This is a genomic window from Methanobrevibacter sp., assembly GCF_051877095.1.
In the GTDB taxonomy this organism is placed as follows: domain Archaea; phylum Methanobacteriota; class Methanobacteria; order Methanobacteriales; family Methanobacteriaceae; genus Methanocatella.
Window position 1 is genome coordinate 1 of the sequence record NZ_JBJEIO010000001.1, and the last position, 225,748, is coordinate 225,748.

222 protein-coding genes, 9 tRNA genes, 1 other RNA gene and 3 pseudogenes are annotated in these 225,748 nt (G+C 30.0%); 88 read left to right on the forward strand and 147 right to left on the reverse strand.

Annotated elements, in window-relative coordinates; genetic code table 11:
- The first annotated feature begins 135 nt into the window (after positions 1 to 135).
- Both ACI389_RS00005 and ACI389_RS00010 read left to right on the forward strand, forming a co-directional pair.
- Positions 136 to 450, forward strand: coding sequence for a hypothetical protein (locus ACI389_RS00005; RefSeq protein WP_439779517.1), 315 nt, complete (start codon positions 136 to 138; stop codon positions 448 to 450).
- 104 nt (positions 451 to 554) lie between these two features.
- A complete protein-coding gene (locus tag ACI389_RS00010) occupies positions 555 to 10,874 on the forward strand; it encodes an isopeptide-forming domain-containing fimbrial protein (protein WP_439779518.1) in 10,320 nt (3,439 codons plus the stop codon).
- A 316-nt stretch (positions 10,875 to 11,190) separates the two neighbouring features.
- Here ACI389_RS00010 and ACI389_RS00015 read toward each other — a convergent pair whose 3' ends face one another.
- Together ACI389_RS00015 and ACI389_RS00020 are read right to left on the reverse strand one after the other, a co-directional pair.
- Positions 11,191 to 11,322, reverse strand: a complete 132-nt coding sequence (locus ACI389_RS00015; RefSeq protein ID WP_439779519.1) for a transposase — start codon at positions 11,320 to 11,322, stop codon at positions 11,191 to 11,193.
- Positions 11,323 to 11,961: 639 nt separating this feature from the next.
- On the reverse strand, positions 11,962 to 12,528 hold the full coding sequence (locus tag ACI389_RS00020; protein WP_439779520.1) for a transposase: 567 nt from the start codon (positions 12,526 to 12,528) through the stop codon (positions 11,962 to 11,964).
- A gap of 267 nt (positions 12,529 to 12,795) precedes the next feature.
- Between ACI389_RS00020 and ACI389_RS00025 the strand changes: the two genes are divergently transcribed.
- Positions 12,796 to 13,122, forward strand: a complete 327-nt coding sequence (locus tag ACI389_RS00025) for a hypothetical protein (protein WP_439779521.1) — start codon at positions 12,796 to 12,798, stop codon at positions 13,120 to 13,122.
- Positions 13,123 to 13,290: 168 nt separating this feature from the next.
- Here ACI389_RS00025 and ACI389_RS00030 read toward each other — a convergent pair whose 3' ends face one another.
- Complete coding sequence (locus tag ACI389_RS00030; protein WP_439779522.1) at positions 13,291 to 14,238, reverse strand: linear amide C-N hydrolase; 948 nt, start codon at positions 14,236 to 14,238, stop codon at positions 13,291 to 13,293.
- A gap of 563 nt (positions 14,239 to 14,801) precedes the next feature.
- Between ACI389_RS00030 and ACI389_RS00035 the strand changes: the two are divergent.
- From ACI389_RS00035 to ACI389_RS00055, 5 genes and pseudogenes are all read left to right on the forward strand, one after another.
- Positions 14,802 to 15,608, forward strand: a pseudogene (locus ACI389_RS00035) (MATE family efflux transporter).
- Positions 15,586 to 15,783 (forward strand): MATE family efflux transporter, encoded by a 198-nt coding sequence (locus ACI389_RS00040; protein ID WP_439779523.1) that lies wholly within the window; start codon positions 15,586 to 15,588, stop codon positions 15,781 to 15,783. The pseudogene ACI389_RS00035 and the gene ACI389_RS00040 overlap by 23 nt, the downstream one beginning before the upstream one ends.
- Positions 15,784 to 15,868: 85 nt before the next feature.
- Positions 15,869 to 16,015, forward strand: coding sequence for a hypothetical protein (locus ACI389_RS00045; RefSeq protein WP_439779524.1), 147 nt, complete (start codon positions 15,869 to 15,871; stop codon positions 16,013 to 16,015).
- Positions 16,016 to 16,254: 239 nt separating this feature from the next.
- A pseudogene (locus ACI389_RS00050) lies at positions 16,255 to 16,386 on the forward strand (MarR family transcriptional regulator); the annotation flags it as partial.
- Positions 16,387 to 17,310: 924 nt separating this feature from the next.
- Positions 17,311 to 18,708: a B12-binding domain-containing radical SAM protein gene (locus tag ACI389_RS00055; RefSeq protein WP_439779525.1), complete on the forward strand. Its 1,398-nt coding sequence runs from the start codon at positions 17,311 to 17,313 to the stop codon at positions 18,706 to 18,708.
- Between the two features lie 564 nt (positions 18,709 to 19,272).
- On the opposite strand, the gene ACI389_RS00060 is transcribed toward ACI389_RS00055, so the two are convergent.
- From ACI389_RS00060 to ACI389_RS00080, 5 genes are all read right to left on the reverse strand, one after another.
- The gene (locus ACI389_RS00060) at positions 19,273 to 19,860 is read right to left on the reverse strand and encodes a hypothetical protein (protein ID WP_439779526.1); all 588 of its coding nucleotides are present in this window, start codon (positions 19,858 to 19,860) and stop codon (positions 19,273 to 19,275) included.
- A gap of 150 nt (positions 19,861 to 20,010) precedes the next feature.
- Complete coding sequence (locus ACI389_RS00065; RefSeq protein WP_439779527.1) at positions 20,011 to 20,244, reverse strand: hypothetical protein; 234 nt, start codon at positions 20,242 to 20,244, stop codon at positions 20,011 to 20,013.
- A gap of 6 nt (positions 20,245 to 20,250) precedes the next feature.
- Positions 20,251 to 20,772 (reverse strand): hypothetical protein, encoded by a 522-nt coding sequence (locus ACI389_RS00070; protein WP_439779528.1) that lies wholly within the window; start codon positions 20,770 to 20,772, stop codon positions 20,251 to 20,253.
- Positions 20,754 to 20,897, reverse strand: coding sequence for a hypothetical protein (locus ACI389_RS00075; RefSeq protein ID WP_439779529.1), 144 nt, complete (start codon positions 20,895 to 20,897; stop codon positions 20,754 to 20,756). Before ACI389_RS00075 ends, ACI389_RS00070 begins: the two co-directional genes overlap by 19 nt.
- Positions 20,897 to 21,106 carry a hypothetical protein gene (locus ACI389_RS00080; protein WP_439779530.1) on the reverse strand — a complete coding sequence of 70 codons (210 nt, stop codon included), beginning with the start codon at positions 21,104 to 21,106 and terminating at the stop codon, positions 20,897 to 20,899. The genes ACI389_RS00075 and ACI389_RS00080 overlap by 1 nt, the downstream gene beginning before the upstream one ends.
- 544 nt (positions 21,107 to 21,650) lie before the next feature.
- Between ACI389_RS00080 and ACI389_RS00085 the strand changes: the two genes are divergently transcribed.
- On the forward strand, positions 21,651 to 23,468 hold the full coding sequence (locus tag ACI389_RS00085; RefSeq protein ID WP_439779531.1) for a DUF2070 family protein: 1,818 nt from the start codon (positions 21,651 to 21,653) through the stop codon (positions 23,466 to 23,468).
- Here ACI389_RS00085 and ACI389_RS00090 read toward each other — a convergent pair.
- The gene (locus tag ACI389_RS00090) at positions 23,463 to 23,735 is read right to left on the reverse strand and encodes a hypothetical protein (RefSeq protein WP_294005469.1); all 273 of its coding nucleotides are present in this window, start codon (positions 23,733 to 23,735) and stop codon (positions 23,463 to 23,465) included. The genes ACI389_RS00085 and ACI389_RS00090 overlap by 6 nt on opposite strands.
- Positions 23,736 to 23,819: 84 nt before the next feature.
- On the opposite strand from ACI389_RS00090, the gene rqcH reads away from it, so the two are divergent.
- Complete coding sequence (gene rqcH / locus ACI389_RS00095; RefSeq protein WP_439779532.1) at positions 23,820 to 25,826, forward strand: ribosome rescue protein RqcH; 2,007 nt, start codon at positions 23,820 to 23,822, stop codon at positions 25,824 to 25,826.
- On the opposite strand, the gene ACI389_RS00100 is transcribed toward rqcH, so the two are convergent.
- Together ACI389_RS00100 and ACI389_RS00105 are read right to left on the reverse strand one after the other, a co-directional pair.
- Positions 25,823 to 26,542, reverse strand: coding sequence for a metal-dependent hydrolase (locus ACI389_RS00100; protein WP_439779533.1), 720 nt, complete (start codon positions 26,540 to 26,542; stop codon positions 25,823 to 25,825). The two genes, rqcH and ACI389_RS00100, sit on opposite strands and share 4 nt — an antisense overlap.
- Positions 26,542 to 27,690: a hypothetical protein gene (locus tag ACI389_RS00105; RefSeq protein WP_439779534.1), complete on the reverse strand. Its 1,149-nt coding sequence runs from the start codon at positions 27,688 to 27,690 to the stop codon at positions 26,542 to 26,544. The genes ACI389_RS00100 and ACI389_RS00105 overlap by 1 nt, the downstream gene beginning before the upstream one ends.
- A gap of 194 nt (positions 27,691 to 27,884) precedes the next feature.
- Between ACI389_RS00105 and ACI389_RS00110 the strand changes: the two genes are divergently transcribed.
- Positions 27,885 to 28,091 carry a class III signal peptide-containing protein gene (locus tag ACI389_RS00110; protein ID WP_439779535.1) on the forward strand — a complete coding sequence of 69 codons (207 nt, stop codon included), beginning with the start codon at positions 27,885 to 27,887 and terminating at the stop codon, positions 28,089 to 28,091.
- A complete protein-coding gene (locus ACI389_RS00115) occupies positions 28,051 to 28,266 on the forward strand; it encodes a class III signal peptide-containing protein (RefSeq protein WP_439779536.1) in 216 nt (71 codons plus the stop codon). Before ACI389_RS00110 ends, ACI389_RS00115 begins: the two co-directional genes overlap by 41 nt.
- A gap of 17 nt (positions 28,267 to 28,283) precedes the next feature.
- Here ACI389_RS00115 and fwdF read toward each other — a convergent pair whose 3' ends face one another.
- The 4 genes from fwdF to ACI389_RS00135 form a co-directional block, all read right to left on the reverse strand.
- On the reverse strand, positions 28,284 to 29,291 hold the full coding sequence (fwdF, locus tag ACI389_RS00120; protein WP_439779537.1) for a tungsten-dependent formylmethanofuran dehydrogenase subunit FwdF: 1,008 nt from the start codon (positions 29,289 to 29,291) through the stop codon (positions 28,284 to 28,286).
- A gap of 8 nt (positions 29,292 to 29,299) precedes the next feature.
- A complete protein-coding gene (locus tag ACI389_RS00125) occupies positions 29,300 to 29,491 on the reverse strand; it encodes a ferredoxin (protein ID WP_432644923.1) in 192 nt (63 codons plus the stop codon).
- 87 nt (positions 29,492 to 29,578) lie between these two features.
- Positions 29,579 to 30,037: a phosphopantetheine adenylyltransferase gene (locus tag ACI389_RS00130; protein WP_439779538.1), complete on the reverse strand. Its 459-nt coding sequence runs from the start codon at positions 30,035 to 30,037 to the stop codon at positions 29,579 to 29,581.
- A gap of 104 nt (positions 30,038 to 30,141) precedes the next feature.
- Positions 30,142 to 33,021, reverse strand: a complete 2,880-nt coding sequence (locus ACI389_RS00135; protein WP_439779539.1) for an Ig-like domain repeat protein — start codon at positions 33,019 to 33,021, stop codon at positions 30,142 to 30,144.
- Positions 33,022 to 33,528: 507 nt separating this feature from the next.
- Between ACI389_RS00135 and ACI389_RS00140 the strand changes: the two genes are divergently transcribed.
- Genes ACI389_RS00140 through ACI389_RS00150 form a run of 3 tightly spaced genes read left to right on the forward strand, consistent with a single transcriptional unit; the run spans position 33,529 to position 37,162 of the window.
- On the forward strand, positions 33,529 to 35,079 hold the full coding sequence (locus tag ACI389_RS00140; protein WP_439779540.1) for a radical SAM protein: 1,551 nt from the start codon (positions 33,529 to 33,531) through the stop codon (positions 35,077 to 35,079).
- A 60-nt stretch (positions 35,080 to 35,139) separates the two neighbouring features.
- Complete coding sequence (locus tag ACI389_RS00145; RefSeq protein ID WP_439779541.1) at positions 35,140 to 36,261, forward strand: pyridoxal phosphate-dependent aminotransferase; 1,122 nt, start codon at positions 35,140 to 35,142, stop codon at positions 36,259 to 36,261.
- A complete protein-coding gene (locus ACI389_RS00150) occupies positions 36,254 to 37,162 on the forward strand; it encodes a cation diffusion facilitator family transporter (RefSeq protein WP_439779542.1) in 909 nt (302 codons plus the stop codon). Before ACI389_RS00145 ends, ACI389_RS00150 begins: the two co-directional genes overlap by 8 nt.
- 6 nt (positions 37,163 to 37,168) lie before the next feature.
- On the opposite strand, the gene ACI389_RS00155 is transcribed toward ACI389_RS00150, so the two are convergent.
- The 9 genes from ACI389_RS00155 to hdrC form a co-directional block, all read right to left on the reverse strand.
- Positions 37,169 to 37,252, reverse strand: a tRNA-Ser gene (locus tag ACI389_RS00155).
- Between the two features lie 69 nt (positions 37,253 to 37,321).
- Positions 37,322 to 37,637, reverse strand: an RNA gene (ffs, locus tag ACI389_RS00160) — signal recognition particle sRNA.
- Between the two features lie 131 nt (positions 37,638 to 37,768).
- A complete protein-coding gene (locus tag ACI389_RS00165) occupies positions 37,769 to 38,158 on the reverse strand; it encodes a CBS domain-containing protein (RefSeq protein WP_439779543.1) in 390 nt (129 codons plus the stop codon).
- On the reverse strand, positions 38,145 to 39,047 hold the full coding sequence (locus tag ACI389_RS00170; RefSeq protein ID WP_439779544.1) for a 2-phosphoglycerate kinase: 903 nt from the start codon (positions 39,045 to 39,047) through the stop codon (positions 38,145 to 38,147). The genes ACI389_RS00165 and ACI389_RS00170 overlap by 14 nt, the downstream gene beginning before the upstream one ends.
- Before the next feature lie 127 nt (positions 39,048 to 39,174).
- The gene (locus ACI389_RS00175; protein WP_439779545.1) at positions 39,175 to 39,864 is read right to left on the reverse strand and encodes a metallophosphoesterase family protein; all 690 of its coding nucleotides are present in this window, start codon (positions 39,862 to 39,864) and stop codon (positions 39,175 to 39,177) included.
- Positions 39,865 to 39,873: 9 nt separating this feature from the next.
- On the reverse strand, positions 39,874 to 40,404 hold the full coding sequence (locus tag ACI389_RS00180) for a DUF2096 domain-containing protein (RefSeq protein ID WP_439779546.1): 531 nt from the start codon (positions 40,402 to 40,404) through the stop codon (positions 39,874 to 39,876).
- Positions 40,401 to 40,667 (reverse strand): DUF749 domain-containing protein, encoded by a 267-nt coding sequence (locus ACI389_RS00185; protein ID WP_439779547.1) that lies wholly within the window; start codon positions 40,665 to 40,667, stop codon positions 40,401 to 40,403. Before ACI389_RS00185 ends, ACI389_RS00180 begins: the two co-directional genes overlap by 4 nt.
- Positions 40,668 to 40,859: 192 nt before the next feature.
- Positions 40,860 to 41,747 carry a CoB--CoM heterodisulfide reductase subunit B gene (gene hdrB / locus ACI389_RS00190; protein WP_439779548.1) on the reverse strand — a complete coding sequence of 296 codons (888 nt, stop codon included), beginning with the start codon at positions 41,745 to 41,747 and terminating at the stop codon, positions 40,860 to 40,862.
- Between the two features lie 21 nt (positions 41,748 to 41,768).
- A complete protein-coding gene (hdrC, locus tag ACI389_RS00195) occupies positions 41,769 to 42,698 on the reverse strand; it encodes a CoB--CoM heterodisulfide reductase subunit C (protein WP_439779549.1) in 930 nt (309 codons plus the stop codon).
- A 184-nt stretch (positions 42,699 to 42,882) separates the two neighbouring features.
- On the opposite strand from hdrC, the gene ACI389_RS00200 reads away from it, so the two are divergent.
- The gene (locus ACI389_RS00200) at positions 42,883 to 43,626 is read left to right on the forward strand and encodes an archaeosine tRNA-ribosyltransferase (RefSeq protein WP_439779550.1); all 744 of its coding nucleotides are present in this window, start codon (positions 42,883 to 42,885) and stop codon (positions 43,624 to 43,626) included.
- Here ACI389_RS00200 and ACI389_RS00205 read toward each other — a convergent pair.
- From ACI389_RS00205 to dph5, 4 genes are all read right to left on the reverse strand, one after another.
- Positions 43,623 to 44,039 (reverse strand): hypothetical protein, encoded by a 417-nt coding sequence (locus tag ACI389_RS00205; RefSeq protein WP_439779551.1) that lies wholly within the window; start codon positions 44,037 to 44,039, stop codon positions 43,623 to 43,625. The genes ACI389_RS00200 and ACI389_RS00205 overlap by 4 nt on opposite strands.
- A gap of 3 nt (positions 44,040 to 44,042) precedes the next feature.
- Positions 44,043 to 44,957 (reverse strand): coiled-coil domain-containing protein, encoded by a 915-nt coding sequence (locus ACI389_RS00210; protein WP_439779552.1) that lies wholly within the window; start codon positions 44,955 to 44,957, stop codon positions 44,043 to 44,045.
- 80 nt (positions 44,958 to 45,037) lie between these two features.
- A complete protein-coding gene (locus tag ACI389_RS00215; protein WP_432644837.1) occupies positions 45,038 to 45,196 on the reverse strand; it encodes a hypothetical protein in 159 nt (52 codons plus the stop codon).
- A 788-nt stretch (positions 45,197 to 45,984) separates the two neighbouring features.
- On the reverse strand, positions 45,985 to 46,776 hold the full coding sequence (dph5, locus tag ACI389_RS00220; protein ID WP_439779553.1) for a diphthine synthase: 792 nt from the start codon (positions 46,774 to 46,776) through the stop codon (positions 45,985 to 45,987).
- A 36-nt stretch (positions 46,777 to 46,812) separates the two neighbouring features.
- Here dph5 and ACI389_RS00225 point away from each other — a divergent pair, with 36 nt between their 5' ends.
- On the forward strand, positions 46,813 to 47,811 hold the full coding sequence (locus tag ACI389_RS00225) for a class I SAM-dependent methyltransferase (RefSeq protein WP_439779554.1): 999 nt from the start codon (positions 46,813 to 46,815) through the stop codon (positions 47,809 to 47,811).
- A 32-nt stretch (positions 47,812 to 47,843) separates the two neighbouring features.
- On the opposite strand, the gene mtnA is transcribed toward ACI389_RS00225, so the two are convergent.
- The 8 genes from mtnA to mmp3 form a co-directional block, all read right to left on the reverse strand.
- Positions 47,844 to 48,773, reverse strand: a complete 930-nt coding sequence (gene mtnA, locus ACI389_RS00230; RefSeq protein ID WP_439779555.1) for an S-methyl-5-thioribose-1-phosphate isomerase — start codon at positions 48,771 to 48,773, stop codon at positions 47,844 to 47,846.
- Between the two features lie 92 nt (positions 48,774 to 48,865).
- The gene (locus ACI389_RS00235; RefSeq protein WP_439779556.1) at positions 48,866 to 49,786 is read right to left on the reverse strand and encodes a manganese-dependent inorganic pyrophosphatase; all 921 of its coding nucleotides are present in this window, start codon (positions 49,784 to 49,786) and stop codon (positions 48,866 to 48,868) included.
- Between the two features lie 114 nt (positions 49,787 to 49,900).
- Entirely contained in the window at positions 49,901 to 50,767 is an 867-nt protein-coding gene (locus ACI389_RS00240) for a radical SAM protein (protein WP_439779557.1), read from the reverse strand.
- Between the two features lie 66 nt (positions 50,768 to 50,833).
- A complete protein-coding gene (locus ACI389_RS00245; RefSeq protein ID WP_439779558.1) occupies positions 50,834 to 51,394 on the reverse strand; it encodes a methanogenesis marker 17 protein in 561 nt (186 codons plus the stop codon).
- 18 nt (positions 51,395 to 51,412) lie between these two features.
- Positions 51,413 to 52,654 (reverse strand): methanogenesis marker 15 protein, encoded by a 1,242-nt coding sequence (locus ACI389_RS00250; protein ID WP_439779559.1) that lies wholly within the window; start codon positions 52,652 to 52,654, stop codon positions 51,413 to 51,415.
- A gap of 2 nt (positions 52,655 to 52,656) precedes the next feature.
- Entirely contained in the window at positions 52,657 to 53,112 is a 456-nt protein-coding gene (locus ACI389_RS00255) for a methanogenesis marker 5 protein (protein WP_439779560.1), read from the reverse strand.
- Between the two features lie 8 nt (positions 53,113 to 53,120).
- Positions 53,121 to 53,591 carry a methanogenesis marker 6 protein gene (locus tag ACI389_RS00260; protein ID WP_439779561.1) on the reverse strand — a complete coding sequence of 157 codons (471 nt, stop codon included), beginning with the start codon at positions 53,589 to 53,591 and terminating at the stop codon, positions 53,121 to 53,123.
- Positions 53,563 to 55,110, reverse strand: a complete 1,548-nt coding sequence (gene mmp3, locus ACI389_RS00265) for a methyl-coenzyme M reductase-associated protein Mmp3 (RefSeq protein WP_439779562.1) — start codon at positions 55,108 to 55,110, stop codon at positions 53,563 to 53,565. Before mmp3 ends, ACI389_RS00260 begins: the two co-directional genes overlap by 29 nt.
- 600 nt (positions 55,111 to 55,710) lie before the next feature.
- Between mmp3 and ACI389_RS00270 the strand changes: the two genes are divergently transcribed.
- A complete protein-coding gene (locus tag ACI389_RS00270; RefSeq protein ID WP_439779563.1) occupies positions 55,711 to 56,457 on the forward strand; it encodes a thermonuclease family protein in 747 nt (248 codons plus the stop codon).
- A 62-nt stretch (positions 56,458 to 56,519) separates the two neighbouring features.
- On the opposite strand, the gene ACI389_RS00275 is transcribed toward ACI389_RS00270, so the two are convergent.
- Genes ACI389_RS00275 through ACI389_RS00285 form a run of 3 tightly spaced genes read right to left on the reverse strand, consistent with a single transcriptional unit; the run spans position 56,520 to position 59,129 of the window.
- Entirely contained in the window at positions 56,520 to 57,494 is a 975-nt protein-coding gene (locus tag ACI389_RS00275; protein ID WP_439779564.1) for a methanogenesis marker 2 protein, read from the reverse strand.
- 16 nt (positions 57,495 to 57,510) lie between these two features.
- Positions 57,511 to 58,626 carry a DUF2117 domain-containing protein gene (locus ACI389_RS00280; protein WP_439779565.1) on the reverse strand — a complete coding sequence of 372 codons (1,116 nt, stop codon included), beginning with the start codon at positions 58,624 to 58,626 and terminating at the stop codon, positions 57,511 to 57,513.
- A complete protein-coding gene (locus ACI389_RS00285; protein WP_439779566.1) occupies positions 58,623 to 59,129 on the reverse strand; it encodes a ribonuclease VapC in 507 nt (168 codons plus the stop codon). Before ACI389_RS00285 ends, ACI389_RS00280 begins: the two co-directional genes overlap by 4 nt.
- A 228-nt stretch (positions 59,130 to 59,357) precedes the next feature.
- On the opposite strand from ACI389_RS00285, the gene ACI389_RS00290 reads away from it, so the two are divergent.
- From ACI389_RS00290 to ACI389_RS00305, 4 genes are read left to right on the forward strand one after another with little or no spacing between them, the layout of a single operon-like run.
- Complete coding sequence (locus ACI389_RS00290; RefSeq protein WP_439779567.1) at positions 59,358 to 60,149, forward strand: helix-turn-helix transcriptional regulator; 792 nt, start codon at positions 59,358 to 59,360, stop codon at positions 60,147 to 60,149.
- Positions 60,146 to 60,940 carry a helix-turn-helix transcriptional regulator gene (locus ACI389_RS00295; protein ID WP_439779568.1) on the forward strand — a complete coding sequence of 265 codons (795 nt, stop codon included), beginning with the start codon at positions 60,146 to 60,148 and terminating at the stop codon, positions 60,938 to 60,940. The genes ACI389_RS00290 and ACI389_RS00295 overlap by 4 nt, the downstream gene beginning before the upstream one ends.
- 25 nt (positions 60,941 to 60,965) lie before the next feature.
- Positions 60,966 to 61,283: a winged helix-turn-helix domain-containing protein gene (locus tag ACI389_RS00300; RefSeq protein WP_439779569.1), complete on the forward strand. Its 318-nt coding sequence runs from the start codon at positions 60,966 to 60,968 to the stop codon at positions 61,281 to 61,283.
- A 13-nt stretch (positions 61,284 to 61,296) separates the two neighbouring features.
- Positions 61,297 to 61,803 (forward strand): MogA/MoaB family molybdenum cofactor biosynthesis protein, encoded by a 507-nt coding sequence (locus ACI389_RS00305; protein WP_439779570.1) that lies wholly within the window; start codon positions 61,297 to 61,299, stop codon positions 61,801 to 61,803.
- A gap of 31 nt (positions 61,804 to 61,834) precedes the next feature.
- On the opposite strand, the gene pyrE is transcribed toward ACI389_RS00305, so the two are convergent.
- Positions 61,835 to 62,362 carry an orotate phosphoribosyltransferase gene (gene pyrE, locus ACI389_RS00310; RefSeq protein ID WP_439779571.1) on the reverse strand — a complete coding sequence of 176 codons (528 nt, stop codon included), beginning with the start codon at positions 62,360 to 62,362 and terminating at the stop codon, positions 61,835 to 61,837.
- 9 nt (positions 62,363 to 62,371) lie between these two features.
- The gene (locus tag ACI389_RS00315) at positions 62,372 to 62,602 is read right to left on the reverse strand and encodes a PRC-barrel domain-containing protein (RefSeq protein ID WP_439779572.1); all 231 of its coding nucleotides are present in this window, start codon (positions 62,600 to 62,602) and stop codon (positions 62,372 to 62,374) included.
- Between the two features lie 128 nt (positions 62,603 to 62,730).
- Between ACI389_RS00315 and xseA the strand changes: the two genes are divergently transcribed.
- Positions 62,731 to 63,987: an exodeoxyribonuclease VII large subunit gene (xseA, locus tag ACI389_RS00320; protein WP_439779573.1), complete on the forward strand. Its 1,257-nt coding sequence runs from the start codon at positions 62,731 to 62,733 to the stop codon at positions 63,985 to 63,987.
- Entirely contained in the window at positions 63,987 to 64,205 is a 219-nt protein-coding gene (gene xseB / locus ACI389_RS00325; protein ID WP_439779574.1) for an exodeoxyribonuclease VII small subunit, read from the forward strand. Before xseA ends, xseB begins: the two co-directional genes overlap by 1 nt.
- Positions 64,206 to 64,719: 514 nt before the next feature.
- On the opposite strand, the gene thsA is transcribed toward xseB, so the two are convergent.
- The 14 genes from thsA to ACI389_RS00395 all read right to left on the reverse strand — a co-directional run bounded on the left by thsA (position 64,720) and on the right by ACI389_RS00395 (position 79,838).
- Complete coding sequence (gene thsA, locus ACI389_RS00330; protein WP_439779575.1) at positions 64,720 to 66,330, reverse strand: thermosome subunit alpha; 1,611 nt, start codon at positions 66,328 to 66,330, stop codon at positions 64,720 to 64,722.
- Positions 66,331 to 66,649: 319 nt separating this feature from the next.
- Positions 66,650 to 67,798 carry a hypothetical protein gene (locus tag ACI389_RS00335; RefSeq protein ID WP_439779576.1) on the reverse strand — a complete coding sequence of 383 codons (1,149 nt, stop codon included), beginning with the start codon at positions 67,796 to 67,798 and terminating at the stop codon, positions 66,650 to 66,652.
- A gap of 230 nt (positions 67,799 to 68,028) precedes the next feature.
- Positions 68,029 to 69,078, reverse strand: coding sequence for an aspartate-semialdehyde dehydrogenase (gene asd, locus ACI389_RS00340; RefSeq protein WP_439779577.1), 1,050 nt, complete (start codon positions 69,076 to 69,078; stop codon positions 68,029 to 68,031).
- Positions 69,079 to 69,087: 9 nt separating this feature from the next.
- Positions 69,088 to 69,909, reverse strand: a complete 822-nt coding sequence (gene dapB / locus ACI389_RS00345) for a 4-hydroxy-tetrahydrodipicolinate reductase (RefSeq protein ID WP_439779578.1) — start codon at positions 69,907 to 69,909, stop codon at positions 69,088 to 69,090.
- Between the two features lie 12 nt (positions 69,910 to 69,921).
- Complete coding sequence (gene dapA / locus ACI389_RS00350; RefSeq protein WP_439779579.1) at positions 69,922 to 70,815, reverse strand: 4-hydroxy-tetrahydrodipicolinate synthase; 894 nt, start codon at positions 70,813 to 70,815, stop codon at positions 69,922 to 69,924.
- Positions 70,812 to 72,032, reverse strand: a complete 1,221-nt coding sequence (locus tag ACI389_RS00355) for an aspartate kinase (protein ID WP_439779580.1) — start codon at positions 72,030 to 72,032, stop codon at positions 70,812 to 70,814. The genes dapA and ACI389_RS00355 overlap by 4 nt, the downstream gene beginning before the upstream one ends.
- A gap of 183 nt (positions 72,033 to 72,215) precedes the next feature.
- Positions 72,216 to 72,413 carry a 30S ribosomal protein S17e gene (locus ACI389_RS00360; RefSeq protein ID WP_439779581.1) on the reverse strand — a complete coding sequence of 66 codons (198 nt, stop codon included), beginning with the start codon at positions 72,411 to 72,413 and terminating at the stop codon, positions 72,216 to 72,218.
- Positions 72,400 to 72,741 carry a chorismate mutase gene (locus ACI389_RS00365; protein ID WP_439779582.1) on the reverse strand — a complete coding sequence of 114 codons (342 nt, stop codon included), beginning with the start codon at positions 72,739 to 72,741 and terminating at the stop codon, positions 72,400 to 72,402. The genes ACI389_RS00360 and ACI389_RS00365 overlap by 14 nt, the downstream gene beginning before the upstream one ends.
- A gap of 277 nt (positions 72,742 to 73,018) precedes the next feature.
- A complete protein-coding gene (locus tag ACI389_RS00370; protein ID WP_439779583.1) occupies positions 73,019 to 74,293 on the reverse strand; it encodes a succinylglutamate desuccinylase/aspartoacylase family protein in 1,275 nt (424 codons plus the stop codon).
- Positions 74,290 to 75,156 carry a shikimate kinase gene (locus tag ACI389_RS00375; protein WP_439779584.1) on the reverse strand — a complete coding sequence of 289 codons (867 nt, stop codon included), beginning with the start codon at positions 75,154 to 75,156 and terminating at the stop codon, positions 74,290 to 74,292. The genes ACI389_RS00370 and ACI389_RS00375 overlap by 4 nt, the downstream gene beginning before the upstream one ends.
- Positions 75,156 to 76,238 carry a glycosyltransferase family 4 protein gene (locus tag ACI389_RS00380; RefSeq protein WP_439779585.1) on the reverse strand — a complete coding sequence of 361 codons (1,083 nt, stop codon included), beginning with the start codon at positions 76,236 to 76,238 and terminating at the stop codon, positions 75,156 to 75,158. The genes ACI389_RS00375 and ACI389_RS00380 overlap by 1 nt, the downstream gene beginning before the upstream one ends.
- Before the next feature lie 140 nt (positions 76,239 to 76,378).
- A complete protein-coding gene (locus ACI389_RS00385; protein WP_439779586.1) occupies positions 76,379 to 78,061 on the reverse strand; it encodes a double zinc ribbon domain-containing protein in 1,683 nt (560 codons plus the stop codon).
- Positions 78,062 to 78,453: 392 nt separating this feature from the next.
- On the reverse strand, positions 78,454 to 79,539 hold the full coding sequence (gene cbiD, locus ACI389_RS00390) for a cobalt-precorrin-5B (C(1))-methyltransferase CbiD (RefSeq protein ID WP_439779587.1): 1,086 nt from the start codon (positions 79,537 to 79,539) through the stop codon (positions 78,454 to 78,456).
- A gap of 35 nt (positions 79,540 to 79,574) precedes the next feature.
- Positions 79,575 to 79,838 (reverse strand): thioredoxin family protein, encoded by a 264-nt coding sequence (locus ACI389_RS00395; protein WP_439779588.1) that lies wholly within the window; start codon positions 79,836 to 79,838, stop codon positions 79,575 to 79,577.
- Between the two features lie 125 nt (positions 79,839 to 79,963).
- Between ACI389_RS00395 and ACI389_RS00400 the strand changes: the two genes are divergently transcribed.
- Entirely contained in the window at positions 79,964 to 82,042 is a 2,079-nt protein-coding gene (locus tag ACI389_RS00400; protein WP_439779726.1) for a DEAD/DEAH box helicase, read from the forward strand.
- Between the two features lie 10 nt (positions 82,043 to 82,052).
- Here ACI389_RS00400 and ACI389_RS00405 read toward each other — a convergent pair whose 3' ends face one another.
- Both ACI389_RS00405 and ACI389_RS00410 read right to left on the reverse strand, forming a co-directional pair.
- Positions 82,053 to 82,346 carry a DUF2098 domain-containing protein gene (locus ACI389_RS00405; RefSeq protein ID WP_439779589.1) on the reverse strand — a complete coding sequence of 98 codons (294 nt, stop codon included), beginning with the start codon at positions 82,344 to 82,346 and terminating at the stop codon, positions 82,053 to 82,055.
- A 16-nt stretch (positions 82,347 to 82,362) separates the two neighbouring features.
- Complete coding sequence (locus ACI389_RS00410; protein WP_439779590.1) at positions 82,363 to 82,644, reverse strand: PRC-barrel domain-containing protein; 282 nt, start codon at positions 82,642 to 82,644, stop codon at positions 82,363 to 82,365.
- Positions 82,645 to 82,736: 92 nt separating this feature from the next.
- On the opposite strand from ACI389_RS00410, the gene ACI389_RS00415 reads away from it, so the two are divergent.
- Together ACI389_RS00415 and deoC are read left to right on the forward strand one after the other, a co-directional pair.
- Positions 82,737 to 84,401 carry a tRNA uridine(34) 5-carboxymethylaminomethyl modification radical SAM/GNAT enzyme Elp3 gene (locus ACI389_RS00415; protein WP_439779591.1) on the forward strand — a complete coding sequence of 555 codons (1,665 nt, stop codon included), beginning with the start codon at positions 82,737 to 82,739 and terminating at the stop codon, positions 84,399 to 84,401.
- A gap of 53 nt (positions 84,402 to 84,454) precedes the next feature.
- Positions 84,455 to 85,177, forward strand: a complete 723-nt coding sequence (gene deoC / locus ACI389_RS00420; RefSeq protein ID WP_439779592.1) for a deoxyribose-phosphate aldolase — start codon at positions 84,455 to 84,457, stop codon at positions 85,175 to 85,177.
- A 119-nt stretch (positions 85,178 to 85,296) separates the two neighbouring features.
- On the opposite strand, the gene ACI389_RS00425 is transcribed toward deoC, so the two are convergent.
- The 7 genes from ACI389_RS00425 to tes all read right to left on the reverse strand — a co-directional run bounded on the left by ACI389_RS00425 (position 85,297) and on the right by tes (position 90,016).
- Positions 85,297 to 85,369 (reverse strand) — tRNA-Phe (locus tag ACI389_RS00425).
- A 3-nt stretch (positions 85,370 to 85,372) separates the two neighbouring features.
- Positions 85,373 to 85,444, reverse strand: a tRNA-Val gene (locus ACI389_RS00430).
- A gap of 156 nt (positions 85,445 to 85,600) precedes the next feature.
- On the reverse strand, positions 85,601 to 85,801 hold the full coding sequence (locus ACI389_RS00435) for a histone family protein (RefSeq protein ID WP_042691314.1): 201 nt from the start codon (positions 85,799 to 85,801) through the stop codon (positions 85,601 to 85,603).
- A gap of 202 nt (positions 85,802 to 86,003) precedes the next feature.
- A complete protein-coding gene (locus ACI389_RS00440) occupies positions 86,004 to 87,278 on the reverse strand; it encodes a tRNA (N(6)-L-threonylcarbamoyladenosine(37)-C(2))-methylthiotransferase (RefSeq protein ID WP_439779593.1) in 1,275 nt (424 codons plus the stop codon).
- A 12-nt stretch (positions 87,279 to 87,290) separates the two neighbouring features.
- Positions 87,291 to 87,920 carry an HVO_0476 family zinc finger protein gene (locus tag ACI389_RS00445; protein ID WP_439779594.1) on the reverse strand — a complete coding sequence of 210 codons (630 nt, stop codon included), beginning with the start codon at positions 87,918 to 87,920 and terminating at the stop codon, positions 87,291 to 87,293.
- A 12-nt stretch (positions 87,921 to 87,932) separates the two neighbouring features.
- A complete protein-coding gene (hacB, locus tag ACI389_RS00450) occupies positions 87,933 to 88,418 on the reverse strand; it encodes a homoaconitase small subunit (protein WP_439779595.1) in 486 nt (161 codons plus the stop codon).
- Positions 88,419 to 88,507: 89 nt separating this feature from the next.
- Entirely contained in the window at positions 88,508 to 90,016 is a 1,509-nt protein-coding gene (tes, locus tag ACI389_RS00455; RefSeq protein WP_439779596.1) for a tetraether lipid synthase Tes, read from the reverse strand.
- A gap of 134 nt (positions 90,017 to 90,150) precedes the next feature.
- Here tes and ACI389_RS00460 point away from each other — a divergent pair, with 134 nt between their 5' ends.
- Complete coding sequence (locus tag ACI389_RS00460; protein ID WP_439779597.1) at positions 90,151 to 90,717, forward strand: CDP-2,3-bis-(O-geranylgeranyl)-sn-glycerol synthase; 567 nt, start codon at positions 90,151 to 90,153, stop codon at positions 90,715 to 90,717.
- A gap of 30 nt (positions 90,718 to 90,747) precedes the next feature.
- On the opposite strand, the gene ACI389_RS00465 is transcribed toward ACI389_RS00460, so the two are convergent.
- From ACI389_RS00465 to ACI389_RS00485, 5 genes are all read right to left on the reverse strand, one after another.
- Positions 90,748 to 91,770: a hydantoinase/oxoprolinase family protein gene (locus ACI389_RS00465; protein WP_439779598.1), complete on the reverse strand. Its 1,023-nt coding sequence runs from the start codon at positions 91,768 to 91,770 to the stop codon at positions 90,748 to 90,750.
- A 1-nt stretch (position 91,771) separates the two neighbouring features.
- Positions 91,772 to 92,860: an ATP-grasp domain-containing protein gene (locus ACI389_RS00470; RefSeq protein WP_439779599.1), complete on the reverse strand. Its 1,089-nt coding sequence runs from the start codon at positions 92,858 to 92,860 to the stop codon at positions 91,772 to 91,774.
- Positions 92,844 to 94,166 (reverse strand): non-hydrolyzing UDP-N-acetylglucosamine 2-epimerase, encoded by a 1,323-nt coding sequence (gene wecB / locus ACI389_RS00475; protein ID WP_439779600.1) that lies wholly within the window; start codon positions 94,164 to 94,166, stop codon positions 92,844 to 92,846. Before wecB ends, ACI389_RS00470 begins: the two co-directional genes overlap by 17 nt.
- Before the next feature lie 92 nt (positions 94,167 to 94,258).
- Positions 94,259 to 95,128 (reverse strand): tRNA pseudouridine(38-40) synthase TruA, encoded by an 870-nt coding sequence (gene truA, locus ACI389_RS00480; protein ID WP_439779601.1) that lies wholly within the window; start codon positions 95,126 to 95,128, stop codon positions 94,259 to 94,261.
- 62 nt (positions 95,129 to 95,190) lie between these two features.
- Positions 95,191 to 95,751 carry a GNAT family N-acetyltransferase gene (locus tag ACI389_RS00485; RefSeq protein ID WP_439779602.1) on the reverse strand — a complete coding sequence of 187 codons (561 nt, stop codon included), beginning with the start codon at positions 95,749 to 95,751 and terminating at the stop codon, positions 95,191 to 95,193.
- 403 nt (positions 95,752 to 96,154) lie between these two features.
- On the opposite strand from ACI389_RS00485, the gene ACI389_RS00490 reads away from it, so the two are divergent.
- The 5 genes from ACI389_RS00490 to ACI389_RS00510 all read left to right on the forward strand — a co-directional run bounded on the left by ACI389_RS00490 (position 96,155) and on the right by ACI389_RS00510 (position 101,255).
- The gene (locus ACI389_RS00490) at positions 96,155 to 97,774 is read left to right on the forward strand and encodes an ABC transporter substrate-binding protein (protein ID WP_439779603.1); all 1,620 of its coding nucleotides are present in this window, start codon (positions 96,155 to 96,157) and stop codon (positions 97,772 to 97,774) included.
- Positions 97,775 to 97,839: 65 nt separating this feature from the next.
- On the forward strand, positions 97,840 to 98,832 hold the full coding sequence (locus tag ACI389_RS00495) for an ABC transporter permease (RefSeq protein ID WP_439779604.1): 993 nt from the start codon (positions 97,840 to 97,842) through the stop codon (positions 98,830 to 98,832).
- Entirely contained in the window at positions 98,825 to 99,682 is an 858-nt protein-coding gene (locus tag ACI389_RS00500) for an ABC transporter permease (protein ID WP_439779605.1), read from the forward strand. The genes ACI389_RS00495 and ACI389_RS00500 overlap by 8 nt, the downstream gene beginning before the upstream one ends.
- Positions 99,683 to 99,691: 9 nt before the next feature.
- Positions 99,692 to 100,651: an oligopeptide/dipeptide ABC transporter ATP-binding protein gene (locus ACI389_RS00505; RefSeq protein ID WP_439779606.1), complete on the forward strand. Its 960-nt coding sequence runs from the start codon at positions 99,692 to 99,694 to the stop codon at positions 100,649 to 100,651.
- Entirely contained in the window at positions 100,641 to 101,255 is a 615-nt protein-coding gene (locus tag ACI389_RS00510) for an ABC transporter ATP-binding protein (RefSeq protein WP_439779607.1), read from the forward strand. Before ACI389_RS00505 ends, ACI389_RS00510 begins: the two co-directional genes overlap by 11 nt.
- On the opposite strand, the gene ACI389_RS00515 is transcribed toward ACI389_RS00510, so the two are convergent.
- The 3 genes from ACI389_RS00515 to ACI389_RS00525 form a co-directional block, all read right to left on the reverse strand.
- The gene (locus ACI389_RS00515) at positions 101,252 to 102,586 is read right to left on the reverse strand and encodes an MATE family efflux transporter (RefSeq protein ID WP_439779608.1); all 1,335 of its coding nucleotides are present in this window, start codon (positions 102,584 to 102,586) and stop codon (positions 101,252 to 101,254) included. The genes ACI389_RS00510 and ACI389_RS00515 overlap by 4 nt on opposite strands.
- A gap of 156 nt (positions 102,587 to 102,742) precedes the next feature.
- Complete coding sequence (locus ACI389_RS00520) at positions 102,743 to 105,007, reverse strand: heavy metal translocating P-type ATPase (RefSeq protein ID WP_439779609.1); 2,265 nt, start codon at positions 105,005 to 105,007, stop codon at positions 102,743 to 102,745.
- 18 nt (positions 105,008 to 105,025) lie between these two features.
- Positions 105,026 to 105,397, reverse strand: coding sequence for an ArsR/SmtB family transcription factor (locus ACI389_RS00525; RefSeq protein WP_439779610.1), 372 nt, complete (start codon positions 105,395 to 105,397; stop codon positions 105,026 to 105,028).
- Between the two features lie 242 nt (positions 105,398 to 105,639).
- Between ACI389_RS00525 and ACI389_RS00530 the strand changes: the two genes are divergently transcribed.
- Entirely contained in the window at positions 105,640 to 106,356 is a 717-nt protein-coding gene (locus tag ACI389_RS00530) for a DUF4012 domain-containing protein (protein ID WP_439779611.1), read from the forward strand.
- 37 nt (positions 106,357 to 106,393) lie between these two features.
- Here ACI389_RS00530 and ACI389_RS00535 read toward each other — a convergent pair whose 3' ends face one another.
- On the reverse strand, positions 106,394 to 108,652 hold the full coding sequence (locus tag ACI389_RS00535; RefSeq protein WP_439779612.1) for an ABC transporter permease: 2,259 nt from the start codon (positions 108,650 to 108,652) through the stop codon (positions 106,394 to 106,396).
- Between the two features lie 174 nt (positions 108,653 to 108,826).
- A complete protein-coding gene (locus ACI389_RS00540; RefSeq protein WP_439779613.1) occupies positions 108,827 to 109,531 on the reverse strand; it encodes an ABC transporter ATP-binding protein in 705 nt (234 codons plus the stop codon).
- Positions 109,532 to 109,653: 122 nt separating this feature from the next.
- On the opposite strand from ACI389_RS00540, the gene hisA reads away from it, so the two are divergent.
- From hisA to pyrI, 5 genes are read left to right on the forward strand one after another with little or no spacing between them, the layout of a single operon-like run.
- Positions 109,654 to 110,397 carry a 1-(5-phosphoribosyl)-5-[(5-phosphoribosylamino)methylideneamino]imidazole-4-carboxamide isomerase gene (hisA, locus tag ACI389_RS00545; RefSeq protein WP_439779614.1) on the forward strand — a complete coding sequence of 248 codons (744 nt, stop codon included), beginning with the start codon at positions 109,654 to 109,656 and terminating at the stop codon, positions 110,395 to 110,397.
- Between the two features lie 8 nt (positions 110,398 to 110,405).
- Positions 110,406 to 110,846: an adenylyltransferase/cytidyltransferase family protein gene (locus ACI389_RS00550; RefSeq protein ID WP_439779727.1), complete on the forward strand. Its 441-nt coding sequence runs from the start codon at positions 110,406 to 110,408 to the stop codon at positions 110,844 to 110,846.
- An 18-nt stretch (positions 110,847 to 110,864) separates the two neighbouring features.
- On the forward strand, positions 110,865 to 111,887 hold the full coding sequence (gene argC, locus ACI389_RS00555; RefSeq protein WP_439779615.1) for an N-acetyl-gamma-glutamyl-phosphate reductase: 1,023 nt from the start codon (positions 110,865 to 110,867) through the stop codon (positions 111,885 to 111,887).
- Between the two features lie 21 nt (positions 111,888 to 111,908).
- Entirely contained in the window at positions 111,909 to 112,403 is a 495-nt protein-coding gene (locus tag ACI389_RS00560) for a flavodoxin family protein (RefSeq protein ID WP_439779616.1), read from the forward strand.
- A gap of 5 nt (positions 112,404 to 112,408) precedes the next feature.
- The gene (gene pyrI / locus ACI389_RS00565) at positions 112,409 to 112,885 is read left to right on the forward strand and encodes an aspartate carbamoyltransferase regulatory subunit (RefSeq protein WP_439779617.1); all 477 of its coding nucleotides are present in this window, start codon (positions 112,409 to 112,411) and stop codon (positions 112,883 to 112,885) included.
- 4 nt (positions 112,886 to 112,889) lie between these two features.
- Here the strand turns inward: pyrI and ACI389_RS00570 are convergent, their stop codons facing one another.
- Entirely contained in the window at positions 112,890 to 114,095 is a 1,206-nt protein-coding gene (locus ACI389_RS00570; RefSeq protein WP_439779618.1) for a GMC family oxidoreductase N-terminal domain-containing protein, read from the reverse strand.
- A gap of 130 nt (positions 114,096 to 114,225) precedes the next feature.
- Here ACI389_RS00570 and ACI389_RS00575 point away from each other — a divergent pair, with 130 nt between their 5' ends.
- The 4 genes from ACI389_RS00575 (at position 114,226) to ACI389_RS00590 (ending at position 117,861) form a co-directional block, all read left to right on the forward strand.
- Positions 114,226 to 115,596: a TldD/PmbA family protein gene (locus ACI389_RS00575; RefSeq protein WP_439779619.1), complete on the forward strand. Its 1,371-nt coding sequence runs from the start codon at positions 114,226 to 114,228 to the stop codon at positions 115,594 to 115,596.
- On the forward strand, positions 115,596 to 116,153 hold the full coding sequence (locus ACI389_RS00580; protein WP_439779620.1) for a TIGR00296 family protein: 558 nt from the start codon (positions 115,596 to 115,598) through the stop codon (positions 116,151 to 116,153). Before ACI389_RS00575 ends, ACI389_RS00580 begins: the two co-directional genes overlap by 1 nt.
- A gap of 8 nt (positions 116,154 to 116,161) precedes the next feature.
- Positions 116,162 to 117,193 (forward strand): NOG1 family protein, encoded by a 1,032-nt coding sequence (locus ACI389_RS00585; RefSeq protein ID WP_439779621.1) that lies wholly within the window; start codon positions 116,162 to 116,164, stop codon positions 117,191 to 117,193.
- A gap of 107 nt (positions 117,194 to 117,300) precedes the next feature.
- Entirely contained in the window at positions 117,301 to 117,861 is a 561-nt protein-coding gene (locus tag ACI389_RS00590; RefSeq protein ID WP_439779622.1) for an Hsp20/alpha crystallin family protein, read from the forward strand.
- Between the two features lie 36 nt (positions 117,862 to 117,897).
- Here the strand turns inward: ACI389_RS00590 and ACI389_RS00595 are convergent, their stop codons facing one another.
- Positions 117,898 to 118,908 carry an SIS domain-containing protein gene (locus ACI389_RS00595; RefSeq protein WP_439779623.1) on the reverse strand — a complete coding sequence of 337 codons (1,011 nt, stop codon included), beginning with the start codon at positions 118,906 to 118,908 and terminating at the stop codon, positions 117,898 to 117,900.
- Between the two features lie 88 nt (positions 118,909 to 118,996).
- Between ACI389_RS00595 and ACI389_RS00600 the strand changes: the two genes are divergently transcribed.
- Positions 118,997 to 119,623 (forward strand): DUF447 domain-containing protein, encoded by a 627-nt coding sequence (locus ACI389_RS00600; protein WP_439779624.1) that lies wholly within the window; start codon positions 118,997 to 118,999, stop codon positions 119,621 to 119,623.
- Here the strand turns inward: ACI389_RS00600 and ade are convergent.
- The 5 genes from ade to ACI389_RS00625 all read right to left on the reverse strand — a co-directional run bounded on the left by ade (position 119,620) and on the right by ACI389_RS00625 (position 124,870).
- Entirely contained in the window at positions 119,620 to 121,335 is a 1,716-nt protein-coding gene (gene ade / locus ACI389_RS00605) for an adenine deaminase (RefSeq protein ID WP_439779625.1), read from the reverse strand. The two genes, ACI389_RS00600 and ade, sit on opposite strands and share 4 nt — an antisense overlap.
- A 4-nt stretch (positions 121,336 to 121,339) precedes the next feature.
- Positions 121,340 to 122,560, reverse strand: a complete 1,221-nt coding sequence (locus ACI389_RS00610; protein ID WP_439779626.1) for an ornithine cyclodeaminase — start codon at positions 122,558 to 122,560, stop codon at positions 121,340 to 121,342.
- 93 nt (positions 122,561 to 122,653) lie between these two features.
- Positions 122,654 to 123,379 (reverse strand): zinc ribbon domain-containing protein, encoded by a 726-nt coding sequence (locus ACI389_RS00615; protein ID WP_439779627.1) that lies wholly within the window; start codon positions 123,377 to 123,379, stop codon positions 122,654 to 122,656.
- A gap of 6 nt (positions 123,380 to 123,385) precedes the next feature.
- The gene (locus ACI389_RS00620; protein WP_439779628.1) at positions 123,386 to 124,312 is read right to left on the reverse strand and encodes a double zinc ribbon domain-containing protein; all 927 of its coding nucleotides are present in this window, start codon (positions 124,310 to 124,312) and stop codon (positions 123,386 to 123,388) included.
- A gap of 3 nt (positions 124,313 to 124,315) precedes the next feature.
- Positions 124,316 to 124,870, reverse strand: coding sequence for a hypothetical protein (locus ACI389_RS00625; RefSeq protein ID WP_439779629.1), 555 nt, complete (start codon positions 124,868 to 124,870; stop codon positions 124,316 to 124,318).
- A gap of 230 nt (positions 124,871 to 125,100) precedes the next feature.
- On the opposite strand from ACI389_RS00625, the gene ACI389_RS00630 reads away from it, so the two are divergent.
- Positions 125,101 to 125,379, forward strand: coding sequence for a winged helix DNA-binding protein (locus ACI389_RS00630; protein ID WP_439779630.1), 279 nt, complete (start codon positions 125,101 to 125,103; stop codon positions 125,377 to 125,379).
- 9 nt (positions 125,380 to 125,388) lie between these two features.
- Here the strand turns inward: ACI389_RS00630 and speB are convergent, their stop codons facing one another.
- From speB to ACI389_RS00645, 3 genes are all read right to left on the reverse strand, one after another.
- Positions 125,389 to 126,255, reverse strand: a complete 867-nt coding sequence (gene speB, locus ACI389_RS00635) for an agmatinase (RefSeq protein ID WP_439779631.1) — start codon at positions 126,253 to 126,255, stop codon at positions 125,389 to 125,391.
- Between the two features lie 40 nt (positions 126,256 to 126,295).
- Positions 126,296 to 126,694 (reverse strand): translation initiation factor IF-5A, encoded by a 399-nt coding sequence (locus tag ACI389_RS00640; RefSeq protein ID WP_439779632.1) that lies wholly within the window; start codon positions 126,692 to 126,694, stop codon positions 126,296 to 126,298.
- 146 nt (positions 126,695 to 126,840) lie between these two features.
- Positions 126,841 to 127,194: a hypothetical protein gene (locus tag ACI389_RS00645; protein ID WP_439779633.1), complete on the reverse strand. Its 354-nt coding sequence runs from the start codon at positions 127,192 to 127,194 to the stop codon at positions 126,841 to 126,843.
- Positions 127,195 to 127,277: 83 nt separating this feature from the next.
- Between ACI389_RS00645 and ACI389_RS00650 the strand changes: the two genes are divergently transcribed.
- The 6 genes from ACI389_RS00650 (at position 127,278) to ACI389_RS00675 (ending at position 133,584) form a co-directional block, all read left to right on the forward strand.
- The gene (locus ACI389_RS00650) at positions 127,278 to 127,736 is read left to right on the forward strand and encodes a pyruvoyl-dependent arginine decarboxylase (RefSeq protein ID WP_439779634.1); all 459 of its coding nucleotides are present in this window, start codon (positions 127,278 to 127,280) and stop codon (positions 127,734 to 127,736) included.
- 5 nt (positions 127,737 to 127,741) lie between these two features.
- Positions 127,742 to 129,595, forward strand: coding sequence for a bifunctional NADP phosphatase/NAD kinase (locus tag ACI389_RS00655; protein ID WP_439779635.1), 1,854 nt, complete (start codon positions 127,742 to 127,744; stop codon positions 129,593 to 129,595).
- Positions 129,595 to 131,013, forward strand: coding sequence for a coenzyme F430 synthase (gene cfbE, locus ACI389_RS00660; protein ID WP_439779636.1), 1,419 nt, complete (start codon positions 129,595 to 129,597; stop codon positions 131,011 to 131,013). The genes ACI389_RS00655 and cfbE overlap by 1 nt, the downstream gene beginning before the upstream one ends.
- 112 nt (positions 131,014 to 131,125) lie before the next feature.
- Complete coding sequence (gene hemC, locus ACI389_RS00665; RefSeq protein WP_439779637.1) at positions 131,126 to 131,995, forward strand: hydroxymethylbilane synthase; 870 nt, start codon at positions 131,126 to 131,128, stop codon at positions 131,993 to 131,995.
- Positions 131,996 to 132,009: 14 nt separating this feature from the next.
- Positions 132,010 to 132,963, forward strand: coding sequence for a Gfo/Idh/MocA family oxidoreductase (locus ACI389_RS00670; RefSeq protein WP_439779638.1), 954 nt, complete (start codon positions 132,010 to 132,012; stop codon positions 132,961 to 132,963).
- A gap of 12 nt (positions 132,964 to 132,975) precedes the next feature.
- The gene (locus tag ACI389_RS00675) at positions 132,976 to 133,584 is read left to right on the forward strand and encodes an orotate phosphoribosyltransferase-like protein (protein ID WP_439779639.1); all 609 of its coding nucleotides are present in this window, start codon (positions 132,976 to 132,978) and stop codon (positions 133,582 to 133,584) included.
- Positions 133,585 to 133,849: 265 nt separating this feature from the next.
- On the opposite strand, the gene ACI389_RS00680 is transcribed toward ACI389_RS00675, so the two are convergent.
- The 3 genes from ACI389_RS00680 to ACI389_RS00690 form a co-directional block, all read right to left on the reverse strand.
- Positions 133,850 to 134,194, reverse strand: a complete 345-nt coding sequence (locus tag ACI389_RS00680; RefSeq protein WP_439779640.1) for a hypothetical protein — start codon at positions 134,192 to 134,194, stop codon at positions 133,850 to 133,852.
- Positions 134,195 to 134,444: 250 nt separating this feature from the next.
- Positions 134,445 to 134,735: a hypothetical protein gene (locus ACI389_RS00685; protein WP_439779641.1), complete on the reverse strand. Its 291-nt coding sequence runs from the start codon at positions 134,733 to 134,735 to the stop codon at positions 134,445 to 134,447.
- Between the two features lie 93 nt (positions 134,736 to 134,828).
- On the reverse strand, positions 134,829 to 135,347 hold the full coding sequence (locus tag ACI389_RS00690; RefSeq protein WP_439779642.1) for a nitroreductase family protein: 519 nt from the start codon (positions 135,345 to 135,347) through the stop codon (positions 134,829 to 134,831).
- 165 nt (positions 135,348 to 135,512) lie between these two features.
- On the opposite strand from ACI389_RS00690, the gene ACI389_RS00695 reads away from it, so the two are divergent.
- Positions 135,513 to 136,706, forward strand: a complete 1,194-nt coding sequence (locus ACI389_RS00695; RefSeq protein WP_439779643.1) for an aspartate kinase — start codon at positions 135,513 to 135,515, stop codon at positions 136,704 to 136,706.
- Positions 136,707 to 137,045: 339 nt separating this feature from the next.
- On the opposite strand, the gene ACI389_RS00700 is transcribed toward ACI389_RS00695, so the two are convergent.
- Complete coding sequence (locus ACI389_RS00700) at positions 137,046 to 137,456, reverse strand: PaaI family thioesterase (protein WP_439779644.1); 411 nt, start codon at positions 137,454 to 137,456, stop codon at positions 137,046 to 137,048.
- 170 nt (positions 137,457 to 137,626) lie between these two features.
- Between ACI389_RS00700 and ACI389_RS00705 the strand changes: the two genes are divergently transcribed.
- Positions 137,627 to 138,103 (forward strand): GNAT family N-acetyltransferase, encoded by a 477-nt coding sequence (locus ACI389_RS00705; RefSeq protein WP_439779645.1) that lies wholly within the window; start codon positions 137,627 to 137,629, stop codon positions 138,101 to 138,103.
- Between the two features lie 40 nt (positions 138,104 to 138,143).
- Here the strand turns inward: ACI389_RS00705 and gdhA are convergent, their stop codons facing one another.
- On the reverse strand, positions 138,144 to 139,478 hold the full coding sequence (gene gdhA, locus ACI389_RS00710; RefSeq protein WP_439779646.1) for an NADP-specific glutamate dehydrogenase: 1,335 nt from the start codon (positions 139,476 to 139,478) through the stop codon (positions 138,144 to 138,146).
- Positions 139,479 to 140,051: 573 nt separating this feature from the next.
- Between gdhA and ACI389_RS00715 the strand changes: the two genes are divergently transcribed.
- Entirely contained in the window at positions 140,052 to 140,231 is a 180-nt protein-coding gene (locus ACI389_RS00715; RefSeq protein WP_439779647.1) for a hypothetical protein, read from the forward strand.
- On the opposite strand, the gene prf1 is transcribed toward ACI389_RS00715, so the two are convergent.
- A complete protein-coding gene (prf1, locus tag ACI389_RS00720; protein WP_439779648.1) occupies positions 140,228 to 141,472 on the reverse strand; it encodes a peptide chain release factor aRF-1 in 1,245 nt (414 codons plus the stop codon). The two genes, ACI389_RS00715 and prf1, sit on opposite strands and share 4 nt — an antisense overlap.
- Positions 141,473 to 141,607: 135 nt before the next feature.
- Between prf1 and dusB the strand changes: the two genes are divergently transcribed.
- Positions 141,608 to 142,615, forward strand: coding sequence for a tRNA dihydrouridine synthase DusB (gene dusB, locus ACI389_RS00725; RefSeq protein WP_439779649.1), 1,008 nt, complete (start codon positions 141,608 to 141,610; stop codon positions 142,613 to 142,615).
- On the opposite strand, the gene ACI389_RS00730 is transcribed toward dusB, so the two are convergent.
- The 8 genes from ACI389_RS00730 to ACI389_RS00765 all read right to left on the reverse strand — a co-directional run bounded on the left by ACI389_RS00730 (position 142,574) and on the right by ACI389_RS00765 (position 148,855).
- Positions 142,574 to 143,542, reverse strand: a complete 969-nt coding sequence (locus tag ACI389_RS00730) for a hypothetical protein (protein WP_439779650.1) — start codon at positions 143,540 to 143,542, stop codon at positions 142,574 to 142,576. The genes dusB and ACI389_RS00730 overlap by 42 nt on opposite strands.
- A gap of 70 nt (positions 143,543 to 143,612) precedes the next feature.
- Positions 143,613 to 143,951, reverse strand: a complete 339-nt coding sequence (locus ACI389_RS00735; RefSeq protein ID WP_439779651.1) for a DUF2149 domain-containing protein — start codon at positions 143,949 to 143,951, stop codon at positions 143,613 to 143,615.
- A 3-nt stretch (positions 143,952 to 143,954) separates the two neighbouring features.
- A complete protein-coding gene (locus ACI389_RS00740; protein WP_439779652.1) occupies positions 143,955 to 144,602 on the reverse strand; it encodes a MotA/TolQ/ExbB proton channel family protein in 648 nt (215 codons plus the stop codon).
- A gap of 36 nt (positions 144,603 to 144,638) precedes the next feature.
- On the reverse strand, positions 144,639 to 144,896 hold the full coding sequence (locus tag ACI389_RS00745) for a hypothetical protein (RefSeq protein ID WP_439779653.1): 258 nt from the start codon (positions 144,894 to 144,896) through the stop codon (positions 144,639 to 144,641).
- Positions 144,897 to 145,021: 125 nt separating this feature from the next.
- Positions 145,022 to 145,321 carry a DUF2162 family putative transporter gene (locus ACI389_RS00750; protein WP_439779654.1) on the reverse strand — a complete coding sequence of 100 codons (300 nt, stop codon included), beginning with the start codon at positions 145,319 to 145,321 and terminating at the stop codon, positions 145,022 to 145,024.
- A gap of 11 nt (positions 145,322 to 145,332) precedes the next feature.
- Positions 145,333 to 145,668, reverse strand: a complete 336-nt coding sequence (locus ACI389_RS00755) for a hypothetical protein (RefSeq protein WP_439779655.1) — start codon at positions 145,666 to 145,668, stop codon at positions 145,333 to 145,335.
- Entirely contained in the window at positions 145,643 to 145,873 is a 231-nt protein-coding gene (locus ACI389_RS00760; protein ID WP_439779656.1) for a hypothetical protein, read from the reverse strand. Before ACI389_RS00760 ends, ACI389_RS00755 begins: the two co-directional genes overlap by 26 nt.
- 48 nt (positions 145,874 to 145,921) lie before the next feature.
- Positions 145,922 to 148,855: an FmdE family protein gene (locus ACI389_RS00765; RefSeq protein WP_439779657.1), complete on the reverse strand. Its 2,934-nt coding sequence runs from the start codon at positions 148,853 to 148,855 to the stop codon at positions 145,922 to 145,924.
- A 638-nt stretch (positions 148,856 to 149,493) separates the two neighbouring features.
- Here ACI389_RS00765 and ACI389_RS00770 point away from each other — a divergent pair.
- From ACI389_RS00770 to ACI389_RS00780, 3 genes are all read left to right on the forward strand, one after another.
- A complete protein-coding gene (locus tag ACI389_RS00770; protein WP_439779658.1) occupies positions 149,494 to 150,117 on the forward strand; it encodes an energy-coupling factor ABC transporter permease in 624 nt (207 codons plus the stop codon).
- Between the two features lie 10 nt (positions 150,118 to 150,127).
- Positions 150,128 to 150,616: a hypothetical protein gene (locus tag ACI389_RS00775; RefSeq protein WP_439779659.1), complete on the forward strand. Its 489-nt coding sequence runs from the start codon at positions 150,128 to 150,130 to the stop codon at positions 150,614 to 150,616.
- A gap of 90 nt (positions 150,617 to 150,706) precedes the next feature.
- Positions 150,707 to 151,210 carry a zinc-ribbon domain-containing protein gene (locus ACI389_RS00780; protein ID WP_439779660.1) on the forward strand — a complete coding sequence of 168 codons (504 nt, stop codon included), beginning with the start codon at positions 150,707 to 150,709 and terminating at the stop codon, positions 151,208 to 151,210.
- Here ACI389_RS00780 and rimI read toward each other — a convergent pair.
- Positions 151,181 to 151,636 carry a ribosomal protein S18-alanine N-acetyltransferase gene (rimI, locus tag ACI389_RS00785; RefSeq protein WP_432644602.1) on the reverse strand — a complete coding sequence of 152 codons (456 nt, stop codon included), beginning with the start codon at positions 151,634 to 151,636 and terminating at the stop codon, positions 151,181 to 151,183. The genes ACI389_RS00780 and rimI overlap by 30 nt on opposite strands.
- A 68-nt stretch (positions 151,637 to 151,704) precedes the next feature.
- Between rimI and ACI389_RS00790 the strand changes: the two genes are divergently transcribed.
- The 3 genes from ACI389_RS00790 to cobK are packed head-to-tail and all read left to right on the forward strand — an operon-like array spanning position 151,705 to position 155,313.
- Positions 151,705 to 152,094 carry a UPF0146 family protein gene (locus tag ACI389_RS00790; protein WP_439779661.1) on the forward strand — a complete coding sequence of 130 codons (390 nt, stop codon included), beginning with the start codon at positions 151,705 to 151,707 and terminating at the stop codon, positions 152,092 to 152,094.
- A gap of 4 nt (positions 152,095 to 152,098) precedes the next feature.
- Positions 152,099 to 154,531, forward strand: a complete 2,433-nt coding sequence (locus tag ACI389_RS00795; protein ID WP_439779662.1) for a calcium-translocating P-type ATPase, PMCA-type — start codon at positions 152,099 to 152,101, stop codon at positions 154,529 to 154,531.
- Positions 154,528 to 155,313: a precorrin-6A reductase gene (cobK, locus tag ACI389_RS00800; RefSeq protein WP_439779663.1), complete on the forward strand. Its 786-nt coding sequence runs from the start codon at positions 154,528 to 154,530 to the stop codon at positions 155,311 to 155,313. The genes ACI389_RS00795 and cobK overlap by 4 nt, the downstream gene beginning before the upstream one ends.
- Before the next feature lie 23 nt (positions 155,314 to 155,336).
- On the opposite strand, the gene ACI389_RS00805 is transcribed toward cobK, so the two are convergent.
- From ACI389_RS00805 to ACI389_RS00890, 18 genes are all read right to left on the reverse strand, one after another.
- A tRNA-Ser gene (locus ACI389_RS00805) sits at positions 155,337 to 155,419 on the reverse strand.
- Between the two features lie 35 nt (positions 155,420 to 155,454).
- Positions 155,455 to 155,763: a 30S ribosomal protein S10 gene (gene rpsJ, locus ACI389_RS00810; protein ID WP_432644606.1), complete on the reverse strand. Its 309-nt coding sequence runs from the start codon at positions 155,761 to 155,763 to the stop codon at positions 155,455 to 155,457.
- A gap of 68 nt (positions 155,764 to 155,831) precedes the next feature.
- On the reverse strand, positions 155,832 to 157,073 hold the full coding sequence (gene tuf, locus ACI389_RS00815; protein WP_439779664.1) for a translation elongation factor EF-1 subunit alpha: 1,242 nt from the start codon (positions 157,071 to 157,073) through the stop codon (positions 155,832 to 155,834).
- A 146-nt stretch (positions 157,074 to 157,219) separates the two neighbouring features.
- The gene (locus ACI389_RS00820; protein ID WP_439779665.1) at positions 157,220 to 159,421 is read right to left on the reverse strand and encodes an elongation factor EF-2; all 2,202 of its coding nucleotides are present in this window, start codon (positions 159,419 to 159,421) and stop codon (positions 157,220 to 157,222) included.
- Positions 159,422 to 159,443: 22 nt separating this feature from the next.
- The gene (locus ACI389_RS00825; protein WP_439779666.1) at positions 159,444 to 160,004 is read right to left on the reverse strand and encodes a 30S ribosomal protein S7; all 561 of its coding nucleotides are present in this window, start codon (positions 160,002 to 160,004) and stop codon (positions 159,444 to 159,446) included.
- A gap of 13 nt (positions 160,005 to 160,017) precedes the next feature.
- The gene (locus ACI389_RS00830; protein WP_067044341.1) at positions 160,018 to 160,443 is read right to left on the reverse strand and encodes a 30S ribosomal protein S12; all 426 of its coding nucleotides are present in this window, start codon (positions 160,441 to 160,443) and stop codon (positions 160,018 to 160,020) included.
- A 323-nt stretch (positions 160,444 to 160,766) separates the two neighbouring features.
- On the reverse strand, positions 160,767 to 161,198 hold the full coding sequence (locus ACI389_RS00835) for a NusA-like transcription termination signal-binding factor (protein ID WP_439779667.1): 432 nt from the start codon (positions 161,196 to 161,198) through the stop codon (positions 160,767 to 160,769).
- A 6-nt stretch (positions 161,199 to 161,204) separates the two neighbouring features.
- The gene (locus tag ACI389_RS00840; RefSeq protein ID WP_439779668.1) at positions 161,205 to 161,504 is read right to left on the reverse strand and encodes a 50S ribosomal protein L30e; all 300 of its coding nucleotides are present in this window, start codon (positions 161,502 to 161,504) and stop codon (positions 161,205 to 161,207) included.
- Between the two features lie 8 nt (positions 161,505 to 161,512).
- A complete protein-coding gene (rpoA2, locus tag ACI389_RS00845) occupies positions 161,513 to 162,661 on the reverse strand; it encodes a DNA-directed RNA polymerase subunit A'' (protein ID WP_439779728.1) in 1,149 nt (382 codons plus the stop codon).
- A 38-nt stretch (positions 162,662 to 162,699) separates the two neighbouring features.
- Positions 162,700 to 165,705 carry a DNA-directed RNA polymerase subunit A' gene (locus tag ACI389_RS00850; protein ID WP_439779669.1) on the reverse strand — a complete coding sequence of 1,002 codons (3,006 nt, stop codon included), beginning with the start codon at positions 165,703 to 165,705 and terminating at the stop codon, positions 162,700 to 162,702.
- 25 nt (positions 165,706 to 165,730) lie between these two features.
- Positions 165,731 to 167,953, reverse strand: a complete 2,223-nt coding sequence (gene rpoB, locus ACI389_RS00855) for a DNA-directed RNA polymerase subunit B (protein ID WP_439779670.1) — start codon at positions 167,951 to 167,953, stop codon at positions 165,731 to 165,733.
- Between the two features lie 9 nt (positions 167,954 to 167,962).
- Positions 167,963 to 169,513: a DNA-directed RNA polymerase subunit B'' gene (locus ACI389_RS00860; protein WP_439779671.1), complete on the reverse strand. Its 1,551-nt coding sequence runs from the start codon at positions 169,511 to 169,513 to the stop codon at positions 167,963 to 167,965.
- Between the two features lie 230 nt (positions 169,514 to 169,743).
- Positions 169,744 to 169,983, reverse strand: a complete 240-nt coding sequence (locus ACI389_RS00865) for a DNA-directed RNA polymerase subunit H (RefSeq protein WP_439779672.1) — start codon at positions 169,981 to 169,983, stop codon at positions 169,744 to 169,746.
- Between the two features lie 44 nt (positions 169,984 to 170,027).
- A tRNA-Lys gene (locus ACI389_RS00870) sits at positions 170,028 to 170,101 on the reverse strand.
- Between the two features lie 30 nt (positions 170,102 to 170,131).
- A tRNA-Asp gene (locus ACI389_RS00875) sits at positions 170,132 to 170,203 on the reverse strand.
- 126 nt (positions 170,204 to 170,329) lie between these two features.
- Positions 170,330 to 170,403: transfer RNA gene (locus ACI389_RS00880), tRNA-Tyr, on the reverse strand.
- Positions 170,404 to 170,407: 4 nt separating this feature from the next.
- Positions 170,408 to 170,482 (reverse strand) — tRNA-Pro (locus ACI389_RS00885).
- 116 nt (positions 170,483 to 170,598) lie between these two features.
- Positions 170,599 to 170,672: transfer RNA gene (locus tag ACI389_RS00890), tRNA-Thr, on the reverse strand.
- Between the two features lie 115 nt (positions 170,673 to 170,787).
- Between ACI389_RS00890 and thiM the strand changes: the two genes are divergently transcribed.
- Together thiM and thiE are read left to right on the forward strand one after the other, a co-directional pair.
- Positions 170,788 to 171,654, forward strand: a complete 867-nt coding sequence (thiM, locus tag ACI389_RS00895; RefSeq protein ID WP_439779673.1) for a hydroxyethylthiazole kinase — start codon at positions 170,788 to 170,790, stop codon at positions 171,652 to 171,654.
- A complete protein-coding gene (thiE, locus tag ACI389_RS00900; protein ID WP_439779674.1) occupies positions 171,651 to 172,274 on the forward strand; it encodes a thiamine phosphate synthase in 624 nt (207 codons plus the stop codon). Before thiM ends, thiE begins: the two co-directional genes overlap by 4 nt.
- Before the next feature lie 11 nt (positions 172,275 to 172,285).
- On the opposite strand, the gene ACI389_RS00905 is transcribed toward thiE, so the two are convergent.
- The 3 genes from ACI389_RS00905 to ACI389_RS00915 all read right to left on the reverse strand — a co-directional run bounded on the left by ACI389_RS00905 (position 172,286) and on the right by ACI389_RS00915 (position 175,394).
- Complete coding sequence (locus tag ACI389_RS00905; protein WP_439779675.1) at positions 172,286 to 173,500, reverse strand: phosphoglycerate kinase; 1,215 nt, start codon at positions 173,498 to 173,500, stop codon at positions 172,286 to 172,288.
- Between the two features lie 9 nt (positions 173,501 to 173,509).
- A complete protein-coding gene (gene tpiA / locus ACI389_RS00910) occupies positions 173,510 to 174,178 on the reverse strand; it encodes a triose-phosphate isomerase (protein WP_439779676.1) in 669 nt (222 codons plus the stop codon).
- A gap of 346 nt (positions 174,179 to 174,524) precedes the next feature.
- Complete coding sequence (locus ACI389_RS00915; RefSeq protein ID WP_439779677.1) at positions 174,525 to 175,394, reverse strand: hypothetical protein; 870 nt, start codon at positions 175,392 to 175,394, stop codon at positions 174,525 to 174,527.
- Positions 175,395 to 175,522: 128 nt separating this feature from the next.
- On the opposite strand from ACI389_RS00915, the gene twy1 reads away from it, so the two are divergent.
- A complete protein-coding gene (twy1, locus tag ACI389_RS00920) occupies positions 175,523 to 176,440 on the forward strand; it encodes a 4-demethylwyosine synthase TYW1 (protein WP_439779678.1) in 918 nt (305 codons plus the stop codon).
- A 53-nt stretch (positions 176,441 to 176,493) separates the two neighbouring features.
- Here the strand turns inward: twy1 and sucC are convergent, their stop codons facing one another.
- The 5 genes and pseudogenes from sucC to ACI389_RS00945 all read right to left on the reverse strand — a co-directional run.
- Positions 176,494 to 177,612, reverse strand: a complete 1,119-nt coding sequence (gene sucC / locus ACI389_RS00925; RefSeq protein ID WP_439779679.1) for an ADP-forming succinate--CoA ligase subunit beta — start codon at positions 177,610 to 177,612, stop codon at positions 176,494 to 176,496.
- Positions 177,613 to 177,620: 8 nt separating this feature from the next.
- Positions 177,621 to 178,169, reverse strand: coding sequence for a 2-oxoacid:ferredoxin oxidoreductase subunit gamma (locus ACI389_RS00930; RefSeq protein ID WP_439779680.1), 549 nt, complete (start codon positions 178,167 to 178,169; stop codon positions 177,621 to 177,623).
- A 9-nt stretch (positions 178,170 to 178,178) separates the two neighbouring features.
- Positions 178,179 to 179,042, reverse strand: coding sequence for a 2-oxoacid:ferredoxin oxidoreductase subunit beta (locus tag ACI389_RS00935; RefSeq protein WP_439779681.1), 864 nt, complete (start codon positions 179,040 to 179,042; stop codon positions 178,179 to 178,181).
- The gene (locus ACI389_RS00940; protein WP_439779682.1) at positions 179,043 to 180,161 is read right to left on the reverse strand and encodes a 2-oxoacid:acceptor oxidoreductase subunit alpha; all 1,119 of its coding nucleotides are present in this window, start codon (positions 180,159 to 180,161) and stop codon (positions 179,043 to 179,045) included.
- 79 nt (positions 180,162 to 180,240) lie between these two features.
- Positions 180,241 to 180,432, reverse strand: a pseudogene (locus ACI389_RS00945) (4Fe-4S dicluster domain-containing protein); the annotation flags it as partial.
- Positions 180,433 to 180,571: 139 nt separating this feature from the next.
- On the opposite strand from ACI389_RS00945, the gene ACI389_RS00950 reads away from it, so the two are divergent.
- Positions 180,572 to 181,066 carry a fumarate hydratase C-terminal domain-containing protein gene (locus ACI389_RS00950; protein WP_439779683.1) on the forward strand — a complete coding sequence of 165 codons (495 nt, stop codon included), beginning with the start codon at positions 180,572 to 180,574 and terminating at the stop codon, positions 181,064 to 181,066.
- A gap of 25 nt (positions 181,067 to 181,091) precedes the next feature.
- Here the strand turns inward: ACI389_RS00950 and ACI389_RS00955 are convergent, their stop codons facing one another.
- The 4 genes from ACI389_RS00955 to ACI389_RS00970 all read right to left on the reverse strand — a co-directional run bounded on the left by ACI389_RS00955 (position 181,092) and on the right by ACI389_RS00970 (position 184,339).
- Complete coding sequence (locus ACI389_RS00955) at positions 181,092 to 181,823, reverse strand: peptidylprolyl isomerase (RefSeq protein WP_439779684.1); 732 nt, start codon at positions 181,821 to 181,823, stop codon at positions 181,092 to 181,094.
- 334 nt (positions 181,824 to 182,157) lie between these two features.
- A complete protein-coding gene (locus tag ACI389_RS00960) occupies positions 182,158 to 182,673 on the reverse strand; it encodes a pyridoxamine 5'-phosphate oxidase family protein (protein ID WP_439779685.1) in 516 nt (171 codons plus the stop codon).
- Positions 182,655 to 183,506 (reverse strand): SIR2 family NAD-dependent protein deacylase, encoded by an 852-nt coding sequence (locus ACI389_RS00965; protein WP_439779686.1) that lies wholly within the window; start codon positions 183,504 to 183,506, stop codon positions 182,655 to 182,657. Before ACI389_RS00965 ends, ACI389_RS00960 begins: the two co-directional genes overlap by 19 nt.
- Before the next feature lie 86 nt (positions 183,507 to 183,592).
- Positions 183,593 to 184,339: a protein-ADP-ribose hydrolase gene (locus tag ACI389_RS00970; protein WP_439779687.1), complete on the reverse strand. Its 747-nt coding sequence runs from the start codon at positions 184,337 to 184,339 to the stop codon at positions 183,593 to 183,595.
- Between the two features lie 90 nt (positions 184,340 to 184,429).
- Between ACI389_RS00970 and ACI389_RS00975 the strand changes: the two genes are divergently transcribed.
- Both ACI389_RS00975 and ACI389_RS00980 read left to right on the forward strand, forming a co-directional pair.
- Entirely contained in the window at positions 184,430 to 184,813 is a 384-nt protein-coding gene (locus tag ACI389_RS00975) for a winged helix-turn-helix transcriptional regulator (protein ID WP_439779688.1), read from the forward strand.
- A gap of 83 nt (positions 184,814 to 184,896) precedes the next feature.
- On the forward strand, positions 184,897 to 185,991 hold the full coding sequence (locus ACI389_RS00980) for a DUF763 domain-containing protein (RefSeq protein ID WP_439779689.1): 1,095 nt from the start codon (positions 184,897 to 184,899) through the stop codon (positions 185,989 to 185,991).
- Here the strand turns inward: ACI389_RS00980 and ACI389_RS00985 are convergent.
- The 3 genes from ACI389_RS00985 to ACI389_RS00995 form a co-directional block, all read right to left on the reverse strand.
- Positions 185,988 to 186,530 (reverse strand): tRNA (cytidine(56)-2'-O)-methyltransferase, encoded by a 543-nt coding sequence (locus tag ACI389_RS00985; RefSeq protein WP_439779729.1) that lies wholly within the window; start codon positions 186,528 to 186,530, stop codon positions 185,988 to 185,990. The genes ACI389_RS00980 and ACI389_RS00985 overlap by 4 nt on opposite strands.
- 245 nt (positions 186,531 to 186,775) lie before the next feature.
- Positions 186,776 to 187,558, reverse strand: a complete 783-nt coding sequence (cobS, locus tag ACI389_RS00990; RefSeq protein WP_439779690.1) for an adenosylcobinamide-GDP ribazoletransferase — start codon at positions 187,556 to 187,558, stop codon at positions 186,776 to 186,778.
- A gap of 2 nt (positions 187,559 to 187,560) precedes the next feature.
- Positions 187,561 to 188,631, reverse strand: coding sequence for a phosphatidylglycerophosphatase A (locus tag ACI389_RS00995; protein ID WP_439779691.1), 1,071 nt, complete (start codon positions 188,629 to 188,631; stop codon positions 187,561 to 187,563).
- Between the two features lie 63 nt (positions 188,632 to 188,694).
- Here ACI389_RS00995 and larC point away from each other — a divergent pair, with 63 nt between their 5' ends.
- Together larC and queC are read left to right on the forward strand one after the other, a co-directional pair.
- Positions 188,695 to 189,864, forward strand: a complete 1,170-nt coding sequence (gene larC, locus ACI389_RS01000; RefSeq protein ID WP_439779692.1) for a nickel pincer cofactor biosynthesis protein LarC — start codon at positions 188,695 to 188,697, stop codon at positions 189,862 to 189,864.
- A complete protein-coding gene (queC, locus tag ACI389_RS01005; RefSeq protein ID WP_439779693.1) occupies positions 189,861 to 190,523 on the forward strand; it encodes a 7-cyano-7-deazaguanine synthase QueC in 663 nt (220 codons plus the stop codon). The genes larC and queC overlap by 4 nt, the downstream gene beginning before the upstream one ends.
- A gap of 52 nt (positions 190,524 to 190,575) precedes the next feature.
- Here queC and ACI389_RS01010 read toward each other — a convergent pair whose 3' ends face one another.
- From ACI389_RS01010 to ACI389_RS01025, 4 genes are all read right to left on the reverse strand, one after another.
- Complete coding sequence (locus tag ACI389_RS01010; protein WP_439779694.1) at positions 190,576 to 191,565, reverse strand: M48 family metallopeptidase; 990 nt, start codon at positions 191,563 to 191,565, stop codon at positions 190,576 to 190,578.
- 70 nt (positions 191,566 to 191,635) lie between these two features.
- Positions 191,636 to 192,634 (reverse strand): tRNA-dihydrouridine synthase, encoded by a 999-nt coding sequence (locus ACI389_RS01015; protein ID WP_439779695.1) that lies wholly within the window; start codon positions 192,632 to 192,634, stop codon positions 191,636 to 191,638.
- A 103-nt stretch (positions 192,635 to 192,737) separates the two neighbouring features.
- Positions 192,738 to 194,450, reverse strand: coding sequence for a sodium-extruding oxaloacetate decarboxylase subunit alpha (gene oadA, locus ACI389_RS01020; protein ID WP_439779696.1), 1,713 nt, complete (start codon positions 194,448 to 194,450; stop codon positions 192,738 to 192,740).
- A gap of 158 nt (positions 194,451 to 194,608) precedes the next feature.
- Positions 194,609 to 195,703 carry an inositol-3-phosphate synthase gene (locus tag ACI389_RS01025; RefSeq protein ID WP_439779697.1) on the reverse strand — a complete coding sequence of 365 codons (1,095 nt, stop codon included), beginning with the start codon at positions 195,701 to 195,703 and terminating at the stop codon, positions 194,609 to 194,611.
- Between the two features lie 102 nt (positions 195,704 to 195,805).
- Between ACI389_RS01025 and ACI389_RS01030 the strand changes: the two genes are divergently transcribed.
- From ACI389_RS01030 to ACI389_RS01045, 4 genes are all read left to right on the forward strand, one after another.
- A complete protein-coding gene (locus tag ACI389_RS01030) occupies positions 195,806 to 196,651 on the forward strand; it encodes a UbiA family prenyltransferase (RefSeq protein WP_439779698.1) in 846 nt (281 codons plus the stop codon).
- Positions 196,652 to 196,844: 193 nt separating this feature from the next.
- A complete protein-coding gene (locus ACI389_RS01035; RefSeq protein ID WP_439779699.1) occupies positions 196,845 to 198,425 on the forward strand; it encodes a glycosyltransferase family 39 protein in 1,581 nt (526 codons plus the stop codon).
- A 14-nt stretch (positions 198,426 to 198,439) separates the two neighbouring features.
- Positions 198,440 to 200,014: a glycosyltransferase family 39 protein gene (locus tag ACI389_RS01040; RefSeq protein ID WP_439779700.1), complete on the forward strand. Its 1,575-nt coding sequence runs from the start codon at positions 198,440 to 198,442 to the stop codon at positions 200,012 to 200,014.
- 102 nt (positions 200,015 to 200,116) lie between these two features.
- Positions 200,117 to 201,646 carry an NERD domain-containing protein gene (locus tag ACI389_RS01045; RefSeq protein ID WP_439779701.1) on the forward strand — a complete coding sequence of 510 codons (1,530 nt, stop codon included), beginning with the start codon at positions 200,117 to 200,119 and terminating at the stop codon, positions 201,644 to 201,646.
- 186 nt (positions 201,647 to 201,832) lie between these two features.
- Here ACI389_RS01045 and ACI389_RS01050 read toward each other — a convergent pair whose 3' ends face one another.
- Entirely contained in the window at positions 201,833 to 202,843 is a 1,011-nt protein-coding gene (locus tag ACI389_RS01050; protein WP_439779702.1) for an N-acetylneuraminate synthase family protein, read from the reverse strand.
- Positions 202,830 to 204,530, reverse strand: a complete 1,701-nt coding sequence (locus ACI389_RS01055) for a cytidylyltransferase domain-containing protein (protein WP_439779703.1) — start codon at positions 204,528 to 204,530, stop codon at positions 202,830 to 202,832. Before ACI389_RS01055 ends, ACI389_RS01050 begins: the two co-directional genes overlap by 14 nt.
- Before the next feature lie 67 nt (positions 204,531 to 204,597).
- Here ACI389_RS01055 and hypD point away from each other — a divergent pair, with 67 nt between their 5' ends.
- Genes hypD through ACI389_RS01070 form a run of 3 tightly spaced genes read left to right on the forward strand, consistent with a single transcriptional unit; the run spans position 204,598 to position 207,670 of the window.
- Positions 204,598 to 205,644 (forward strand): hydrogenase formation protein HypD, encoded by a 1,047-nt coding sequence (gene hypD / locus ACI389_RS01060; protein WP_439779730.1) that lies wholly within the window; start codon positions 204,598 to 204,600, stop codon positions 205,642 to 205,644.
- 3 nt (positions 205,645 to 205,647) lie between these two features.
- Positions 205,648 to 206,352, forward strand: coding sequence for a phosphoglycolate phosphatase (locus ACI389_RS01065; RefSeq protein ID WP_439779704.1), 705 nt, complete (start codon positions 205,648 to 205,650; stop codon positions 206,350 to 206,352).
- Positions 206,353 to 206,359: 7 nt separating this feature from the next.
- Positions 206,360 to 207,670 (forward strand): TldD/PmbA family protein, encoded by a 1,311-nt coding sequence (locus ACI389_RS01070; RefSeq protein ID WP_439779705.1) that lies wholly within the window; start codon positions 206,360 to 206,362, stop codon positions 207,668 to 207,670.
- Between the two features lie 12 nt (positions 207,671 to 207,682).
- On the opposite strand, the gene ACI389_RS01075 is transcribed toward ACI389_RS01070, so the two are convergent.
- The 3 genes from ACI389_RS01075 to ACI389_RS01085 are packed head-to-tail and all read right to left on the reverse strand — an operon-like array spanning position 207,683 to position 209,654.
- On the reverse strand, positions 207,683 to 207,934 hold the full coding sequence (locus ACI389_RS01075) for a hypothetical protein (protein ID WP_439779706.1): 252 nt from the start codon (positions 207,932 to 207,934) through the stop codon (positions 207,683 to 207,685).
- Positions 207,935 to 207,942: 8 nt separating this feature from the next.
- Positions 207,943 to 208,404, reverse strand: a complete 462-nt coding sequence (locus tag ACI389_RS01080; protein ID WP_439779707.1) for a GyrI-like domain-containing protein — start codon at positions 208,402 to 208,404, stop codon at positions 207,943 to 207,945.
- Between the two features lie 26 nt (positions 208,405 to 208,430).
- A complete protein-coding gene (locus ACI389_RS01085) occupies positions 208,431 to 209,654 on the reverse strand; it encodes a molybdenum cofactor synthesis domain-containing protein (protein ID WP_439779708.1) in 1,224 nt (407 codons plus the stop codon).
- Between the two features lie 92 nt (positions 209,655 to 209,746).
- On the opposite strand from ACI389_RS01085, the gene eif1A reads away from it, so the two are divergent.
- The 10 genes from eif1A to ACI389_RS01135 all read left to right on the forward strand — a co-directional run bounded on the left by eif1A (position 209,747) and on the right by ACI389_RS01135 (position 219,330).
- The gene (gene eif1A, locus ACI389_RS01090) at positions 209,747 to 210,052 is read left to right on the forward strand and encodes a translation initiation factor eIF-1A (RefSeq protein ID WP_432644372.1); all 306 of its coding nucleotides are present in this window, start codon (positions 209,747 to 209,749) and stop codon (positions 210,050 to 210,052) included.
- Between the two features lie 27 nt (positions 210,053 to 210,079).
- Positions 210,080 to 210,853: a serine protein kinase RIO gene (locus ACI389_RS01095; protein WP_439779709.1), complete on the forward strand. Its 774-nt coding sequence runs from the start codon at positions 210,080 to 210,082 to the stop codon at positions 210,851 to 210,853.
- Positions 210,854 to 210,905: 52 nt separating this feature from the next.
- Positions 210,906 to 211,526, forward strand: a complete 621-nt coding sequence (locus ACI389_RS01100) for a KH domain-containing protein (protein ID WP_439779710.1) — start codon at positions 210,906 to 210,908, stop codon at positions 211,524 to 211,526.
- Positions 211,527 to 211,821: 295 nt separating this feature from the next.
- A complete protein-coding gene (top6B, locus tag ACI389_RS01105) occupies positions 211,822 to 213,528 on the forward strand; it encodes a DNA topoisomerase VI subunit B (RefSeq protein ID WP_439779711.1) in 1,707 nt (568 codons plus the stop codon).
- Positions 213,529 to 213,537: 9 nt separating this feature from the next.
- Positions 213,538 to 214,632: a DNA topoisomerase IV subunit A gene (locus ACI389_RS01110; RefSeq protein WP_439779712.1), complete on the forward strand. Its 1,095-nt coding sequence runs from the start codon at positions 213,538 to 213,540 to the stop codon at positions 214,630 to 214,632.
- Positions 214,633 to 214,785: 153 nt separating this feature from the next.
- Entirely contained in the window at positions 214,786 to 215,058 is a 273-nt protein-coding gene (locus tag ACI389_RS01115) for a metal-sensing transcriptional repressor (protein WP_439779713.1), read from the forward strand.
- A gap of 59 nt (positions 215,059 to 215,117) precedes the next feature.
- Positions 215,118 to 216,956, forward strand: coding sequence for a heavy metal translocating P-type ATPase (locus ACI389_RS01120; protein ID WP_439779714.1), 1,839 nt, complete (start codon positions 215,118 to 215,120; stop codon positions 216,954 to 216,956).
- 60 nt (positions 216,957 to 217,016) lie between these two features.
- On the forward strand, positions 217,017 to 217,220 hold the full coding sequence (locus tag ACI389_RS01125; protein WP_439779715.1) for a heavy-metal-associated domain-containing protein: 204 nt from the start codon (positions 217,017 to 217,019) through the stop codon (positions 217,218 to 217,220).
- Positions 217,221 to 217,442: 222 nt separating this feature from the next.
- Positions 217,443 to 218,459, forward strand: coding sequence for a phosphorylating glyceraldehyde-3-phosphate dehydrogenase (locus ACI389_RS01130; protein WP_439779716.1), 1,017 nt, complete (start codon positions 217,443 to 217,445; stop codon positions 218,457 to 218,459).
- Between the two features lie 34 nt (positions 218,460 to 218,493).
- Positions 218,494 to 219,330, forward strand: coding sequence for a TIM barrel protein (locus ACI389_RS01135; protein ID WP_439779717.1), 837 nt, complete (start codon positions 218,494 to 218,496; stop codon positions 219,328 to 219,330).
- Here ACI389_RS01135 and ACI389_RS01140 read toward each other — a convergent pair.
- Together ACI389_RS01140 and ACI389_RS01145 are read right to left on the reverse strand one after the other, a co-directional pair.
- A complete protein-coding gene (locus ACI389_RS01140) occupies positions 219,327 to 219,839 on the reverse strand; it encodes a zinc ribbon domain-containing protein (RefSeq protein ID WP_439779718.1) in 513 nt (170 codons plus the stop codon). The genes ACI389_RS01135 and ACI389_RS01140 overlap by 4 nt on opposite strands.
- A gap of 32 nt (positions 219,840 to 219,871) precedes the next feature.
- Positions 219,872 to 220,834, reverse strand: coding sequence for a metallophosphoesterase (locus ACI389_RS01145; protein ID WP_439779719.1), 963 nt, complete (start codon positions 220,832 to 220,834; stop codon positions 219,872 to 219,874).
- A gap of 194 nt (positions 220,835 to 221,028) precedes the next feature.
- Between ACI389_RS01145 and ACI389_RS01150 the strand changes: the two genes are divergently transcribed.
- Complete coding sequence (locus ACI389_RS01150) at positions 221,029 to 222,153, forward strand: AAA family ATPase (RefSeq protein ID WP_439779720.1); 1,125 nt, start codon at positions 221,029 to 221,031, stop codon at positions 222,151 to 222,153.
- A gap of 14 nt (positions 222,154 to 222,167) precedes the next feature.
- On the opposite strand, the gene hemA is transcribed toward ACI389_RS01150, so the two are convergent.
- The 3 genes from hemA to ACI389_RS01165 are packed head-to-tail and all read right to left on the reverse strand — an operon-like array spanning position 222,168 to position 224,462.
- Complete coding sequence (gene hemA, locus ACI389_RS01155; protein ID WP_439779721.1) at positions 222,168 to 223,361, reverse strand: glutamyl-tRNA reductase; 1,194 nt, start codon at positions 223,359 to 223,361, stop codon at positions 222,168 to 222,170.
- On the reverse strand, positions 223,358 to 223,978 hold the full coding sequence (locus tag ACI389_RS01160; RefSeq protein ID WP_439779722.1) for a precorrin-2 dehydrogenase/sirohydrochlorin ferrochelatase family protein: 621 nt from the start codon (positions 223,976 to 223,978) through the stop codon (positions 223,358 to 223,360). Before ACI389_RS01160 ends, hemA begins: the two co-directional genes overlap by 4 nt.
- Before the next feature lies 1 nt (position 223,979).
- The gene (locus ACI389_RS01165) at positions 223,980 to 224,462 is read right to left on the reverse strand and encodes a methanogenesis marker 9 domain-containing protein (protein ID WP_439779723.1); all 483 of its coding nucleotides are present in this window, start codon (positions 224,460 to 224,462) and stop codon (positions 223,980 to 223,982) included.
- A gap of 154 nt (positions 224,463 to 224,616) precedes the next feature.
- Between ACI389_RS01165 and ACI389_RS01170 the strand changes: the two genes are divergently transcribed.
- A complete protein-coding gene (locus ACI389_RS01170; protein WP_439779724.1) occupies positions 224,617 to 225,300 on the forward strand; it encodes a M48 family metallopeptidase in 684 nt (227 codons plus the stop codon).
- A 6-nt stretch (positions 225,301 to 225,306) separates the two neighbouring features.
- Here ACI389_RS01170 and ACI389_RS01175 read toward each other — a convergent pair.
- A partial coding sequence (locus tag ACI389_RS01175) for an ATP-binding cassette domain-containing protein (RefSeq protein ID WP_439779725.1) occupies positions 225,307 to 225,748 on the reverse strand: 442 nt, incomplete at its 5' end.

Below are 225,748 nucleotides of genomic sequence, written 5' to 3' on the forward strand. Positions count from 1 at the left end.
TCGTTTATCTTTTAAGTGATGAATGAAGTTTTTATATCTTGGAGTAATTGATTTTCTAATTATTTTGTAAATTACGTTCTGAATATTACTTAAGATAATATTCGTTTTAAACTAAAACAGGACATTTATAAAATATTGGATGCAAAAGATTTAAATACTGCTAAAGAACTTAGAAACGAATTAATAAACAAAAAATATACAAAAAACAAGTTCACAAACAAAATTCTTTGGAAATTTGTCATTTTTTACTTCAAAAAATTAACGACACACCTGGAAAACACGAACATCCCATCAACAAACAATAAAATCGAAAATATCTTCCAAAAAGTATTCTCAAAACACATAAAAAGAACAATGAAAATAGAACAAGGACTTCTAGCCAGATTCATGCTAAAACTAAATTATTGGAATTTAAACAATGAAAAAGAAAAAAATCACACAAGTTTTTGAAAGAGCCTAAAGTATATAATATATATATCCTTAAAAATGTAATATAAAATTATACAATTGTTAATTGTACATGTCGAGGTTTTTATATGAAATATGGCGTAAATATGAATTATTTTAAAGTATTAACGATACTTAGTTTATTGTTTATATTTTGTGGTTCAGTTTATGGTGCTTGTGATGCCGATTCGCTTGACATTTCTGGTGTTAAGATTGATGAAGGTTCAGCTATTAGCGATACAACCGCGGTTGAAAATGTTAATGGACCTTCAGGTCTAACCACAAGTAATAATGGTGAGGAAGTTATTGAAGATGCTTCTGTAGATGATATGGGAGATTCTAAAAATGACCCTACGTCTATTCCAGATATTAGTTTAAAAGACGAAAATAACAAAGACATGTCTTCAACTAATCCTGCAGACGTATTTATCAATGAATCATTTAACTTCCAAATGATATTTAATAATTTGGGTGATGCTACTGGATTTCAACCTTATATCCAGTTAATAACTCCCAATGAATTAACACAATTCACAGCTTCATATTCTGATAGAAACATTGTTCCAATAAAAGTTGGAGTCTTTGATAAGAGTACTTATAATCCTAAAACTGGTTTATATACCTTAATTGATCCATTCACTAACAAAGAAGTTCATGGTTCACTAAACAGTACATTTTATATTCTTCAGTATCCATTAGGTAGTTTTACAGTTGATGCACCTAGTGCGATTTTAGATATTACTACAAGCATTGGAGCTTTAGAAATAGGAAAATTACTTAATTTTACTGTTACTCCGGTATTCAGGTATGGAAATAGTCCTCTTGATGACCCGGTGAATTATCCTCCAATTTATGGAAAAACCGTCACTGGATGGGTAAATCCAGTTGTTGTTAAAATAGATAAAGATTCAAACCTTCATGAAGATGAAACTGCTACAGGTTCAAATTTCCCATTTGAGTATAATATTAATATTAACATAGCTAATGGTGCAAAAATTGAAAATATTACAATTACTGATGTGCTTCCATCTACTATAATGTATTTGGGCAGTCCAGTTTTATATGACTCTAAAGGAAGGATTATAGACCCTAGTTTATATACTATTGAAGAACCCGACGGTAAGAAAACCGGCGGAAAAATAATTTTAAAATTAAAAAAGGCTATTGGAGATTTAAATAGTGTAAGTCTTAGTTTGAAATATAAAGCATATGCTCCGGAATTTGATAATAGTACATCTAATAACATTACAATTATTGATTCTGAAACTGGCATAGGCACTACTGCTACAAATACTGCAAGAATAGATTATACTTATGCAAATAATACTTATGATGCTTCAGATAGCTATAATGTATTTTTAAAATCATTAGCTACACAAAAATATGCAGAAATTTTAAATACTGATGCATTTTCTGTTGTTCCTTATAATTTAATTACTTATACAATTGATTTTGAGATTTCTGATTATTTTGCTTTTGATAATTTAGTGATTAAAGATAAATTTGATACTCATAAAGTAGGTTCAGCTCAAAAATTCTTAACTGATAATAAACCTGTTTTATCTATTTATGGAAAAACATATGAATTAAATGAAGATTATTATAGTATCGTTTCTTTAGAAAATGTTGATAAATCAGTTACATTTTATATTTCAAAATTCTTAAAGGATAACAATATTGGTACAAGCCTAATTGGAGGATACTATACAAATAGAAGTGTTAATGAAGGTGCAATGGTAGGATCTTTAAAATTTGTTACAAAAGTTATTATTCGTTATTCAAATGGATCTTCTGTTGTATCAAACGATTTGGTTATTAATACCATTGAAACATCAGCTACTTTATTAAATACAGCCAATAAGGTTTCTGATAACAGCCGTACAGACTTAATAGTCCCGAGCGTTTCACTTAGGAAGGATATTATTGCAGTTGATGGGGAGGTTATAAATTCCGCTGATTTTTATAAAGTTTATCCTGGTCAGAACATAACTTTCGTATTGGATATTCATTTCCCTACAGGTTCTGTAAATGATTTTATTGTCACTGACTTTTTACCAATACCATTATTTAATATAAACGGATTCAATCCTGTTAATTCCACTACAGGAATACTTCCTAAAGTCGGATATTGGTCTTATGCAAACAATAGTGGATTTTTATACCATGAAAAAACCGGTAAAGTCATTATTCCTAAAATTAATGTGGATACTGCAAATAATGCAATTTCATTTGATTTTGGAGACACATTAGATAACCTTGCTAATCCGGTAGATATAAGATTATGGTTTACAGTTCAGGTATCCTCAGAACCTATGGCAGACCAGCTTAATCTGGTTAATCTTGCTGAAATGAAATTTAAAGATTCTGTTGAAGAGGTATATGTAGGTTCAAATATTGTATTAATGCTTACTAATGAACCGGAATTAAAAATTACAAAAAATGTAAATGATACAAAAATTTTAGAAAATATTGAAAATGCAACTGATGTTAAATATAATATAACTATAACTAATATAGGACATTCTGATGCTTACAATATACTTGTAGCAGATGATTTTGTCAATTCAACAACATCTGGCAGAATTACAAAAGCGGATGTTAAATCTGTTAGTTTAGTTTACTCAAATGGAACTGTTGTTGATATTACTGACTTTAAAGATGAATTATTCACAAAAGGATATATGATAGCTCAATTAGCTAAAAACACATCTTGCAGCATTGTATATACTGCTAGATTTAATGAATATCTGATTCCAAAAGAAAGTATTATTAACAATGTATGGATTACAAACTTTGCAGCATTTCCTAAAGGTACAAACTTTGTAACAAACAGGGAAAAGTACAGGGACAATGCAACAATCATGGCTAAAGGATTAGAAATTACAAAAGAATTTATCGGATCCAATGTTACTGACAATAAGAATGTATTATTTGTTGGCGAAATTGGAATTTATGAAATCACAGTTAACTTGCCGGATTTAAGAGTTCCAAACTTAGTTATCAAAGATAACTCATACGGAATCAAGTATACAAACTTTACAATAACTACCAGTGATGGTCTTGTTGTTCCTGAATATGAATATGCAGTAACCTACACTCCAAGTACCACTCACCCTGAAAGAAGTTATTTAACCATTAACTTTAATGGAGATATTGTACCTGCATATGCTAAGAATAACCAATTAATCATTAAGGCATATTATGCTGTTGTCAATAATGAAGATATTATTCCTGCCACTGCAACCAGTGCAACAACCAGCAACCATGCAAGTATTAGCTGGACTGATAATACAGTAACTTCAAATACTGTCAATGTTGATGTATATCAACCCAAAATAGACATAAATAAGATATTCGAACCTAATACTGTTCAAGGCGGAGACGGATCCAGTTTCACAATCACCATTAATAACAATGGTAAAGGTACTGCTTACAATACTACCATTACAGATGATTTAACAGAATTTATCAAAACCTTTGTAAATAGTAGAAATGATATTGAGGCAACTGTACTTGAAGGTAATGAAAGCGGTAAAATCATTTTCAACTGGAATAAAGACGTGGCCAGATTTAATGTTGGCGAACTTTTAGCCGGCAAAAGAGTTATTGTCAAATTCACATTCAATGTAAAAAATGATGTTGTTATCGGTAAAGAATTTAAAAATATGGCCAAAGTAGAATATTATTCTATTTTCAATGAAACCAAATTCGATGAAAAAAGAAATTATTCTAACCAAGCAACCAGTACTTTATATACTTATGATGCAAAGGTAAATAAAACAGTATTTAACACAACTATTGCAAACGGTAAGGATAAGGTAACTATTGGCGAAAATGTAACTTACAATATAACTGCGATATTGCCTGTTGGAAAATACAATACTTTGGAAGTTAAAGACATTCTTCCGGAAGGTTTTAAATACAATGGCGGCACAATTGCAGTTTACAAAGGAAATAGTCAGAATAAAGCAATTGAAGGCGGAGATTATACAGTAACTGTAAATGAAAACATAATAAAACTGACATTCACTTCTGAATTTGCATATGAAATTATTAAAGAATATGGTGGCAAATTCCAAGTATTTTTAAATGCTACAGTATTAAATGTTAACAATAACAAAGCAGGTGCTGTTAAAACTAATAAAGCATCACTTACTTGGAATGGACATGAATCAGTATCTGATGCCTCAGTCACCGTTGTTGAACCTAAAGTGGATATCACTAAAAAATTTAATGTAGAGACAGTTGTTGGTGGGGATGAAATATACTTTGACATTACCATAACCAACAATGGCAAATCCCCATTATTCAACATAACAATCAGCGATGATTTAAGTGATTTAATTAATAAGTTTGTCAATGGTAGTATTGATGTTACCTCAAATGAAATTATTGTAACTCCAACATGGAACAACAATACTGCAAGCATAAATATTGCAGAACTTGATATGGGCAAATCATTAACTTACAGATTTACCTTTAAAATAAGGGAAGATGTAGTTATAGGTAGCACTTATATTAACGTAGCTAATGTAATAGGTTATTCTGCACTATCTGAAGGTAGAAATTATACTAATGCGGCAAGAGATAGTTTCACTACCGAACTTCCTGCTGTTGCCAAATGGGTTATTGACACATCTATTGGTCACAATAAGGATTATGTAACTATTGGTGAAAATATAACTTACGGCATTAATGTAACTTTGCCGACAGGTAATTATACAAAATTAGTAATTAAGGATACTTTACCTCAAGGATTTGAATACATTGTTGGAAGTGCATTTTATGCAAATGGCACCAAATTAGTAAATGGTAGTGACTGGACAATAAATGTGACTAATAACATTATAACTATTACAATTAGCAATGTTCACTCCAGTGACTTTGCAGATGGCATTTTATCCATTAATTTAACTGCCAGGGCTACAATATTTGACCAAACAAATATAGCAGGAGCCATAAAAGTTAATAATGCAGATTTATTCCTAAATGATAAAAACATTGATAAATCCAGTGCAAAAGTCATAATTGTTGAGCCTACAACTGACATTACTAAAAAATTCAATGTAACTGAAGTTGAAGGTCAAGACCATGTTTCATTTGACGTAGTTGTCAAAAACAACGGCAAATCCTCATTATTTAATGTAACTATCATTGATGAGTTAGATGGGCTTGATTTATTTATTGGTCAAATACCAAGTGCCGATAATGTAGATATCAAAGTAACTGATGCAAATGGCGAACCGGTTGATGCTAAAATCAAATGGATATGGCCTCATGTTGAAATTGATGTAGCCAAAATAAATCCTGGAAATGCAATTCATGTAAAATATTCATTTATTGTAAGATCAGACATTCAAATCGGAAGCCAATATGTAAATACTGCTGAGGTTGTTGGATTTTCAGCACCTGACCATGGTAGAAATTATTATAATTATAGTGAAGATACATTAAAAACTAAAATGCCTACTATTACTAAACTGGTAATTGAAACTACACTGGACAATAATGACGGCGACAAGTTTACACCGACCATCGGTGAAAATGTAACATACCAAATTACAGTAGTGCTGCCTAAAGGTAACTACACTAATTTACAAGTTAAAGACATCCTTCCAACAGGATTCGAATACCTTGAAGATTCAGTCATTTTATCAAACGGCACAGTAATTAGTGGTGTTGAGGTAGATGGAAACATTCTAACTATAAACTTCGGTAACACTTCATCTTTAAAACATCCGAACAATATTATATTTAATTTATCTGCTGTAGTCTTAAATGATTCATCCAACAAAGCACAGGCATTTAAAAACAATCATGCTGAATTATATTTAAACAATACAAAAGTAGGCAGTGCTGATGCTGATGTTAAAATAGTTGAGCCTGAAATAAAAATTTCCAAAACTTCAGATAAGACAATCTATGAATACTATGAAAATGCAACTTATACAATTACTATTAGAAACATTGGATCAGGAGCAGCTTACAGCATCAGTATTCGTGATGTATTGCCGTCTGGTTTAAAATACACAGGTATTAATTCAAGTTCCAAATCAGAAGGTTGGGTTGTTGAATTTGATGAAGAGTCAGGAAACTTCATTATTGATGGTCTTAACTTAACTGCAGGCGATGAATTTACTTTTAAATTTGTTGTTTCATTTGTTAATTATACACAAGGAGGAATTATAGAATCTCCAATAGGCAAATCATTTAAAAATACGGCCAATATTGTGTATTATTCAATCAATGAATCAAATAATAGAACTTATAGCGATTCTGCATCCACCAGCATTCGTGTTACTGAAGCTGAACTTAGTGTAAGCAAAACTACTGAAATTGAAGCAATAGCTGGAAATGACATTGTTTACACAATTATTGTTGCAAATAACGGACTGGATAAAGCTCAAAACGTCAAATTAAATGAATATTATTATTCAGATTATTTAACTAATTTAGAATACTCCTTTGATGGTGAAATTTGGAATGTTTACAATAATCCTATTGATTTAGGCAGCATTAATTCCGGAGAGTCTAAAACCGTATATATTAGAGGACACTTAGACGCCGGTGCTGCTGACGGTGAAATATTAAACAACACAGTTAGAGTCAACACCACTACCGGTGAATTGGACTTAAGTGATAATGAAGCTACAAACATTAAAAATGTTATTGCATTGACCGAATTATATGTTGCTAAAATTAACACAACTTCAGCTATTGCCGGTTCAAATATTATGTATGAAGTAGTAATTACTAATAATGGACCGTCATATGCACGTGAAGTATTTTTAAAAGATGAATTCAATGCCACTGAATTAACTGATATGAAATATTCATTTGATGGTCAAGTATGGCATGATTATAATGAGGCTATAAACATTGGTCTTCTAACTGATGGTGAAAGTAAAACAATATACTTCAGAGGAGTAATTCCGGCTGATAAACGTGGAAATATCTTAAATAATGCAGTTATCAACTCAACTACTAAATTAACAGAAAATAGTAAATTGGAAGATGATGTTACTGTTGAAGTAAAATATGACACTACTCTGGTTGTAGTTAAAGATGCTGAAACAAAAGAGTTAAATCCTGGCGATACAGCCCATTTCATTATAACTGTTACTGCCGGAGGATTGTCTGACTCATTAGAGGTATACTTGAGAGATATTTTGGATAATAAATTATTGGACATAAATTCAGCTAAATACTCCATAAATGGAGGTAATTTAAATGATTTTAATGGCAATGTTTATTTAGGAAAAATTTCTACAGGAACAAGTGTTGTTGTTGATATTTGGGTTAAAGTTTTAAGCACAGCCGATAAGGACATTTTCAACTTGGCCAGCGTTACCAGTGATGAACATCCGGAAGGCATTGAATCACATACTATCATTCATGTAAGAATTGTTGATTTAAGTGTAAGCAAGGATTCAAATAATGCCAATCCAAAATATTTGGAAAATATTGAATACACAATTACTGTAACAAATGACGGTCCTGACATGTCATTCAATGTTACTGTTCGTGATTTGCTGCCTGTTGGAGTGAAATTCATCAGCACTGATGGTGAATATGATTATGATACTGGTGTTTGGTTTATCGGTGATTTAAACAGTAAAGAAAGTGCAACTTTAAAAATCATTGCTCAAATTATTGATGTAGGCAAGATTACAAATAATGTCAATGTTACTGGAACCGGACATGACACAAACTTAACCAACAATAATGATTCTGCAACAGTAAATGTTCAGGAATGTGTTATTTTAGATGTTGCCAAGATAGCCAATTCCAATGAAATTGTTGCTGGTGAAAGTGTTGCATATACTGTTACTGTTACTAATAAGGGTCCTTCACTAGCTAAAGATGTTGTTCTAAAAGACATTTACAATCCTAAGGATTTAATTGGATTGCAATATTCATTAAACGGCAACGACTGGTTGGATTATACTGGGGCTATTAATCTGGGAGATATTGGTGCAAATGATTATATGACTTTGTACTTTAAATCAAAAGTCAATGCTTCTGCCCGTGGAGATGTTTTAAATACAGTGAATATTGCCACCAGTGTTGAGGATGCAAGAGGTAAATTCAGTGATGATGAAACAGTTAATGTAATTGCCGATACTACATTAACAGTAGTCAAATATGCTGAAATCAAAGAGTTAAATCCTGGCGATACAGCACACTTCATTATTACCGTAACTGCTGAGGGGTCATCTGATTCATTAAATGTAAACTTAAAAGATATTTTAAATAATGAATTGCTTGATGTTAATGAAGCCCATTATTCCATTAATGGTGTAGATAACGGTATGTGGACTGGAAGTTTTGATTTAGGAAATATGCCTACAGGTACAACACTAACTGTGGACATTTGGGTTAAAGTTTTAAGTACTGCCGATAAGGACATTTTCAACTTAGCTAATGTTACCAGTGATGAGCATCCTGAAGGCAGTACCTCCAGCACTACCATTCATGTAAGAATCGTTGATTTAAGCGTTGAGAAGACTTCAAACAACACCAATCCTAAGTATCTGGAAAACATTGAATACACAATTACTGTAATCAACAAGGGCCCTGACATGTCATTTAATGTTGCTGTCCGTGATTTGTTGCCTGACGGTGTGAAATTCATTAGAACTGACGGCAATTATGATCCAGTTACAGGTGCCTGGTTTATTGGTGATTTGAACAGCCAAGAAAGTGCTACTTTAAAAATCACTGTACAGGTTATTAAAATAGGAAACATTACAAATAATGTCAATGTTACTGGAACCGGACATGACAACAACTCAACCAACAATAATGATTCTGCTACCGTAACCGTTCCTGAATCAGTATTGATGAACATAGCAAAAGTCGCAAACCAAACAGTTATTGTGGCTGGTGAAAATGTAGGTTACACAGTTGTTGTAACAAATTATGGTCCTTCCGATGCATCTGATGTAATATTAAAAGACATATTCAACACCAAGGAATTACTTAATGTCAAATATTCCTTAAATGGTGAAGATTGGTTTGACTACAGTGAAGCTATTAACCTGGGAACTATCAACTCCGGAACTGACATGACAGTCCATTTCAAAGCTAAAGTTAACGGATCTGCTCGTGGGGATATTTTAAATACAGTTACTATTACCACCAGTGTTGACGATGCCAGAGGCAACTTTAGCGATGATGAAACAGTTAATGCAATAGCTGATACTACTTTGATTGTAGTTAAAGATGCTGAAATTAAAGCACTTAACCCTGGAGATACAGCACATTTCATCATAACTGTAACTGCCGGTGGGTCTTCAGATTCATTAAATGTCAAACTGGAGGACATTTTAGATGCTAATTTGTTAGATGTTGATTCTGCAACATATAGAATTAATGGCGGCGATTTAACTAACTACGCCCAAATCATCTCTCTGGGAAATATGCTTACAGGCAATCAGGCAATTGTAGATATTTATGCTCCAATCCTAAATACAACAGGCCAAGACATTTTCAACTCTGTAACTGTTGCTAGTGATGAACATCCTGAAGGAAACACTTCAAATACTTCAATACATGTAAACATTGCAGATATTGAAATTATTAAAACAGTAAACAACACCTCTCCGAATTATGGAGATAAAATAACTTACACAATAACTGTAAGAAACAATGGTCCTGATAACTCAACAAACATCAGGGTATCTGAAGTATTGGCAGACAATCTCAAATTCATTTCAGCTGATGCTTCTAAAGGACATTACGATTTAACAAACAGTATTTGGGCAGTAGGTAACTTAACCAACAATGAAACAGCCAGACTGGTTATTACTGTAAAAATAGTTAAAACAGGATTCATCCAAAACAATGTAAGTGTAAACGGAACCGGTTATGACCCTAACTTAACCAACAACAATGCAACTGTAAATATTACTGTTCCTCAAACAGCAGATTTATCTGTTGTAAAAATAGTAAATGTCAAAACAGTGACTGTTGGAGATAAGATAATTTACACCATAATTGTTAAAAACAATGGTCCGGATACAGCATTAGGTGTTTATGCAGTTGATAAATTATCCGATGCTCTTAAATTTGTTTCATATAAATCAAGTGTAGGAACATATAATCCAACAACAGGTATTTGGAAAATTGGCAATTTAACTAATGGAAGCACTGCTACATTAGAAATTACTTCTATTGTTTTAAAAACTGGGGCAATATCTAATGAAGTATTTGTAAATGGAAGTACAGTTGACTTAAATATGTCCAATAATTATAATAATATTTCAATTACTGTAAATCCTATTCCATCTCCGGTTCCTGATCCTGCAGGTCAAGGTACACCTGGTGCTGAAACAATGCCAAAAGCAGGAAATCCAATATTTGCATTGTTAGTTGTTTTAGTCTTTGCAATTTTCGGATTTGGTGTTTCTAGAAAGAGAAAATAAATTCAAAGGATTTTTTTATAAAATCCTTATTTTTTTTATTTATTTTTTAGCTGAACTAGTTTCATCTATTAATTTTTACTTTTTTCATTCTTTAAGTTTTAAATATTGAATATGCATTCGATTTTTTTGGTTGCTTTAACACATATGCTGGTAAATTATCGGACGGTATTCAAATCTATTTAATTCCATCATGATTGGAATTTCAGCAGCAAATTCCTTGCTTCGAGATTCATATTCTATTCTTTAAAATTGAAGATGGGACGCAAAATTTAACTAATTTCTATTTTTAGAAAAATTTTGTTTGTTTCTTATTTTTTTAGTTATTTTTCATGTTTATTTCATTATAGATTCTTTTTAGGTTATGTCCGATTGCATATAGTTTGAATTCAGCATTTACTTGTTTTAATCCTGTTGTTGTGAATTTTGTTAAGTGCATGTTTTGTTTCATGTTTGCAAATGGCAATTCTGCTGTTTTTGATCTTATTTGTAGATTTCTTGCGCTTCAGAAGTTTCCATTTTCCGTTGCATTCTTATTTTGGAGGGATTTCCATAATCGCTAATCGTTTTATATCGTTGACTTTTTACGCAATGCTCTTGTACTGAACATGACTTACATTCTTTTGTCCAATAAGTAATTCTTGGCTTGTTTTTGTATTCATATTCTTTCACACAGTATAATGGTTGTCCTAATGGACAAATATATGTCTTGATTTCGTTATCGTAATTAAAATTATCTTTGGAAAATGGTTTTTCGGTTAAATTGTATTTCTTTTCTTTTCTTGAGAATTTTCGTGAAGATATGTAACCATCTAAACCTTCTTGTTCGAGATATTCAGTGTTGATGTCTGTGGAATATCCATTATCAGCACTTACTTGGAAATTAGACAGTATTTCGTTGTATATTTCGCTTAAATTTGATTTTACTTCTTCTATTTCTGGAATAAGTTCGTGATGATCGCTTGGATTATTGGTAATGTGTGATGCGATTATTATTCATTTGTGTTCGTCTACTGCGATTTGTGCATTGTAATCAAATTCCCATCGTCCTTTTTTATTCTTCATAAACCTTGCATCAGGGTCATTTATGCTAATAACGTCTTTTTTTAGATTCATTGAGTTTTTCTTCAAGCGTTTCGACCTTTTTGAGAATTTTTTCTGGGTTTTCTTCTGCTTGTTTTAAGAGCTTTTTACTGGAAGCTCTTAATTTATCTTTGTTTCTATCATCTTTGGAAGATTTATTGACTTTTTCAAAGACTTCTTTGAATTTTTCTTCATTAGTTGATGTTTCTGGAACAGAATTCCCGGATTCTTCACCTAATTCTTCATCTTCTTCTTCGTCTAGTTTAATGCTTTTTTCAAGATGTTGTTTCATTATTTTTAATTGCTGTTCGTTTGTCAATTTGTTAATTGATGTTTTTGCTTTTATTTTAGTCCCATCAACACTTACATGATGAATTTTAACTAATTCTTCTTCGGTTGCAATTTTTATAGTCATTTTAAAAGCTTCATCAATCAGATCAGAATAATCACACTTAAATCTCAAAATTGTACGATAACTAGGATGCTGCATGCCTGCTAAATACATATAACCAACATCTGTTTGAGTTCTTCGCTCAATCTCACGTGATAATAATCTTCCATCAAAAACACTCATCAAAACTAGCCTAAGCAATAATTCACGAAGATAAGCAAATTCTCCAGCGTATCAGCAAACTCACGGTTTGCTTTGGAACAATCAATATGATCAGCCACATTTTTAATAAAATAACATGGATGGTCTTTTGGAATCAATTTCCTCAAGTCCATAGGCACCAACATGGTCTGATTAAGTTCTGAATATTACTTAAGATAATATTCGTTTTAAACGTATGAGTACGAAAAATTATTATTCAAACCTATAAATCCAGTTCCTGAAATTGATATGGACTCATTCTTTTTAGATAATCAAAATATTAGAGGAGCACGTACAATCGCAGGAACTATATTGGAGAAAAAACAAATAAAAATACAGGGAAAAATTATTCTAAATTGGGAAGAATTGCATGCTGTAAAAACATATAGTGGACATTTCCATAAACAAATTAATGGATATGTCCGAAAAAATAGTGATTGGGAGAAATATTTCGAGAACCAATTAAATAAAGAATTCACAGAAGATGAGATTATAAAAGAAATTGAAGATTTGATTGAAGACCCTGATTCAGCAATGAAGAAAACACCAAGTTTAACTCAGAGTATGACCAAATGAAATAAAGTTAAGGTTTTTATTGCTTCAGTCGTTTCATTGGGTTTAAATCAAATTATCTTAAGTAATATCCAGAACTCACTTGAAAATTAATTTAACACTATTCATTTAATTTAAACCTTAATATATCATCCCAATGCCTTCTTAATACAATTTCACATTCTAGTTTGTCTAAATCATATGCAATAGACCATTGAGTATTACTTGCAATATCTTCAGGTTTGGGTCTTGTGCTGATGCTTTTAATGCTTTCCATACATCAGTTATTCCATTTCCACCATTATTTATTACATCCATTATGGAGTCATACCTTTCTTTTCCTTTTCCATATATTCCATTTACTCTATTTGGTTTTACTTTATCAATATACATTCCATAGAAATTTGTTGCAGCTTTAAATTTAGTAACAACCATTGGTCTTTCTTCTTTTTCAGGATCAAATTCCACTACTCTACCATCCCCAGTCTTATCTGTTATATAGAAATGATAATCCCTCCCACTCGTAGATAAAATATCATATTGTTTGATTAATTTTATCGCTTCTTCTGTTGTTTTAGCTTTATCTAAAATTAATCTAATTAATACAGTCGTTAATAAAATAGGTTTCCCAGTTTTTTGAATTGTTGGTTTGCTTGTTTGTGTCAATACAGCTATTCCAAGCCCCTTTTCATTAATCCCATCTAAACAGATATATGGTGAAATTAAACATAATGCTTTTGTTCCCATGCTTATTTCGGGATCATTATTATAAATATGATTTAATGCTGCAAATCCTATTGATTTATATCCATTTTTAGGATTACATCTTACAAGTAGTGCTGATGAATCAAAAGAGAAATCATAGTTCCTTCCAAATAAAAATTTTTCATCATTTGGCATTGTAAATGCTGAACATCCATAATTAGGAATTTCCAATTCCAATTCTACTCCCGGAAGAGCATCTGCGAAGGTTAATTCCATCATTTGTTGATCACTTATCTCTCCTTCGACAATTGGAGTTACCTTATCGATATTATAATCATATTTTATTTCTATAGAATAAAGATTATAATCATTATATTCAGTAAGTTTTTTAATGCTTTTAATTGATTCCATTCTATCTTCTGATAATTCTAACATTCTTTCATCCTATTAATATTTTTTTTATATTTATAAAAAAAAGTTCAATGAATACTGACTAATTTTAAATATTTCACCATTCCATATTTAAAGTTTATGGAAAATTACCCCTCACCCTAATTTAAAACGAATATAATATAAGAAATCAAGTCTGAAGGGTACTTAGAGGATATTAAGTTTAAAACGAATATTACCTCAAATAATATTTAAAACTGAAAGATTAATGAGAATACAGTAAAACCATAAAAGTTGATAATAGCATATTTATATGGTTGAGTTATTACCTACCCATTCTTCAGAAATCATAAAATTATATAACTCTTTAATTTTTTCGCTTATGAATTGATTATCCTCATCAAAAACCTGAATCAAAACAGGGACGCCATACACTTTTCAGTTTGAATAAAATTACCAGTTTCATTACTTAAAAAAATATATAGAATATACTATTCTCATTTAAAATTTCAAAAAATAAAGTTTTAGGAACTCTACCCCACGCCTTTGATTAAGTAATTTACTTTTGCGAATTTTAATAATGTTTTTCCATTCTTTTTTTATATCCAATGACCCTTTCAATGGTTTCTATTTCTTTATATAATATAATAGACACCCTATTCGTAGCAGGGATCAATGCAAATGCATTAACAGCAATTGGAATATTTCCTCCAGTTTATATGCTGATTATATCAATCGGACAAGGTTTAAGTACAGGAATGATAAGCATAATGTCAATTACATAGGAGCAAATGAAAAAGAAAAAGCAAATAATGTCTTTTGGCATGGGATTTTAATATCCCTTATAATTTCAATAATCTGTTGTATTTGCATTTTTTGGTCTTAAAGAACTATTAATTATCATGGGAGCAGAATATGTAATAGATCTTACTATGGATTATGCTCAAACAGTATTTGCAGGAAGTATTATAATAATTTTAAATACTGTAACAATTTCATCTTTAAGAGCAGAAGGAGATATGAAAAAAGCATCAAATATTACCATTTTTGGATTTGTTTTGAATATAATTCTTGATTACTTCTTAATATATTTCCTTAATTTTGGAATTTGGAGAGCTGGTGCTGCAACAATACTATCCACATTAATTGGAACAATTGTTGTTATATACTGGCTATTTGTTAAGAAAGATACATACCTACAAACTAAATGGTCTCATTTTAAATTTAATATGAAATATATAAAAAATATACTATCTTTAAGTATTCCAGCTATTTTAGAAGGGTTTGTAATGAGTTTTCTATTTATATTTGTTAATATGATGTTAATAGTAGCTGGTGGAGACATCCATGTTGCAGCATTTACAGGATCTTGGAAAAATACTATCCTTAGGAATGATACCTGCAATAGGAGTTGAAGCAGCTATTTTAACTATTTCCGGATATTATTTTGGAGCTGGAAATTATAAGAGAATTAAAAGCATATATAAATATTCAATTATATTTTCCACAACCATCTCAATCATAAGCTATTATCCTATTCATTTTTGCAAACCAAATTTCATACTTATTCACATTATTAAATGGAGATAAATCATTAGGTTACTTAATAACAAATATCATAAGATTATTTGGAATTTATATAATATTTGTTCCACTTGGTCTTTCATCAACCGCAATGTTTCAATCAGCACAAAAAGGATTTACTTCTTTATCTTTAGTTATTCTAAGAGATCTTTTATTATCAACAATTTTTGCGTATATATTGGGAATTCTATTAAACTTCGGAGTTTATGGAATTTATGTAGGAATCATACTTGGATGATTGTATCTTCCATATTTAGTTATTTCTACTTTAATTGGTATTTAGATAAACTTAAAAATAATTAAACACTAGATTTAATATTATGAAACCACAGTTTAATAAAGAGATGTTAAATAATAATTCATTAGATTCTTTAATATCTATAATCGATAGAAGCTTTAAAATCGCTTGTTTAGATAAATTTGATGAATTAAATTTAACTTTTCATAATTATATGACTTTAGAATTTATATAATCATGAAAATGTAATTCAAAAAGATTTAGCTAGGCTATTCCATAGAAATCAAAGTACAATAACCAGATATATTGATAAATTGGAAAATAAAGGATTTGTCGAAAGAATTCATGATGATAATAATAAAAAAAAATAATATTATCATATTAACTACTAAAGGCCAAAAAGCTGTAGAGGAAATAAATAGTTTTAAAAAAGACTTGGAAAAGGATTTAGTTTATAATTTCACAGAAAATGAAAGAGAAATATTCAAGAAACTATTAAATAGGTTAATTCATAATTTTAATAGTTATATTTTCAAATAATCCCACAATTTATATTTTCTAAAATTTTATTATAATAACAGTACTAAAAAAAATATTTATTTTATATGTATTGGTGGATTTTCTTCTTGTTTTTCATGTGACTGTTTAGCTAGTAATTTTAACCATGCATTATCAATTTCAATAAGCAAGTAATTTCAACATCTAAATAATCTTACTTCTGTTGTTGAATATCACTAAAGCATATGATTAAAACTAGAATTAAGTATTATATAAAAAGAAAAGTAGATAATTATTTCATCTAGTGTTTTTGGAAACATTTCTTCAGATATTTCTTGTCTTCGTTACTCATTCCAATAGCTTCTGCGATTTTTAGAACACAAAAATCTATCATTCATACATATTAACTTCGCTGATAAACTCCCCATCTTGGTATCAATATTTACAATAGTCATGGCTTTTAGATAATCATTTTTCAGTTCAAAATCATTACCACTCATTGACCTTGTACCTAATTGAGAAAATTTCATATTTTCAAAATTCATAATAAAACCACTTGTTGTGCGCAAGCCATATATAACTTTTCACTAATCATTTACCAACTTAAAAAAAAAAACATCTAATTATTCGCCCTTTTTTAAAATGTTTTGAATATAACATTTAAAACAAAAATTAGCTTGTAAACAGGAACATAACAATCATAGACAGATGAGTTTGAGTTTATGTAAAAACTAAAATTTAACATATTTATATTTTGAAATCAAAAATTAACATATTATAATTATGGATGTTTTATTATGAAAGTGACTTTAGTTAATCCACCACAAACTGCATCTAAATATAAATTCATGGGTGTTATTGCACCACCTTTAGGTATTGGTTATATAGCAGCAGTTTTGCGAGATAATGGAATTGATGTTAATATTCTTGATGCTTCTGCAGAGGATATGGATTTTAAGGAATTTTCAGAAGAAATCAAAAATAGAAGTCCTGACATCATTTCAATATCTGCACTTACACCAACAATAAATAAAGCTTTAGAAACAGCTAAAACAGCGAAAGAAGTGCTTCCTAATTCAATTATTGTAATGGGAGGATATCATCCAACTTTTGATTTTGAAGAAACATTGAAAAATGACTTTGTTGATATTGTTATTCGTGGCGAAGGAGAATATGTTCTTAGGGATTTAGTTGAAACTATTGGAAATAATGGCAATTTAAGGGAAGTTAGAGGAATTGTCTTTAAAGAAGATGACAACATTGTTTTAAATCCAGATGCTGATTTGATTTATGATTTAGATGCTCTTCCATTCCCTGCTTTCGATTTAATGCCTATGGACAAATATAAACTTTTAGACATGGATACTCACATGGCAACTATGATTACAACAAGAGGATGTCCTATGAAATGCTCCTTCTGTTCTTCTGCTGCAATGCATGGTAGAAAAATGAGACAACGTAGTGTTGATAATATTTTAGCTGAAATTGATTTTTTACGTGAAAAATATGATATTGATACTATTGCATTCATGGATGATACATTCACATTAAAAAAATCAAGATTAATGGAATTTTGTGATAAACTTAAGCAGAAAGATTATGAGATTATGTGGGGCTGTACTGCTCGTGTTGATACTTTAGATGAAGAAGTACTTAAAAACATGAAGGAATCTGGATGTATTACTGTCTTTATGGGTGTAGAATCTGTAGATCAAAACCAGCTTGATTCAATGGATAAAGGAATTACAGTTCCAAAAATTGAAAATGCATTTAAAATGTCAAGAAAATTAGGAATTAGAACAATAGCTTCTGTTGCCTTAGGCATGCCTGGTGACACTAAAAAGATTATGAATAAAACAATTAAATTTGTCCATAAACTTAAACCGAATTATGCTATTTACAGTTTATCTACACCATATCCTGGAACAAGATTTTATAAAGAATCCTTTGAGAAAAATTTAATTAAAGTAAAAGATTGGTCTAAATACACATTAATTAGCCCAATTTTAGAGACCGCAGACTGTTCTTTAAAGGATCTGAGGAAAATGCAGACTAAAGCATTTATAAAATTTTATTTAAGACCACATTATCTTTTAAGTCAATTTAGACAAGATGGAGCGTATTTCATTAAAACAATATTTGGTGTAATTAAAACAGCATTAACTAAGAATAATGATAAGAACTCTGGAAAATAACATGAACTTAATGTAAAGTTTAATTTCATCATGCAGCATATCGATGAAGACCTTTGACTTTCCTAAATTAAAAAGTGGAATTGAATATTCCACTTATATTTTATTTTTACTTTTCAAATGAGTTCTCACTTTTCTGTAAATATAATATTAACATTAATGGTGCATGACAATGATACGAAAAAAACAATAAAGACTTATTGAATTAGATTTATAATTATGTATTATATTTCACTGATGAAAATGACACTTCAACATTGACATGGAATAGCACACAAAAAGATGCATGGAGATTCCTGCAGTCTATTCCACAAAAGGAAAGGGTTCAGAAATACGGATTCTTTTCCAGCCGTTCACACTTTTTTTGTGGTATCCTTTGATGATGTTAAGCAAGTCTTGGAAAGAGGTTTATCTCTGAGTTAACATGCAGCAAAAAAAATCTACAGGCAAAACTCAAAAATCAATCGTGAAAATTAGAACATGACTGATGTTAGAGGAGTATATCCTGATGCTACATTGGATGATACAACTGAAGAAAAGTTTCTGTCTAACATGATGTTTAGATTATTAAATACAGGTTTTCTTGCATAATAAATCATCAGGTTTTATTATTCCAAAACAATTAATGCAACGGTTGGGAGAGGCAATTTTCCATCTTGAACCTATTTCAGATAGATTCTCATCTATTTTAAAATTCTTTAATTTGAGACTATATACATCATCATCCATAGTGATAATATCTGACTTGGAATTGACTGCGACACCCTTATTATGACGTTTATTCATGGACGTATTGCGTAACGCATTAGGCAACACTACCTTAAAAAAACGCCCCTCAAAAGTGCGTTGGGGATATTTGTAGTCAAATACATATGAAGTCCAAAGCTTTTTGCCACAGGAAGTGCAGAATCTGTTTGCATACGAGTTTTTTGCATTGCATTCATGACATTTTATATCTCTGAATAGATACCTGCATTTGCATTTAATCTGACCCTTTTTATATGCTCTTCCACAGTTAAGGCAATATGGTTCGCAATTGTCATTCATCTGTTTAATCATATCATCATCAACAGGCAACTTTTTGCCGCAGTAAACACAGAATTTATGAACATCATTCATCTTATGACAGTTAGGACACATTATTTTATCTGACATTTATCTACCCATATTCTTGTTTTAATTCTAATAATTGATTATATTCATTTTCAGCAATTTTTAAATCTGTTTCTCCACCAATTCATTCATCAGTATATTTTCCTCTATTACATTTTTACATAAAGTTTGTAAATTATCAATATCATTTGTTCACCCATTTGCTACGGGAACAATATGATCAATCTCTAAAGTGGCACCTTCATCTCTACTAGCTCCACATTCTCTACATCGATATCCATCTCTTTTGAAAACTTCATGTCTTACTCTATCAGGAATTGGTTGTTTACCTTCCCTTTCACTTAATTGTTCTCCACAATAAGGACAACGTGGAAAATCTACATCCCCTAATACTCTACCACAAGAAGTACAATATTTTTCCATCATATCACCTTAGTTATATTCTTTAACAGAATTAATCAAATTATCCATATCCTCAATTACATCTTCAATATTAGTTTCTTCAGATAATATTAATTCATTAGTTAAATCATCAATTTTACTAATTAATTGTTTAATTAATTTCTTCCTAGAATCTATTTCATGTTTAGTTTTTTCAGTTGGAGTTAAAATATTTAATACTTCAATTTGAGATTCAACAATATCTCTGCAATTATCTAAAACATCATTAAATTTAGAATTAGTTAATTGTGGTGCAGGGAATTTTTTCTCAATCATTTCCCTAGCTATTTTTTCTTTACTTTCAAACAATAAGAATAGTTCATCATCATTGGATAATTTTTCTTCATTGATATGCTTTTCTTCTTTTTCAATAGTTTGTTGATATCTTGGATCAGCATAATTTTTAATATACATAACATAAATATAAGATCCAACTATACTGAGTATGATTAATAAAAAGAACAATATTCCAATTAAATTATCAATAATTAAAGCTAAAATATCAAAAAACAATAAAAAAAACTGCTACACCAAAGCACATTAATTAAATCTCCATTTACAGTTGTTTTATCTGATTGAGTTCCAATACCTCTTTTTAACCTAATTCTAGAAGATTCTTTTGATTCAGGAGCATACATTAAAATTTCATCATCGGAAAGTATTCCGGTTTAGGCTCTAAAACAAATCTATTACGAAAGCCCCTAATCATAGGAACAGGGTTTCCTTCACAGTCTTTAGCTCCTACCACCCTCAATGAAAAGTTACCAATTTTTGGATAAGATATAGGAGTTGTTAGCCGAGTAATTTCTTTTTCTTTTATTTCTTGAAAACGCTCGTCATCATTCATATATATAAGATTATTAATCTTTTTATATAAAGGTGTGACTATTTTATTATCAAATAAGAAATAAGTAAATACTCTTTGTAATCAGTTAACTGACATTTATTTTTCCTATAAACATTTTCACTTGGAATAAATTTGGAATAAGTTTGGGATATCTTAGGAAGAGGGATTTAAGTATTAAATCCAAGGATATTCTTATTCCTGGCAGTTCTAGTAATCAAAGTTTTAAAAGAAATTATTGAAAATGTACCTGAAGATTATGAAGTTCACTTCACTAATGGAAAGAATGTTTTTACAGTTAATGATAAATTTGAAATTGATGTAAGTCAGAAGAAAATCACATTCCAAAAATATTAAACGTTATTTGTCTGACAATCTGCAATCAATACTTACTTTAATATAGTCTCATTACCAAAACATTATATATTAAATCATCATATGCTCTACTTGATTGGTGGAAACTTACTCACATTTGACAAATTTAATATATTCGTTTTGACCAATTTTTATATGAGCATTTTATACAAAAAGTGTCGGGTAAACAAATATGTCAAGTATGAGTAGTGTTGCAGGATTATCTAAATATATTAAAACCTTACCAAAAGCTAAGTTCTCAATAATGGGAATGCTCATTATCAGTTTTATCATTGGAAGTACATATTATCTAATAGATTTAAATTCAATGGGTATTTTAGAAAATATTATTGCAGGAGGACTATTTGGCTTAATTGTATTTGGGATTTCATCCATCATGAGTGGGGCATTGAATCAACAAACAATTAGTGTTGTTCATGGAATTAACTTAAAAATCAAACATTCAATGTTTTTATCTGCTCTTTCAATGACCATACTTGGAATAATTATAATTATCACAGGCGTAATCTCTCAGATATTACAAGTAAACCTCTTTTTAAACTCAATGTTATTTGGTTGTGTTTTAATCTATGGATTTAACACATTAGTGTTCTGGGCTACATCTAAGGTTAGGTTCATGACCGCTGCAGTTACTGGTTTAATCCAGCCATTACTCATACTTGCAATGTACACTTTAATCACATTTTTATTCGTTGATACAAGCTTTTTAGGTCCTATCATTTTACAGATCACTATAAAAGCAATAATTGCAGCAATAATATTTGTTATGGCGATATATGCATTTATTAAGGTTATTGCATCTCCATTTAAGAAAAATTTAGGAATAGGTGTTTTAGATTTATTAAGTCTATTTATTGCTCATATGAATGAAGGATCAAATTCTCTTGAAGGATTATTTGAAAATATGAGTGAAGCTATTGATACCATTGTTACCTTTGTTAGTTTTAAAACTGAAAATGGGATAAAAGCATTATTCATATCACCTTCTGTTCATCCAGGACCTTTAGGAGATCTTGGAGGTTCAAATATGCCGACTATTTTAGCAAACAAATTTGATCATTTTACAATGGTTGCTCATGGACCATCTACACATGATTTTAATCCAATTGCAGTATCTGAAATTGATAAAATTGAAAAATCCGTGAAAGAAGGATTAGAAAAAGTAGAATACGCCCCAAATGCAAGTAAATTTGTGAGGTATACTTCTCAAAAAGCGAAAATTGGTGTTCAATTATTTAATGAGGGTATGGTTATTTTATCAACTTTTGCTCCAGATGCAGTTGATGATATTGAATTTGGTGTGGGATTAACAATGATGACTCAAAGTAGAAGCCATTGTAATGTTAAAGATTCCATAATTGTAGATTGTCATAATTCATTTACTCCTGAAAGTGGAGAAATTTTACCTGGAAATTCAGAAGTTTTCCAAATAATTGAGGTTATTGATACAATCGATCCAAATCAAGAAAAACACGAAGTAAAAGTAGGCTGCTATGAAGATAAAATGGAAACACTAGATAAACATGAAGGTGTCGGAGATAGTGGTATAAAAACAATGATTATTGAAGTTGATAATCAAAGAACAGCATATGTGCTTTTTGACTCAAATAATATGGAAATGGGATTCAGACAAGAAATCATTGATGCAGTTAGTGATTTAGAAATAGATGAAATCGAAGTAATGACAACTGATACACATACAGTAAATACACTTTCAAGAGGATATAATCCTGTTGGAATTTCAAAAAGACCAGAAATCATAGAGTATGTTAGAATAAGTATAAAAGAAGCAATAAAAGATTTAGAAAAAGTAGAAGTTGGAACTGGAACTGAAAAAATTAAAAATCTTAACACATTCGGACCAAAAAATTCAACTGAATTAATTTCAACAATTAGTTCAGTAGTTGCCGTGAGTAAAATTATAGCTCCAGTATTATTGATTACAGCATTATTAATCGCATTTATATGGATATTCTTTGGTGGTTTATAAATAAACTGTAAAAAGAGTATATGCTATAACCCATACAAAATAGAATGGTGCGATTCCATCCCATAACCATTGGGAAAATCCTGAAATCTCATCACCAGCCATTTTTTGACAAGCTTGGCCAATGAAATACAATACGATTAGTGCAATGAAGAATGCAAAAACATCATTCTTAAATCCGAACCAACCTAATGATAAAGCGGCAGAAATAAGAGAAGCAAATAAAGCTGCGACAACATGAATACTTGTGATTTTAATAGTTGTGTCCATTGATATCCTCCGTTAAATTAAATATATTAATATAATTTTAGTGAGTTATAATATATTAAGGTATTGATAAAAAAGGTGTTAATAATGAAATCTATGTCCAATGTAGACATTTATACAATAAGTGATGAATTAAATAATTTATTAAGTGGTGCTAGAGTAGATAAATCATTCCAACCTACAAGTGATATTGTAGTAATGAGATTCCATGTTCCTGGAACTGGTAGAATCGATTTAGTAATGCAATGCGGTTCTAGAATACACACTAGCCAATATCCTCTTGAAAATCCAACTACACCACCGTCATTTCCAATGCTTTTAAGAAAAAGAATTAAAGGAGCACATGTTGAAAGCATTAAACAACATAATTTTGATCGTGTAATTGAAATTAAAGTTAAAAAGGATAAATATTACACAATAATTGTTGAATTATTTGATAAAGGAAATATAATTCTTTTAGATGATGAAAATAATATTATCCAACCATTAAAAAGAAAGCAATTAAGTGCAAGAGATATTAGTTCTAAAAAAGAATACAAATTCCCCGAAGAGCGAGGAATGAATCCTATCACAGTTACTGAAGAAGAATTAAAGGAATTATTTGAAAATACTGAAAGTGATGTTGTAAGAACACTTGCAATGAATGGACTTGGAAGCTTATATGCTGAGGAAATTATTCAAAGAGCTAATAATATCATTGATATAGATAAAAATACACCAACATCACAATTAAGTGATACTCAAGTTAAAGAAATCCATAGGAGTCTCAAGGAATTATTTGATAATCTTAAAAACGGATTAATTAAACCACAAATTGTGAAAAAAGATTCAAAAGAAGATGTTGTTCCATTAAATCTTGTTAAATATGCTGATTTTGAAAAAACTTCATATAATACTTTCAATGAAGCTTGTGATGAATTTTATTCTAAAAAAGTAAATAGTAGTATAAAAAATGTAAAAGAGGCAGCATGGAATAAAAAAGTAAGGAAGTTTGAAAAAAGATTAAATTTACAGCAAGAAACACTTGATAATTTTACAAAAACTATCGAAGAAAGTCAACATAAAGGAGAAGTAATCTATTCTAATTACTCCACAATTGAAAATATCATAAATGTTGTAAACACTGCATGGAGTAACAACTACTCATTCAAGGAAATTGGCAAAACACTTAAAAAAGCTAAAAAAGATGGAATGGCGGAAGCTCAAATTTATGAATCAATTGATAAAATGGGTGTTTTAATATTAAATATTGCTGATACAACATTAAATATAAATCCTAAATTAACAATTCCAGAAAATGCTGAAATATACTATGAAAAAGCTAAAAAAGCAAAAAGAAAAACAAAAGGTGCTCTAATAGCTATTGAAAATACTAAAAAACAACTTGAAGACATCAAGTCTAAAAAGGATATTGCAATGGAGCGTGTTGCAGTACCTAAAAAAAGAGTTAAAAAGAATTTGAAATGGTATGAAAAGCTTAGATGGTTTATTAGCTCTGATAATATATTAGTCATTGGTGGACGTGATGCTAACAGTAATGAAATGGTTGTTAAAAAATATTTAGAACCAAATGATATTTATCTACATGCAGATATACATGGTGCAAGTTCAACTGCAATAAAATTAAATGGCAATGAATTAAATGAAAATACCATTAAAGAATCTGGAGAGTTTGCAGCATCATTTTCATCTGCTTGGTCAATGGGATTCACAACACAAGACGTATATTGGGTTCATCCAGACCAAGTTACAAAAACACCAGAAGCAGGAGAATTTTTACCAAAAGGATCATTTGTAATAAGAGGCCATCGTAATTATATCAGAGGTGCAAGGGTAAAGTTAGCTATTGGAATTGTTGATTATGAAGGTAAAAGAATAATGGCAGGTCCAGTTGAATCACTTGAAGCACACTGTGATAATTATGTTGTATTAAAACCAGGATTTACAAAAAAAGAAGCAATAGCTAAAAAAATATTAAATAAAATTAATGAAGATGACTTATTAACACTTGACGATATTATACGAGTATTACCATCTGGAAAATGCGATATCGATGAAGAATATCATCTGAGAAAAAAATATGAGAAAAATTAATCCTGATAATCTTCAGGATCATATTCAAAATATTCATTAGGATTCATAACCACAACATCAATATTAGGATTAAATTGACTTACAAAATTAGCAAAAATTGCTGGATCTTGTTCTATTGGTGGAAATGTATTATAATGCATTGGAATAACCACTTTCGGATTCATCCACATAGAAGCTAATGCTGCTTCAAAAGGACCCATAGTAAATTTATCACCAATAGGCGCCATTACCACATCAGGTTTATATATTGAACCTATAATATCTTTCATATCACCAAATAATCCAGTATCACCACAATGATATATTTTAGTACCATCTTCAAAGGTTATTAAAAAGCTTGCAGCAGTTCCACCAGGAACTGTTTCCTCAACAATATCAATATCAGAAGAATGTTTAGCCTCAAGCATGGTGAATTTAATATTTCTATATATGAAAGAACCACCAATATTAACACTAATGTTTCTAATTCCTTGTTTAGCTAAGAAAAGTGAAATTTCATGAATACATGCAATAGGTGCATTAGTAGTATTTGAAATTTCTAAAGCATCACCAAAATGATCAGAATGCCCATGAGTGAGCAAAATAATATCCGGATTTAATTCTTCTACAGGAACTTGACAAGCAGGATTATTACTAATAAACGGATCTATTAAAATCCTAACATTATCATCACTAATTATTTCAAAGGCTGAATGACCTAACCATCTTATTTCCATTAATTAGACACCCCATTAGAACCTATAATAATATTTTCATCTAAATTAGATGCAATATTCCAAGTTTTTTCAAAACTAGCACGAATATTTGAAATAGAACTTCTATCGTCATATATTGCACCATATTCCATATCTCTTTGACCTTCAGAAATAATCATAGCATAAGAATCATCAGCGATTAAATTAGTTGTATGAACTTTAGGAACAGTCTTAATATGAACACCTTGTTTTAAAAGAGATGAAATTAAGAACATGTAAGATAAATCAGATGTATCAAATTCATCAATGATTACTCTTGAATAGCTTGTAGGAACATGAGATAAGAATCTATCAGACAATACTCTTAAAGAAGGAATTTCCAACATGATTTCTTTATTAACATGAACTGCTAATTGATCAAAAGCTTCCTGTGATGTTATTACATGATCATCATAGAGTATATGACTATTAAGTGATTTTGGTATAGGTAAACTTTCAGGGTCATTAATATCAATTTTAATATCTCTAGGTGGATTAACTTCGCGGGAAAATGCAGGAACAGTATCTTCTTTTTCAATTGGAGTTGGTTCTTCTAAAGCACGTTCAATTTCAGCAGATTTATCATTCTCAGCAATAAATGAAGGTGTTTCTTGTTCGAAATAATCAGATTGACGTTTTTTAGGAGCCCTAGTAACTTTTAATGGCCTTTCATAATTTGGAGTAAAAACTAATTTATCACCCAAATCCAATTCTTTTTCTTCCCTTGGAACTACTTTTAATACTTCATTAGAATTATCTTTAAAAGAACCATTATAATAATCTCTAGGAGTAGAATCAATATAATCTTCAATAACTAAATCTTCATATTCCCCATCATCAAAATCATTATAATCTTGACGAATTTTTAAAGGTCCTTCATTAGTGGAACTTTTCTTCTTAGAACCTGAATTCCTTTCTCCAGACTCTAAAAACTCTTTAATATTATTTACTGTCTTATTAGCATTAGATTCGACAAAAGAGTTGACAATTATAAATGCTCCAATGATTGCAATAAGTATACCAATAATTAATAAAATATCTAATAAATTATAGACCGTTGTCTCGTAAGCCAAAAGAACACCAATCACTAATAAAATAAAACCTGAAACTAATTTTAGTGTATTTCCCACGTTTTCACCCTTATAAATTTTTAATCACTCTATTTTTAACTATTATTATAATATCTAAATAACTATTTATAAATCTAATGGAAAAAAACACGAAAATAAATAGAAAACGACTAAAAAAAGAAATAAGTATTACTTTTTTATAATATAGTAATATTAATATAGTAAAAAATCTAATTTAATACTGGTGAAAAAACATGAAAAATATAAAACAACTCATCAAAGAAAATTCTGGACAAGGTGCAGCAGAATATATATTGCTTTTTGGAGGCGTACTTGTAATCGCACTACTTGCACTGACAATATATAGATCATATATGGAAACAAGTGATGTCAGCTTAAAAGCTAAAGATGATATACTCGATGTTAGAAACACCATACTCGACAACCGGACCCATGTTTAGAAAAAAAATTGACAACAGAGGACAAGGGAGTGCAGAATTACTATTAATCACAGGTGGTTTAATTGTTATTGTACTCCTTGTAGGAAGTTATATATCCAATATAACTGAAAAAACACAAACAAATATTCAAAATTTGTTAAAAACAGAAAGAGATTTTCTAATAAATAAAATATAAATAGAGAGTAAACCTCTCTATTTTCCAACTAAAGTTGAATTTAAGATTTCATTCCAAGATTCAGAATGGACATTTTCTAAATTCAAATTAGTTCTTGTTAAAATTCTAATATTCTGTGGACATGCTTTTACACAAGCCCCACATAAATTACAGAAAGATAAATCAGTTACAGATTTTCCATCAACAATTGAAACTGCATTACATGGACAAACATCCATACAAGCATGACAAGAATCACCTTTACAGATTTTTTCTTCACTTTCAACCAATTTTAATTTACCATCAAATGGTTTAGTTATATCAATTGCATCAACTGGACAAACTTCAGAACACCATGAGCAATATACACATGAATTATCCAAAATAATTACGTTTCCAGTAATTTCTGGAACTTTAATTTCATCTCTTAACATACAAGTAGAACAAATTTGCTTAATAGCATTTTCAGGGCAAACTCTTTTACAAACCCCACAGAAAATACATTTAGAAGTATCTACTTCAATAGAACTATTTAATTTACCATCAGAAGACGGAAGATTTTTGATTGTAATTGCCTCAACAGGACACATATCTGCACAAAAAGAACAATATATACAATCATCCTTATTTATATCAATTTCCCCTCTAACTAAATCTGTAGGACTTGGGAGGTTCCTTTCAAAAATTATTGCATCACTAGGACATGCATTGTGACATTTACCACAGTATATACATTCCTCATCATCAACAATAGTTCCCTTATTCCAGTCAGGATAAGAATCAAAGTTCTTAATATCCTCACCATCAATAAACAAATGTAATGCATCAAACGGACAAGCAACTGAACATAATCCACAGAACACACATGAATCTTCTTTAACAGAAACTAAATCCATTTCAATTAATCCACGAGCCACTGGAACTACAGGCCCTAATCTTAAAGAAGAAGTTGGACAAACATCTGCACAAATTCCACAACCAACACAATAATCATCCTTATATGATAAATTACGGTGTTCCTCACCATTTCTTTCTATATTAAACATTTTATCACTCATGCTTTAGATATAGCTTGATTTGGACAGTTTTGAATACAAAGATCACAATCATCACAATTTTCAGGGACAATACATACATCACCATCTTTTTCTATGATTGCACCTTGCTCACAAAGCTTAATACACAATCCTTGTACAGGACAATCTTGAATATGTCCACATAAATCAGAATCAATTTTTACTGCCATATAATCACCTCAAAAATATACATAAAATAATTTATGTAATTAATTATTTATCGAATTGTATTAATAAACATATCGATATTTTCTGGATTATTCAACAACATTTCCCTCTTGATTAATCTCCCCCCGCCTAATTCGTGTGGAAGATATGGGAATTCCATCATAAGCTAGCACAAAACTTACTATGACAATATCGAGAGGCTTCATACCTTTAGAAACTCTAATTTCATTAATTTCAACTGCAGTAGGCTCAGTCTCCTCACTAACAATAATAGCTTCAAAATCATCATCATATATTGTAGTCCCATATGGATCATTTAACGGAATTACAACAAAATCTGATTTATCGGAAAAAAAAGCCTTAAGATTATTCATTCTCACTTTACAAGAATCAATATCTCCTTTTAATCCACCAAAAGCATCAGAAGTAACGCCAATCTCCACATGGTTACCTAATTCAAAAGCAGTCAATAATAATTTTTTGTGCCCATCATGAAATTTATCAAAAGTTCCACCAACAGCCACTTTACTATATTTCTTAGATTTCATAATATTGTCCTAATAGTTTGCTAAATAACTATTTATTAAAACTATTATAAAAATAATAGTAATACAAAAAAAGAAATTTTAAAAAAAAAATAAAAAAAAGTTAATTAGAATGGGAGACTAGAATAGTATCCATTAAGTCTATAAGACTTAGTATTCCAATTAGCTATTTTTCCTAACGAGTTTCTAGAACTTGTTGCATCCGCAACTGTCCAAACACCATTAATTAATACTTGAGTCCAAACATGCCCATAAGTACTTCCACTAGTAAATGTACATGATCCATGAACATATCTAGCTTCAATATTTGCAGTTCTAAACATAGCTACAAGTAAATGGGAATGATCAACACAATTTCCAGACTTAGCACTTAATGTGCCGACAGCACCATGTTTTGTATCATAATAGAAAGCATATGAAATTGTATCTCTTACATAGTTGAAAATTGCAGTTGCTTTAGCCTTTGTAGTTTTTAATCCTTTAGTCAATGAATCAACTATTTTTTTAATTTTAGAATTATCAACTTGACAATTAGCTGATGCAGCTAAGTAAGCTTTTAAGTTTGAAATAGTATTCTTAGAATTCAAACCACTATCTGAACTAGTTGAACTAATTGATTTTATTTCCACATATGAGGGTAATCTATTATCATCACCATAAAATGAAACAACACGAGCAAAAGCATAAACTAAACTTTTATAACCAATAGTTCCAACTTTAGAACTAACAGTATTAGGAACACTACCTTTAGAGTCAGCAGTTTTCACTACACTTTTTGCAACAGAAAGATAATCATATAAATTACCATTAGCATATGTTGATGAAGGACTACTTGGACCACCAACATTTTTAATAGGTATTGCAGATTTAATATTAGATTTTAAATTTACAATAGCCTTTGAAGCTAAATACAAATATTGATTAGTTGAATAAGTAATTCCTCCAATGTTAACTGTAGCAGGTAATCTATGGTTTTTCTGAATAAAGTTCTGTACATTTTCAGATGATTTAATAATTTGACTAAGAGTTACTGCATCAATAACAGATATTTTAGATGAACCTGAATAAGATCCATGTGAATATTTAATAGTGTGAGTACCTTTAGATAAAACACCTAAATTTACTTTAGCAATACCAGATGAACTAGTTGTTGCTGTGTATTTTTTACCATCTAAAGTAAAACTAACCTTAGTATTCTTAATTGGATTATTCTTGTAATCCAATAATTTTAGTGAATAAGATACCTTCTCACCAACTGGAATATTAAGATTTTCACCTACAAATTTAGTTCCTTTAACTGATATATATTTAGATATAGTACTATGTTTATAATAACTATTGGAAATACTTGTTTTAACTGAATAATAACCAATACTCAATCCAATTGCTTGCTTAGCTACTCCTTTTGAATCAGTAGTATGAGTATAAGTTTTTCCGTTGATTAAGAAATTAACTTTAACATTTTTAAGAGCTTTACCGAATTTGTCTTTTACAACAACTGTATAATCAGAACCATCTTTATAATTCATTACTAAATTCCCTGCTGATACTGTAGCAGTTTGTTTAGAAATAACAATTTTATTTGATCCAGAACAATAATCGAAAGAACTCGGAGTTAAATACTGATATTTAATTGTATAAGTACCCGGTTTTACTGTAGGAACAGTTAAATAAGCCATACCTTTTGAATTAGTTTTTACAGTATAAGTTTTTCCATTAAATGTTAATTTTACGTTTTTATTAGTTAAAACTTTACCATTATTTGTTAATTTAACCGCAAATTTAGATCCATCATTATATTGCATATTCAATTTTGAAGATGTAATTTTTGTAGTAGGATTTTTAACATATAACTTTCCAGATTCAGATGATCCTGAATAATATTTATCTCCTGCAAATGAATAACTAATAGAATAAGTACCTTTAGAAAGAGCAGGAAGAGACAAAGTAGCTTTCCCCTCTGAATTAGTCTTAACTGTTACTTTTTTATTATTATATTTGAATATTATATTCTTATTTTCAATTAAAATACCATTTTTGGATTTTAAAGTTACAGTAAATGAATATTTTTTATTAGGAACAATATATGTAGCGGTTGATCCATGAGTTAAAGTTGTACCATCTTTTAAGGAAATACAATTATTAGACAATTTTTCACCAGAATATGGATTAATTGTAGTAATAACATATTTTCCAGGTGCTAAATTAACTGGTAACTTAGCAATTCCATTTTTATCAGTAGTTTTAGTATAGGTTATCCCATTAACTTTAAATGATACTTTTGTATTTGCTAATGCATCATAATTTTTCCAAAATTTTACTGAATATTGGACAACAGGCCCATAATATTTAGTAATATCACTTCCACTTACAGATGATAATACTTTGACTTTCTTTGAAAGAGATACATCTGCATAATTAGAATTACCAGAATATTTGATTGCAGCAGTGTATGATCCTATAGCCAAAGCCTTAGTTTTAACTGATGCAATACCATATTTATCGGTAATAGCAGTGTAAGTCACTCCATTAACTTTAAAAGAAATTTTTTGATTACTTATAGGATTACCATTAGCATCCTTCAGAATTACTTTAAAATATGTAGCGGATTTTGAATAATGAGTATCAACTACATCAATTTTGGTAGATACTTTTTTAGGATTAGCAGATAATTTATCACCTTTAAAAACAGGTGCAACCTTACTATAAGTAACATTATTATCATCTATCTCACTGTAATTAGAAGACTGAACATTTCCAGAATTATTCTCATAGCTACTTAAAACATCACTATTAGAATAATTGTTCAAATTATCATCATGAGAATTAACTAAATTAGTCTTTGAGATAGAATCCTCGTTAGAAACTTCTAATTTATTTTCAACAGATAATGAATTCACATTATCAGTCACTAAATTTGAATCTTCTGTATTTGAAGCATTATCTAATTCTGTTGCACTAACTGCTCCTAAAAATAAAAAGAACATTAACACAATAGATATAAATAAAGCTCTATTTTTTATCGATATTTTTCCACCTCTTGGTTCTCATTACGAAAATTTTATACTAAAAAATGAGTATACTAAATTATATAGTATTTCATAATGAGTAGATAAACATATATAATTTAATATTATATAAATGTTTTTAAAACTTTAAAAACTTAAAAACTCATTTAAATCGTGTAAATTAACTAAAATAAACTAAAAATATCTATAAATTTAAAATAAAAGAATAAATAAACGTAAATGAAGAAATATAAGATTAAATATCTTAAATTTAATTTAAATTTTTAACAATTAGATGAAAAATAAAATTTAAATTTAGGAGAGCATTATATTAAAAATAAGAAAAAATTAATATATTTTGATTATCTTTAAGGATTTATAGTCCTAATTAAAAAAAATTAATCAATCATTAATTGTCAAATTAAAAATAAAGAATTTTCCTAATAAAAAGAGAATTCTTCAAAAAATAAAAAAATAGATGATTGTATGTTATATGAAAAAAATATCTTTCAAAAAAATATCAAAAACATAGATATTCACATGGGATTAGCTTATCCAAATATTTACAAAACCGCAATGTCTTCATTAGGATATAATATTTTATACAATCAAATTAATGAACGTGAGGATACTTGGTGTGAACGAATAATCTTTCCAAACACTAAATCAATAGAATCAAATACTGATAGTAAGTATTTTGATATTATAAGCTTTACTATCCAATTTGAAGAAGATTATTTTAATGTATTAAAGATGCTTCAAGATGCTGAAATACCATTAAAAAGAAAAGATAGAGATAAAAGTTATCCTTTAATAATTGCAGGTGGACCCTGTGTAACTGCAAACCCCATGCCATTATCAGATTACATTGATCTTTTTGTAATTGGTGAGGGTGAATTTATTATTGACAAGATTATAGACACCTATCAAGAACATGGAAAAAATTTAGAAAAATATCTTGACTTACCAGGAGTTTATATTCCAAAATATAACAACAAAACAAAAATAAATATTATACCAAATATGGATGATATTTATCACATTATAAAACCTATTGTAAGTAAAAGTGATTATGAAGATTACCAAACAGTTTTTAATAATTCCATAATGTTAAATGTTTCACGAGGATGTACAAGAGGATGTAGATTTTGTATGTCTGGATATTTATATCGACCTACTAGGCAAACCGATTATCAAAAGTTAATTGACATTGCAATTAAAAATCGTGACTATACTGGATTGAATAAAATTACATTAATTGGAGCTGCAGTTTCAGATTATAATAATCTAGAAAATTTAATTAGTGGTTTAGAAAAAGAGGGTTTCCAAATTTCAACACCTTCATTAAGAATTGAGTCAGTAACAAAAGAAACATTAAAATCCTTAAAAAAAAGTGGCTTAAAAACTATTACTCTTGCACCAGAATCAACTGAAAAATTAAGAAAAGTGATAAATAAAGAAATCTTAGAAGAAAAGATTTTTACAGTAATAAAAAATGCAATTGAACTTGACTTTAAAATTAAGTTATATTTCTTAATTGGAATACCTGGAGAAACTATGGATGACATTAAGGAACTTTGCAATTATATGAAAAAAATTGCAGACATGCATAAAAGTGTTAAAAATGTAAAATTTAGCATAAATCCACTTATTCCAAAATCACACACTCCCCTACAATGGGAACCTTATGATTTTAAGGATATTAAAAAGAAAACTAGATATATTAATAAAGAAATGAGAAGATATAATGTTAATTGCGAAAGTCCTAAAAAAGGACTAGTTCAATATATATTGTCTTGTGGAAATAGAGACATTGGTGCAATTATTGAAAAATCTTTAACAAAGCAACCTACATTAAAAGAATGGAAAGAACTACTACCAAAATATGATATTAACGATGAATTACCTTGGGATAATATTGATGTTGGAGTAGATAAAAGATTTTTAAAAATAGAAAACAAACGATTGAAAAATCTAAAGCAAACCCCCTGGTGTGAAACAAGTCCATGCTATAATTGTGGAGCTTGCGAAAAATAATTCTTAGAAAAAAATTAATTTACTATAAATAATATATTTAATAAAAAAGAGGTAAAAATTATGATTAATCCGGCAGATAGAACCAAATCAATTGAATTATCATTAATAAGAAAAATGTTTGAAGTAACAAATCCTAATGCAATAAACTTAGGAATTGGAGAACCAGATTTTGATGTCCCAGAAAATATCAAAAATGCAATGAAAAAATCAATTGATGAAAATGACACTCATTACACACCAAATAAAGGATATATTGAATTAAGAGAAGAAATTTCTAAAAAATTTAAAAAAGATAACGACATAAACACTAACCCTGAAGACATTATTGTTACAGTAGGAGCTAGTGAAGGTTTATACATGTGTACACAGGCTTTTATTGAAAAAGGAGATGAAGTAATAGTTCCAAATCCAAGTTTTCTTTCTTATGAAGCATGTGTGAAATTAGCTGAAGGAAATGTAACACCAGTTGACTGTAAAATGGAAAATGAATTTAAATTAAAAGCAGAAGATGTTCAAGAAAAAATAACTAATAAAACAAAAGCAATAATTTTAAATTCACCCTCAAATCCAACAGGTGCAGTAATGAATAAAGAAGATATAAAATCAATTGCAGATTTATCCATGGATAAAAACTTCTTAATAATCTCTGATGAAATATATGAAAAAATTATTTATGGCAAAAAAAATTATTCACCTGCAAAATACAGTGATAATGTAATTACCTTAAATGGATTTTCAAAAACATATGCAATGACAGGTCTTAGAATAGGTTATTTAGCTACTACTAACGAGAATTATACTGAACAATTGCTTAAAATACACCAATATAACATTGCATGTGCCAATACAACAGCCCAAAGAGGAGCATACGAAGCACTAAAAGGTCCACAAGATGAAGTTAAAAAAATGGTTAGTGAATTCCAAAAAAGACGTGATTTAATTGTTAGCCGTCTAAATGAAATGGGATATGAAACTGCGAATGTAGATGGTGCATTTTATGTATTCCCAAAAATTGAAGATAAAAATTTTGTCATGAAAGCTGCTGAAGCAGGAGTAATAACTGTCCCTGGAATTGCATTTGGATCAAACGGTAATAACCATGTGCGTATGTCTTATGCAAATTCATATGAAAACATTGAAAAAGCAATGAACATTTTAGAAGAGCGTGTAATAAATGGATGAATTTCGAGACAAATATGGTAAAAAAGCAGCTGCAATAGGAATAATTGCAAATGTCATTTTAACCATTTTTAATCTCATTGTAGGAATAATATCTGGAAGTTATGCTTTAATCTCAGAAGGAGGGCATACTTTATCTGATATTGCAACATCAATAATCGCATTTATTGGGTTTAAAATTGGCCAAAAACCAGCAGATAAAGAACACCCGCTTGGTCATGGACGTGCCGAAGCAATAAGTGGATTAGTAATCATGTTATTTTTAGCTATGGTTGCTTATGAAATTATGAGTGGAGCTATTGAAAAAATATTCCATCCTTCAGGAATTACCTCCCCAGATATTTATGCAGCTGGAATGGCTGTTTTTGGAATATTTATTAATTATATTATAAGTGAATACATAATCAAACTAGGTAAACAGATTAACAGTCCCGCAATCATAGCTGATGGACAACACCAAAGAACAGATATATTCTCATCAGTTGCAATATTAATAGGAATAATTGTATCAAACTTAGGTTACCCGATATTAGATCCAATTATTGGTTTATTTATTGGATTTTTAATTTTAAAAACAGCATATAATATTGGTAAAGAAAACATTGACAACATCATGGGGAAAATTCCATCAGAAAAATTTGTTAATAAAATTAAGAAAGTAGCAAATGAAAGTAATGAATATGCTAACAACGCACATGATATAAAAGTAGATTATTTAGGTTCCTATGCAACAGTAACATTACATATTGAGATTGATGGAAACATGACTCTAAGCGAATCTCATAAAATTGTACATGAAGTTCAAAATAATATTATTAAAAAAATCCCCACTATAAAATATATAACTGTTCATGCATGTCCTTCAGGATTAAATTATAATCATAACCAAGAAATAGATGAATAATAAAAACGCCGGGACCGGGATTTGAACCCGGGTGGTCATAAGACCATCGGATTAGCAGTCCGACGCCGTACCAGGCTGGGCCATCCCGACAATAATAACAAAACAAATATAATAAATTATATGTTTAAACTTATTTATAAAGTTAATTATTTTTTATTAAAAAAGGCATGTCTAAGAGTGGACTAATCTCAAAAATATAAGTGATCTAAAAAATCCAACTCCGCCCCGGGATTCTACAAGCATTGTATGTTAACAGTAAAGCTGCTCCCTTCCGGGCCTGACCCATTTCCATATCAAAAATGACTAATTTTTACCCTCCAGTAAAAATTTCATCACCACCAATCCTGTAGGACGAGGTTTCTGCGTTGTTTTTAATAGGCTCATATTCTCTTAAAAAGCCGCCTCTTAGACTTCAACTGCACCAAAGGGGGTATGTGCTTACAGAGGACCCCTAACCCTCCAGTCTAGCCATATAAATATATGATTTTAATATTATATAAATGTTAGTAAAAAAATTGAAAATTAAAAAATATTTAATAAAAAAATTACTTTAACAAAGCCCAAAAAAATAGATGAATTTAAAAAAAATAAAATAAATAGATTGAATTAGAATATTTCTTGAATGATATCCCCATCAGAAATAATACCCACCAATTTCCCATCTTCAACAACAGGAAGCTGATTTAATATTCCTGAAGAAACATTATCCTTCATTATCTTAACTGCCTCTTCAATAGTACTATCTGGAGAAACAGTGACAACAGGAGAAATCATTATTTCTTTAACACTAGTACCTAATTCATATTTATCTAAAATTAAATTATGACCTACATCAGTTGCTGTGATAATTCCAATTAATTCACCATTCTCAACAACTGGAAGAGAACTAATTTTATTTTCCATTAACTTTTCAAATGCAAAGACTACATCAACATCCGAAGTAATACTTAATACCTCAGATGTCATTATTTCACTAACTTTCTTATTTAACATCATTAACACCTACAAATTTCTCTAAAATATCAGATACCATGATATTAATTGTTTCATTAATATCAAGATTATTAATTATATGGGAATCATAAAATTCTGCTTGTTCAAGTAAAAAATCTTGAATTTTCCTAATTGAATCAAAATTATCCATATAATCCTCAAGAGATCGTTTTACCCAAGGCTGACTACATCTCAAATAAAAACGTTGCTTATGTAACTCTTCATCATCAACAGATAATGAAAACATGATAATATTATTATTTTCCATCAAATCTTCATTAATAAATCCTGGAATAATATGCACTCCTTCGATAATAATACTAATACCTTCTTTAATAGATCTCTCAATAATTGCTTCTACTCCTAAATTAACAACTTCAGCTTGAGTAATAAAACCTTCAATAATTTTATCCATTTTAACAGAATGAATTTTTATACTTTTATAAGCATCATAACTAGACTTATGAATTACTGGACTTAATTCATTAGAAACAATTTTACGCATTACTTCACGAATCATATCAGTACTTATAATATTCTTCAATCTTAATCTACTTGCTAATTCAAATGCCATTGAAGAAGTACCTACTCCCGATGCTCCACCAATAAGAATAATTAATGGTTTTTTAGAGTTCCTAAGTAATCTCAGATTCTTATATTTTTCTGCAATTTTTGGATTAACTCTATTCAAGTGATCTAATACAATATCTGCTAATTCATCACGAGAAATCATAACTAACCCCTTTTTGATTAATTCATCCTCTATTTCACTAGCTAACTCATATGCTCTTTGAGGTCCAATATATGAAATATTGAGTGAACGAGAGATGATGCCCTTAGAAAAAGGTTCTCTGTATTCTTCACCATCAACATAACTAGTAACCCAAATCATAAAAATCACATTATAGTTATTAGATTAATGTTAAATAAAAGTTTTTATTTGAATTTCTAAGAAAAAAATGAAATTACAGTAACTACATAAAAACATGTAAAAAATAAAAAAAGAGAGAATAAGTAAATTATTCATCTAAAGAAATAATACTTATGTCATAATTTGAACCATCTTTAATATCAATTAAGACAGCCCCATTATCTTTAAGCATACCTGGATTTGCTACATCAGTAATTGTTCCAATTTTACTAAGTGATTTAGCTTCATGTATATGACCACAAAGATTGATTTCAGGTTCAAATTCATGAATAGATTTTAAAATTCCAGAACTACCAACATGTTCACCATTAGCAACTCTGTCAGCTTCAGTATTAAATGGTGGTGCATGAGTAGCTAAAATTTTAATCTTAGGAACTTCAGAATTGTATACATAATCATAATTTGCTAATAAATCATAAACTGATCTATAAATATGATCATCATCTGTCTCACCAGGAGTGTCAAATGGAGTTGGGTTAGAACCTCCATAACCAAATAATATTGCATCACCATATGCAACAATATTATTGTGAAGACAAAATGCTACATTATTAATAGAATTACATATTCCATTTGGATCACAATTACCTGGAATAGCAATTACATCAACATCATACTCATATATTTTATTAATAAATGTTTCTACAAAATCTAAAGGACCAAAATCAGTAATATCTCCAAGAATTAAAACTAAATCAATATCATTATTACTTAAATAAGTATATAAATTTTCATTTTCTTCGCCGTGAATATCACTTATTGCTAAAATTTTTGTCATTAAACTCACCTAATCATTTAAAAAGAAATATCCTACTTCTTTTAAACCAGCTTTGAGGTCTTCTTGATCTCCATGTAATTGAATAGTTACATCATCATCAAATTCAATGATTAAACCATTCCATTCTGCAATTTCTTGAACTCTTTCTTCTGCTAAAGGAACTTTTAAATTGACTCTACCAGTAGTTAAACCAGGAGGAGTATTTACTAAGAATTTTGACCTAGATTTAGCAAATTCAAATACTTTTTCACCTTTCATAGCTCTTTTTAATAAATCAAGCCAATAATCAACATATTCCTCATCATTTTCTTCTTCAGCAATACTTAAAAGAGTTCCTTGAATCTTATTTAAAGTCATTTCCGCTTTAGCTAAACCATTGATCAATTCAGGATGGGAAGGATCTCTTTTATATGAACTAATTGAAGATCTAATTAATCCCATCCCAGGGTTAATTCCTTTAGGTATTTCATAACCTTTTTTTGTTAAATCTATTATAAGATGTTGAAGAACTAACCAATTTTGTTCAGATGGTAAACTCATAAATGTCCACCTATAATTTTTAGAGTAGTATGATTAATTTTAGCATCTGCTTCCTTTAATTCAGCTTCAATTTCTGAAATATTTGAATAAGCATCTAAAAATAAAACATGATGAGTAGAAGTACCAGCAATATTTAAAATAGCCATTTCATCACTAGGTTTAAGTTCTCTTTTATCGATAGTTGCTTTAAATTGAACATAAGGTTCATATTCTTCTGGAAGGTCAGAATATTTGAATATTCCATCTAATGTTGCTACAAACATAATTTCACCTCTTATTTTATATAACATTTATTCATTTCTATATACTAATATATAAATATACTTACGAATTATTCGCAAAAATACAAACAAAAAAATAAAATAAAAAAAAGATTATCAAAACTGATAATAACATCCAAAATGTGTTTTTAATGTCTAAAAAAAATAAAATAAAAGGATTAAAAATCCTTAAATTTATTCACCTAATGCTTTTTTGATAGCAGGAGTTGCATCAATTTTTTGAGCATCAAAGGTTAATTCATCAGCTGATAATCCCATAGCTAATCCATATAATTGAGCTAAGTGGAATACAGGAATAGCAAAGTCAGTCCCGTATTTTTCATTTACTTCAACTTGACCTTGGTCAAATTGCATGTGACAGAAAGGACATACGTTAACAATTGCATCTACACCAGCTGCAGACATATTGTCGAGTTTTTCTTTAGTGAAGCTTGTAGTTACATCAATATCTCTAGCTCTTAAACCTCCACCTGCACCACAACACATCATTTTGTCTTTGTAGTCTACAGATTTAGCACCAGTAATTTCAACAAGATCATCTAAAATAGATGGGTTTTCAGCTTGGTCTTCAATACCAATAGTAGCAGTAGGTTTTAAGAAGTGACATCCATAATGAACAGCAACATTTAAATCTAAAGGTTTTTCAATGAGAGAAGCTAATTTTTCAAATCCAACATCGTCTCTTAAAATTTGAGCGAAGTGTTTTACATTAATAGTTCCTTTGAATTCTCTTCCAATTTCAGCTAAGTTTTCATTAATTTTAGCTTTTTTAGCTTCATCTTCCTGTAATATATGATTACATTCAAATAATGAACCGAAACAACCATTACATTCGGTCATAATGTCTGCACCCATATCTTCAGCAAGAGTTAAGTTACGAGCTGCGATAGTAGCCCAAGTTTCTTCATCAAAAGAACCGAATACACCAGGAGCAGGACAACAAGAAGCTCCTTCCATATCTTTTAATTCAATATCTAATGCTTCAAATAATTTTCTGGTAGCTTTTTCAACACCAGGATAACGGTTGTTCATAATACAACCTAAGAAGTATGCAATTTCCATATTATAACTCTCCTCATAAATCTATTCTTTTAATCCGCCGGTTGCTTCATCGAAACCAATTAATTCATCGAAAGCGGTAATTTTACATAATTTTTGTACTTCAGCTAATGCTTCAGGATAAGCATGAGTTGTAGGTGGTACTTCAGAAAGACCAATTTTTGCTCTTAAAGCTTTTACATTATCATTAATAGGTACTGCGTGACCAGTATTTAATACAAATACACCAGTCATTTTGTGAGCTTTAGCCATGTATCCTGCATGTGCAGCGATGTTACGTGCTTTTTTGATAATTTCTACAATTTTAACACTTCTTAAACATCTTTCTTGGCAAGTGTAACAAGTAGTACACATCCATAAAGCGTCATCAGAAATAACTTCTTCTTTTAAACCTAATAAACATTTTCTGACAATTTGTCTTACTTTATAAGGGGTTCTTCTTCCAGATGGGCAACTACCACTACAGGTACCACATTGGAAACAGTGTTTTACAGTTTCAATTCCAGAATCAATGAATTCAGCAGTGAAATCTGGATCACGATTACTATCATTTAACAATTCTTTATCAGTTAATAAAGTCATAGTATCTCTCTTTTTATCTTTATCATTTGAATTTTCTTCAACTTCCTCAACAACATCTTCGTCAGTTGTTTCTTCTTCATCTTCAATAGTTTCAACTTCCTCAACAACAACTTCTGTTTCTTCTTCAGTTGTTCCTTCACTAGTTTCAACTTCTTCCACAATTTCTTCAGATGAATCTTCTACAATTTCGATGTCTTTTTTGAAAGTTAAATCTTTTTTACTGTCTTCCATTTCGGAGGAGACAGTATCTTTCATTTGTGAAGATGTAACTTTGACATCATTAGATGTGTTTGATACATCATTATTGATGTCTGTTTCTTCATTATCTATGTTTCCTTTAAATAAGGATTTAAGACGATTTATTATAGACATTAAAAACACACCTCGGATAATCATTGGAGTATTTCCTCAAATCCTTAATTATATTCTTTAAAAAAGAATATATAAAGGTTACTAAATTTTTTGATAGTGTAATCTAAAAGATTACAACTAATGAAAAATTTTTATAAACCTAAAGATACAATAATAAAATAAAAAGTAAATAGGAAAGAAATAAATGATAAAAAGATTCGAAATTAAATCACATGATGGACCTGGAAGAGTCGGAAAAGTTGACGACAATATTACACCAAAAATATTTTTTAAAGATGAATTGAAAATAGCACCTAACCAAGGATCTGCACATAATATAGACCGTGAAATTGCAGAATTTAATGTAAAAGAAACATTAAAACTTGCACAAGAAAATGTTGATGATTGTGATATTGTAGTAATTCAAGGTTCAAAATATATTGATTTAAGAATTGAATGTCTAAAAAAACTAGAAGAAATTGGGTATAATGGATTTATAATAGCTAATGGTGATGCATTACTAACTAATCCAAGGGAACTTGTTGATCTCATCATATCCCTTAAAAAAGAAGCAAGAAAAACAAGTTATTTTATATTTCCATTTACAGAATTATCATTTATGCCCATTTTGACATACATGGGGATTGATGGATTTCTTGCAGACTCTGCAAATTACTATAGTTACCTAAAGGTCCTACAAACTCCAACTAAATCATATGACTTAAATAGTTACCCCATTTATGAAAATATTTCACAAAAAGATTTAGAAAAAAAGAATTTAGAAAATATGGAATTTGTAATAAAAGAAATCCATGCACACATGAAAAATAGATCTTTAAGAAATCTTGTAGAAGAACGCTCAGGCACAACCCCACAAAACATCTCAACTTTAAAAATACTTGATAAAAATTACATGGATTATCTATTAGAATATACACAAATATTCTAAAATTTTAATGAAGAAATAATGTTTTTGAACTCACGCTCTGACTCACCAGAAATATCAAGTGTCCTTAGTTCAAAAATATAAATCTCCTTTTTTTCAATAAAAACGTAAGTATAAATGTCAAAATTAATTTCAGGAGTATCCATATTTGCATGAACTTTAATAGCATCTTTACCTGCAATCTGAATAAAATCAGAAGATATAATAACCCCACCATCATCAGAGATTACATCTTCCATAAAAATTTTATAATCATCAAGATTTGTGGCAGTTGGAAATACTACTGCATTAAATAAATTATTCTCTCCTTTAGATAATGTTGCAATACAATCTGGATTAGATAATATATCTGCTTTTTCAACTTCCCAGCTATCTGGATATTCAAAAGTAATTTTACCTGTGTTAAATGTTCTCATGAATTATTCCTCTTTTTTTGATGAAACTTCAATGGTTTCCGGCTCTTCTTCAATAGTATCAATATATTTGGAAAATGGTTCTGGGAGTTTAGGCATTACTTCTTTTAAAATCTCAGCAGCATCAAGTTCTAAAACCTGTCCTGAAAGCAATTGTTCAACATCAAAGTCAAAATCAAATGGTTTGAGTAAATCATCTGTAGAAACCTTTAAATTAATCCTTTTTTTGTTTAATATCATTTTAAAAGTACTAGTGTTTCTAATTTGCTCGTTCATATCCTCAACAGTACTTTTTATTTCATATGCTATAGCTTTATTCTTCTCATTCACATCATGTTTAGACTTTTCAATAGATTTTTCTAAGTCTTCAACAAGCTGAGCATTTCTTCTATTGATATTATCTCTTGCCTCATCAATAACAACATTAATAGCATTTAAAATAGATTTATTTAACTCAACATTATAAGCCAAAATCATTTTATTTTTATAATCCAATTCTTTAAAAATAGCTACTCTTTCATCATCAATCCTAGTAATCTTTTTATTTAACTCATGAATTTCATCTTTTGCCATTAAAAGTTCATCTTTATATGATAATTGTTCTTTAAGAGAATCAACATCATCAAAAAAAGACTCCTTAAGAGTTTGAATTTGATTATTCAAATTTTCAATTTCAGCATCTTTTGCTTCAATCCTATGATAAAATTCATCGAGTTTTGAATCAGAAAATTGATTATCAAGTAATGATTCATATTCACTTTGTGCTAATACTTTTACTAAATCATTATCTTCAAAAGGATCTTCTTTTTTAAGACTCACTTGTTTTTGCTGGGATTCTTTTTCAACAGGGTTTCCATCTTTATCTTTACTAGTATATTTTTTAGTATAAACTCTAACAGTTCTAAATTCCTCATTATCCATTAATGACACCCACTCTATAATAATAAATAGATTAGTTTAATTTAAATAGTTAATGCTTAAAAAAAGAAAAAAAGAAAAAATTAGTTGACCTTTTCTTTTTCAATCCATAATAACATTGCTTCTTCGATAGCTTTTGAATACCATCCAGTTTTAAATAACATCTTACTGGAGGCAATTTTGCGAAAATCCAAGTCAATGTCATTATTGATGCTGATTGTAACACGCCTGTTTCGAGTCATGAAAATAGATAGTGTATACAAGTTAATAAATGTTTTAGTCTTATATTAAAGCAGTTTGATATATTAATTTTAATACTGATATGATCAATGATTAAATAACAAATCATTTGATTTACTATTATTAACATTAAACACTAATAATGTTGCTCTTCAATTGTTCCCTCCACTAGTAGCTTGTGGGCCTGCACTACATTAAACACAAAATTGTTCACCAATTTCTTCACCACAAAACGGATAGTAAAAATGATTTATCATCTTCACCTAATTCTAAACACAATCTACACAAAAAACCATAAACTACACCTACACTTTTTTAGAAGTTATTTACATATTTTATTACAATAAAATACATATCTTATATATAATAAACACAATGTTTTAATATAAAAATCATAGCACCCCAAAATCAAATAACAATATTTAAATAACATTAAAATATAAGTATTATACGATATGAATTAAATTTCATGTCAGATAATGAAAAAACATCAATCATTTTACAATCTCCAAAATGTTAGAATATATTTCATTAGGGAAGTAGAAATGAATACTACTTCCCCTCCCCCCTGTTTTTTTTAAAATTAACAAAAATACATTTTTGGCAAACATCACTATATAAAATAAAAAGATTTAAATAATTGTAAAACAAAAATAATAATCGATATGATGTAATATTCATATCAATTTGAACATCAGTCAATCTCTTTTATTAGTGAAAATGCCAATAAATAAAATCTAAAAAAGGAGTAGGAAAAACAGTACTACTCCCAATCTCCTATTTTTAAAAATTAAATATCTTCAAGAATTTTAGGGCTTGCTCCTGCAATTTCAACAAGATATTCTGCCTCAACAATGTGAAGTTTTGATGGTATTACAATACAATGAAGAGGACCTCCAAAATCAAAATCAATCAGTTCTTTGATTGTTCCGGCCTTAACACACACATCTTTTGATCCAACACGTGCAATACCCATAGCCAATGTATTTTCATCAACCAACCCATCATAATCCAAAGTATCATGAATATTCATCAAATATTCCAAACCCTGGTTAATAGTCATGTAACGGTCATTATGAGCTTGAATATCAAGCAAAACCAATGTATGCAAATCCATCTTTAAATTCTCCTCAATAGCCTCATAAGGAGATTTCGGATAAAAATTATAATCAGGGAAAGGAATTGTTGTTACTTTACCAAACTTATAACCTTGAAGACCAGAAATAGCTGGTGCTGAAGATAAAATAGAAGAACCATGAATCACCTCATAATCAATTCCTTTTTTAGAACATTGGACTAAAAAATCACTATGAGTAGTTGCAATTAAAGGATCTCCCCCAGTAATTAAAGCAACATTTTTTGTTTTAGCTTCTTCTATGAATTTACTTTCCTCTTCAACTTCTCCTCTAACTAAAACCTCAATTTTTTGGCCAACCAAATCCTCTATTGCCTCAAAGCTTGAACCAAATAATCTAGAAGTAAAAAACTCAGCATAAATTTTATCAACATTTCTCAAACATTCTAATCCTTTTAGAGATATATCTTTTTCATCAAATAATCCTAAACCCACTAAATAAAACATATATATTATATAATAATTTAAACATAAAAATACTTTATGAAATGTGTAAAAGTTCCATTAAGACAATTAAATGATACTCGTATAAAATTAATGGAAAATGGATTAATGAATATGGAATATAGAATAAAAGCAGATAGTGAATTTGGATATATTCCAATAAATGAAAATATTAATAATTATGAAATCATTGATATTGAATTAGAACCAATGAAAAAAGTTCCACACAATTTTGCTGAATTACTGAAAGATGAATTAACTTCCGAAGAAATTGAGAATTTAAGAACTTCTTTTGATACAATAGGAGACATTGTAATTTTAGAAATTCCTGAAAATTTACAAGACAAAAAACAAATCATTGGGGATGCTGCACTTAAATTTACAAAAAGAAAATCAATTTACATGAAAAGAAGTGCAATTAAAGGAACAACACGTGTTCGCGATTTAGAATTTTTATCTGGAGTAGATGATTCAGTTACAATCCACAAAGAGCATGGTGCTAGACTAAAATTAGATGTTCGCAAAGTTTATTTCTCACCAAGACTTGCAACTGAGAGAAAACGAGTAATGCAAAGTGTTAGTGATGGTGAAAAAATATTAGACATGTTTTGTGGAATTGGGCCATTTCCTATTGTAATAGCGCGCAATAAACATGTAGATATTACTGCTGTTGATATTAATGAATCTGCAATTAAATATTTAGATGAAAATATCCGATTAAATAAATTAAAAGGCAATATCAAAACTTGTTGCAGTGATGTGAGACAAGTCAAAGACAGCTTTAACTCCAAGTTTGACAGAATAATCATGAACTTACCAGGTCTTGCATATACTTTTCTTGATGTTGCAGTTGATTTAATTGAAGACAATGGAATAATCAATTATTATGAATTTTCTGATTCATATGAACAAGGAATAAAACGATTGACTGATACCTGTAATGCAGCTGGAAAAGAAGTGGAAATAATTAATTGTCGCAAAGTTAAATCCACATCACCTGGAGAATGGCATGTATCTATTGATGGAAAAATAATTTGAATAAATTAAAAAAATAGTATTAGGATTATTGCTTAAATTGGATCAATAATTCCTTTTTCAGTGATAATACCAGTAATTAATTCTTTTGGAGTTATATCAAATGCAGGATTAATTACTTCAGTACATTCAGGACAAATTCTTGCCCCACCATAATATCTGACTTCATCACCATTTCTTTCTTCAATAACAGTGTCAAAAATTGAAATTTCATTATCAAAAGTAGAATATGGAGCTGCTACATAAAATGGTATGTTATGATGTTTAGCAGCAAGAGCCACCATAAATGATCCTACTTTATTCACAACACCTCCACGTGCTATTCTATCTGCACCAATAACCACTTTATCTATTTTTCCTTGTGACATTAAAAATCCTGATGCAACATCTGGAATTAATTTAACTGGAATGTTTTCTTGTTGCATTTCCCATACGCTTAAACTTGCTCCTTGTCCACGAGGACGAGTTTCATCACATATTACATTAATATTTTTACCTTGTTCATGTGCAGCCCTAAATACTCCAAGTGCAGTTCCATAATCAACACATGCAAGAGCACCAGCATTACAATGAGTTAAAACAGTGTCTCCATCATCAATAACTTCAGCACCAAATTTTCCAATTGCCCTATTTGTTGCCATGTCCTCTTCATACATTTTTAATGCTTCTGTTAGTGCATCTTCACTATTTAAGACCCTATCTACTGCCCAAAACAAGTTTACAGCAGTTGGCCTTGCGGCTTTGATTTCAAGAGCTGCTTTATTTAAATCAGCACCCTCAATATCAGCAAGAGCCATTCCAAAAGCAGCTGATACTCCAATAGCTGGAGCTCCACGAACAATCATATCTTTAATTGCTACAATAACATCCTGATAATTATTACAATAAACATAAGTCAATTCATCAGGGAGTTTTGTTTGATCAATGAGTTTTAATTTATTATCTTCCCATTCTAGTGTTTTCATATTAACACCTAATTTTAAAAAAATATCATTAAAAGAAAACATTATATATTATGCTTCTTTTAATCCAAAATAGATTATTATAAAAACTTAAATCAAGCATTTTCAGTCATTATTGGTACAACTTGTTTTTTACGTGAAACTACACCTTCAAGTAAAACCATATTGTCTTCTAATTTAACACCATATGCTTTTTCAACAAGATCTGCATTTTTTCCAAGAGCAATAACTTGTGAATTGCTGTTTACAATATCAGTTATTAAAAGCATGAATAAATCTAAGTTTTCTTCTTCTATAATTTTATTTATACCTGCTTCTAATTCTTCTTTCATTTCTAAAACATCAGGGATACTAGCAGTATTTACTTGGTTAACAATAGATTTTACATCTTTAAAATCAATTTGCTTTGCATCTAATGCTAAAATTTCTTCAATTGAAAAACTACTTAAGTCTGTACCTGCTTTAAGCATTTCTAAACCATATTCTTCTGCATCAATTCCTGCAATTTTAGAAAGTTTCTCAACAGCTTTTTTATCATCTTCAGTTGTAGTTGGAGATTTTAAAAGTAAAGTATCGGAAATAATAGCAGATAACATTAAAGTTGCCATTTCTTTTGTAATTTCAACATTATTTTCTTCATATAACTTACATAAAATAGTTTCAGTACATCCAAGAGGTTCAAATCTTAAAAATAAAGGATAAGAAGTATTTAAAGCTAATTTATGATGATCAACAACTTTTAAAATGTTTGCATTTTCTAAATTATCAACAGATTCTGATGGAGAATTATGATCTACTAAAATTACATTAGCTCCATCTTCAACACTTTCTAAAAGTTCAGGTGCATCAATACCAATATAATCTAAAATAAATTCAGTTTCTTTATTAATATTGCCTAATCTATAAGCTTGAGCTTCAACATTACCTAATTCTTTTTCTAGGTTAGCCATTACTAAACTTGAAGTAATTGAATCACTATCTGGACTTTTATGTCCAAAAACATAAATTTTAACCATATTATCTTTCCTCAATTAAAATAAATAAAAAGTATATCAATTAATACTATCTGTTTCATCCATATTTAATATTATAGATGAATTTAAAAAAAATAATGAAATAAAAAAAAGTATTTAGTAATGACTTTGTGGAGTCATTCCTAAATGATGATCTTCTTTTTTATTACCTGGAATTCCATAAGCATCTGCTCTACATTGAGTACATGCTCTAAATACAGGTATAATTTCTTCAACTTCTTCTCTAACTTTTTCCATCATAGAACAGTCGGGTCTGGTTAAATGTTTCATTTTTCCTAATGGAATTAAAGGTAAAACATTCATTAAAGCTGCACCACGTTTTTCAACTTCACGAGCAATTTCAACAATATGTTCATCATTTACCCCAGGAATCAAAACAGAATTAACTTTAACTACTAAACCCTTAGCAGCTGCTTTTTCAACCCCTTCTAATTGATTTTTAATTAGAATTTCAACAGCTTCACGACCTTTGTAGACTTTTCCTTCATATTTAATAAATGAATAAATTTCCATAGCAACATCTGGATTAATTGCATTTATGGTAACAGTAACAGAATTTACTCCAAGTTCTACGAGTTTATCAACATACTTTGGAAGTAAAAGTCCATTTGTACTCATACATTTGATTAAATCAGGTTGTTCTTTTACTAATTTTTCAAAAAATTCAAATGTTTCTTCATTAGCAAGTGAATCTCCAGGTCCAGCAACCCCTACAACTGCAATTGGACCATCTGCAGTAACATCATTAATATGAGTGATTGCATCATCAGGTTTCATAATACAACTTGTTACACCTGGCCTATCTTCTTCATTATTAATATCTCTTGTACAGAAATTACAAAAGATATTACATTTTGGTGCAACGGGTACATGTGCTCTTCCAACTTTATCATGCATTTTTTCATTGAAACATGGATGTGCTCTTGTAATATGTGCAAATCTTGAACCATTATGTTCATTCATAATACCACTACTCCTTATAATATAACTTTTGTTATTTTGTATTGTTACGAACAAATATATATTTTTCTAAATGCCTTTGTTTAACTCATCAATATATTCATGTGCTCTTTCAATCCACGCATCTTTAATTAACTCATCAGTAGCCACAACAGTTATAATATTCCCAGTAGATAAATCTTTAATGATTTTAAATCCTTCAGGCAATATTCTAAATACTGCATCATAAATACGTCTTTGTAAATTAGAATGAGGATCATCCACAACCATATCTTTTAAATCAGTGTTGTCTCCACTAATTTCAAGTTGATATCTATTTGGCTGATAAATTTCATCTCTTGAAAATCTTTTCCATAATTCTTTAAGGATATTTGGAAGATAATTTTCATTATCAATCAAAATTGTTGTAACATCCTTTTGTTTATTATATATTAAATTAGCAACATCATCAAACTTGATAACATTAGAAGTTTTTCTCATTTTAATAGCTAAAATAAATACAGGGTCATCAGGATTTACATAAGCCTTTAAATCATCAACAGAAGAACCAAGAACTAAATCTTGAAAAATTTGTTTAATGATGATTTCATAAACTTCTGCACCCTTTTCATCATAACACTCAACTAACATCAAATCAACCCCTTATATTTATCTATTATCTTGTCTGTGTCCCATACCAGATACTAAAAGTGCACAACCTACAGCACCAATATGTTGAGAATATTCAGGTACAATAACATCAATTCCTCCTAAAGTTTCACTTACTGCTTCAACAAGACCTGAAATTAAACTTGTTCCTCCTACTTGGATTAAAGGTTCACGAATATCAATTTCTTGAAGTTGTTGTTCATAAACTTGCTCTGCTACAGAGTGACATGATGCGGCTGCAACATCAGCTTTAGAACCACCAGCTGCTAATGTAGTAACAAGGTCCTGAATACCGAATACGATACAATATGAATTTAACATAGCATTTTTCCAATTACCTTGCACTGCAAGAGGACCTAATTCAGTGATGTCCACGTCTAATCTACGAGAAGTCATATCTAAGAACCTTCCAGATGCTCCTGCACAAATACCACCCATAGTAAAGTTATCAGGAATACCATTGTTTACTGTAATTACTTTGTTATCCATACCACCTATATCCAATACAGTAGCTTCTCCTTTTTGACAATCTGCTAAGTATACTGCACCTTTAGCATTAACAGATAATTCTTCTTGGACAAGTTCAGCTTTGAACTTTTCACCCATTGTGAATCTACCATAACCAGTAGTTCCAAGACCATCAATATCATCAAAAGTATAACCTGTACCTTCAAATGCTTCAGCAGCTGCAATATTCGCAGATTCAATGATATCTTTAGTAGATGTCCAACCAGTCCCAATAACTTTATTGTTTTCCATGAGTACTGCTTTTGTAGTTGTTGAACCTGAATCCAAACCAAGAGTAAGACCTTCTTGTTTTTCACGAGCGAGAATATTCCTACGAGTAACAGTAGTGGCTAATGCTTCCATACGGATGAATAATTCATCTGCTTTTGTCCTTTCAGTAAATGAATAGGTAACTACTGGAATACGTGTATTATTTTGTATGAATCTTCTTACTTCATTTCTTACTAATGCTCCTTCAGCACATCTAAAACAAGTTGCAATAAACACTGCATCAGGTTTACATCTACCTTCTACAATAGCCATTGCTCTTGCAATCATCAACTTTAAACTTGAACTTTGAGCTGAAAATCCAAATTTTACATAAGATTCATCAATATAATCTAAATCAATTTCGGGAAGAATAATTTCTGCACCAAATTTATTTGCCGCCTTTTCAATTTCTTTTTGAATTCCACTATATTCTGTTCCACATGAAACTAAAGCAATTTTTACCATTATTATTCCCCCTCATCATTATTTTCAAGTGAATCCACAAATTCATTAATTGCATTCATCATAACATAAGTTTCATCTTGATTATCAGGATATTTTAATTCTAAAACTGGAATACCTTTGTTTCTAAGTAAAAATATTGATAATTCATTAGTCCTTGCACACCCAATACAACCAAAACCATATGGAGCCCCATCAACTATAATAGCTGCTTCAGCTTCATCTATAAGTGGCCCAATAATGGACATTCTTCCACGTACACCTGAAGGAACTTCAATAGCTGCGTATTTAAGCCCTGCGAGTGGATCTTCTTCTGTAATATTCATTGGTGGAGAATCAATTTCTGGATCTTTAATTTTTTGTCTAATTTGTTTTTGAAGAACTAAAGGAGTGTGACCTTTTCTTTCTAATAAATCTGCTAATATTAATGAATTTGGAGGATAAATAGCAATTTTAACCATAATTTCACCTATTCTTTTTTGTCTAAACATTCATTCATGATTTCTTTAAATTTATCAACATCAATTGGTTTTTTCTCTTCAATTTCAACTTCTTTAGGATTTTCTAAAGCTTCTGAAACAAAACCAAGTATTCTATACTCTTTTTCCATTTGGTGGAAACCTTCCCTTGGACCAAACCTATGACCCCTACACCTTCTAGGGTCACCAGGAGCAAATCCTCTTTCTTTTGTAAAAATATGATTAGGATCAAGCTTTCTAATTTCTTTAATGGCTTTATAAACATCTTCACTTTTTCCACTAATCATAGCCCCATAACAAGTGTTTTTAATAGTAAGTGGCAAATCAAGCATGTGAAACTCATTAACAATTTGCTGTTCACTTACATTAGCACCAGGCCCAATAAAAATCATACGAGTAATTACATCTGGATCCCAATCTTCTGTACCTAAATCAGGACACATTGTTAGATTCGGCAACATACACCACAACTCCTTCTTTTAATTTTTCAATACGATCATAATCAGAAGTAACATCACCAATTATATTTGTTGCTTCAAAATTTTCAGCAGTCGGTCCAAAATCAGAATTGTCTTCAAACCTAATACCTATTAAACCAGCATTTTTTGAAGCCATATTAGTAATTCCAATTTGACCTCTTATATTTTTACCAACAGGATTATTCTCGGGGACTAGACCTTTAGCTGCTTTTCTATCTCCTTCAAAAATTACAATATGCATTCCAGGTACTGCAAAATGAATTTTAAGTTGACCAATTGGATTTTCTAAAAGACCAGATAATAATTTAAAGTACCTTACAGATCTTGGAGCATTATCAACAAAATTAATTGTGCATAAATCCTCTCTTTTAATAGCTTTAGTAATAACTCTACCACTTTTTAGAATATCAATTGTATGTTGAGGATTTTGTTCAACAATAATTGCATCATCATCAATAAGTCCATCAATTATGTGCTCAACACCAACAGCAGACAGTAATTCACTAGCTTCTGCTTGACTTTTGTTTAACAACATTAATCTGTTTTGTTTAGATTTGATTGTGATAAATTCATTTTCTTTTGCAACATCAATAAGCTCCATACCCTCGACTACTTTTCCAACAGTAGTGTGATTTGGGGATAAAACTCTATTTTCACGATAAATGAAAAGTTTTCCAACACCTACACCTTCATTTCTAACAGTGATTGTCCCTCTATTTCTTTTAGTTATGTGTTCTTTAGGTTTTTTAAGGCTAGCCAATTCATAAAAACCTAAAAAAGTTTCACTTTCATATGAAACCTGCATTTTACCATCTTTAATAAGTGAAAATAAATGCTCCACACAAACAGGAGACTCTTCATCAATATCAAAAGACATATAAGTATATAATTCATTACCTTCTTCTAAAACAGTACTTAAATCAGACACAGATACAATATCCGTTGTTGTACTTCTCTCAATAATTGGTTCAATACCAATTATTGAATCATCATCGGTTAAATTATCTAAAGTTTTTTTACCACCAACTACATGAGCAAAAATACCTTTATTAAATGGAGGTACACTATAAACATTAGTAGTATTATCTTTAAGCAATATTAAATGAGTAGACTCATTACTAAAACTAGATAAACTTAAAACCACATCCCCTTCATAATATTTATATTCATCAGATGTTGGTTCCAAATCAGTTACAATAGGACCAATAGCTACTTCAGTTGTAGTAGACCATCTGATGTTTAAATTAACAAATTCATTATATTGATTTTTCCAAACATCAACAAGTGGTTTAGCCTCATCAGATTCATCTAATTGGATAACGATGAAACCTTTATTAGTTTTAAGCTTATACTTACTAATATTCTTTTCAAGTTCCTTTTTACCCTTAATTAAACAAACAATACAACCCGGAGTATATGGAGCATTAGTTTCCTCAATCACATCTCGAATTGTGGAATCCTCTGCTACATCCATTTCTTCTCCATTAATTTTTATTAACATACGATCTCCTAACCTAAATGTTTAAAACAACATATTTTTCAATTCCCTTTTATTATACTAAAGAAATTTTAGGTTTTTATAAAATAATATAATATAATATATTTTATATAATATAAAAATTTTAAGAAAAAACCACATAACTCTGAAAAAATAATTAAACTGAGATAATAAAAAAGAATTGTATAAAAAATCTAAAATTAGTATCCTATAAACTATAAAATCATGACTATTTTTTCATTACTTATTATTAACTCTCATTAAGCATGAAAAAAAATTTCAGGAAAAAATATGATAATAAGTTTGTGTTTATCCTAAATACATAAAATTACTAACACTACAAATATTACTGGATTCTTAATCAAAAAAATACTTGTATTACATTTACAACACATGCCATTATAATACTCTTCTTTTAATTTTTTAACTAATCTTAATTCCATTAATGAATTTGAAATCCCAATATAATTTTTTAAATTCAATGAATAAATCTTTAAATCAGAATTTTGTAATTGGTTTATATATTTTATTTTTATATATTCACTAAATATAAAAAAAATTATATTAGAACAAAATAATAACAATAGAACAAGGAGACAAAAAATGAGAATCACTAAAAGACATATTTTTTCAATATTAGTTATTCTGATAATATCACTTGGAGTTGTTTCAGTAGCTAGTGCATATACCGGAACAGGTTTTTCACATGACATTCCAACTTCAAAATATAGTGGTCTTTCAGATTCAGATATTTTAAACAAATACAACAAAACAGATTGTCATGTAGAAGAAAGTGCTATTTGTACTAAAGTTGTTGATGGAGACACTATTTATTTAGACAATGGTGAAAAAATACGCTTTGTTGGAGTTAATACACCTGAAAGAGGTGTTGATGGTTATGATACTTCTAAGAATTTCGTTAAACAATTATGTTTGAATAAAGAAGTAGGTATTGATATCGATGATTCAAAACACAATGATCGTTATGGTAGGACATTAGCAGTTGTTATTGTTGATGGGAAAAATGTTAATGAAATGCTTTTAAAAGAAGGTCTAGCTGAAATCATGTACATGCCACCTAGCGAATTTAACCCATTTGATTGGGGAACTGCTAGCACACATGTAGATACCACTCATAGCTCATCTTCAACAACTAGCAGCCCATCAAGTGCAGAATCCACAACTTCATCAGATTCAGCTCAATACATCGGTAATGCAAATTCAGGAAAATTCCATTCTAGTGGTTGCAGTGCTGCTAACAAAATGTCTGATAGCAATAAAGTATTTTTCTCAAGTAGAGACGATGCAATAAATCAAGGATATACACCATGTAAAAGGTGCAATCCTTAATTTTTCTTTTTTTAATAAAAAAAATAGCAAATATGAGGAAATTAATATCCTCAAAGCAAATTTTATCTAAAAATAAAAACAGGATTTGTTTTTTGATTAAAAACTTCTGCTTGTTCATCATCATAATTTAAATATAAACAATCAGAATCAGTTATTTCACCAACAACTGCTGCTTCAATTGAATATTTAGCAAGATACTCTTTAATATATTCACATTTATCTTCACTTGCAGTAAACACAAAACCAGAACCTGGATATGACCTAAGCCAATCTATCCAAGAAACTGACTCATTTCTTGGAATATCTTCTAAGTTAACAACAGCTCCTTTTCTAGAAGTTTCTAAAAGCATTTCTAATGTTCCTAAAATTCCAGGATTTGATATGTCCTTTCCAGATTTTATATAATCATGTTCTGCTAAGTATTGAACAGCAGTAATTTGATCTCTAACAATTTGTGCATCTTTATCATAAGTTGTATCCCAATTCAAGCTAAACATCTCATGAGGTTTTCCATCAAGATCAATTGCTACAATTACTTTGTCTCCAACTTCTGCTCCAAAACTTGTTATAATCTTGTCTTTTTGAGCTATTCCAACAATAGCTACTCCTAATGAGTCAACTTCACCATCAGGATGCAAATGTCCACCAACCATTGGGACACCAAATTTTAAACATCCATCTTTAATTCCTTTTAGTAATTCTTCATAAATATCATCATCAGATATGGACATTATATTAACCATAGCCAATGGTTTTCCACCCATTGCAGCAATATCATTCACATTCACCAAAACAGAACAATATCCTGCCCAATAAGGACTTATATTCATAATGTCTCCCCAAATACCATCAGCTGCAATAAGTATTACCTGATTATTTCCAATGTCAATAGCTGAAGCATCATCACCAATGTCAATTACAACATTACCTGAAACATTATATGACTCTTCTAAAAGAGAAATTACATTATTAATAGAACTTTTACGAGATACTCCCCTAAACTCTTGAATTTCTTTAACAAGATTTTTAAAATCCAAAGATTACACTTCCTAACTATTTAATATAACTTATTTTATATTTACAATTAATATTATTTATTATTTCAATTATTTTGTCTCGAACTTCATCAATGCTTGAATAATCAAATGATTCCTGATCGCCGTCAAACATTATCTTCTTAATATATTTACCAACGATATCATCAAAACCACTTTCAACTTCAAAAATAATTGAATTTTTAACCTTAAATCCATCTTCTACAACTTTATCCAAATCCCCATCAGTTATTCCAATTATAGGTATATCAAATCTATAAAGTATATCAGAAGATATTAAAGTAGTGTCATCACCTACACAAATTACCATAGAAGAACCAATGAATTTATATACATCTTCACCAGCATGGTCTAAAAATGAAACTTTAAAATTATTAAGTTTATTTGTTGAAATTACTCTTGGTGTAACTTTTGCATGTCTTAAAAGACCTGTTTTTATAACTGCAGATTCTAAATCAACTTCACCTAATTTTTCAAGACCATGTTGTTTAAGTTCACCACCCACTATATCAACAATATGATTATCACGAGCTATTAATATGAGTTTATCAGAATTAGTTTTACCTATGATAACACTATTAACCATGATATTCTCACCAGGACTTACTCCATGAACAATTCTTTGATTAACACCAACATTATCTTGTTTAATATGATTTTCATAAACCTCCTCAGGCAATACAACAGATAAGTTTAATTTTTCAGATAACTCATTGACAATACCCAATTCATTATTCCAAGGAATAATACTACCATCTTCTTCCCCTGGTCTTTCTATTTGAATTACTGGAATATTATTATCATCAATTTTATCAATATAATGATTATATACTTTATATCCAAAAACTTGACCTGTAACATCGGATTTTCCATAATTAATTAAAAAAATCACATCAACATTATCATCATGGAAAATCTTTAAAGAATCACTAGGCACTAATTTACGTGTTATGTCAATTATGCTTTCTAAACTAGCATCAATGACTGCAGTCCTACCCATTGTGCCACCAAGCCTTACTGAAACATCACCGTAATTTTTAAGCAAGTTAATTAGTTTTAAGGCATATCCTGAATCAATAATATTTGGACCATGAACAACTATACCTATTTTCATTTGTCCACCTTAATCCTTTTTTTAAATATTTTTGATCCACAAATCTCACAGTCATCAAATGGATAATCTTCACCATATTCTTTTTTACATCCTTCACAAACTTTTTTCCAATTATAAATTCCTTTAATACCTCCAGTTATAATCCCTGAATAAGGAATCCCTAATATTTTCAAAGTATTCTGAATAGTATAATCATCAGTCATTACCATTACATTTCGACCTTCTTTTGAAAACATATATGCAAGTGAAATTAATTTTTTATCAGGTAAAGACAACCTTAAAATATCACCAGAATCAGATATAGTCTTATTAACACAATTTAAATATTCATTTGGGACATCATATATAGTTAATTTACACTCATCAATAGCCATGTCAAATGTCAATCTAGATTTAAAGTCTTTAATTTCAGCAGTAATTTCAGGAACTGTGAAATTATTATTGGAAGTTAATTTAAATCCATTAATAAAAGCAGAAGCATCCAATATATAACAAATTTCCATATAAATATATTGAATTTTATAAATTAATAAAGTTTAGTAATTTAAAAAAAAATATCATATGACTTTAAATTAACTTATCAAGTTTAAAACAATCTTAATAATACACTATAACAGCATTATGATGAATTTTTAATGGATTTGGAATAAATTTGGGACAATATTGGAAAAATCTATTTAAATTTAAATAAAAAAATTTGATATTGTCAAAAAATTGGAGGAATATGAAAAATGGAAATCCATAATGAAATCAACAATGATATCAAATTTCTTACGAAATCAGAGATTCGGCTAAAAATACTAAGTGAGCTAGAAAATAATCCTAATAGTATACATGAACTTGTTAAAAAAACTAAAATAACATATAGTTCCGTATCAAGCAATATAAGCAAATTAGAGAATAATAATTATATTAAAAAAATAAAATCAAAATACTACTTAAATCCCATAACAAAAATATATTACCAAACTTTAATGGATTTTAAGAAAAGTGTAGAAATAATAAACAACTATAGTGAATTCTGGAACAAACACAACTTAAATCAAATAAATATAGACTCTTTAAGGAATATCACTGATTTAAAAGATTCTCAATTAATAGAAACAACATCACTTGACATTTATAAAACCCATAATGCTATAAAAACTCAAATAATGGAATCAAAATCACTTAAAGCTATCTTCCCCTACTTACATCCAGAGTATCCTCAATTAATAGAAAAGATCCTAAAAAAGAATGGAAAAGTTGAAATAATAGTTCCAAAAAGTATCTCCCATGCACTTATATCAAAAATTGATCCTAAAATCAAACAAACCTCAATCAGTGATAAAAACTTAACCATCCATCCAGTTGAAAATGATCTAAAGATATATTTAACCATTTGCGATGAATCAATGAGTTTCGGACTATTCAAAAATGATGAAAGTTACGATCAAAACAGAATATTAATTTCAAATACTAAAAAATCTCAAACATGGGCAGAAAACTTATTTGAAAATATAAAGTATGATGTGATAAAATGACTAATAGTCAGACCAAGAAAGAATTGAATGATGAGTATCAAAATGTAAAATACATTTTAACATCAACTATGAGAACAAAATTACTCTTAACACTTTATGAACATTCAAAGAAATTAGAAGAACTAAGAGAAAACTTAAAAAAACCTTCAGCAACAATATTGCATGGACTTAAAGAATTAGAAAATAAAAATTTAATTCGAAAGATTCAAAAACATTATGAATTAACTTCAAATGGTTATATTCTTACAACAAACATGATAAAATTAATTGAAAACTGGCATTCAATAAATAACAGCAAACAATTCTGGAATAATCACGATTTATCAGACATTCCAGAAGAAATGCTAAAAGATATTTACCTATTAAAAAATGTTGAATATGAAACTTCAACAACAAGTGACCTATCAAATGCATTTAATAAATATATTCACTTACTTTTAAAATCAACAGAATTAAAAATAATTCTTCCAATCTACTCTGAAAATCATTTTAAATATATAATCGAATTTTTAGATATGAATGAAAAATCCAAATTGGAGTTGATAATCAACGAAAAAATCCTAAATTCAATCAAACAAAATACTGACTTAGAAGAAAAATTATTAAAAAATAAAAAAGTAACAGTCAAATGCCTCGAACAAGATTTAAAGCTATTTTTGACCTGTTCAAATAATTTCATGTCATTGACATTATTTTTAAACGATGGACATTATGATGATTCTCAAATTTTAATTGGAAAGGATGAAAATTCAATAAAATGGGCTTTAAATTTAATTCAATGCTTTAGATAGATAAATAACTAAAAAGGAGTCAATCATGTTAAATGCAGAGTTAATTTCAATGAGTAAAATAAAAAACAAAGAGTTGTCGAGTTTATTAATTGCTAGAAAAGGTGGTATAACCACTATTAAAATAACTGACCAAATATTGTATCAGCCTAGCAATGCAAACCAACTATCAAAAATACTTCAATTAGATTATAAAACAATAACCTATCATTTAAATCTCATGATTGACCATAAATTTATAGAGAAAGAAAAAATTACCCATAGCTACATATATTACCCTAGCAAAAAATTATATAAATATATTGAAGAATATAATCTGATAAAAAATTTTCTTAAAATTAAATAGGAATGATATAAAAATGAAAAGTAAAACAGCAATGGAACATCAAAAAATGTCCTCAAAAGACATTACTTGTGGTGTAATTACATTAAGCGATAGTAGAAAATCAAAAAAAGTAGATTTATCCGGCCAATATATGGTAGAAGAAATTGAAGCTAGATACACCTTAAAATCTAGAAGTATAATTCCAGATGAAAAAACTGATTTGATTAATACAATTGAAACCATGATTAATGAGGATATTGATGTTATTTTAACAACTGGAGGTACAGGCCTTGATTCTCGTGACATCACAGTTGAAACAGTCGAATCACTTTTCGAGAAAAAACTTGAAGGCTTTGGAGAAATATTTAGAGCAAAATCTTATGATGAGATTGGTACTGCAGCATTACTTTCAAGAGCTACAGCAGGAATTTACAAAAAAACAGTTATTTTTTCTATGCCAGGTTCTCCTAATGCAGTTAAAACTGCATTTAGTATAATCATTGATGAACTCCCTCATTTTGTCCATCATGTTAAAAAATGATGAAATTAATTTTTCATCATTAATTATTTTTTTAATTAAAAAATTCATTAACATTTATTAAAGGTTCTAATCTAATACCTTCTTTTTCAAATGCTTCAACAGCACCCTCTTGACGGTCAACTACAACAAAAGCTCTTGTTACATTACCACCATTATCCTCAATAGCTTTAATAGCTTTTAAAAGTGATCCACCAGTAGTTGAAACATCTTCAACAACAATAACATTATCACCTTCGTTTAATTCACCCTCAATTAATTTAGAAGTACCATAACCTTTCTTTTCTTTACGAATCATTAATAATGGAATTTTTGATTCTAATGAAACAGCAGTAGCTATTGGAACCGCACCTAATGCTGGGCCTGCAACTTTATCAACTTCATCCAAATTAATTTTGGAAGTAATTAATTTCGAAATAGCAGAAAGGATTTCTGGCTCTGTAATAGCTTTTTTCATATTAATATAATAATTACTTTTCTTTCCAGAAGATAATGTGAAATCTCCTTCAAGAAATACATCATTATCTTTTAATAAATTAATTAAATATTCTTTAGAAACCATAAAAATCAGTTAAATATCTTCTTCGCCTTTAAGTAAAATTTTATCACCAATAACTTTAACTAATTCCATGGGGACAATATTTTCACTAGCTTTAATTTGTTCTGCAAATCCTGTTTTTTTAATTACTAAATCTGTGATTTCAAAAGTATCTTTATCAAAAATCACATCATTAACTTTTCCAACAATTTGAATTTCTGAATCAAGAACTTCTTTACCAAATAATTCATCTTTAATTCTCATAAAAAAACACCTTATTTTTATTATTGTATTTTCAATTTAAAATATATTTCTCATGTGAATAAGATCATAATAAAAAATTGTATTAAATATAAACAACATAATAACAATATTGGTTTAAAGGTGAATTTATGGAAAGAGAAACTTTCACAGTATCAGAAATTAATTCATATATCAATAAGAAATTGAAAAAAGATTCACAATTAAAAAATATTTTAGTTAAAGGTGAACTTTCAAATTATAAATCTTATCCTAGTGGACATAGTTATTTTACTTTGAAAGATGAAAAATCCCAACTTTCTGCAGTGATGTTTAAAGGCAATAAAGATAGATTTCTGAAATTTAATCCTGAAAATGGTATGAAAGTAATCATAAAAGGAAAAATAGAAGTCTATGAGAAAACCGGAAAGTATCAATTATATGCCACAACAATGACTGAAGATGGAATAGGAAACTTGCATATTGCTTATGAACAACTAAAGAAAAAACTTTCAAAAGAGGGCTTATTTGATGATACACATAAAAAAGAAATACCGAAATATCCTAAAAAGATAGGAGTCATCACAGCGCAAACCGGTGCAGCTATTAGAGACATCATTACAACCATAAAGAGAAGATATCCAATATGTAACATCTTAATCTTTTCAACATTAGTCCAAGGAGATCAAGCAGCACCACAAATCGTAAAGCAAATTAACCATGCTCAAGAATTTGATTTAGATACATTAATTGTTGGTAGAGGTGGAGGTAGCATTGAAGACTTGTGGCCTTTTAATGAAGAAATCGTTGCAAATGCCATTTATGACTGTAAAATTCCAGTTATAAGTGCAGTAGGTCATGAAATCGATTATACTATCTCTGATTTTGTAGCAGATAAAAGAGCACCCACACCTACTGGTGCTGCTGTAATTGCAGTACCGGACCTAAACGAAGTTAAAAATAACTTAGCTCAACTTTCAAATAGGATAAATAAAACAATTTTTGATATGATTAATCAGAAGAGGACTAAAGTAACCCATATTTCTGAAAAACAAATTTTAAGAAATCCTGAGACAATTTATGAAATAAAAGCTATGGGTTTAGACAATCTAATTAATAAGTTAAATTTTACATCTAAAAACATAATAAATAACAATAAAATAAAATTATTCAAATTAAAAAACTCAAATATTTTGAAAAATCCTAATGAAATAACAAGAATTAAAAAAGAATCATATTTAAAGAGTTTTGAAAAATTAGAAATATTAAATCCTCTTTTAACACTAAAAAGAGGTTATACATTAGCAAAAACTAATGATAAAATTATTTCATCTGCAAAAGAGGTTAAATCTGGAGATAAAATTGACATTGAATTTAACGATGGAATAATAAATACTAAGGTGATATAATGGAAAATTTAAGTTTTGAAGAAAGTTTAAGCAAATTAGAAGAAATTGTTAATAAATTGGAAAATGGTGATGTACCATTAGATGATGCAATTAACGAATTTAACAACGCAATGAAATTAGTTAAAACATGCAATGATAAATTAACAGCTGCAGAAGAATCAATATCTAAAATCGTTAAAGAAAATGGAGAAGTCATAGATTTCAATCTTACTGAATAAAATAGTAAATCCAATATTCATTGGATAACTATTACTATTTTTTAAAAGATCCTTCTTTTTAAAAACAGAACCTCAATAGCAAAATCTCTTCTTTTTTATAATATCAACCATAATCTCCACCAATGTTTAATATCATTAATTATTCTAAAATTAAATGATCCATTTTCCTACATGAACACTTACTTTTGCAGTATTTATTATAATTCATACAGTTGATATACCATAGTAACTTCAACATTTAAATAATTTTGATATAATGCTCAAATTATTATTTAGCTAATCTAATTAGACATGTTATATAATTTAAATTAATTTCCATTAAGCTATATTCATTTATTATATAGTCTTAGACATGACAAGTTTTAAGATAATTCAGTTACTTAAGATAAATATTAACTAAAATTGTGTTTAAAATTAGTATTCTTTAAATAAAAAATTAGATGTATTAAAAATAAGTCTATTGAATACAAGGAAAAATAAAAAAAGAAAAGAAATTATAAAAATTTCTTTATACTTACATCATTGGAGGCATTCCGCCCATTGCAGAAGGATCCATACCCATATCTTCTGGGCCTTTAGTAGATGCAATTACATCATCTATTCTTAAAATCATTTCAGCTGCTTCAGATGCAGATTGGATAGCTTGTTTTTTGACACGTTTAGGTTCAATTACTCCAGCTTCTTTCATATCTGCTACTTCACCAGTGAATACATCTAATCCCATGTAATAGGAGGTTTCTTGAGCTGCTCTTAAATCTACTAAAGAATCAATACTGTCTAAACCTGCATTTTCAGCTAAGGTTTTTGGTACAACTTCTAAAGCTTCTGCGAATGCATTTACAGCTAATTGTTCTCTTCCAGAGATAGATTCAGCGTAATCTTTGAGTTTTTTAGCCATTGCAATTTCTGGAGCTCCTCCACCAGCAACAACTTTGTCATCTTCTACAGTAGCAGCAACTACACCGATTGCGTCTTCAATAGCTCTTACAATTTCATCAACGATGTGTTTGGTACTTCCCCTTACGAATAAAGTCACAGATTTAGCTCCGCTGCATTCTTCTACAAAGATCATTTCTTCACCAGAAATTTTTCTTTCTTCAACAATACCTGCTTTACCTAAATCATCAGCAGTTAAGTCATCTAAGTTAGTAATAACATTAGCACCGGTTGCTCTGGATAATTTTTCAATATCAGATTTTTTAACTCTTCTTACAGCTAAAACACCAGCTTTAGATAAGTAGTGTTGTGCTAAATCATCAATACCTTTTTGTGCGAATAAAACATTCGCACCAGCATCAACAACTTGGTCAACCATATCTTTAACCATTTTTTCTTCTTGTTCAATGAAAGCTTGCATTTGAGCAGGGTCAGTGATTCTGATTTCTGCATCAGCTTCAGTTTCTTTTACTTCTAAAGGAGCGTTGATTAATGCGATTTTTGCATCTTTAATTTCAGCAGGCATACCTGGGTGTACTCTTTCTTTATCTACAATTACACCTTCAACTAAGCTAGATTCTTCAACAACAGCTCCATCTTTTTTCTCTATTTTGATGTTATCAATATCAACATGATTATCTTCAGCAACAGCTTCTACAGCATCAACAATTAATTTTGCTAATGGTTCACGTGCTGCTTCAGTTCCTTTACCAGTCATTGCAGTCATAGCTACTTTTAATAAAATGTCAGAATCCACATCATCAATTGCGATTTCATCTAAGATTTCTTGTGCTTTTTCTGCAGCTTTTCTGTATCCCATAGCAATGATAGTTGGGTGAACATCTGAGTCAAGTAAGCTTTCAGATTTTTTTAATAATTCTCCAGCAATAATTACTGCAGTAGTAGTTCCATCTCCAACTTCATCTTCTTGAGTTTTTGCTACTTCTACGAGCATTTTTGCTGCAGGATGTTCAATATCCATTTCTTTTAAGATTGTAACACCGTCGTTGGTTACTACAATATCACCAAGTCCATCGACTAACATTTTGTCCATTCCTTTTGGACCTAATGTGGTTCTTACAGTTTCAGCTAATACTTTACCAGCTAAAATATTATTTCTTTGAGCATCTCTACCGACAGATCTATTTGTACCTTCAGGTAAAATAAAGATTGGTTGTCCTTGTGCCATTAATAATCACCTTTTTTTAATTTTATAAATAATTAGATCAGTTTAACAATCAACAGAAAAAATAAGATATAGTGTTGAATAAACCTTTCTACTATAATTAATGAGTTTAAGGTTATATAAATACTTTATGGTATAAAATAAATTAAAGTAAGAAAAAGATAAAGACTTGTAAAATCATTATTAAAATGTATATGATTATAAATAAACCAAATATTTAGGAATTATCTCTCAGAATAATTTAAATCAATTAACTAATCATTAAAATATAAAAATAAGAAATTATAATAAAAAAAAATTAAGAATAAACAGAACCATCTGATTATTTTTTCTCAAATCTAAAAGGAGGAGTAGTTTCTTGAGTTTCATAAGCTTTTTGTTCTTCTTGAAGTTCATTAAAAAAAGCATTAATCTCTTCTAATCTTTTAATTTTACCCTCTTTTTTAGTTAACTCATTTTGAAGTTTGAAATAATCTTCACGAGGAATAGTTTGTTCTTTTAACAAACGAAGTTCATTATCCTTAGCACTAATCTCACTTTGTAATTGATTTTTAAGAGTGAAATAATCTTTTTTGGGAATAGATTTTTCTTTTAGATATTCTAATTCACTATTACGAGCAGAAAGTTCATTTTCAAATCTTATTTGAAGAGAAGTATATTCATCTTTAGGAACAGTATTTTCTTTTAAGTTATTAATTTGATTATTTAAATTTTTAATTTCAAATTCAGATTTAGATTGAAGACTTTCATAATCTTTTTTAGAGATAGTTTCTTCTTTCAAATTAGCTATTACAGAATCCATTGCCTCAATTTCAGACTTGAATTTAGATTGAAGATCAACATATTCCTCTTTAGAAATAGTTTGCTGTTTTATAACATCTAATTCATTATTACATTTATTAATTTCACTCTCTTTTATGAGAATTTCATTTTCTTTAAGTTCTAATTGTTTTTCAAGTTCTAAAATTTGAGTTTGAGATTCAACATTGTTTTCAAGTTTAATAACCTTAATTTTATAATCATCAATAGTTCTTGAAAGAGTGTTAATAGTAGCTTCTTTCTCAGCTATACTTTTATAAGAATCTGTTAATCTTTCATTTACATCAGCTAATTCCTTTTTCTTATAATTCATTAACTGTTCAGCAAAATATTCTTTAATTTCATCAAGAGAATTATTAACATAATCTAATTCATAAATTCTATCTTCTTGATTTTTAATTAAAATATCTTTTTCATCAAGTTCTTTTTTCAAAAGATTAATTTCATCTTCTGCCTTAAATTTAATGACTGATACTTCTTTTTCCTTATCAATTATATCTTTTTCTAACTCTTTAATTCTTTGTGGAGTGTTATCCTTAGCCCTTTCCACATCAAGTTCAGTTAGATCATATTTTAACTTATTAATTTCTAATAAACAAGATCGAATTAAAGAATGTAAAGTATCTTTTTCAACATCCATTCCTAATTGCATTTTATCCCTTAGTTTAAATTTTATCCCAATATCGATTTCAAATTATTAACCCTTTATAAATTTGAAATTTCGACATATTGTACAATATAATTCCTTAACATAAGATATTAATTTTATACTATTTAAATTAAACCCTTAAATTAACTTAAAAATAAAAATAGAACATATATAGAAAACGTATGAGGAAAATAGAAAATTTAAAAAAAAATAAAAAAAATAAGATGATAAAATTAGAGTATTTTATCATTAATCAATTCAGCATTTAATATAGATGCTCCAGCAGCACCACGAATAGTATTATGACCAACAAGCACATATTTAAAACTATTATCAAATGCTTGATCTTTTCTCATCCTACCAACTGTAACAGCCATACCATTACTTGCATTTCTATCCATACGAGGTTGTGGTCTATCACTTTCCTCTTTAACAATGACTGGATTTTTAGGAGCTGAGAATAAATCTAGTTCTTGTGGTAATGCACTAAAGTTTGCCATTTTACTTTTAACATCTTCAATGTCAAATTCATTATCTAATTCAACAAAGACCGCTTCAGTATGACCATCAATAACAGGTACTCTATGACAAGATGCACTTAATTTGAAATCTGCACCAATTACATCATTTCCATCGTAAGAACCTAATAAATGAAGAGTTTCGCTTTCCATTTTCTCCTCTTCATTACCAATGTAAGGAACAAGATTATCAACAATAGCCATTGACGGAACACCATTATAACCTGCACCAGATACTGCTTGCATAGTTGACACTCTAATAGATTTTACATTGAAATTATCTACAATAGGTTTTAATGTCAAAGTTAATGCAATAGTAGAACAATTTGGATTAGTTACAATAAATCCATCCCAATTATTTTCCTTCTGTTGAGCATCAATCATATCCAAATACTCTGGATTAACCTCAGGAATTACTAATGGAATATTTTTTTTCATTCTGTGTGCACTAGCATTACTTGCAACAACATAATCCTTTGCAAATTCCTTTTCAACTTTCGCTGCAAATTCAGTTGGAAGAGATGAAAATACGATATCTACATCATTATCCATATCATCAGGATTAGTTTCACAAACAATAATATCTTTTACAGATTCTGGCATTTCACTATCTAAATACCAAGTAGTAGCATCCTCATATCTTTTACCTGCTGAACGAGAAGATGCTGCTAATGCTGTAACTTCAAAATCTGGATGGTTTTCAAGTAATTGAATAAATCTTTGACCAACCATTCCAGTTGCACCAATTACACCTACTTTTACCATATTATCCACCTATTCCAAACCTAAAACATCATTCATACTACTCACAACACCTTTTTGTGCGGTAGGTACGTATCTTAAAGCTCTGATTACACCAGCAATAAATACTTCTCTAGTGTGAGCTTGATGTTTAAATTCAATTCTTTCACCTTCACCCACAAACATTACAGTGTGGTCTCCAACAATATCCCCACCACGGATAGCATGAACACCAATTTCCTCAGGAGTTCTTTTTCCAACTAAACCTTTTCTTCCAAATACTCCAATTTCTTCAGGATCTCTATTTAAAGCATCAGCAAGTACTTCAAATGCAGTCATGGCAGTTCCAGATGGAGCATCTTTTTTCTGATTGTGATGAGCTTCAATAATCTCAATATCAAAATCATATAAGATAGGGGCTAATTTTTTTAATGTGTTGAAAAATACATTAACACCAATAGCCATGTTAGATGAAATAACTGCACCAACATTGTTATCTTTAACATTTTTAATATTCAAAGCCATTTGTTCATCAGTAAAACCAGTAGTACCAACAACAACATTTACTCCACATGCAGTAGCTATTCTAATAGTTTCAACCGCTGCAGGAGCAATAGTGAAATCAACTAAAACTTCAGCACCAGATGACTTTAATGTTTCTTCCAATTTTTCAGATCCAACAATTTCAACACCAATTTCACCAATACCTGCTTGAATACCTGCATCTTTACCTGCAAGAGGAGAATTTGGTATTTCAATAGCTGCAACTACTTCCATATCATCTTGTTCAGTAATTTTTTTAATAATACCAGAGCCCATTCTTCCAGCAGCTCCAGTTACTGCTATTTTAATCATAATATTACCCACTTAAATTAAATTAGAATTTTTTAATGCTTTTTTAAGAATTTCTAAGTTTTCATCTTTCATTTCACATAATGGTTCTCTTAAAGGACCTGAAGGAAGACCCATTAAATTCATTGCTGTTTTAACAGGTACAGGATTACTTTCAACAAAAAGAGCCCTTATTAATTCCAACATTTCATAATGAAGTTCAAATGCCCTTGTATAATCATCATTTAAGATACTATCAACCATTAAAACCATTCTTCTTGCATCAATATTTGCAGATGCACTAATTACACCAGTACCCCCAACAGACATAATAGGTAAGGTTAAAGAGTCTTCACCTGAGAGAATATTAAATTCATCCTCCAAACCCTCAAGAGTAAGTGCTCTATAAATATCAGATATTTTATCTACACTACCACTAGCTTCTTTAATAGCATCAATACCATCAATTTTAGCTAATTCCACAGCAGTTTCAACTTCAATATTACATCCAGTACGTGATGGAACATTATAAACAATAATCGGAATATCACATCCTTCCGCAATAGCACCATAATGTTTTACTAAAGCATGTTGCTGTGGTTTATTGTAATATGGAGTGATTAACAAAGCTGAATCAACACCAACATCATAAGCAAATTTAGTAAGAGATAATGCTTCTGATGTGGAGTTACTTCCAGTTCCTGCAACTGTGTCAACTCTACCGTTAACCTCATCTACTAAAACTTCAATGACTTCCTGATGTTCATCATGAGTCATAGTAGCAGATTCACCTGTAGTTCCTGCACCAACCAAACCATTTACACCTTGGTCAATTAAATAATTGATATTTGATCTAAAACCTTCTTCATCAAAAGTTCCATCTTTAGTAAATGGAGTAACCATAGCAACATATGTTCCTTCAAAATTCATTCTAAAACCTCTCTTATTAATTTATGTGCTTTTTCACCATCTTCCCAATCAACAAACAATACCACAGCAGTTTGAGAGGAAGTTATTTCTAAAATATTAATATTATTTTTTCTAAGTGGTCCTGTAATATCTGATATAATGCCTGGAGTTTCAATGATATCTGGACTAACAAAAGTTATCATTGCAGTATCTCTTCCAAGAGATAAAGAACTTAAAACATCTGTATCAATTACTAACTGATGTAACAAAAGATATGCTTTATTTGAATCAGATTTATTTACAAATACTGTAATTGAATTCTGACCTGCAGACATACCAAAAATATTAATACCATTATCAGCAAGAGCCGTAGTTAATTTAGCCATTAAACCAACTTTTTTAAGCATAGCTTCTCCAACGATAGCTATAAGTGAAATAGGTTCTTTATAAAGGGTAACACATTTCAACATATCGTCTTCAAAAGGCCCTACAATACGAGTACCCTTAGAAGCTAAATCCCCATTGGAGAAATTAATAATTTTTGCACTTATTAATGGATCTTTATATTTTAATGCATGTGGATGTAAAACCTGTGCTCCATGAGTAGCTAAATCCCTTAATTCCTCAACAGAAATAGTATCTAACAGTTTCGCACCCTCAATTTTATTAGGATCAGTTGACATTACACCATCCACATCAGTAACAATAACTACTTCATTAGCATCTAAACAATGACCCATTAAAAATGCAGTGATATCACTTCCACCTCTTCCTAAAGTTGTGATTTCACCACTAGGTCCTTTTCCTAAAAATCCACAGATAACGGGTATAACCCCTTGATTAATAAGCTGTTTAATTCCTTTAGTCTTATTATTAGAAACATTTAAATCTATTTTAGCTTCTAAAGAATTAGAATCAGTTATGATTGGCCATAATTCATTATAAGGATCAATAAATTCAGATTTTACACCTAAAGATTCAATAGTTGCTGAGAATAATCTAGCACTAGTTAACTCACCCATAGCCATAATTTCTGCCTTTTGCTTGTCAGTTAAACTAGAGCCAATAGCATCATTAGATAACCCAATGAGCTCATCAGTAGTCTTGTTAACAGCTGAAACTACAACTACTACTTGACTGCCTTTCATATACTCATTTACTACAGACTGCGCTGCTTTTTTAATTTTAGAACCATCACCTACCGAGGTTCCTCCGAATTTTACTACTATTAAATCCATTAAGTTCACCTATTTTCTTAAAGTATTAATTGAATATTTTTTAACCCAATTAATAAAATACCCATGTATATCTTTATATGAACATATTAATAAACTTTATAAAAATAAATACACTAAAAAAAAGTTTTAAAATTAAAAAATAATTAAATAAAAAAAGACTAATAAAAAAATATGAAAAAAAGCTTATTCTCTGGTTTGTTCTAACCTTACAAGCCTAGTTACATATCCTGCAATTTTATTTCTTAAATGTTTAGTACTTACAGTTGAGTGTTCTTGTACTAATTTTTTGTTCTCTTCAAAATCAGTAGTAAAAACACCTTTGTGAGTTTCGATAAGTTCTTTTGCTAAACGTTTAACAAATGAAGTTCTAATATTTCCCATCAACATTCCTCCTTAAAATTTCTTTTTGTGCATTTTTATTTAAAATAGTCAACATATCTACTATTCGATTAATAATATCAACATCAAGATTCTTTTCTTCAGATAATCTCCTAATTTTTTCATGGATGGCTTTTTCTCTAAACTCATCAAAAATAGGCATTTTTAAATAATCTTTAGAGCTAGCTATATCCTTTGCAAGAGCAGTTCTCTGTGAAATTAAATCAAGTAATTGATTATCAATTTCATCAATAGATTTTCTTGATGTTGCTAGAAGTTCTTCAGCTTCTTCTTTATTTTTAAAAGATTTTATCTCATAACTTCCATTCAAAAAAATCACCAAATTGATAATAATGATAATAATATAATTTATAATAATCATAGTATATAAACTATATGATTTCTAAGAGTCAAATCCCCTAAATAATATAATATCTAAAAGATAATCCTTAACAATTTACATGATTATTATATACTTTCCATAATTATAATCACTTTTATAAAACTCTTAAAAAAAATATTCTGTACAATTAATGAATCTTAAACATAAAATAAAAATTAAAAAAAAAGAAGATAAAGAAAATTGAATAAATTTTCTTCATAAAACATCATATGAGTGAATTATATTTCAATAAATATCTCATCATATTAAAAGAAGTATTAATACTTTTTGTTGTCACAGTATTGTGTGGAAGTACAACTTCACAGATAACTGAAGTAATTCCATATTTATTAACATTTTCAAACAATGCTCCAGGATATACTTGACCAGCATACTTATAAATTTTTTTATTGACTTTACAATATTTAGAAATATAATTTGTAAGGTCAGCACTTTTAGATTTTAAACTCTTAGATCCCATTACAATATTTTTTCCAGGCGCACCACCAGGTTTTGTAGTGTGGAAATCACCATACGCATTACATTTATATTTAACAACTAATTTAACAATTTTATTTGGGATAGTTCCGGATTTAGAAGCTATACGATTATAATCTTTATCAGTGAATCTGACTTTTTTAGAAATTGCTTTAACATTCACAAATGGCATGATATAAACAGTTCCTTTAATAGGATTATCAGATAAATGACTAATCATTTTCATTGCTGCAACCATAGATGATAATTCATTTCCATGAACACCAGCAGTTAAGAAAACAACTTTTCCTTTACCTCCCTTAAATGTTAATAATGGAATGCCTTTTTTAGTTGCACTAACTGCTTTTTTGACCCAATAATTATTAGGCATGTTCTTTTTAATTAGACTAGATTTAGAAACATCACCCTTAAGACCCCAATTTAAAATACTTAATGAAATTTTATTCTTAACATTATACGAATTAGAGCCATTTATTCCATCCACAGCATATTTAATTAGATATTTACCTGCTTGACAATTAAGTGTGAATATAACAATTCCACTTTCTGAAGTCACTTTTTTAACTGTTTTCTTATCAATGGTAACCGCAACAGTTTTACCACCCATTGGCTTTCCAAACTGATCAAGAACTTTAATAGAATACTTCGCAATAGTTCCATATGTAGAGGAAACATCTTTTGTTATAACTTTACTTACAACAGGTTTTTCATTAACGAAAGTATCATTTGAAGTTGCATTACTTGATGAACTATTTTGATTATCCCCTTCATTATTATCAGTAGGCACATTTTTAGAATATTCTCCTCCCCCTGAAGAGTTTTCTAAAGCTACAACATTATGCGATACTGACCCAACATTAGAAACATAATCAATGTTTTCAGACAATGTACCCCCAGTAGTTACTTCTAAATTATCTGAAGTAGATACATTCTCAGATGCTGAAACTAATGATAAACTACAAAACATAGCAATTAATAACAGCATTACATATCTTTTTTTCATAATATCTTACAACCTACATTATCAATTTTTGTTTTTATTACTGTACCATCATATTTGTTCCATGAATATTTAATATCATCGATTGCATCTTCACTTGAAATTGCTACAAAAGATGATCCTGTTCCAGATAAACCAGCAGCTATCGCCCCAGATTCCAGTGCATCAATAGCTATTGATGAATTAAATCCTAAAGTAGCGGAATACAACAATCCATTTAAATTCAATGCTTTAAAGTAATCTTTATTACAAGCAAATTCAAAAGCAGTTTCCACCAATGGAGCTAATAATTTCATCCTCTCAGAATTTGAATCACCAGATTTTGAATAAAAATTGGGCATATAAACCAATATAGGATACTCTTCCATATTTTCCTTAATAATAAATTCCCTATTCTTATTATCAGTTACAACAACACCACCAAAATAAGATGCAGTTGCATCATCAAAGGAACCAGTTATAGTTACTCCTGCCTCAAGTGATGCATCAATTGCCATATTAATCACTTCTAAATCATCAAGAGGCTTTAAATTAAATTCATCAGAGATAATTGAAGAGACTGCTTTGACAATGGCATTAGATGAAGCACTACTACTTGATAATCCTGATGCCATTGGCAAGTTTGATTCTGTTTTTAAATCAACACCAAATTCAGATTTATCAATATTATAATAATCAAATACTTTTTGAGCACAAAGTTCCATCAACCCCACATCTGCACCAACATCATTAAAACAAATTATTCCTTCATTAATTGTTTTAGCAATGCATTTTATATCTAAATCAATACCAAATGCAGAACCAAATCCTGTTGCAATAGCATTAATTATTGTTGCTGATCCTGGAGATCTAACAATCTTTTTCATTAGTTAACCTCATCATAAGGGATTGTAATTTCTGAAAAATCCATTGCACGATTACGAGCATTGAGTGAAAGAATCAATCTTAAATCATCATTTTGAATAATTGTATCAATTGCCTTAGCTATAGATGAAATTTTATTTGGATTTATAAGCAAACCAACATCTTTATTGATTATTTCACTGATACCACCAACATCACTTCCAATGACAGGTTTTCCACATGCCAAAGCTTCAATTAAAACTAAACCAAAACTTTCTGAAAATGATGGTAAAATCAATACATCACAACTTGGAATAATATTTTCAACATCATTCCTAGAACCCGTGAAAATTACATCATGAATATTCTCATCTTCAACTTTCTTGTTTAATTTTTTAAATTGAGGTCCATCCCCAACAATCACCAAATAGTAATCACTTTGAGATACTTTTTTAGCCTCCAAAAGTGACTCAACATTTTTTCTTTTAATTAGATTACCTACAAAAAGAACTATTGGTTTATCTTCAAGTTTATTTTCTTTTTTAAATGAATCATTTGTTTTTGATGAATACTTATTAATATCAACAGAATTCCAAGATAACTTTGTTTTATCAGCTATTCCATTAACTCCAGTTGCAATAATTTCATGTCTTAAAGCATTACTTACTGCAAAAACACCATCAGCTTCTCTTAAAACTTTTCTAATTGTTGATCTCATAAATGGCTGCTTTTTATATAATTCAAACATATCAGATCCATGTGCTGTTACATATGTTCTAATATTATGTTCTTTTCCAACAGCAACAGCAACCTCTCCTGCAGGGAATAAATAATGCCCATGAATAATATCAATATCTTCTTTTTCTAAAAGATCCTCTAATGCTTTTTTAGCATTTTTTATGAACATTAATCCTCTAACACCCGGAACATTAAATCCCTTAGTTCCTATGACATGGATCCCATCAATATCTTCAATATCTTTATGAGGATAAGTAATCACATATACTTCATGGCCTTCATCAACTAATTTTTTTGATAAAGTATGAATATGAACCCCAACACCTCCAACATGGGGTGGAAACTGACCTACCATAGCTATTTTCATAAAATAAAACTCCTATTAATCAATATTATTATTATATAATGAAATTATTGTTTAAATAATATATGAATTATCACTAATTTCTACTATTTTTTAGATAATAGTTATAGATGTTATCTCTATGAAATATGTAAAATAATTAATCAATTTATCCTATTACCACATTTAATGCAGAAATTAGAATTTTCTACAATTTCTGCACCACATTTACTGCAAAATTTTGAAGCTCCTTCAGTTTTTTCAACTAAACCATCACTATTTTCATTGACAGTATTATTTTTTATAATATTCTGTTTCATAGCAGTGAATTCACCATCAGTCAATAATCCTTTTTCATACATCTCCATGACTTTTTCAAGTTCGCCAATATCTAAATGATTATGCTCCTGAATATCATATTTGGGCTTTAGAGCTGATTCAATTTCTTTATTTATTAAATTTGAAAGAATAATTCTTGATCTGGTTATAAGTTTATCCGAATACTGATTGACAAAATAATTATTGATTGCATCATCATAAGTCCTGACAACTTTAAGAACACTGCTTCTGAATAATGATTTAAATTCAAAATTTGGACATTTAAAAGTTTCACCGGATTTTAAAATAAAAGTGAAATCCTGCGGATTAAAAGAATGTATATTTCCATATATTACTGCAGTTTGATTAATATTCGGTTTGTCAAAATTGAAAGTTAAATCCGGAGATTCATCATCATAAGTTTTTAAAATAACAGCATCCTTATTAAAATTAATTTGATAATGGAGATATTCCCCTTCTATAAATATTTTTTTAGTTTCCATAGTTGTTTTAACTCCGGAAGTTGCCGCAAGCCCTATCAAACCAAAACCTAATGTAGCAAAACCTTTAGTCACACCACTATGTTTATCCTGAATAACCGGAGTTTCAACGACATCATACTGACTGTCTTTTATTATGACTACTCCTTCAGCAGAAACATTACCTGAATTGAATTCATCAGTTAAATCTTTTTTAAAAGTGTCAAATATGATTTCATCAAGGTTTTCAAAATTCTTTTTTGTCTGTTCAAGAGTAGTCTCAAACAGTGCTAAAACATCAATATCACTATTTTCTTTGAGTACTTCAGTTATAACATAAATTATTCTTTTTTCTTCTTCTATAGTCAAATCAAAATAATTTCTTAAGGTTGTAGCTCTGAAATTAACTTGATAATGATTAGATAAAGGAACAATAAATTCATTGACTAATTTTAATTTATATTCTTCGAATGTCAATCCCACATTAGGGTATAGCTCTTTTGTTGGCATTGCAGATCCGCACATATTACAGTATGCACTGTCAATCAGATGAACCACACTACAGTTATAACAACGGTGATTGGACCATTTTTTACCTGCTGATGATTTTATTTTCTTAGCAAATGACCCTAAACCTTCTTCAGATTTAGGATTATACTCTTCAAAATCATATCCACAATACCTACAATAATTAATATCATCTAAAACAGGACTGCCACAACCAGGACATTCAATTAAATATGATTCAGATACAATAGGTAACTCCCTACCACATTCAGAACATATCTTATCATAAATATCATTTAAATTATTGCAACTCGGACATTTTTTAACATTTGAAATTCTATAACTGAGATAAATATCTTTAGAAACACTTGCACCACAATTTTCACAATAAGAATCATAATCCTTTATGCGTTTACCACAATTGGGACAATTAAATGTATTTGCAAATTTATCAAATTTTGGTTTCCCACAACTGCAAAAATTACCTCCCTTATCCTTCTGTTTTCCACAATACTCGCAAGTATACATTTCACTAAGACCCATTAAATCCACATCCTATAAAAAAAATATCTATATTGATATTAATTTATGTTTAAAACTATTTTTATATATTCCCTTTGACCAATCAATTATAGAATAAGCCATAAATTTATAATTAATTTTGAAATATTTCTCCTAGCAATATCCCAAAAGATTTTGTTCCTTACTTTTAGAAAGTATTTGATGTAAATATTAACTTTAAAAATAAATTAATTTTTAATGAACTTCAAGTTAATGCAACTTTAACTTCATTAAAAACACAGTTACATATTCAGTTTGATTTAATTAACAAAATATTGTAAAAATATGCCAAAAGGATGAATCATGTCTAATAACAACATTAAATAAAAGGATTTGACAAAAATATACTGGAGAATAACAGTTAAATTAGATAATTATTCAGTGATAATTTCCATGTTACTGTTTAAATAATTACCTTCCATATCAACCAATATGACATTCAAATCCAAATTAAAACGTTGCATACATCTGTCATGAATTGCAGATGCAATACTATTTGAAACATCAACTGAAACTCCAAGCTCATTTAAAATAGACATCATATCATCAGTTGTTTTTGAATCAAATAATCTTTGGAGATTAACAGTATCAACACCACATAATGCTGCATGAGTGACCATTATTTCACGCCTACCATCTGCAACAGCATGTTTAGTGTCAAAAATACCACCAGCAACTTTAATTAATTTACCAATATGGCCAAAATAAGTGAATTTAGTAATCCCTCTTTTAACTGCTTCATCAAACATGAACCCAACAAAATTACCAGTTTGAATAATTTGCTCCTCTGCAATATCCAATTTCTTTAATGCTAATTTCTCTCCAATATTACCTGGAACAAAAACTAAATCCTCAATATTAGAAGCAATTGCAACATCAATTTGCTTAACAATTGAATCTTTATAAGCCTTACTAGACATTGACCTTGCTATCCCAGTAGTCCCAAGAACTGAAATTCCATCTACAATACCTAATTTAGGATTCATAGTTTTTTTAGCTATTTTTTTACCATCAGGAATAGAAATAGTTACTTTTGCTAATTTTCCTTCAGGAATTTTATGTGACAAATTCTTAATAATCATACGACGAGGAATCGGATTTATCGCATAATCCCCAACAGGAATTTGAAGACCCGGTTTTGTAATTATACCAACACCTTCTCCTCCAGTTATCATAACATTGTATTCTTCTCCATTCCTATCCAACAATTCAACTGTGGAAACAATATCCAGATTTACAGTAACATCCGGATCATTATACGGATTTTTATGAGCAATAGCATAGGCTTCATTGCAAGAAATAGATTTACATTCATCAATCAGAATATCCAATACTTTTTTTGGAGTTTCAACTTTAACACAATCAATATCCTGAGCATTTAAAATTGCATTCAATGCAGCAAGAGAACATGCAGTTGCTATAGTACCGGTTGTTACACCAATAAAATTATCATTTGTCATTTTAATTAAAAAAAAAGAATAAAAAAAGAGTGAATCTATAACATAGATTCTAATTTTTCAATGAGTTCAGTTTCAGCAGGTGCACCAATAAAAGCAATCTCACCATCAATCACAATAGTTGGTACTGCCATGATTTGATAATCAATAGCTCTTTGTCTGTTCTCTGGGCTTTCATCAATTTTAACAGACTCTACATCAATTGCATCTCCTAATTTACTTTTTGCTTTTTGAGCAGCATCGATTGCTGCTGGACAATGTGGACAAGAATTGGTTGAAAATACTTCTACTTTAATTACCATTAAAATATCTCCTATATTATTTTGTAACTATTTTAATAATTAGTAATATATAATTGTTACTTATTTATAATAGATTTCTAATGCTCTCTGCAAATGTTTAATATAAATAAAAAAAATAAAAATAACTGATTAAAATGGAAAATTTAGATACTGATATTAAAAAAATAATCAATAGTGCATATCCCTACATTAAAGATTTTAATCCTGCTCAAAAAGCAGTGATTGAATCCGGATATCTTGAAAATAATTCCAATTACATAATCTCAATACCTACTGCAAGTGGAAAAACTATTTTAGGAGTTTTGCCTGCTTTAAAAACTATATTAAATGGTGGAAAAGCAGTTTATGCTGCACCACTCCTTTCCATCCAAAATGAAAAAGTAAAAGAGTTCAAGGCATTTGAAAAACATGGCATTAATGTAGGAAAACACCCTTCTAGCGCAGATTTATCAGTTATGGTTTTTGAGTCTTTTGATGCTCTTACAAGATTTTCCTGGAATGTACTTCGAGAAGTAGATACATTAATTATTGATGAGTTCCACATGATTGGGGAATATTCAAGAGGTCCTACCCTTGAATCAGCAATTACAAGAGCAAAAATTATAAACCCCAACATTAGGATTATTGCTCTTTCCGCCACTTTAAGAAATATTGAAGAAATCGAAGGTTGGCTTGACGGAACTTGCGTGGAACATGATTATAGACCAGTACCATTACACAAAGAAGTATTAGATGCAGAGATGTTTAATACAAAAAATAAAAATGATGTTATTGTTAAAATTGTTGAAAAAGCAATGAAAGATAACTCTCAAGCATTAGCTTTTGTTTCTACAAGAAGATTCACAGAAAGTTTAGCTACTTATGTTGCTAAGAAAATTAATAAAAAAATCAATAAAGAACAAAGATTAAAATTTAAAGAAGTTGCTGAAAAGCTATTGGATGTTCCGAAGAAAAAAGGATCACTTCCAACAAGTACTTGTTTAAAATTAGCTGAAGCAGCTGAATTAGGAGTCGTATTCCATCATGCTGGTCTTTTTAATGAACAAAAAGAAATCATTGAAGATGAATTTAGAAATGGGAATATTCTAATGATTACTGCAACACCAAGTTTAATGTATGGTGTTAATTTACCTTCAAAAACAGTTGTAATTAGAGACCATACTCGCTGGACAAGTAATGGACCACAACCAATACCTGTTTTTGACTATGAACAAATGTCTGGAAGAGCAGGTAGACCACAATATGATGATGTAGGTTACTCTTATCTTATTGCAAAAACAATGGATGAAGCTCAAAACCTAGAAGAATATTATGTTGAAGGAGAAATTGAAAAAACAAATTCAAAATTAGTGGATAATAAAGATGCAATTTATAAACAGATAATTGCTCAAATTGCTTCTTCTCTTTCTAAAACTTTAGATGATTTAGTTGATTTCTTTGGAAAAACTCTTTATGGTTACCAAATGAACAATAACCCCTCAATGTCTACTTTTGCAGAATACACTATACAATATGAACTTGAAAATGCATTAGAATTCTTGCTTCAAAATGAAATTATTAGAGCTACACCTGAAGGACTTAAGACTACTGATTTCGGTTACTTAATCGCTAAATCTAATTATACAGTAGAAACAGCTGTTAAAATTAAAGAATATGTATCAAATATTAATGAAATTAATAGTGAGGAATTTATCTATGCACTATCTCAAACACCCGATTTACCCTTAATTCCATTTAAAGGAAGAAAATCAAAAGATCCAGTTAAAGACAAATTATCTGAATGTGGATTGTTTGCTATGGACATTGGAATCTCTGAAGCAACAACTGTTTCATTAATTGAATGGATTGATGAAAAAAGCGAATACGAAATAGAAAATAAATATAATGTATACTCAGCATCAACAAGAAGATCAGCTTATGAAGCATCACGTCTCATAAAATTTGCAAAAGAAGTATCTCAAATCTCAGGAGATTATTCCAACTTAAAAGAATATGATATATTGTCTGCTAGACTCTACTACGGAATTAAACAGGACCTTATCCCATTAGTTGTTGGAGTTAAAAGACTCGGAAGAAAAAGAGCTAGAAATCTTGTAAAAATATTTGGAAATGATTTAAGTAATGTTTCTGAAAATGAATTACAAAAAATTGAAGGCATCGGACCAAAACTAGCTGAAAAAATAAGATTATTTGTAAAAAATTAAAAGTGTGGAGTTAACCTCCACCATTACAAGAATCAGAAGATAATTCAAGTTCTTCGAAATTCATTGTATTTTCTTTTAGATTTTCAATGTCAAGATCCTTATTGCCCCAAGAACCTTTTTTGATATCCTTCTCCTCTAACAATTCAACACGATTTGATTCATACCATAAACCAGTTTTATCCAGTTTAACCCAATCAATACCATTAGTTGTTCTTGCATCAACAACTTCACCTATAGTGCCAGTATCAACATATCTAACATGAGAATTCAAAGGAATTTCTATAGCCCTTGCATCAAAAACCATTAAAAAAACCTCACGTTTATTCTTTTTCTTCTATTTCTACTTCAACAGATCCATCTTCAGCTTCTTCAACTTCAGTTTCTTTAGGAATTTCTTTGTTTAAAATAACATAAGCACCAATAGTAGCTATATCATCAAAACTAATTACAAGTTCGTCTTTAGAAAAGATATTTTTTTGTAAAGTCAAAGTAACTTCATCAATTTTACCAGTGACTGGGTCAAATTCAACATTACTTACTTTCCCTAATTCATATGCGTTTTTATCTAAAACAATAGATCCTAAAAATTCTTTAATTTGCATAATAACCACCTAAAAAATTTCATGATACTTTAATTAAATATTTAAATAAAACCATAAATAAAATTAACTATTAATAATTGAGGTTAGAAATAATGGAAAAAGCATGTCGAATTATAATTAATGATATTCTTAATGGCAAAATATCTACAAGACGTGATCTTGAAGTTGAAAAAAGACAGCTTTGCCGTGATTTAAAATTATCCAGATTTATGAGCAATGCAGACATATTAGAATTTGCAAAGCCAGAAGAAAAGGAATTTGTTTCTGGAATATTAAAGAAAAAACCAACTAGAACTATGTCTGGAGTTGCAATTGTTGCTGTAATGTGTCATCCACACAAATGCCCTCATGGAAGATGTTTTTATTGTCCAGAAAGTGATATAGCACCTCCAAGCTATACTGGTGAAGAACCAGCTGCACTTAGAGGAAGAATGTATGAATTTCACCCATACATTCAATGTTTCAATAGATTAAAACAACTCAAAAAAATTGGACACCCCATTGACAAAGTTGAACTAATTATTATGGGTGGAACATTTCCTTCAAGAGATTTATGCTATCAAGAATGGTTTGTATCACAATGCCTAAAAGCAATGACTGATTTTGGTTTAATACTTGAAAATAAACCAACAAATTATGAATATAATTTAGATTTTGATGAAATAAGATCATTTGAAAAAGGCATTATTAAAACATATCCTCCTAATGATTACGTCTTAATCAACGATATTCAAAAAGCTAATGAAAATTCAAAAGTAAGATGTGTGGGAATGACCTTTGAAACACGCCCAGATTATTGTAAAAAAGATCATATCAATAGAATGCTTGATTTTGGAGTGACAAGAGTTGAACTTGGTGTTCAAACATTATCCGATGAATTATATGAAAAAATAAAAAGAGGTCATAAACTCTTTGATGTTATTGAAGCAAATCAACTTTTAAGAGATTCTGCAATAAAGGTAGCAATGCACATGATGCCTGGTTTATTTTCAGATGAAAAACAAGATTTGAAAATGTTTAAACAATTATTTAATGATGATAATTTAAAACCAGACATGTTAAAGATTTATCCTTGTCTAGTTACAAAAGGAAGTGAATTATATGATTCATGGGCTGAAGGAAATTATGCTCCATATACTGACGAAGAAGCTGTTGAACTAATTGTCAAAATTAAAAAGATTCTTCCAAAATGGGTTAGAACAATGAGGATTCAACGTGATATCCCTTCAACATTAATTGAAGCAGGTGTTAAAAAATCAAATCTTGGAGAGCTCGTTTATAATAAATTAGATGAAGAACACATTAATTGCAAATGCATACGCTGTCGTGAAATTGGTCATAAAAAAACATCAAAACAGTATAGTTTAGATGAATTTGAACTATTTAACGAAAGTTACAGTGCATGCGGAGGAGTTGAAAACTTCTTGTCTATTGAAGATGTTAATGAAGAAAGTATTGCTGGATTTTTAAGATTACGTTTCCCATCAAAAGATCATTTCAGAAAAGAAATTACCGATAAAACTGCACTTGTAAGAGAATTGCATGTTTATGGAAATATGATTAAAATAGGAAATAAAAATCCTCAAATAGGTCAACATACTGGATTTGGAGAAAGACTTCTTAAAGAAGCTGAAAATTTAGCTATTGACAATAATAAAGAAAAAATAGCCATAATAAGTGGAATTGGAACTAGAAACTATTATCGTAAATTTGGTTATGAAAAATTTGGACCATACATGGTGAAAAAAATCATATAAAAACATTTAAATATAATGTTCGTATAAATACAAACTAATTAAATGGTGATAAAATGGCATACAATATAAAAAACTCAAAAGAATTAGCAAACTTAATTAACTACACTAATTTAAATAACATGATTAGTGAAAAGGAAATGATTGAATTTCTCGAAAAAGCAAAAGAAATCAATGTTAATTCTGTTGTTGTTTCCCCTACATATGTTACATTAGCAAAAAACATATTAAAAGACACCAACATAAAAGTCGGAAGTGTTATTGGATTCCCACTAGGCTTTGAAGACACTGAAAGCAAAGTAGCAACAACTAAATCTTTACTTAACAAAGGTGTCGATGAATTTGAAGTAGTTCTTAATTTAAGTTACCTAAAAGATGAAAAATACGAATTACTTGAAAATGAACTAAAACAAATAAAAGAGATAATCGGAGATAAAGTCTTAAAAGTAATTATTGAAACAAAAGTATTAGAAGACTATCAAAAAGCTAATGCTGCAAAATTAGCAGAAAAAAGTGGTGCAGATTATGTAAAAACAGCTACTGGTTTTGTATCTCCTAGTCACATTTTTGAGAAAGTTAATGACATTAACATTATCCAAAAATATGCTCCAACAATTAAAATTGAGATATATGGCGGAATTGACAATTATAAATTCGCTAATCAAATATTAACTGGAGGAGCAGATATTATTGGAAGTGATCAAGGCTACGAAATTGTCAAAAGATATAAAGATTTACGAGAAAATACTCAAGTAAAACCAAAACCTATCACTTTATAGATTAAAAAAAACCATCACCATTTTTAATCTAAAATAAAAACATTAAAAAAAAAACTTATTTTACATATAAAAAAATAACTATATATTTTGAAAAAGTTAATAAAAATAGTTAAAAGTAATGCCATGGGCCGGACTTGAACCAGCGACATCTAGATCTTCAGTCTAGCGTTCTCCCATCTGAACTACCATGGCATATGGACCGAACGAGATTCGAACTCGTGATCTCCTCCACGTCAAAGAGGAATCATACCCCTAGACCACCGGTCCTACACAACATACTATAATTTATAAAAACTCATATATAAAGTTTTCTTTGTTGAGTAGAACAAGCAGTAAAAATTTTAAAAATAAAAAAAATTGACCAAGAAGTGGCCAATAGATTTTATTATTAAAAGCTTTTTTAAAAATAACTAATTAGAAAATCTATTTGATTGCTAATTTGATATCTTCAGCTTTTACAGTTTTTCTACCAGCATGGCGTGCGAAATTAACAGCTTTTTGTGCGATTTCGTCACCTTTTTCTTCTAATGCTTCAGCTAATGCAATTTTTGCATCATCACTAATTCTTTGTGCGCCAGCATTTTTTAAGATACGACCGACTGGTGCGATTGGTAATTCACTCATAATTACACCTCCAATTAAATGGTAGTACACAATAGTATATAAAGGTATCGGAAAAATGCCTATTTTTCGTTTATATTATAACTTATCACCTATTAGAATATACTTTTAAATTTAAGAAAAAATTAAAAGCATTATAAAAAAACTAAGGAAAAAAGTAAGACTAATATAAAAAAATAAGATAAATAAAAAAAATAAAAGAATATTACAATAATTCACTTTTAAGATAAGTGGCTGTTGCTTCAGTTATTTTTACATCCACAAAAGTTCCTAAACTAACATTGTCCACAATTACTGGAATATAAGAATCAGTTTTTGCAATAAAACCACCTTTAGAACCTTTTTCGATAACAAAAACCCTTTGATGAGAATTAACTAAACATTTATTTTCTTCTTCAGTTATTTCTGACTTAATATCAGCTAAAAATTTTGATCTTTTCTTCATGACTTCATGAGGAACTTCAGTAAGATTAGAAGATATTGCACCTTTCCTATGTTGATATTTAGACAAATGAATCAAACTTGGTTTTATCTTTTTAAGTAACTCAACAGTTAAATTAAAATCATCATCAGTTTCAGTTGGATAACCAACGATAATATCCACTGCTAAAGTCAAATCAGGAATTTCCTTTTTGAATTTTGAGACAATATCAAGATACTGATTGATAGTATGACCTCTTCTCATGTCAGATAAAACCTTATCACTTCCACTTTGAATAGGTAAATGAATGAAATTATATACCTTTGGATGTTTTATAGCATCTATAATTTCATCAACATCATCTAAAATATTTTTAGGGTGCATCATTCCAACACGAATACGAAAATCTCCATCTAAATTAGCTATCTCTTTGATTAAATCAGATAGCTTTTCACCACTGTCCCGACCAAATGCAGCAGTATCCTGAGCAGTGAGCTGAATTTCACAAGCCCCATTCTCAATAGCTTTTCTTGCTTCTTCCTTAATATCTGCAATTGGATAACTATTTAAAGGTCCACGAGCAAATCGAGTACAACAAAATGTACATGCTCCCAAACAACCTTCACATATTTGAATAATATGAATTAAACTATCATCCACTATTTTAGAAACATTCACTTTAGACTCTTTTGAAAATCCTGATTCACGAACTACCTCACCACAATAAGTAGCTTCAACAACACTTGCAGACTTATTTAATTGATGCGGTCCAATCCATGAAGTACTAGGTGCAATATTCCCTAATTTTTCAGGATCAATCTCAACCATACATCCACCAACAATGATCTTTTTATCAGGAAAATCCTTTTGGAGCTTTTGAATTCTATAAGTAACTTTATTTTCAGTAGGTAACTTAACATAACATGTATTTACAATGATAACATCAGCTTCATCTATGGAATCCACAATATCTATATCATTTTCCTGTAAATTACCTGCTATAATTTGTCCATCTGCTTTATTGAATGTACAACCATAAGATTCAATATATACTTTCATTTTATTTTCACTCTAGGAAGATTTTTTAGTTTTCTTAAATATGTCTTTAGTTAAATCATAATCAAAATTATTGAATTTAACTGGTTTTGAATAAACCCTTTTTATTACTCCTGCTTTTGCAAAACCAGAAGTTAATTTTCTATCTTTAGTCTTGATAACATGAACTTTTACAATGTGTTTGTCAATTTTAACAACATCACCAGGAGCTATTTCAAAATTTCTATCCAAATCTAATTTATAGGAATCAACTTCACCATGTAGATCTACTGAAAAACCTATACGTGCTGGGATTTCAGTAGATGCTGCCCATATAGTATTAATATCTTCAATTTTTGCTTTGTTTACTCTTTTATCTTTAACTTCAATACTAGTCACTTCAACCTGACCTAAATCAGAAATTAAGACATCTCCACTTTTCAATTCATCACTTGGTGATAAATCAATAGTAGTTTTATGAGATTTATCTTGTGCAGAAATAATTAATCTATACGGTTTGGGTTTTTTTGCAGAAAGAATATCTCTAAAAACATGACCACAATCTTCACATTTTAATAAATATTCTTCCATGAGTTTTTTCTTAGAGGATTTTTGTTTTGCGTTTAAAATTTCAATATCATCAGAACCACAAATCGGACATTCCATTTTTATACCTCCTTAATCAGATTCATTTAGATAATGGTTAACCAAACCACCATCTTCCAATATACTTAACATGAACTCTTTAAATGGTTCAAAAGTTTTGCTATCCCCTGTAGTTTCATTAACTAATTTACCCTCAGATAAATCAATACTTATTACATCCCCATCATTAGCTTCAATATCACTAACAATAACAGGTAATCCTATGTTAATTGCATTTCTATAAAATATCCTTGCAAAAGATTTTGCTATAATCGCGCTAACACCTGCTGTCTTAATGGCTACAGGTGCTTGTTCTCTTGAAGATCCACAACCAAAGTTTTCATCAGCAACAATAACATCCCCTTTTTGAACATTTTTCGTGAAATCTGGTCGTTCACCTTCTAAAACATGATCTGCTAAATCTTGAGGATTAAATGTTCTTAAATATCTTCCAGGGATTATTACATCAGTATCAATATTCTCTCCAAAAGTCCATGTTTTTCCTTTAATAATATCCATAAATATCACAATAAAAAAAATTGAATTAAAAAAATGAGTATTTGGGATTCCACCCAAATACAAGATAAATAAGGTGATTTAAAATTAAACTATTCTTTTTTCTGTTTTAAAGGTTTTGCAAATTTTTGCTCAACACTTTCACGATACATTGAATTCATAGTACAAAATGGAATTATCCTACCATCCGGAATTGCATAATGAATAACACATTTTTTAACTCTGTCTTCATCAAAATTAAATGGATCCATAAAGTGCATACATGAAATAAGCATCGCATCTTTAGAAAAGTCTCCTAATGCATCATAAGACCTTTTAGCAAATACATCAAATAAAATCTTTTTAATGTCTAAATGTTTTGGAGTTTTACTAGTATGTACTAATTTTGGGAGATTTTTAGTAACACCAGCTAAAACTTTCTTACGAGCACCAAATTTACCTTCAATAAGTTTATCTGCGTATTCATCTAATTTCACAAATAAATCATCAACATCAATAAAGTTTGTAATTGGTATTAAATTATCTCTTCCACTACCCTCAGTTTTTTCTCTGAATACATAAGTACCTACACCACAATGTTGGTGACAATTTAAGGTAACTGACGGTCTTTCTTCTCCATCAAGAGCAGAAATGAATCTTGCAATTGGTTCAACAGCTGATGGAGGATAAAAGTCAGTTGTTTTAACTTGACCTTTGGTCTGTTCCTCAATGGTTTTAACAAAGTCTGGAATTGTGATCCTTTGGGATTCAACTTGATCAGTAGGTGTCCTTCCAGAAAATGAAACTGGTTGGAAATTAACTCCATAAATAATATCATTATTGTCAAATGCAAACTTAATTATTTCTCCTATTTGATCATCATTAACACCTTTAATTAAAGTAGGTACAAGCACAACACCTAAACCTGCTTTTCTACAGTTTTCAATAGCTTCTAATTTAAATGGAAGTAAATCTTTACCTCTGTTGTAAATATAAGGTTCAGGAGTTACACCATCAAAAGCAAGATAAACTGTGTTTAATCCAGCTGCTTTTAAGTCACCAGCTAAATCTTCTCTTTTAGCTAATCTAATACCATTAGTAGCTATTTGAACATGAGTGAAACCTTCCTCTTTAGCCATTTCAACAAGTTCAACAATATCTTTTCTTACAGTTGGTTCCCCACCTGAATATTGTATAGCTGGAGTTGGATTTGGTTTTAAATTTCTTAAGTTTTTAAGCATTTGTCTAATTTCATCTTGAGTAGGTTCATATAAATATCCTGCAACTGCCGCATTAGCAAAACAAATCGGACATCTTAAATTACACCTATTAGTTACATCAATTAAACCTAAAACAGTTGAAGTTTCATGTTTTGAACATAATCCACAATTACTAGGACAACTAGCAAAATCTTCAACACAAGGATTTTCAACAGAAGCTATTGATGGAACATAGTTATCTGCTCTATTATATAACTTATCATCGCCCCAATAAGTGTTAATAAATTCACCATGCTCATCACAAGTTTTTTTTATGAAAATTTTATTATTTTCATCATAAACCTCTGCATCAATTGGTTTGCCACACTCAGGGCATAAACTCTTAGTACTTTTAATTTTCAAAAAATCACCCTCAATAATAATTTTTCAGCTATTAAACTAAAATGTTATAATATTATTATATTTAAATTATAGTATTATTTAAACTTAATTAATATATAGTAGTTTTACAAAAAATATAGATGGAGATAAATAAGATGACTATTAATATTCAAATACTACTTATTTCATGTGTCACTACACTATACTTCATACTCCCTGCATATCTTTCAAACAGTGCAGGATTAATATTTGGTGGTGGACTTCCAGTTGATTTTAGAAAAACTGACAAAAAAGGCATTCGCTGGATTGGAGATGGAGTAACTTGGAGAGGATTAATTGCAGGAACCATTATTGGATCTCTAACAGGACTAATTCAAGGATTTGCCGCACCATACATTATTCCAACATATGGCGGATATATAATAACTCCAATAATAACCAACACAACAAACGGAATATTAATAGGATTTTTACTTGGTTTTGGAGCTCTTTTAGGTGATGCAATGGGTAGTTTCTTAAAAAGAAGACTTGGAATTGATCGTGGAAAATCCGCACCTATATTAGATCAATTAGATTTCCTAATAGTTGCATTAATTTTAGTTTCATTTGTCGTGAAAATGGATTTACTATTTATTATTTTATCCATCCTATTAACATTAATTATACATCTAATAGCTAACACTTGTGCTTATTTACTAAATCTAAAAGATGTTTGGTACTAATTAAAAAAAAGAGATTAAAAGGTAAATATTTTACCTTAAATATTTATTCATCATTACAGAAGTTCCAACAGCAGGTGCAACAACACATTCCTCATCTGTTAAAATATCACCCATAGATTTAACTTCCAATCCCAATAGTTCTGCTGCTTTTTTATCTAGAATATCTTTTCCAAGACCTGTTGTAACAATTAAGTCTAAATTTTGAGTTTCAACTACTTGTTTTAATCCATCAGCGATTTGTTCAACTTGCTTTTGGTGAATGAACTTAGACATCTCAACAACTTCATCCATAGTCAACATTTCCAAATCAGCACAAACTACACGAGTTATTCTTTTTGCACAGTCCATTTTTGATTTACCTTCACCATCAAAAGTATCACAAACATAATCCTCCTGAGTTATCAAATCTAAAACCATATATACATCAGCAGTCTGTGCAAACAATTCACTAGCTACACGATATTCTTTCCCATTTAATTCAATTTTATCAAGGAAACTTGCTAAATTGGTTCTTAAAGTACCAGTATATACTAACTCACCTGTAGCTGATCTATCAAAGTCAGATTTACCAATTGCGCATTCTTTACCATCCTTAATTGGTATAATATCAGTTGTAGTACTTCCAGTATCAATGAAAATACAATTATTAGAAATCAATGTTGCAATTTGAGCAGTTGCAATCCAATTGGCAGCAGCTGCTTTAAGTGGAGTTTCCATAATTTCCTCTTTTGATAACATTCCATCGAGTCCAACATATGCTATTGGACAATCAAATGTTTCTTCACATTTTCTAACCACATCCAAAACTCCATCTTTTTTAGTATCATATGCATCAACAAGTTCTGCTGTCATTGAAATACCTACAGCATCAATTTCAGAAATTGGACAGATTTTTTCAATCAATTCAATTAGAACATGAGATAAATCATCATTATTACTCCACATTGGAAGATAAGCAAAATCAACCTCAATATTTACAATTTCCTCACCATCAAAATCAATAATCGCTAAATCAGTGTTTGCACCACCAATATCAAATCCTGCTACCTTCATATTATACTCTCCTAACTTCTAATGAATCTCCAGATTTTTTAAATTCAATTTCACCATCTAAAGAAATATCCAAATCATCAATTTTTATATTACCATCAACTAAATCAATGATTGTTTTACCTATGTTAAAATTAGCAATTTTACTTAATCCTACATAAGGAGTTGTGAATCTTGAGTTAATCTCAAGCAAATAAACTGAATAAATGTCTTTTTCATCCGCATTAATTTTTAAATCAACACCAACAAAACCTTTAATTCCATCTATAGCTTCAACTGCTTTAGTTGCAATATTTAATGCCTCATCTTTCAACTCAGTTTCAAATGGTAATTTACCACCAAGATAAATTCCTTTATCATCTTTCAACTCAACATATTGTTCATTTAAACTTATTGGAATAGCATTTTTACCATCTGAAATTAAACTAACACTAATATCAATTCCCTCAATATACTCTTGAACAAGAACACGAGACCCTGGAGTGAAAATTTTGTCCAAATCCAAAGTTAAATCTTCAATTTTTTCTATAACCACAATATCTTCACAATCTACACCAATTAATGGTTTTATTATTAATTTTAATGGAGTTAATGGATCTTCAGCTTGCCATTTCTCATGTAAATTTTCAATTGCTCTTTTCCAATATCCTTTTGGATCTATTTTAAATCTAAATGACCTTGGCTGAGGAATTGTATTAGGCAATGCTTCATAAGTTTCATATTTATCAGATGATTTTAAACAAGCCTCAGATGAAGAATTATATATCTTCACATTATTTTCCTCTAAAATTTTAGTAATATTGTAAAGATTATTATTATTTTCTGCTGCAATGAAAATAGCTCTACTAAATTGATTTACATTCTCACTAAGCCATGAAACAACATCCTGATTAATTAAGATTGGATTAACATTTTCATAATTTTTTATAATGTCTTTGTAAGATTCATTAATAAGTAAATTAACATCAAATTCTTTTAAATCTTCTAAAAGTGAAAATATTAATGCTTCAGCTTCCGAAATAATACATTTATCTTTTTCACCAGAAGCAGTAAAATATTCAAATACTAAAATAGATTCATTTTCTTTTGTCATAACTAATCAGCATCCCATTTAAATTTAATTCATCTGTTGGAAATAACATATTTTCTCCATCAAAAACCATATGAACAAGTGCATTCTCTTTTCTTTCAAATTCATCAACAGAAACATCTTCATCTATATTTTTCATCTTTCTTGTAAATGATGTCATTATATCTTCAGGAGCAACAATATTTAATAATCCGCGAGTATAATAATCCTCAATTGCATCTACAGTCAATTTTGCAGAATCACCTTGCCCATAAGGATTAATTGCATTTTTCATTTTATCTGCAAATTTAGCATCATCAATGATTTTGCGAGCATTATTCACAATAGCTTCCTTATCAGAACCTACAAGTATATTCCCGCCAGCAGTTACAGTTTCAGGTCTTTCAGTATTGTATCTTAATGTTAAAGCTGGAACATTTAATGTTATTGCTTCTTCTTGAAGACCTCCAGAATCAGTTAAGATTAATGTTGAAGCAGAAGTTAACTGTAGGAAATCAAGATAACCTAACGGTTTTATAATATGAACATGACTCAAATTATTCAATTCATCAAATAAATCAAATTTTTCCAGCATGTTTTTGGTTCTTGGATGAATCGGGAAAACAATATTCATGTCATCCAATTCTTTTAATGCTTCAATAATACCCATAACTCTTTCTTTAACATCAACATTTTCAGCCCGATGCATTGTAAAAGTTAAAATATTGTCCATTTTATCAATATTAAGTTTTTTAAGAGATTCTTCTTCAATACCTCTTTTTTTTGCAATATCTAAATGTCTAAAACAAGCATCAACAACTGTATTTCCAGTTATAATTAAATTTTTTCTTGAATACCCTTCAGCTAAAAGATTAATAGCTGAATCTATAGTTGGTATAAAATACATTGCAGAACATACATCAGCAACTCTACGGTTTACTTCTTCAGGCATTGTCATATCAAAAGATCTAAGTCCAGCTTCAACATGACCTATTGCAATATGCAATTTGGACGCAACCATCGCAGCTGCTAAAACTGCATTAGTATCTCCTTGAACTAAAACAATATCTGGTTTTTCCTCAAGAAGAATTTCTTCAATACCTTTCATCATCAAACCAGTCTGTTTTCCATGAGTTCCAGAACCCACATGAATATTATAGTCAGGAGTCCTAATATCTAAATCCTTAAAGAATGCATCAGACATTTCCTCATCATAATGTTGGCCAGTATGCAAAACAATCTGATCAATATCTCTTCTAGAAATCTCATCAATAATAGGAGCCATCTTAATAATTTCGGGTCTAGTCCCTAAAATAGTAGCTATTTTCATAATATTATATTTATATAATTAATCATTAAAAATTCTTTTTAATTTTTAGTAGATACTAGGGAAATTATACTCAATAATTTATCATTTTGTTTTTATTCCCATCTATGCAAATCATTTAGGCTTTTTATCATAGATTCTCTAATTGCATATCTTTTTTGCAAATCAGATAAAGAATCAACTAAATTACGCTTAAATCTCTCACATGCATAATCATCATATTTAAATTTAATTCCATCATACTGAATATCCATTAAAATTAGGTATTCTGCTTCCATAACTTTAATATGAGCCCTGGGTTCATTCTCATTAGGATTTAATAATCTTTCGACTTCCTCCAAATCCATTTTACCAATAGCTACATCTACAAAAACCCTCATCATTTTTCTTACCATATTCCATAAAAATGATTCTCCATAAATATCAACAAAAATAGGAGATACAGTATCATGAAGATTTGGAAATTCTTTTTTATGATAATCACTTAAATCAACTTTTGTGATTTTAATATCCTCAATAGTCCTTGTAGTAGTCTTTTGGAATCTTTTTGTAAAATTAGTAAAGTTATGAGTTCCCTTAAATACTTCAGCACATTCTTTTAATTTATCAACATCCAAATCTTGGAATAAAATATATCTATATTGCCTCATTTGAGCGTATCTTGGCTTGAATGCATATCTTACAGGAGCACTTGCAATAATTTGAATATCATCAGGTAGAGAATTATTAATTTCATTTACTCTAACATCTTTTTCCGATTGAAAACTGATTACATTACCTAAACTATGTACTCCAGCATCAGTCCTTCCAGCAATTCTAAATCTAGATTTTTTTAAATCATCAATATAATTAAGCTTACGTAAATGGTAAATTAATTCTTCTTCAACTGTCCTTAAATCTGGTTGTCTTTGAAAACCATGAAAATTAGTTCCAATATATCCAATTTTGAGTGCTGTTCTTTTCATTATAATAATATTAAACACAATATAAAATAAAGTTTAAGAAAAAAATTTAAAAATTCAAAAAATCACAATTCTACTGCAAATTTATAATCTGCCTTATTATCCACGATATTTAATCCTCGAATCTTTTTATCCATATGGACAGTTTCTAACTCATTATTAACATCCCATGTAATAACAAAACCCATTTTCGTCCAAAATTTAATTGCACCATTCAATGTTTTGTGAGTATGTAAATATATATTATCATAATTTGATGCTTTAGCAAAATTTTCCACTACACTAAACATCTGAGAAGCCAAACCACAACGTCTATATTGTTTATCTACAAACAATCTCCAAATACTTGAAGTAGTATCTCCAAAGTATAAATGCCTAAATTCTGGAAAATCTTTATCATATGCTCTAATACCAATAGTAGCTATAATTTCACCATTTTTAGTATATGCTACAAAAAAATTATTTCTTTCTGGATTAATATAATATTTTTCAAGTTTCATAATGTCTTGATGCCATTCAGGAACATAATCATATCCCAATTCCAATTTAATCATTTTAAATAAAAATTCTTGAACATTAGCAATTTCTTTTGAATCTTTACTTAATTCTTTTATTATAACATCCATAGTAATGCCCCTTAAAAAAAGTATTACAAATTATAACTAATTTATTTAATAAGTAATACTTTTTTATAATTTTTGAATAATTTAATATTTATAAAGTAAAAAATAGTATTTAAATATTATCATTTCAAACCAATATGAGTTAATTTGAAATACAAAATTATTTTTTCATTTAAGAATACCCATCAAAAACCAATTTTTGAAAAACACAATAATTCTTCAATTACATTAATAACCACTATAAAAATACAATACAAAATAGTAATACTTTTTTAAAATTACATAATAATATTTAAATAGATTTAAATTAATAATATATACATAATTGTTATTATTTTTTTATTATAATATAATAAAAAAGTATGACAATTACAATCAATATTAAATAATTGGAGAATGAATAATAATGGAACAAAAATACATTATTGGAATAATAGTAGTTATTATAATCGCAATTATTGGTGGATCCATTCTAATGGGAGGATCTTCCACAGAACGAGCAGACAATGAACTTGTAGTAGCTGCATACAGTCATGGTGGAGAACCTGAATCAGGTTTTGACCCAATACTTGGATGGAACTATTACTCAGAACCATTAATCCAATCCACATTGTTAAAAATGACAAGAGGAATGGAATATGAAAACGATTTAGCTACAAGTTGGGAAGCTAATAATGATTTTACAGAATATACAGTAAAAATCAGAGATGATGTTAAATTCACAGATAACACCACTTTAGATGCAGAAGATGTAGCATTCACATACAATGAAGCTAAAAAAAGTGGAGCAAGTTTAGACTTAAGTAGTATGGACAATGCAACTGCAGTAGATAAACATACTATTAAATTTGAATTAAACAGACCAGATTCCACTTTTGTAGATAAGTTCGCATACATTGGTATTGTACCATCCGATTCATACAATAATGAGACTTACGGCTCAAATCCAATTGGATCAGGACCATTTAAATTTGTACAATGGGACAAAGGTCAACAAGTAATCTTAGAGAAAAACCCAAATTATTATGGAAAAGAGGTAAAATTCGATAAATTAACAATATTATTCGAACAAAATGAAGCTGCACTCAATGCTGCTAAAAATAAAGAGCTAGATGTAGCTGCAGTACCACTAACCTATGCAAATGAAACTGTAGATGGATACAAAATGTATCTCATGGATACAATTGATGTAAGAGGTATTTCACTACCAGTACAGAACAATACTGGTGAATTAAGTGAAGATGGAACTCCAATGGGTAACAACATTACTGCTGACAAATCAATAAGAGACGCTTTAAACTATGGTATTAATAGAACCGCAATATGTGAAGGAGCATTAAATGGTGTAGGTGTACCAAACTATGATGGAATCGCTCATTTACTACCATGGGCAAATAATGAATCTGCAATCGAAGATGGTGATATTGATAAAGCTAAAGACATCTTAAATAAAGGTGGATGGAAAGATACAGATGGTGATGGAATAGTAGAAAAAGATGGTCAAAAAGCATCTATAAATATATATTATTCATCAAATGCACCAGAAAGACAAGCTATTGCAGTAAGTATTGCTGAAGAAGCTAAAAAATTCGGTATTGAAGTTAATGCAACTGGTTCAAACTGGGACGAAATGGATAAAGTTAAAAACACTGACCCAATCGTATGGGGATTCGGTTCAACTGATCCATCAACAATGTGGTCTGAATATTACAGTGACCAAGCAACTATTGGATATAATAACCCTGCACTTATCAACAATAGTGCTATAGATAAACATATTGATAATGCTATGAAATCTGATCGTAACTCTTCATATTCAGAATGGTCCGATGTATCCTGGGATGGAAAAACCGGTATTTCACCTAAAGGTGAAGCAGCATGGTTATGGGTTGGAGAAATCAAATATGGATACTTTGTAGATGAAAGTTTAGATATATCCAATGATACAGCATTATTACAACCACACGGTGGAGATATCTTCGGAAACATCTATGATTGGTCACGTGTTTCTTCAATTGAAAAATAAATAAAAAAATAATGAGTTAAATTAAATTTTAACTCATTCCTTACTTTTTTTAGGAGTTATTCTATATGGTAAAATATGAAAAACTACTCAAATTTTTAGGAAAAAAATCTATTAGATTTATAATTTTACTCATTTTTGTTATATTATTAAGTTTTATTTTAATCGACATATCTCCAATAAATCCTATTAAATCTTATATTAGCAACATGGTCGTATCACAAGAACAAGTAGCTATTTTAGAAAGTTATTGGGGTGTAAATGAACCAATTACAAGTAAAATGATAAATTGGTTTGGAAATATTCTTCATGGTGATTTTGGAACATCATTAATATTTAGAATGCCAGTGATTGATGTTATTAAAGAAAGGTTTACTGCATCACTCGTATTAATGTTAAGTTCATGGATATTTTCAGGAATTTTAGGATTTATTTTAGGAATTATAGCTGGTTTTAAAAAAGACACAATAATAGACAAAGCAATAAAAGTTTACTGTTACATATTACAATCAGCACCAACATTTTGGATTGCTTTAATTATTCTTATGATATTTAGTGTTTACCTTGGATGGTTCCCAACAGGATTAGGAGTTCCAATTGGAACATTAAGCGAAAACGTATCCATTTGGGACTGGTTAAACAGACTGATATTACCAATGGTAACATTAAGTATTGTTGGTGTTGCATCAATCGCATTATTTACAAGAGATAAACTAATTGAAGTAATGAATAGTGATTATTTCTTGTTTGCAAAAGCAAGAGGTGAAAACGGTTGGCAATTGATAAAAAGACATGGTATAAGAAATATTCTACTCCCAGCAATTACATTACAATTTTTAGGATTTTCAGAATTATTTGGAGGTGCAGTACTCGTAGAACAAATTTTTACATATCCTGGAATAGGACAAGCAGCAGTTTCTGCAGGTCTTAGGAGTGATGTACCATTATTACTAGGAATTGTGATATTTAGTGCAATATTCGTATATTGCGGTAATTTAATAGCAGATATAATATATAATTTCGTTGACCCAAGAATTAAAGAAGGTGAAGAAGATGGTTAATAGAACAAAAAATAATAGTTTAAATCCACTTTCAAAAATGAATTTAAGAACAAAAACATTATTAACTATCGGATTAACAGTGTTTATTTTATTAATTGTTGTCATATCAAGTTTTTTTATCAATTCAAGTGATATTACAACTAACTTCAGTGTTATAAATAATCCCCCATCATTAGAACATTTATTTGGAACAGATTGGATGGGTAGAGATATGTTTACCCGTACACTAAAAGGGCTTGGATTAAGTGTTCAAATTGGTGCTGGAGCATCAATATTGAGTAGCCTAATTGCAATTGGGATGTCATTTTTAAGTAGTTTAAATAAACACTTAGACTCATTAATGTCATGGTTAATCGATTTATTCCTATCCATCCCTCATATTTTATTGATTATTTTAATTTCAATTAGTCTTGGTGGTGGAGCATTTGGAGTTACAATAGGAGTAGCAGTAACTCACTGGACAAGCCTTGCAAGAGTATTAAGAGCAGAAATTAAACAAATTAAAACTTCAGATTATGTCAAATTGTCTGAAAACTTTGGAAGATCCAAATCATGGATTGCAAGAAAACACATATTACCTTTAGTAATTACTCAAATCATTGTTGGAACTATTTTAATTTTCCCACATGCAATTATGCACGAAGCTAGCGTAACTTTCTTAGGTTTCGGATTATCCCCTCATGAACCTGCAATTGGTATTATATTATCTGAATCCATGAAATATCTTGCAACAGGTAACTGGTGGTTAGCATTATTCCCAGGATTATCATTATTAATCTTAGTATTATTATTTGATATTGCTGGAGAAAACATTAAAAAGATACTTGACCCAACAAGTGCAAACGAATAAGGTGATTTGATGGAAAAATTATTAGATGTAGAAAATGTTTCAATTTCATTCATCCAATATACTCAAGGATTAAATCAGCGCGATTTAAAAGTTATCACCGATTTAACTCTAGATGTATCTGAAGGAGAAATACTTGCAGTATTAGGATCAAGTGGATCAGGAAAAAGTTTACTTGCTCACGCAATATTTGGGATATTACCTGAAAATGCAAAACTAAATGGAAAAATCAAATACAAAGGAAAAGAACTAACCCAAAAAGATAAAGAAGAAATATGTGGAAAAGATATAACACTCATTCCCCAATCTGTGAACTTTCTAGATCCATTAATGAAAATATCAGAACAAGCAATAGGTTATACAGAAAATGCAGAAGAAAAAAAAGAAAAAAAACAAAAACAAAGAGAAATCTTCGAACATTATAATCTAGGTCCAGAAGTAGATGGCATGTATCCATTCCAACTTTCCGGAGGAATGGCAAGAAGAGTACTAATATCAACAGCATTACTATCTAATCCAAAACTAGTGGTAGCAGACGAACCAACACCGGGACTAGATGAAAAAATAGTCAAAGAAACCTTAAACCACTTCAAAAACATGAAAGAAGAAAATATAGGAATATTATTAATCACACATGATATTCATGCAGCATTAGAAATAGCTGATAGAATTGGAATATTTTACTCAGGATACGTAATTGAAATTGCAGAAAACAAAGACTTTTCAGGAAATGGAGAAAATCTCTTACACCCCTATACAAAAGCATTATACAAAGCATTACCTGCTAATGGATTTAATTTAACCAAAGGACACCAACCATTACATGGAGAAACACTTCAAGGATGCCCATACTACGACAGATGTGAAATGCGAATGGAAATATGTAAAGAAAAAAGACCGGAATTAATCGATCTTGGAAACAAAAAAGTCAGATGCTTCAAATACGAAGGAGGTTTAGAAGATGGAAATTAAAGGAAAGAACATTTCATTTAAATACCCATCCACAGACAAATACATACTAAAAGATGTAAACATATCTCTTGACAACACAAAAATCACAGCACTAGTCGGAGACAGTGGAAGTGGAAAGTCAACATTATGTAAAATCCTCTCAAGATATGTCCAAAACTTCGAAGGTGAAGTCACATTAAATGGCACGGAATTACCTAAAAAAGAATTTTGCCCTGTACAATTAGTATTTCAACACCCTGAAAAAGTAATGAATCCAAAATGGAAAATGATAAATGTCCTTAAAGAATCTTGGATGCCAGATGATGAACTCTTAGAAGAATTCGGAATTCAAAAATCCTGGTTAACAAGATTCCCCCAAGAACTATCAGGAGGAGAACTACAAAGATTCTCAGTACTAAGAACACTAAACCCAAAAACACAATTTATAATAGCTGATGAAATGACCACAATGCTCGATGCAATAACACAAGTACAAATATTAACATCAGTTATTGAAATCGTGAAAAAAAGAAACATGGGAATGCTAATCGTGAGTCACGACAAACCATTAGTAGAAACCATATGTGATGAGATTATATACTTAAAAGATATTAATGGTGTTTAACCATTAATCTTTATTAATTTTTTAATAAGATAATCTGCCCAAAGCATAGTAAGATTATTTGAAACTATTTCACCTAAAACAATACCCATCCAAGCTCCCCATACACCATAATCTAATATAACACCAAATAATACTGCAAAAAATATTGTAAAACCTGTTTCTCTAATAATTGTTTGAAACATTGCAGTAATCCCTTTTCCAAGACCTTGGAAGATATATGTTGAAGATACACCCACTGCCATTGTTGGATAATAAATTACAATCCATGAAAGAAAACTTGTAAGTTCAGATGCAATTCTTACACTGCTTCCAGAAGAAGCAAACATAGATGCAATATCCCCTGCAAATACATTTGTTAAAATAGCTACAATAAACGCAATGACAATTGAAACCTTCATTGCAAATCTATGAGCAATCTTGATATTTTTATAATTTCTTGCACCATAATTAGCTGCAACCACACTAATTAAAGCTGTTCCAATAGCTAAAAGAGGAGTGGTTCCAATGGTAACTATTCTCCATCCTGTTGAATAAACTGCAACCGAATCAGTTGATCCAACAAATGTCAAAAGTGCTGAGAATACTGCTGCAAAAAATGCATTATTTAAAAGTTGAATACTTGCAGGAAAACCTACTTTTATTATATCTATTGAAATTTCTTTCTTAAAATCAAAATTACTTAAATTAGGTTTTAAATAAGTATCTCCTTTAATGTAAAACCAATACAATAAAATTAAAATTACGAATATTGATGAGATAATAGTTGCAATGGCAGCTCCTCTAACACCTAAATCCAAAGTATAAATAAAAATAGGATCTAAAATCATGTTTAGAATAGCTGATGCAATCATAGCATACATTGGACGAATAGTATCTCCTTCACCTCTTGAAATACCATATAATGCATTTGAAAGTATTACAAATATAGAACCTGAAATGATAATCATACCATAATCAGTAGCATAGCCGATAGTTTGGCCTGCACCCATTACATTTAATATTAGATTTAATAAAGCAAGTAATACAAAAGTTACAATTAACGACACAATAATATCAATAAATATTGAATGGATAGATGCATTATCTGCTTTTTGCTTATCGTTTTCACCAAGATATTTTGATATAGCAAATGCTACACCTGAACCCAATCCATTTCCAAAACCAACTAAAATCATGAATATTGGTGTAAAAAATCCAACACCAGCTAATGCATCAGCACCAAGACCAGATACCCAAGCAGCATCAATTAAGTTGTAAAAACTAGTAATGAGTAATGAAATAATCAAAGGTATTGACATTTTGATTAATGCTCTTTTAGGACTATCAATCATCAAATCCACACTATTTGAAAAATCATTACTGAACATGTATTACTATTAAAATTTATTCAAATATAAAATTAATCTTAAAGAGCATAAAATAATAATTTTAGATTAATGATTAAATAAGTACCATTTGATAGAATACATAAAAATAAAAAAAAAAAATTAGAATAGTGGATCTTTTACCATTCCAATTCTAAAGGAGTTTAGAATAACAAGCATTGTTAAACCTAAATCTCCAAAACCAACAGACATCATCAATGTAATAATACCTAAAATTGCAAGCACTACACATAACAACTTAACTGCAATAGCTACAGTGATATTTTGTTTAATAATTCCCATTGTCTTGTGGCTTAAAGAAAACAAATATGGAAGTTTTGAAATATCATCCTGCATCAATGCAACATCTGCTGTTTCAATAGCTACATCAGAGCCAGCAGCACCCATTGCAACACCAATATTTGCACGTGCTAGAGCTGGTGCATCATTAATACCATCTCCAACCATAGCTACATCTCCAAATTTATTTCTAATTGAATCTAAGATATTTAACTTATCTTCAGGCATTAAGTTAGAATAAACATGATCAATTCCTATTTCAGATGCAACACTATTAGCAGCTAGTTTATTATCTCCAGTAAGCATTACTGTCCTTATACCATCTTCTTTCAGCTCAGCAATCACTTGTGAGGCATTTGATCTGATTTTATCAGATACTGTAATAATTGCTAAAACTTTCTTGGAATTTCCAACAAATATGATTGTCTTACCTTCAGCAGAATATTTGTTAATTTCATCTTTTGAAACATCAAATAAACTACCCTCAATTAATGATTCATTAGCTGCATAATACCGTTCTCCTTCAATATTAGCTATAATTCCCTTTCCAGGGATATTTCTAAAATCATTAATCTCATTAATTGCAATACCATTTATTTGTGCATAGTTTACTATAGATTTTGCAATAGGATGGGAAGACTGATTTTCCAAAGATGCTGCAATCCCAATAATATCTTCTTTTGAGAAGTTTTCATCTAAAACTTCAACATCACTTAAAATTAATTTTCCCTCTGTTAAAGTACCAGTTTTATCAAAGATAACTGCTTTTACATTACGCATTTCTTCAACATATGAACTGCCCTTAATTAAGACACCATTTTTAGTAGCTGAAGTAATAGCAGACACCATACCTACAGGTGTTGAAATTAAAAATGCACATGGACATGAAATTACCAGAAGTGAAAGTGCTTTATAAACCCAATCAGTTAAGTTTTGACCAAATACAACCGAAGGTATTAATGCCACACAAATAGCTGCTATCATCATAATAGGAGTGTAATATTTAGCTATTTTTTCAACTAATGTTTCAGTTTCAGACCTGTTAAGTTGAGACATCTTAACTAGAGTAACAATTTTTGAAATAACAGAATCTTTAGCTTTTTTAGTCACTACAACTTCCAAATAACCATCTTCATTAACAGTACCTGAAAATACCTCATCACCTACTTCTTTAAAAACAGGTACACTTTCACCAGTAATGGAAGCTTGATTAATGGATGAAGAACCTAAAACTACTTCACCATCCAATGGAACTTTATCCCCAGGTTTTACTATTACAATTTCACCAATATTTACATCAACAACATTTCTAAGTTCCTCAGACTCACCAACTTTTACCCTTGCAGTTTCAGGAGCAATTTCAACTAAAGATTTAATAGAACGTTTAGCACGATGCTCTGCATAATCTTCCAAAAATTCTGCAATATAATATAATAATGTTACAGCAGCCCCTTCTTCAGGATGCCCTATAATAAATGAAGCGACACATGCCACACACATAAGCATTGCAGGACCAACAGTATGTCTTTTGACTAATGATTTATAAGCTAGAATAGCAATTTCATAACCTGCAATCAAAGCACCTAACATGAAAACTAAAGTTACTAATGTTGAATTAATTGACAATAATTCCAAAATATAACCTGCTACAAAACATATTCCACTTGCAACAATGATTTGAATTGGCCTATTAGTAATTAAAGGTTTTCCTTCAGTTAATAATTCTTTATCACTATTATCCTCCTCACAGTCAGGACAACCACAAATACTCATATCAACATCATCATGTCGATGTCCATGCTCATGCCCATGATCGTGACTATGACCATGCTCATGATTATCCTCACAATCAGGACATGCACAAAGACTTATCTCAACATCTTTATCATAATCCATTTCTTTTCTATGATCATAAATACTTAAATCCGTATTTTCCTGGTAATCTCTTAATAATTGTTTATCATAGTGTTTAGAATCTTTACACTGGATTTTATTACATTCTGGATCAAAACAGATATAATTGTAATGCTTAGGATTGTAACAGATTTCCTCTCCACAATCAGCATCATAACATCTATTCTCCATCATTTTACCACCAAATTAAAGTTATTCTAATATATGCTCTAAACCTACTTTATAAATCATTTCAATATGAAGATCTGTGAGTGAATATCTTACCATTTTACCTTCTTTTTGATATTTAACAATATTATTAGCACGTAATATCCTTAATTGATTTGATACAGTGGTCTGATTTAAACCAAGTATCTCACAAATATCACATACACATAAGTCTTCAATACTAAGTAGGGAAATAATTTTTAGTCTTGTTGGATTTCCAAATATTTTAAAGAATTCAGATAGCTCAATAAATTTATTTTCATCAGGTATACGTTCTTTTACACGATTTACAACATCTTCATGAGAATCAAAAACTTCACATACATCCTCTTCATTTCTAAAATTATTATTTTCCATAGTCATCACATATATTATATATTTACATATTATGATATGATTATCTATTTAAATCTTTTTATATCATGATATTATGATATATTATTAATCTATAAACTATAATCTCTAAAATAAAATTTCAAAATAACAAAAAAATATAGAAAAAATCCAATAATTCTTAAAATATATATAATTAAGACAACATAATAATTACAGAGTTTATTTTTAAACTTAAATATTCAATAATTTAGGTTAGTGAAATAATGAAAAGAAGCAAAAAGCTAATTATTGCAATCCTTCTTGTAATTCTTTTAGGATTGGTACTGTTTATTGCAGGTACATTATTCATGACTCCTGACTTATCTCATGAAACTAAGAATATCTTAGTATTAGCATCTGACAAAGACGAACAACCAAATGGTGGTGTGGACATGGCATTTATGGTCCGTTTAGAAAATGGTTCCCTTAAAAACTATACACCAATTTATCCTGGTGGAATGACACACCCTACAAAATCAGCACCTGGTGGTCTGGGAGGTTCAATGATGCTTCACGATTGTCTATGGAATGGACTAGATGAAGGTATGCAAAACGCAAAAGAAATTGTTGAATCTCGTACAGGAATGCATGCTGATGCAGTAGTTGTTGTTTATGATAAAGGTATAGATAACATTATTAATTCAATAAGGCCACTTAAGATAGATGGTGTTGAAACAGACCTTAATGCAACTGATATAATTCGTCAAAATGATGCATATAATGGATATGCGGGAAATGACAATGTTCCTGGAAATATGTCTAGATCCGATGCAGTAATGGTACTTGCCAAAGCACTTGCTAACACAGCTAAAGATCCTGTTAAAAAAAGTACAATGGTTCAAGCAGCATTAACTGAATATTCCAATGGAAATATTGTAATGGAACCTCAAGGATCATTTACAAAATTACTTGCAACCAAAGGATTTGAAACTTTACTTTAATCTTTAAAGAATAATTTCTTTAAAGAACTTTTTTTATTTATTCTACATCTTTTAAAGCTTCAACCATATTCAACTCTCTAATTTTACCTGAAAACATTAAATTAACAGCAATTGATATTGTAAATGTTATTATAGCAGATAATATTATATTACCCCAAGTTAATGTTGGAACATAATACAATGATTCTCCTGCAGCATCCATCATTAATGTCATGAAATAAAATCCAATAGGAATTCCTAAAACAAAACCAATAGATGTGAAAATAATGTTTTGAGTTAATAACAACCTCCTTAAGAAATTAGTTTTAAATCCTAGAACCTTTAAAGTTGCGATTTCCCTTTCCATTTCAGTAAATGATAGGATTCCTAAGTTATAAAGAACAAGAATAGCTAAAAGAGCTGCAACAATAGTTACAACATAAACCATCATCATAACCGAAGAAGTCATATCACTCCAACTTTCTTCCATTTCTTCAATAGTAGACACTGATTTAATTGAGTCTACATTTTCACCGAATTTCTCAGAAGTTACAATACTTGTAGGTGTAAAATTCAAACCTTCATCTTCTAAAGTATCTGGAGACATTATTAAACCTTGTGAAATAGGTTCTGCATGAATTTGACCAATTTCCGATTTAACCCACTCATCACTTCCAAGAATATGCCATTTAATTTTATCACCAATACTCAAATTGAAATATTCAGCCATTTTAGTTGAAATTGAAACTTCTCCTTCCTTAATCTCAATTGGATTTTTATTATTATCCGTGTAAGAAATTAAATCAGTATTATTTGAAACTAAAAGCGTTCCAGTATTTTCATGACTATTCGATTTAATTTCAATTGGCATCTGCATTATAAAGCTACCATTAGTCTCATTAATTACATAATACAATTCCATTTGAGATGGATTATTAGAAATAGATAACTTTGATTCAAAATGATTAATATCCTCATACTCCCAGGTTTCTAAATCATTCATACTATCATTCATACCAAAAGCAGCTATTAATAATGCAACACATCCCATTACTCCTATAATTGCCATTAATGCCCTAAATTTGTTTCTTCTAGTATCTCTCCAATTCCAACGGAAATTAAAACTCAAGCGATTCCATAACTTTGATTTTTCAAAAAAACTATTTGAAGATATATTTGGAGCTTTTGGCCTCATAGTATTTGCAGGGTTTTCTTTTGAAATGCGCCTACAAGTCAAATAGGTAACAAAAACTGAAGAAATTACAAGCAATGCTGCAACATAAACAAAACTCATATCGAAACCAGGATTCCATGAAGGCAATGTATATCTAGTAGTCATCGTTGGATAAAACATCTGCGGGATAACCATTGGTCCTGTAATAAGTCCTAAAATAGAACCTGCTAAAACTGGAATAAACCCATAAGATATAAAATGTAAAATTATTGTTCTATCCTTAAAACCGACTGCCTTTAGAATACCAATCTGAGTTCTTTGATATGTTACAATCCTTGTCATTGTTGTTAATAATGTCAAAAAGGTAATTAAAATAAAAAGAATAGGGAATATATTACCCATCATTTTATGTTGTGCCATTTCCTCACTAAATTGTGCTACACTAACATGATCTTTCTGCTTTGTAAAAGACAAATACTTAATTGAATCATCGAGTTTCTCCTTAAAAGAGTCATCTGATTGGTTATATTTAACAAGCAATCTATTATACTGAATATCACTTGGAAAAGCCTTATATGATAAATATGCGAAACCCACATCTTCAAAATTTGGAGTGATTGATGTAGTTGAAGATATATAAACATATTCTGGAGAATACCCAATACCTTTAATTTCCTTTTCAATAGTCTTACCATTGAATTTGAAAGTAATATTATCTCCAACATTTAATTCCTTAGCATCGGCAAAACGTTTGTCCAACCAAACACCAGAGTCATCATTAATATCAAATTCCTCACCCTCAGAGAGATAAAATTTAGAAATATCATTACTTTCAACAAAATGCAGTGTAATGTCTGGATCATTGTCAAATTCTCCAACAGCAGATATTACAGATTGTCTTTCTGACTGTGTTGTGAAATTATTTATTTTATCCAAATCAGTATTACTAAAACCACTTTTATAAATCCAACCATCAGCCAGATTAGTTTCATTATAAAAATCAGCACTTGTTTCTTCTAATCCATAATATTCTCCACATATTCCACAATATGCGAAAATACCTAAAAATGCCATGAGAAAAATTGCAATAAATTGAGTTTTATTGATTTTTATATCTCTTAACATCTTCTTAGATAATGACATAATATAATATTAGATGAAATAGGATTTAAATTTAAAGATTAAAAAAATAGTATGAATATCTTTTAAATGAAAGAATAATTATTTAAAAATACATATATTAGACTCATCGTATAAAATTACATTTAAATAATAATTTAGATTATTTATCAATAATTAAATAAAAATTGAAAATAATTACCATTCCAAATCAGAAATTTTTTCGGGATTTTCATTAATGACAATACTTTCAATTTGCCCATTTTTAATTCTAATTACTTTATCAGCAGAATCTGCCAAAATTGCATTGTGAGTAACAATGACAACAGTAGTATTTTTATCATTACTCATATTTTGAAGTAAATTTAATATTAAAACACCAGTATTTGAATCCAATGCACCAGTTGGCTCATCACATAAAAGCATAGTAGGTTGTTTAGCAATTGCCCTTGCAATAGATACTCTTTGCTGTTCTCCACCAGATAATTGTGCTGGAAATTGGTTAGCATTCTTTTTAAGACCAACAGAATCCAAAACATCTAATCCATTGACATGTACATCAACAATGTCACTCATTAATTCAACATTTTCAAGTGCTGTTAAGTTTGGAATTAAATTATAAAACTGAAAGATAAAACCAACATTTTTAGCCCTGTATTCTGTTAGCTGATTATCATCAAAGGATTCTACATGATTTCCATCAACGATTATCTGACCAGATGTAACAGTATCTAAACCACCCAAAAGATTTAATAATGTTGATTTACCTGCTCCAGATGGTCCAAGAATTACAACAAACTCTCCTTCCCCAATTGTAAAACTAACATCATTCATAGCCTTTAAGACATGTTCTCCAGAACGATATTCCTTACAAACATTTTTAAATTCAATTATTGTGTCCATATAAATGCCTTCTAATTATTTATCTACTTGACATATCTTAAATAAATTACCCAGTATGATATTTATTTATTAATTAAAAAAACATATAATTATATTATAATAATATTACAGGAAAATTGTAAATGTCATTCAAAAAAGATGAAATGTTAATAATGCCTGCAGTTGACATTAAGAATGGAAAATGTGTACAACTCGTTCAAGGCGAACCTGGAAGTGAAATGGTAGAATTAGAAAATCCTGAACTTGTTGCAAAACATTGGGAAGATTTAGGAGCTCGTAATATTCATGTTATTGATTTAGATGGAACAATAAATGGAGTTGCTAGCTTTGACATTATTAAGAAAATCTTAAAAGAAATTAGTGTCCCTATTCAACTTGGTGGTGGGATTAGAAGCTTAGATTATGCTCGTCAATTATTGGACTTAGATATTGAAAGATTAATAATTGGAACAATGGGCATTCAACACCCAGAAACCATTACTAAATTATCTGATGAATATGGGAGTGAAAGAATAATGATTTCACTTGACAGTAAAGACAATAAAGTAGTCATAAAAGGATGGCAAGAAAAAATTGATAAAAGTCCTGTTGAACTTTCATCTGAATTTAAAGAACATGGGGCTGGAAGCATTTTATTTACAAATGTAGATGTTGAAGGCCTTTTAGGTGGATTTTACACAGATCCTGTAATTAAACTTAAAAAATCCGTTGATATGCCTATTGTTTATTCAGGTGGAATCACAACAATAGAGGATATTAAAAAATTGAATGAAAGCTGTGTAGAAGGAATAGTAATTGGTTCAGCACTTTATAAAAATAAAATTGATTTAACTGAAGCTTTAAAATATCAAAAGAGGGTAATTTAATGAAAGTAATGGCGACCGGAACATTTGATATACTACATCCAGGGCATGCATTATTCCTTGAAAAAGCCAAAGAATTAGGAGGAAAAGATGCAATACTTGCAGTTGTAATAGCTAGGGATTCTACTGTAGAAAAGAGAAAACGGATACCTATTATACCTCAAGAACAAAGATTAGAAATGATTAAAAGTCTTAAACCTGTTGATGAAGCATATCTTGGACATGATGGAGACATGTTTAAAATTGTTGAAGAAATTAAACCCGACATTATCGCAATAGGTTCCGATCAAGATCATGACGTTGAAAAATTACAAGAATTATTAAATAAAAGAGGAATTAAAGCTAAAGTAATGCGTGTTAAAGATTATATGTTCGGAGAACTCGATAGCACATGCAAAATTATTAAAAGAATAAAACATACTGAGTTTAATGATAAAACTGGAAAATTATAGTGATTAGGAGATTATAAAATGAAAAATGTAGCAATTATAGGAGCAAGTGGATATACTGGAGGAGAGCTTTTAAGAATACTAAGTATACATCCAGAAGTTGAAGTAACTGAAATTACCTCAAGAAAATTAGATGGACAACCAGTTCACAAGACCCATCCTCATGTTAGAGATACAGGATTAATATTTAAAGATAAAAAACCATCTGACATAGATGCTGATGTAGTATTTACTGCAACTCCTCATGGTGCATCAATGAAAATTGTTCCAGAACTTTTAGAAACTGGTACTAAAGTAGTTGATTTAAGTGGAGACTACAGATACCGTGATACTGCAGTTTATGAAAAATGGTATGGAATGGAACATACTGATAAAGAAAATAAAGGAGCATTTGGACTTCCTGAATTATACCGAGATGAAATTAAAAAGTCTGATTTGATAGCAAATCCAGGATGTTTCCCTACTGGTGCGATTTTATCATCATATCCTCTTGTTAAAAATAATTTGGTTGAAAGAATTGTCATTGACTCAAAAACTGGAGTTAGTGGTGCAGGTGTAAACCCTTCTGGAGTTACACATTACCCTAATATTGCAGATAATGTAAATCCATATAAAATTTCTGCACATAGACATTCATCAGAAATTAAACAAGAATTACATGGATTTGATGATGTTAAAGTTTCATTTACACCACATTTAGTACCTGTAAATAGAGGAATTCAAACTACAAGTCACAGTTTCTTAAAAGAAGAACATTTAGACATTACTCCTGATGAAATAAGAGAATTATATGAAAAAGAATATGGGGATGAATATTTCATTAAACTTATGGATGAAGGAGAAATTCCACATTTAAGCTCAGTTAGAGGTTCTAACTTTGTAAATATTGGTGGATTTGAAATAGATGATACTGGTAGACTTGTGATGTTATCATGTATTGATAACCTTGTTAAAGGTGCATCTGGTCAAGCTATTCAAAATATGAATATTATTCTTGGCATTGAAGAACAATTAGGATTGAAGCATTTAGGTCTTCATCCTTGAATAAACATAAGGAGGGAAAATATGGCTACATTAATAATTTATTATTCATTAAGTGGGAAAACTGAATTAGTAGCTCATACTTTAGCAAAAAAAATAAATGCAAATGTATTAAAAATCAAAGATTTGAAAAGTCGTAAAGGATTTAAAAATAAATTTCTTGCATCAATTAGTGCATTTAGAGAAAGTAAAACAGATATTACTCCTGCAAAAGTTGATTTGACTGATTATGATACAATTATATTTGGAACACCAACATGGTCTGGAAATCCAACTCCTGCAATTTTAACAATAATAGATAGGTGCAATTTAACTGGAAAAGATGTTATATTATTTGCTACAATGGATAACAGTCATGGGGAAGCAAATATTAAAAGACTTGAAGAAAAAGTAAAAATGCGTGGAGCAAGAGTAATTGAAAGTTTCACTATTGCTACTAAAGATAAACCTTCTGAAATATTAATCAGAGACACAGAAACAATTGTTGAAATAAAAGATTTAAAAATGTATACAAGGTAGATTAAATGATTAACAATAAATCTGAATTAAAAATTAAAGCAATCGAAAATGGTACTGTTATTGACCATATTACAGCTAATAAAACATTACATATTCTTAAAATTTTAGGCCTTCCAGACAATGAAACAGAAAATATCACTGTAGCTATGAATGTACCATCTAAAGAGATGGGTAGAAAAGATATTTTAAAAATTGAAAATAGAGAATTAGATCATGAAGAACTTAATCAAGTTGCTTTAATTGCACCAAAAGCTACAATTAATATCATTAGAGATTATAAAAATATTAAAAAAAATAAGATTGTACTACCTAAAAAGATTAAATCAATCATTAAATGTACAAATCCAAAATGCATTACTAACTATGAAAACGAACCAATAATTCCAATATTCAATGTTCTTAGTGAAAATCCTCCAGTAGTTAGATGTCATTATTGTGAAAAATTAATAAAAACAGAAGATATTTATAAGCAATTTGAATAATCTTCTATTTTTTTAAATGATCTGCTAATCTTTTAGATAATGCAAGTATTGTTAATATTGGTGGTTTTCCAGGAGATATTGGCAATACACTTGCATCACAAACAAATAAATTTCCAATTTCTGTTTCTAAATTACTATTTACTACAACACCAATTTTTGCAGTTCCACCAGGATGTGCACCTCTATATACTGTTGAGATAATTGTATTTGGATCAACACCAGCGCGTTCTAAAACAAAACCTGCAGCAGCAGTTCCCTCAGCCAAATATCTTACATCTTGAATAGAATTAATTTTAACAACATCACCATCATCAGTAACATAACCTTTACCTTCATCTGGAGTTTTTACCATTATACTCAAGATATCTTCTTCTGTTAATGAGTCATCATCAATATTTTTTGGAATATAAGAAGAATAATGAGGAGATAAAACAAAATTCTTACCAATAATAAGACCTGCCATTTGCACCTCAGTATTGAAATTAATATCTTTTAAGTATCCTCCAACACTTACAAATGGATCAAAGAATATTTCATGCCCTGCTTTAGAAATTCCAGATTTTCTTAGAATTAAAGTTGATCCAATAGCTCCTGCAGATAATATCACTTTATCTGCTTTTATAATTTCTTCATTACCTTCTTTAATATATTTCACACCAAATACAACACCATTTTCACTTATTACTTCCTTAACATCAGCTTCACAAATCAATGTTGCTCCATATTCTACTGCTTCATCAACAAAATCTTTTCCAGAAAATTTAGCATCAACCGGACAACCAAATGCACATTTTCCACATTGAATACACTCTTCTTCCCTAACTGCTTTTGGCATTTTCATGGTTTGAAGACCAAGTTCATAACCTGCATCCAAAAATGCTTGAGTACCTTTACCAATATGAGAATCATCAAGAGGATGTACATTAATTAAATCCTCAACATAATCATATGCATCAGATAAATCAATATTATAATCTAATAATTCCTCATCAAGTGCTCTTACCATATTAGCCATAGATACAATTGTTGCACCACCAATGCAAGTGGTAGTTAATAAATCAACATCATCTGAATATTTATCATAATAATTAAATGCATCTTTTGAATGAATATATGGTCCTTTTTCTAAAATAGTGACATCAAACCCTTCTTTTACAAGTTCTCGGGCTAAAATTCCTCCACCAGCCCCCGTTCCTACAATAACAATCATACTATCACCACATATTTATTATAATTTAATTTATAAAATAACAATTGTTAATATTATATTTTATAATATAAAAAACTTTTATTTAATATGTAATTCATAATTAATAATGATTAATCTTTTGAGTGATAAAATGGAAGAATATATTGATTTATTCGAAAAAGTTATTGCAAAAACAAATTCTCAAATAGACTACATTGATATCCGAGCAGGAATTGGAAATAATACTTCAATATTAATGAAAGATGGTGATGTAGACGAAATTAACACTGGAATGAGCTTAGCTGCAAGAGTAAGAGTGTTAAATAATGGAGCATGGGGTTTTGCATATACTACAGATTTATCCAAAATAGACGAAATAACAAATACAGCTATTAAATTTTCAAATTCACTAAAAGGAGATGTCAAGTTAAGTGAAACAGACATTATTAAAGATAAAATAGCTATTGATGTTAAAATTCCATTTAAGGATATTTCTATTGAAGAAAAAAAAGACATTATGAAACAAGCAAATGATGCTGCATGTATCGATAAAGTTAATAGTACCACCGTAAGTTATGGAGACAGTGAAGCTAATGAATTATTTATGAACAGTGAAGGTAGTGAAATTCAAGTAAAAACTAGCAGAGTAAGAATGGCTTTAAATGCATCTGCAACAAATGGTGAAATCATTCAGTTTGGACATGGTAGTCTTGGAGGAGTTAAAGGATTTGAAGTAATAGCTGACAATGATATTGAAGAATTCGGAAGAACTATTGGAGAAAAAGCTGTTAGATTACTTGATGCAAGTCCTGCACCTTCTGGAAACTTCCCAGTAATAGCAGATCCAGAATTAACAGGTGTTTTAGTCCATGAAGCATTAGGTCATGCTGTTGAAGGTGATTTAATCTTACAAAATGATTCTATCCTTAAAGATAAAATAGGTAGTCAAATTGCATCAGATATCGTTAATATCTTTGATGATGCAAGTCTAAAAGAAGGATTTGGATATTACCCATATGATGTTGAAGGTGTAAAAACTTCACCAAATCAATTAGTTAAAGATGGAAAATTAGTTTCACTTTTAAATTCAAGAGAAACTGCATCTAAATTAAATATGAAATCTTCTGGAAATGCAAGATCATCAATTGCAGACCAACCAATTGTAAGAATGAGTAATACTTACTTACAACCAGGAGATAACACTTTTGAAGAATTAATTGAAGATATTCCTGATGGAATTTATCTTAAAGGCTCAAGAGGAGGTCAAGTAGATACTGGTAAAGGAATATTCCAATTTAATGCTGCTGAAGGTTACTTAATTAAAGATGGCGAAATTTCAACACCTCTAAGAGATGTTTCACTATCCGGTAACATCTTAGAAACATTAAAAAACATTGATGCAATTGGAAATGACTTTAAACTAAGCGTAGGATTTTGTGGAAAAGATGGTCAAACAACACCTGTAGGTGATGGTGGACCCCATACAAGAATTCTAAATGCACTAGTTGGAGGAATGGGATAATGATTAGTGATAAATCCGGAGAATACTTAGTTAAACTAGCTAAAAATGCTATCAAGCAATATTTAGAAACTGGTGAAAAAATAACAAAAGACGAAAATTACCCCATTGAATTAGATGAAAAACTAGGCGTCTTTGTAACATTAAATAAAAATAACAATTTAAGAGGTTGTATTGGATACGCTGAACCAATTATGAGCGCAATTGAAGCTACAATTGATGTAGCCATTGCAGCAGCAGTTAATGATCCAAGATTTCCTCAAGTTACATTGGATGAATTAGAAAACATTGATTTAGAAGTAACTGTGCTTACAAAACCTGAAATAATTCCAGTAGCACATTATAGTCAATACTTTGATGAAATTGAAATTGGTAAAGACGGATTAATTATTCAAAAAGGATATTCAAGAGGTTTATTATTGCCACAAGTAGCAACTGAAAACAAATTTAACGTTGAAAACTTTTTAGAACACACATGTATCAAAGCAGGAATTAGTGCAGATAGCTGGATGGATGAAAGCTGTGATGTCTATAAATTCCAAGGACAAATATTTAAATAGTGATTAAAATGATGATTCCAACAATACCTACCCCTCAAGAATTACTTGATAAAGGATTTAGTAGAGGTAAAAAACAGGCAGACTTATTGAGAGGTCAAAAAATACCTAAACACTTAAAAGGTAAAAGAATTGAAGAAAGAAGAGTAGTAACATCATGTCAAGTTATTAAAGACAAATTAAAATCCATTTTGGATTCAGTTCCAGAAATTGAAAACTTGCATCCATTTTATCAAGATTATATTGATATTACCGTTGGTGTAGATGATATGAAACAAGCATTAGGTGCTCTTAACTGGGCATATGGTATCATAACCCAACTTGAAAAGGAATACGGTTCAAAAATTAGAAAAAATCCTTCTGAGAGAGCAACAGCTATTCAAAAACAAGCTTATGGGAGAATTGCTTCTGTTGTAAACAAAATCAAAAAAGATTTAGATTTCCTAGACTTTGCAAAACAAAACTTAAGGAATATGCCAACAATTGATTTTGATGCAACCACAATTGTTATTGCTGGTTTTCCAAATGTAGGTAAATCAACATTACTTAGACAAATCACAGGAGCCGATCCTCAAGTTGCAAATTATCCATTTACAACAAAAGGTATACAGATTGGACATACTGAAAGACACTGGAAAAGTATACAAATCATTGACACTCCAGGATTACTTGACAGACCCGTATTAGAAATGAATGATATTGAAATGAATGCTATTGTTGCATTAGAACACTTAGCTGATGCAATATTATTTATTTTTGATGCTTCTGAGACCTGTGGATTCCACCTAGACAATCAATTCAATCTTTTAAAACAAATTGAAAAGATTTTTTCAGAAATTCCCGTGATTTATTTGTTTAATAAGATGGATTTAATTGAAGATGCAGAATACCTTAAAGAATATATTGATGATGAAAAAAGTTCAATTTTCATATCTGCAATAGAAGGTGAAGGTATAGAGAAAATTAATGCTAAAATAGATACAATTAAGAAAATAGACCGCATACCTGAAGAAGAACCTACTGATGAAGATGAATATTATTAAGGTAAACTTTTAGTAACTTTAAGTAATTAATAGTTAAATTTATATACTAACAAAAAATAACTATTACACACTCGTGGCATAAAACTTGATAAAGGAGCGTGCGAAATATGACAAACACTGAAACAATTGATGTAGAATTTAGTGAAAAAAAAGAAAAATTCGATGCAAAAAAAGAAGAAACAAAAGAAAAAATCAATGAAAGAAAAGAAAAAGGAAAAAACATTGCAGATAATGTGATTACCGATTTATACAAAAGTGTTGATGAATTCAAAGATGCTATTAAAAACATGCAAAAAACTGCTGATGAAAGATACACAGAATACAAAAAATCAACCGTTCAAAATATTGACATCGATTTTGTAGAAACCAAAGACGCATATTTCATCAAAGCAGCAGTTCCAGGTGTTAAAAAAGAAGAAATTTCAATTGAAGCAGGTGACAATGATATCACTATTGAAACCACATTCAAACCTTACATTGAAGAATTTGATGAAGAAGATGAAGCTGAATTAATTTCTTCTGCTATCAAATCTGGTAAATGTGTTAAAACTGTAAGATTTTCTAATAGTATTGACCTTGAAAAAGTTACTGCAAAATTCACAAATGGAATCGTTAAAATAACCCTTCCAAAATTAATCATACCAAAACATAAAGTAAATGTAGAATAACTTCTACATTCATCTCTTTTTTTATTTTAAAAAAAATTAATATCTAACTTTACCAATGTGTCTTGTTTCACCTGGATCTTCACCATTAAAATGTGCTAAATAATAGATAAACCATTCTAATGGAATTACCAATATAAATGGAGATAATAACTTATCTAATTTCTCATAATCATCTAAATCATAGGTGATATATTTTAATTCTAAATTTTTAGAAAATTCAATAGCTTTATCTGTAATTTCATCAGATTCAAGACCTGATCTTAAAAATATAGCTGGAACATCTTTTTCAGCACGCTCAATTAAACCATGTCTAAATTCAGCAGAGTATACTGGACAAGCATGCTTAACTGCCCCTTCCATAAGCATAGTCATTGCTAATTTATATGCAAGACCAAAGTTAGGGCCACTACCTAAACAATAGAAAATATCTTCATCTTTAAATTCCTGAGCTAAATGTTTATTTTCCTCTTCAGTTGATTCTAATAATTCCTTTATAATTTCAGGCATGTCATGTAACTGTGCTAATAATTCTGTCTTATTTTCATAATCACTAGCTGTGAATAAAATTTGATAAAGACATGCTAATTGAGTAATGTAAGTTTTAGTACCTAAAATTGCAGTTTCAGTTTCACATCTAGTAATAATTGAAGTAATGGCTTCTTTAGTCATAGAACTTTCAGGTTCATTTGAAACTGATACTGTATGAATTCCAAAATCATTACATCTTCTAAGAGATGCTAATGTATCTGCGGTTTCACCTGATTGAGATGTAAATATTGCAATGGAACTCTCATTTTCAACTAATTTTTTATTATAATAAAATTCATAACCAGTAAACACTTCTATATTAATATTAGTACTAGACATGCGAATTGCATCACGTACACTATAACAAGTTGAAATTGAACTACCACAACCAATTAAATATACTTTATCAACATAAGAAACTAATTTGGAAACTTCTTCCATCTTAGATAACTCAGATTCAAAAGTTTTACTGAGTGATTCTGGTTGCTCCATCATTTCATCATACATTTTATAGTTCATGTTTAAACACCTTAAAAATAAATAATATTATTAATATATTGTTTATTAATATATAAAAATGTTTTTTAATAAAACTTTGAATGATAACATGGAAATAGAATTATCTTTAATTGGAATGGAAAAAGGAAGGCAATACGAAACAATTGTTACAACAAATAATTATGAAAATATCAAAAATGCAGCACCAATTGGCGTGATTTATGCTGGTGAAGACAAAATTTTAAATCGTATTTTCAAAGGGAGTCACACACTAGAAAACATTATTTCACAAGGAGAATTTGTTGTAAATATTACTCATAATCCAGAATTATTTACATTATCAACTATTGGAAATTTACCTCAAGATTATTTTAATGAAGATAACTCTCTAAAAGGTGTAGAAGCATATTTTAAATGTGAAGTAATTAGTCTAAAAGAAGCAGTAACACAAAGCGATCCAATTAGAAACAGTAGTGCTGCTATGGTTATTAAATCAAAAGTCACCGAATTAATAATAAAAAAACCTACTAAAACAATGAATCGTGCATTTAGTTATGTTATTGAATCATTAGCTAATTTAAGTCGTTTTGACATAGTTGAAAAAGATAAAAAAGAAGAATATCTTAAAAGATTTAAAGAAGCAAATCGCGTGGTAGCAAAAGTAGGTCGCAGAGAAGATATAAAAGCCATGGGTGAAATAAAAAAAGAATTAATAAAAAAAGGTTATGAACCTTAATTTTTAATAACATCGATAAAATCAAATGAATCTCCATCAAATAATCCTAAATCAGAAATTTTAAGAGATGGAATAACTAATAATGCCATAAATGCCATTGTCATAAACGGAGAATCAAGTTTACATCCTAATGAATAGGACATTTTATGCAGAGTATCTAATTTACTTGCTACATCAAATGCATCATCATTACTCATAAGCCCCGCAATAGGAAGTGATAAAGATTCACTAACGTCTTCACTTGCTATTGCAAATCCCCCTTTATTTTCAATTATAGTATTTACCGCTTTTGCCATCATTTTTGAGTCATGCCCAACAACAATAATATTATGAGAATCATGTGCTACTGATGATGCAATAGCTCCTTTTTTAAGACCAAATCCTTTAATAAAAGCATTACTTACCTTATTTCCACCATATCGTTCTACAACAGATATTTTTAATATATCTTCATGGATATTAGACTTTACTACCCCATTTATAATTTCTAAATTTGCACTAGATTTAGTTGTTATTAATTCACCATTATAACATTCAATTACATTAACTTCACATTCATCTCCATCAAAGTAAATTTCAAAGTCATCAAATGACTTTTTATTTGTTTTGATTGAATTTTCTGTATTGACTTCCGGAGCATCAAATAAAACGTTTTCACCATCAAAAACACATTCACCTGCAACATATGTTTTTAAAATATTAAAATCATCTAAATTATCTATTACAACAAAATCTGCTTTTGCACCAGTTACAATTGAACCTGTTTGCAAACCATAATGCGCAGCAGGATTTATTGTAACCATTTTAATAGCTTCTACAATATCAATACCTAATTCAACTGCTTTTTTAACAGATTTATTCAAATGCCCTTTGATTAAATCATTAGGGTGTTTATCATCACTTACAATAAAATCAAAAATCGGTGAATGAATTTTTCTTTCTAAAACTTCCGCAGGTATCATGCCAAAGCCATCTTGATTTCTTAAGTATTCCATACGTTGTGAAAAATCAAAAAGAGCTTCCATATTTTTAGCAGAAGATCCATCACGAACCATTATTTTCATACCTTTCTGCTTTTTTTCAATAGCTTCAGTGAAACTACTACATTCATGGTCAGTTACTATACCTTGCCCTAAGTATTTATTCAATTCTTTACCTAAAAGTAATGGTGCATGACCATCAATCGGTTTTTTGTATTTTCTAGCTACTTCCAATTTCTTTAAGACTTCCTCATCACCACTAATAACGCCAGGGAAATTCATCATTTCACCCAATGCCACAACTTCATCCTTTTTTAATAAAAATTCAATATCCTCAGAATCTAAAACAGCACCTGATGTTTCAAATGAAGTGGCTGGAACACAGGAAGGAGCGGAAAAATAGAAATTAAATGGAACACCGTTTGCATTTTCAATCATGAATTCAATACCCTCAATTCCACAAACATTAGCTATTTCATGAGGATCACAAACAACAGAAGTGGTTCCATGCATTACAACAATTTTTGCAAATTGAGCAGGAGTAAGCATAGTGCTTTCAATATGGATATGTGAATCAATAAATCCCGGAAGCAATATACCCTCGACATCAATTTTAGTTTCTTCACTAACATATATTGGTTTAATTTCTTTAAAAACACCATCAGCAATAGTAATTCTTGCAGGATATACTGAATCAGCAACCACATCAAGAATATAACTAGTGAATTTCATTTTTTTATTCCCTATGTAATGCATTATAAAGAAGTGGTAAAAATGTTCCAATATCAGTTACAATACCGACAACTTGAGCACTTCCCCTATCAGATAATTTAGTAACTGTAGATGGATTAATATCCACACAGATACTTTTTACCCTGGAAGGAAGAAGATTACCAGTTGCAATTGAATGAAGCATTGTTGCAATCATAATCACCATATCAACTTCCTGAGCATAATGTCTCATTAACTTTTGTGACTCTGCAGTATCAGTTATAACATCTGGAAGAGGACCATCATCACGAATTGAACCTGCAAGAACATATGGAACATCATTTTTAATACATTCATACATGATCCCACCAGTCAATGTTCCGTCTTCAACTGCATTTTTAATTGAACCGGAATTATTAATTTTGTTAATTGCCCTCATGTGGTGAGTGTGACCATGAGCTACAATTTTACCAGTTTCAACTTCAATACCTAAAGAAGTACCGTATAAGTTAGATTCGATATCATGAGTTGCAAGTGCATTACCTGCCATTATAACATCAATATATCCTTCTTTTACAAGTGCTGCTAAATATTTACCTGAACCTGTATGTACAATAGCAGGTCCTCCTACAATACCTATTTTTCCACCTTTAGCCTTGATTTCTTTCATTTCATCTGCAATACCATTAATCAAGTTCATTAAAGGTTTTTCAGAAGATACTTCACTGTTCATGAATTCAAATACTTGTTGTTCATCTCTTGATCTGTGTGGAGGAGTAACTTTAACCCCATCAAGACCAACGACAATCTTATCTCCTGCCTTAATATCAGCAATAGGTTTTACAAAAGCACGTTTTTCATCTTCATCAACAACAACTGAACAGTCCATTTCAATTTTCTCAACAGGAATCCAATCCCCATCATAGAAAATATGAGTTGCATGATTAGATGATGAATAAAAACCTTCAGGAGCAACTTTATCTTTAATGGATGCAACAAGATTAACTTCTTTAATTTCATCAATTGATGCACCAAGTACAGATAATTCATCTAATATAGATTCCAATAATTCGGGAGAATCTGCTGAGACTTCAATTTTTACATAACTTACATCTGATTTTTTACGTCCAACATCAATTTCCAATATGTCAAATTCTCCGCCCTTATCCATAATTATGCCCATTGTTTTAGTTAAAGTCAATGAATCAATAATATGGCCTGAAAGCTCAATAGTTCTTTTATTCATAACAATATGCTCCATTTTTTTAGTTAATATAATAAATTTAGATTTAGTAATATTTAATGGTATGGTTATGATTTTAAAAAAAAAGAAAAAAGATTAAAGCATGACTTTGAATTTAGTGATAATACTTCCAATAGTCTCTTTTAAAAACGTGTTTGAGATATAAGCTACAATAACTCCTAAAATCACTAAAATAATTAAATGACCACCAATAAAACTCTCATAAAATCTTGCAACAAATATGCCATAAATAAATTCAACTAATGAATTTTCTAAAATACCCAATATCAATCCAACAAATAAACCGAATACCATTGCATTAACTTCATTATCAATAGTTCCTGCAAGAAATCCTACAGTTAAAATAATAGCAATTATAAATGAAAACCATGAAAACCCAATCAATAATCCAATTAAAGATAGAATTACTGATACAATCAAAGCCATTATAGATGGTTTTATAATATTTTCCAAATTAATTTTATTCTCAGAAGAGTTAGAAAGAGATTTATGTTTTGTTTTCACACCAGTACGAATATTAATTCCACATTCTGGGCAAAACTCAACATCATCTCCTATTCCAGTTCCACAATTTGGACATGTTTTTGTTTGAATTATTTTTTTTGGAAAACTTACCTTAGATCCACATGTTGGGCAAAACAAAACATTTTCATGTAAATCTAATCCGCAATTTTCACATTTTATATCAATATCCAACGATGAAATTTGGGTTTCATCAATATTAACAAGATTATTTCCACAATTTGGACAATTTTCCAAATCATCTGAAACATTAATACCACAATTATTGCATTTAACCATAAATCATCATCCAAATAATAAATCTTGTTTAAATTTATCAAATTCATTTTGAGTAATTACACCAGATTCAAGTAATTCTTGGAATTCTTTTAATTGTTGAGTTTTAGAAGGATTTAAAGCTTGATTTTGAACAAAAACAGTTTGTGGTTTATCTTTTAAAGATTCATATAAATCAACTAAGTTTTGACCAAATTCAAAACTAGGAAGTCTAATTTCATAAGAAGTATTATCAACTAATTTTATTAATAATCTATCAAACATATCTGCACTATCATTATTTGCAATCATATCTTTAAATCTTGTTGCTTTAAGAGATTGGATTTTATTTTCAATGTCTTTTCTGATATCATGAGGAGATGTCCAAGCTCTTTTAGTGATATCTTCATATCTACTTTCATCACCTAATCTTTTAGTAATTCTCATTGATACAATTTTATCAAAATAAAAATTATTTATTCCAGCATTAACTTTTTGCCAATCACGGTTATCAATTTCCATAAAAACAAATTTATTTTCTTTAATTAAGAAAAATCCATCAATCATTGTTTCATTACCAATGTAATTATCCGGATTGAAACCTCCAATATATTTATTAATAGTTTTATGTTTACTAGAGGATTTTTCTAACATATTAAAGCGTTTTACACTAGTTAAAAAATAATCTTCCTCTTTAATTCCGAATTCTTCAGCTAGTTTATCATATCTTGCAAGAACTTCATCACGCCTAGCATTCCATTCTTGTTGTTTGAAAGAAACAGAAGCACCATTTTCTAATTTATAACCACATTCACGACAAAATGTTGTATTTCTATCATTTTTAGTTCCACATTTTGGGCAAGCATCTAAAGTTCCATCAAATTTTCCTACTTTTTCACCACAGTTGAAACAGAAATCTGATTCGACTTCTACCCCACAATTTTGACATTTAACCATAATTTAACCCCAATTATTTTGTTCTAACGTTTTTTTAATTTTATTTCCCCAAGCTTTTTCTTCTATGTCTTTAACAGTAGAATCCAAATTATTTGAAACCTCCGAAACAGAACTATTTAAAGCATTAATTTTGTTATTCATAATATCTAATTCTAATTTCATGAATCCTTTCTCAATGTCTTTATATGTTTGAGAATTTTCTTCATTAATATTTTCTACTTCATTTCCCTCATTCAACATGTCCATTAATCTTAAAAAAACATGTTCTGGGTGTTGTTTCTCATATTCTTTTATATCTGCAATGCTGTAAATTTTGTTTAACAACATTTTAATTACATTAATGAAGTCTTCTCTATCCAAGTGATCATTAACATTATTTGGGAGAATATCTGTCTTAAGTAAAAATACAGAGTCAATTTCATCATTATTTTTTAAAACTAATGAATATCCTTTGTGTTCAACATAAACTAAAGCAATTGATTTATTATCATAAATATCAATTTCTACTTTTGAAAATTCTTTTGGGATAGATAGAAAATCTAAATTACGCACCAACATTTTATCACCTATTTAAATCTAAACGAATTTATAAAACCATTTAATTTCAAGGCCAAACTTATTCAATTTTTCATAATATTCCCATAAAGAATAAAATAGATTTTATTGAAAAATTATAACCTTAATATTTTCCATTATTAAATTATATTGAACACATAATATAAACATTGCTATTAGCATGCTAATATCATATAGATATCTATTAGATAGCTAAAATTAAAATTCAAAATATGAATAAAAAAGATGATATGAGCATTATTTCTTTATTAGCACGTTCTAAAAAGAGGTTTAAAGTTCTAAAATCTCTAGAAAAAGAAAATAAAATACCATCAAAAATTAGTAAAGATATTGATGATAACAGCAATCATGTTTCCAAATACTTAAAGACATTAAAAGAAGCGGAATTAGTAGAATGTCTTAATGAAGAAGATAAACGATATAGATTTTACACCATCACCGAGAAAGGTAAATATTACCTTGATAAAATAGAACACGATTATAACGACTAATTTTTAGAATTAGTCAATTAATGTTAAAAAATCATAAATCAGTTTAGCTGCAACCACTGCAGTATTATCTCCCAGCCTATCACTTGCAGTTTCAACGACATCAAAGCCCACCACATTTTTATGTGATAATGTTTTAAGTAATGTTTCCATTTCAGAGATAAACAAACCTCCGGGGGTTGGATTTCCAACACTGGGAGCAATGGCCGGATCAATTACATCCATGTCTATTGAAATATAAATCGGACCATCAATGTTTGTCAAGTAATATTCAATTGCATCCATGTGTTTGTGAACATCCTTGTTTTTAAATGTCTGAATATTATAGGTTGATTTTACAAAGTCCTCTTCATCTTTAGAAGATGATCTGATTCCAATTTGAACTAAGTTAACCCCCAGTTCATGAGCTCTTCTCATGACAGTTGCATGAGAGAATTTCTCACCAATGAAATCAAATGCAAGGTCTCTGTGAGCATCCAAGTGTATTACTGTTAATCTTTCATATTTTTCGGATAGTGCATTAATAGCTCCAATTGATGCCGAATGTTCTCCGCCGATTATTATCGGTTTAATTTTCAAGTCAAATAATTCATTAACTGTATCTTCAATGATTCTACATGTTTCCTCACAGTTTCCAGGAATTACATTAACATCTCCGAAATCATAAAAAACAGCATTTAACTCTTTATTAAAAATAGCATTATATTTTTCAAAACCAAATGAAGCTTCTCTTACAACAATTGGTCCTAATCGTGCACCGGAGTGATAAGAAGTAGTACTGTCAAAGGGAACTCCGATTATCCCAAATGAATTTTCTTTAATATTTCCATTTTCACTAGAAAATGCAAATTTCCACGGTTCATATGTATTTAAAAGCATAACAAATCTTTAAAAGGAAAAATAAATAAGGGAAAAGAATCTAGTTAGATCCTCTTGTCCTCATTATTTTCATATTTCCTAAAGCAACAATGTACTCTACTTCAATACCTTCAACGATAGAATCTTTTAAATCTTCAGGCATTGGTAAATCAATAGTATCATAGTTTTCCATGTCCATTAATTGAACATTAGATCCTTGAATAGAAATAACTTGTCCTAATCTTTTATCGATAATAGGAATATCTACTTTGTTATCTACTGGTTTAACTAAACTTCTTTTTTGGTTATCGAAAACACCAACTGCTTCAATCCTTGCTTTTGCAGCTCCGTGTTTACCAGGAGATGAAGTAGTATAACTGATAATCTTACAAGCTTCTCCACCTAAAACAATATACTTTCCAACTTTTAATGTTTTAATCTCTACAACTTTTGTTGACATATAATTTTTCCTCCATAAATAAAAACCGGTTTTTAATCTATATAATAAGGAATATTATTAGATTAAAATAAACTATCTTTTCCATTTTATATAAACTATTCGCTAAATTAAGCTAATTTATGGATTAAAATTTTTTTTAAAAAAAATTAGATTAATCCCTTATTAAATGAATACAACCATAAAGAAATAGCTGCTAAAATCAAAAGAATAATAACCCAAACAACAAGAAAAATCTTTTTATTATCTCTTGGGCCTTTAATCATATATTCTTCACCCGGAGCATCACTGGAATGAGTCTTGTTATTTTTATATAGTTCATCGTTTCTCAGATAATTGTAGAACATTCTAGCCATATAATAAAAAACTATAACGAAAACAATACCGATATATGGAACAGATCCTCCATTGAAAAATAAAACAACAACTAACGAGACAATCATCATAAGTAGCATGAAAAAACATGCTGACAGAATTATTGATAAAGACTTATTAAAAATCATTAGGTACACCTAAATTTTAATTACCTTTTTATCATTTAAATATTTATTTAATATAACATACAAATTTAAGAATAAGTGATAAAATGAAAATAGCCATTGTATCTGGAAAGGATGAAGGTCCAAGTAAATTAAATGCATTCGACAATGCCCTAACCAATGCAGGAATCGGTGATGTAAACTTAATCAAAGTATCCAGTATGCTTGCAGGCAATGCTGAGATTAATGAGTTGCCAAAACTCAAAGCAGGTGCCATGGTAAACTGTGTATTATCTGAAATAACCTCAGATAACCCTGGTGATAAAATAACTGCCGTTGTTGCAGTAGCCATTGGTGAAGAATTGGGATGCGTTGTGGAAACAACAGGAGTTAACGAAAATCCGAATGACCTTATTGAAAATGCAAAAATGATGGTCAACTACATGATGGAAAAACGGGATGTTGAACTAAAAGATTTAATCATTGAATCATCTACAACAACTGTCCGTGAAATCGCATCAGTCGTTGCATCAGTCGTTTATTTAAAAGATGGAATAATAGAGTGATGAATATGGATGCAAAAGACAAACAGATTGCAACTGATTTAGCATACGAAATTATCCGTGAAGTTTCAAGAGCCATTAGACCGTATGTAGGAAAACCGGAATCCGGAGAAAAAGTTAAAATTGGTGCTGACGGAACACCCACATCATTGATTGACACAATTGCTGAAGATAAAATGATAAATATCTTAAAAAATGCTCCTGTCCTATCTTATATTGTCAGTGAAGAAATCGGAGAGTTGAAACTCGGACGTGGAACTAAAAGAAGTATCAAACTTACTGATGAACTCAGACGTACAGACTTAACAGAAGATGAAACCCCAAAATTTATATTTTTAGTTGATCCAGTTGACGGAACCAACAATGCAATTAAGGAAATTCCTGCTTTCGGAATTTCAATAGCTATTGCTAGTGTTAATCAAGGACGTCTTGCAACTTTAAATGATGTTGAACTTGGTTTCATAAGTAATTTTGCTAATGGTAACTTCTTTGAAGCTGAAAAAGGTAAAGGGGCTTTATTAAATAATGAAAATGTCTCCCCCAGCGACATCATAAACATCAGTAACATGACACTTGGAGGGTTTACCAAAAGTGGCACATCACAAGCATCTAAACTGGTTGATAACGCTCGCCGTATGAGAGTTCTTGGAAGTGTAGTTTTAGAACTGTCATACGTTGCCAGCGGAAGATATGATGCATTTATCGACCTTAGAGGAAGCAGAATAATAGATATTGCAGCATCAAAACTGATTCTTGAAGAAGCAGGATGTATTATTACAAATAAGTACGGTCAAGAACTCAACAACATATTAAGCATCTATGAAAAAACGGTTGTTGTAGCTGCAAACAACAATATACTCCATAAACAGATGATTGATATTTTAAATGACAACCAAACAGATTTCATCGGAAAAGTGGGTATAATGTCTAGGATAGATCAAACAAGAGCAATCCTATTTGCTGCAAAAATCATAGACTACTTATTAACAAATGGCCGTGAAGTTGTAATTGAAGAAAGATTAGCTCACGAATTAAGTAAACTAAAAGAAGATCCTGAAATAGATAAAATAATAAGTGAAATTAAAAAAAATTATCCTGAACTTGCTGATTTCTTTGAAGATCTCAATTTAAAAATCAATTTTAAACAATTATCCAAAAAGGAATCTGACTTTGACTGTGATATGGCTGTGATTCTTGGAGGAGATGGAACACTACTAAGAGCACAGGGAAAATTGAATCCTGAAATCCCCTTATTCGGAATTAACATGGGGACAGTAGGGTTTCTGACTGAAATAGAAACTTCACACACATTTGAAGCATTGAATTCTATTTTAAAAGGGGATTATTATAAAGAAAAAAGAAGCAGGCTTGTGGTTTCCCATGAAAATCACCAGTATAATGTAATGAATGAAGTAGTCATAATGACAAATAAACCTGCAAAGATGATGCATTTCGAAATAAAGGTTGATGGAGAAATAATTGAAGAGGTAAGAGCTGATGGACTGATTATTTCAACACCAAGCGGATCAACAGCTTATGCAATGTCTGCAGGAGGACCAATCGTTGATCCTAAAGTTGCAGGATTCATAATCATCCCAATTTGCCCTTATAAACTTGGAGCAAGACCTTTCGTAGTATCAGACAGCAGTGAAATTACCGTAAAATTACTTAAAAAAGGTAAAACTGCAGTATTTGTTATTGATGGTCAAATCAATGAAGAAGCAGATTATGAAGAGGAAATAAAATTTAAAAAATCAGATAAAAATGCTTACTTCATCCGTACTTCAACTAAATATTTCTATGAAAAGGTTAAGGACAAATTAAGTGAAGGAGGAATCCCCAAAAATTCAAGGTGCAAATAATGAATTATCTTGTTATTGATATGACCCATGGTGGAGTCAAAATTGCAATTACCCTTGCAAAAGAAGGAAAAAATGTGCTTGCATATGACATTTACAACACATTAAACGACATTGATGCTAAAATGCTGAGTATCTACAATGTGGATTTAATACAGTTAAGTGATCTTGCGGGATTCCTGGGAGATATGAATATAATCTACCCTATCCATATGCCACTAAGCTTTAAAGACATCACCATGCACAATCCTGATTTGAATTATACTTTTCAAACACACCATGAAATTATCTGTGAGCTTTTAAGAGATTGGGGAAATGATATTCCAAAAATCGAAGTAACAGGAGTTAAAGGTAAGACATCTACCGTTTTCATGCTTAAAGAGATTCTGGCCGATAAAAATCCTTTAATTTTATCAAGTCTTGGAGCTATGCTTTTTGAAGATGGAAAAAAAATTCTCCTAAAAAGTAATATTTCAATAGCTCCTGCAAATATTAAAGAGACAATTGATCTTGCATATAAAATAGCTAATCCTATTTGTAAAATTGCTGACGGCATTGTTGAAAGTAAAAATCTGAGGAAATATGATTCTGCTATTTTCGAATCATCACTTGGAGTAAGTGGCATCGGAGACGTTGGAGTATTACTGAATATTGCTGAGGACTATCCGATTGCAAAAACAAAAAGCAGTGCAAGTAAAGCCAAAAAGCAAGTATTCAGATGCAATACAGTGGTCTGTCAAAAAGAGGCATATGACACTTATTACTATGATGTTACACACGATAAAGTCAACACATTTTCCTTAACTGATGAAAATTCAAATTTATATTTAACTGATGTCACATACACATTAGATAAAACTAAAATTGACATCATTTATAATAATGTTAAAACTGTAAATGATAATGTGATTTCAGGCAAACTTTCCTTGAATGCTTTTGCACCAGGAAAACATAATGTAAGCAATTTTTTAGGAGCAATACTGACTGCATTAAGCTTGGAGATTCCAGAAGATTATATTATTAATAGAATTCAAAACTACAAAGGAATTCCCGGACGGACAAATAAAAGACAAATCGGACATATTACATTAATTGAAGAAATCAATCCCGGAATCAATACCAAAGCAATTGAAGAATCAATAAACATGATAAGTGATTTTGATGATTATCTGATTGCCATTGGGGGAGATTATGGAATAACCTGTGAGGAAATTAACGAGAAAAAGGTTAGTGAATTTCTTAACAATCTGAATTGTGATATTATTTTAACTGGAGATGTGGGAGGTTCAATTTATAAAAAAATGTCTAAGAAATGCAAATTAATTAAAGATTACCATGAAATTTATAATATTGCATTAAAAAGTAATAAAAATCTTCTTTTTATTTATCGTTCAGATTATAGAAAATTAAAACAAAGATGAATTTAACCTTAATCAGATATTTGTATAAACATTTAATAATTATTACATTCAAAAATTAACAATGTAATAACATAAAATTATACAATTAATTTTAAAAATTTGGAGATAATAAATGATTGTTGGAACAAGAGGAAGTCAATTAGCGTTAGCTCAAACTAAACAAGTATGTGCTTGGTTAGAGAAAATAACTGGTGAAGCAATTGATTTAGAAATTATTAAGACCAAAGGAGACAAAATTACCACTTCCCAATTATATAATATGGACTCAAAAGGTTTATTTACAAAAGAACTTGATATTGCTCTTTTAGAAGAAGAAGTGGATTTTACCGTTCACAGTTTTAAAGATTTACCAACTGAACTAAATGAAGATTTAGAAATTGTTGCAGTTCCCAAACGTGAATCTCCAAATGAAGTACTCATCTCTTCAAAAACTTGGGCAGAACTAGGGCCAGGATCTAAACTTGGAACAAGTAGTCTCAGAAGAGAAGCATTCTGTAATCATTATGAAAAAGAATTTGAACTTGAACCTATCAGAGGAAATATTGAGACTAGAATCAGCAAAGCACTCAATAGTAATTTAGATGCAACAATAATGGCCGAAGCAGGTCTTAAGAGATTAAATCTTACAAAATACATTAAAGAAGTATTTCCAATTGATTATATTACTCCTCCTGCAGGTCAGGGAGCACTTGCAATCATAACTAGAAAAGACTTTGATAAAAAAGGAATTATTCAAAAGATAAACGATTATATTTCAATGCAGGAAGTACTTGCTGAAAAAATGATTTTAGAAGAACTTGGTGTTGGCTGTCAATGGCCTATTGGAGCTATTGCTCATGTAAATAATAAAGAATTTAAACTGTATTCAATTTTATTAACCAAAGAAGGAGAAATCCTCGAAGAGGAAACAAAGAAAGGTTCCATTAGAGATGCTATTGAACTTGGCAGACGCATCGGTGAACATTTCCAAAATTATGTTTAAACGGAGGAATTAATTTGAGAACTGTTAACGTAGGAGTTATTGGTGTAGGTGCAATGGGTGAAAACCACGTTCGCGTTTACCACAAAATGGAAGAAGCAAATTTAATCGCTGTAAGTGATGTAAGTGAAAAAGCACTTAAAAAAATTGAAAAAAAATATGGGGCTAAAGGATACACTGAATATTCCGAATTACTTGAAAATCCAGAAATCGAAGCAGTAAGTGTATGTGTTCCAACTACATTCCACCATGCTACTGTAATGGAAGCGATAAAACATGGGAAACATGTTTTAGTTGAAAAGCCAATTGCATTTACATTAGAAGAAGCTGAAGAAATGATTGCAGCTGCTAAAGAAGCAGGAGTATTACTTGCAACAGGACATGTTGAAAGATTCAATCCAGCAGTTCAAAAAGCTAAAGAACTTATTGATGATGGAGTAATTGGAGATATTGTAACTGGATTTGCAAAAAGAGTAGGTCCTCTACCACCAAGAATTAAGGATGTTGGTGTGTCAATTGATTTAGCTATCCATGATTTGGACATTTTAAGTTATTTATTTGAAGAGGAAGTCACACAAGTTTACGGCACTATGAACAGTATTTTAGACGACTGTGATTTTGAAGATCATGCTGAAATTATGGTCAGTTTCGATAATGAGGCAACCGGAATAATTGAAGTAAACTGGTTAACCCCATACAAACGCAGAGAACTAGAACTTACAGGTACTGCAGGAATCATATCTGTAGACTATATCCAACAAAGTATCGAAGTTTTCGGTAAATTTGCCCAAGACATAGAAATCAAACATGCAGAACCTCTAAAAGGTGAATTAGCATCTTTCTTAAATGCTGTAGCAACAGGTGCTGAACCAGAAATTACTGGTGAAGACGGATTAAACGCTCTTAAAATGGTTATTGCAGCAAATAGATCCTCTAAAGAACACAAACCAATTAGTTTTGATGAATTATAATCAGGTGATACTGTGAAAAGAAAATTAATTGCAAAAGCACAAGAATTAAGACAACACGGTTTTACAACCGGTGAAATCGCTGACGAACTTAATGTAAGTATGGATACTGCTAGATGGTTAACTCTTCAAAAGGCAGAAGAGAAAACTGAAGCGCCAGTAGACTTTGCTATTAATTGGAAAAGTATAGGGGGAAATTCAACTCGTTTAAGTTATGTTTCAGGCGCATTAAGTGATATGGCATTATCTCATGGTGAAGCAGATACTGTTGTAGGTATTGCAGTAAGTGGAGTACCATTTGCAACCGTAATGGCTGATTTAATTGAAGACATGTCCGGAGTTGACACTTCAATAGCTATTTTCCACCCAAACAAACATAGGAAAAATATAGACTCAACTGATGATGAAGGTGCAATAAGTACTAACTTTGGAACTGTTGAAGGTAAAAATGTTGTTATTGTAGACGACGTTATTACCAGTGGAAAAACAGTAAAAGAAGCAATTCATACAGTAAAAGATTTAGGTGGAGAGCCAACTTGTGTTACTGTGCTTATTGATAAAGCAGGACTCTCTGAAATTGAAGGCATACCTGTTGAATCTTTAATTAAAATTAGTAGATTATAAATCTACTCTTTTTCTTATTTTAAAAAAAGCTTAAAGTTAAATAAGAACACAATATCATTTCTTATTAAAAAACCAATAGCTTTTCATAGATATAGTTTTTTAGATTTAAAAACAAACTATACGAGAAGTATGAAATTATATTTCCATAGATTTTGGTTGAAACAAGCATATATAATTTACCTCATGATGTTCAAAATCATATTTTATTAATATTTTAACTTTAAAAATCATACTTCTATGTGTTATATCAAAGACATTTCTTATACTATTGATACAATGAATTTACATCATCAATCAGTGGTATTTTATGAACTTCTGATTCATCTCTCTTTTCAGCAGATACTCCTCCAATAACCCCAACACTTTGAATATTGTTTTTCAATACTGCTGTGGAAATAATCCCTAATCCTTTTGAAGATAAGACAAATAAATCTAAAAATGTGTCATCTTCCCCTACTATGAATGCTGGCTCGATGGTTTCAGCAGATTGAGTCTGGACTTTAATAAGAATATGCTTTGCATCATTTTCCTCTTCAATTCCCATCTCTCTTCGAATATTTTCATCTAATATTTTAACTTTTTCACTCCAGTTAATTGAGTAATCATTCATATTATCACCTACTATTTTTTAAAAACCATTTTATGAGAAATTCTATAATCTACATACAATGATGACTAGTTTTTTAATAATATTTTATATATAATATATAAATAATTTTAATATAAAATATATCAAATAAATGATGTAACAATTAATATATATGATTTGACATATGAAGTTTTTGCATATTATAAAAAAAGAAAAAACAGAAATATGATAAATCACAAAAATTTTAAAAAAAAGAGATTGAATAAAATATTTAAAAATACAATTCAGATGGTTTACCAATGTATTCAAAGTCATCCTTATTTTCTAGGTATTTAACTCCAATGACTTTTTTATCAGGAAGTAAACTGACAACACTCATTCCATCATTAACATCAATGATAATGACTTTAGTATCTTTTTCGCATTCCACCTTAATTTTAATTATTTCATCATTTCTAACAAGTTCAGCATCTTCAAATTCATTACTTACCTCAGTTGAATACCAGTGCTGAGGCAATTTAACCCTAATATCTAAATCATCTAAAACATCTTTAACATGCATTTTAAATCCATCTCCAAGCTTTAATTTATAGAAAATTATATATAAATATAATGTAACTAATTAATGGTTAAAAGTAGATAAAGTAAATAATCTTCATACTAAAAAGTGAATTTTATTTTTATCTGTGTCTTTTAAAGTATGATGCTCTGGAATATTATCTGAGTGTCCAATAGCTAGAATTCCTGCAATCCTATAATGAGAATCTACTTTTAGGATTTCTCTTACAACTTCCTCAGCAGGAGTTTTATCCTTAAATCTTAAATGAACTTGAACCCAACAACTTCCAAGGTTGAGTTCAGTTGCCATTAAATGCATATATATTAAAGCAATTGATGAATCCTCACACCATGTATCTGCAAGCATTGTATCAGCTAAAACAACAATAGCTTTATCCGCTTTTCCAATAAGTTCTGCCCCATGATCTTTACACTGTGAAAGTTGCATTAAAATTTCCCTACGTTCAACAACCATGAAATTACATGGCTTTCTATTCATGCTTGTTGGAGCTAGAAGTGCTGCTTGTAAAATTTTATCAAGTTCATCTTTAGTAACTGGTTCATCTGTAAATGTTCTTGTACTTCTTCTTTTAAGCATTGTATCCATTAATGTCATGGTTAAAAATTAGTTTTTAAGATATAAAAATATTAATTAATAAATTTAAATGAATAAATTAATCAAAAAATTAGTTAAAATCCAAACTTGAAATAACCAATCTAAATCCTATCAAAAAACTTAATAAAAATATCATACAAATATTATTATATTAGGTGAATTTTAATGGATTTATTAGTAGCAAAATTTGGTGGTACTTCTGTTGGAAACGGTGAAAGAATTAAAAAAGCCGCTGAATCAATAGCAAAAGAATATAAAAAAGGTAATCAGATTGTAGTTGTAGTATCAGCGGTTAATAAAACAACTGATGATTTAATAAAACTTACAGAAGATGCAATTACACACCACCTCACAGAAAAACAACATGCAGAAATTGTTGGCATGGGTGAGAGAATCAGTGTTAGATTATTTTCAGCTACTCTTGAATCCTTAGGAGTCAAATCCATATTTATTGATCCTTATTCAGATTTATGGCCAATCATTACTGATTCAAATTATATGGACGCTAAAATTGACTTTGATAAAACAAAAGAAAAAACTAGTAAACTAAAAAGTTTATTGGATGATGGATTTGTTCCAGTTATTTGTGGATTTTTAGGCAAATACAAAAACCAAATTACAACTTTAGGCCGTGGTGGAAGTGACATTACTGCATTTTTAATTGGAGAGTGCTTAAACGCCACAGAAGTAATTATTGTAACTGATGTTGATGGTGTCTTATCAACCGATCCTCGAAAAATCAGTGATGCAAAACTTTTAGAAAGTATTACTGTTGATGAGATGAGAACACTTGCAACACATGGTGCTCAGGTTCTCCATCCTAATGCACTTGATTATAAATATCCAAATATTATTGCTAAAATTATAAATTACAATAAAGGTGATTTAACAGCAAAAGGAACTTATATTACTGGTCCTAAGGATTATAAACCAATTGATTTGTATGAAAATCCTGTTGCATCAATAACTATTGTTGGAAAAAGCTTATTGAACAAAGTTGGAATCGTGTCTGCACTCTCAAACATTCTTTTAGAAAATGGGATTAATCTTTTTAAAATGAATCCTCATCACAATTCAATTACTGTTTTCATTGATAGTAAAGATGCTAACAAAGCCTACAAACTTTATCATGACCATGTTATTAAAAATGATAGTTTAAGCTCTATTTCACGTGATAAAGACACAGCAATGTTTAGTATTACTGCTCCCGAAATTACTGAAGTTTCACTAGCCAATATGCTAAGCGAAAACAACATAAATGCTGTTTTGATAAATTACACTAAAACAGAAATTTTATTGTTTGTAGAATGGGAATTCAAATATGAAGTTTCCAAATTACTCAACAATTATAATAATTAATAGATTAAGCGATGCATTATATTATATTTTTAATCTACACCCAATATTATTCTTTTTTTAAATAAATAAAATTAAATAACTAAAGTTAACCTACTTTTAATTACCTATAAAATCAATTAAAACAATAAAAAAACAATACATAATATTCAAACTGTTGCTATTAACAACAGTTTAAATATTTTATAAAAAAAAATTCGAAGTGCGGCAGGCAACTTCGAATGGCATATTCACGACTTGTTATTAACCACTTATAATTATTAATTTTATACAATATAAATTAAATGGTTTTATTCTCATTTCATTAAACATGAATAATAAATATAAAGAGAATTAAACTCTTTACTTATCAACTTCTAGTTTAAAGCCAGTACCTACAAACTGAGCAACATCACGACCAACATCATCTGAAATATTTACAATAACAATTGAAGAGGTCCTTCCACTTTTACGACAAATTGCCTCAGCTATTAATTTATCCCCTTTTGGAGCAGACAAATAATTAATGCTTACCTGCTGAGCAACAGTCAATTGATGAATTTGATTAGATAAAACTGCAAAAGCAAAATCAGCCAATGTGAAAATCACACCACCCATAACTCCACCATAAGCATTCCTATGATCATCATTTAACATTAAAGAGCAAACTGCCTTATCATCAGTCAATTCATCTAATGTAACTCCAGTATTTACTGCAAACTTATCATTATAAAAAAATTCCCTTGCTTCTTCTATTGAATTAAAATTACTCATATTATCCCCCAATTAATTCAAACCTTAATAATCTTAGCACCACCAAATCAATAAGCACAAAATAAAATAACGACAATACCTAAAATTATTAAGTTAATTTTTTCAGTTTAAACTTTCAATAAAATTTCTATTAAAAAAGTTATATATATCTTCTTTCAAAAAGAAATATTATGCCAAAGTTAACATTTAAAATAGCTGAAAGAAAAGATTCTGAATTAATTTTAGAATACATCAAAAAACTTGCAGATTATGAAAAAAGATCAGATGAAGTTATTGCAACTACCAAATCAATTGAAAAATGGATATTTGATGAAAAACAAGCAGAAGTCCTATTTGCTCTTGAAGATGAACAAGTTGTTGGATTTGCATTATATTTCTTAAGCTTTTCAACATATATCGGTAATGTAAATATGCATCTAGAAGACTTATTTATCGATCCAGAATACCGTGGAAAAGGATACGGTAAAGCACTACTTAAAGAACTTGGAAAAATCGTGATAAATAGAAATTACGGTAGATTTGAATGGACTTGCCTTTCATGGAACAAACCAAGCATTGATTTTTATCTATCCATAGGAGCTGAAGAGAAAGATTGGAATGTATTCCATTTTACAGGAGATGCTCTAAAAGAGTTTGTAAATAAATAAATATTATTTTTTAAAATAAAAAAAAGAAAAACAAGGAAATCTATACGATTCCTTGTGCGTTCATAGCTTCAACAACTTTTTTGAATCCTGCAATGTTTGCCCCTGCAACATAATTTTTATCCATACCATATTCACTAGCAGCAGCATCAGCATTTGCGAAGATATCTTCCATGATGTTTTTAAGTTTTAAATCAACTTCTTCAAAAGTCCATGATAATCTTTGAGAGTTTTGAGCCATTTCTAATGCAGAAGTAGCTACTCCACCAGCATTAGATGCTTTACCTGGTGCAAATAATACACCATTTTCTTGTAAGTATTCAGTAGCTTCAATAGTAGTTGGCATGTTTGCTCCTTCAGCAACAGCAAGTACACCGTTTTCTACTAAAGTTTTTGCATCTTCTAATAATAATTCGTTTTGAGTAGCACATGGTAATGCAATATCACATTTAATGGTCCATACACCTTTACCTTCATGGTATTCAGCACTTTCTCTAGCTTCAGCATATGCAGTTAATCTTTCACGTCTTACTTCTTTGACTTCTTTGAGTAATTCAACATCTATTCCTTCAGGATCATAAATCCAACCGGTTGAATCGGAACAGGTTACTGGTTTAGCACCTAATTGTTGAGCTTTTTCAATAGCATAAATTGCTACGTTTCCAGCTCCAGATACAGCAATGGTTTTACCAGCGATGTCAATATCATTTGCTTTTAACATTGCATTGGTGAAGTATAATAATCCATATCCTGTAGCTTCAGTTCTTGCAAGGGATCCTCCGAAGGTTAATCCTTTACCAGTTAATACTCCTTCGTATGAGTTGGAAAGTCTTTTGTATTGACCGAATAAGAATCCTACTTCACGAGCACCTACACCAATATCTCCAGCAGGTACATCAGTGTCAGCACCAATGTGTCTGTATAATTCAGTCATGAAACTTTGACAAAATGCCATTACTTCTCTATCAGATTTTCCTTTAGGATCAAAGTTGGATCCACCTTTTCCTCCACCAATTGGAAGACCAGTTAATGAGTTTTTGAAAATTTGTTCAAAACCTAAGAATTTAATAATACCTATGTTTACAGAAGGGTGGAAACGTAATCCTCCTTTGTAAGGTCCAATTGCACTGTTGAATTGTACACGGTATCCAGTATTTACTTGTACTTGACCGTTGTCATCTACCCAAGGGACACGGAATTTAATTTGTCTTTCAGGGTTTGCTAACCTTTCAAGGAGTGCATTTTTCCTGTATTCTTCTTCGTTTTCTTCAACTACAACTCTGATGGTTTCCATTACTTCACGTAAAGCTTGATGGAATTCTGCTTCACCAGGGTTTTGTTCAATAATAGTTTCAATTACTTCATCTACATATGACAAAATTATTCCTCCAAATAAAATTGATTATTTTTAATGATATTATTAAATTGAATTTTTTGTTGAAATCTTCAACACATTTAACAATATAGTTAATTATATGGATGTTCTCATATTTAAATATTATTCAATTTTTAGTAAAATATTCTAAAAGAAACATATGAAATTTAATAATAATTATAAACATTATACAGAAAAAAACAATAAAAATAATTAAATGAACATAAGTTTTAAGATAAAAATCTACAATGTCCAATCAAAATAATCAAATATTGGACAAAGTCGGAAAACAATTGCCAACCAATAAATTCCGAAGTATGAAAAAAATCAACCCACCAATTTTTAAATCAAATATCTCAAAAATTCGAACATATGAAATTATATTTAAAAAAATATTAAACAAAATTATATACAAATTAAAAAAAACATATTTATTTAAATACTATAATTTATAAAATAGTCTACAAAGTTAAGTAAAAATTTAAATTAAGTAGACAATAGAAGGTGATAAAAATTAGCATAACAAAATCACAATATAATGAGTTAAAAAATAGTTACCTTACAAAAAATAGAACAATGCATTCATTATACAGCGAAATCAATAAAGAAAATAAAGTTGATAAACAACTATTCTTCAAATTAATTAACAAAATTCGTCAAGAAGAAGGATTAAATGAATATTATACAATAAAAAAAGAAAAAAAGAAAAATAACATTATAGAAAATTTGGATAAATCTCCAAAATACTATAATTAATATTCAACATAATATCTCAAAACAGCAGCAATACCACCAAATGCTCTGAAAAGTTGCATACCTTCTTCAGTTTCGGTGGAAATGAATTCGACATCAGTATTCATTTCTTCTGCTTTTTCAACAAATTCATCAGCAAGATCTTTGGAATCTACTTCCTTAAATGTATCATTACAATTAGGACATCTTTTATCGAATTTATCTGCTTCAGCCTGAGATTTGACAGTAGCTTCTATCTGAGTTCCGCAATTTGTACATTCAAAAGTCTTACGCATACTTGATAAGTCTTCTGATAAAAGCAAGGTATCAACAGCACCCATAATCAAATTATTTCTTACTTGATTTTCACCATAAGAACATAAACCTTTATCCTTGGTCAATTCTTTTAAGAACCTTTGAACCTGCTTTTTCTCATGCATTACATCTAGGTTATCTAAAATATCTGCTGATTTATCAATGACCTCACGAATACCTGGCTCTCCAGTATATGATGTATCAACAGTTGCAATAATTTTATCCTTAATTTCATATTGGAGATAATCCCCTTGGACAAATTCCTCTTTGGTGAAACCTGGTCCTCCAACAATGATTCCTTTTAAATCATCTTTAAGATCTAAAAAGTCATCGTTCATGTGTTCCCCAATACGTTTTTTAAATTCGTGAGCAGCAAGGTCAATTACACGGTCAAACCTTCTTTGGGATTGTCCCCCTGCTTTGTGTTTTCCTGGAACACCACTGGTAAGGTGAGTTAAAATATTAACTTTTTTACCTTTTAAAGTAGCAATAGTAGCTTCTTTTCTGTCAACCACAGCAAGACCATATGTGTCTCTTTCTTCAATGATTTCTTCTAAAGGTTCAATGAAAAATTCATTGTTACACTTATACCAATAAGTAGTAATCGGTTCAGGAGGCTCTAAAATATACTTTTCCATTTTTTCAGTACCTGGACCTCCTTTAGGAATCATTCCTACAAATAATACTAAACCATTTTCAGGTGGTTGTTTATATAAACGTATACTTTGTAAAATTACTTCAATTGCAGATTGTACATTTTTCCTTGTTTGTTTACTCTTAATGTTAGCACTTTGTCCAAGCTCATCTCTCATGTGCTTACCGACATCACTCAATTGTTTATCATGTGGAATGTAAACGGAAACAAGCTCAGTACCTCTACCTCTTTTTCCAGATAGTTCTTTTAAAGTTTTTTTGAATTCATATAATTCTTTTGATGATACTTCAGCCATGCTATCCCTATAAAAATTAAATTAGTATAATAGTATTAACTATCTTTTTTTACATATAAATAATTAATCTAAAAAATAGCTATTTTTAAAGTTTAACAAAAAAACATAAAAATAATTAAAAGAAATAAAAATGTAATGAAATGGAAAATTGGCAATGTCAAGATAGAAAATCAAGTAGTTTTAGCTCCAATGGCAGGAATATGCGACCATGCATTTAGAAGCATAGTCAAGTCCATGGGCTGTGGCTTGATTGAAACTGAAATGGTTTCAGATAAAGCTATAATGTATAACAATTTTAAAACACAAGAAATGTTATTTATGAAAGATGAGGAAAGACCAATTTCACAGCAAATCTTTGGCTGCGGTACAGAATCATTTAAAATTGCCTCAAAATACATCTATGAAAACATGAAACCAGACATTATCGATATCAATATGGGATGTCCAGTTAAAAAAGTAGCCATCAAATCAAAAGCAGGAAGTGCACTTTTAAAAAACCCTGAAAAAGCAGGAAAAATTGTCGAAACTGTTGTTAACAACATTCCAATACCTGTTACTGCTAAAATCAGAAGTGGATGGGATGAAAATAGCATTAATGCAGTTGAAATGGCGAAAATAATTGAAAATGCAGGAGCATCAGCAATTACAGTCCACCCACGTACAAGACATCAAAGATATGATGTTGAATCTGATTGGTCAATAATCAAAGAGGTTAAAGAAAATGTATCCATTCCAGTTATCGGAAATGGAGATATCAGGTCATGTTATGATGCTAAAAAGATGCTTGATAAAACTGGATGTGATGCAATAATGATTGGAAGAGCTACACTTGGAAACCCTTGGCTTATAAAACAATGCGTAGATTATCTAGATTATGGAATAGAACCTAAAAAAGTCTCAGTTGAAGAAAAAATAAACATGGCAAAACGACATATCAACATACTTGAAGAAACACTTCCTGAAAAATTAGCAATTTCTAGAATGAGAACACAAACCGCTTATTATATGAAAGGAATGTACAAAACCGCAGACATAAAGCCTCATCTGTTTAAGATGAATTCAAAAGAAGAGATATTTGAATTATTAGATGATTACTTATCCTCACATAAACAACATCTTAGAGAACTTGTCAAACAAAACTAAATCCTCATCTGAAATTGTATTCATTTCTAAAAGATCCATAGAAGTAATTTTTTCGACTTCACGGGCTAAACTAACATAAGTATCAGGATAATCATTATATCCAAATAGATGCCAAATAATTCCATCTTCAAAAACCATTTCCAAATACCAATCATATCCATCAAGATCATCTGGATCTTTAATATTCGATTTATTGTGATATTCCTTGAAAATCCAATTATAAACATGATATTTTTCAAGTAAATTTAAAATCATTTCCTCATCATTACTTGACAAATCCTTATCAATATATCCGTCAATTCTCTTTTTATTAAAATCAATGATTAATCTTGGTTTTGGAGTATCATAGGGGTATGTCCTGTAATGGCCAAATTCAATAGTTTTAAGATTCAATCGCTTTCCCTCAAGGAAGACACCATTTGATGAGATATTATAAAACAATGGAGTGACCATATACTTTTGATAATCTATTTGTAAAACATCAAAATTAAATAACTCCATTAATATTTCACCAAATTTCATCCAGTTTAGCGGAAAGTTATTCTTAAAGCTATACTCCTCATAATTATCTGTTGAATAAATAATAACATTACAGGAATAAATCATCTCTATTTTTTCAAAATAAGAAAAATTTTCAGATTCAAAATCTTTAAACAATTCAAGATTATCAAAATCATGCAAAAACTTATCAACTTGTCTAAAATTAAAATGATAAATTTCGCTTGTCATATTACGACGTAAATTAGTTAAAATTTCAACCCAAGAATCATCGCAGAGATCACTTTCACTTAAAAACTTATCGCCACCACTCCTCTCTGAAATCTTATAATATGCAGAGTTATTTAAAAAATCAATAGTAAAACATTCATAATGACGATTGAGACGTTTAAAATTAAATCTTTGTGTAATCTCTATTTTTTCAATCATTGATTTTATTATATCTTTTGCAAATATAATATAATTATCTAAAAAAAGTCAAAGTTGAAGGTCAATATTATTAACCCTCAACCATGATTAGTTTACCAGTATCTGAATCTCGATAAACTTTACCCATTTCAGTAAATCCATTTCCAGAGGATTTACTGATGTCTGGACTGTCTTCCAATTCCTCGCCTTGATCAATTTGAGAAACTTCTTCAATTGCATTTTTAACTTTTTGTTTTTGCTGCTCATCCATATTCTCATTGAACACGACGTTTTGCATATTCCATGAAATCACTAAAAATATCAGCAAACCAACAGCAATAACAAGCATAGCATCAACAAGATTTGATGATCCTGCCATTGGATCCTCTTCGCCTTGGTTTAGAAATTTCCCCTTTCGCCTTCGAATCATAACTTAAACCTGCTTATTTAAATTTTCTAAAACTTCATTGACAAACAACTGAAGATTAGAAGAATATTCTTCATACCATCTTCTTCTAATTTTTGAAATAACAAAAGCAACCGCACCAGACCCTATACCTACAACAGTAGTATCAAATGCAATAATAATTGCTGTAGCTAATGTTGTAACATCACCACTGCCCAATGCTGCAAGACCTGGACCCATTGGAATTAAAGTACCCATTAAACCAAGAGTAGGTCCAATACGAGTAACAATGTCAACTTTTTCAAGAGACTTTGCCATTGTAACTTCTTCATCTTCAATTAAGTTCAAAGCCCATGCTTCACGAGAATCAGAAGATAATGAATGTGCATTGATTATTTTCAATAAAACTTCTTTTTGATTATCATAAATTTCAGAATTATTAACCATATTTATAAGGTCATCAATAGAACTTGCATTAGCTAGAGAAAATATGAAATTTTCTTTATATTCTCGGGTTAATCTTTTACGAGTTGAATAATCTGAAATTAAACCTCCTAATGCAAAAATTGCAAAAACCACAAATATAAGCAAGAATATAATTACTGGAATTTGTAAACTTTGAGAGACAACATTTAAAGCAGCTGTTAATAACTCACTTCCAGGAATACTCACCATATACTATCACCACATACCAATTAACTAATTTTTAAATCATTTTAATAACGTATTTCTTTTATAATACCATAATCCTAAAACTACCACAATAATTAAAAATAAAAATGAAGCAATTATAGATTTTATAGAACCAATATTAATCGGCCTCCATGCATCCATATCCAAAGATAAAATATTTGGAAGTAGCAATGAAACCATTAAAAAATAAGCTCCAAAAATAAAATACAAATCCCTTAATATCTTAAAAGATTTTCCAATTAAATTAAACTTTTTAACTACGAAGAATACTATCATAACTAACAAATTAAATAAAATTGTTGTAAACAAACTAATTTGTAAAGAATCAAATCCAAATAAATCATTTTTGGATAAAATAACTATAAAACATACTAATAAAAAACATGAATAAGATAATGAAATTACTTCTCAAAACTATTTTTCAAATCATTTTCTTTAGATAATAAAAATCCTATGAAAATCAAGATAAATGCAATCAAAAATAGAAAAGCATAATTATAAATTCCAATTGCAGAATTTAATTGATTTTTAAATAGATCAAGTAAATAGATTATTAGAGAAGTACTTATGAATGAAACAAGAACATATTTAGCCAAAGTTTTTTTAGAAATATCATTAAAACTAAAAATTAATCCAATGAATATTGAAAAAACTATTATAGCACCAACATAACCTAATGACCATACTAAACTAAAAGCCATTGTATCACCATTCATCTTTTAAATAATATTTTATACATAATAATCGCTATAAAAAATCCGCAAAACAATACAATAATGAGCACTATTATATTATTCACACTAAATAAATCATTATCTTCGTTTTTTAAATCATTAGACTCATTTGTATTAGTAGTATTAGTTGTATTATTATCTGTTTTATTTATTTTCTCAACACCATTATTATCTTTTAGATCTGATGAAGAATCCGAAGATGAACTTGACACATCAGCACCAGAGTCATAGTTTGAACCTCCAGAAGATCCAGACCCCCCATATGAACTTTGAGAAGAAGAACTCTGACTACTTGAATGACCAGACCCCCCCATATGAACTTTGAGAAGAAGAACTCTGACTACTTGAATGACCAGATCCACTAGATGAAGATTGAACTTCTGAAGTTGATGGTGCCTGTGAAGATGGAACCTCTTCAATATACTCACTACCATGACCTGGATGAGCACATATAGCTGTAGAAACAAAAGATATTAAAAAAATTATTGAAATCAATAATGATAAATATTTATAATTCATAAAATCGCCATCATAAAAAAAATAAAAAAAGATAATAACTCAAAAGAGTTATTGATCTTTATCCTTACGTTTCATATATCCTAAACCAAGTATAATACCAATTACTAAAACACCAATTAATGCATAAATTAAACTGTTTGAATCAGCAGTTTTTACTGCAGGAGTTTTAGAAACTTCATAGGATTTTGCATCACTTGGACCGTCGTTTGAATCAACATCAGTTTCACTAGGAGCATTAGTAGCTACTGCTCCAGAAGTTCCTATACTAGTAGAATATGAAGAACTACTGGTTGACTGAGATACTGGATTATTAGAATTACTGGATTTACTATTAGAATTACTAGTATAATTACTATTAGTATGATCACCATTTACATTACTATTAGGATTATTGCTATTGGAATTATTTTCCCTAGCTTTTAATAAATCTTCTTTAGTAACATTATCTAAACTTTTCAAGTAAGAAATAGGATTATGATTATCACCAGCACCTTGTTTTAACATGTTGAACTGCTCTTCAGTAATCCATTTTTCAAAATTCATTTTAACAGTAGGTCTAGATATAATATCTGCATTAGGCCTATTACTATACATATCAATGAATCCTTTAATAGTATTTGCACGTTTTGCTTCACTAGTTGCATATTTAGATGTGTCAATTTGTCCGTTTTTAAAATCTACGACCATAGCCCTACCTATTTTAAGATTATCATCCCATACAATAAGAATACCTTGGGATAATCCATTTTGTGTCTCATTACTTGGTAATTTTTGTACAAGGAAAGTACCTAAACCAGGGGATAAATCTAATAAATATGTTAAACTATCATCTTTACAATAGATATTAGATGCAATATAAGTGTACGATTCATTTTCTCCTAATGGGTAATTTTGTTGGATGTAATCAGTTATGAAGAATCCTGGTTGTACACCTGGACATACATGTGCATGATATAAGAAAGTAGCCATTTGATCAAATAATGGGTGTTCGTTCCATGCGTTTATAAGAGATTGTATGTTAAACCAATTTCCATCAGGAACAAAAGATTTTTCAATAGCTCTTAATTTAGCACTATTATTCAAGGTTTCAAAACCAATATTAACAACTTTATCTCCATCAAGTGTACCAACAAAGAAATCTTTAGTATCAGGATTATATCTTAAATAAATCATGTTGACTAAATCAGAATCTGGATAACGTACAGCAAATGCAAACCATAATGGTTTCCATACTGCTTGGTGGAGACTTAATACATTTTGACTATATAATGTGCCTCCAAGTACTTCATAAAGACCATCACGTGCAATTACAGTATCTTGACCATTTAAGAAAGCATATCCTGCATCAGTTAAAGCTAATACATCAACATTATCTCTACTAATTTCAATACCAAACTCTTTGAATATTTCTTTAGCTTTATTAGCTGCATCAATACCTATTTGTTTAATTTCATCATCTGTTAATTTATCATGATTAATAGTACCAGAAGTTGCTCTTGTAGCCTTAGGAAGGTTTAAAGATAAGATATATTTTAAATCTAAACCATGTCCGTCAATACCATATTCTGCCGGTTCACCATCATAAGTTACATTTTCAGTAGTTCCCATCAAGTAATTGTATTGTTCTTGATTTAAGCCTGTAAATTCATATAAGAAATCTACTAAATCTTCAGGGTTTTTATTGATTTGTTTAATCCACCATGAACAGTATTTTAATTCTTCTAAACTTCCAGCATCAGGATTGATTCCAGTTTCTTTAGTGAAAAGTTTTTTAAGTTTAGCTGAATCAAATGACATGATGATTAAATCACCAGTTTTTGTTTTTGCATTCCATTTAATAAATCCAATCATATTTTCAGTAGCACCAGTGTTAGTGGTGTTCATACCAGAATATCCAGTTTTACCTATTGTATCATCTAAGAAGAATAATGCAGCATCATCATCAGATCCACCAGGGACACCTAATACTTTATAAGCAGTAATATCTCCTGGAGAACCAACTCCTCCAACACTAGTTTCTTGTTCTGGTGGATAATATTTCAATAAAGCTTGGATAATACTATATCCTCCTAAAGTACCTTCACAAATATGACCATGGAAAGCAGCCTCTTGAAGTATTTCTCTTGAAACACCAGCATTCCAACCATTTGCCAAACTTGCAAAAGCCCATGAATTTTCGCCAACAATTGCTTTGAAATATTTATTCCAGTCTTTTTTAGACATATCTTCAGAAATAGTGCCTAAATATGAATATTCGGTAGATCCATTCTGAAAAATAATTGCTCTTAAATCATTTCCTTTTTTAATAATAAAAGCAAAGTCAACTGGATCAGTAGCACTTTGGCGTAACATTATTACATTACTGTAAGCTATATCCCCATAATTAACAATTGCTTCCATTGCATCTTCACTAGTTTTACCATGATACTTTGCAACACCGGCTGTAGTGATTACAAGAATATCATCTGCATTTTTAAAATCTAATTTCTTATCTGCAATTGAAGTTACCTCTTCTCCTAATTTATAAGCATCACTTGCTTTTAAATTAAAAGTAATAAGATTATTCAAAATAGTAGCATCAATCATTTTTGTTTCAGTACCATAACCTGCAGTCATTGCACTGATATTTAAACTATTTCCATTAAAATTTTTTATTGTTAAAATATAATTCCTAGTATCTACATCAAATATCTTAGTATAATTAAGATATTTACCATTTGATACTACATAAAAATCAGGAACTAATTTATTTGCATCATTTTTATATTCATAATTAACCTTTACATTTACTGAAACTGAATTAGACCCACCAGAAGATAATTCATTAGAACTACTTTTAATTAGTTGTGAATCTTGCTCAGTTAAAGTAATTTCTGGGATATCATTATTTATATTAGATGTATTTTGATAATCAGAAACAGTATCATTATTTTCTGCAGATACAGCACCAATCATAATCATTAAACATGCAATTAATGACATAAACAAAATAACCTGTTTTTTAATAATATCACCTCCAAAATCTAGATATCCTACATCATGTAGAACATCTTTATTATGTTTTTGAGTAATACTTATATATATGTAGTTATTAATATTTTTATAAAAAATATATAAAAAGTAATACTTATTAATTAAATAATTATTGAATTTATAAAAAAAACATTAAATATAATCTCATAATCCTTTTTAAACGAATATATGCCGTTATTTAATATAAATAATAAAAGTAATACTCAAGGCATTTAATATAACTCCAAATGAATATTTTATCATATAAAAAACATATTGAATAAATTATTTATAGTCCCATAATCCCTTTTAAACGAATATATTCCATTATTTTTAAAATAGTATTATGAATACAAAAAGTAATACTCAATGTATTTTTTAATATAACTCCAAATGAATGCAGTATTAATAAAAAAAAATAATTTTAAAAAGAATTTGAAATTATTATTTTAAAAAAATAATTGAAAAAAAATATAAAAATATCATAAAAATTAATCATTTGTTTAATTAGTAATACTTTTTAATAAAATACCATAGAAAATGTAATACGAAATACTATTATATAGTATTACTTCAAAAAGTATGATGAAATCAAAAAAGGTGATAATTTGCATTTACCTGATGGAATTATAAGTTTTGAACAAGCAGCATTCTACTGGATTATAACATTAATAATCATTTCAATATTTTTTTATAAGTTCTCTAAAGATGAAAATAAAGAAAAAAGAATTATATCAATAGCACTTTTTAGTGTATTTACAATGGTTGTTACTTCTGTTTCTGTTCCATCCCCTTTAGGAGTTCCAATCCACTTCTTTTTAATACCATTAGTGGCTATTTTATTAGGTCCATTATCTGGCACAATTGTTTCATTTATAACCCTGATTATGCAAGTATTAATTCTAAATATGGGTGGAATAACATCATTAGGTGCAAATTTCCTCGTAATGGGTTTCATATTATCAATTGTAACCTATTGTTTTTATAAATTATTCATTCAATTAAATGAAAAAATGGCAATATTTGGATCAACAATCATTGGAATAATGTTTGCAACATTTGGACAGGTAGTCATTTTACTAATCTCAGGTGCAATGAACCTTGACATACTACTTTCAACATTAGTTCCATTTTACCTATTTATTGCATTTATCGAGGGATTTGCAAATGTAATTATAATAACTAGTATTGAAAAAACTAAGCCCCAAGCAATCGAAATAAATAGAATTTAAAGGAGATACTATGAAATACTTAAAAATATTAATTTTAATAATTGGACTAATAATAAGTGTAACAGCAGTATCCGCTCACGGAGTTGATGTGACCGCTGATACCATGGTTGTTGCAAACGACACTAACGGAATACTCGTTAAAGACATTGCAGAAAGCAATGGAATGAACATCAGTGTGTATAAATTCACATCTAAAGATGAAGTTTCACACATTTTAGAACACTCTATAAACAACACAAACAAAAGAATATTACTTGTAGCTTATCAAGATGAAGGTAACAATTTCCTAAAAGAGCATAAAGAACTATCCGATAGGATAATAATTGTAGATGATGTCAATAATGATACTATACTTGATGGACTCCAAAGTATAATGAATGCACCAGTAGAAAATACTCAAAACAATAATAGCTTCGGATTACCATTAGTGATGGGTATAATAATAGGAATTCTAATTGGTGTTGGATGTGGAATATTCCTCATGAAAAAAAAGAACTAATCTAAAAGCCATTTATCCCTACAATTTAATTAACATAAATTAAAAAACTTTATAACCTATTATTATTTAATTATTAAAGTAAGTGATAGAATGGTTTTTAGAAGATGCCCACAATGTGGTTCAACAAGTGATGATAAATACGGTTTTTGTATAAAATGCGGAAGGGAATTTGCAAAAATAGAACAAACAGAAAATTCATGCCCATTATGTGGATATGAAAATCCTGATGAAGCAGAGTTCTGTGTTAAATGTGGTACCCCACTCATTTTTAAAAATAAAACACAAATAAAACCAATAGTCATAGAAAAAGAAGTTGTTGGTGAAGCACCTGTTCAAAAAGGCAGTAACTGGACCAAATGGATTATAATATTTGGATACATCTTTTCAATTTTAGGTGGGATTTTAGGTTTAATTCTTGCAATCTACCTAGTTACAAGAAAAGATCCTAATGTTAGAAAACACGGAATTATACAACTTGCAATATTCGTATTTTACATCGTGTTGATTGGAGCACTATATTTAACTGGATCCATCCCAGCAGATGTACTCAGCAACTATCAACAGCTAATCGCTGGAAACTTTACCATTCCTTAATGGTAAATACATCACAATAGCCCCATCACCATTTGTATAATAATTAGGGACAGTCCTATCTACCTTAAAATTAAATGTTTTATAAAACTCAATCGCACCATCATTATTCTCATTTACTTCCAGATATATTGTATCAAGATTAATGAGAGATAATACAGAAATAGCCTTTATAAGAAGTTTAGTTCCCGCACCTAAACGCCTATAATCTTTATCAACAGCTATTGAAATTATATGGCCACAAGATTCATACTTAATCCAAAACATAACATAACCAATTACATAACTATCTTCTTCTGCCACTAAAAAACCAATGCCCATTTCATACAGTTGTTGAAACATTTTTATCCCGTAAGACTGATCAAATGACATGTTTTCTATTTCAAAAACTCTTTTTAAATCAGTTGGACAAAATTTTCGAATAATCATAATAACATTAACTATACAAAACAATGTATTTAATAATTTGGATATATTAATATTAATTGAGGATAACTATGTGGCAAGATTTTGCGGATTATATTTTAAATGAAATTGGCTCAAAAGAAGTCAAGATTGCAGAAATTGGAATTGGAAAATTTAATAAGGTTTCAGAAGAACTCTCAAAAATGGATAATATAACACTCATTAAAACTGATATAAATCCAAATGATGACAATATAATCAAAGATGACATTACAAATCCAGATATCAGATTATATGAAGATGTAGATATTATTTATTCAATAAGGCCTCCAAGCGAACTTCAGCCACACATTATTAATCTTGCACTAAAAATAAATTCACAATTAATTATAAAACCACTGACTAATGAGGATTTAAACAGCGGTAGAACCAAGATGAAATTGAAGAATTATAAAAAAGCAAGCTTTTATGTTTTAAGGTGATTCAATGGAAAATCAACTAGCAGCATTTAAAACATCACTTGATGGTTTAAGCAAAAATGAAGTCATAAGAAGACAGAAAAAATACGGTTTAAATGAGATTGATGAGGAAAAACCAACTCCATTAATAATTTTATTCTTATCTCAATTTGCTGATATCTTAATTGCATTATTAATTATTGCAGCAATTGCATCTATGATAATTGGAGACTTTATAGATGCTGGTGTGATATTACTTGCGGTTTTGCTTAACACAATAATTGGATTTATTCAGGAATACCGATCAAGGAATGCAATCAGCAATCTTAAAGATTTAATAGTTAAAAAAGCTATTGTCAGAAGGGAAAATGAAATACAAGAAATTAATGCAAGTGAACTAACCATTGGAGATATTGTAATTCTTGAAGAAGGAAGTAAATCCCCTGCAGATATAGTGCTAGTTAACAGTAATGATTTAAATTGTGATGAATCATTCCTTACAGGAGAATCTGAGGCTATTTTAAAAGAAATAGGTGACGAAATTTATATGGATTCCAATATCATTTCAGGTCATGGAATAGGGATTGTAAAAAACATTGGAATGGGAACAGAAATAGGAAAAATTGCAGGAATAATTCAAGAAAAAGAAGAAGAAACCCCTCTTGAAATAAAAGTTGGTAAACTTGGAAAAATATTATCCGCAATTGCTATTATAGTCTGTATCATTGTTTTTGCTTTAGAATTATTGCAATGTGTTGGACTTGTTGAAACATTCATGACTGCTGTTTCACTTGCTGTTGCAGCTATTCCTGAAGGTCTTCCAGCTGTTTTAACATTAACTCTTGCATTAGGAATGACTGAAATGGCATCTTCAAATGCAATCGTTAAAAGATTATTATCAGTAGAAACTCTAGGATCATGTACAATAATATGTAGTGATAAAACTGGAACATTAACTGAAAATAGAATGAGTGTTGTTGAAGAATATCTCTTAAATAAGGATAAAACACTACTAATTTCAAAATTATGTAATAATGCTACAATTAAAGATGATAAAGTAATTGGAAACCAAACAGATGGTGCTATATTACATTTTGCTAAAGGCTATGAATCATCACTTGAATGTATTGATGAAATTCCACTTAACAGCAATCGTAAAATGATGACTACTATCCATAGATTAGATAGTAAAAATGAAATCATTTTATCAAAAGGTGCTCCTGAAATAATTCTAAATAAATGTAAATATATAGACAATGATGGAAACATCGAAATTATCAATGCTAAAACAAAGGAAAATATATTAAACAAGATTAATGAAATGAGTGAAAAAGCATTGAGAGTAATAGGATTTGCATACAAAATTAATGATGAAACTAAAATTGAAGAAAATCTCATATTCACAGGATTAGTTGGACTAATCGACCCTCCAAAGCAAAACGCTAAAAAAGCTGTTAGTGACTGTATAAATGCTGGAATATCAGTAAAAATGATTACTGGAGACCATGAAAAAACAGCTAGCGCAATAGCAAAAGATTTAGGTATATTAACAGAAAAAGGACAAGTAATAACTGGGGGGGAGTTAGAAGAACTCACAGATGAAGAATATATCTCCATAGTTGAAGATATTCAAGTTTATGCAAGAGTAAAACCTGAACAAAAAATGAGAATTGTGGAAACATTGAAAAGTTTAGGAAACATTGTTGCAATGACTGGTGATGGTGTAAACGATGCACCTGCACTTAAAAAAGCATCAATAGGTGTTGCAATGGGGGATGGAACTGATGTTTCAAAAGAATCAGCAGATATGATTTTACAGGACAACGACTTTTCAACAATTGTAAAAGCAATAAAAGAAGGACGTAAAATCTATGATAACATCAAAAGGTTTGTAAAATTCCAAGTATCAACAAATGTAGGTGCAATATTAACAATAGTTGGAACTTCCATTCTTAATTTACCATTGCCATTTAATCCCGCACAATTACTATGGCTTAATATCGTTATGGATGGACCTCCTGCACAAACATTAGGAATGGAAGGTGCAGAAAAAGATACAATGAAAAGACCTCCTGAAACAGGAGATATTCTAACAAAAAATACATTGTTTCAGATATTTATTTTAGGATTAATAATGGCAATCGGGACAACTATAATATTTAGTTGGGAGATTTATAATGGAGCAACAACTAAAAAAGCAATGACAATTGCATTTACATTATTTGTAGTTTATCAATTATTTAACGCATTGAATGGAAAAGCTAACTCAAATAAATCTAGCAAATATGTTTATCTGGGAGTTTTAGGATCATTCATATTGCAATTATTAATCATATATGTACCTCAACTACAAGTAATATTTAGAACAACAGCATTAAACATCACAGAATGGGTGATAATAATTATTGTAGCATCAACAATATTACTTACACAAAAAATAATGAATAAAGTGATAAAATGAAAATATTCCTATTAGGCGGTACCAAAGATTCAATAAATATCATAAAATTTATTAAAAAGAATTATGATGCATTTATATTGACAACTACAACAACAGAATATGGAGCTAAATTAGCTAAAGAAGGTGGAAGTGATGATATTATTGCTCGCCCACTTCCTAAAGAAGAGATAATAAATATAATAACAAATGAAAAATTTGATATATTAATTGATGCTACACATCCTTTTGCATCACACATCACACAGACAAGTACAAGTATTGCAAAAGAATTAAAAATTCCATATTTACGTTTTGAAAGACCTATCACCAACCTCAAAAATATTAATACATCAAACATTATATATGCAAATTCATTTGTTGATGCAGGAAAGATAATATCAAATGAGTTCAATCAATCAAATGTACTACATTTTGCAGGAGCTAACACAATGGAAGATGTTTTGAAAAATGTTTCTACAGAAAAATTCTATCCAAGAATAGTGAAAGTAAAATCCTCCATTGAAAAATGTAAAAAACTAGATATCAACCCAAATCATATTATCCCTATGACTGGTGCAGCAAGTAAAGAAGAAAATATAGAATTAATTGAAAAGTATGATGCTGGAATCATAATTACCAAAGAAAGTGGTGAAATTGGTGGAGTTCTTGATAAAATAGAAGCAGCAAATATCAAAAACATTAAAATAATTATGATTCAAAGACCACAAATAAAAGAAATAAATAAAAAAGATATTGTATCTAATTTAGAAGAATTAGATAATAAAATAAAAAACTTTTTTTAAAGATAAAAAATATATAAAAATAACGCCGAGACTGGGATTTGAACCCAGGCGGAGAGACTCCACAGGATTTCAAGTCCTGCGCCTTACCAGACTAGACTATCTCGGCATATGAAAAGGAATATTTAGAAAAAATCTAAATATCTATCCTTTAAGTTCAATTTCAATACTTACATTATCAGGAACGTTAATTTTCATGACTTGTCTCATAGCACGTTCGTCAGCTCCAATACCAACTAAACGTTTATGAATCCTGAGTTCCCATTTTTCCCAAGAAGCTTTACCTTCTCCATCTGGAGATTTTCTTGTAGGTACTACTAATTTTTTAGTAGGTAATGGAATAGGACCAGATAAGTCTACACCAGTTCTTTCAGCAATTTTTTTGAGTTGATCACAAACATATGCTAATTTTTCTGGGTCTGTTCCAGTAAGCTTAATTCTTGCTTGATTCATTTAGTATCCTCCAATAAAACAAAAAGAAAAGAAAGTAAATGATTACTTTCTAATTATTGTTTACAAACTTATTTTGCTGGGGTAACGTTAAGACATAATCCAGCTGCAACAGTTTGACCCATATCTCTGATAGCAAATCTACCCATTTGAGGGATTTCTTTTGCATTTTCAAGACACATTGGTTTGGTAGGTTTAATTTTAACAATTGCTGCATTACCAGTTTTTAAGAAGTCAGGGTTTTCTTCATCAACAGCACCAGTAGCAGGGTTTAATTTTTTAGATAATTCTAAGAAAGTACATGCTACTTGAGAAGTGTGACAGTGGAATACAGGAGTGTATCCAACGGTGATTACACCAGGGTGTTGTAAAACAACAATTTGTGCATCGAATTCTTTAGCAACAGTAGGAGCATTATCAGTGTGTCCAGCTACATCTCCTCTTCTAATATCGTTTTTACCTACACCTCTTACGTTGAATCCGATGTTGTCACCAGGTTCAGCCATTTCAAATACTTCGTGGTGCATTTCGATAGATTTAACTTCTCCAGAAGCTCCAGCTGGTTCAAATATAACATTTTCACCTTTTTTCATTACACCAGTTTCAACTCTTCCTACAGGTACAGTTCCTACACCAGTAATGGAGTAAACATCTTGAATAGGAATTCTTAAAGGTAAGTCAGTAGGTTTTTCAGGTGGAGTTAATTTGTCTAAAGTATCAATTAAAGAGTCACCTTTATACCAAGGAGTGTTTTCACTTGTTTCTTTAATGTTGTCTCCTTCAAATGCAGATAATGGGATGAAAGGCACATTAGCTGGGTTGAATCCAACAGTTTTGATTAAGTTAGAAACTTCTTCTTTTAATTCATTGTATTTATCTTCAGAGTAATCTACTAAATCGATTTTGTTAATTGCAACGATTAATTGATTGATACCTAAAGTTTTGGATAAGAAAACATGTTCTTTAGTTTGAGGCATTACACCGTCGTCAGCTGCAACTACTAAAACACCAGCGTCTGCTTGGGAAGCACCAGTGATCATGTTTTTAACGAAGTCTCTGTGTCCAGGACAATCTACTACAGTGTAATCATATTTTTTGGTGGAGAATTTTTGGTGAGCTAAATCGATAGTTACTCCTCTTTCCCTTTCTTCACCTAATTTGTCCATAACAAATCTGAATTTGTTTTCACCATCGTCTAATTGTTGTTCAGCGATTGCACCAGCTTTTAATAATAAGTGTCCAACTAAAGTGGATTTTCCGTGGTCAACGTGTCCAATAAATGCTAAGTTGATATGTTCTTTTTCTTTTGCCATTATAATAACCTCTTTGTAATATTAACAAACAATATCTATAAGCCTAAATGTTAGCTTAAATGTATTTTTATACTTTAACATATAAATATGTAATGTTTTTTTATAATTTTTAATAAAAAAAATATAAAAATTAAAAAATTTTAATTTTATAAATCTCCTAAGTAGTGGCTTGCAGGGAATGGTTCTGCAGATAAGCCTTTTCTTTGTCTGATTTCTTTTACAATTTGGTGTTGCATCTCACGTGGGAGTGGTTCAAATCCAGCGATTTCAGTAGACCATAAACATCTACCTTCAGCAGCGGATCTAATGTCACCAGCGAAACCAAACATTTCAGCTACAGGCACTTTAGATTCAATTCTTGCCATGTCTCCAGTTTCTTGACCCATGTTTACAATTTGACCTCTTCTGTTTTGGATTTCACGAGTACAGGAACCCATATAATCATTAGGAGTGTCAATAACTACTTTTTGCATTGGTTCAAGTAATGCTGGTTCAGCAAGCATCATAGAACCTAAAATTGCATTTCTAATAGCAGGTAATACTTGAGCAGGTCCTCTGTGAACTGCATCTTCGTGAAGTTTTGCATCATGGAGTTTGAATTTTAATCCCATGGAAATTTCATTACCTAAAGGACCATGTTCTAATGCAGATTCAAATCCTTCAATTAAGAGTTCTTTAACTTCATCTAAGTATTGAATACCACGAGTCATATTAAGGAAGATACTTCTGTTATGAACAGCCCATACTCTTCTAGCTTCTTCTTTTTCTAAACCATGTTCCATGAAGTCATTAGCTGCTTCTTTACCTTTAACTTTACCTTCTTTAATGTCACCATTTTGAATAGCATCGTAAAGTTCAGGTTCAATAGGTTCAACAGTAATGTAGAATCTATTATGTTTGTTCGGTGATTTACCTTCAACTTGTGGAGATAATTGTCTTACAGTTTCTCTGTATACAACAATAGGTTCAGAAGTAGTGATATCTACACCTTTTTCTCCAATTCTGTAACCAATAACTTCTAAGTGAAGTTCTCCCATACCAGATACTAAGTGTTCACCAGTTTCTTCATTAATATCAATTTTAACAGTAGGATCTTCTTTACCTACTTGTCTTAAAACTTCAATTAATTTTGGTAAATCTTTAGTGTTTTTAGCTTCCACAGCAACAGTAACTACAGGTTCAGAGATGTGTTCTAATCCTTCAAACTCAACAATTTTGTGTTCAGGATCACATAAAGTTTCACCAGCAATAGCACCTTTTGCACCAGCAACATATACAATGTTACCTGCAGGAACTTTATCAGTATTAACTCTTTCAGGTCCGAAATATACACCTACTTGTTGAACTCTGGATTTACCATGAGAACCAACAAGATATACTTCAGTACCTTTTTCAATAGCTCCTCCATAAACCCTACCAGTTGCAATTTCACCAGCGTGTTTATCAACAGATACATTAGTAACCATTACTGCTAAAGGTCCATCAGGGGAAGTGGTAACCATACATTCTCCAGCAGGAGAATCAATGTCACCATCCCATATATTAGGTACTCTGTAAACTTGTGCTTCTTTAGGAGAAGGTAAGTGTTCGACTACCATACCTAATAATACATCAGATAAAGGTACTTTTTGTGCTAACTCTTTTTGTTTATCCTCGTTACAATATTCGATAATATCATTAAAGTTAACTCCAGTCTCTTGCATAGTTGGTACATTAATAGCCCAATTGTGGTATGCAGAACCAAATGCTACACTACCATCAGTAAAATCTAATGACCATTCTTCTTTTTTATCTTCAGGAGCCATATTTTTGATTAATTTATTAGCTTCCATGTAGATATTGATGAATCTTTTTTGTAATTCTTCAGGTTCTAATTTTAATTCATTAATTAATCTATCAACTTTGTTAATGAATAAAACTGGTTTTACATTTTCTTTTAATGCTTGTCTGAATACAGTTTCAGTTTGAGGCATAATACCTTCTACAGCACAAACTACAACTACTGCACCATCTACAGCTCTCATAGCACGAGTTACGTCCCCACCAAAATCAACGTGTCCTGGAGTATCAATTAAGTTGATTAAATATTCATTTTCTTTATAATCATGTACCATAGATACGTTAGCTGCATCGATAGTGATACCACGTGCTTGTTCTTGTTCATCAAAATCTAAGAATCTTTGATCACCAGCAAGTTCTTCGGAAATCATTCCTGCACCTGCAAGTAAGTTATCAGATAAAGTAGTTTTACCATGATCAATGTGAGCACAGATACCAATGTTTCTGATTTGATCAGGTTTATACATTAATTCTTTAATTTTTGCAATCATTTTGTCTCTTCTACTCAAAATAACCACCTAAACATTATAATTAGTGTGCTGCTTTAGCAACTCTTTCTTTCTCTTCAGCTTTTCTTAAAGCAAAGCTTCTTGAATCTTCTTCAGATGCAAGAATCAATTCATCAGCTAAACATTCAGCAACAGACTTTCTGTTTTTGAATGAAGATTGTAAAGTACCTCTAGTTAAGAAACCTAATGAAAGATCAACTCTTCTTTGTGGGGAAATATCTACAGCAACTTGATATCCAATACCACCATATTTAATACGGGTAGTTTCTTCACGAGGTGCAGTATTTTCAACTGCTTTAACTAAAACTTGAACAGGATTTTGTTTAGTTCTTCTATTAATAATTTCTAAAGAATCTTTAACAATATTATAAGCTTTATTTTTCTTACCAGAGTTAAGATGAGTCCTCATGATTTTATTCATTAATCTTTCAACAATTGATACTTTAGATTTTGCAAACTGTCTTTTTACATGTCTACCAGAAGTATGTGGAACTAAAGTTTCATCTAAGCAGATATATTTTACTAAACCTAAGTCCTCAACTTTTACTTCATCGAGATCCCATTTACCAAATAATTTACTCATAAATATAATCCCCTTATCTTACAGGTTTTTCTATTTTTCCACTTACCATTTCTGATAAAGCTACATTATTAACTTTGGAAACTTTCCAACGAACCCCAGGAATATCCCCCATGGATCTTCCAGATGGTCCACCAATTCCTTCAATCATTACTTCATCGTGTTCATCAATAAATCCAATAGCTCCGTCACCTGGTGCAAAAGCAGTTAATTGTTTACCATTTTTAATTAATTGAACACGTACACATTTACGAATAGCAGAGTTAGGTTGTTTTGCTTCTATCCCTACTTTTTCGATTACAATTCCTCTAGCTTGAGGAGCTCCTTCAAGAGGGTCTGCTTTAACATCTAACCTTAAAGCTCTTCTTTTGTAATCTACATCTTTCCACTTAAAATTTTGTCTATTCTTTTTAAGTTTTTTTGCAGCAAAAAGTCCTGGCATAATTTTTCCTCGAATTTTTTTTATCTTAAAAATATATCAAAGAATCCACCGCTGCGATTTATACTATACTCAATAGTACAATCTAAATTCTAAGATATTAATCAGTAAATAATAATTATAGATAAACAAGTTTATCTAAAAAGAAGATATCCTGAAATAATATTAAAAACCTTGACAAAAAGCACACATAGCCAAGTTATAAACAGTACAGATATCTTATGATAATTTATATATTTTAACCTTTATAAAGGTATGTATTTTAGATATTAATAAATAAAAAAAGTAATTTTTAAAAAAAATAATAAATTAAAATAGCTAAAAAGCTATTTTAAAATAATATTATCAATATTATGTTGTCTATTAGCTAATAATTTCGCTCTTTCAATATTGATTCCGTTTTTACCGATAGCAATACGTTTGTTGGTATTGTCTGCTGTGACAATAGCTATTTTTTCACCTGACTGTCCTTGACTTATTTTAACAGACTGTAACTTTGCAGGGGATAAAACATTTTTGATAAATTGTATTGGATTGTCATCTAACTCAATGATTTCAACACTTTTATCTACTGCTCTTTGAACTTTAGAAACGGAACTACCTCCTTTACCAATAGCAAGTCCCATGTCACCATTCTTAACAATGAATGTAACTTTTCCATGTTCATCATCGATAATGCAATCTTTAACCATTGCTCCAGTCATGTTTTCGAAAAGAGCTATGAATCTAATTTCATTTGCACTAAGTTTAATAGACACTTAAATCTACCTCAAATCATCTAATATTGTAGAATCTCCTGGATCGTTAACGATTAATGTAGCAACTGTAAAAGGTTTACCACAAACAGACCCTAAATCTACGCTAGTTCCATCATATATGATAGATGGAATTTCGGAAAGATTTGCATAATATTCAACATCTTCAATAATATCTTCAGGAGCGTTAGCAGCAACAACAACAAGTTGTCCTTTCCCTAATTTTAAAGATTGAATTGATTTTTCAGAGCCTAAAATTACATCACCAGTATCGACAGCTACTCTGATTCCTCTATCTACGTCCATCATCTAGCCTCCTATTCATTTTTATAATCCATTTTGATACCGACAGAACCGGTACCAAGAGGTATTGGTTGTCCAATAATAATATTTTCGATGATACCTGTTAAATCATCCACCTCACCACGAATACTTGCGTGAAGTAAATGTTTACCAGTTTCTTCAAAAGCTGCACGAGCTAAAACACTTGATTTTTCACCACTGATACCATGTCTTCCAATGGACTTGACAACACCTTCGGAAGTCATAATATCTGCAACTAACATAATATGTCTTACATCAACACTAAGACCTTGTTCAGAAAGGGTTTTTTGAGCCTCATTAATAATTGATCTACGAGCTGCTTCAATACCCAAAACTTGACCAATTTCATGAATATTGTTAGTGGTAGTTCTTATTTGGTCAATACCTTCCATACTGAGAACTTCTTTAAGATTAGATCCTTCAGTGTGGATAATCCATTCATCATCACGACGAATAATGACCCTTCCAATATTTTTAATACCACTAATTTGCAAGTCCCGGAATTTGTCTGCTAAGAGACGAAGTTCCCTGATAATAAAATCAGAATCCTTCTTATCAATGGATAAAACAATATTATCTCCATTAATCACAGATTTTTTAAAGGTTTTTGAAATTTTTGCATCAATTTCTCCTCTATCAAGTCTTTTTTCTGCAATTTTCTTATTATCCAAAACTGCTTCAACTTCCATGGTTCCATAGTTTAAATTGAAATCTAAAAGAATATCATTAATGGTACTTTTACCAATCTTATTAGCTAAAGTTCTAACGAATTCTTCATCATCACGTTTATCTTCAGTGAAATAAATATCCATGGTTGGAGTTTTGATTTTTTCCCTAGCATCCACAATTTCAATAAGTCTTGGAAGACCTAATGTTACGTTTAACTCAGTTACCCCTGCATAGTGAAAAGTACGCATAGTCATCTGAGTACCTGGTTCACCTACAGATTGTGCAGCTACTGTTCCAACAGCCTCGCCAGCTTCAACGTGAGCTCGGTCATAGGCTTGTTTAAGTTTAATTATGAGTTTACGTAACTCATCATCAGTTAAATCACTACTAATATAATGTTCAGCTAAATCATTGATATAACTATCTGCAAAATTAATACCAAGATTTTCGGTTTCATTAATCTCAGCAATCATATCATTGATTTTAGTTATAATTTCATCCATAGTTACACCTATTTACCTTCCATTCTAATTTCATCTATAAGTTTGTCTAAGTTTGCTGGTTTACCAAAGTCAGATTTTGCTGGATCCACTCCATCTTCACCAAACATAGTTTGAATAACATTACCTTGGTTATCAGTAACAAGTCCAGTAGATTTAACTTGTAAGTCTTGTAATGCATTAACAAGTCTTCTTTGCATGTAACCAGATTGTGCAGTACGAATCGCAGTATCTACAAGACCTTCTCTTCCCCCCATTGCGTGGAAAAAGAACTCAATTGGATCAAGTCCAGACTTATAACTTGAGTGAACAAATCCTTTTGCTTTTGCACCTAACTCACCTTTTTTGAAGTGAGGTAAGGTTCTACTAATGTATCCTCTTTCAATACGTCCACCCCTAACCGCTTGTTGTCCTACACAAGCAGTAATCTGAGTAAGGTTCAACATTGATGCTCTTGCACCAGTACGTGCCATTACTACAGAGTGGTTTTCTACAGCCATTACATGATCATAAGGATCATCAGGATATTGTTTACCCATGTTAAGATAATGTTCTGCAATTTGACCAGACATATCCCTAGCTTCCCCAAGAACTTGCATAATTTTCATCTCTAAAGTTTCTTCGAGACTTCTACCTGGTAAAGCTTCAAGATAACCTTCTTCAAAAGCTTGAACAAGTTTATCTACTTCATCCATTTTATTTTGTAAATGCTCATTAATACGGTCTTGAGCTTCTTCAGGAATTTCTTCATCATTTAATGAAGTAGTAATTCCAGTTTTCATAATTCCACAGATAGCAAGGTCAGTAGACCTATCTAAGAATTCTTTAGCTCTTCCAGGACCATATTCTTTAACAATTTTATCTAAGATTTTACCAGAAAATGATCCATATGCACTTTCATCTATTGCACCTTGTACGAGAATACCCTTTTTAATAACAACTTTAGCATCTTCAGGTGGATAAACAACAGGACATTTGGAAATTTCAGCACTATAAGATAAGTTTAAATCATTAGGTAATAATAATGAGAACAATTCTTTACCAGTCCATTTTTCACCTTTTTCCTTGTAAATAAAGGATTCTTCGTTTTCATCAGGACCATACTTTAAAATCCATTGGTTAGATTTAAACTCAGGGATTTTAAGATGAGATTTTCTGATAATTTGTAAAGCTTGCTCTTCAGTAAATTCAACACCATCACGAGTTAAAAGGTAAGCACCTGAAATGTGATCGTGAATAGCTCCAATAATTGGTCCTCCGAACCTTGGAGATAAAATATGTTCCTGTACACGCATTAAAGATTTTGCCTCAGCACGAGACTCATCAGTTTGGAAAACATGCATGTTCATTTCATCCCCATCGAAATCCGCATTGTATGGAGGACATACGCATAAGTTTAACCTAAATGTTTTATATGGTAAAACTCTTACTTCATGTGCCATCATACTCATTCTGTGAAGAGAAGGTTGACGATTGAATAAAACCATGTCCCCATCTTTTAAATGTCTTTCAATAATGACACCAGGTTCTAAGTTTTCAAGAATAAACTCTTTAGTCTCATCAGTAACTCTTCTTTTCCTATCTCCACTAATTACATAGTTTGCACCAGGGTGTACCTCAGGACCATTTTCAATGTATGTTCTCATTTCATCAATATTCCATTCATTAACATACACTGGCACAGTCACTTCTTTAGCAATCATTTCAGGAACACCAACTTCATTAATACTGATGTTAGGATCAGGTGAAATTACAGTACGAGCAGAGAAGTTAACCCTTTTACCTGAAAGGTTAGATCTAAATCTTCCTTCTTTACCTTTTAATCTTTGTGTTAATGTTTTAAGTGGCCTACCTGATCTGTGTCTTGCAGGTGGAACTCCACTAGCCTCATTATCAAAGTAAGTAGTTACATGATATTGTAATAATTCCCATAAGTCCTCAACGATTAATTGTGGAGCACCTGCTTCCATGTTTTCAAGTAAACGTTGATTAATACGTAAAATATCTACTAACTTGTGAGTTAAGTCATCTTCAGAACGTTCCCCAGTATCTAAAATAATAGATGGTCTTACAGTTACAGGAGGCACTGGAAGTACAGTTAAAACTAACCATTCAGGTCTTGCAACTTCCGGATTAACACCTAAAACAAAAGAATCTTCATCAGAAATCTTTTCTAGTCTTTCACGAACTTCAGAAGCAGTCAATTTATAATCTTCAGTTAAGTTATTATCATTAATGACTGTTTTGAAAATATTGTTCAAACGAGTATTGTTTACTTCATAAGAACCATCTTCATCTTCCAACTCTAAAATGTTAAGAAGATAATCAACATCATGTAATCTTTCAGAAAAACGCTCTAAAAGATTACTATTAACTAATAATTTATTTTGGAAATGAATATCCTTATTTTCAACAAGTTCACTAGCTATTGGTCCAATTTCTTCAATAGTAATTGAATCAGTACCATTTTCCTCAAAGAATACTTTCTTAAATTCATAAAGAGGATTAATACGTTGAACAAGTGAAACAGGCTTATCTAAACTGATTTTATCTTGAATAGTACCACAATGAGGACATTCTTCTCCTTCTTTTTTAGCTTCATTATAAATCTCTTTGAGAATGCCTGAAATACTCTCATTTTGAGCTTTAAGTTCAATAATCTTTTGAGTGTATTCATCAATTTCTTCATCAGTTAAAAGAGTACGGCCACACTCATTACAAGTAGAACGTAAAATTTTATGAATAACATCCCCAAAACCAACATGAATAACAGGTCTAGCTAATTCAATACTACCAAAGTGTCCTTGACAAACCCCACCTTTAGATCCACAAGTCCTACAAACTAAACTAGGATCAATAATACCTAAATGAGGATCCATTAACCCTTTATCAATAGGAAAACCATCATCACCATAAGTGTCAGGATACTCAACAGTGACAACAGACATCTTACGAATATCATCAGGAGACATTAAACCAAAATTAATTCTCTCAATTTTTTTAATAAATGCTTTCATGTATTTGCTCCTTTAATAAATTTAATTATGCTTTGTCTCCTAAAACTAATTTAGGGAAAATACATAAACTTTTAAGTTCATCTAATAATAATTTGAATGCATATGAAATTTCAACAGGATATGTTTCCACATCACCACAAATTGGGCAGTATTTTTTATGTTTGCTAGTATCTTCTACTGCTAACATACCACAGTTTTCACATACTACTGCTTCATATTTATCAGATTCATCCAACAATCTTTCTTTTAGAGTCAATGCTGCACCATGTGCAATAAGACAATCCCTTTCCATTTCTCCAAATCTTAAACCACCTTCACGTGCTCTACCTTCAGTAGGTTGACGAGTAAGAACTTGAACCGGTCCTCTGGAACGAGCATAAACTTTATCAGTAGTCATATGATGTAATTTTTGGTAATATGCAACACCAACGAAAATTTCTGCATCTAATCTTTCACCAGTTACTCCACTGTATAATGATTCACATCCTGCAGATTCAAATCCATTATCAAGAAGTAATTGTTGGATTTCATCTTCAAGTGTTTGGTTAAATGGAGTTGCATCAACTCTTTCACCTTCAAGACATCCAACTTTACCAGCAACCATCTCAAGTACTTGTCCAATGGACATCCTAGATGGAATCGCGTGAGGATTAACAATTAAGTCAGGTACTACACCAAATTCTGTAAATGGTACATCTTCTGGAGATAAGATCAAACCAATAACCCCTTTCTGACCGTGTCTTGACGCAAATTTATCACCAAATTCAGGTTGTCTTGTATCTCTTACCCTAATTTTAGCTAATTTAGAACCTTCAACAGTTTCAGATAAAAGAACTGCATCAACAATACCTTTTTCACCATGTCTTACAGTAATAGATGTTTCTCTTCTCCTATCTGCAACGCTTCCAAAGTTTTCCTCTAAGAATCTTGGAGGAGAGGTTTTACCAATTAATACATCACCGGAAGATACATATGATTCTGGATTTACAACACCATCATCATCTAAGTTTCTGTAAGCCTCTTCAGATCTATATCCTTTAACATTTTTGTCAGGTACTTCAAATTTATCTACTTGACCACCAGCATATTTCTTCTCAGATGTATCATATGCTCTGAAGAATGATGATCTTGCAAGACCTCTTTCTAAAGCTGCTTTGTTAATAACCATTGCATCTTCCATGTTATATCCTTCGTAAGACATTAAAGCAACAACAAAGTTTTGTCCAGATGGTCTTAAATCATAATTAGTTGAATCAATAATACGTGTTTTAACAATAGGAGTTTGAGGATGATGTAATAAGTGAGCCCTAGTATCAGTACGCAATGCATAGTTTGATACATATAATCCTAAAGCTTGTTTTGTCATACCTGCTTCCATTGTATTCCTTGGAGAAGAGTTATGATCAGAGAATGGGATAATTCCAGCACAGATACCTAACATAGTAGCTGGGTCGATTTCTAAATGAGTATGATCTTCAGTTAAATCAGCTAAATTCATTGCAATATATGAATTTTCTTCTTCTTCAGCATCCAAATATTCAATAAACCCACTATTGATTAAATCATCCCAGTTTAATTTACCATTAGCAACTTTATTTATATGTTCTTCTCTTAAAAGAGGAATACCATCTTTAACAATGATTAAAGGTCTTCTTGCTCTTCCAGGATCATTAAAGATATATATCTCGTGATTTTCTTCATAATAGGTAATATTCATTTCATGAGATATTACTCCGTTCCTTCTTTTTTCCCTCATTTCATGAGTAAATGTAATAGGATCTTCACAATAACCTAAAAGTTCCCCATTAATATAAATTTTAGTTTGAGAATGTTTCTTATTAAATACAGGAACCTGATTTTCAACATGCTCAATCTCGTTAACATCTTCAACAACTTCATCGAGGATTTCCTCAACAGGTTCAATTATCTCTTCGGAAATTACATCTCCTGTTAAGTCAACTTCTGGAAAGTCTTTTTTATAAGATTCCCATTTAGCTCTACGTTTATCTTTCTTAAATGGAACGTTTAAACTATCATCAGCTTTTAATTCATCACTATCAAAATAAGATTCTATGAATTCAGCATGATAATTAATTTTTTCTAATGCTTCCTCATCCTCAGCGAATTTTTCTTTTAATTGGGTAATAATTGCATCAACTTCATTAAAAGGAGCTAATTTTTCAAAACCAAAATAATAAAACGCCTTTTTCTCTTCAGTTTCAGGTTTTTTATAATCTACAGACAACATTCCACATCCTTAAATCATTTCAACATCCATTTGTTCAATGACATCAATAATTTCTTGTTCATCAGAACCTTCTGAAATATTACACAATAATGCTAAGTTCTTTACCAAACCACAGTTAGGTCCCTCTGGGGTTTCATTTGGACATATTTTACCAAATTGAGTTGGGTGCAAATCTCTTGCTTCGAAGTGAGGTTGACTTCTAGTTAAAGGAGATACAACACGTCTTAAATGAGAAAGAGTTCCCATATAACTTGTCCTATCTAAAAGTTGACTTACACCAGCTCTTCCACCAACCCAATTTCCAGTAGCAATTGCATGTTTAATGTTTTCAGTTAAAACATCACTACGAACTGCTTGCTTAATTGAAAGATCTTTACCACGAGCAAGGCTCCTTTCAAGTTGATAGCTCATATCTCTTGTTAAGTTAGTAAAAGCAACTCTGAATAAATCTTCCATTAAGTCACCAGATACTCTAAGCCTTTTATTAGTGTAATGATCCTTATCGTGTGGCTTTCTTTTTTCTTCAATGACTTCTAATAACATTTCAGTCATTTCAGCAAGGTAAATGGCTTTATCATAACATCTTTCCTCTTCAATACCCATATGAGGTAATAAATAACGGTTGACAACATCCTTAGCACGTTTATAACGATACTCTTTAGGCATGTTTTTAGCTACCCTATTCCCAATATACTTAATAGCAGCATCTTGTAAATGTTGTCTTACTTCGTCCATGTCACCATTTTTGATGATACTTTGATCTATGAATTTATCCAATTCTTCTTGAGAAACTTGGATATCATCTGCAATCATCATCTGGAAGTTATTATCATCAGAAATAGCTGTGATTATTTCTTGATCAGTAGCTAAACCAAGAGCTCTTAATAATACAACTAATGGAATTTCTCCAGGAAGATATGGGAAAGAAATCCTTAAAAACGCTTTGTTTTTACGTGGTTTTTTATATTCTAAGGTAATTCTAGCTCTAAAACCACTTTTGATTGAAGTCACAACAGCCTTAGCATGTCTCTCTTCAACTTCACCAAGACGTTCAAGAATAATTTTATTCGGTGCAATTTCTTCCATTGTAACAACAGCTCTTTCGGAACCATTTACAATGAAGTAACCTCCTAAATCTTGAGGGTCCTCGTGTTTTGCTATTAATTCTTCATCATTTAGACCATTAAGATGACAAATATCAGACTTAAGCATAACTGGTAATTCACCAATATACACTTCCTCTAATGGGTTGTCTTCTCCTTCTTCATTTAATGCCATTTCAAGATACATATCTGCAGAATAATTTAAATTCCTAAGTCTAGCTTCAGTAGGGTCAATAATACTTCTAGAACCATCAGCTTCTTTATTGGATGGTTTTTCGATACGTATTTTCCCAGTTTTTAAAGTATACTTACCATCATCCAAAGAAATAGGCTCAGTAATATCAATAATATTTTGAATCCTATTATTTACAAAATCATTGTAGGATTTTATATGATGGTCAACTAAATCGTATTTATCGAAAAATGCATCAACTAATTTCCAATTATTCACTGTCATGAACATCCTCCAATTACATAAACGCAATAAAAATAATTAACTAAATAAAAATAAAAAGGAAAAACCTAATAACTAAATCATTTAATCATTATTCTTAATTTACTCCTAACTATCTCATTTAAGATAATTCCTCTCAAACTAAGTTCAAATTTATTATAATGAATTTCCAAAAAAAACAAAAAAAATACAGAAATTAAATAATATTAAACTTCACTAATTCTAAATTTATATCATTCTTCAACGATTCTATAAGTAACAAAAAAACCAGCAGTTTCACTTTTACGAGTTATTCTTAAAACATCACCTGGTTTAGCACCAATAGATTCTGCAACAGGATCATTAACTTTAATTTTAGGAAGATTCTTAAAATCGTAATCTACATCACTAAATTCATTTAAAATTTCTTCTTCAGTCATGATTTCATGCTTTGGTACAAGCATATGCTTTTGAATATCGAATTCACTTTTCAAAATAATTTCCTCCAAATAGAAAAGTTAAAATATAAAATTAGAAACAGGCCTGACGGGAATTGAACCCGCGGCCGCTTGGTTAAAAGCCAAGCGCTCTGCCAGACTGAGCTACAGGCCTATGATATACAGATACTATTCAAGTTCGAAGCGCCCTGGCCGGGATTTGAACCCGAGTCGCGGGCTCGACAGGCCCACATGATAGCCCCTACACCACCAGGGCATAGAATCTCAAACAGTACAACAATACACTATTCAATTATTATGTTTCTCATCATATATAAATGTTTTGGAAAATCATATTGCTTTCTAAATTTTTCATATTAATGAAAAATAAATAATTGACAAATCCCGCCTGCCGGACTTGAACCAGCAACATTTGGATCTACAGTCCAACGCTCTGCCAAATTGAGCTAAGGCGGGTAAATGGGTCCGCCCGGATTTGAACCGGAGTCTCAGGCTCCCAAAGCCCAAAGGATCGACCAAGCTACCCTACGGACCCACACACATATAAGCATGCAGATAACATACTAATTATAAGTATATACAAAGTAGTATATAAATGTTTGCATAATTTAATACATTTATGAAAAAATTATGGAATCAATATAAAATTAAAGCCCCGGACGGGAATTGAACCCGCGACCACGAGATTACAAGTCTCGCGCTCTACCAGACTGAGCCACCGAGGCATAATCCAATATTGAATAACAAAATTAATTTTATTAATTATCATTTAAATAGTTTACTATAAAATAGCATAATCTCAATAAAATTTAAATAAAAGAAAATTTATAATTAATAATCATGATAAATAATGAAACCAGATTATTGAACAACATTAAAGAGAATTTAATTAAAATCAAAGAAAAAAATGCATTAACTCATTGTATTACAAATTCCGTGACAATTAATGATTGTGCAAATGCTATTCTTGCAATCGGTGGATCACCATTCATGGCAGAGGATAGCGAAGAATTAGAAGAAGTTGTAACAATAGCAGATGTATTAGTAATAAATATCGGAAAATTAAGTAAAGATCAAATTAAAGCAATGAAAATTAGCTGTAAAAAAGCTAATGAGACCAAAACACCAATCATTTTGGATCCAGTAGGTGTTGGAGTAACTGAACTTAGAAATAAAACAACTATGGATATAATTGAAAATCATGATATTACAGCAATTAGAGGAAACATAAGTGAAATTAAAGCTATTGCAAAATTATCTGGAGTTTTAAATGAAAGTAACACTGCAAAAGGCGTTGATGTTAATGCAGATGATATTATAACAAAAGAAAACATCAAAGTAAATGGTGAATGGATGGCAGCATTAGCTTTGAAATTAAATACTGTGATATTAGCAAGTGGACCTATCGATATTTTAACCGATGGAAAAACAACAATAGCTATTAATAATGGAGATGATATGATGCCATTAATAACAGGTAGTGGATGTATGTTATCCTCAATTCTAGGAAGTTGTATTGCTGGTTCAAATCCATTGGAAGGAAGTCTTATTGCAATTTTAGCAATGAACCTTGCTGGTGAAAAAGCAAGAGCAAAAGTGAATGAAAAAGATGAAGGTACTGGTTCATTTAGAACTTATTTAATTGATTATTTATACAAAATTAATAGTACCATTTTAATTAACGAATCAAACATTATGATATTATGAGAAATATAGATTTATCTCTTTACCTTGTAACCGATAAAAGTAGTGATGTTGAAAAATTCTTGAAAACCATAGAAGAAGCTATAAAAGGTGGAGTTAGTGTAGTTCAAATTAGAGAAAAAACTTCCGAAACATTAGACTTCTATAATTTAGCTTTAAAAGTCAAGGAAATTACAACAAAATACAATGTACCACTAATAATTAATGATAGAGTTGATGTAGCATTAGCTATTGATGCTGATGGTGTACATGTTGGTCAAAGTGACATGCCATGTGATGTTACAAGAAAATTAATCGGAAAAGATAAAATTTTAGGAGTTTCAGCAGCTACAATAACTGAAGCTAAAAAAGCACAGGAAGATGGTGCAGACTACATCGGAACAGGAGCAGTATTTCCAACTGTAACCAAAGATGATGCACCCTCAATTACAAAACAGGACTTAAAAAAAGTTGTTGAATCTATTAATATTCCAGTAGTTGCAATAGGTGGAATTAATCATAATAATGCATTTGAATTAATAGATACTGGAATTGCTGGACTATCTGTAGTAAGTGCAATAATGAATGCAGAAAATCCTAAAAGAGCATCTGAAGAATTATTAAAAATTATTCATAAAAAATAAAAAGTAAAAAATTATTTTTTACTATTTTTTAAAGCTTCTACTGCAGCTAATTTTTTACCAGCTAGCATACTAATACAAGCTCCACCACCACTACTTACATGACTCATTTGATCTTCACATCCAAGTCCAGCAGTAGCTGCTGCAATATGTCCACCACCAATAATTGAAAAACCATTAGATTTTGCAATAGCATTAATTAAATCTTCTGTTCCCATTGCAAATTTAGGATTTTCAAATACTCCCGCAGGACCATTAGCAAATATTGTTTTTGCATCCCTGATTTCTTTTGCATAAAAACCAATTGTTTTTACACCTATATCAAAAATAGCTTCATTTTGGATTTCATCACTATCCACATCTACTCTTTCACCATCAATTTCGCATGCAACATCAATAGGATATTTTACTTTATCTCCAAATCTTTCAATTAATTGTTTAGATTTTTCAACCATATCTTCATATCCTCTACTAATGATAAAATCCCTATTTACTTGACCAATATCTGCACCAGACGCCCATAGTACAATGTTTCCAACAATACCTGTTGTTAAAATAGAATCCGCAGTTCCATTACTTAATACATTCTCCATAACATCAATAGAATCATCAGGTTTCATTCCACCAAGTAAAAACACACATGAATGCTGTACATTATCCAATGCATCTTGAATTACAGTTAGCTCCTTTTCCATTACACGGCCTGCTGCTGAAGGAGTATCAACAGTGAACCCAACTAAAGAAGCTTGAGATCTGTGAGCAGCTGCAAATGCATCATTTACAAAATAATCAATCAATGGAGATAAATGTCTAACAAGCAATGTTTTTGATTGCTCAATCGGAGTTCTTGAAAGAGATTCCTCAGAAAAGAAACGTGCATTTTCAAGAAGGAGAATTTCATGAGGTTTTAAATCACGAATCGCTTCTTTTGCAACATTAGAAAATAAAGAATCAATGTATTTTACTCTTAAGTTTAAAATATCAGATAGAGCATCAGCATGTTGAGATAAAGTTGTGAAATCCTTTTTACCAGGACGGCTTTGGTGTGCGAGAAGCACTACTTTAGCACCTTTACTAGATAATTCCTTAATGGTTTGAGCATGTAACCTTAATCTAGTATCATCTAAAATGATTCCAGAACCAGGATCTACAGGAGCATTAATATCAACCCTTACAAGGACAGTCTTATTTTCAATATCAAAATCATCAATTGTATTAAATTCTACCATTTTCTCACTCTATAATTTACTTACCAAGTCAAGTAAAGCATCTTTCGGACTTTCTGCTTTAATAATTCCTGATGCAAGTAACACTCCATCAGCACCTAAATCCATAGCAGCTTTCATGTCATCACCAGTAGTAATTCCTGCACCACATAAAACCTTAATTTTTTTATTAATGGACTTAACTTCTTTTACAGTATCTTCAACAACTTCCGGTTGAGCTTGAGATACAGGTATTCCAGTTCCAATAAGTTCCGGAGGTTCAACAGCAACAGCAACTGGATTAAGAGCTGCAACGGCTTTTGAAGTTTCAATATTATTAGTACATACACAGGATTCAATTTCATAATCCTTACATAATCTTACAACTTCAGCAATATCTGCTAACTTCATCCTATTTTCGGAATGATTGATTAAAGTTCCACTAATTCCTGCATCAATTAATGTGTTAATCAAATTAGAACCAGTATGCCCTCCAGGAGAAATAGGATCAATGTGCTGAGCAAAAATTGGAAGTGAAGTTTCTTGACTTAATCTATAGATATCTGCTGTTTGAGGAGCAGCAACCATAGTAATTCCAGATTCATCAGCAGCACTTTTTAAATCATTTGCAAGTCTTAAAGCTTTTATACCACTTGATTCCAAATAAGTTTTATAATTTAATATAACAATTGGTGTATCCATAATAATCCCACAACAACTATTTAATAATAATATTTGATTAACACTATTAAATAAATTTTTGATTAAAAATTCTCTTTCTGAATAATTAGATGTATTTTCCTAATATCATATCAGATACAATTCTTATTATTTTAAATATTTACAATATAAATTGTTCTACTATTTGAAATAAACCATGAGTTTAACCAAAACAAAGATTAATATCATCTAAAGTCAACTTATTATACTCCTTTTCGACATTGTAAAGAGCAATCATTAAATGACTGTTATCGTTTATCATGAGTTCATTAAATTTTTTAAATTATGAAATTCCATTAATCTATCTAAAATGTATTTACATGACCTCTTAATGATGTCTAATTAAATTTAAAAATTTTAAACCTTTATCTTCATGACTATTTCCACTATTAGCAATTTCAATGTATTTCCCTAATGTTTCGGAGTTTTCCATTCCTGAAAAGAAATTTAAATCTTTCAAAAATAAATTGTTCAAATGCTCTTTCAATTCCAAAGTATTATTAAATCTAATATATCCTTCATAAGGAGTAGTCTTTCTAGTGTTCCCATGATTTAGTGGAAATGGGTTTAAAGACCAAAAACCTTGGATCATACCAACTCTTTTTAAATGGTCTATTTTTTTACAAAAGCCATTAAATAATGGAGCATTCCCTATAACAATAATAGGAATTTTTGATGATTCATAACTTGAAACCCTTATACCAATGCATTTACCAATAGCCTTTAAAATAGAGTCTGAACATGTGAAGCTTGGTCTTCCCTGATGAGTCATGAAATCTCCTATCTCAACAATCTTATGAGAATCTTTAAAGTATTGCCAGTTCCATACAATTGACATTTCAACCTCAAAAATGATTTTCACATCACTTGCCTTTAAAATTTTCTTATTGGAAGTTGAAATAACAAGATCTGCTGGAGAAAGTGAAGTAATACCCAATGAGGGAATTCTTGCCTGCCTGACTAAAAATAAATCATCACTAACTATCAATCTTTTAAATAATTCAAAAACCCAATTCTCAGTAAATTCATCTATTAGTAAATTTCTTGACTGCAATGTTGATTTTCTGCCTTTATACCCCTTCGGTAAATATGCTAAATATCTACCATCATCTGCTTTATGAAATAGTTGAGAAGGAAATGCAACTTTACTTGAATTAATAAAAAATAATTTTTCTTGATTTTTGTTCCATAATCTCATGATAAAAATTATAATTATTAAACATATAAATAGTTTTAAAAATTATAATATAATATTGTTCAATGAATATTAAATTTATACTCATATTGAAAAATGTATATATAACCAAATCTAAACATAAAAATAATATGTCATTTAACGAAACACAAATTAGAAAACTAGAAAAAAGTGGATATAGATTTGTAGGTAATCATGGACATGCTGCTGTTAAAACTTGTCATTGGACTCGCCAAAGCATAGTCGATAAAGGAGTTTGTTATAAAGAAAAATTCTATGGAATCCAATCACACAGATGCCTTCAAATGTCACCTGCAGTTCCAAATTGCCAACAAGAATGTGAATTCTGTTGGAGAGACTTAACATATACCCAAACCGCATGGGAAGATGATGAGTATGATGATCCTAAAACAATCATTGATGGAGCAATTGAAGCTCAAAATAATTTGTTATGCGGATATTATGGAAATGACAAAGCAAACAAAAAGAAATTAGAAGAACTTAAAAAGCCAACTAATGCTGCGATATCCCTTGCAGGAGAACCAACTCTTTATCCAAAAATTGATGAACTAATTGGTGAATTCAACCACAGGAATTTTACAACATTTGTAGTGAGTAACGGCCAATGTGTTGATAGATTAAGAAATCTAGAAAATGATCCATACCAACTATACCTTTCATTAGATGCTCCTAACGAGAAAATATTTAATGAAGTATGTAGACCAAGAATAAATGATGCTTGGAACAATTTAAATGAATCACTTGAAACATTATCTAATTTTAACTCACGTACATGCATAAGGAATACTTGTGTTAAGGGAAAAAATATGGAACAACCAGAAGAATATGCTAAATTAATAAAAAAAGCAGACCCTGATTATGTGGAAATAAAAGCATACATGTGCGTTGGTTCATCACGTAATCGCCTAACCCTTGACAACATGCCAACATTTAATGAAATCAAATCCTTTGCAAAAAAAATAGGTGATGAATGTGGTAAAGAATTAGTAAATGAATCTGAAATTAGCCGTGTTGTTTTACTTGAATAAATTACAAAATTCACTCACTTTTCTATTAATTTTATAAAATCAAAACAAGGAGGTTATTTGCCTTCCTGTTTTAATTCATTACAAAGCTCAACAGCTTTTTTAGCTGCTTTTTCCATTGAAGTTTCAAATGGAATTCCAGCTTCTTCTAAGATTTTTTGACCTTCTTCTTCATTTGTACCAGTCAATCTAATTACAATTGTAACTGGACGTTCAGATTGCTCTAAAGCTTTTACTACACCATGAGCAACATCATCAGCTTTAGTAATACCACCTAAAACATTTAAAAATACTACTTTAACTGGTTCATAGTTTAATACAATATTTAAAGCTTGTTTGATGACTTGTTCTGATGCTCCACCACCAATATCTAAGAAAGTTGCTGGTTCTCCACCGTTAAGTTTAATCATATCCATAGCAGTCAATGTTAAACCTGCACCATTACCAATAACAGCAATATCACCATCTAATTGAACAAAATCAACAGCTTTTCTTTTATAATGTAATCTTTTAACTAAATCTTGATGTCTAAATAATGAATCATTCTCAACAACCAGTTTAGCATCACCAGCTATTAATCCAGAAGGAGTTTCAATTAAAGGATTAATCTCAGCAGTGTCACAATCATACTTTGTAAATACATTATACAATTTCCAAATTATATCTCCTAACGGAGAAATCAAATCAGAAGAAACACCCATTTTACGTGCAATTTCACGTGCTTCATAAGGTAAAAATTCAATTAAAGGGTTTGGATAATACTTAATAAGCTTTTCAGGATTTGTTTTAGCCAAATTTTCAATTTCAATTCCACCTTCCTTACTTGCTATAATAACTGGCCTTCTAGCACCTCTATCTACAGACACAGTAACAAAAAATTCATTAAGGATATCTGCTTTTTCTTCAACTAATAAATGTTTTACTGTTTCACCTTTAATCTGCATCCCTAAAACTTCATCAGCTACTTTTAATGCTTCACCAGGATTATTAGCAAATTTAATACCACCAGCTTTACCTCTTCCACCAGTTAAAACCTGTGCTTTAATAACAACAGGAATACCCATCTCTGAGGATATTGTCATTGCCTCTTCAGGAGAATAAGCAACATGTCCCTCTAAAATTGGAATTCCTTCCTTATTAAAAATTCCTTTAGCTATATTTTCAAAAAATTTCATTATAACACCTATTCCGCTAGAGCGTATCCTGCTTCAAAAGCACTGATATTTTTCTTTTCTGTTCCTTTAGGAACACTTACTTCAATGGCTTTAATAGCTGCTTGTTTAGATATTACTCCAGTAATTTTTGTAATAGCTCCAACCATAACAATGTTTGCTACAATTTTAAGTCCTATTTCATCAATAGCAGTTTTAGTAGCAGGAGCTTCATAAACTTTAATATTATGCTCTTCAATAAATTCTTTAACATCTTCAAGATCAGTTGTTCCAGGATCAACAATTAAAGTTCCATTATCTTTTAAATCCACAATATATTTAATTAAAGCCTCATTAGACATTGCAACTAAAATATCTGGATTTTGAACTTTAGGATAATCAACAGCAGTATCACTAATTACAACCTCACATTTAGAAGCTCCACCACGAGCTTCAGGACCATAGGATTGGGTTTGGACAGCTTCCTTACCATCAAAAAGACATGCAGATTTACCTAAGATAATACCTGCAAGAATAATTCCTTGACCTCCAAAACCACAAACTCTAATTTCAGTTCTCATATTATCCACCTATAACTCTGTTTCGTATGCAGAATTGATAATAGTTTTATTACCGGATTTTTCTACACTTAATTTATCAATATTTTCAGTAAATTCATTTCTTTGAGTTTTAGCAAATTCACCAACGACTATTTTTCCTTCTAATTCTTTTGGTCTCATTCTATCTGCAGCAGATTTAAATACTGTATTTGCTTTCATGACAGCAGCCATTGCAGTAGGAGTTTTAAGTTTATTTTTACGACCAAAATAAGTTGGGCATTGAGTTGCTACTTCGATAAATGAAAATCCTGGATTTTTTAATCCATCTTTAATGGAAGTCACTAAATTCTCAATTTGAACAGTAGTCCATCTTGCAGAATAAGTTGCACCAGCAGCAGCAACAAGTTCTGCTAAATTAAATGGAGTATCAAGATTACCATAAGGCGCAGTAGTTCCAAAACTGCCTTTAGGAGATGTAGGACTGATTTGACCACCAGTCATACCATAAATATTATTATTAATACAAATCACAGTTAGATTAATATTTCTTCTAGCCGCATGAATTAAATGATTACCTCCGATAGATGCAGCATCACCATCACCAGTAAAGACAACAACATCCAAATCTTTATTAGCTGTTTTTAAACCAGTTGCAAAACTTATTGCTCTTCCATGAGTTGTATGTAGAGAATCACATTTTAAGTATCCTGGAATTCTTGAAGAGCATCCAATTCCAGAAACCATCGCTATATTCTCAAAATCCATTTCTGCTTTTTCCATAGCTGCTAAAAATGCATTGATAATTGCTCCATTTCCACAACCTGGACAAAAGATATGGGGCAATCTGTCTTCTCTTAAATAAGGGAGAAATCTGTTTTGTTTACCTTCAGACATTTAGTTTCCTCCTATTTTATCAATTTCATCTAATATTTCATCAGGAGTTGGTAATACTCCTCCAATTTTACCAAACAAATGAACATTTTTATCTTTAACTACACGGTCAACTTCGTAATACATTTGACCTAAATTCATTTCTACAACAAGTACATCACTTGCATTTTTAGTTAACTCTTTAATTTGTTCATCAGGGAATGGCCATGGAGTATCTATTTTAATATAACCTACTTTCTTATCGGTCTTATTAACTGCTTCCACAACAGATCTAACAGGAGCACCATATGATACAATAACAATATCCGCATCATCACAGTTTTCACTTCTTACAGAACAAATTTTATCCATATTCATTAAAATCTTATTACAAATTCTTTTAACTAGATTTTCATGAGTTTCAGGAGTATTTGTATCAGGATACCCTCTTTCATCATGAGTAAGTCCTGTTACATGAACATTAAATCCATCACCAAATGCAGGCATAGGAGTTGTTCCATTTTCAACATTTTCAAATGGTAAATACTCATCAGTCTTTTCTGGTCTTTTTCTAGGGACAATTTCAATATTATCTGGAACAGTAATTTTTTCTCTCATGTGCCCTATAACTTCATCAGCCATGACAAATACAGGAACTCTGTATTCTTCAGCTAAATTAAAAGCTTTAATAGTGAAATCAAAGAATTCTTGAACACTTGAAGGAGATAATGCAATAGGTTCATAATCCCCATGTGAACCCCAACGAGCCTGCATCATATCCGCTTGTGCGGCCATAGTTGGCTGTGCAGTAGATGGAGATCCTCTTTGAACATTAACAAAAACAATTGGAGTTTCTGTCATGAATGCATAGCCTATATTTTCTTGCATCAATGAAATACCTGGACCTGAAGTTGCAGTCATTGATTTAGCTCCACCCCATGAAGCACCAATAATTGCTCCAGCAGAAGCAATTTCATCTTCCATCTGAACAAATGACCCCCCTACCTTAGGTAACTCACGAGATAAAGTTTCTGCAATTTCTGTAGATGGAGTAATTGGATAACCTGCAAAAAATCTACATCCTGCAGCCAATGCACCCTTAGCACATGCTTCATTTCCTTGAACAAAAAATTCCTCAGTCATTTTTAACACCTTTTCCTTTAGTGAATTTAGGATTGAAGTTAACGGTATTGCCATCTTTCATCCACCAATTTTCAGGCAAATCTACTGTTATTGCTTGGTCAGGACATGCAATTTCACAAGTACCACATTTATTACATCTTTCCTCAAATTTAACAAAAGGTAATTGTACACCTTTCTTATTAGTTTCAGAGGATATAGCATATACGTTTTCATGACACATGAATAAACAGAGATGACATCCTTTACACAAATTTTCATCAATAATAATCAATTTTTGAATCTCCTAATAATTCTATAATTAATTTATAATGTACTATATCTTTGTTAATAAACATTTAAATATTTTATGTAGAATCATGATAAATTAAAAAAAATAAAAATTTATTAGAAAAACAATACAACTAATAAACATGAAACATTTAACTACACCAATTACTGATGAAGACTTATTAAATCTTAATGTAGGAGACCAAATTACAATTTCTGGAACTATCTATACTGGTCGTGATGCTGCTCTTCCACAATTAGTTAAACTTATTGAAGAAAACAAAGTACCTTTTGATTTAAATGGAAGTGTTATAATGCATACTGCTTTTAGCGATGCAGGAATTGCACCAACAACAAGTAGCAAAGTAGAAATCGAATCAACAATACCCTGCCTAAGTGAAAATGGAGTTAAAATTCACATTGGAAAAGGAATGCTAAGTGATAAAACAACACAAAAACTCGATGAAAACAATTCTGTTTTTGCAGTAACGCCACCTGTTGCAGCATTGCTTACAACTAAAGTATTAGAAAAAAAATGTGTTTTATTTGAAAGTGAAGGAATGGAAGCTATGTTTGAACTAAAAGTAGAAAACATTCCTGCAATTGTATCAATCAAAGATGGATTAAAAATCCAGTAAAAAAAATAGTTTAAGAAGAATAAATCTATTCTTCTTCATCATTAGATTCTTCTTCTTTTTTCTCGAATTCATCAACGAAATTAACTTTGGTAATTTCTTCAATGTTATCCCAGATATCTTTAGCTATTCTGAATCTTGCAAAGGTAATGTCCATGTAAGATTTTTGATCAAATTTAGCCATTTCATCTAATTTGATGTTTGCAACACCATCAACTATGTCAATTTCAGTTTTGTCAATATCTACGTTAGGATTAGAATAATGTAACTCAATCATACTTTTAATTTTGTCTTCTTCATCATCAATGATTTCAGTTACTTCAACATCATAAATTAAATCTTTTCCTGCTAATTCATGGTTGAAATCAACTTTTACTCTTCCACCGTTTACGGTTAAGATTTTTCCAGATGCTCCTTCAGATTGAATTCTCATACCTGGGAAAGGAGTCATGCCTTGTTTTTTGAATTCTTTCATAGGCACTAATTGAACCATCTTAGGATCTCTAGGACCAAAGGCATTATCAGAATCTACTTCAACATGTTTAGTGTCGCCTTCTTCTAATCCAATAATAGCTTCTTCAATAGCAGGTAATAAATGATTTCCTCCTACAACAATAGGAATTGGTTTATAAGTTTTGTTTTCATCAAAGAGTCCTGCTTCTTGTGCAATTTCATCATAAGTAGTATCAAATACTTCATCAGTGTCTTTAATTTTACCGGTAAAATTTACTCTTACAAAATCTCCGTTATCTACAGCCATAATAAATACGCTCCTAATAATTTTGATTAAATAATTTTGTTAATAAATATAGTATTAGTATCAAGTGAAATTTTCTCTTCACACTAATTTATACAGTAGGTAATTATGTACTTTTTAGTTTATATATTATACTATTAAAAGTATTAAAATATACAAAATCCAAAATTTAATTTATAATATATACTCAACATGAAAATAAAAAAATAGATTTATGCTATCAAACATCAATTTTGAGTATGAAATCAATATTTTTTTGTATAGAGTAAATTCATTAAAAAAAAATAAGATTTGATAAAATGATAGCTACATGCTATCAAATTAAAAAAAAAAACATTTATAATTTGAATTGTTTTGGTGGTTGACCTGAAAAATCAGCAATAGTTGCATTACCTGAAATTGTAAACACTTCAAATGTTGGATTTTCAGGATTTTCATATAAAGATTTGACTAATTCATTAGAATCTATTACTTTTTGTTTTAATTCTATGCTGTCTGTAAATTCAACTTCCCCTGCAATTCTTAACCATGCAAATTCTGGTGTTGCAACAACCATTTCACAGTTTGGATTTTCATCCAATTCCTTAAACATAGGTTTTGTGTTTGCAGTACAGAGATATGGTTTTCCATCTTCTTCAAAATAGAATAAAATAGGTCTTACTTTTGCATTTCCATCTAATCCACTAGTTGCTAAATATATTAAAGAATTTTCTTTTAAAAAGTTTATAACATCACTCATTTCTATCAATCCTTTTAATTTTGTAGTTAATAGTTTATCTAAGCTTATATAAACGGTTTTTGTAACTTTAAGGTTACCTAATAACTTTTTAGTAACTAAATTCTTCGTGCCCAATAATCAAATATTTCTGAAATTTCCTCATCAAAACTAATGGTCTTATCTTTATTTACAGGTATTGCTTGTGCATAATCCTTATTGAGTCTAATTAAAGTAACATTTAGATTATTATGTGTCATCTGCTCAAATGGATATCTAATGATTGTCGGAGTATTGAAACCTACACCAAGTTCCAAAAGAACTAATTTATCATCCTCACCTATTTTTTCTAAAAATTTTGAATAATTACCATACATTTCATGCCATTTCTCATCTTCAACAAAAAAGTTATCTTTTCTAACATTGATTTCCATATTACCTCCACAAACTGGACATACTGGAACTAATTCACTTGGAATCATACAGTCATAAATATTCCCAATAGCTTCAAACACTAATTCCCTATTTGAATACAATTTATCATGACACGCATTTTCACACTGTATAAGACCGTAATCTCCCTGAGTTGCGAAAATTCTTTTATCTTCAAAGCCATTAATCCAAAACTGGTGATCAACATTAGTAGTTAGAACAAAATAATCCTTATCTTTTACTAAATCAAGTAATTGTTCATATAATTTAGTTTTTCCAACTGAATATCTATTAACATAAACATGACGTGCCCAATGACCCCATTTCTCTTCCTGTGTTTTATAAGGATAAAAAGTAGCTGAATACATATCTTGAACCCCATATTTTTCAATGAAATCCTGAAAATTTTCATCAAAACGTTTACCAGGATATTCAATCCCTGCAGCTGTAGAAAAACCTGCACCAGCACCTATAAGCACATAATCTGCATTATTAATAGTTTTAATAGCATTATCCAATCTTAAAACAAATTTATCCATTAATCCTCATCTCCAAACAATAAATTTTTGTAAATTAAATAATCATCATTTGAGAATACATCAAAAATTACTTTTTCCAATGATGTTTAATTTTCGTTTAAATATTCTTCAACAGTATTAACTGAAATTTGAGCTGCTTCTCTTTGAGGAAAATTAAAAACACCTGTTGAAATACAGCAAAATGCAATTGATTTAAGTCCATTATGACTAGCTAATTCTAGACAAGACTTATAACAACTAGCTAACTTTTCACAATCTTCCTTACTAGGACTTGTCCCATAAGGAATAGCTGGACCTACAGTGTGAATAACATACTTTGAAGGTAGATTATAAGCACTAGTAATTTTTGATCTTCCAACTTCTTCATCATGACCCTGTTTGGACATTATTTTGTTACATTCTTGTCTTAACTGTATTCCTGCTGTGGAATGAATTACATTGTCAATGCAATTGTGCAAAGGAATAAAACAACCAAGTAATTTTGAGTTAGCAGCATTTACGATTGTATCAACCTTTAATGTAGTAATATCCCCCTGCCATAATACTAGTTTACCTTTGACTTCAGTAATATCTTCAACTGAAGTTAAATCCTTGTTTAAAGTTTCATTAGTTAAGAATTCATCTTGAACCTGTAAAAATTCATCAGACACATCTAAAGGAGGTCTAATATTCATAAGTGATCTCAGTAGTGACTTTTTGCCGTCAATATCATCCGGAATATTTATTTCTTCATTATGTTCATTACTTAAATACTTAATTAAAAAATCCAATTGCTGCTCTGTATTTATCTTAATCCCTCCATAAAAATCTTCAATAATATAAATTATAATCATACATTTAAATGATTTTTGTAACTAAAAAGGAACCAAGTTACTTGAAAGTAACCTAAAGAGTAATAAAACAATATAAACAGATTATAGGATATGGAAAGTAAAAAAATTGTCTGTCCGGTTGATGTGACTCTAAATTTGATAAATAAAAAATGGAGTATACAGATTATAAGAGATATGTTCTTTGGTAAAAAACATTTCAAGGAGTTTAAAGAAGATAAACCTAAACTAAGTAATAAAGTATTGTCAAATTGCTTAAAGGACCTTGAAGAAAATGGTTTAATTGAAAAGGTAGTTTTGAATACAACACCTGTGACCACAGAATACTACCTGACAGAATATGGTAAATCAATGAACAGAATTGTCTATGAACTAGCAATGTTTACATCATATAATGAAAAAGACACCACATATTCTGATGAAGCTCGCAATGAATTAAAAAACACATTCAAAGAAGTACTCGAAATTGACTATTAATTTCTAAAATTTATAATATATTAAAATACTTTCCAAATGCTCTTTCAAAAAAATAAATATTAATTAAACCTATAACATTAGTCATGCAAAGAAAAGGGGTAGTTAATTTACCACTCCATGGAGGACACCCTCCAAAATGGTTATTCTCAAGAATGGTTGATTTATCAGGAGCTTTGGCTTCAGTTATTATTGAAGAATATAGTATAAACGAGTTTTTAAATAGAATTTCTAATCCTTACTGGTTTCAAGCATTCTCTTGTGTTTTAGGATTTGATTGGCATTCTTCAGGAACAACCACAACAACATTAGGAGCTCTAAAGGCATCACTAAGCCCAGAAGAACATGGAATATATCTAAGTGGAGGAAAAGGTGCAAAATCTAAAAAAACACCCCAAGGAATCGAACATGCTGGAGAATTATTCAATTTAAAAACAAAAACTACCGAAAAACTTGTTGAAACCAGTAAATTATCTGCTAAAATAGACAATTCATGCATCCAAGATGGATATACATTATACCAACATAATTTCTTTATTACTGAAAAAGGAGATTGGGCAGTTGTCCAACAAGGCCTAAACACCGATAGCAAATATGCTAGACGTTATCATTGGTTAGGTAGCGAAGTTGAAGAACTATTAAACAATCCCCATAGTGGCATTTCCTGCGATAAAAAAACACCAAATACACTAAATATGTCCTCAAAAGATAGTGTGGAAGCTCAAAATATAAGTGTGGATTTAATAAATGATAATCCTAATCACTTAAGACAATATTTTAAAAGAAAAGATAATCAAATGCTTTTAGAAGATTTTTCAATGCCCCAACATCACCCTATTCTTGACATGGATATTTCCGATAAAGAATTTGAAGTTTTAACAAGAGCTTATGAAATACAACCTGAAAACTATGAAGAATTGATTTTACTTCAAGGAATCGGGCCTAAAAAAATAAGAGCACTAGCATTAATATCTGACTTAGTTTATGGTGAACCTGCAAGTTGGAAAGACCCCGTAAAATACAGTTTCACACACGGAGGAAAGGACGGTTTTCCATATCCTGTTGATAGGGAAGTTTATGGCAACTCCATTCAAACAATAAGAGATGCTCTTGACCAAGCACGCATAAAAAAAGATGAAAAGTTAAAAGCCATTAAAAGACTGGATGATTTTATATCTTAACGATTTTCATTATGAATATTGACATTTTTTCCATGAGCAGTTGGAATAACTTCCAATACTGGATTTTCAAACTCCAAATCAAACTCTTTTCCATCCATCAATAAATGCTGAAATACCGCAAGTGATGATACTTCAGAATGAGGTTGAGTTGTAACAGACACATTCCAATCAGCAGCTTTATAAACACTTCCAGGAACTTTAGAACCACCCACAACGATTAAAATATCACTACCATCATCCCTTATTTCAGGAGCAACCTCATGAGCTTGTGATCCATACATAGTAAGATGGACAACCTTACCACCATCAGCTTTCCATTTTTTAATTACTCCCATGTAACTTTCAGTGTATTCTATTTCAAAATTTCCACCAAATCTTGAAGCAGTATCCCGTACATTTTCCATTAACCTAGTGTCCCTTTCACCAGCAAGATAAATCTTGCTTGCTCCAAATGCACGAGCAGTTAAACAGACATGAGTAGTAATCCGAGTATCCCTTTTTAATCTATGATCTAATCTTAAAACATTAACATTCATAATATCAGCTAATTAACTAAATTGTAAAAAATAATGATTTAATATTTCAATTTAAAAATATATAATAATTTGCTTGATTTGATGAAGTTATCACTTAAAATGCAAATTGAGGAAAATGTAGTGAGTAAAATAATTGAAAAATGGAGGTGAACCATAAGTGATAACTCATCAAAAGTACTATGAAAATCTTAATTAATAAATCAATCGCTTAAATCACCAGAATATTAATTTTAAATTGTAAAATTAAATTATATGAAATATAATGCAATTACCATAAATAACAATGCAAATAAACGTCCAACTTCATTACTCATTCCAAGAACATCACCATTAGCTAAAACAAAATTACGCTTTGCAACAGTTGCTATAATAAAACCCCCAACAATAGCTCCTAAAACACCAACAATACCAACTAAATCACCTAATAAGAATGCGATACATGCTATGAGAATTGTTGAAATTAAATAATTAACACCATTAGTCTCTTTAATAAAATAACTTCCAATTCCGGGAACTAACGGCTTTGATAAAAGTGCAGTAGTTAATAGAGAAGTTTTAGCTGCCATTTCACATATAATAATACCAACTATGAAATTATAATCCAAAAGATTATATAATCCAGCAATAGTAAGACTTGCAACTAAAAATAATGTTGCAACACCCCCTGCTCCAACAGATGAATCTTTCATTACTCCTATTTTACGCTCAGGATCACCATGAACCATTACACCATCAGCCATGTCCATTACACCATCCAAATGATTATATCCTGTAATTAGCATTAAAAAAGCATAGACAATGACTGCTGTGAAAAAACCATTTAAATGTAGAAATTCCAAAGACACATATCCACAAATAGCTGCTAATATTCCAATAAAAATATGCAAGAATGGCCAACACCAAGTTAATTTAGTCATGTATTCTATTGAAGTGTAGACATTGATTGGCAATATTGTTGAAAATGTTAAAAGCCCTAAAAGGGATCTAATAGGAGAGAATTCCTCATCATCAAAGTAACTATCATCTTCCATATTTATTCCTCAAATATTTTAGACATACACCCTGCAATTAAACCTGCAAAAATATCATCAAGCATTGGAGGTAATCCTGCAATAATTCCAGGTTTTGCTTCATCATATCTTTTGAAATTAAAAGTTGCTTTTGTTCCTGCAATTTGATTTGAAATAGCTAAACCCAATACTTCATCAGTGTATAAGTAAGCTGGATCATCACTTACATCAACTTCCCTTATGCGATTTCCAGTCAAATCTTGCTCAGTCCTCATTGCAGCAATGAGCAGTGCAATAACATTTATATCTGTCAATGATTTAAGAATTTGTACCTCCATTTTATCTTTAAGCTCTTGAGTTACTTCTACACCCTCTACAAGCTCCATACCAGCATCTACTAAATCTCCAATTAGGATTCCCTCAGCTACGAAGTAATCAAGAATTCCAAATGTTAAATCAAGATATTTAAATGCATCTTCCAAACTTATTTCAACTGCATCCTCAATTTTTATCTTCAAATCATCCCAGTCAATTTCATTATATTCGGCATTATTAATGTCCAAATCTTGACTTGGAGATACATTAGTTAAAACTGCTAAAAAATCATTAGTATTAAGTATATTTTGAATATGAAGAGGTAAACACATGTTTGCGAGTACTTTTGCCTTAATATTAGTCACTATTTTAAATATCTTAAGCAAATCTTTTGGAGAAATTACCTTATCAATATAAAGTATGTGACTTAAATTGATTCTTGCATCAATAAAACCTTTCTCTGAATTTGCCACTTTTAAATATTCGGTGAACTCTTCAATGCCAACATCATTCTCCATAAATGTAAAAACAGTTAAATCATCATATGTATTCTGAAAATATTCAAGAGAATCTACTGACTGTGCAATGTAAGCTCCTTGAGAGTGGTTAAATGCTTCGGCTTTTTTAGCAGTAGCTCTAAACTCATCTTTAGCCTTTACAATATTAACATTTTCTACAATATCAATCCCGTCACTTACTGTAAAATCACTGAATGCTAAGAAGTGATTTGGATTATTTATGCAAATCCCATAATCTTTTTTGGTAACATTAAATCCCATGAGATAATATATATTAATTATTTAATTTAAATTTATATTAATAACCTAAAAGGACATATCATTATGACAATTATTATCGACCCACAAGGAAGTGGAATTGCTGGAAATATGCTAATAGGAGCATTTGTTGATTTAGGAGCAAATGCCAATGAATTAAAAGAAATTATAGAGCAAGCAGCAGAGAGTTTTGGAAAAGTGGAAGTTACATTTGAAAAAATAAACAAAAAAGGAATCTCATCAACTTATTGTCACGTAAAAATGCTTGAAAAAAACCATTCAATCAACTATCCTGATTTTATTGAAAGAATAAATAATTTAGATTTAGATGAACGCGTTATAAAAACTTCAATTAATGTATTTGAAAGAATAGCAATTGCAGAAAGTAAAGTTCATGGAAAAACTCTAGATACTATTCATTTTCATGAAGTAGGTGCGAGTGATGCTGTGGCTGACGTGATAGGTTCCATCTATGCATATTATAGCTTGAATTTAGACAATCAAAAAATCATTGGCCTTCCAATAGCAGTTGGTGGAGGAAGAGTAAATACAGCTCATGGAATCATACCTGTTCCAGCACCAGCAGTAGTAGAAATCCTAAAAGATGCAAAAATGATTGGTGGACCAGTTTCAAGCGAACTTGCAACACCAACAGGTGCAGCAATTTATATGGAGATTTGTGATGAAATAAAAGAATTCATTCCATTAATTAAAACCAAAAATACAGGCTATGGAGCAGGAAAAAAAGACTTTGACCACCCGAATGTCTTAAGAATCATTGAAAGTTCAGATATTACAGAAAATGACATGATAGATGTTATCGAAACAAATATTGATCATTTAACTGGTGAAGAAATTGGATACTTATTTAATAAACTCCTAGAAAGCGGTGCAAGAGATGTTTCCATAACTCCAATGATTATGAAGAAAAATAGACCTGGAAACCTCCTTAAAGTAATTTCCAAAAAAGAAGATAGAGAAAATATCCTTGAAAGTATTTTTAAAGAAACTGGAAGTTTAGGCATCAGAATAACGCCCAATATACACAGAGGAATTTCAAAAAGAGAATTCAAAAAACAAACATTTAAAATCAACAATAAAAATTACGAAGTAACCTTTAAAATAGGATATTTGAATGGTGAAATAATTTCCAAAAGACCAGAATATGAAGATCTAAAAAGAATAGCTGAAGATAGTGGGCTTCCCCTTAAAAAAATAAGTGAGATGATTAGATGAAAAAAGCTATTTCAGTTATGTCTGGAGGCCTAGACTGTACAGTTGCAACAAGTATTTTTGCTAATACACATGAAATCCATGCAATAACATTCAATTATGGTCAAAAAGCAGCTGAAAAAGAAATTGAAGTATCAAAAAAAATATGTGAAAAGATGGACTGGACTCATGAAGTAATTGACCTTCCTTGGCTTGCTCAAATCAGTACTTCCAGCTTAAATACTGATGAAGAAATTCCTGAACTTACAAACGATGATTTAGATAATATTAAAAAAAGCCAAGAAAGTGCAAGTAGTGTTTGGGTTCCAGCAAGAAATACTGTTTTTACATCAATAGCATTATCCTATGCTGAAAGCATAAATGCAAGTGCAATAATTGTTGGTTGGAATGGTGAAGAAGGTGCAACATTTCCAGATAATTCAAAGGAATATATGGAGAAATTCAATGAATTAATAAAAGAAGGATCCCCAGAAAAAATTAAAATTGAAGCACCATTAATAAATTTAAACAAAGAAGAAATAATTAAAATAGGTGTTGAATGTGGTGCTCCAATAGAATTAAGTTATTCTTGTTATAAAGGAGATGAAACCCCATGTGGTGTTTGTGAAAGTTGCATGAGAAGAAAACGAGCATTTGAAAAATTGGGATTAAAAGACAATTAATTATTAATATCCTTTCTTTTTAAATTTCTACAAAATTAAATAATAAAAACAATTAAAGTTTATACCCACAATTCGTACAGAAAGCATCACCATCACCAACACGACAACTGCATTTAGGACACTTTAATTCCACTTCAAGCTTATTTCCACAAGAAAAGCAAAATTTATCATTACTACCAACAGGAGCACCACAATTTGTACAAAAGTTACTTGGAGAATTTGTACTAATTGTACTATTATTTCCAATTACTGGTCTTGAATAAAAATCCTCTTCTCTTTCAATTTCAATAATCAATTGTTCCATTGTAGCTATTCTCTTTGAATCTGCAGGATGTGTTGAAAAAAAGTCATGCTCGTTAGAGTTCTGTCTTGACATATCTCTCCAAAATGCAGGAATATGTGAAATATCATAACCTGCCCAATGGATAATCATCATACCTAATCTATCCGCTTCAAGCTCTTGATCTCTTCCCCAAGGATTCATTAAGAAAAATTGGGATCCAATGCTTGCAACATTTGTAGCTACTCTTGTTAAATCACCTAATCCTCCGAAACCCAAAAGATCCATTGCAAAGCTACCAATCCATGCTGCAGAAGTAACTGCATTTTGAGTATTTTGGGCACTAATCCGAGTTCTAGAATGATCAAGAAGTGCATGAGCCATTTCATGACCTAAAATAAATGCAATCCTTTCTTCAGTATTTGCAACTGAAAAAATCCCAGAAAACATTACAATCTTACCCCCAGGCATACAAAAAGCATTTACAGTATCATCACCAACTAAATGGACCTCCCAGTCATAATAATCCTCAACATAGTCCAATCTACCAATATTGGACAAATAATTATTTACTGCATTGATTAATCTTACAACAACATCTAAAACTAACTGACCATTAGACGTATTATCTAAAAGCTGTGATTGATTAATTACACTATAATATTCATTATAGCATTCCTCTAGAAATTTATCATCATTAAGAGTATCATAATGTTTCTTGCCAGTGAATGGATTTATTTCACTCCTATCCTCTTTTGCCATGAGTAATATTATATGAAGTTATTATATATAAATCGTGTTTAAAAAATAAATAATATTAGAAATATTCTTCCTAATATTTAAAACAAGTACTAGTTTTTTTGGAATAACAATTATTACAACTTTGACAAATTGCTACACCTTCACCATTTTCTTTCCAATCTGCTAAAAAATCAGATTGAGCAACAAATGGTTTGGACATTGAAATATATTCTACAGTTGAACTATTTAAAACATCATTAATTGTTTTCATATCCCTAAGAGACCCACCTAGAATAACAGGAATATCAACTGCATCAATTAATTTTTCAACATAAACCAAAAATGGATGCTTTTCTCCTTTATCATAAATTTGTGATATTGTACGTGCTGTAAGTTGAATACTATCAGCACCTGCTTTTTCAAGTTCTTTTGCAATAGCAATACTCTCATCAGCAGTCATTCCACCTTTTCTTACATCCCATGGATTAATTCTACAGCTTATATGCATATCCATGGTTTTTTTGATAACCTTAATTATCTCAGCAGAAATTCTAACACGATTTTCAGTATTTCCACCATATTTATCATCTCTCTGATTAAAATATGGATTCATGAACCTCGCAAGATAAAAATTATTCCCCATGTTAATTTGAATTCCGTCAAATCCAGCAAATGAGAATTTTTTAGCAGCCATAATTACTTCAGCCTGCAATTTTCTAATTCCTTGCTCGGTAATTTGATTAACTTCCACTTTCTGGTTTTCACCATCATCATAATAAAAGAATGCAAGTTGACCTAAAATTGAGACATCATACTTATGCACAATATCTGTAACCATTTGATAATCCTTAATAAAACCTTTATAATTCATATTAGTAGAATAAGGGAAAAACCTGTCTTTATAATCTAGGGCGAATATTTCAGATACGATTAAACCAGTACCACTACTTGCAATCTTTTCATATCTATCATAAACATCCTCTGTTAAAAATCCTCCTTCTGATGTTTCAGTTTCCCAAGTTCCAGTTCTAACTATACGACTTTTAAGATTTAAATCCCCTAATTGAACATTATCAAAAATATCTTTCATATTACCCCAACTTAACAAAATTATTACAATAACTAATAATTAAAAAAAAATAATTTTAAAAAAACAGTATAATTTTTTATTTTAAAAAAAAAGTGAAGGTAATCTATTTGATTACCATTAAAGTATCACCAGTGTTAACCGCATCACCCGGTTCTACAAATATTTCTTCAACAACACCATCAACTTCAGATTGTATATCGTTTTCCATCTTCATAGCTTCAATAACACAAATAGTTGATCCTTTGGTGACTTTATCTCCAACATTAACTTTGAGTTTGATTACCATACCATTCATAGAAGAAATGACTCCACCTTCAACTGGGTGGAAATTACCATTAGCTCCTTCTTCAATTTCCATAAATCCAGTAGGCATGATTTTAACTTCAAACATATCCCCATCAACTTCAACATTATATTGAGTTGGAATTCCAATTGTTTCATCTTCTGCAAATGCATGAGGTGGTTTAAGTTCCTCTTCTACAGCTTCACCTTTAAGGAATTTTGGAGCAATTGATGGATATAATGCATAAGTCAATGCATCTTCATCAGATTTGACAAATCCTTTTTCTTCCCCTTCAGATTTATATTTATCAAATTCAGGTTCAAGTAAGTCTGCAGGCCTGCATGTAATAACTTCTTCATCACCAATGATTTTTTTAGCAATTTCTTCATTTACATCTGCAGGTGGTTTACCATACATACCTTTCATGTAATCTTTAACTTCATTAGATACAGTTTTATATCTTTCTCCACCTAAAACATTCATTACAGCTTGAATACCAACAATTTGACTTGTTGGAGTTACAAGAGGTGGGTATCCCATATCTTTTCTAACACGAGGCATTTCTTCCAATACATCATTATATCTATCAAGTGCATTTTGCTCTTTAAGTTGAGAAATAAGATTTGAAAGCATTCCACCAGGAATTTGATATAATAATACATCTGCATCAATACTTGTAGAAATTGGATCTAAAATTTCTAAGTATTTTTCTTTAATGTCTTCAAAGTACTTTTTAATTGAAGCTAATAATTTTAAATCAAGACCTGTGTCAAATTCTGTTCCTTGAAGAGCCGCAACCATACTTTCTGTTGGTGGTTGACTTGTTCCCCATGCAAGAGGTGACATAGCAGTGTCTAAAATGTCAACACCAGCTTGACATGCCGCATAATAACTAATTGGAGTCATACCACTAGTACAATGACAATGCAAGTCAACAAGTAAATCTGTTTCTTCTTTTAATTTTGATACTAACTCATAAGCAGCAGTAGGAGTGATTAAACCAGCCATATCCTTAATTGCAACAGAATCACAATCAAGAGCTTCGAGATCTTTAGCTAAATCCACAAAACCATCAATAGTATGAACAGGACTTATAGTATAACTTATTGTACCCTGTACGTGTGCACCTTGATCTTTAGCAACACGGATTGTTTTTTCCATATTTCTGACATCATTTAACGCATCAAAAACCCTGAAAACATCTACACCATTTTCATATGATTTTTCTACGAATTTTGTTACCACATCATCAGGATAATGTTTATATCCTACTAAATTTTGCCCCCTTAAAAGCATTTGAATAGGAGTTTTATTGAATTCTGATTTTAATTGTCTTAATCTTGCCCATGGGTCTTCATTCAAATATCTAATGCAAGTATCAAAAGTAGCTCCACCCCAAGCTTCAACTGAAAAGAAACCTACTTTATCCATTTCTTGAGCAATAGGAATCATATCTCTAGTTCTCATTCTTGTAGCAAGAAGAGATTGGTGAGCATCACGAAGTGCTGTTTCTGTAAACCTTACTTTTGCCATTATTTACACCTCTTAACATTTATTTAAAAATAATCATAAAATATCCAACTATAATATATGTAGTTTGTATTATATAAAAATATGCAAAATATCCCTTGATTCTATTTGGTCCAAGAGATTTCTAAAAAAATTCAAAAAAAGAAAATAATATCGAAAAATTATCTTTCTAATTCGCCAGAAATGAATTTTTCAACATTTTCAAACGCTTCATCATCAGTGTATTGAATCGGAGGATGTTTCATAGTGTATGAAGAAATTGAAGTTAACTGTCCACCAATACCTCTTTCTAAACCGATTTTACAACATCTGACTGCATCAATTACACATCCTGCAGAGTTTGGAGAATCTTCCACACTTAATCTAAGTTCAATGTTCATAGGAACATCACCAAATGTACGACCTTCCATTCTGAGGAAACATAATTTGTTATCATTTTGCCATGGAACATAATCACTAGGACCAATATGAATATCCCTATCATCCATTCTTTCTTTTAATACTGACTGAACAGCTTCAGTCTTGGATTCCTTTTTAGAGTCTAATCTTTCACGATTAAGCATGTTTAAAAAGTCAGTGTTACCACCAGTATTGATTTGATAAGTTTTATCTAATTTTACACCTCTATCCATAAATAAACTAGCTAGTGTTCTGTGAGTAATAGTTGCACCAATTTGAGCCTTGATATCGTCACCTACAATAGGAATTCCTTTTACCTTAAATTTAGCATCCCATTCATCATCACTTACAATAAACACTGGCATACAGTTCACATATGCAACACCAGCATCAAGAGCACATTGAGCATAATATCTTGCCGCATTTTCTGAACCTACTGGTAAATAATTAACCAAGATTTCAGCTCCACTTTCCTTTAGGACTTCTACAACATCAACAGGATCCTCATCACTTACAACAAATGTGTATTCATCATCATAATTAGACATGTGTTCAGCAACGCCATCCAGAACATGCCCCATACTTACTTTAGCATCGTATTTAGGAATATCTTCTTGGAAAACTGTAGTACAGTTTGGTTTTGCAAAAATCGCTTCATCAATAGTTTTTCCAACTTTTCTCTTGTCCACATCAAAAGCTGCAACAACTTCAATATCACTAGGTTTATATCCTCCAATATTCCAATGCATAAGCCCTATTGCATCTTCAGGTTTTTTACCATCATAATAATGTATTCCTTGAATAAGAGAACTAGCACAGTTTCCTATTCCAACAATTGCTATTTTAATTTTATCCAATATAACACCTGCCTAAATACTTTTTAATAAAAATACTAATAAATTTATATGTTAATATACTTTATATAATTAATGTTTAATTAAAATATAGGAACTAAAAACATGAATCCATATATAGAAATTTTAAGACCAGGGAATGCATTAATGGGTGCAATATCAATAATTTTAGTTGCACTCATTGACAAGACAATTTCAATTCCTATAATTCTTGCAATGCTTGCTGTTTTTTTTGAAACAGCAGCCGGAAACGTTATAAACGATTATTTTGATTATAATATTGACTTAATAAATAAACCTGAAAGACCCATACCTTCCGGTAGGATTTCATTGAAAAATGGAAGAAATTATGCTTATTTACTATTTTTAATTGGGACTTTATGTGGTTTTCTAATTAGTTATCTTACAAACAACTGGATACCATTTGCAACCGTGCTATTTGCAGATATTGCTCTTTATTTATATGCATATACTCTAAAGACAACCCCATTAATTGGTAATTTAACTGTTGGATTTTTAACTGGATTTGGATTCGTGTTTGGAGGATTTACTATCAACAATCCAAGTATTGTATCAACTTCCTTATTTTTAGGATTCTTTGCATTTGTAATGACCACCGCACGTGAAATCATAAAAGATATTGAAGACATTGAAGGTGATATGACTGATGGTGCAAAGACATTGCCTATTTTGATTGGAGAAAAAAAATCCGCAGTACTTGCAGCTATTCTAATAATATTAGACAGTGTATTATGTCCTCTACTTTATTATTACCATATTTTTGGAATATTATATCTAATTATCATAGCTATTGCAGTCATATTGTTCGTTTACTCTGCAGTACTAATACTAAAATCACAGGAAAGAGAAGTTGCTGCCAAAGTTTCCAAAAATTTAAAAATTGGAATGTTAATAGCTTTTGTTGCTTTTGCCCTCGGATCATTAATCTAACTACTTTTAGATTAATGAATTCATTAATTTTTTCAAAAAAAACATATCTTATTGTTTTCCCATAATCATTACTCCAAATTTAACTTCCCTATCCAATACTTAACTTAAACATCTCCCACTATCGAAAAACCTCTATTTTCATAGTATAAGCATGAGAATTATTATATATAGGAAATAATAAGAAGTAATAATAATGTTTAGCGAATTTAACATAAACAAAAAGGACAAGATATATTTAATAGCCATTCTAATATTTAGCACAATATTGGTAGGATATTACATTAATTTCAATAATTCAATAGGTATTTCATGTTCTGATGTTTATGTATATCTTTTAAATTCTCTTTATTATACTGGTGAACAAGTAAATATTACTCAGTTTGTCTATATCTCTCCAGTTATATGTTTTTTGACTTCTCTTCTTTTTAGAGTAGGGTTTGTCGATAAGCTAGCAATATATCTTGTCACAGGACTCTTTGCAATAATCGGAAACATTGGATTTTACTTACTTTTAAAAAAATTCTTTAATGAAGAATTAAGCCTAACAGGTACAATACTTTACTCATCATTCTCCCTATACTTAGTCTGGCTTGCAAACGGAACATTAGACATCCCCGCAGTAGCAATAATCATCTGGATCGCACTATTCACAATAATCGCAGTCAAAGAAAACCCAAAATACTACCAATACGTAATACCACTAATGGTCATCGGACTCTACACAAGATACACAGTAATCCTAACACTACCCGCATTCTTCCTATACTACATCCTCGAAAACGGACTCAAAATAAAAAAAGAAGACAGAAAATACATAAAAAAAGGATTGATAATAGCTATAATTATAGCAGTAGTCATATTTTTAATTGTTTTTGTTATGGGAAATGGTAGGTTCGATGCTGCTAGTCAAATGGTCAATGGAGTGAAAGGAGACTCTGGATCAAAAAGCGATCCTGCATTTAACCCAGATTCAAGTTATTATTTAGTAAATTACTTAAATTTTATATCAAATTCACATACTGTATTTGAAGCAAACCCTACACTATACTCCCCTACAATTTTATCTTATGCAATACTTGCATTATTGATTATTGGAACAGTATTCTGGTTATATGACCATAAAAACAATTTTAATTTAAGTAAAAAAGATATTTTTGCAATTGGAATAATTTTAATTGCTATTATAAGTTTTAACAGAGTTACATCAGTAATTACATCAATATTAGCTTATATTGGAATTTATTTACTTGCTAAAGATAGAGAATATAATAATGGAGTGTTTATGCTTGGCTGGATTTTAGCAAATGCAATCTTCCTTAGCTTTGATATCGTTAAAGTTAATAGATATATACTCCCCACATTCCCTCCATTCATATTCTTTGTCTTAATAGCAATAGAAAACATTCATTCACATGTGAGAATCAATAAAAACATAATTCCAATAGTTTTGATAGTGCTATTTGTTGCCCAAGCATTTGCATTTACAGCAACAGTCGAACCAACAGATAAGTATTTAAGCCCTGAAGAAATTTCAAATTACATAATCGACAATAATCCCGACTATGAAAATATGACCATTGGAGCATATAATATCAGACCATACAGCTGGTGGCTCGGCTCAAACACAATTGGAATCCCCTCAGGCAACCAAAGTGGAATAGATCAAAGTAATATAAGTTATTATATATCAAATAATCCCCTTGATAACTTAACAAACTTCCAAGAGATAAAAAACATCAATAACTTATATTTATATAAGAACAACAATTTTTAATGGTGAGGAATCAATTGCTTAGCGAATTTAACATAAATAAAAAGGACAAAATCTATTTATTAGTTATTTTAATATTTAGTACCATCCTAGTTGGATATTACATTAACTTCAATAATTCAATAGGTATTTCATGCACTGATGTTTACGTATATCTATTAAATGCTCTTTATTATACTGGAACAAATATACACACAATCGACAATATATTTCTATCTCCAGTAATCTGCTTTTTAACATCCCTTCTTTTTAGAGTAGGGCTTGTCGATAAGCTAGCAATATATCTTGTCACAGGACTCTTTGCAATAATCGGAAACATTGGATTTTACTTACTTTTAAAAAAATTCTTTAATGAAGAATTAAGCCTAACAGGTACAATACTTTACTCATCATTCTCCCTATACTTAGTCTGGCTTGCAAACGGAACATTAGACATCCCCGCAGTAGCAATAATCATCTGGATCGCACTATTCACAATAATCGCAGTCAAAGAAAACCCAAAATACTACCAATACGTAATACCACTAATGGTCATCGGACTCTACACAAGATACACAGTAATCCTAACACTACCTGCATTCTTCCTATTCTACATCCTCGAAAACGGACTCAAAATAAAAAAAAAAGACAGAAAATACATATTAATAGGAATAGCTATTGCTTTAATTCTAGCGATACTCGTATTTTTAAAAGTTTATTATATGGGAAATAGTCAGTTCGGAGCAGGCAGTCAAATGGTAAATGGAATAAAAGGAACAAATGGAGATATCACTGATCCAGCATATAATCCAGACATAAGTTATTATATTGTGAATTTCCCAAATTTTATATCAAATTCACATACTGTATTTGAAGCAAATCCTGTCTTAGAATATCCTACAGTTTTGTCACTTGCAGTATTTGCATTATTGTTTATAGGAATCGGATTTTGGTTATATGATAATAACTTAAAAATCAAAAAACATGACATTCTCCCTATTGCAATAATTTTAATTGCTATTTTAAGTTTTAGAAGAATCACATCAGTAGTAACAATTTTACTGACATTAATAGCATTTTATTTAATTGGAAAAAATAGCGAACATAAAAATGAAATATTCATGTTAACATGGATACTGGCAAATGCAATATTTTTCAGTTACCACATAATTAAGGTCAATAGATATATTCTCCCAGTATTCCCTCCATTCATATTTTTCTTATTACTTGCAATAAACAGTATCCAAAAGCACATAAACATTAATAAAAATATAATACCAATATTTTTAATAGCTTTGTTTGTCATTCAAGCCTTTGCATTCACTGCAACCTTTGAGCCAACAGACAAATATCTTGCAACAGAAGAAATATCCAATTATATAATTGATAATAACCCCGACTATGAAAATATGACCATCGGAGTGTACAATATAAGGCCTTACAGCTGGTGGATTGGTCCAAATATTATTATTCTCCATGCAGATGTTCCTGGAGAAATAGATCAAAGTAATGTGAGCTATCATATTTCACAGGGAAAACTAGAAAACTTGACAAATTTTACTGAAGTTAAAAATAGTGGTGGATTATACCTATATAAAAACAATGCATTTTAAGTCCAAAACTATTATCAAAAAATTATGTTTTTAATATTATTAGAAACATATATAATAAAAAAAATAACAAAATAATAATATAAAAAGTATTAAGAGGATAATATGAAAGTTGTATGCTGTAAGAACTGTGGTGCAAAATACCAACTCGATGATAATGATGATATATCTACATTCGAGTGTTCTTCATGTGCAGGTGACTTAGAATACTTAGAAAACTATTCTAATGAAGAAAAAAAATCAGATACTCCATTTATTAGTTCAACAAAGTATAATGATTCCTACATAGTTCAATGTCAAGACTGTGGACTAAAATATAAAATTAGAAGTAGTGATAATGTACTTGACTATGAATGCGATAGCTGTGGTGGATCTTTAAGATACCTAGATGAGGATATGAATAAAGAATTAGAATCCTATCTTGAAGAAAAACGTATAGAACTTGAAAACATTAGAAGAGAATCAGAACCTAAAGAACCAACATCTGAAGAAATAAGAACAGAAGATGACACTCACTCATTAAGATCACTTACTAATAAACTTGAAAATTTCTTTTCAGAAGAACATATGTTGCAAATTGCAGATTATGAAAAAGAAGAGGAAGAAATACAAGAAGAAGTAATCTTAAAAACAGCAAGAACTACCATACCACCATCTGTTTTATCAAGATTTGGAAAAGAATTTGCAGTTCCAAAAACCGAAGATTATGACATCTTAAAAAATTTCCTTAAAAATGAATTTTTCAAGGGAATGGATGAATACTATCCAAAAAATAACAAACTAAACTCAAATAAAAGTTTTCTTGATAGAATTAGCTTAAAAGAACCCAATATTGGTGAGATAACACCTGAAGAAAATCCAATTATGAGTAATGACTTAAAAGTTGATGTTAAAATCTTAAATAGTAAAAATACAATTATCATTATAGGAGTAGTCATTTTTATCTTAAGCATAATTGAAATTCTAACTATAAACAGTGGTATCGGAGTTATTGCTTTATTCATTGGAGTAATCATTTTGTGTTATGGAATTTATAGAACAAGAGACATGAAACAAACTGAAGAAAGAACAAGAATAATAAGAGAACAATTATTACGTCTTCCAGAAGAGTTTTATGTATTCTACAATGTTAAAACTCCAACTTCCACATCAGGTATTAACCATGTTGTTGTAGGTCCAACTGGAATTTATGCATTGCTTTCACAAAAATATAATCCAAAAATTAGATTAGAATCAGAAAACGAAAATCTAAATTTAATTGGAAGTATTGAATCTGAAGAGGACAAACTTGAAGAAATTCCAAGCTATGGAAATACAAGAAAATTCAAATATACTACAAAACAGGCTAAATTTTTACAAGACAATAAAGTAAAACAAAAAGCATTAAGTTTAGGTGAAGATTTAATAAACTTCCTTAACGAAAACAATATTAGAAACTGTTTTGTTGAACCTTTAGTAGGATTCATAAACAATGAAGTTGTGGTTATAAATATGCCTTTAACTGATGAAGACTTATTTATTGAAGAATTATTAAATAAAATTCAAACCGCTACAATCAAATTAGATTCTGAAACAATCGATAAATGTGCTGTATTAATCAACAAATATTCAGCAGATTGTTCTTCAGAAATTTAATTTCTTTTTTTATTTTTTCATATCAACTATTATCTAATTTAAATTTAACGAATGAAATAAATGATAGTTAGAATAATATACTTATATCTCCTCCAATTAAATTAAATGCCTCTAGTGAAATTATAATTTAATCACAGGAACATAGAGTTTTATCATATCAAGCCTATGAAAGAGCAATAAAAAGAATTAATGAACTAAAGATAACATATCATATTCAATTAAAGAACCTTTTGCAATGTCTACTTTAACTTTTTTACCAATAATCTCATTTACTTTTGACGGAGAAATACCATTTCCAGGTCTTTTAAAATCAATATTAGAATTATTAATTGTTTCACCTAATTTAATGTCTTCTTTTGCAACAATAGATTTTCTAATGTTATTCCTTGAAAATGACTCACAAATCAAAGGTTGCTTATTTTTATAACCATTAATTTTAGACATCATATTAGTATTTAATCTAATAATACGTGCATCCTCTTCATCCATAGCAAATTCATGACCTTCAAAAGACTTATCTAAAGTGAAATATTTTTCCAATATAACTGCACCATAGTTGTATGCTGTTGTTAAAATAAACATTGATTTATCCAAAACTGTATAATCTGAGTAACCAACATCATAATCCTTGAAATTTTCTAGGAGATCTTTAATCATTAAAAGATTAGCATCTTCTAACTTTGTAGGGTATGATAAAACTGAATGCATTAAAACAATATTAAAATTAGAATTATCTTCCATACAATTTATAGCATCTTTTATTTCTTTTAAATTAGCTGCTGCTGTGGATAATAATATAGGTTTGTGTTTTTTTGAAATATAATCAATAAGAGGAATATTATTTAAATCAGAAGAAGCAATTTTGTAAACGTCAACTACATCATCTAAATTATCAACAATTTCCTTATTAGTAGGAGTTATTATAAACGCCATTCCTCCTTCTTTACAATACATAGCTAATTGTTTATAATCATCATAACTTAATTGATCTTTTTGATTTGAATCATTTTCATAATTACAATGCAAATATTCTGAATCACCAACATGGAAATTAACTCCATTAATTCCACATTCACTACATTTTTTAACCAATAGCTCCGCGACTTCAAAATAAGGTAACTCCTCTTTTTTGGCAAAATCATAATATTTAAAACTAATTTCACCAATTAAAAAAGGATGTTTATTAAATATTCTCATGAACTCCTCCATTCATCATAAAATTACGATATTCTTCTTTAACGACAGAACAAATATTTTCATAACCATGCTGCAAATCAATAGCTTTCATTTTATTATGCATTTCCAATCTAAGGTCATGATTATTGACTAATGCTAAGAATTCATTAATGAAATTTTCTTTTGTTAACGAATCAACATCACCAAGATTTAAAATTCCATTAGCACTGTTTGCAAAAACATGAGATTCTTCTAAATCATTTTGGTAAATAGAAATTGTAGGAATGCCTAATGCACATGCATCATAAACTATTTTACTTGCAGAAGTAATTAATATATCTGCTTTGAACATGAAATCACTGATATTTGAAACATTTTGATAAATTTGAACTAACGGATTGGACTCAAATTTAGATATGAACTGTTCAATATTCTCATATCCTCTACCGACTATAATATTTATTTTCTTGTCATATGTAGTAGATAAGATTAATTCTAAAAAGGTTTCTGATAAATGTTTAGGGTCATTACCATCAATCATAATCAAAATATTATTTACATCTTGAGTAATTATTTTATGTGGCTGCAAATAAAATTCATCTTTAAGAATATGGAATTTTTGACCATTATACACATTTGTATCGCTTAAATCATGCTCATATAATGAATCAAATACTACATGGGCAAAATTTGATCCGACACCTAAATCATCAAAATTAACGACAAAATATCCTTTCTCTCTTAAATCAGCCATATATTCCATAGTAGTGTTTGATACATCATTAATCACTATCTGAGCACCAAATTCTTCTAAAATATTATAAATTGACTCATGACCATCATAAATTTTAAAATTAAAACCATACTTTTTAACTAAATTTTGTCCTAATTCATACTTTTCATCTAAAATAAATAAAACTTCATGAGAAATAAGCTTTGATGCAAATGATAAACAGTTATCGACTCTTCTAGTTCCAATTCCATCATTAGCATTCACAACAATACCTACTCTTTTCCTCTGAAGAAGCAATTCAACAATCCACCAATCTTTAAAATCATTAATAGTAATAGCTTCTTCCTTAGATAATTCTATTACATCAATATTGTCCCCAATACAAGAGGTTTCATTAATAAATCCTCTACGAGTAGCTACTATAGCACCAGTTTCTCTAAAAGAATTAGGTAAATCCTTTTTATCACATCTTTCAATGTAATTAGGGAAATACCTTTTGTTTTCTTCATCATAACCCCAAGACAAATGATTATCTTCAACAACTGAGATCACACTTTCAAGAGCAAAATCATCGAATTTTTCAATAACTCTATCCAAAGTCTGTGTTTTAAGCAATGGAGATATCGGAGATAATGTAATTACAATATCATATTCATCAAATGCAGATTTTTCTTTTTCAACCATCGTATTGAAAACAACAGCACTTAATGACATATCCTCCTCTGACAATTCTTTTGAACTTCTGATAACACTTACACCAAGTTTCTCAGAAATTGATGTAATTTCAGAATCATCTGTAGTTACAACAACATCATCAACATATTGAGATGACTTAGCACAATTTATTGCATAATAAATCAATGGTCTTTCATGCAATAAACGAACATATTTCCTAGGGATTTCCTTTGAAATCTCATTAGCTGGAATAACTACTAAAATTTTATTATTATTGAACATGTTAATCTTTATATCCATAAATTTAATTAATACAATAATAAATATACTTATAATATATTATTAAATCTTTGGTGTTAAAATGAATATGAAAAGCATGTCTGATAAATTATTAAAAAAAATAAATGAATTATCCACACCTGTTAAGATAATGCATGTTTGTGGTTCTCATGAACATACAATAATGGAAAATGGAATTAGAAGCCTACTTCCAGATGAAGTAGAAATCATTGCAGGACCAGGATGTCCTGTTTGTGTAGTACCATCACGTGAAATTGACGAAGCACTAGAATTAATCGACAAAGGAGTTACAATTACCACCTTCGGAGATATGTTAAGAGTCCCAGGTTCTGAAAGATCACTTGCAGATGCAAAAGCTGAAGGCGGAGATGTGAGAGTAGTTTATGGAATCAACAGAGCCATTGAAATAGCTGAAAAAGAAGACAATGATGTTGCATTCATATCAGCAGGTTTTGAAACAACTGCTCCTACCACTGCAGCAGAATTATTAGCAACACCTCCTGAAAATTTCTCAGTGCTCTCATGCCATAGGCTAATACCTCCAGCTATTGATTTTTTAATCAACTCTGGAGAAACAAGTTTAAATGCATTAATCCAACCAGGACATGTCTGTACAATTATTGGAACTAAACCATTTGAATATTTCTCAAGTAAATTTGGAATTCCGCAAGCTGTAGCTGGATTCAATCCATTAGACATATTAATGTCAGTATATATGATTTTAAGACAAATCCATAACGAAACACCAAAAATAGAAAATGAATATGCAAGGGCGGTTAAAGAAGAAGGAAATACAATCGCTCAAGAAAAAATGGATCAAGTATTTGAAGTAACCTCTAGAGAATGGAGAGGATTTCCAAAGATACCAAATTCTATCTTAGAAATTAAAGATGAATTCAGTGAATATAATGCACGTGAAAAATACGATATTGAAGTTAAAAATGTCACAGAAGCACCAAAAGGATGTATTTGCGGACCTATTTTAAGAGGACTTGCAAGACCTGAAGACTGTAAATTATTTAGAAAAACATGCAATCCATTACACCCTATTGGAGCTTGTATGGTCAGTAAAGAAGGAACATGTAATATCGCACACAGATATTCAAGAGGATAAGATATGACAATTGAAGCAATTGCAGTAGATATTGATGGAACAATAACAGATGAAAAAAGACGAATTTGTATCTCTGCTATTGAATCATTGAGAAAAGCAGAAGCCAAAGGAATACCAACAATCATTGTAACCGGTAATGTTGTTAACTATGCTTATGCCACTGAAGTATTAATTGGTTGTAGTGGTGGACTTGTAGCAGAAAATGGTGGTGTTGTTTTTAAAGAAGGTGAAAATAACGATGCTGTTGAAACATTAGTTGAAAGAGCATTTGTTACATCTGCTGAAAAACATTTAAAAGAAAAACTAGGTGACAAATTTGATAAACATGCATCTCATGATAACATATACAGATTAACAGAAACTGTATTCTATAAAACTCTCAGTGAAAAAGAATTAAAAGATGCATTAAAAGATTTTGAATTCCTAGATGAAATTGAAATTTATGATAGTGGTTTTGCATTACATATCACCGATAAACGTGTGAATAAAGGAACTTCACTCAAATATTTATGTGAAAGAAACGGAATAAATATGGAAAATGTTATGGCAATTGGAGATGGTCATAATGATGAAGATTTCTTAAAACAAGTGGGTTATAGAATAGCAGTAGGAAATGCTGAAGATAAATTAAAGGAGATTAGTACTTATACTTGTAAAAACACTTTTGGTGATGGTGTAGCGGAAGCTATTGAAAAATTTGCATTATAGTGATAAAATGATATATGAAATAGCACAAAAAGCGAAAAAAGCAATAGAAAATGATTGTGATGCTTACGAGATATACATTGATGAATCAAAATCTATCGAACTTGACTCCAGAAAAGAAGAATTGAATTTTGCAAAAGAAGAAATTGAATATGGAGTAGGTATCAGAGTAATTAAGAATAATAAAGTGGGTTTTGCATTCACTTCAAACATGGACAAAATAGCTGAAACAGCAGCTCAATCAATTAAAAACACAAAATTAAATAAAATTGATGAAAATTATACTTTTGCTGAAGTTGAAAAAATCCCAAGTGTTAAAAAAGTATATGATAAAAAATTTAATGATTTAGAGTTAGATGAATCCATTGAATTTTTAAAAAACACAATCAGTACAACAATTGACCAAGAATGTGAAATAACCAGTTCTGGATTTTCAGCAGGAGAAGACAAATCCCTTATTTTAAATTCAAATGGAGTTTCCATTGAAAACGAAGGTACTGGATTTGGTATTGGATTGTCCGTAACTACTCAAAAAGGCGGTAAAATTGCAACAGCTTATAACTCACAATCATCAAGATTCTTTGATTTAGATGGTGAAAAATTAGCTATTGAAGTCTGTAACCTTGCTAAAAATTCTCTTGATACAAAACCAATTGAAACAAATAATTATAGTGTTGTCCTTGATTATTATGCTGCAATTGGTCTTTTACAAACATTTATGAGTGCATTTAATGGTGAAAATGTTAGAAGAGGTAGATCCATCCTAAAAGATAAAATGGACTCTCAAATAACCAGTTCTAACTTAACAATTACTGATAATCCTCTTTTAGAAAAAGGAATAGGTACCTCAAAATGTGATGGGGAAGGTAGTGTAAGTCAAAAAACAGATTTAATAAAAGATGGGGTTTTAAATTCATTTATTTATGATATTTATACTGCAAATAAATCAGGCGTTAAAACAACATCTAATGGTCTTAGAGATTCCTATTTCTCCACTCCTATGATTTCTCCTACAAACCTTGAGTTTAAATTTAAAGAAATGAAAGATTTATCTGAAATCAATAATGGTGTTTTAACAACAAGTGTTTTAGGTGCACATACTGCGAACCCGATTTCTGGAGATTTTTCAGTTGAGGCAAGCAATGCATTTAAAATAGAGAATGGAGAAATAACTGATCCAATTAATAAAGCTATGATTTCTGGAAATATATTTGAAATTATGAAAAAAGTAGAAGGAATAAAATCAGAAATAAAACAATATGGCTCATTTATTCTTCCAAAATTGTTAGTTCACGATTTAAGAGTTGTAGGACAAAATTAATAAATAGAAAAATTAAATCTTTTTTAATTTTTCTTTATATCTACTAATTGTAAAATCATTGTAATCAATGGATAAATAATCTAATGATGCTTTTTTTGTATCATCAAATTCATTTAATTTATCATCCATTATTCTATCAATTTCTGCATCTAATTTCTTTATTTGATTTTCAAAAGAATATTCAGATTTTTTCATACTAATATTTGTCTTCTTAGATATTCTCTCAATTTCTTTATCAATATCAAATTCTTCGTTTTTAGGCATTTAAACACCTACATTTCAATAATAGGTAATTGAATCTCAGTTATGTATTCTTTTTCATCATTACAATTATGAATATTTTTTATTAAAACTTCTTTAGGTGATCCAATAATATCATAATGGTTTTCTTGAGCAATATTAACTAATTTCTCATAAGTCTCCATTATATTGTCATTAGAACCATAATGAATACCAGATAAAACTTTGTTTGAAATCATATCAACAACACGAATCCTATCAGTTTCATTTGCATCCTCTTTAATAGGAATACTTACATCATATACTACATCACCATCATTGACTTGATGTCTTGGTGAGAAATAAACAATAAATGGTTCACCAACAGTCTCAATTTCTTCAGCATCAACCCAACCCATTAACATTGAAAGAAAAATTTCTAAATCAGTAATTGGAGTTTTACAATTAATAACAGCTAATTTTTGTTCTGGAATTACTTTAACTTCAGTTTCCATTTTTACACCTTAATATTTTATAATATTTAATTAAATAAATAAACTTCTACTTCTTCACCTTCATCTAAAAGTTCAACAGATTTTGGAACTTTCACATATCCATCAGCAGTTGAAAGTGAAAATATTGCTCCTGAATCTTTAAATATTGGGTGAATATCTTTTCCATCAACTTTAACAAGTTGATATTGCATCCTTCCAACAGGAGAATGAATTCTTCTAGTCATTTTACCTTTAACAGTATCAAGTTCAAAGTCTTTATTGATTCCAGCTAATTTAGTTAATGGCTCTGCTATAAATGCATTAAATATCATTAAAGCAGAAACAGGATTTCCAGGAAGACCAATAACCAATTTATCCTCAATTACACCTACAATAGTTGGTTTACCTGGCTGGACTGAAATACCATGGATATAAACTTCACCTAATTCCTCTAAAACACTATTTAAAACATCTCCAAGACCTGCAGAAGTTCCACCTGAACAAATAACAATATCTGATTCTTTTAAACAATCAGTTATTTTTTGCTTAACTTCCTCATAATCATCTCTCATGATACCTAAAAAGTGAGCATTAGCACCACAGGAAATAGCTGCGTTTTTAATCATACCACCATTAACATCATAAATTTTACCATATTTTAATTCTTCCTCTTGAAGTGTGATTTCATTTCCAGAAGAAACAACACCCACACTAGGTTTTTTATAAACTTCAATAGTTTCAAAACCCTGTGAAAGTAAGACTCCAATTTTACCAGGATTTAATAAATCACCCTTTTTGAGAATTAATTTACCTTCTTCAATATCAGATCCTTTACGAGCTACATCTTGTGTAGGAGTAGCTGTAGTTAATAGATTAACTTTACCATCTAATTTTTCAGCATATTCAACCATCACAACAGATTCTGCACCTTCAGGCATTGCAGCACCAGTACTAATCTCAATACACTTTCCTTTTTCAACTTTTTTATCAGTAACTGCTCCTGCTTCTAAAAAATCAATTACTTCTAATGTTTTAGGAGATTCTTCTGATGCACCAAAACTATCTTCAGCAAGAATTGCAAATCCATCTTTTAAAGCTTTATTAAACGGTGGGAAATCCATTTTTGAATAAACATCTTCAAATAAAACTCTACCATATGCTTCAGTAACAAAAATTTCTTCACTTTGCTGATTTAACTTTTCATTGAATAAATCTTGAATAATATCACTAGCTTCATCACATTCTTTAATCTTTAAAAATTCGGTTCCCATAATCACCACTTATATAACATACAATAAATTAATATATAATATATTGATAAATATATAAATAATTTAATCTTATTAAAATTGGAGGAGAGTATTTGTCTAAACCTAATCAAAATCAACAACAAGAATATAGAAGAGTAAGAACACCTAAAAAAGGAGAAATCGCAGGAGTAGTCGAACAAATTATGGGACACGGAAAATTAAAAGTTCGATGTGCTGATGGACATATGAGAATGACCAGAATCCCTGGAAAAATGAAAAAACGTATTTGGATTCGTGAAGGAGACGTAATCCTTGTAAAACCATGGGATTTCCAATCCGATGAAAAAGCTGATGTAATTTGGAGATACACTAAAACCGAATCAAATTGGCTTGAAAGAAAAGGCTACTTAAAAATGTAGTCTAACTACTATTTTTTTTTGATTTTAATGGATTCTAAAATAGCTAAAGCAGATGCAAAACACGAAAAACTACATTCCCAAAAAAGAAAAAAAGACAGTTCTGATAGAAAAGTAGGGAATGAAATTTTCGACAAACTAACATTAGAAACATTATATAAATTAGCTAATCAAGGATACATTGATATTTTAAATGGTGCTATAAGTACTGGAAAAGAAGCTAATGTACTTACAGGCATTACCGATGATAAAAAATTTATAGCAGTTAAAGTTTATAGAATTGCTACATCTGATTTTAAAAAAATGGATTATTACCTTAAAGGAGATCCAAGATTTAATCTTAAAACTAAAAACAAAAGAAAAATTATTTATTCTTGGGTTACAAAAGAGTTTAAAAACTTAACAAGACTCGAAAATGCAGGAATTAAAGTTCCTCATCCAATTACTAGTGCAAACAATGTGTTACTAATCGAATTTATTGGAGATGAAAAAGGAAATCCTGCACAACCCGTTAAAAACCACCCCCCAGAAAACCCAGATGAATTTTTCAATAAACTCCTTGTAAATCTAAAATTATTTGTAAATGAAGCAAAATTAGTTCATGGGGATTTATCAAATTATAATATATTAAATAAAGATGAAGAACCTGTAATTATTGATGTTTCACAATCAGTTGTTTTAGACAATCCTATTTCAAAAGAACTTCTTGAAAGAGACATTAACACACTTGTTCGTGAATATACAAAACTTGGTGTAAAAACTAGTTTTAAAGAAATTTGGGAATATGTTAATCCTAAATTTTAAATAACTTCAATTAAATAATTATTAATTAATTCTAATTTAAAAAGGTGAAATTATGCCCGAAACAGATTATTTAAAAATACCTCAAAATAGAATAGGAGCATTAATTGGAAAAAATGGAGGAGTTAAAAAATCTATTGAAGATGCAACTGGAGTTATTCTCGACATAGACAGTGATGAAGGTACTGTTTATATCGAACCTAGTGAAAATATGGAAGATCCATTAGGAGTATGGAATGCAAACCATATCGTAAAAGCAATAGCACGCGGATTTAATCCAGAAGTTGCATTAAAATTAGTTAGTGATGATTATTATCTGGAAGTAATCAGCTTACCAATATATATAGGCAAATCCAAAAAAGCTCTTGCAAGATATAAATCTAGAATCATTGGAACAGAAGGGAAAACACGTGAAATAATTATGCAAATGGCTGAAGTAGATATGGCAATTTATGGAAAAACTGTTTCATTAATTGGTGAAATGGATAACATAATGGTTGCTAAAGAAGCTATTGAAATGATTTTAAAAGGTTCCAGACATAAATCCGTTTATGGATTCTTAGAACGTAAAAAAGAAGATTTAAAAATGAAAGAATTCAAAGACCTTGTCGGAATCGAAGATGATAAAATCGAATTCAAAGAGGGATTTGAATTTGATGAAAAAACATTACAGTAACATTAAATGTTACTACTTTTTATTTTTTTAGATTAAAGTATTACTTTAATACAATTTTAATATAACAATTATAACAATAATAGAAAACTATTATATACTTTAATAGACATATATAGATAGTGTAGTATAAATACCATATTTTCTACATGTTTTTAACTTATTATTTTATTAGATATTTATCTAGGTTAGATAGGGCAATATAAAAATATTACTTTTCAAATGCTCTCTAACTCCATTTAAATATAAAACATTGCATAATAAAGTAAAACATAGATAATTTTAGGAGGAAATTTTTTTGCCAGAACAAGATGCAGGAACTGATTGGAGAAATGATTTTAAAAACTTGACTCCATCCGAGTTCTTTAGAAAAAACAAGCAAATGTTAGGTTTTACTGGTAAAATTCGTTCATTAACTATTGTATTCCACGAATTAATTACAAACAGTTTTGATGCAGCTGAAGAAGCAGGTATTTTACCAGAAATAGATATCGAATTAAAACGAGTTGATAAAGAACATTATATCTTTAGACTTAAAGATAATGGTCCAGGTATTCCTGAAGATTATGTAATGAGAGTATATTGTAGTATGTTTGCTGGATCCAAATTTAGAAACATACAATCCAGAGGACAACAAGGATTAGGTTGTAGTGGTTGTGTACTCCTTTCACAAATGACCACTGGTAAACCTGCTCGTGTAATTTCATGTTATAAAGAAAATGGTAAAATCAAAGGAGTAAAAATGAAATTCCAAATGGATGTGCAAAACAACCGTGGAATTTTAATGGAAAGAGAAGATTATCCTGCTGAAAGTACTGGAGTATGCATTGAATTACAATTCAAAGAAGTTTCCTATTCCCTTGCAGAACAAGGTGCATTTGAATATATTAGAAGAACTATGATTGGAAACCCTCATGCTAAAATCACATTCAGAGACCCCTCTGGACACAAATATATTTTCAAAAGAGCAGCAGACATTGTTCCAATCCTTCCAAAAGAAGTATTACCTCACCCAAAAGGTGTAAGTGCTGATGATTTAATGACCATGGCACAAAATACTGACAGCAGAAGATATAAAAGTATGTTAACTTCATCATTATCCAGAATGTCCAACAAAAGAGTTGACGAAATTTCTGAAATTACTGGAATAGACATGAATAAACGTCCAAAAGACTTAACATTTCCTGAAGCAGAAGCTATTGTACATTGCTTTAAGAAAATGAAATTTATGGCTCCTCCAACTGATGGACTTATACCAATCGGATCTGAACAAATTGAAAAAGGTATGAAACAAATTCTAAAACCTGAATTTGTAACAACAATTACTAGAAAACCTGTAACATACCAAGGTGGTGTTTCATTCATTATTGAAGCAGGCCTTGCTTACGGTGGAGATGCTGGAAGAGTTGTAAAAGAACAGAGAAAATCTGAAATTATGAGATTTGCTAATAGAGTTCCATTAACTTTCGATGCAGGAAGCTGTGCCATTACTGAAGCACTTAAAAGTATTGATTGGAAACGCTACGGTCTTAGAGACTTAGATAATACTCCACTAACATTATTTGTGAACATTATTTCAACACAAGTACCTTACCTTTCAACTGGTAAGCAAAGTGTTTCACCAGAACCTGAAATCGTTCATGAAATTAGACAAGCATCTATGAAATTAGCTCGTAAACTTCAAAAACATCTTAGAGCTAAAAAAGCAGCAAAAGAAAAAGAAAAACGTTCAAAAGTATTCGAAGAATATGTTCCAGTTATTATTGAAGAAGCAGCTAAACTTGGAGAAACTGGAATTCCAGAATATAATGAAGTTTTAGCAAAAGTTACTAAAAGAGCTCTTGCGGAGTTACTTGGTGAAAAAGTTGAAGAAGAAGAGGAAGAAGAAGAATTTGATGCAATCATCATGGAAGAACTTGATGAAAGAGGACATGCAGTTGAAGAAGGAAATAGCAATTTAGACAAATTCATTGATGATGATACTGATGATGGATTCGAAGAATAGGTGATTTAAATGACTGAAATAAAAGAAAATCAAAAAAACCACAGGGAAAAAAGAAAAGAATACACCTACAATAAGTTAAAAGGATTAGGTCAGGAAATCATTGAAAACATTGAAAAACAAAAAGTTCCTTCAATTAGAGTCCCATCTAGAGGTACTGGAAATATTGTTTATGATGATGCTAAAAGATATTATGTATTAGGTGATAGATACGGTAAAAGATCTTTAGGCAATGTAAAACAAATCAGAAAATTAGGACAAATGGTTTATGTTGCTAATTTCTGTAAAGATTTAGTTGCTCGTGAAAAAACAGCTACAATCAGGGAAATGTATTATGTATCCGAAGGTTGGGGAATAAGTTTCAAAACACAACAAGAATCCAACATTGTTGGGGAAGATTTAGAAGTGACCCTTGGAACTACTCGTGAAGATTTAGGATTAATGCCAGAGGAAGATGGAGCATCCGTATATGGAGATATTACATTATTGGATGATGGTGTTGAACTTAATGCTGCAAAAACTGGAAAATCAGGTTATACTATTTCACCTACTATCGATCAAGTAGAATTCTTAGATTGTGGTGTTGAAAGAGTTATTGCTGTAGAAACTATGGGAATGTTCCACAGAATGGTTCAAGAAAATGCTCACAAAAGATTCAATACTCTAATTGTTGGACTTAAAGGACAAGCTGCACGTGCTACAAGGAGATTCCTTAAAAGAGTTAATGAAGAAATAGGATTGCCTGTTTATATCTGTAACGACGGAGACCCTTGGGGATTTCACATTGCACAAGTAATTATTTCTGGAAGTGCAAAATTAGCTCATGTTAATCATGATTTAGCAACTCCTGATGCTAAATTTATGGGAGTAACAGCATCTGATATCATCAACTATGATTTACCTACTGATAAACTCAAAGATGTTGATGTAATGAGGCTCAAAGAGCTTTCTAAAGACCCAAGGTATAAAAGTGATTTCTGGCAAACTGAAATCAAAAAGATGCTTAAAATCGGTAAAAAAGCAGAACAGCAATCTTTCTCTAAATACGGGCTTGAGTACGTAGTAGATACTTACTTCCCACAAAAACTTGAAGAATTGGAAAATTAAATTTAAAATTTTCCTCCTTACTTTTTTTATTTTTTTCATATCCCATTAACTCAAGTTATTATTTTAAACATTTTCAAAAATTAGACATTCAACAAGACAACAGTTATATATTAAAAAATTCATATACCATATCAGGTATAGGTTGTGTTATTTATGAAGCAATGTATGGATACTGAAAATTTACATAGAAGACTTAAAAAAATTATAGGTCAATTAAATGCTATTGATCGCATGATTAAAGAAGATATTCCTTGTGAACAGATATTAATGCAAGTAAATGCATCTAAATCAGCATTACATAAAGTTGGACATATTATTGTTGAAGGACACTTAGAACACTGTGTTAAAGAAGCCATTGAAGAAGGTGACGCGGACGAAGCTTTAGGTGATATTTCATCAATTTTAGAATATTATTCTAGACTTTAATTTTTTTTAAAAGAATACTATACCCTAATGGGTATATGTATAATTGGAGGTCATATGATATGGATTTAAAATTTAATAATGAAGAAAAAATTGAGATTATATTTATCATAATATCAGCAATCAGTTTAATTCTAGAATTCACATTATCTATTAATTATCTTTCATGGATTTCAATACTGTTATGTGGAATTCCCATATTCAAAGAATGTATTGAAGGATTAATTACAGAATTTGATATCAAAGCAGACTTACTTGTTTCAATAGCCATTATCGCATCCATCATTATTGGTGAAACCTTTGCAGCTGGTGAAATTGCAACAATCATGGCAATTGGAGGATTTTTAGAAGAATATACTGTGTCAAAAGCACAAAATAGAATTAAAGAACTTGCAAAAATGACTCCTAAAGTCGCAACACGTATAAAAAATGGAATTGAAGAAACAATACCTATAGAACAAGTAGAAATTGGAGATATTCTAAAAATACTACCTGGAGAAAGTATTCCTACTGATGGAATCATTATTAATGGAAACACATCAATTAACCAAGCTACACTTACTGGAGAATCAATACCTGTGGATAAAACAACAGATGACGAAGTATATAGTGGAACTATAAATCTTTACGGTTCATTTACAATGAAAACAACAAAAATAAGTGAAGATAGTTCTCTTCAAAAATTAATTAAGTTAGTTGAATCTTCAAAACCTGAAAATGCTAATATTGTAAGAACAGCAGATAAATGGGCTACAATAATTGTTGTAATAGCATTTACAGCATCAATATTAACCTATTTATTCACATTTGAAATAATAAGATCAGTTACAATATTAGTTGTATTCTGCCCTTGTGCATTAGTCCTTGCTACTCCAACAGCACTTATGGCAGCAGTAAGTAATTTAACAAAATATGGAATTTTAGTCAAAAATGGGGAATCTATAGAAGAAATGGCTCATGTTAATGAAGTCATCTTCGATAAAACTGGAACATTAACCCATGGAACTCCAAACATAGTTAAAGTCATCTCAAAAAATCCTGATGAAATGATGTATCTTTTAACATCACTTGAATCCAAATCAGAACACCCTATAGCAAAAGCTATCGTTAAATATTATAATAATGATAATTTAGCAGAAGTTGATGACTTTAAAGTACATATTGGTAAAGGAATTACTGGAAATATTGATGGAACAAAGATAATCGCAGGGAATAAAAAGCTATTTGAATCTGAAAATATCCAACTAGATTCATATGATACTAAAAACAATGGTCAAATAGAAATTCTCGTTGCAAAGGAAAAACAGATAATTGGAAGAATATTGCTTTCAGATACAATACGTGATAATGCAAAATCAACAATCAGAAATCTGAAAAAGTTAAAAATCAAAACAACATTACTTACAGGAGACAATGAAAACACCGCAAAATCAATTGCAAATCAAATTAAAATACATAACATTAAATTTAATTGTCTACCCGAAGACAAGATTAACTACATAAAAGATGAACAAACAAAAAACCATAGAGTTGCAATGATTGGAGATGGAATAAATGATGCGCCATCATTGAAAAAATCCAATGTTGGAATAGCAATGGGAAACATTGGAAGTGACCTTTCAATTGAATCATCAAACATTACTCTAATTAATGATGATATAGAAAATATTCCTCATTTAATTGAAATATCTAGAAAAACAATAAAAACAATCAGCATAGGTATTGGATTTACATTATCATTAAATATAATAGCAATGATATTGGCTATTTTAGGAATATTAAATCCTATTCAAGGAGCATTAATACATAATATTGGATCAGTAATTGTCATTATCTATTCTTCCATATTAATCAACTATAAAAGCCCAAAAATAGATTATAAAACTACTCATCTTGATTAAACAAAGTTTTAAATATTAAATATTTTATAATTTATAATAAAAAATAAAAGGTGAAATATTATGACTGAAAAAGAAATCAAAGTTGTAGGTATGCACTGTCCTTCTTGTGTAAATGCTGTAGAATTATGTTTAAAAGATGTTGATGGAATTGATGATGCTAAAGCAGACCTTGATTCTGGAATTACTACCCTCACATTATCTAGTGATGTAAGTGATGCAGACATTAATGAAGCTGTTGAAGAAGCAGGATTTAAAGTAGAATAATTCCTCTTCAATTTATTTTTTTATTAAACTACCACTATAAAATTCAATTAAAATATATTTATTTTACCAATATCATTTATGCCACAAACATCACTCCATTAAACAATCCCCACCAAATTATAAATTTACTCATTATCTAAAAGAACTATCAAATTATAAATAATTAAAAAAATATACATTATAATATAATAAAAATTATTATTATAAATCAAAGGGATTAAAATGAAAACTGTTGCAATTAATGGTTATGGAACCATCGGTAAAAGAGTGGCTGATGCTGTAGCTGCTCAAGATGATATGAAAGTAATTGGTGTAAGTAAAACTAGACCAAACTACGAAGCAAGAACTGCAGTTGAAGAAAAAGGCTATCCTTTATACATTGGAATTCCAGAAAGAGAACAATTGTTCAAAGATGCGGGAATTGAAATAGCAGGTACTGTTGAAGATATGGTCCAAGAAGCAGATATTGTTGTTGACTGTACACCAGGAAACATTGGACCAAAAAATCTTGAAATGTATAAAAAAGCAGGCGTTAAAGCAATCTATCAAGGTGGAGAAGACCATGAATTAACAGGTCTTTCATTTAATGCTATTTCTAACTACAATGATTCATATGGTGCAGATTACACAAGAGTTGTATCCTGTAACACTACTGGTTTAACTCGTACATTATCTACAATTAATCCAATTGGAGATATCAAAAAAGTTAGAGCAGTAATGGTGAGAAGAGGATCAGATCCATCCGAAGTTAAAAAAGGTCCAATTAATGCAATTGTACCGAATCCTCCAAAAGTACCATCCCACCATGGTCCTGATGTAAAAACCGTTATGAAAGACATTGATGTAACAACTATGGCATTACTTGTACCTACTACATTAATGCACCAACATAACATCATGGTAGAACTTAATAATGAAGTAGAAACCGAAGAAATCGTTGAAGCATTAGAAAAACGTTCTAGAGTTCTTGTTGTTTCTGCTGAAGAAGGTTTAGGATCTACTGCAGAACTAATGGAATATGCTAAAGAACTTGGAAGAAACAGAAATGATTTATACGAAATTCCAGTTTGGAGAGAATCTATCAATGTCGTAGGTAATGAATTATTCTACATGCAAGCTGTACATCAAGAATCAGATGTTGTTCCAGAAAACATTGATGCTATTCGTGCACTTTTAGAAATGGAAAGTGATAACGAAAAATCAATTGCAAAAACTAACAAAGCTATGGGAATCTTCTAAATTTCCCCTTTTTACTATTTTTTAAACGATTTAAATGAAACACAAAGTACTTTTCGGGCCTGCGGGAAGTCCTGTTGATTATAAAGGTCCAGCATACAAAGCTCCAAAATATATTTGCGAAGAATGTCTTGATTCTTATGAATATCAATCACCTTATGGTGTAAGAATTGGAGAATCATCCGCAAATACTCTAAAACAAGAATCTGAAAAACATGATATTTTAATTTCAATGCATGCTCCATATTATATTAACCTATGTGCAAAAGAAGAATCAAAACTTGATAAAAGTATTGGTCATTTAATAGCTGCTGCACGTGCAGGAGAATGGATGGGAGCATATAGATTAGTATTCCACCCAGGAGCTTATATGAATAGAAAACCTGAAAAAGCCATGGAAATATCAAAAAATACTATTAATAGATTATTTGAAGAACTTGAAACCGAAGGAATTAAAAATTTTACTTTTGCACCAGAAACAACAGGTAAAAGAACACAACTAGGAAATGTAAATGAAGTTGTGGAGTTATGTGCAAATTTTGATCATTTTGAACCAACAATTGATTTTACACATGTCCATGCAAGAGGAAGAGGTTTTTTAAATAAAAAAGAAGATTACAATTGTATTTTTTCAACAATTGAAGATAATTTAAATATTGATATTCTCCATTGTCATTTTACAACCATTGAATATGGTGACAGCGGTGAGATAAAACATCACACTTTAGATGAAAATGATGAATATGGACCAAATATTCCAGATTTACTCTCTAATCTAATTGACAATGGTTGGAATGCAAATATTATATGTGAAACTCCGCTCAGAGATATTGATTCACTTAAAATGAAAAAAATGTATGAAGAAATGATTTAATAATCTTTTACAGAATTTATTAAATCATCCATATCCTCAAAAAAACCACTAACATCATCACTATTTTGACTATCAGAACTCAAATGAATAATCAATTCATCAATTAAATCATTCATTTTATCAATGAATGTCTGTAATATTTTGATTTTATTGTCAATTTCACGTCCAACAAATTCCTTGCTTCCATCATCAACTTCGATAATCTTCCTTATAACATCTAATTGAATATCAAACAATTTATTAGATTCATTAATGGAAGATAAAAATTTATTATATGCCCTATAATTTGAATTAAAAATTTCTCTAAGTAATTCTTTAGCTTTATTTTGTTTTAAATCATATTCTTGTTCAATACCATCAACAATATCATTATATTTAGATGAAACTACTTCAACTGATTTTTCAAAATGAAAAACTTCTCTTCCACATTCACTACAAAAACGCTGGTCAGAATCTAATTTAGCACCACAGTAAATACAAAAATGATTATGATTATCATTAATTGCCATATAACTAGTTTAACATTACTTTTTTATAAATACTATGATTTTCTCAATTTTAAAATAACAATTTCAGAATCAGTTCCCCCTCTCATTGGTGTATCCATTGACCCTACACCTGTTGTAACATGCAAATATTTGCCTATTTCATTTTTAAATAGTCCCCTATTATATTTAAACATCATATCAGAAAACCAAGTCATTGGATAAAATTGACCACCATGAGTATGACCTGAAAGCTGAATATCAAAACCTAATTTCGAAAATTCCTCCCAGTAATAAGGAACATGATAATTTATGATATTAATTAAATGTGAATTTAAGCAAGTTTCATCCAATTTTGGAATACTCCTATCATCAAAACTAAATGTCAATCCAAATATACTCAAATCTCCAAATTCCTTTCTTTCATTATCTAAAACAATAATTTCCGCATTTTTACAAGCTAATATAACATCATCAATTCCAGGATAAAAATCATGATTTCCAGGAGTAAAAACTATTGGCATATCAATTTCCTTAAATTCTAAAAAGTCATCAGGTTCCACAATTGAAGAACCATCTGCTAAATCACCAGAAATAATAGCTAATTCACAAATATCTTCAAGTTCCTTTAATTTTTTAGCTACTAATTTAATAATTTTTTTATGACGCACAGATCCAAAATGAACATCAGATAAATGTGCAATATTAATATCCCTAGGCAAATCATCTATTTTTAATGTTTTTTCATTAATTACTAATTTATTAGCCTTGTAAAAATTATAAATCCCTAAAATTGGCGCTATTAAAATTAAACCTAAAGTCACTTCAAATGACAGTGCACTAAATGTTCCAATTAAATATATAATTAAAATATCAATCAAAAACATTAAAGACATCCACATCCAAATACCATCAATTGTTGTTAGAAATCTTCCAACAACAGTTGATTTTTTTGCTTCAAAAAACATTGGAATACAATGGATCAATACAATTAAAACTGCAAGAATAATTAAATACACATCATTAATTTCACCAAACAGAAGTAATAAATACTTCAATAGAAAAAATTGAAATAACATATAAATGGAGTAATAAATATTACTCTTTTTGACCTAAAACTCATAAAAATAACACCATACATTATATATCCCATCAAATATTTAAATAATTAAAACAAATGATAGACATATAAAAAATATCGGAGGCGAGTGACTTGAAAAATGATAACAAAATAGCAGAAATTAAAGCAACTAATCAAAAGCAGCAAATGAAAAAAGCTGAAAGTAAAGAATGCGCTGAATGTATCATTTTAAAACCTGTTGGTTATCCATTTGAATTTAATCTAATGGATGAACATATTGAAATTACCAACAAGAAATTATTTGAAGAATATGCTCGTGAACAATGGATGGGATTAGTTGTACAAGAAAATTCACATTTATTTGATCAAAAAATTATTCCAGATTATGGTTTTGAAGTTATAAAAGCAAAACCTAACAACTCAATAATCTCTGAGACAACTAGAATCCAACTAATTACAGATGAATTAGAAAATAAAAAAGATAAAAATGCATTTAAAACAGAAGTACATATTTCTGATATTATTGGGCAAACAAATGCTAAAAATAAATTTAAAGTTATAACAAAATACTTAGAAAATCCAGAAAAATTTGGACCTTGGGCTCCTAAAAACATATTGTTTTACGGACTTCCAGGTACTGGTAAAACCATGATGGTTAAAGCTATGGCTAATGAGCTTGAAGTTCCATTGTATTTAATTAAAGCAACATCATTGATTGGAGACCATGTTGGTGATGGTTCATCTAAAATTCATGATTTATTCAAGAAAGCTAGTGAAAACTCACCATCAATAATATTCATAGATGAAATTGATGCAGTTGCACTTCATAGATCATTCCAATCATTAAGAGGAGATGTTTCTGAAATCGTAAACTCCCTTTTAACTGAAATGGATGGAATTAGTAAAAATGAACATGTAATAACTATTGGTGCAACAAATAATCCTAGTAGCTTAGACTATGCAATTAGAAGCAGATTTGAGGAAGAAATTGAATTCAAATTACCCAATGATGAAGAAAGGTTAGCTATTTTAGAAAATAATTTAAAAAGCATGCCATTAGAATATGAACTTGATTTAGAAAAAATTGTTAAGCTTACTAAAGGAATATCTGGAAGAGATATAAAAGAAAAAATATTAAAAACTTCTCTTCACAATGCAATTGCAAACGATTGTGATATCATTACTATGAAAAACATAGACTATTCCATAAAATTAACTAAAATTAAAAATAAAGATATAAAAGGAATGTTTGAATAAATCAAACATTTAAATTAATTAAAAATATACTCACAAGCTGCAATTACTTCCTTATTTTCATCTTTAGCAGCTTTTTTAACTTTTTTAGAAATATCATGAAAAATTTTGTTAATAATTGAATTTGTTAAATTATCCACAATTTTAGCACTACCATCTATATTAGATAACTTAGCATTAGCTTTTTCCATCTCACGTTGCCTTATATCCTCCATAGATGCTCTTAAATTACCAAGTATTTCATCAACATCCATAATTTTAAAGGAATCTTGAAGTAAAATAAACTCTTCAGTGATGATGTTTTCAGCTTCACCAAATTCCTTTTTTCTAAGACGAGTATTTTCATCAGCAATTTCTCTTAAGTCATCAATATTGAATGATTTAACACCTAATTCTAAAACATCTTCAGAAATATCTCGAGGATTTGCAATATCTACCATCATCACATTTTCATAATCCATATCAATTCCTAAAAGACGTTCTTTAGTGATAATTGGATGAGGAGCACTAGTGGCACTAATAACTAAATCTGCAGTAGCTAAATATTTTTCCAAATCATTGAAAAGAATAGCTTGACCTCCTAAATCTTCAGCAAGTTGAACAGCAACATAAAAAGTACGATTTGCAACAAAAATAGCGTTTAAATTCTTTTCAGCAAGTGCTTTAGCAACTAACTTACCCATTTTTCCAGCACCAATTACTAAAACAGATTTATCCTCTAATGACCCAATATGTTTTTCAGCTAAATCAATAGCTGCAGAACCAATTGATACTGCTCCTTTATTAATATTGGTTTTTTTCCTAACAACACGACCAACATGAATTGCTTTAGTAAAAATTAAATCCAAAACTTTACCACAATGACGATTTTTCTCAGCTTTATGTTTTGCATCATTAACTTGACCTAAAATCTGATCTTCACCCACAATCATAGATTCCAAACCAGAAGTCATACGTAACAAATGCATAACTGCTGATTGACCATAATCAATTATAATACTTCTATTTTCATGAGACAGTAAAATATCATCTTCGGGAATGTTATTATTATGAATATAATATTCTTTTCTATTACATGTATTAATCTCAATATATTCACCAATAGAATATTTCTCCTGTAACTTAACAAATAACTCATCTATCTCATTTGCAATAACTTCCATTGATTGAATATCTGCAATTTTATGATCCACTCTTAAATTTAATATCAAAATAATCCCCTTATCAACTCATCAATATAATCCTTAGCTTCATCAATCTTCCTATTTTCGATTAGAACATTAATTTTTTCATCTGCCAATATTTCATAAAGATATTTTCTTCGCTCTTTTTGATTTTCAACAACATTTTTTAATTTACGTCTAGCATAATCTTGAAGTTCAATTTCTAAAATATCTTCTTCAGTGATTATTGACTGTATTTTTTTTCTAAGCTGGCGAGCCATTAAAGGACTTTTACCACCAGTAAAAATAGAAAATTCAATTCCACCAATGTTAAAACTTGTAGGGATAATCACATCCCCCTCTTGTGGACAATCTGCACGATTAATAAGTTTATCTTTAGCAATTCCACAAACATAATTAGATAACTTTCTATCCCCACTAGCTATAACAACCAAATCGGACCAATCAACTAATTTATCAACATCATCAGTTGAACATAAAATAGCTCCTTTAGACCTCAATTCATCAGATAATTTATTTCCAGCCAATTTAACATTAGCTCCATGGTCTAAAAATTTATTTGCACGCCTAGTTGCAACTTCACCAGTGCCTAAAATAAAAACATTTAAATTAGATGTTTTTAAGTAAATAGAAGTCCAATCCATTTTAATCAGAATTTTCAAGAGATTGTGCACGTAAAACTTTCACAGCAACCCTTAAATCATCATTACATTCAGTTAAAACATTCATTGCTTCAAGTTTTGTAATATTAAATGTTTCAGCTAATGCTTCTGCTTTTTCATCAGGAGCAGGTTTTTCAACACCAACTAATCTTTCAGATAATTCTTTTTTTAAGTCTAAATATTCATCATGACTCATTCCCATATTTTTTAAAGTCATGTCTCTTAATGGACAAGGTTTTGATGGTTTACAACACCATACAAGTGATCCAAAACAAGTCCCAGCTCCATCACCTAATCTAGTTTCTTTAGCAAATTGAGTTTTAATATCAATATATTCTTTAGGAGTTAAATTAACTTCCTGCAATGCATTTAAAACAGGACACGGTTTAACTGGAGGACAACAAAAAGCAAGTCCTCTAATATCCCCTCCCCTACAAATATGAGATGGTGCATCTTCCCAAGTCATAATAAACCTCCAATTCATTTTTTTAGAATATCATTATAAAATAACAATATAATTTATTTTAACTATGAATATATAATCTTTTTTATAAATAAAACTTATTTTAATAATGATTAAATTTTAATAGTTTAATTACTAATTTAAATATAGATTTTTTATGAAAGAAAAGTTAATAATCGAAGATATATGTATACTGTTAGAACGAAAAAACATTAAAAATATGTATCTTCGAGTTGTTCCTCCAAAAGGAGATGTGAAAGTATCTGCTCCATTTTACATACCCAATGAAGAATTAATTAAGTTTATCAAATCTCGAAAAGAGTGGATTTTAAAAAAACAAGACCTTATTTTAAATAATAATATCCGAGCTCCCCTAAAATTTATTAATGGTGAAAAACATTATTTATGGGGCAGAGAATACACACTCCAATTGATTCGAAATGATAATAAACATGTTTTAATTGATAAAGAAAATAAAATCATGTATTTATCCATGCCTAAACGAAGCACAATAAGTGAAAGAGAAAAAACACTAGTTGATTTTTATAGAAAAGAACTTCAAAATGCAATACCTCCAGTGTTAGATAAATGCAGCACTATTGTTGGGAAAAAACCATCTGAAATTAAAATTAGAAAAATGAAAAACTGGGGAAATTGCAGACAAGATGGAAGAATAACATTAAACCTAAATTTAGCAAAAAAAGACCCTAAATGCTTAGAATATGTAATGATACATGAATTATGTCATTTAATAGAGTTTAATCATGGGAAAAAATTTAAAAAATTAATGGACAAATTTTCTCTAAATTGGAAAAAAATAAAAAAAGAATTAAATGAATAAGAAGAATTATCTATTTTCTTTAAGCATATCTTCTTTTTCATCTGCAGTTAATTTATCAACTATTTCTTCAGGAGTGCCTATATCTAATAGTTTACCACCCCTCATTAAAGCAGCTCTATCACAGACATCTAAAACAAAGTCCATATCGTGAGAAATAATAATAAATGTTTGTTCTAATTCATTACGTGCTTTTAAGATTGAATCAGTTACAATAACACGAGTAATTGGATCCATAGTACCAGTTGGTTCATCTAACACAATTAAATTAGGTTCTTTAATTAAAACTTGTGCTAAAGCAACCCTATGTCTTTCACCTACACTTAATTGATCTGGGTATTTTTCAAGAATATTCGCTGCAACTTCATCAGAAAATCCAACAGTAGTCAATGCATGAATTGCTTTAATTTTAGCGAATTCAGCAGGAAGATTTAAACTAATTGCATCAGTT

Coding starts and splice junctions, on each gene's coding strand:
- xseB (WP_439779574.1), top strand. CDS start 63,987: ATGGAAAATTTAAGTTTTGAAGAAAGTTTAAGCAAATTAGAAGAAATT.
- ACI389_RS00680 (WP_439779640.1), bottom strand. CDS start 134,194: ATGAATGATTACTCAATTAACTGGAGTGAAAAAGTTAAAATATTAGAT.
- ACI389_RS00465 (WP_439779598.1), bottom strand. CDS start 91,770: ATGAAGGTAGCAGGATTTGATATTGGTGGTGCAAACACTGATTTAGCG.
- ACI389_RS00570 (WP_439779618.1), bottom strand. CDS start 114,095: ATGATTGTTATTGTAGGAACGGGGGCTGGTGGAGGAATTTTAGCCCGA.
- deoC (WP_439779592.1), top strand. CDS start 84,455: ATGGCATACAATATAAAAAACTCAAAAGAATTAGCAAACTTAATTAAC.
- ACI389_RS00110 (WP_439779535.1), top strand. CDS start 27,885: ATGAAAAATATAAAACAACTCATCAAAGAAAATTCTGGACAAGGTGCA.
- ACI389_RS00025 (WP_439779521.1), top strand. CDS start 12,796: ATGGACTCATTCTTTTTAGATAATCAAAATATTAGAGGAGCACGTACA.
- pyrE (WP_439779571.1), bottom strand. CDS start 62,362: ATGGTTTCTAAAGAATATTTAATTAATTTATTAAAAGATAATGATGTA.
- ACI389_RS00840 (WP_439779668.1), bottom strand. CDS start 161,504: ATGATGGACGTAGATAGAGGAATCAGAGTAGCTGTCGATACTGGTGAT.
- ACI389_RS00170 (WP_439779544.1), bottom strand. CDS start 39,047: ATGATTTGGGTTACTAGTTATGTTGATGGTGAAGAATACAGAGAACCT.
- ACI389_RS00405 (WP_439779589.1), bottom strand. CDS start 82,346: ATGGTTTTTGATGCAAGGGCTATAGAAATTCCTTTGAATTCTCATGTT.
- ACI389_RS00130 (WP_439779538.1), bottom strand. CDS start 30,037: ATGAAATCTAAGAAATATAGTAAAGTGGCTGTTGGTGGAACTTTTGAT.
- ACI389_RS01110 (WP_439779712.1), top strand. CDS start 213,538: ATGACTGAAATAAAAGAAAATCAAAAAAACCACAGGGAAAAAAGAAAA.
- ACI389_RS00585 (WP_439779621.1), top strand. CDS start 116,162: ATGATGATTCCAACAATACCTACCCCTCAAGAATTACTTGATAAAGGA.
- ACI389_RS00760 (WP_439779656.1), bottom strand. CDS start 145,873: ATGAATTATAAATATTTATCATTATTGATTTCAATAATTTTTTTAATA.
- ACI389_RS00690 (WP_439779642.1), bottom strand. CDS start 135,347: ATGACATTAATGGATACAATGCTTAAAAGAAGAAGTACAAGAACATTT.
- ACI389_RS00210 (WP_439779552.1), bottom strand. CDS start 44,957: ATGGATAATGAGGAATTTAGAACTGTTAGAGTTTATACTAAAAAATAT.
- thsA (WP_439779575.1), bottom strand. CDS start 66,330: ATGGCACAAGGACAACCAATCTTTATTTTACCTGAAGGTACAAATAGA.
- ACI389_RS00975 (WP_439779688.1), top strand. CDS start 184,430: ATGGAAAGTAAAAAAATTGTCTGTCCGGTTGATGTGACTCTAAATTTG.
- ACI389_RS00640 (WP_439779632.1), bottom strand. CDS start 126,694: ATGTCAACAAAAGTTGTAGAGATTAAAACATTAAAAGTTGGAAAGTAT.
- ACI389_RS00630 (WP_439779630.1), top strand. CDS start 125,101: ATGAATAAAAAAGATGATATGAGCATTATTTCTTTATTAGCACGTTCT.
- ACI389_RS00620 (WP_439779628.1), bottom strand. CDS start 124,312: ATGGTTAAATGTCAAAATTGTGGGGTAGAAGTCGAATCAGATTTCTGT.
- ACI389_RS00645 (WP_439779633.1), bottom strand. CDS start 127,194: ATGATTTTTAATAAGTCTTTATCAATAATTCTGTCAGCATGTTTTTTC.
- rpsJ (WP_432644606.1), bottom strand. CDS start 155,763: ATGAATCAAGCAAGAATTAAGCTTACTGGAACAGACCCAGAAAAATTA.
- ACI389_RS00060 (WP_439779526.1), bottom strand. CDS start 19,860: ATGTCAGATAAAATAATGTGTCCTAACTGTCATAAGATGAATGATGTT.
- thiM (WP_439779673.1), top strand. CDS start 170,788: ATGATAAATAATGAAACCAGATTATTGAACAACATTAAAGAGAATTTA.
- ACI389_RS00560 (WP_439779616.1), top strand. CDS start 111,909: ATGGCTACATTAATAATTTATTATTCATTAAGTGGGAAAACTGAATTA.
- ACI389_RS01120 (WP_439779714.1), top strand. CDS start 215,118: ATGGATTTAAAATTTAATAATGAAGAAAAAATTGAGATTATATTTATC.
- ACI389_RS00695 (WP_439779643.1), top strand. CDS start 135,513: ATGGATTTATTAGTAGCAAAATTTGGTGGTACTTCTGTTGGAAACGGT.
- ACI389_RS00955 (WP_439779684.1), bottom strand. CDS start 181,823: ATGGCTGTAGATAACGGAGATTTTGTAAGAGTAAATTTTACCGGTAAA.
- hisA (WP_439779614.1), top strand. CDS start 109,654: ATGTCATTCAAAAAAGATGAAATGTTAATAATGCCTGCAGTTGACATT.
- ACI389_RS01050 (WP_439779702.1), bottom strand. CDS start 202,843: ATGAGAATATTTAATAAACATCCTTTTTTAATTGGTGAAATTAGTTTT.
- ACI389_RS00650 (WP_439779634.1), top strand. CDS start 127,278: ATGAAAATAGCCATTGTATCTGGAAAGGATGAAGGTCCAAGTAAATTA.
- mmp3 (WP_439779562.1), bottom strand. CDS start 55,110: ATGTTAATAAAAATTAATGGAGAAGAAATGGATGTAGCAGAGGATTCC.
- ACI389_RS00075 (WP_439779529.1), bottom strand. CDS start 20,897: ATGTATGCTCCTGAATCAAAAGAATCTTCTAGAATTAGGTTAAAAAGA.
- ACI389_RS01115 (WP_439779713.1), top strand. CDS start 214,786: ATGAAGCAATGTATGGATACTGAAAATTTACATAGAAGACTTAAAAAA.
- ACI389_RS00290 (WP_439779567.1), top strand. CDS start 59,358: ATGGAAATCCATAATGAAATCAACAATGATATCAAATTTCTTACGAAA.
- rpoA2 (WP_439779728.1), bottom strand. CDS start 162,661: ATGATTGCTGAGATTAATGAAACCGAAAATCTTGGTATTAATTTTGCA.
- wecB (WP_439779600.1), bottom strand. CDS start 94,166: ATGAAAATAGCTACTATTTTAGGGACTAGACCCGAAATTATTAAGATG.
- ACI389_RS00715 (WP_439779647.1), top strand. CDS start 140,052: ATGCATTCATTATACAGCGAAATCAATAAAGAAAATAAAGTTGATAAA.
- ACI389_RS00905 (WP_439779675.1), bottom strand. CDS start 173,500: ATGGTAGAATTTAATACAATTGATGATTTTGATATTGAAAATAAGACT.
- ACI389_RS00140 (WP_439779540.1), top strand. CDS start 33,529: ATGTTATATGAAAAAAATATCTTTCAAAAAAATATCAAAAACATAGAT.
- ACI389_RS00235 (WP_439779556.1), bottom strand. CDS start 49,786: ATGGTTAAAATTTATGTTTTTGGACATAAAAGTCCAGATAGTGATTCA.
- ACI389_RS00530 (WP_439779611.1), top strand. CDS start 105,640: ATGAAAAGAAGCAAAAAGCTAATTATTGCAATCCTTCTTGTAATTCTT.
- ACI389_RS00010 (WP_439779518.1), top strand. CDS start 555: ATGAATTATTTTAAAGTATTAACGATACTTAGTTTATTGTTTATATTT.
- ACI389_RS00215 (WP_432644837.1), bottom strand. CDS start 45,196: ATGACTCGAAACAGGCGTGTTACAATCAGCATCAATAATGACATTGAC.
- ACI389_RS01070 (WP_439779705.1), top strand. CDS start 206,360: ATGATATATGAAATAGCACAAAAAGCGAAAAAAGCAATAGAAAATGAT.
- ACI389_RS00730 (WP_439779650.1), bottom strand. CDS start 143,542: ATGATTGAAAAAATAGAGATTACACAAAGATTTAATTTTAAACGTCTC.
- cobK (WP_439779663.1), top strand. CDS start 154,528: ATGAAAATATTCCTATTAGGCGGTACCAAAGATTCAATAAATATCATA.
- ACI389_RS00490 (WP_439779603.1), top strand. CDS start 96,155: ATGGAACAAAAATACATTATTGGAATAATAGTAGTTATTATAATCGCA.
- ACI389_RS00745 (WP_439779653.1), bottom strand. CDS start 144,896: ATGATAGTATTCTTCGTAGTTAAAAAGTTTAATTTAATTGGAAAATCT.
- ACI389_RS00610 (WP_439779626.1), bottom strand. CDS start 122,560: ATGAATAAAAGAACTATTGAGCTTTCAGGCCATATTATTGATTCATTG.
- dapA (WP_439779579.1), bottom strand. CDS start 70,815: ATGAATTTTGAAGGAACATATGTTGCTATGGTTACTCCATTTACTAAA.
- ACI389_RS00705 (WP_439779645.1), top strand. CDS start 137,627: ATGCCAAAGTTAACATTTAAAATAGCTGAAAGAAAAGATTCTGAATTA.
- ACI389_RS00150 (WP_439779542.1), top strand. CDS start 36,254: ATGGATGAATTTCGAGACAAATATGGTAAAAAAGCAGCTGCAATAGGA.
- ACI389_RS00395 (WP_439779588.1), bottom strand. CDS start 79,838: ATGGTAATTAAAGTAGAAGTATTTTCAACCAATTCTTGTCCACATTGT.
- ACI389_RS00500 (WP_439779605.1), top strand. CDS start 98,825: ATGGTTAATAGAACAAAAAATAATAGTTTAAATCCACTTTCAAAAATG.
- ACI389_RS00185 (WP_439779547.1), bottom strand. CDS start 40,667: ATGTTTGTAGCAACATTAGATGGAATATTCAAATATTCTGACCTTCCA.
- ACI389_RS00540 (WP_439779613.1), bottom strand. CDS start 109,531: ATGGACACAATAATTGAATTTAAAAATGTTTGTAAGGAATATCGTTCT.
- ACI389_RS01100 (WP_439779710.1), top strand. CDS start 210,906: ATGCCCGAAACAGATTATTTAAAAATACCTCAAAATAGAATAGGAGCA.
- ACI389_RS00065 (WP_439779527.1), bottom strand. CDS start 20,244: ATGATGGAAAAATATTGTACTTCTTGTGGTAGAGTATTAGGGGATGTA.
- ACI389_RS01080 (WP_439779707.1), bottom strand. CDS start 208,404: ATGGAAACTGAAGTTAAAGTAATTCCAGAACAAAAATTAGCTGTTATT.
- ACI389_RS00460 (WP_439779597.1), top strand. CDS start 90,151: ATGACTATTAATATTCAAATACTACTTATTTCATGTGTCACTACACTA.
- twy1 (WP_439779678.1), top strand. CDS start 175,523: ATGTCATTTAACGAAACACAAATTAGAAAACTAGAAAAAAGTGGATAT.
- ACI389_RS00020 (WP_439779520.1), bottom strand. CDS start 12,528: ATGAGTGTTTTTGATGGAAGATTATTATCACGTGAGATTGAGCGAAGA.
- xseA (WP_439779573.1), top strand. CDS start 62,731: ATGGAAAGAGAAACTTTCACAGTATCAGAAATTAATTCATATATCAAT.
- ACI389_RS00115 (WP_439779536.1), top strand. CDS start 28,051: ATGTTAGAAACACCATACTCGACAACCGGACCCATGTTTAGAAAAAAA.
- ACI389_RS00205 (WP_439779551.1), bottom strand. CDS start 44,039: ATGAGAACATTTAACACAGGTAAAATTACTTTTGAATATCCAGATAGC.
- ACI389_RS00380 (WP_439779585.1), bottom strand. CDS start 76,238: ATGAAAATAGCTATGGTAGGTCAGTTTCCACCCCATGTTGGAGGTGTT.
- pyrI (WP_439779617.1), top strand. CDS start 112,409: ATGATTAACAATAAATCTGAATTAAAAATTAAAGCAATCGAAAATGGT.
- ACI389_RS00850 (WP_439779669.1), bottom strand. CDS start 165,705: ATGAAAGCATTTATTAAAAAAATTGAGAGAATTAATTTTGGTTTAATG.
- ACI389_RS00935 (WP_439779681.1), bottom strand. CDS start 179,042: ATGTCTGAAGGTAAACAAAACAGATTTCTCCCTTATTTAAGAGAAGAC.
- ACI389_RS01010 (WP_439779694.1), bottom strand. CDS start 191,565: ATGGCAAAAGAGGATAGGAGTGAAATAAATCCATTCACTGGCAAGAAA.
- ACI389_RS00965 (WP_439779686.1), bottom strand. CDS start 183,506: ATGGATAAATTTGTTTTAAGATTGGATAATGCTATTAAAACTATTAAT.
- ACI389_RS00795 (WP_439779662.1), top strand. CDS start 152,099: ATGGAAAATCAACTAGCAGCATTTAAAACATCACTTGATGGTTTAAGC.
- ACI389_RS00385 (WP_439779586.1), bottom strand. CDS start 78,061: ATGGGTCTTAGTGAAATGTATACTTGCGAGTATTGTGGAAAACAGAAG.
- ACI389_RS00085 (WP_439779531.1), top strand. CDS start 21,651: ATGTCAAGTATGAGTAGTGTTGCAGGATTATCTAAATATATTAAAACC.
- tuf (WP_439779664.1), bottom strand. CDS start 157,073: ATGGCAAAAGAAAAAGAACATATCAACTTAGCATTTATTGGACACGTT.
- ACI389_RS00580 (WP_439779620.1), top strand. CDS start 115,596: ATGATTAGTGATAAATCCGGAGAATACTTAGTTAAACTAGCTAAAAAT.
- mtnA (WP_439779555.1), bottom strand. CDS start 48,773: ATGAAAACACTAGAATGGGAAGATAATAAATTAAAACTCATTGATCAA.
- ACI389_RS00655 (WP_439779635.1), top strand. CDS start 127,742: ATGGATGCAAAAGACAAACAGATTGCAACTGATTTAGCATACGAAATT.
- ACI389_RS00615 (WP_439779627.1), bottom strand. CDS start 123,379: ATGGTTAAATGCAATAATTGTGGTATTAATGTTTCAGATGATTTGGAA.
- ACI389_RS00250 (WP_439779559.1), bottom strand. CDS start 52,654: ATGGTAAAAATTGCTTTAGTTTCATGTGGAACAGAATATAGTGGAATT.
- ACI389_RS00135 (WP_439779539.1), bottom strand. CDS start 33,021: ATGTTCTTTTTATTTTTAGGAGCAGTTAGTGCAACAGAATTAGATAAT.
- ACI389_RS00750 (WP_439779654.1), bottom strand. CDS start 145,321: ATGGCTTTTAGTTTAGTATGGTCATTAGGTTATGTTGGTGCTATAATA.
- ACI389_RS00305 (WP_439779570.1), top strand. CDS start 61,297: ATGAAAAGTAAAACAGCAATGGAACATCAAAAAATGTCCTCAAAAGAC.
- ACI389_RS00625 (WP_439779629.1), bottom strand. CDS start 124,870: ATGTTGGTGCGTAATTTAGATTTTCTATCTATCCCAAAAGAATTTTCA.
- ACI389_RS00445 (WP_439779594.1), bottom strand. CDS start 87,920: ATGGAATGTCCGATTTGTGGTTCTGATGATATTGAAATTTTAAACGCA.
- ACI389_RS00915 (WP_439779677.1), bottom strand. CDS start 175,394: ATGAGATTATGGAACAAAAATCAAGAAAAATTATTTTTTATTAATTCA.
- ACI389_RS00370 (WP_439779583.1), bottom strand. CDS start 74,293: ATGAAAAAAAGATATGTAATGCTGTTATTAATTGCTATGTTTTGTAGT.
- rimI (WP_432644602.1), bottom strand. CDS start 151,636: ATGATTATTCGAAAATTTTGTCCAACTGATTTAAAAAGAGTTTTTGAA.
- ACI389_RS00145 (WP_439779541.1), top strand. CDS start 35,140: ATGATTAATCCGGCAGATAGAACCAAATCAATTGAATTATCATTAATA.
- ACI389_RS00175 (WP_439779545.1), bottom strand. CDS start 39,864: ATGACAAAAATTTTAGCAATAAGTGATATTCACGGCGAAGAAAATGAA.
- ACI389_RS00285 (WP_439779566.1), bottom strand. CDS start 59,129: ATGGAAATTTGTTATATATTGGATGCTTCTGCTTTTATTAATGGATTT.
- ACI389_RS00165 (WP_439779543.1), bottom strand. CDS start 38,158: ATGATGTTAAATAAGAAAGTTAGTGAAATAATGACATCTGAGGTATTA.
- ACI389_RS00270 (WP_439779563.1), top strand. CDS start 55,711: ATGAGAATCACTAAAAGACATATTTTTTCAATATTAGTTATTCTGATA.
- ACI389_RS00505 (WP_439779606.1), top strand. CDS start 99,692: ATGGAAAAATTATTAGATGTAGAAAATGTTTCAATTTCATTCATCCAA.
- hacB (WP_439779595.1), bottom strand. CDS start 88,418: ATGGATATTATTAAAGGAAAAACATGGACTTTTGGAGAGAATATTGAT.
- ACI389_RS00510 (WP_439779607.1), top strand. CDS start 100,641: ATGGAAATTAAAGGAAAGAACATTTCATTTAAATACCCATCCACAGAC.
- ACI389_RS00740 (WP_439779652.1), bottom strand. CDS start 144,602: ATGGTGAGTATTCCTGGAAGTGAGTTATTAACAGCTGCTTTAAATGTT.
- argC (WP_439779615.1), top strand. CDS start 110,865: ATGAAAAATGTAGCAATTATAGGAGCAAGTGGATATACTGGAGGAGAG.
- ACI389_RS00535 (WP_439779612.1), bottom strand. CDS start 108,652: ATGTCATTATCTAAGAAGATGTTAAGAGATATAAAAATCAATAAAACT.
- ACI389_RS01045 (WP_439779701.1), top strand. CDS start 200,117: ATGAAAGTTGTATGCTGTAAGAACTGTGGTGCAAAATACCAACTCGAT.
- ACI389_RS00040 (WP_439779523.1), top strand. CDS start 15,586: ATGATACCTGCAATAGGAGTTGAAGCAGCTATTTTAACTATTTCCGGA.
- ACI389_RS00355 (WP_439779580.1), bottom strand. CDS start 72,032: ATGGATTTAATAGTAGTAAAATTCGGAGGAACCTCGGTAGGTGATGGT.
- ACI389_RS00825 (WP_439779666.1), bottom strand. CDS start 160,004: ATGAGTAAATTATTTGGTAAATGGGATCTCGATGAAGTAAAAGTTGAG.
- ACI389_RS00470 (WP_439779599.1), bottom strand. CDS start 92,860: ATGACAAAAGAAAATGAATCTATTTTAGTATTTGAATATTTTACTGCT.
- ACI389_RS00775 (WP_439779659.1), top strand. CDS start 150,128: ATGAAATACTTAAAAATATTAATTTTAATAATTGGACTAATAATAAGT.
- ACI389_RS00595 (WP_439779623.1), bottom strand. CDS start 118,908: ATGAACTATAAAATGTATGATGAAATGATGGAGCAACCAGAATCACTC.
- queC (WP_439779693.1), top strand. CDS start 189,861: ATGAAAAAAGCTATTTCAGTTATGTCTGGAGGCCTAGACTGTACAGTT.
- ACI389_RS00080 (WP_439779530.1), bottom strand. CDS start 21,106: ATGAATGATGACGAGCGTTTTCAAGAAATAAAAGAAAAAGAAATTACT.
- ACI389_RS00280 (WP_439779565.1), bottom strand. CDS start 58,626: ATGAAAATAGGTATAGTTGTTCATGGTCCAAATATTATTGATTCAGGA.
- ACI389_RS01130 (WP_439779716.1), top strand. CDS start 217,443: ATGAAAACTGTTGCAATTAATGGTTATGGAACCATCGGTAAAAGAGTG.
- ACI389_RS01065 (WP_439779704.1), top strand. CDS start 205,648: ATGACAATTGAAGCAATTGCAGTAGATATTGATGGAACAATAACAGAT.
- cobS (WP_439779690.1), bottom strand. CDS start 187,558: ATGGAAGATGATAGTTACTTTGATGATGAGGAATTCTCTCCTATTAGA.
- ACI389_RS00830 (WP_067044341.1), bottom strand. CDS start 160,443: ATGCCAGGACTTTTTGCTGCAAAAAAACTTAAAAAGAATAGACAAAAT.
- ACI389_RS00180 (WP_439779546.1), bottom strand. CDS start 40,404: ATGAGTTTACCATCTGAACAAAATTGGTTAGTTCTTCAACATCTTATA.
- ACI389_RS00200 (WP_439779550.1), top strand. CDS start 42,883: ATGATAAAAAGATTCGAAATTAAATCACATGATGGACCTGGAAGAGTC.
- ACI389_RS00090 (WP_294005469.1), bottom strand. CDS start 23,735: ATGGACACAACTATTAAAATCACAAGTATTCATGTTGTCGCAGCTTTA.
- rqcH (WP_439779532.1), top strand. CDS start 23,820: ATGAAATCTATGTCCAATGTAGACATTTATACAATAAGTGATGAATTA.
- fwdF (WP_439779537.1), bottom strand. CDS start 29,291: ATGTTTAATATAGAAAGAAATGGTGAGGAACACCGTAATTTATCATAT.
- ACI389_RS00860 (WP_439779671.1), bottom strand. CDS start 169,513: ATGACAGTGAATAATTGGAAATTAGTTGATGCATTTTTCGATAAATAC.
- ACI389_RS01160 (WP_439779722.1), bottom strand. CDS start 223,978: ATGGATTGGACTTCTATTTACTTAAAAACATCTAATTTAAATGTTTTT.
- ACI389_RS00520 (WP_439779609.1), bottom strand. CDS start 105,007: ATGATGGAGAATAGATGTTATGATGCTGATTGTGGAGAGGAAATCTGT.
- ACI389_RS00030 (WP_439779522.1), bottom strand. CDS start 14,238: ATGTTAGAATTATCAGAAGATAGAATGGAATCAATTAAAAGCATTAAA.
- hemC (WP_439779637.1), top strand. CDS start 131,126: ATGATTGTTGGAACAAGAGGAAGTCAATTAGCGTTAGCTCAAACTAAA.
- ACI389_RS00755 (WP_439779655.1), bottom strand. CDS start 145,668: ATGGGGGGGTCTGGTCATTCAAGTAGTCAGAGTTCTTCTTCTCAAAGT.
- ACI389_RS00295 (WP_439779568.1), top strand. CDS start 60,146: ATGACTAATAGTCAGACCAAGAAAGAATTGAATGATGAGTATCAAAAT.
- speB (WP_439779631.1), bottom strand. CDS start 126,255: ATGCTTTTAAATACATATGAACCGTGGAAATTTGCATTTTCTAGTGAA.
- ACI389_RS00440 (WP_439779593.1), bottom strand. CDS start 87,278: ATGAAAGTATATATTGAATCTTATGGTTGTACATTCAATAAAGCAGAT.
- ACI389_RS00600 (WP_439779624.1), top strand. CDS start 118,997: ATGGAAATAGAATTATCTTTAATTGGAATGGAAAAAGGAAGGCAATAC.
- ACI389_RS00980 (WP_439779689.1), top strand. CDS start 184,897: ATGCAAAGAAAAGGGGTAGTTAATTTACCACTCCATGGAGGACACCCT.
- ACI389_RS00700 (WP_439779644.1), bottom strand. CDS start 137,456: ATGAGTAATTTTAATTCAATAGAAGAAGCAAGGGAATTTTTTTATAAT.
- asd (WP_439779577.1), bottom strand. CDS start 69,078: ATGGTAAAAGTAGGTGTAATTGGTGCAACTGGAATGGTTGGTCAAAGA.
- larC (WP_439779692.1), top strand. CDS start 188,695: ATGACAATTATTATCGACCCACAAGGAAGTGGAATTGCTGGAAATATG.
- sucC (WP_439779679.1), bottom strand. CDS start 177,612: ATGAAATTTTTTGAAAATATAGCTAAAGGAATTTTTAATAAGGAAGGA.
- ACI389_RS01170 (WP_439779724.1), top strand. CDS start 224,617: ATGAAAGAAAAGTTAATAATCGAAGATATATGTATACTGTTAGAACGA.
- ACI389_RS00300 (WP_439779569.1), top strand. CDS start 60,966: ATGTTAAATGCAGAGTTAATTTCAATGAGTAAAATAAAAAACAAAGAG.
- ACI389_RS01030 (WP_439779698.1), top strand. CDS start 195,806: ATGAATCCATATATAGAAATTTTAAGACCAGGGAATGCATTAATGGGT.
- ACI389_RS00790 (WP_439779661.1), top strand. CDS start 151,705: ATGTGGCAAGATTTTGCGGATTATATTTTAAATGAAATTGGCTCAAAA.
- ACI389_RS00360 (WP_439779581.1), bottom strand. CDS start 72,413: ATGGGAAATATTAGAACTTCATTTGTTAAACGTTTAGCAAAAGAACTT.
- hdrB (WP_439779548.1), bottom strand. CDS start 41,747: ATGGAAATTGCATACTTCTTAGGTTGTATTATGAACAACCGTTATCCT.
- ACI389_RS00525 (WP_439779610.1), bottom strand. CDS start 105,397: ATGGAAAATAATAATTTTAGAAATGAAGAGGATGTATGTGAAGTTTTT.
- hypD (WP_439779730.1), top strand. CDS start 204,598: ATGAAAAGCATGTCTGATAAATTATTAAAAAAAATAAATGAATTATCC.
- ACI389_RS00240 (WP_439779557.1), bottom strand. CDS start 50,767: ATGAATGAACATAATGGTTCAAGATTTGCACATATTACAAGAGCACAT.
- ACI389_RS00225 (WP_439779554.1), top strand. CDS start 46,813: ATGAAATGTGTAAAAGTTCCATTAAGACAATTAAATGATACTCGTATA.
- ACI389_RS01095 (WP_439779709.1), top strand. CDS start 210,080: ATGGATTCTAAAATAGCTAAAGCAGATGCAAAACACGAAAAACTACAT.
- ACI389_RS00410 (WP_439779590.1), bottom strand. CDS start 82,644: ATGCAAATTAAAGAATTTTTAGGATCTATTGTTTTAGATAAAAACGCA.
- tpiA (WP_439779676.1), bottom strand. CDS start 174,178: ATGGATACACCAATTGTTATATTAAATTATAAAACTTATTTGGAATCA.
- ade (WP_439779625.1), bottom strand. CDS start 121,335: ATGAAATTCACTAGTTATATTCTTGATGTGGTTGCTGATTCAGTATAT.
- dapB (WP_439779578.1), bottom strand. CDS start 69,909: ATGATTAAAATAGCAGTAACTGGAGCTGCTGGAAGAATGGGCTCTGGT.
- ACI389_RS00045 (WP_439779524.1), top strand. CDS start 15,869: ATGTTTCAATCAGCACAAAAAGGATTTACTTCTTTATCTTTAGTTATT.
- ACI389_RS00260 (WP_439779561.1), bottom strand. CDS start 53,591: ATGTTGCCGAATCTAACAATGTGTCCTGATTTAGGTACAGAAGATTGG.
- ACI389_RS00255 (WP_439779560.1), bottom strand. CDS start 53,112: ATGGTTAAAATTGCTATTTATCCTCCAAATTCATTAATATTAGCAGAT.
- ACI389_RS00995 (WP_439779691.1), bottom strand. CDS start 188,631: ATGGGATTTAATGTTACCAAAAAAGATTATGGGATTTGCATAAATAAT.
- ACI389_RS00780 (WP_439779660.1), top strand. CDS start 150,707: ATGGTTTTTAGAAGATGCCCACAATGTGGTTCAACAAGTGATGATAAA.
- ACI389_RS01085 (WP_439779708.1), bottom strand. CDS start 209,654: ATGGGAACCGAATTTTTAAAGATTAAAGAATGTGATGAAGCTAGTGAT.
- hdrC (WP_439779549.1), bottom strand. CDS start 42,698: ATGTCTATAATAAATCGTCTTAAATCCTTATTTAAAGGAAACATAGAT.
- ACI389_RS00015 (WP_439779519.1), bottom strand. CDS start 11,322: ATGAAACAAAACATGCACTTAACAAAATTCACAACAACAGGATTAAAA.
- cbiD (WP_439779587.1), bottom strand. CDS start 79,539: ATGACAAATGATAATTTTATTGGTGTAACAACCGGTACTATAGCAACT.
- ACI389_RS00930 (WP_439779680.1), bottom strand. CDS start 178,169: ATGAGAACTGAAATTAGAGTTTGTGGTTTTGGAGGTCAAGGAATTATT.
- ACI389_RS00685 (WP_439779641.1), bottom strand. CDS start 134,735: ATGCATGTTAAAGATGTTTTAGATGATTTAGATATTAGGGTTAAATTG.
- ACI389_RS01135 (WP_439779717.1), top strand. CDS start 218,494: ATGAAACACAAAGTACTTTTCGGGCCTGCGGGAAGTCCTGTTGATTAT.
- ACI389_RS01140 (WP_439779718.1), bottom strand. CDS start 219,839: ATGGCAATTAATGATAATCATAATCATTTTTGTATTTACTGTGGTGCT.
- prf1 (WP_439779648.1), bottom strand. CDS start 141,472: ATGGCTGAAGTATCATCAAAAGAATTATATGAATTCAAAAAAACTTTA.
- ACI389_RS00590 (WP_439779622.1), top strand. CDS start 117,301: ATGACAAACACTGAAACAATTGATGTAGAATTTAGTGAAAAAAAAGAA.
- ACI389_RS01075 (WP_439779706.1), bottom strand. CDS start 207,934: ATGCCTAAAAACGAAGAATTTGATATTGATAAAGAAATTGAGAGAATA.
- ACI389_RS00550 (WP_439779727.1), top strand. CDS start 110,406: ATGGCGACCGGAACATTTGATATACTACATCCAGGGCATGCATTATTC.
- rpoB (WP_439779670.1), bottom strand. CDS start 167,953: ATGTTGTCTGTAGATTATAAAAAACCTGAAACTGAAGAGAAAAAGGCG.
- ACI389_RS00515 (WP_439779608.1), bottom strand. CDS start 102,586: ATGATTGATAGTCCTAAAAGAGCATTAATCAAAATGTCAATACCTTTG.
- ACI389_RS01015 (WP_439779695.1), bottom strand. CDS start 192,634: ATGAAAGATATTTTTGATAATGTTCAATTAGGGGATTTAAATCTTAAA.
- ACI389_RS00335 (WP_439779576.1), bottom strand. CDS start 67,798: ATGCAATTAGGAATGGATGTTGAAAAAGATACTTTACATTCTTTAATT.
- ACI389_RS00950 (WP_439779683.1), top strand. CDS start 180,572: ATGAAACATTTAACTACACCAATTACTGATGAAGACTTATTAAATCTT.
- ACI389_RS00970 (WP_439779687.1), bottom strand. CDS start 184,339: ATGATTATAATTTATATTATTGAAGATTTTTATGGAGGGATTAAGATA.
- ACI389_RS00315 (WP_439779572.1), bottom strand. CDS start 62,602: ATGAGAATTAAAGATGAATTATTTGGTAAAGAAGTTCTTGATTCAGAA.
- ACI389_RS00375 (WP_439779584.1), bottom strand. CDS start 75,156: ATGAAAAAGATTGTTAGATCTCCAGGATCAGCAACAATAATTAATGCT.
- thiE (WP_439779674.1), top strand. CDS start 171,651: ATGAGAAATATAGATTTATCTCTTTACCTTGTAACCGATAAAAGTAGT.
- ACI389_RS00485 (WP_439779602.1), bottom strand. CDS start 95,751: ATGGATGTTATAATAAAAGAATTAAGTAAAGATTCAAAAGAAATTGCT.
- ACI389_RS00100 (WP_439779533.1), bottom strand. CDS start 26,542: ATGGAAATAAGATGGTTAGGTCATTCAGCCTTTGAAATAATTAGTGAT.
- dph5 (WP_439779553.1), bottom strand. CDS start 46,776: ATGTTTTATTTAGTGGGTTTAGGATTATTTGATGAAAAAGATATATCT.
- ACI389_RS01035 (WP_439779699.1), top strand. CDS start 196,845: ATGTTTAGCGAATTTAACATAAACAAAAAGGACAAGATATATTTAATA.
- ACI389_RS00735 (WP_439779651.1), bottom strand. CDS start 143,951: ATGATTCGAAGGCGAAAGGGGAAATTTCTAAACCAAGGCGAAGAGGAT.
- ACI389_RS00940 (WP_439779682.1), bottom strand. CDS start 180,161: ATGACTGAGGAATTTTTTGTTCAAGGAAATGAAGCATGTGCTAAGGGT.
- oadA (WP_439779696.1), bottom strand. CDS start 194,450: ATGGCAAAAGTAAGGTTTACAGAAACAGCACTTCGTGATGCTCACCAA.
- ACI389_RS00125 (WP_432644923.1), bottom strand. CDS start 29,491: ATGGCAGTAAAAATTGATTCTGATTTATGTGGACATATTCAAGATTGT.
- truA (WP_439779601.1), bottom strand. CDS start 95,128: ATGAAAAGAACAGCACTCAAAATTGGATATATTGGAACTAATTTTCAT.
- ACI389_RS00575 (WP_439779619.1), top strand. CDS start 114,226: ATGGAAGAATATATTGATTTATTCGAAAAAGTTATTGCAAAAACAAAT.
- ACI389_RS01055 (WP_439779703.1), bottom strand. CDS start 204,530: ATGGATATAAAGATTAACATGTTCAATAATAATAAAATTTTAGTAGTT.
- ACI389_RS00765 (WP_439779657.1), bottom strand. CDS start 148,855: ATGTCATTAATTGCATGTTTAATGATTATGATTGGTGCTGTATCTGCA.
- ACI389_RS00415 (WP_439779591.1), top strand. CDS start 82,737: ATGGAAAAAGCATGTCGAATTATAATTAATGATATTCTTAATGGCAAA.
- ACI389_RS00055 (WP_439779525.1), top strand. CDS start 17,311: ATGAAAGTGACTTTAGTTAATCCACCACAAACTGCATCTAAATATAAA.
- ACI389_RS00245 (WP_439779558.1), bottom strand. CDS start 51,394: ATGTTAGTTGAGTGTTATGATGAAAAGGGTGCAGAAGTTTATGAAATC.
- ACI389_RS00495 (WP_439779604.1), top strand. CDS start 97,840: ATGGTAAAATATGAAAAACTACTCAAATTTTTAGGAAAAAAATCTATT.
- ACI389_RS01165 (WP_439779723.1), bottom strand. CDS start 224,462: ATGACTTGGGAAGATGCACCATCTCATATTTGTAGGGGAGGGGATATT.
- cfbE (WP_439779636.1), top strand. CDS start 129,595: ATGAATTATCTTGTTATTGATATGACCCATGGTGGAGTCAAAATTGCA.
- ACI389_RS01125 (WP_439779715.1), top strand. CDS start 217,017: ATGACTGAAAAAGAAATCAAAGTTGTAGGTATGCACTGTCCTTCTTGT.
- ACI389_RS00435 (WP_042691314.1), bottom strand. CDS start 85,801: ATGAGTGAATTACCAATCGCACCAGTCGGTCGTATCTTAAAAAATGCT.
- dusB (WP_439779649.1), top strand. CDS start 141,608: ATGAAATGGAAAATTGGCAATGTCAAGATAGAAAATCAAGTAGTTTTA.